Source organism: Pseudomonas tohonis (assembly GCF_012767755.2).
GTDB lineage: Bacteria > Pseudomonadota > Gammaproteobacteria > Pseudomonadales > Pseudomonadaceae > Metapseudomonas > Metapseudomonas tohonis.
Genome location: NZ_AP023189.1, coordinates 508647 through 735009 on the forward strand (window position 1 = coordinate 508647; position 226363 = coordinate 735009).

General features: G+C 67.6%; 203 protein-coding genes and 1 riboswitch (2 of these 204 only partly in view). Of the genes, 94 read left to right on the plus strand and 109 right to left on the minus strand.

From position 1 onward, the window contains the following. Positions 1-259: the 5' end (the start) of a histidinol-phosphatase gene (locus HSX14_RS02375; RefSeq protein ID WP_173175184.1), read on the minus strand. It extends 395 nt beyond the left edge of the window; the window shows 259 of its 654 coding nt (coding positions 1-259); it begins with the start codon at positions 257-259; its stop codon lies off the left edge, out of view. A gap of 144 nt (positions 260-403) precedes the next feature. Here HSX14_RS02375 and HSX14_RS02380 point away from each other — a divergent pair, with 144 nt between their 5' ends. The 3 genes from HSX14_RS02380 (at position 404) to HSX14_RS02390 (ending at position 4293) form a co-directional block, all read left to right on the plus strand. Then, positions 404-883, plus strand: coding sequence for an RNA pyrophosphohydrolase (locus HSX14_RS02380; protein ID WP_111263513.1), 480 nt, complete (start codon positions 404-406; stop codon positions 881-883). A 22-nt stretch (positions 884-905) separates the two neighbouring features. Next, positions 906-3185, plus strand: a complete 2280-nt coding sequence (ptsP, locus tag HSX14_RS02385; protein WP_111263487.1) for a phosphoenolpyruvate--protein phosphotransferase — start codon at positions 906-908, stop codon at positions 3183-3185. A gap of 73 nt (positions 3186-3258) precedes the next feature. Further along, complete coding sequence (locus HSX14_RS02390; protein WP_173175181.1) at positions 3259-4293, plus strand: sensor domain-containing diguanylate cyclase; 1035 nt, start codon at positions 3259-3261, stop codon at positions 4291-4293. Here the strand turns inward: HSX14_RS02390 and HSX14_RS02395 are convergent. Beyond that, on the minus strand, positions 4290-5036 hold the full coding sequence (locus HSX14_RS02395; protein WP_173175173.1) for an NRDE family protein: 747 nt from the start codon (positions 5034-5036) through the stop codon (positions 4290-4292). The genes HSX14_RS02390 and HSX14_RS02395 overlap by 4 nt on opposite strands. A 118-nt stretch (positions 5037-5154) precedes the next feature. Between HSX14_RS02395 and HSX14_RS02400 the strand changes: the two genes are divergently transcribed. The 3 genes from HSX14_RS02400 to HSX14_RS02410 are packed head-to-tail and all read left to right on the plus strand — an operon-like array spanning position 5155 to position 7538. Beyond that, positions 5155-5937, plus strand: coding sequence for a sulfite exporter TauE/SafE family protein (locus HSX14_RS02400; RefSeq protein WP_173175165.1), 783 nt, complete (start codon positions 5155-5157; stop codon positions 5935-5937). 9 nt (positions 5938-5946) lie between these two features. Continuing rightward, positions 5947-6747: a prolipoprotein diacylglyceryl transferase gene (gene lgt / locus HSX14_RS02405; protein WP_173175163.1), complete on the plus strand. Its 801-nt coding sequence runs from the start codon at positions 5947-5949 to the stop codon at positions 6745-6747. After that, positions 6744-7538, plus strand: coding sequence for a thymidylate synthase (locus HSX14_RS02410; RefSeq protein WP_173175161.1), 795 nt, complete (start codon positions 6744-6746; stop codon positions 7536-7538). Before lgt ends, HSX14_RS02410 begins: the two co-directional genes overlap by 4 nt. Before the next feature lie 150 nt (positions 7539-7688). Here HSX14_RS02410 and HSX14_RS02415 read toward each other — a convergent pair whose 3' ends face one another. The 3 genes from HSX14_RS02415 to HSX14_RS02425 form a co-directional block, all read right to left on the minus strand. Beyond that, complete coding sequence (locus HSX14_RS02415) at positions 7689-9056, minus strand: GTPase/DUF3482 domain-containing protein (RefSeq protein WP_173175159.1); 1368 nt, start codon at positions 9054-9056, stop codon at positions 7689-7691. Then, a complete protein-coding gene (locus tag HSX14_RS02420; RefSeq protein WP_173175157.1) occupies positions 9049-10437 on the minus strand; it encodes a DUF2868 domain-containing protein in 1389 nt (462 codons plus the stop codon). The genes HSX14_RS02415 and HSX14_RS02420 overlap by 8 nt, the downstream gene beginning before the upstream one ends. A gap of 96 nt (positions 10438-10533) precedes the next feature. Next, a complete protein-coding gene (locus tag HSX14_RS02425; RefSeq protein ID WP_173175155.1) occupies positions 10534-11685 on the minus strand; it encodes a glycerophosphodiester phosphodiesterase in 1152 nt (383 codons plus the stop codon). A gap of 157 nt (positions 11686-11842) precedes the next feature. On the opposite strand from HSX14_RS02425, the gene HSX14_RS02430 reads away from it, so the two are divergent. Further along, a complete protein-coding gene (locus HSX14_RS02430; RefSeq protein WP_173175153.1) occupies positions 11843-12355 on the plus strand; it encodes a dihydrofolate reductase in 513 nt (170 codons plus the stop codon). An 88-nt stretch (positions 12356-12443) separates the two neighbouring features. On the opposite strand, the gene HSX14_RS02435 is transcribed toward HSX14_RS02430, so the two are convergent. From HSX14_RS02435 to HSX14_RS02465, 7 genes are all read right to left on the minus strand, one after another. Continuing rightward, on the minus strand, positions 12444-12902 hold the full coding sequence (locus tag HSX14_RS02435) for a metallophosphoesterase family protein (RefSeq protein ID WP_228723602.1): 459 nt from the start codon (positions 12900-12902) through the stop codon (positions 12444-12446). A gap of 43 nt (positions 12903-12945) precedes the next feature. Continuing rightward, complete coding sequence (locus HSX14_RS02440; RefSeq protein WP_173175148.1) at positions 12946-14325, minus strand: nucleobase:cation symporter-2 family protein; 1380 nt, start codon at positions 14323-14325, stop codon at positions 12946-12948. 211 nt (positions 14326-14536) lie between these two features. Next, positions 14537-14878, minus strand: a complete 342-nt coding sequence (locus HSX14_RS02445; protein ID WP_173175146.1) for a hypothetical protein — start codon at positions 14876-14878, stop codon at positions 14537-14539. Positions 14879-14961: 83 nt separating this feature from the next. Next, positions 14962-16803: a dihydroxy-acid dehydratase gene (ilvD, locus tag HSX14_RS02450; RefSeq protein ID WP_173175144.1), complete on the minus strand. Its 1842-nt coding sequence runs from the start codon at positions 16801-16803 to the stop codon at positions 14962-14964. Positions 16804-17048: 245 nt separating this feature from the next. Further along, positions 17049-19079, minus strand: a complete 2031-nt coding sequence (locus HSX14_RS31380) for a hemopexin repeat-containing protein (RefSeq protein ID WP_173175142.1) — start codon at positions 19077-19079, stop codon at positions 17049-17051. 190 nt (positions 19080-19269) lie between these two features. Beyond that, positions 19270-20466 carry a class I SAM-dependent rRNA methyltransferase gene (locus HSX14_RS02460; protein ID WP_173175132.1) on the minus strand — a complete coding sequence of 399 codons (1197 nt, stop codon included), beginning with the start codon at positions 20464-20466 and terminating at the stop codon, positions 19270-19272. Between the two features lie 76 nt (positions 20467-20542). Beyond that, positions 20543-21082, minus strand: a complete 540-nt coding sequence (locus HSX14_RS02465) for a type 1 glutamine amidotransferase domain-containing protein (RefSeq protein WP_173175130.1) — start codon at positions 21080-21082, stop codon at positions 20543-20545. Between the two features lie 188 nt (positions 21083-21270). Here HSX14_RS02465 and HSX14_RS02470 point away from each other — a divergent pair, with 188 nt between their 5' ends. The 5 genes from HSX14_RS02470 to HSX14_RS02490 all read left to right on the plus strand — a co-directional run bounded on the left by HSX14_RS02470 (position 21271) and on the right by HSX14_RS02490 (position 25912). After that, on the plus strand, positions 21271-22083 hold the full coding sequence (locus HSX14_RS02470) for an HDOD domain-containing protein (protein WP_173175271.1): 813 nt from the start codon (positions 21271-21273) through the stop codon (positions 22081-22083). 12 nt (positions 22084-22095) lie between these two features. Continuing rightward, entirely contained in the window at positions 22096-22926 is an 831-nt protein-coding gene (gene mutM / locus HSX14_RS02475) for a bifunctional DNA-formamidopyrimidine glycosylase/DNA-(apurinic or apyrimidinic site) lyase (RefSeq protein ID WP_173175269.1), read from the plus strand. Between the two features lie 50 nt (positions 22927-22976). Continuing rightward, a complete protein-coding gene (locus HSX14_RS02480) occupies positions 22977-23555 on the plus strand; it encodes a lysophospholipid acyltransferase family protein (RefSeq protein WP_173175128.1) in 579 nt (192 codons plus the stop codon). A 77-nt stretch (positions 23556-23632) separates the two neighbouring features. After that, positions 23633-23971: a multidrug transporter gene (locus tag HSX14_RS02485; protein ID WP_173175126.1), complete on the plus strand. Its 339-nt coding sequence runs from the start codon at positions 23633-23635 to the stop codon at positions 23969-23971. 111 nt (positions 23972-24082) lie between these two features. Then, positions 24083-25912, plus strand: coding sequence for a Na/Pi cotransporter family protein (locus HSX14_RS02490; RefSeq protein WP_228723533.1), 1830 nt, complete (start codon positions 24083-24085; stop codon positions 25910-25912). A 10-nt stretch (positions 25913-25922) separates the two neighbouring features. Here HSX14_RS02490 and ggt read toward each other — a convergent pair whose 3' ends face one another. The 6 genes from ggt to HSX14_RS02520 all read right to left on the minus strand — a co-directional run bounded on the left by ggt (position 25923) and on the right by HSX14_RS02520 (position 32264). Beyond that, a complete protein-coding gene (ggt, locus tag HSX14_RS02495; protein ID WP_173175123.1) occupies positions 25923-27629 on the minus strand; it encodes a gamma-glutamyltransferase in 1707 nt (568 codons plus the stop codon). A 4-nt stretch (positions 27630-27633) separates the two neighbouring features. Beyond that, entirely contained in the window at positions 27634-27885 is a 252-nt protein-coding gene (locus HSX14_RS02500) for a YfhL family 4Fe-4S dicluster ferredoxin (protein ID WP_111264445.1), read from the minus strand. A 116-nt stretch (positions 27886-28001) separates the two neighbouring features. Further along, positions 28002-28481: a pantetheine-phosphate adenylyltransferase gene (coaD, locus tag HSX14_RS02505; RefSeq protein WP_173175121.1), complete on the minus strand. Its 480-nt coding sequence runs from the start codon at positions 28479-28481 to the stop codon at positions 28002-28004. A 92-nt stretch (positions 28482-28573) separates the two neighbouring features. Beyond that, positions 28574-30169, minus strand: a complete 1596-nt coding sequence (locus tag HSX14_RS02510; RefSeq protein WP_111264447.1) for a GMC family oxidoreductase — start codon at positions 30167-30169, stop codon at positions 28574-28576. Between the two features lie 83 nt (positions 30170-30252). Then, entirely contained in the window at positions 30253-30798 is a 546-nt protein-coding gene (locus tag HSX14_RS02515) for a twin-arginine translocation pathway signal protein (protein ID WP_173175119.1), read from the minus strand. A gap of 35 nt (positions 30799-30833) precedes the next feature. Further along, on the minus strand, positions 30834-32264 hold the full coding sequence (locus tag HSX14_RS02520; protein WP_173175117.1) for a coniferyl aldehyde dehydrogenase: 1431 nt from the start codon (positions 32262-32264) through the stop codon (positions 30834-30836). Between the two features lie 274 nt (positions 32265-32538). Here HSX14_RS02520 and HSX14_RS02525 point away from each other — a divergent pair, with 274 nt between their 5' ends. After that, complete coding sequence (locus HSX14_RS02525; protein ID WP_111264450.1) at positions 32539-33204, plus strand: TetR/AcrR family transcriptional regulator; 666 nt, start codon at positions 32539-32541, stop codon at positions 33202-33204. Here the strand turns inward: HSX14_RS02525 and HSX14_RS02530 are convergent. From HSX14_RS02530 to HSX14_RS02545, 4 genes are read right to left on the minus strand one after another with little or no spacing between them, the layout of a single operon-like run. Beyond that, entirely contained in the window at positions 33201-34184 is a 984-nt protein-coding gene (locus tag HSX14_RS02530) for a hydrolase (RefSeq protein ID WP_173175115.1), read from the minus strand. The two genes, HSX14_RS02525 and HSX14_RS02530, sit on opposite strands and share 4 nt — an antisense overlap. Further along, a complete protein-coding gene (rsmD, locus tag HSX14_RS02535; RefSeq protein WP_173175113.1) occupies positions 34181-34780 on the minus strand; it encodes a 16S rRNA (guanine(966)-N(2))-methyltransferase RsmD in 600 nt (199 codons plus the stop codon). Before rsmD ends, HSX14_RS02530 begins: the two co-directional genes overlap by 4 nt. After that, a complete protein-coding gene (locus HSX14_RS02540; protein ID WP_173175111.1) occupies positions 34780-36261 on the minus strand; it encodes a M16 family metallopeptidase in 1482 nt (493 codons plus the stop codon). Before HSX14_RS02540 ends, rsmD begins: the two co-directional genes overlap by 1 nt. Next, positions 36254-37609 carry a M16 family metallopeptidase gene (locus HSX14_RS02545; protein ID WP_173175109.1) on the minus strand — a complete coding sequence of 452 codons (1356 nt, stop codon included), beginning with the start codon at positions 37607-37609 and terminating at the stop codon, positions 36254-36256. Before HSX14_RS02545 ends, HSX14_RS02540 begins: the two co-directional genes overlap by 8 nt. 141 nt (positions 37610-37750) lie before the next feature. On the opposite strand from HSX14_RS02545, the gene ftsY reads away from it, so the two are divergent. The 5 genes from ftsY (at position 37751) to HSX14_RS02570 (ending at position 42487) form a co-directional block, all read left to right on the plus strand. After that, a complete protein-coding gene (gene ftsY, locus HSX14_RS02550) occupies positions 37751-39172 on the plus strand; it encodes a signal recognition particle-docking protein FtsY (RefSeq protein WP_173175107.1) in 1422 nt (473 codons plus the stop codon). After that, positions 39169-39837 carry a cell division ATP-binding protein FtsE gene (ftsE, locus tag HSX14_RS02555; protein ID WP_021218338.1) on the plus strand — a complete coding sequence of 223 codons (669 nt, stop codon included), beginning with the start codon at positions 39169-39171 and terminating at the stop codon, positions 39835-39837. Before ftsY ends, ftsE begins: the two co-directional genes overlap by 4 nt. Next, positions 39837-40856 carry a permease-like cell division protein FtsX gene (ftsX, locus tag HSX14_RS02560; RefSeq protein WP_173175105.1) on the plus strand — a complete coding sequence of 340 codons (1020 nt, stop codon included), beginning with the start codon at positions 39837-39839 and terminating at the stop codon, positions 40854-40856. The genes ftsE and ftsX overlap by 1 nt, the downstream gene beginning before the upstream one ends. A 112-nt stretch (positions 40857-40968) precedes the next feature. Beyond that, entirely contained in the window at positions 40969-41823 is an 855-nt protein-coding gene (rpoH, locus tag HSX14_RS02565) for an RNA polymerase sigma factor RpoH (protein WP_173175104.1), read from the plus strand. A gap of 58 nt (positions 41824-41881) precedes the next feature. Continuing rightward, on the plus strand, positions 41882-42487 hold the full coding sequence (locus tag HSX14_RS02570) for a hypothetical protein (RefSeq protein WP_173175102.1): 606 nt from the start codon (positions 41882-41884) through the stop codon (positions 42485-42487). On the opposite strand, the gene mtgA is transcribed toward HSX14_RS02570, so the two are convergent. Continuing rightward, complete coding sequence (gene mtgA / locus HSX14_RS02575) at positions 42488-43198, minus strand: monofunctional biosynthetic peptidoglycan transglycosylase (protein WP_173175100.1); 711 nt, start codon at positions 43196-43198, stop codon at positions 42488-42490. 69 nt (positions 43199-43267) lie between these two features. Here mtgA and HSX14_RS02580 point away from each other — a divergent pair, with 69 nt between their 5' ends. From HSX14_RS02580 to HSX14_RS02600, 5 genes are all read left to right on the plus strand, one after another. Further along, a complete protein-coding gene (locus HSX14_RS02580; RefSeq protein ID WP_173175098.1) occupies positions 43268-43645 on the plus strand; it encodes a DUF423 domain-containing protein in 378 nt (125 codons plus the stop codon). 114 nt (positions 43646-43759) lie between these two features. Next, the gene (gene thiS / locus HSX14_RS02585) at positions 43760-43960 is read left to right on the plus strand and encodes a sulfur carrier protein ThiS (protein ID WP_111262615.1); all 201 of its coding nucleotides are present in this window, start codon (positions 43760-43762) and stop codon (positions 43958-43960) included. Between the two features lie 20 nt (positions 43961-43980). Then, positions 43981-44775, plus strand: a complete 795-nt coding sequence (locus HSX14_RS02590; RefSeq protein ID WP_111262614.1) for a thiazole synthase — start codon at positions 43981-43983, stop codon at positions 44773-44775. A gap of 8 nt (positions 44776-44783) precedes the next feature. Then, positions 44784-45500, plus strand: a complete 717-nt coding sequence (gene trmB, locus HSX14_RS02595) for a tRNA (guanosine(46)-N7)-methyltransferase TrmB (protein WP_173175096.1) — start codon at positions 44784-44786, stop codon at positions 45498-45500. A 177-nt stretch (positions 45501-45677) separates the two neighbouring features. Beyond that, positions 45678-47021, plus strand: a complete 1344-nt coding sequence (locus HSX14_RS02600) for a DUF1329 domain-containing protein (protein WP_173175094.1) — start codon at positions 45678-45680, stop codon at positions 47019-47021. Positions 47022-47122: 101 nt separating this feature from the next. Here HSX14_RS02600 and HSX14_RS02605 read toward each other — a convergent pair whose 3' ends face one another. The 13 genes from HSX14_RS02605 to HSX14_RS02665 all read right to left on the minus strand — a co-directional run bounded on the left by HSX14_RS02605 (position 47123) and on the right by HSX14_RS02665 (position 57851). Beyond that, positions 47123-47377, minus strand: a complete 255-nt coding sequence (locus HSX14_RS02605; protein ID WP_173175092.1) for a hypothetical protein — start codon at positions 47375-47377, stop codon at positions 47123-47125. 57 nt (positions 47378-47434) lie between these two features. Beyond that, positions 47435-47758 carry a DUF3392 domain-containing protein gene (locus HSX14_RS02610; protein WP_111262610.1) on the minus strand — a complete coding sequence of 108 codons (324 nt, stop codon included), beginning with the start codon at positions 47756-47758 and terminating at the stop codon, positions 47435-47437. Between the two features lie 16 nt (positions 47759-47774). Continuing rightward, the gene (gene hemW, locus HSX14_RS02615) at positions 47775-48932 is read right to left on the minus strand and encodes a radical SAM family heme chaperone HemW (protein WP_228723534.1); all 1158 of its coding nucleotides are present in this window, start codon (positions 48930-48932) and stop codon (positions 47775-47777) included. Between the two features lie 53 nt (positions 48933-48985). Further along, entirely contained in the window at positions 48986-49579 is a 594-nt protein-coding gene (rdgB, locus tag HSX14_RS02620) for an RdgB/HAM1 family non-canonical purine NTP pyrophosphatase (protein WP_173175088.1), read from the minus strand. Beyond that, the gene (locus HSX14_RS02625) at positions 49576-49995 is read right to left on the minus strand and encodes a DUF4426 domain-containing protein (RefSeq protein WP_173175086.1); all 420 of its coding nucleotides are present in this window, start codon (positions 49993-49995) and stop codon (positions 49576-49578) included. Before HSX14_RS02625 ends, rdgB begins: the two co-directional genes overlap by 4 nt. 15 nt (positions 49996-50010) lie before the next feature. Next, positions 50011-50631, minus strand: a complete 621-nt coding sequence (metW, locus tag HSX14_RS02630) for a methionine biosynthesis protein MetW (protein ID WP_173175084.1) — start codon at positions 50629-50631, stop codon at positions 50011-50013. Positions 50632-50641: 10 nt separating this feature from the next. Further along, positions 50642-51781 carry a homoserine O-succinyltransferase MetX gene (metX, locus tag HSX14_RS02635; RefSeq protein WP_173175082.1) on the minus strand — a complete coding sequence of 380 codons (1140 nt, stop codon included), beginning with the start codon at positions 51779-51781 and terminating at the stop codon, positions 50642-50644. Positions 51782-51881: 100 nt separating this feature from the next. Beyond that, entirely contained in the window at positions 51882-53861 is a 1980-nt protein-coding gene (locus HSX14_RS02640; RefSeq protein ID WP_173175080.1) for a dynamin family protein, read from the minus strand. A gap of 198 nt (positions 53862-54059) precedes the next feature. After that, positions 54060-54356 carry a DUF167 domain-containing protein gene (locus tag HSX14_RS02645; protein WP_173175078.1) on the minus strand — a complete coding sequence of 99 codons (297 nt, stop codon included), beginning with the start codon at positions 54354-54356 and terminating at the stop codon, positions 54060-54062. Continuing rightward, positions 54356-54949 carry a YggT family protein gene (locus tag HSX14_RS02650; protein ID WP_173175076.1) on the minus strand — a complete coding sequence of 198 codons (594 nt, stop codon included), beginning with the start codon at positions 54947-54949 and terminating at the stop codon, positions 54356-54358. The genes HSX14_RS02645 and HSX14_RS02650 overlap by 1 nt, the downstream gene beginning before the upstream one ends. 150 nt (positions 54950-55099) lie before the next feature. Next, positions 55100-56317 carry a hypothetical protein gene (locus tag HSX14_RS02655; RefSeq protein ID WP_197970208.1) on the minus strand — a complete coding sequence of 406 codons (1218 nt, stop codon included), beginning with the start codon at positions 56315-56317 and terminating at the stop codon, positions 55100-55102. 5 nt (positions 56318-56322) lie between these two features. Then, a complete protein-coding gene (gene proC, locus HSX14_RS02660) occupies positions 56323-57141 on the minus strand; it encodes a pyrroline-5-carboxylate reductase (RefSeq protein ID WP_173175073.1) in 819 nt (272 codons plus the stop codon). Between the two features lie 14 nt (positions 57142-57155). Next, positions 57156-57851, minus strand: coding sequence for a YggS family pyridoxal phosphate-dependent enzyme (locus HSX14_RS02665; RefSeq protein WP_173175072.1), 696 nt, complete (start codon positions 57849-57851; stop codon positions 57156-57158). 68 nt (positions 57852-57919) lie between these two features. On the opposite strand from HSX14_RS02665, the gene pilT reads away from it, so the two are divergent. Both pilT and HSX14_RS02675 read left to right on the plus strand, forming a co-directional pair. Next, positions 57920-58954, plus strand: a complete 1035-nt coding sequence (pilT, locus tag HSX14_RS02670; RefSeq protein ID WP_111262598.1) for a type IV pilus twitching motility protein PilT — start codon at positions 57920-57922, stop codon at positions 58952-58954. 129 nt (positions 58955-59083) lie between these two features. Next, positions 59084-60229 (plus strand): PilT/PilU family type 4a pilus ATPase, encoded by a 1146-nt coding sequence (locus tag HSX14_RS02675; RefSeq protein ID WP_111262597.1) that lies wholly within the window; start codon positions 59084-59086, stop codon positions 60227-60229. On the opposite strand, the gene HSX14_RS02680 is transcribed toward HSX14_RS02675, so the two are convergent. Further along, a complete protein-coding gene (locus HSX14_RS02680; protein ID WP_173175265.1) occupies positions 60162-61655 on the minus strand; it encodes a UdgX family uracil-DNA binding protein in 1494 nt (497 codons plus the stop codon). The genes HSX14_RS02675 and HSX14_RS02680 overlap by 68 nt on opposite strands. Then, positions 61655-62869, minus strand: a complete 1215-nt coding sequence (locus HSX14_RS02685; protein ID WP_173175070.1) for a putative DNA modification/repair radical SAM protein — start codon at positions 62867-62869, stop codon at positions 61655-61657. The genes HSX14_RS02680 and HSX14_RS02685 overlap by 1 nt, the downstream gene beginning before the upstream one ends. A 101-nt stretch (positions 62870-62970) precedes the next feature. Between HSX14_RS02685 and HSX14_RS02690 the strand changes: the two genes are divergently transcribed. The 3 genes from HSX14_RS02690 (at position 62971) to HSX14_RS02700 (ending at position 66039) form a co-directional block, all read left to right on the plus strand. After that, positions 62971-63366, plus strand: coding sequence for an NINE protein (locus tag HSX14_RS02690; protein WP_173175068.1), 396 nt, complete (start codon positions 62971-62973; stop codon positions 63364-63366). A gap of 112 nt (positions 63367-63478) precedes the next feature. After that, positions 63479-64858, plus strand: a complete 1380-nt coding sequence (locus HSX14_RS02695) for a pyridoxal-phosphate dependent enzyme (RefSeq protein WP_173175066.1) — start codon at positions 63479-63481, stop codon at positions 64856-64858. Then, positions 64855-66039, plus strand: a complete 1185-nt coding sequence (locus HSX14_RS02700; RefSeq protein ID WP_173175064.1) for a trans-sulfuration enzyme family protein — start codon at positions 64855-64857, stop codon at positions 66037-66039. Before HSX14_RS02695 ends, HSX14_RS02700 begins: the two co-directional genes overlap by 4 nt. 53 nt (positions 66040-66092) lie before the next feature. Here HSX14_RS02700 and HSX14_RS02705 read toward each other — a convergent pair whose 3' ends face one another. The 7 genes from HSX14_RS02705 to gshB form a co-directional block, all read right to left on the minus strand. Next, a complete protein-coding gene (locus HSX14_RS02705; protein ID WP_173175062.1) occupies positions 66093-67364 on the minus strand; it encodes a dihydroorotase in 1272 nt (423 codons plus the stop codon). Continuing rightward, positions 67364-68371 (minus strand): aspartate carbamoyltransferase catalytic subunit, encoded by a 1008-nt coding sequence (locus HSX14_RS02710; protein ID WP_173175060.1) that lies wholly within the window; start codon positions 68369-68371, stop codon positions 67364-67366. The genes HSX14_RS02705 and HSX14_RS02710 overlap by 1 nt, the downstream gene beginning before the upstream one ends. A 26-nt stretch (positions 68372-68397) precedes the next feature. Further along, positions 68398-68910 carry a bifunctional pyr operon transcriptional regulator/uracil phosphoribosyltransferase PyrR gene (gene pyrR, locus HSX14_RS02715; protein ID WP_173175058.1) on the minus strand — a complete coding sequence of 171 codons (513 nt, stop codon included), beginning with the start codon at positions 68908-68910 and terminating at the stop codon, positions 68398-68400. Positions 68911-68922: 12 nt separating this feature from the next. Then, positions 68923-69360 (minus strand): Holliday junction resolvase RuvX, encoded by a 438-nt coding sequence (gene ruvX / locus HSX14_RS02720; RefSeq protein ID WP_373874685.1) that lies wholly within the window; start codon positions 69358-69360, stop codon positions 68923-68925. Beyond that, a complete protein-coding gene (locus HSX14_RS02725; protein ID WP_173175056.1) occupies positions 69360-69929 on the minus strand; it encodes a YqgE/AlgH family protein in 570 nt (189 codons plus the stop codon). Before HSX14_RS02725 ends, ruvX begins: the two co-directional genes overlap by 1 nt. Before the next feature lie 61 nt (positions 69930-69990). Then, entirely contained in the window at positions 69991-70884 is an 894-nt protein-coding gene (locus tag HSX14_RS02730) for an energy transducer TonB (RefSeq protein ID WP_173175054.1), read from the minus strand. Between the two features lie 87 nt (positions 70885-70971). After that, on the minus strand, positions 70972-71943 hold the full coding sequence (gshB, locus tag HSX14_RS02735; protein WP_173175052.1) for a glutathione synthase: 972 nt from the start codon (positions 71941-71943) through the stop codon (positions 70972-70974). Between the two features lie 270 nt (positions 71944-72213). Here gshB and pilG point away from each other — a divergent pair, with 270 nt between their 5' ends. From pilG to HSX14_RS02775, 8 genes are all read left to right on the plus strand, one after another. Next, positions 72214-72621 carry a twitching motility response regulator PilG gene (gene pilG / locus HSX14_RS02740; RefSeq protein ID WP_021218373.1) on the plus strand — a complete coding sequence of 136 codons (408 nt, stop codon included), beginning with the start codon at positions 72214-72216 and terminating at the stop codon, positions 72619-72621. A gap of 48 nt (positions 72622-72669) precedes the next feature. Then, positions 72670-73035 (plus strand): twitching motility response regulator PilH, encoded by a 366-nt coding sequence (gene pilH / locus HSX14_RS02745; protein ID WP_003458790.1) that lies wholly within the window; start codon positions 72670-72672, stop codon positions 73033-73035. 48 nt (positions 73036-73083) lie between these two features. Beyond that, positions 73084-73620, plus strand: coding sequence for a chemotaxis protein CheW (locus HSX14_RS02750; RefSeq protein ID WP_173175050.1), 537 nt, complete (start codon positions 73084-73086; stop codon positions 73618-73620). A 193-nt stretch (positions 73621-73813) separates the two neighbouring features. Beyond that, entirely contained in the window at positions 73814-75862 is a 2049-nt protein-coding gene (locus HSX14_RS02755; protein ID WP_173175048.1) for a methyl-accepting chemotaxis protein, read from the plus strand. A gap of 62 nt (positions 75863-75924) precedes the next feature. Then, complete coding sequence (locus tag HSX14_RS02760; protein WP_111262621.1) at positions 75925-76785, plus strand: CheR family methyltransferase; 861 nt, start codon at positions 75925-75927, stop codon at positions 76783-76785. A 9-nt stretch (positions 76786-76794) separates the two neighbouring features. Next, a complete protein-coding gene (locus HSX14_RS02765; RefSeq protein ID WP_173175046.1) occupies positions 76795-84690 on the plus strand; it encodes an Hpt domain-containing protein in 7896 nt (2631 codons plus the stop codon). Further along, positions 84683-85702 (plus strand): chemotaxis protein CheB, encoded by a 1020-nt coding sequence (locus tag HSX14_RS02770; protein WP_111262584.1) that lies wholly within the window; start codon positions 84683-84685, stop codon positions 85700-85702. Before HSX14_RS02765 ends, HSX14_RS02770 begins: the two co-directional genes overlap by 8 nt. Positions 85703-85758: 56 nt before the next feature. Beyond that, complete coding sequence (locus HSX14_RS02775; protein ID WP_173175044.1) at positions 85759-86229, plus strand: chemotaxis protein CheW; 471 nt, start codon at positions 85759-85761, stop codon at positions 86227-86229. A gap of 110 nt (positions 86230-86339) precedes the next feature. On the opposite strand, the gene HSX14_RS02780 is transcribed toward HSX14_RS02775, so the two are convergent. Next, the gene (locus HSX14_RS02780) at positions 86340-87059 is read right to left on the minus strand and encodes a 16S rRNA (uracil(1498)-N(3))-methyltransferase (protein ID WP_173175042.1); all 720 of its coding nucleotides are present in this window, start codon (positions 87057-87059) and stop codon (positions 86340-86342) included. A 76-nt stretch (positions 87060-87135) separates the two neighbouring features. Beyond that, positions 87136-88542 carry an adenosylmethionine--8-amino-7-oxononanoate transaminase gene (locus tag HSX14_RS02785; RefSeq protein ID WP_173175040.1) on the minus strand — a complete coding sequence of 469 codons (1407 nt, stop codon included), beginning with the start codon at positions 88540-88542 and terminating at the stop codon, positions 87136-87138. Positions 88543-88711: 169 nt separating this feature from the next. Between HSX14_RS02785 and HSX14_RS02790 the strand changes: the two genes are divergently transcribed. The 3 genes from HSX14_RS02790 (at position 88712) to HSX14_RS02800 (ending at position 91566) form a co-directional block, all read left to right on the plus strand. Further along, on the plus strand, positions 88712-90190 hold the full coding sequence (locus tag HSX14_RS02790) for a flavin monoamine oxidase family protein (RefSeq protein WP_173175038.1): 1479 nt from the start codon (positions 88712-88714) through the stop codon (positions 90188-90190). 218 nt (positions 90191-90408) lie between these two features. After that, positions 90409-90963 carry a cytochrome b gene (locus tag HSX14_RS02795; protein WP_173175036.1) on the plus strand — a complete coding sequence of 185 codons (555 nt, stop codon included), beginning with the start codon at positions 90409-90411 and terminating at the stop codon, positions 90961-90963. A 27-nt stretch (positions 90964-90990) separates the two neighbouring features. Next, on the plus strand, positions 90991-91566 hold the full coding sequence (locus HSX14_RS02800) for a YceI family protein (protein ID WP_021218384.1): 576 nt from the start codon (positions 90991-90993) through the stop codon (positions 91564-91566). 160 nt (positions 91567-91726) lie between these two features. Here the strand turns inward: HSX14_RS02800 and HSX14_RS02805 are convergent, their stop codons facing one another. The 6 genes from HSX14_RS02805 to ahcY form a co-directional block, all read right to left on the minus strand. After that, positions 91727-93601, minus strand: coding sequence for an RNA helicase RhlE2 (locus HSX14_RS02805; protein ID WP_173175034.1), 1875 nt, complete (start codon positions 93599-93601; stop codon positions 91727-91729). 167 nt (positions 93602-93768) lie between these two features. Then, the gene (locus tag HSX14_RS02810; RefSeq protein ID WP_173175032.1) at positions 93769-94548 is read right to left on the minus strand and encodes a substrate-binding periplasmic protein; all 780 of its coding nucleotides are present in this window, start codon (positions 94546-94548) and stop codon (positions 93769-93771) included. Between the two features lie 60 nt (positions 94549-94608). Beyond that, positions 94609-95325: a DUF3142 domain-containing protein gene (locus HSX14_RS02815; protein WP_173175030.1), complete on the minus strand. Its 717-nt coding sequence runs from the start codon at positions 95323-95325 to the stop codon at positions 94609-94611. Between the two features lie 7 nt (positions 95326-95332). Continuing rightward, positions 95333-97558: a PA5441 family protein gene (locus HSX14_RS02820; protein WP_173175028.1), complete on the minus strand. Its 2226-nt coding sequence runs from the start codon at positions 97556-97558 to the stop codon at positions 95333-95335. 52 nt (positions 97559-97610) lie between these two features. Beyond that, positions 97611-98456 carry a methylenetetrahydrofolate reductase [NAD(P)H] gene (gene metF / locus HSX14_RS02825; protein WP_173175026.1) on the minus strand — a complete coding sequence of 282 codons (846 nt, stop codon included), beginning with the start codon at positions 98454-98456 and terminating at the stop codon, positions 97611-97613. 92 nt (positions 98457-98548) lie between these two features. Next, the gene (gene ahcY / locus HSX14_RS02830) at positions 98549-99958 is read right to left on the minus strand and encodes an adenosylhomocysteinase (RefSeq protein WP_173175024.1); all 1410 of its coding nucleotides are present in this window, start codon (positions 99956-99958) and stop codon (positions 98549-98551) included. 21 nt (positions 99959-99979) lie between these two features. Beyond that, positions 99980-100073, minus strand: a riboswitch (S-adenosyl-L-homocysteine riboswitch). A 178-nt stretch (positions 100074-100251) separates the two neighbouring features. On the opposite strand from ahcY, the gene HSX14_RS02835 reads away from it, so the two are divergent. Next, positions 100252-100641, plus strand: coding sequence for an acyl-CoA thioesterase (locus HSX14_RS02835; RefSeq protein WP_173175022.1), 390 nt, complete (start codon positions 100252-100254; stop codon positions 100639-100641). Positions 100642-100644: 3 nt separating this feature from the next. Here HSX14_RS02835 and HSX14_RS31385 read toward each other — a convergent pair whose 3' ends face one another. Both HSX14_RS31385 and HSX14_RS02845 read right to left on the minus strand, forming a co-directional pair. Continuing rightward, on the minus strand, positions 100645-101553 hold the full coding sequence (locus HSX14_RS31385) for a TPM domain-containing protein (protein WP_173175020.1): 909 nt from the start codon (positions 101551-101553) through the stop codon (positions 100645-100647). Between the two features lie 2 nt (positions 101554-101555). Then, positions 101556-102155: a LemA family protein gene (locus HSX14_RS02845; RefSeq protein WP_173175018.1), complete on the minus strand. Its 600-nt coding sequence runs from the start codon at positions 102153-102155 to the stop codon at positions 101556-101558. Between the two features lie 164 nt (positions 102156-102319). Between HSX14_RS02845 and HSX14_RS02850 the strand changes: the two genes are divergently transcribed. Further along, complete coding sequence (locus tag HSX14_RS02850; RefSeq protein WP_173175016.1) at positions 102320-102706, plus strand: MAPEG family protein; 387 nt, start codon at positions 102320-102322, stop codon at positions 102704-102706. A gap of 16 nt (positions 102707-102722) precedes the next feature. Here the strand turns inward: HSX14_RS02850 and HSX14_RS02855 are convergent, their stop codons facing one another. Further along, entirely contained in the window at positions 102723-103109 is a 387-nt protein-coding gene (locus tag HSX14_RS02855) for a DUF1090 domain-containing protein (RefSeq protein ID WP_173175014.1), read from the minus strand. Positions 103110-103282: 173 nt separating this feature from the next. On the opposite strand from HSX14_RS02855, the gene HSX14_RS02860 reads away from it, so the two are divergent. After that, positions 103283-103732 (plus strand): c-type cytochrome, encoded by a 450-nt coding sequence (locus HSX14_RS02860; protein WP_173175012.1) that lies wholly within the window; start codon positions 103283-103285, stop codon positions 103730-103732. Here the strand turns inward: HSX14_RS02860 and ligB are convergent. From ligB to HSX14_RS02885, 5 genes are all read right to left on the minus strand, one after another. After that, entirely contained in the window at positions 103726-105429 is a 1704-nt protein-coding gene (gene ligB / locus HSX14_RS02865) for an NAD-dependent DNA ligase LigB (protein ID WP_173175010.1), read from the minus strand. The two genes, HSX14_RS02860 and ligB, sit on opposite strands and share 7 nt — an antisense overlap. A gap of 295 nt (positions 105430-105724) precedes the next feature. Beyond that, the gene (locus tag HSX14_RS02870) at positions 105725-105988 is read right to left on the minus strand and encodes a hypothetical protein (RefSeq protein ID WP_173175008.1); all 264 of its coding nucleotides are present in this window, start codon (positions 105986-105988) and stop codon (positions 105725-105727) included. Between the two features lie 242 nt (positions 105989-106230). Next, positions 106231-107421 carry a methionine adenosyltransferase gene (gene metK, locus HSX14_RS02875; RefSeq protein ID WP_173175006.1) on the minus strand — a complete coding sequence of 397 codons (1191 nt, stop codon included), beginning with the start codon at positions 107419-107421 and terminating at the stop codon, positions 106231-106233. 12 nt (positions 107422-107433) lie between these two features. Continuing rightward, on the minus strand, positions 107434-108438 hold the full coding sequence (locus HSX14_RS02880; RefSeq protein ID WP_173175004.1) for an ArsR/SmtB family transcription factor: 1005 nt from the start codon (positions 108436-108438) through the stop codon (positions 107434-107436). Positions 108439-108514: 76 nt separating this feature from the next. Further along, positions 108515-109396, minus strand: coding sequence for a LysR family transcriptional regulator (locus HSX14_RS02885; protein ID WP_173175003.1), 882 nt, complete (start codon positions 109394-109396; stop codon positions 108515-108517). A gap of 106 nt (positions 109397-109502) precedes the next feature. Between HSX14_RS02885 and HSX14_RS02890 the strand changes: the two genes are divergently transcribed. The 7 genes from HSX14_RS02890 (at position 109503) to fba (ending at position 116910) form a co-directional block, all read left to right on the plus strand. After that, positions 109503-110636, plus strand: coding sequence for a TDT family transporter (locus HSX14_RS02890; RefSeq protein WP_173175001.1), 1134 nt, complete (start codon positions 109503-109505; stop codon positions 110634-110636). A 113-nt stretch (positions 110637-110749) separates the two neighbouring features. Then, on the plus strand, positions 110750-112747 hold the full coding sequence (gene tkt, locus HSX14_RS02895; RefSeq protein ID WP_173174999.1) for a transketolase: 1998 nt from the start codon (positions 110750-110752) through the stop codon (positions 112745-112747). An 89-nt stretch (positions 112748-112836) separates the two neighbouring features. After that, positions 112837-113904 (plus strand): erythrose-4-phosphate dehydrogenase, encoded by a 1068-nt coding sequence (gene epd, locus HSX14_RS02900; RefSeq protein WP_173174997.1) that lies wholly within the window; start codon positions 112837-112839, stop codon positions 113902-113904. Between the two features lie 4 nt (positions 113905-113908). Next, positions 113909-115072 (plus strand): phosphoglycerate kinase, encoded by a 1164-nt coding sequence (locus HSX14_RS02905; protein WP_173174995.1) that lies wholly within the window; start codon positions 113909-113911, stop codon positions 115070-115072. Positions 115073-115140: 68 nt separating this feature from the next. Next, positions 115141-115335: a hypothetical protein gene (locus HSX14_RS02910; RefSeq protein WP_173174993.1), complete on the plus strand. Its 195-nt coding sequence runs from the start codon at positions 115141-115143 to the stop codon at positions 115333-115335. Positions 115336-115377: 42 nt separating this feature from the next. Then, entirely contained in the window at positions 115378-115695 is a 318-nt protein-coding gene (locus HSX14_RS02915) for an MliC family protein (RefSeq protein WP_173174991.1), read from the plus strand. Positions 115696-115845: 150 nt separating this feature from the next. Further along, complete coding sequence (gene fba / locus HSX14_RS02920; RefSeq protein WP_173174988.1) at positions 115846-116910, plus strand: class II fructose-bisphosphate aldolase; 1065 nt, start codon at positions 115846-115848, stop codon at positions 116908-116910. A gap of 79 nt (positions 116911-116989) precedes the next feature. Here fba and HSX14_RS02925 read toward each other — a convergent pair whose 3' ends face one another. Then, positions 116990-117679, minus strand: coding sequence for a polysaccharide lyase family 7 protein (locus tag HSX14_RS02925; RefSeq protein ID WP_173174986.1), 690 nt, complete (start codon positions 117677-117679; stop codon positions 116990-116992). Positions 117680-118190: 511 nt separating this feature from the next. Between HSX14_RS02925 and HSX14_RS02930 the strand changes: the two genes are divergently transcribed. Beyond that, positions 118191-118691, plus strand: a complete 501-nt coding sequence (locus HSX14_RS02930; protein WP_173174984.1) for a M48 metallopeptidase family protein — start codon at positions 118191-118193, stop codon at positions 118689-118691. Positions 118692-118937: 246 nt separating this feature from the next. Continuing rightward, positions 118938-119690 carry a substrate-binding periplasmic protein gene (locus tag HSX14_RS02935; protein ID WP_173174982.1) on the plus strand — a complete coding sequence of 251 codons (753 nt, stop codon included), beginning with the start codon at positions 118938-118940 and terminating at the stop codon, positions 119688-119690. A 6-nt stretch (positions 119691-119696) separates the two neighbouring features. Here HSX14_RS02935 and HSX14_RS02940 read toward each other — a convergent pair whose 3' ends face one another. Further along, a complete protein-coding gene (locus HSX14_RS02940; protein ID WP_173174980.1) occupies positions 119697-119954 on the minus strand; it encodes a DUF1652 domain-containing protein in 258 nt (85 codons plus the stop codon). A 228-nt stretch (positions 119955-120182) separates the two neighbouring features. On the opposite strand from HSX14_RS02940, the gene HSX14_RS02945 reads away from it, so the two are divergent. Continuing rightward, positions 120183-120989, plus strand: coding sequence for an HDOD domain-containing protein (locus tag HSX14_RS02945; protein WP_228723535.1), 807 nt, complete (start codon positions 120183-120185; stop codon positions 120987-120989). 190 nt (positions 120990-121179) lie between these two features. Continuing rightward, positions 121180-123207 carry a methyl-accepting chemotaxis protein gene (locus tag HSX14_RS31785; RefSeq protein ID WP_173174976.1) on the plus strand — a complete coding sequence of 676 codons (2028 nt, stop codon included), beginning with the start codon at positions 121180-121182 and terminating at the stop codon, positions 123205-123207. Between the two features lie 39 nt (positions 123208-123246). Here the strand turns inward: HSX14_RS31785 and HSX14_RS02955 are convergent, their stop codons facing one another. Beyond that, positions 123247-123480 (minus strand): DUF1127 domain-containing protein, encoded by a 234-nt coding sequence (locus HSX14_RS02955; protein WP_173174974.1) that lies wholly within the window; start codon positions 123478-123480, stop codon positions 123247-123249. A 179-nt stretch (positions 123481-123659) separates the two neighbouring features. Here HSX14_RS02955 and HSX14_RS02960 point away from each other — a divergent pair, with 179 nt between their 5' ends. Continuing rightward, entirely contained in the window at positions 123660-125099 is a 1440-nt protein-coding gene (locus HSX14_RS02960; protein WP_173174972.1) for an aminotransferase-like domain-containing protein, read from the plus strand. A gap of 27 nt (positions 125100-125126) precedes the next feature. On the opposite strand, the gene HSX14_RS02965 is transcribed toward HSX14_RS02960, so the two are convergent. The 3 genes from HSX14_RS02965 to HSX14_RS02975 form a co-directional block, all read right to left on the minus strand. Next, positions 125127-125612: an REP-associated tyrosine transposase gene (locus tag HSX14_RS02965; protein ID WP_173174970.1), complete on the minus strand. Its 486-nt coding sequence runs from the start codon at positions 125610-125612 to the stop codon at positions 125127-125129. Between the two features lie 193 nt (positions 125613-125805). Further along, the gene (yccS, locus tag HSX14_RS02970; RefSeq protein WP_173174968.1) at positions 125806-127983 is read right to left on the minus strand and encodes a YccS family putative transporter; all 2178 of its coding nucleotides are present in this window, start codon (positions 127981-127983) and stop codon (positions 125806-125808) included. Positions 127984-128138: 155 nt separating this feature from the next. Next, a complete protein-coding gene (locus HSX14_RS02975; protein WP_173174966.1) occupies positions 128139-129317 on the minus strand; it encodes a BaiN/RdsA family NAD(P)/FAD-dependent oxidoreductase in 1179 nt (392 codons plus the stop codon). Between the two features lie 153 nt (positions 129318-129470). On the opposite strand from HSX14_RS02975, the gene HSX14_RS02980 reads away from it, so the two are divergent. Continuing rightward, a complete protein-coding gene (locus HSX14_RS02980; RefSeq protein ID WP_173174964.1) occupies positions 129471-130205 on the plus strand; it encodes a substrate-binding periplasmic protein in 735 nt (244 codons plus the stop codon). Here the strand turns inward: HSX14_RS02980 and HSX14_RS02985 are convergent. The 3 genes from HSX14_RS02985 to mdtD all read right to left on the minus strand — a co-directional run bounded on the left by HSX14_RS02985 (position 130202) and on the right by mdtD (position 134392). Further along, positions 130202-131440 carry a GGDEF domain-containing response regulator gene (locus tag HSX14_RS02985; protein WP_173174962.1) on the minus strand — a complete coding sequence of 413 codons (1239 nt, stop codon included), beginning with the start codon at positions 131438-131440 and terminating at the stop codon, positions 130202-130204. The genes HSX14_RS02980 and HSX14_RS02985 overlap by 4 nt on opposite strands. Before the next feature lie 70 nt (positions 131441-131510). Next, a complete protein-coding gene (dbpA, locus tag HSX14_RS02990; RefSeq protein WP_173174953.1) occupies positions 131511-132893 on the minus strand; it encodes an ATP-dependent RNA helicase DbpA in 1383 nt (460 codons plus the stop codon). 83 nt (positions 132894-132976) lie between these two features. After that, positions 132977-134392, minus strand: a complete 1416-nt coding sequence (gene mdtD, locus HSX14_RS02995; protein ID WP_173174951.1) for a multidrug transporter subunit MdtD — start codon at positions 134390-134392, stop codon at positions 132977-132979. A gap of 127 nt (positions 134393-134519) precedes the next feature. On the opposite strand from mdtD, the gene torT reads away from it, so the two are divergent. Next, positions 134520-135551 carry a TMAO reductase system periplasmic protein TorT gene (gene torT, locus HSX14_RS03000; protein WP_173174949.1) on the plus strand — a complete coding sequence of 344 codons (1032 nt, stop codon included), beginning with the start codon at positions 134520-134522 and terminating at the stop codon, positions 135549-135551. Between the two features lie 57 nt (positions 135552-135608). Here torT and betA read toward each other — a convergent pair whose 3' ends face one another. Both betA and betB read right to left on the minus strand, forming a co-directional pair. Further along, the gene (betA, locus tag HSX14_RS03005) at positions 135609-137300 is read right to left on the minus strand and encodes a choline dehydrogenase (RefSeq protein ID WP_173174947.1); all 1692 of its coding nucleotides are present in this window, start codon (positions 137298-137300) and stop codon (positions 135609-135611) included. A 77-nt stretch (positions 137301-137377) separates the two neighbouring features. After that, positions 137378-138850 carry a betaine-aldehyde dehydrogenase gene (betB, locus tag HSX14_RS03010; protein WP_173174938.1) on the minus strand — a complete coding sequence of 491 codons (1473 nt, stop codon included), beginning with the start codon at positions 138848-138850 and terminating at the stop codon, positions 137378-137380. Between the two features lie 362 nt (positions 138851-139212). Between betB and HSX14_RS03015 the strand changes: the two genes are divergently transcribed. Further along, a complete protein-coding gene (locus HSX14_RS03015; protein ID WP_173175261.1) occupies positions 139213-140748 on the plus strand; it encodes a BCCT family transporter in 1536 nt (511 codons plus the stop codon). A gap of 115 nt (positions 140749-140863) precedes the next feature. On the opposite strand, the gene betI is transcribed toward HSX14_RS03015, so the two are convergent. The 6 genes from betI to HSX14_RS03045 all read right to left on the minus strand — a co-directional run bounded on the left by betI (position 140864) and on the right by HSX14_RS03045 (position 147351). Beyond that, on the minus strand, positions 140864-141466 hold the full coding sequence (betI, locus tag HSX14_RS03020; RefSeq protein WP_173174936.1) for a transcriptional regulator BetI: 603 nt from the start codon (positions 141464-141466) through the stop codon (positions 140864-140866). A 204-nt stretch (positions 141467-141670) separates the two neighbouring features. Continuing rightward, entirely contained in the window at positions 141671-142528 is an 858-nt protein-coding gene (locus tag HSX14_RS03025; RefSeq protein ID WP_173174934.1) for a glycine betaine ABC transporter substrate-binding protein, read from the minus strand. Between the two features lie 132 nt (positions 142529-142660). Next, positions 142661-143605 carry a choline ABC transporter substrate-binding protein gene (locus HSX14_RS03030; RefSeq protein WP_111259628.1) on the minus strand — a complete coding sequence of 315 codons (945 nt, stop codon included), beginning with the start codon at positions 143603-143605 and terminating at the stop codon, positions 142661-142663. A gap of 51 nt (positions 143606-143656) precedes the next feature. Next, on the minus strand, positions 143657-144541 hold the full coding sequence (locus HSX14_RS03035) for an ABC transporter permease (protein ID WP_021218174.1): 885 nt from the start codon (positions 144539-144541) through the stop codon (positions 143657-143659). 2 nt (positions 144542-144543) lie between these two features. Beyond that, positions 144544-145740: a quaternary amine ABC transporter ATP-binding protein gene (locus tag HSX14_RS03040; protein WP_111259626.1), complete on the minus strand. Its 1197-nt coding sequence runs from the start codon at positions 145738-145740 to the stop codon at positions 144544-144546. 672 nt (positions 145741-146412) lie between these two features. Beyond that, entirely contained in the window at positions 146413-147351 is a 939-nt protein-coding gene (locus tag HSX14_RS03045) for a choline ABC transporter substrate-binding protein (RefSeq protein ID WP_173174932.1), read from the minus strand. Positions 147352-147620: 269 nt separating this feature from the next. On the opposite strand from HSX14_RS03045, the gene HSX14_RS03050 reads away from it, so the two are divergent. Beyond that, positions 147621-148997, plus strand: a complete 1377-nt coding sequence (locus HSX14_RS03050) for an L-serine ammonia-lyase (RefSeq protein ID WP_173174929.1) — start codon at positions 147621-147623, stop codon at positions 148995-148997. 415 nt (positions 148998-149412) lie between these two features. After that, a complete protein-coding gene (gene gbdR / locus HSX14_RS03055; protein WP_111259623.1) occupies positions 149413-150513 on the plus strand; it encodes a choline metabolism transcriptional regulator GbdR in 1101 nt (366 codons plus the stop codon). Positions 150514-150810: 297 nt separating this feature from the next. Here gbdR and HSX14_RS03060 read toward each other — a convergent pair whose 3' ends face one another. From HSX14_RS03060 to HSX14_RS03095, 8 genes are all read right to left on the minus strand, one after another. Beyond that, entirely contained in the window at positions 150811-151056 is a 246-nt protein-coding gene (locus tag HSX14_RS03060; protein ID WP_111259622.1) for a hypothetical protein, read from the minus strand. 31 nt (positions 151057-151087) lie between these two features. Continuing rightward, entirely contained in the window at positions 151088-151867 is a 780-nt protein-coding gene (etfB, locus tag HSX14_RS03065) for an electron transfer flavoprotein subunit beta (RefSeq protein ID WP_173174927.1), read from the minus strand. Continuing rightward, positions 151857-153089, minus strand: coding sequence for an electron transfer flavoprotein subunit alpha (gene etfA, locus HSX14_RS03070; RefSeq protein ID WP_173174925.1), 1233 nt, complete (start codon positions 153087-153089; stop codon positions 151857-151859). Before etfA ends, etfB begins: the two co-directional genes overlap by 11 nt. A 46-nt stretch (positions 153090-153135) precedes the next feature. After that, positions 153136-155100 (minus strand): dimethylglycine demethylation protein DgcB, encoded by a 1965-nt coding sequence (dgcB, locus tag HSX14_RS03075; protein ID WP_173174923.1) that lies wholly within the window; start codon positions 155098-155100, stop codon positions 153136-153138. 111 nt (positions 155101-155211) lie between these two features. Next, positions 155212-157272, minus strand: coding sequence for a dimethylglycine demethylation protein DgcA (gene dgcA / locus HSX14_RS03080; protein WP_173174921.1), 2061 nt, complete (start codon positions 157270-157272; stop codon positions 155212-155214). Positions 157273-157288: 16 nt separating this feature from the next. Continuing rightward, the gene (locus tag HSX14_RS03085) at positions 157289-157819 is read right to left on the minus strand and encodes a 4-vinyl reductase (protein WP_111259617.1); all 531 of its coding nucleotides are present in this window, start codon (positions 157817-157819) and stop codon (positions 157289-157291) included. Between the two features lie 209 nt (positions 157820-158028). Beyond that, on the minus strand, positions 158029-159006 hold the full coding sequence (locus tag HSX14_RS03090) for a dipeptidase (RefSeq protein ID WP_111259616.1): 978 nt from the start codon (positions 159004-159006) through the stop codon (positions 158029-158031). A 218-nt stretch (positions 159007-159224) separates the two neighbouring features. Next, positions 159225-160235 (minus strand): GlxA family transcriptional regulator, encoded by a 1011-nt coding sequence (locus HSX14_RS03095; protein ID WP_173174919.1) that lies wholly within the window; start codon positions 160233-160235, stop codon positions 159225-159227. 240 nt (positions 160236-160475) lie between these two features. On the opposite strand from HSX14_RS03095, the gene choX reads away from it, so the two are divergent. From choX to HSX14_RS03115, 4 genes are all read left to right on the plus strand, one after another. Then, positions 160476-161414, plus strand: coding sequence for a choline ABC transporter substrate-binding protein (gene choX, locus HSX14_RS03100; protein WP_173174917.1), 939 nt, complete (start codon positions 160476-160478; stop codon positions 161412-161414). A 91-nt stretch (positions 161415-161505) separates the two neighbouring features. After that, positions 161506-162393 (plus strand): 3-dehydrocarnitine:acetyl-CoA trimethylamine transferase CdhC, encoded by an 888-nt coding sequence (cdhC, locus tag HSX14_RS03105; protein WP_173174915.1) that lies wholly within the window; start codon positions 161506-161508, stop codon positions 162391-162393. A gap of 64 nt (positions 162394-162457) precedes the next feature. Beyond that, entirely contained in the window at positions 162458-163423 is a 966-nt protein-coding gene (locus HSX14_RS03110; protein ID WP_173174913.1) for an L-carnitine dehydrogenase, read from the plus strand. A 74-nt stretch (positions 163424-163497) separates the two neighbouring features. Beyond that, the gene (locus HSX14_RS03115; protein WP_173174911.1) at positions 163498-163977 is read left to right on the plus strand and encodes a thioesterase family protein; all 480 of its coding nucleotides are present in this window, start codon (positions 163498-163500) and stop codon (positions 163975-163977) included. Between the two features lie 15 nt (positions 163978-163992). On the opposite strand, the gene HSX14_RS03120 is transcribed toward HSX14_RS03115, so the two are convergent. Continuing rightward, entirely contained in the window at positions 163993-164619 is a 627-nt protein-coding gene (locus tag HSX14_RS03120) for a response regulator transcription factor (protein ID WP_173174909.1), read from the minus strand. Positions 164620-165149: 530 nt separating this feature from the next. Between HSX14_RS03120 and HSX14_RS03125 the strand changes: the two genes are divergently transcribed. Next, the gene (locus HSX14_RS03125) at positions 165150-168734 is read left to right on the plus strand and encodes an ATP-binding protein (protein WP_173174907.1); all 3585 of its coding nucleotides are present in this window, start codon (positions 165150-165152) and stop codon (positions 168732-168734) included. 13 nt (positions 168735-168747) lie between these two features. On the opposite strand, the gene HSX14_RS03130 is transcribed toward HSX14_RS03125, so the two are convergent. Then, the gene (locus HSX14_RS03130) at positions 168748-169956 is read right to left on the minus strand and encodes an EAL domain-containing response regulator (protein ID WP_173174904.1); all 1209 of its coding nucleotides are present in this window, start codon (positions 169954-169956) and stop codon (positions 168748-168750) included. A 167-nt stretch (positions 169957-170123) separates the two neighbouring features. Here HSX14_RS03130 and HSX14_RS03135 point away from each other — a divergent pair, with 167 nt between their 5' ends. The 3 genes from HSX14_RS03135 to HSX14_RS03145 all read left to right on the plus strand — a co-directional run bounded on the left by HSX14_RS03135 (position 170124) and on the right by HSX14_RS03145 (position 174516). After that, positions 170124-170759 carry a response regulator gene (locus HSX14_RS03135; protein ID WP_173174902.1) on the plus strand — a complete coding sequence of 212 codons (636 nt, stop codon included), beginning with the start codon at positions 170124-170126 and terminating at the stop codon, positions 170757-170759. A gap of 302 nt (positions 170760-171061) precedes the next feature. Next, positions 171062-171796 carry a fimbrial biogenesis chaperone gene (locus HSX14_RS03140; protein WP_173174900.1) on the plus strand — a complete coding sequence of 245 codons (735 nt, stop codon included), beginning with the start codon at positions 171062-171064 and terminating at the stop codon, positions 171794-171796. Between the two features lie 167 nt (positions 171797-171963). Then, a complete protein-coding gene (locus HSX14_RS03145; protein ID WP_228723536.1) occupies positions 171964-174516 on the plus strand; it encodes a fimbria/pilus outer membrane usher protein in 2553 nt (850 codons plus the stop codon). 354 nt (positions 174517-174870) lie between these two features. Here HSX14_RS03145 and HSX14_RS03150 read toward each other — a convergent pair whose 3' ends face one another. Next, the gene (locus tag HSX14_RS03150) at positions 174871-175179 is read right to left on the minus strand and encodes a hypothetical protein (protein ID WP_173174896.1); all 309 of its coding nucleotides are present in this window, start codon (positions 175177-175179) and stop codon (positions 174871-174873) included. 532 nt (positions 175180-175711) lie between these two features. Here HSX14_RS03150 and HSX14_RS03155 point away from each other — a divergent pair. Then, the gene (locus HSX14_RS03155) at positions 175712-176089 is read left to right on the plus strand and encodes an NUDIX hydrolase (protein ID WP_173174894.1); all 378 of its coding nucleotides are present in this window, start codon (positions 175712-175714) and stop codon (positions 176087-176089) included. A 251-nt stretch (positions 176090-176340) separates the two neighbouring features. Here HSX14_RS03155 and gbcA read toward each other — a convergent pair whose 3' ends face one another. Further along, the gene (gene gbcA, locus HSX14_RS03160; protein ID WP_173174892.1) at positions 176341-177630 is read right to left on the minus strand and encodes a glycine-betaine demethylase subunit GbcA; all 1290 of its coding nucleotides are present in this window, start codon (positions 177628-177630) and stop codon (positions 176341-176343) included. Between the two features lie 347 nt (positions 177631-177977). Between gbcA and gbcB the strand changes: the two genes are divergently transcribed. Beyond that, positions 177978-179081 (plus strand): glycine-betaine demethylase subunit GbcB, encoded by a 1104-nt coding sequence (gene gbcB / locus HSX14_RS03165; RefSeq protein ID WP_173174890.1) that lies wholly within the window; start codon positions 177978-177980, stop codon positions 179079-179081. An 808-nt stretch (positions 179082-179889) separates the two neighbouring features. Here the strand turns inward: gbcB and HSX14_RS03170 are convergent. After that, positions 179890-180933, minus strand: a complete 1044-nt coding sequence (locus HSX14_RS03170; RefSeq protein WP_173174888.1) for a threonine aldolase family protein — start codon at positions 180931-180933, stop codon at positions 179890-179892. 233 nt (positions 180934-181166) lie between these two features. On the opposite strand from HSX14_RS03170, the gene HSX14_RS03175 reads away from it, so the two are divergent. After that, positions 181167-181466, plus strand: coding sequence for a hypothetical protein (locus HSX14_RS03175; protein WP_173174886.1), 300 nt, complete (start codon positions 181167-181169; stop codon positions 181464-181466). Between the two features lie 169 nt (positions 181467-181635). On the opposite strand, the gene HSX14_RS03180 is transcribed toward HSX14_RS03175, so the two are convergent. After that, positions 181636-181941 (minus strand): NIPSNAP family protein, encoded by a 306-nt coding sequence (locus HSX14_RS03180; protein ID WP_173174884.1) that lies wholly within the window; start codon positions 181939-181941, stop codon positions 181636-181638. A gap of 503 nt (positions 181942-182444) precedes the next feature. Here HSX14_RS03180 and glyA point away from each other — a divergent pair. The 7 genes from glyA (at position 182445) to fdhA (ending at position 191362) form a co-directional block, all read left to right on the plus strand. After that, a complete protein-coding gene (gene glyA, locus HSX14_RS03185) occupies positions 182445-183698 on the plus strand; it encodes a serine hydroxymethyltransferase (RefSeq protein ID WP_175384236.1) in 1254 nt (417 codons plus the stop codon). Positions 183699-183713: 15 nt separating this feature from the next. Then, on the plus strand, positions 183714-184964 hold the full coding sequence (locus HSX14_RS03190; protein ID WP_173177467.1) for a sarcosine oxidase subunit beta family protein: 1251 nt from the start codon (positions 183714-183716) through the stop codon (positions 184962-184964). An 11-nt stretch (positions 184965-184975) separates the two neighbouring features. Further along, positions 184976-185302 (plus strand): sarcosine oxidase subunit delta, encoded by a 327-nt coding sequence (locus tag HSX14_RS03195; protein ID WP_173177469.1) that lies wholly within the window; start codon positions 184976-184978, stop codon positions 185300-185302. After that, entirely contained in the window at positions 185299-188319 is a 3021-nt protein-coding gene (locus HSX14_RS03200; RefSeq protein WP_173177471.1) for a sarcosine oxidase subunit alpha, read from the plus strand. The genes HSX14_RS03195 and HSX14_RS03200 overlap by 4 nt, the downstream gene beginning before the upstream one ends. Before the next feature lie 57 nt (positions 188320-188376). Further along, positions 188377-189018, plus strand: a complete 642-nt coding sequence (locus HSX14_RS03205) for a sarcosine oxidase subunit gamma (protein ID WP_173177473.1) — start codon at positions 188377-188379, stop codon at positions 189016-189018. 109 nt (positions 189019-189127) lie between these two features. Next, positions 189128-189985, plus strand: a complete 858-nt coding sequence (gene purU / locus HSX14_RS03210) for a formyltetrahydrofolate deformylase (protein ID WP_173177475.1) — start codon at positions 189128-189130, stop codon at positions 189983-189985. A 177-nt stretch (positions 189986-190162) separates the two neighbouring features. Continuing rightward, positions 190163-191362, plus strand: a complete 1200-nt coding sequence (fdhA, locus tag HSX14_RS03215; RefSeq protein WP_173177477.1) for a formaldehyde dehydrogenase, glutathione-independent — start codon at positions 190163-190165, stop codon at positions 191360-191362. A 148-nt stretch (positions 191363-191510) separates the two neighbouring features. On the opposite strand, the gene betT is transcribed toward fdhA, so the two are convergent. Continuing rightward, the gene (gene betT, locus HSX14_RS03220; protein WP_173177661.1) at positions 191511-193469 is read right to left on the minus strand and encodes a choline transporter BetT; all 1959 of its coding nucleotides are present in this window, start codon (positions 193467-193469) and stop codon (positions 191511-191513) included. Between the two features lie 314 nt (positions 193470-193783). Continuing rightward, positions 193784-194677, minus strand: a complete 894-nt coding sequence (locus HSX14_RS03225) for a 1-acylglycerol-3-phosphate O-acyltransferase, YihG family (RefSeq protein WP_173177479.1) — start codon at positions 194675-194677, stop codon at positions 193784-193786. A 164-nt stretch (positions 194678-194841) separates the two neighbouring features. Here HSX14_RS03225 and HSX14_RS03230 point away from each other — a divergent pair, with 164 nt between their 5' ends. From HSX14_RS03230 to creC, 4 genes are all read left to right on the plus strand, one after another. Continuing rightward, entirely contained in the window at positions 194842-196098 is a 1257-nt protein-coding gene (locus tag HSX14_RS03230; RefSeq protein WP_173177481.1) for a cyclic di-GMP phosphodiesterase, read from the plus strand. 61 nt (positions 196099-196159) lie between these two features. After that, positions 196160-196678: a retropepsin-like aspartic peptidase RloA2 gene (rloA2, locus tag HSX14_RS03235; RefSeq protein WP_173177483.1), complete on the plus strand. Its 519-nt coding sequence runs from the start codon at positions 196160-196162 to the stop codon at positions 196676-196678. A 92-nt stretch (positions 196679-196770) separates the two neighbouring features. After that, complete coding sequence (creB, locus tag HSX14_RS03240) at positions 196771-197463, plus strand: two-component system response regulator CreB (protein WP_173177485.1); 693 nt, start codon at positions 196771-196773, stop codon at positions 197461-197463. A gap of 13 nt (positions 197464-197476) precedes the next feature. Beyond that, the gene (creC, locus tag HSX14_RS03245) at positions 197477-198901 is read left to right on the plus strand and encodes a two-component system sensor histidine kinase CreC (RefSeq protein WP_173177487.1); all 1425 of its coding nucleotides are present in this window, start codon (positions 197477-197479) and stop codon (positions 198899-198901) included. 145 nt (positions 198902-199046) lie between these two features. Here the strand turns inward: creC and HSX14_RS03250 are convergent, their stop codons facing one another. Continuing rightward, entirely contained in the window at positions 199047-199772 is a 726-nt protein-coding gene (locus tag HSX14_RS03250; RefSeq protein WP_173177489.1) for a hypothetical protein, read from the minus strand. A 143-nt stretch (positions 199773-199915) separates the two neighbouring features. Here HSX14_RS03250 and HSX14_RS03255 point away from each other — a divergent pair, with 143 nt between their 5' ends. The 5 genes from HSX14_RS03255 (at position 199916) to HSX14_RS03275 (ending at position 204870) form a co-directional block, all read left to right on the plus strand. Beyond that, positions 199916-200353 carry a CBS domain-containing protein gene (locus tag HSX14_RS03255; protein ID WP_021217056.1) on the plus strand — a complete coding sequence of 146 codons (438 nt, stop codon included), beginning with the start codon at positions 199916-199918 and terminating at the stop codon, positions 200351-200353. 350 nt (positions 200354-200703) lie between these two features. Beyond that, on the plus strand, positions 200704-202056 hold the full coding sequence (creD, locus tag HSX14_RS03260; protein ID WP_173177491.1) for a cell envelope integrity protein CreD: 1353 nt from the start codon (positions 200704-200706) through the stop codon (positions 202054-202056). Positions 202057-202112: 56 nt separating this feature from the next. Next, positions 202113-202439 (plus strand): hypothetical protein, encoded by a 327-nt coding sequence (locus HSX14_RS03265; RefSeq protein WP_228723537.1) that lies wholly within the window; start codon positions 202113-202115, stop codon positions 202437-202439. After that, positions 202429-202596: a hypothetical protein gene (locus HSX14_RS03270; protein WP_173177495.1), complete on the plus strand. Its 168-nt coding sequence runs from the start codon at positions 202429-202431 to the stop codon at positions 202594-202596. Before HSX14_RS03265 ends, HSX14_RS03270 begins: the two co-directional genes overlap by 11 nt. A gap of 198 nt (positions 202597-202794) precedes the next feature. Then, positions 202795-204870, plus strand: a complete 2076-nt coding sequence (locus HSX14_RS03275; RefSeq protein WP_173177663.1) for a TonB-dependent receptor — start codon at positions 202795-202797, stop codon at positions 204868-204870. 168 nt (positions 204871-205038) lie between these two features. On the opposite strand, the gene HSX14_RS03280 is transcribed toward HSX14_RS03275, so the two are convergent. The 8 genes from HSX14_RS03280 to HSX14_RS03315 form a co-directional block, all read right to left on the minus strand. Further along, the gene (locus HSX14_RS03280) at positions 205039-205989 is read right to left on the minus strand and encodes a Vgb family protein (RefSeq protein ID WP_173177497.1); all 951 of its coding nucleotides are present in this window, start codon (positions 205987-205989) and stop codon (positions 205039-205041) included. A gap of 77 nt (positions 205990-206066) precedes the next feature. After that, the gene (locus tag HSX14_RS03285) at positions 206067-206231 is read right to left on the minus strand and encodes a hypothetical protein (RefSeq protein WP_173177499.1); all 165 of its coding nucleotides are present in this window, start codon (positions 206229-206231) and stop codon (positions 206067-206069) included. Then, positions 206228-207349 (minus strand): PepSY-associated TM helix domain-containing protein, encoded by a 1122-nt coding sequence (locus HSX14_RS03290; protein WP_173177501.1) that lies wholly within the window; start codon positions 207347-207349, stop codon positions 206228-206230. Before HSX14_RS03290 ends, HSX14_RS03285 begins: the two co-directional genes overlap by 4 nt. A 140-nt stretch (positions 207350-207489) precedes the next feature. Beyond that, a complete protein-coding gene (locus HSX14_RS03295; RefSeq protein ID WP_173177502.1) occupies positions 207490-209934 on the minus strand; it encodes a TonB-dependent receptor in 2445 nt (814 codons plus the stop codon). 157 nt (positions 209935-210091) lie between these two features. Beyond that, the gene (locus HSX14_RS03300; RefSeq protein ID WP_173177504.1) at positions 210092-211042 is read right to left on the minus strand and encodes a FecR domain-containing protein; all 951 of its coding nucleotides are present in this window, start codon (positions 211040-211042) and stop codon (positions 210092-210094) included. After that, positions 211039-211557 (minus strand): RNA polymerase sigma factor, encoded by a 519-nt coding sequence (locus tag HSX14_RS03305; protein ID WP_173177506.1) that lies wholly within the window; start codon positions 211555-211557, stop codon positions 211039-211041. Before HSX14_RS03305 ends, HSX14_RS03300 begins: the two co-directional genes overlap by 4 nt. A 128-nt stretch (positions 211558-211685) precedes the next feature. Next, positions 211686-212396 (minus strand): 3'-5' exonuclease, encoded by a 711-nt coding sequence (locus HSX14_RS03310; protein ID WP_173177508.1) that lies wholly within the window; start codon positions 212394-212396, stop codon positions 211686-211688. Further along, positions 212393-214327 (minus strand): putative nucleotidyltransferase substrate binding domain-containing protein, encoded by a 1935-nt coding sequence (locus HSX14_RS03315; RefSeq protein ID WP_173177517.1) that lies wholly within the window; start codon positions 214325-214327, stop codon positions 212393-212395. Before HSX14_RS03315 ends, HSX14_RS03310 begins: the two co-directional genes overlap by 4 nt. Positions 214328-214611: 284 nt before the next feature. On the opposite strand from HSX14_RS03315, the gene HSX14_RS03320 reads away from it, so the two are divergent. The 4 genes from HSX14_RS03320 (at position 214612) to HSX14_RS03335 (ending at position 216754) form a co-directional block, all read left to right on the plus strand. After that, on the plus strand, positions 214612-215121 hold the full coding sequence (locus tag HSX14_RS03320) for a response regulator (protein ID WP_111259574.1): 510 nt from the start codon (positions 214612-214614) through the stop codon (positions 215119-215121). Positions 215122-215292: 171 nt separating this feature from the next. Then, on the plus strand, positions 215293-215718 hold the full coding sequence (locus tag HSX14_RS03325) for a PaaI family thioesterase (protein WP_173177519.1): 426 nt from the start codon (positions 215293-215295) through the stop codon (positions 215716-215718). Further along, the gene (locus HSX14_RS03330; RefSeq protein WP_173177521.1) at positions 215718-216125 is read left to right on the plus strand and encodes a PaaI family thioesterase; all 408 of its coding nucleotides are present in this window, start codon (positions 215718-215720) and stop codon (positions 216123-216125) included. The genes HSX14_RS03325 and HSX14_RS03330 overlap by 1 nt, the downstream gene beginning before the upstream one ends. Positions 216126-216187: 62 nt before the next feature. Then, positions 216188-216754, plus strand: coding sequence for a TetR/AcrR family transcriptional regulator (locus HSX14_RS03335; protein WP_173177523.1), 567 nt, complete (start codon positions 216188-216190; stop codon positions 216752-216754). A 63-nt stretch (positions 216755-216817) separates the two neighbouring features. Here the strand turns inward: HSX14_RS03335 and HSX14_RS03340 are convergent, their stop codons facing one another. Next, entirely contained in the window at positions 216818-218995 is a 2178-nt protein-coding gene (locus tag HSX14_RS03340; protein WP_173177525.1) for a malate synthase G, read from the minus strand. A gap of 314 nt (positions 218996-219309) precedes the next feature. Here HSX14_RS03340 and HSX14_RS03345 point away from each other — a divergent pair, with 314 nt between their 5' ends. Then, on the plus strand, positions 219310-219756 hold the full coding sequence (locus HSX14_RS03345; protein ID WP_111259569.1) for a GNAT family N-acetyltransferase: 447 nt from the start codon (positions 219310-219312) through the stop codon (positions 219754-219756). A gap of 29 nt (positions 219757-219785) precedes the next feature. Further along, positions 219786-220307 (plus strand): glycine cleavage system transcriptional repressor, encoded by a 522-nt coding sequence (locus HSX14_RS03350; RefSeq protein ID WP_173177527.1) that lies wholly within the window; start codon positions 219786-219788, stop codon positions 220305-220307. A gap of 213 nt (positions 220308-220520) precedes the next feature. Here the strand turns inward: HSX14_RS03350 and rarD are convergent, their stop codons facing one another. The 5 genes from rarD to HSX14_RS03375 all read right to left on the minus strand — a co-directional run bounded on the left by rarD (position 220521) and on the right by HSX14_RS03375 (position 224504). Continuing rightward, complete coding sequence (gene rarD / locus HSX14_RS03355; protein WP_173177529.1) at positions 220521-221411, minus strand: EamA family transporter RarD; 891 nt, start codon at positions 221409-221411, stop codon at positions 220521-220523. A 162-nt stretch (positions 221412-221573) separates the two neighbouring features. Further along, positions 221574-222548 (minus strand): serine/threonine protein kinase, encoded by a 975-nt coding sequence (locus HSX14_RS03360; protein WP_173177537.1) that lies wholly within the window; start codon positions 222546-222548, stop codon positions 221574-221576. Between the two features lie 73 nt (positions 222549-222621). Then, complete coding sequence (locus HSX14_RS03365) at positions 222622-223386, minus strand: TOBE domain-containing protein (RefSeq protein ID WP_173177665.1); 765 nt, start codon at positions 223384-223386, stop codon at positions 222622-222624. Between the two features lie 68 nt (positions 223387-223454). Beyond that, complete coding sequence (locus HSX14_RS03370; RefSeq protein ID WP_173177539.1) at positions 223455-224189, minus strand: ComF family protein; 735 nt, start codon at positions 224187-224189, stop codon at positions 223455-223457. A 21-nt stretch (positions 224190-224210) separates the two neighbouring features. Next, positions 224211-224504, minus strand: coding sequence for a hypothetical protein (locus tag HSX14_RS03375; protein WP_111259563.1), 294 nt, complete (start codon positions 224502-224504; stop codon positions 224211-224213). 218 nt (positions 224505-224722) lie between these two features. Here HSX14_RS03375 and bioB point away from each other — a divergent pair, with 218 nt between their 5' ends. Next, positions 224723-225778, plus strand: coding sequence for a biotin synthase BioB (gene bioB / locus HSX14_RS03380; RefSeq protein WP_173177541.1), 1056 nt, complete (start codon positions 224723-224725; stop codon positions 225776-225778). A 93-nt stretch (positions 225779-225871) separates the two neighbouring features. Next, on the plus strand, positions 225872-226363 hold the 5' portion of the coding sequence (gene bioF / locus HSX14_RS03385) for an 8-amino-7-oxononanoate synthase (RefSeq protein ID WP_173177543.1). It continues 690 nt past the right edge of the window; only the first 492 of its 1182 coding nucleotides appear in the window; its start codon is at positions 225872-225874; the stop codon falls past the right edge of the window.

Genomic DNA, 226363 nt, shown 5'->3' on the forward strand with positions numbered 1-226363 from the left:
GCTCGACGCAGTCGCGCATGAACTCGCGGTGCCACTGGTCCAGCTGGGCCATCTCGGTGCGGCCGAGGATTTCCAGGCTGAAGTTCAGGTAGTCGGTGATGTCCAGGCGGCCGGCCAGGTAGTCCTGGTAGAACGCGTCGTTGCGGGACTTGTAGGCATCGCCGTCGAGGATGCCGCGTTCGCACAGGTAGTCGCCCCAGGCGTGGTCGCTGTCGCCGCCGAGGAGGGTGTTGTCGAGATCGAAAAGGGCCAGGCGCACGTCAATTACCTTGGATCGAAACTACGGAGGGCGGCCAGAATAACCACTTTTCCCCGGCCTGCCCATTGCGCGAAAAGCCCGCATTGCCGCGTTTACGGGCTTTGTGGAACAATGCCGGAACATGCGTATGCGAGGTTGTTCGTCGTGATCGATCCCGATGGTTTCCGCCCCAATGTCGGCATCATTCTCGCCAATGATGCCGGGCAGGTGCTTTGGGCTCGGCGTATCAACCAGGATGCCTGGCAGTTCCCCCAGGGAGGCATCAACCCCCGCGAGACGCCGGAAGAGGCGCTGTTCCGCGAGCTGAACGAGGAAGTCGGTCTCGAGGAGCGGGATGTGAAAATACTTGCATGCACCCGGGGCTGGTTGCGCTATCGTCTGCCGCAGCGTCTGGTGCGGACCCACAGCCAACCCCTGTGCATCGGGCAGAAACAGAAATGGTTCCTGCTGCGCCTGCAGTCGGATGAGAACCGGGTACGCATGGACCTGACCGGCAAGCCCGAGTTCGATGGCTGGCGTTGGGTCAGCTACTGGTATCCGCTGGGGCAGGTCGTGACCTTCAAGCGAGAAGTCTACCGCCGTGCCCTCAAGGAATTAGCCCCGCGCCTGCTGGCGCAAGACTGACCCGGAGAAAGGCTACAAGGCCATGCTCAATACGCTGCGCAAGATCGTCCAGGAAGTGAACGCCGCCAAGGATCTGAAGGCGGCGTTGGCGATCATCGTGCTGCGGGTCAAGGAGGCCATGGGTAGCCAGGTCTGTTCCGTCTACCTGCTGGACCCCGAATCCAACCGTTTCGTGCTGATGGCCACCGAGGGCCTGAACAAGCGCTCCATCGGCAAGGTCAGCATGGCCCCCAACGAGGGCCTGGTCGGCCTGGTCGGCACCCGCGAGGAGCCGCTCAACCTCGAGCACGCCGCCGACCACCCCCGCTACCGCTACTTCGCCGAGACCGGCGAGGAGCGCTACGCCTCCTTCCTCGGCGCGCCGATCATCCACCACCGCCGGGTGATGGGCGTACTGGTCGTGCAGCAGAAGGAGCGCCGCCAGTTCGACGAGGGCGAGGAAGCCTTCCTCGTCACCATGAGCGCCCAGCTCGCGGGCGTCATCGCCCATGCCGAGGCCACCGGCTCGATCCGTGGCCTGGGCCGCCAGGGCAAGGGTATCCAGGAAGCCAAGTTCGTCGGTGTGCCGGGCGCCCCGGGCGCTGCCGTGGGCACCGCCGTGGTGGTGCTGCCGCCGGCCGACCTGGAAGTGGTGCCCGACCGCGCCGTCGATGACATCGAGGCCGAGGTCGAGCGCTTCAAGCAGGCCCTGGAGTCGGTGCGCGAGGACATGCGTCGCCTGTCGAGCAAGCTGGCCACCCAGCTGCGCCCCGAGGAGCGGGCGCTGTTCGACGTCTACCTGATGATGCTCGACGACGCCTCCATCGGCCTGGAGGTGAAGAAGGTCATCCGCTCCGGCCAGTGGGCCCAGGGTGCCCTGCGCCAGGTGGTGATGGAGCACGTCAAGCGCTTCGAACTGATGGACGATGCCTACCTGCGCGAGCGCGCCTCCGACGTCAAGGACCTCGGTCGCCGCCTGCTCGCGTACCTGCAGGAGGAGCGCAAGCAGAACCTGGTGTACCAGGACAACACCATCCTGGTCAGCGAGGAGCTGTCCCCGGCCATGCTGGGCGAGGTGCCCGAGGGCAAGCTGGTGGGCCTGATCTCCGTGCTCGGCTCCGGCAACTCCCACGTCGCCATCCTCGCCCGCGCCATGGGTATTCCCACGGTCATGGGCGTGGTCGACCTGCCGTACTCGAAGGTCGACGGCATCGAACTGATCGTCGACGGCTACCACGGCGAAGTCTTCACCAACCCCTCCGCCGAGCTGCGCAAGCAGTACAGCGAAGTGGTCGAGGAGGAGCGCCAGCTGGTCAAGGGCCTCGACGCCCTGCGCAGCCTGCCCTGCGAGACCCTCGACGGCCACCGCATGCCGCTGTGGGTGAACACCGGCCTGCTGGCCGACGTGACCCGTGCCCAGGAGCGCGGCGCCGAAGGCGTCGGCCTGTACCGCACCGAAGTGCCGTTCATGATCAACGAGCGCTTCCCCAGCGAGAAGGAGCAGCTCGCGATCTACCGCGAGCAGCTCGCCGCCTTCCATCCGCTGCCGGTGACCATGCGCACCCTGGACATCGGTGGCGACAAGGCGCTCTCCTACTTCCCGATCAAGGAAAGCAACCCCTTCCTCGGCTGGCGCGGCATCCGCGTCACCCTCGACCACCCGGAAATCTTCCTGGTGCAGGTGCGCGCCATGCTCAAGGCCAGCGAAGGCCTGAACAACCTGCGCATCCTGCTGCCGATGATCTCCGGCGTGCAGGAACTGGAAGAGTCCCTGCACCTGATCCACCGCGCCTGGGGCGAGGTGCGCGACGAGGGCGTCGACATCCCCATGCCGCCGGTCGGCGTGATGATCGAGATCCCCGCCGCCGTGTACCAGACCCGCGAGCTGGCGCGCCAGGTCGACTTCCTCTCGGTCGGCTCCAACGACCTGACCCAGTACCTGCTGGCCGTGGACCGCAACAACCCGCGCGTCGCCGATCTCTACGACTACCTGCACCCGGCGGTGCTGCAGGCGCTGGTCAAGGTGGTCAACGATGCCCACACCGAAGGCAAGCCGGTGAGCATCTGCGGCGAGATGGCCGGTGATCCCGCCGCCGCCGTCCTGCTGCTGGCCATGGGCTTCGACAGCCTGTCGATGAACGCCACCAACCTGCCCAAGGTGAAGTGGCTGCTGCGCCAGGTCAGCCTGAGCAAGGCGCGCGAGCTCCTCGACCAGCTGATGGGCATCGACAACCCGCAGGTCATCCACAGTTCCCTGCACCTGGCCCTGCGCAACCTGGGCCTGGGCCGCGTGATCAACCCGGCCGCGACCATCCAGGCCTGAGCCCCCGCCGGCGGTCGCGTCCAGCCCAACCAGATGCCATGGGCCTGCGCTGGCATCGCCGGAAAGGTGGCTTATGGACGAGCTGGCATCCGAAGAACATCCCTACGGCACGACCCGCGAAGAAATAGAGCGGACCCTTCGCCACGCCCTGGAGATCGTCAGCGACGGCATCTGGGACTGGAACATGATCACCCACCATGTGCACCGCAGCCCCGGCTGGTACGCCATGCTCGGCTTCCCCCGCGACGGCCTGCCGGAGGACGTGGACACCTGGAAGAGCGTGATCCATCCCGATGACTTCGACGGCGTGATGCAGGGCTTCCAGGCCTACCTCGACGGCCACCGCGCCGAATACGCCGAGGAGTACCGTTGCCTCTGCCAGGACGGCAGCTACCTGTGGATAAGCGATCATGGCCGTTTCGTCGAGTTCGACGACCAGGGCCGGCCGACGCGGATGATCGGCGCCCATCGCAACATCCACGAGCGCAAGCTTGCCGAGCTGGCGCTGCAGCAGCGCAACGAGGAGCTGCAGCACATCAACCGTGATCTCGAGGCCCTGATCGAACTGCGTACCGAGGCCCTGGCCGAGGCCAATCGTGCGCTCGCGGAACAGGTCAGGGCCGCGGTGCAGCTGGCCGAGACCGACCCGCTCACCTCGGTGTTCAACCGTCGCAAGTTCCAGGCCTGCCTGGAGCACGAGTGGCAGCGCTTCGTGCGCCATGGCCACCCCACCGGCCTGCTGATGTTCGACCTCGACCACTTCAAGCGCATCAACGACAGCCTGGGCCATGCCGTCGGCGACCAGGTGCTGGTGGCGGTCACCGCCTGCCTGGGCGCGGTGCTGCGCGAGGAGGATTGCCTGGCCCGCTGGGGCGGCGAGGAATTCATCGTGCTGTTGCCGGACACCGGCCCCGAAGCCCTGTTTCTGCTGGCCCAGCGGCTGCACGCACGGGTGCCGGAAGCCTGCCCGCAACTGCCCTGGCGGCTCACGGCCAGTTTCGCGGTGGCCGGCATGCAGCCGGGGGAGAGCGTCGAGGCGCTGTTGCGGCGCCTCGACGAGGGGCTCTACCGCGCCAAGGAACGGCGCGACTGCATCGAGCGCTGCTAGAGCTGGAGCGCCACATCCCCCAGGTGCCCGCCGTGGGGACCGTAGCTGCGCTCCACCAGCTCGCGGCGCCCGTCGGCATGAACGATCAGCGCGGTGCTGGCGCGGGTGCCGTAGGTGCGGGTGGCGATGAACACCGGTGAAAGCATGCGCTCGGTGTTCAGGCCCACCCCGGTGTCGGGGAGGATCGCGTCCGGCGCGGCCTCGGGGTCGTGCATCAGGTTGAGCAGGGTGTCGGTGTTGACCTGCTCCAGGCATTCGGCGAGCGCCGCCTTGGCTCGTTCGACCTTCGGCCAGGGCGTGTCCAGGTCGGCGTTGGACAGCCCGTAGATGCCGGCGGCCAGCCTTCTCGGGCCGCCGCTGCGGGGGTTGAGGAAACACAGCTCGCGGGCATCGCCCACCAGCAGGTTGAAGCCGGCGTAGTCACCGGCGCGGCGCTGCGCGTCGGCGAGGAACTCGCCCGGGCCCATCTCGCCGCTGAGGAACTGCACGCACAGCTCGCCTCGGGAGCGGCCCACCGGGGGCAGGCGCGGGTCGCGGATATTGGTCAGCGCGGCGAAGCGGCCATCCGGGCCGAGGCCCAGCCAGGTCCCCCCGGCTTCGAGGTCGCGTCCTGCGTACAGCCCCGGCGCGTCTTTCCATGCGGCCAGTGGCTGGGTGGGGCGGGCGTAGAACTCATCACGGTTTGCGGCGAGCACCAGGGGAGTCTGGTGACCCGGTCGCCAGGCGAATGCGATCAGGCACATCTGGAGTGGTCTCCTTGTTTGTCGGCGAGTCTAGCAGCCCGCTGCAGGACATCCATCGTCCCGATTGGAGCGCGACGCGGGCTTCCGTTACCATGCCGCTTTGCTCTCGGGGGTGTCGATGGAATTCCTGCTGTACCTGGTACTCGGCGCCTGCGCCGGCGTGCTCGCGGGGCTGTTCGGCGTCGGTGGCGGCATGATCATCGTGCCGGTTCTGGTGCTCAGCTTCACCGCCCAGGGATTCGACCCCAGCGTCCTCACCCACCTCGCCGTGGGCACCTCGCTGGCGACCATCATCTTCACGTCGGTCAACGCCGTGCGCGAGCACCATCGCAAGGGCGCCGTGCGCTGGCACATCTTCGCCTGGATGACCCTCGGCATCCTTCTCGGCGCCGCGCTGGGTTCGCTCACCGCCAAGGCGATCCAGGGGCCCATGCTGCAGAAAATCATCGGTTGCTTCGCCATCCTGGTTTCCATCCAGATGGCCCTGGACCTCAGGCCCAAGGCCAGCCGCGAGGTACCCGGCAAACCCGGGCTGACCGGCGCCGGCGTCTTCATCGGCTGGGCCTCGGCGATCTTCGGCATCGGCGGCGGCTCGCTGACCGTGCCCTTCCTCACCTGGCGCAGCGTGCCCATGCAGCAGGCGGTGGCGACCTCCTCCGCCTGCGGGCTGCCCATCGCCCTGGCCAGTGCCCTGTCGTTCATGGTGCTGGGCTGGAACGAGCCGCACCTGCCGCAGTGGAGCCTCGGCTTCGTCTATCTCCCCGCGCTGGCCGGCATCGCGCTGACCAGCATGTTCTTCGCCCGCTTCGGCGCGCGCCTGGCCCATCGCCTGTCGCCGCGCCTGCTCAAGCGCCTGTTCGCCCTGCTGCTGTTCGCGGTCGGGCTGAGTTTTCTGATCTAAGGAGTCGTGATGCTGGCTTATCCCCAGATCGATCCGGTGGCCCTGAGCCTCGGACCCCTGAAAATCCACTGGTACGGCTTGATGTACCTGATCGGCATCGGCGGTGCCTGGTGGCTGGCCTCGCGCCGGCTCAAGGCCTTCGACCCGACCTGGACCCGCGAGAAGCTCTCCGACCTGGTGTTCTGGGTCGCCCTCGGCGTGATCGCCGGCGGGCGCCTGGGCTACGTGCTGTTCTACGACCTGCCGGCCTACGTCGCCAATCCGCTGCTGATCCTCGAGGTGTGGAAGGGCGGCATGTCGTTCCACGGCGGCCTGATCGGCGTGATGCTGGCGACCCTGTGGTTCGGCCGGCGCAACGGCAAGAGCTTCTTCCAGCTGATGGACTTCATCGCTCCGCTGGTGCCGATCGGCCTGGGTGCCGGGCGCATCGGCAACTTCATCAACTCCGAGCTCTGGGGCAAGGTCACCGACGTGCCCTGGGCGATGATCTTCCCCAACGGCGGCCCGCTGCCGCGCCATCCGTCGCAGCTGTACCAGTTCGCCCTGGAGGGCGTGGCGCTGTTCGCCATCCTCTGGTTCTACTCGCGCAAGCCGCGTCCGACCATGGCCGTTTCCGGCATGTTCGCGCTGTGCTACGGCATCTTCCGCTTCATCGTCGAGTTCGTCCGCGTGCCGGACGCCCAGCTCGGCTACCTCGCCTTCGGCTGGCTGACCATGGGCCAGGTCCTCTGCGTGCCGATGATCCTCGGCGGCATCGGCCTGATCGTCTGGGCCTACCGCCGCCAGCCCGTCCAAGGAGTCGCTTCGTGAAACAGTACCTCGACCTGATGCGCCTGGTGCGCGAGACCGGCACCTTCAAGAGCGACCGCACCGGCACCGGCACCTACAGCGTGTTCGGCCACCAGATGCGCTTCGACCTGGCCGACGGCTTCCCCCTTGTGACCACCAAGAAGTGCCACCTGAAGTCCATCATCCACGAGCTGCTGTGGTTCCTGCAGGGCGACACCAACATCCGCTACCTGAAGGAAAACGGTGTCTCCATCTGGGACGAATGGGCCGACGAGAACGGCGACCTGGGCCCGGTCTACGGCTACCAGTGGCGCAGCTGGCCGGCGCCCAACGGCGAGTCGATCGACCAGATCGCCAAGCTGATCGAGATGATCCGCAAGAACCCGGACTCGCGCCGCCTGATCGTCTCCGCCTGGAACCCGGCCCTGGTCGACCAGATGGCCCTGCCGCCCTGCCACGCGCTGTTCCAGTTCTACGTGGCCGACGGCAAGCTCAGCTGCCAGCTGTACCAGCGCTCGGCGGACATCTTCCTCGGCGTGCCCTTCAACATCGCCAGCTACGCCCTGCTGACGCTGATGGTGGCGCAGGTCTGCGGCCTGACGCCCGGCGACTTCGTCTGGACCGGCGGCGACTGCCACCTCTACGCCAACCACATCGAGCAGGCCGACCTGCAGCTCACCCGCGAGCCGCTGCCCCTGCCGACCATGAAGCTCAACCCCGAGGTGAAGGACCTGCTGGCCTTCAAGTTCGAGGACTTCGAGCTGGTGGGCTACCAGGCGCACCCGCACATCAAGGCGCCGGTCGCGGTCTGACCCGCCCGTGCTTCCACAGGCACGGCTCCCTGGCTGGGAGCCCGCCTTGTGGGAGCGAATTCACTCGCGAAAGGGCACCCCGGGCTGGTACGAACAGGCTCGTGTAGGGGCGAATTCATTCGCCCAGGGCGGCGCAGCCGCCTCTCTCCATCACCCCAGCTCCGCCGCCAGCGCCTTCACCTGTTCCTGCCGCTCCGCCTGCTCCAGCTCCGCCCCGGGGTTGAGCGATGACCATTCCGGGTGCGCCCGCGCCTTGCCCAGGGCCGGGGGCAGCTTGCCCTGGCGCCACTGCTTCTCGTCCGGTGCCGCGACCCGTATGGCGTCGACGGCGGCGTGCCCGCGTGCGTCCAGGGCCTGCAGCAGCTGGCGCTGGCGCAGGGCGAGCAGGCGCAGGATGGCATCGTCCACGGTCAGCTCGCGCTGGCCCCTGATCTTGCCCAGCAGGCGTTCGCCGTAGTGGCCGACGGTCTGCCAGGCACCGCCGGCGATGGCGCCCAGGGCCGCCGCCGCGCCCAGGGTCAGGCCGCCCACCAGCAGGTCGACGCCGGCGCCAGCAGCCGCCCCCGCCGCCATGCCGCCCCCCAGGCGCACGCCGAGCTGCTTGAGGGTCTCGGGGTTGAACAGGTCGTCGCCCCAGCGCCCATCCAGCAACGGGAGGTCCCCGGCGGCGGCATCTTCCGGGCGGAAGGCGTGCAGGCGCAGCAGGGCGTCGACGCAGGCCTGCTCGCGGGCGCGTACCTGCTGGCGCAGGGCCTCGGTGGCACGGGCCAGGCTGGCCTCGTCGGCCGGCACGCTGCGCCGGCAGGCGGCGACATCCAGCAGCAGTTCGGCGATCAGTCGCGCCCCGGCCCGCTGGCGCAGGCCGCGCTGGGCCTCGTGGTCCTCGATCAGCCGTTGCAGTTGTGGCCGTGCCCGTTCCAGCAGCAGGGCCAGGCTCTCATAGAGGCGGCGCTCGCCATCCAGCGGCGGCGCCACGCTGTCGAAGCGCACCAGCGCATGCAGGCCCAGGCGGGCCAGGGCTTCGCGCCATTCGCCCTCGCGGTGGTCGTCGACCGCGACGAAATTCAGCACCGGCAGCAGCGGCCGGCCGCACATGGCCAGCACCGCCAGCTCGTCGCGGTACTTGGCCAGCACCGGCTCGCGGGCGTCGATCACGTAGAGGCCGGCGTCGGAGGCCAGCAGCTGGCGCAGCACCTTGGCCTCCTGCTCGAAGCGCTGGCGCGCCTCGCTACCGTCGAGGAAGCGTGCCAGCCGCGCCGGGCCGTCCAGGCGCTCGCCGGGGCGCTCCAGGCGTTCGAGGTAATCCAGCAGGGCGATGGCGTCTTCCAGGCCGGGGGTGTCGTAGAGCTCCAGCAGCGGCTGGCCGTCCACCGACAGGCGCGCGCCCTCCACATGGCGGGTGGTGCTGGGGCGGTGGGACACCTCGCCGAAGCCGCGGTCGCGCAGCAGGGTGCGCAGCAGCGAGGTCTTGCCGACGTTGGTGTGGCCGACCACGGCCAGTTTCAGTGCGTCAGTCATGGCCCTTCTCCAGCCAGGCGAGGGGCGAGCTGTCGGCATGCTCCAGCTCCAGGCGCGAGAGGGCCTGGTGCCATTCGCCCAGGCGCAGGCTGTCCAGCGCCGCGCCCGGTGGGGCCGGCAGCAGCCAGATGCGCGTGGCGGCGGCGCAGCGCGCCAGTTCGCCGATCAGCGCCAGGGTGCCGCGGTCCGGCGAGCGGCGCGGATCGCAGGCAATGGCCAGGCGTTGCGGGGGGAAGCGGGTGAGCTGCTCCAGCAGGCGCTGGCGTTGCTCGCGGCTGTCGAGGATGCCGGCATCGCCCACGCCGCGCGGCAGGCTGGGCGGCCAGGGGCGGCTGTCGTCCAGCTCGATGGCCACCAGCAACGCACCACTGCCGCTCTCCGGCAGGGCGGATGTCGTTCCGGGCGGCGAAAGGCCCGGATCGGCATCCAGCACGCCGAGGCGTTCGCTGGCCGGTTGCAGGCGTTCGCGCAGCAGGCCGTAGCCGGGCAGGGTGAGGTCCAGGTCGAGCCGCTCGCGGCCGCTGTGCCAGCGCCACAGGCACAGCGCCGTCAGCAGCAGGCGGGGCAGCAGGCCGTAGACCAGGGTCACCCCCAGCAGCCAGCCGGACCAGGCCTGGCGCGCATCGGCGGCGGCCACCACGTCGCTGCTGGCGCGGATGGTGCCGGCGTCCGGCAGGGCGAAGCCGAGCAGGGCGGGCAGGGCGCCCAGGGCCTGGGTCAGGGTGACGAAGGTATCGCTGCCGAGGATGGTGGTTTCCCAGACGAAGCCGTAGCGCCGGGTGGCCAGCAGTGCCAGCAGGCACAGCAGGGCGGTGCCCAGGCTGAGGCTCCAGAGCCCGTTGACCAGTGTGCCCAGCCCCCAGCGGGCGAGGCGGCGGCGTTGCAGCAGCACCATCAGCGCCGGGCCCAGCTGCGCGGCGGCGGCATCCCGGGCGAGCTTGGTGCTGAGCCACCACCAGAGGCGGCCGAGGATGCTGGCGTGGCCGCCGAAGACCAGCCCCAATAACCAGCCGAGCAGCATCAGCAGGTGCAGGCCGAGCAGGCTGCCCAGGGCCCAGAACACATTGACCGGGCGCTGGCCGTCGCCCAGGGCGGCCACCGCCAGCGTGGCGCCGGTGGCCAGGGCCACCAGCAGCAGCGCGGCGAATGCCAGGCGTGCACCTTGCAGCCAGTGCAGCAGGGCAGCCAGTTGGCCGTCGCGTTCGGCGAGCCACAGGGCGCGGGTCTGGATGCGCTGGGCGAGGTCGCCGCCGGCGGCATTGGCGCGGCGGTTGGCTTCGCCGTCCTCCAGGGGGCCGGCATGTTCTTCGCGCAGGCGCACGGCTTCGGTCAGCCAGAGGCGTTGCAGGGGAGTGAGGTTGGGCGGCGGGCTCTCGGTCACGCGGGTTCTCTTCCGGTGGGACGAGGCAGAAGCATAACCGCTGAACGGCAGGAGGGTGGAACCCCGGCCGCTGGGCCGGGGCGTCGCTGGGGGCGGTCAGGGGGCGGCCCGTTGCGCCCTCACGCGCACGGCGATGTCCGGCTGGTCGATGAACAGGCCGTCGACGCCGGCGTCGAGAAAGGCGTTGATCTCCGCCTCGATGTCGCCGCGCACCTGCGGGTCGCTGCCGTTGCGCAGGTTGGTGGGGAGGAAGGCGTTCTCCGCGCGGAAGGTATAGGGGTGCACCTTGAGCCCGGCGGCGTGGGCATCGGCGACGAAGCGCGTGGGCTGGCCCAGGTTGCCGGCGGCATCGCGGGGGATCACGTAGCTCTTGTCCGGGCCCACGCCGGCGGCGTAGCGGGCCACGGCCTTGAGGCCGGCGGCGCTGGCCATCCGGGCGTAGGTCAGGCCGCTGCCCAGCACCTGCTGGTCATAGGGCTGGCCGGCGCCGTAGAGCTGGATCAGGCGGATGCTGCTCTGCCGGGCGATGCGCTGCAGGTTGTCCACCTCGAAGGACTGGATGTACACCGCCGAGCGGCGGTCGGTGTAGCCGTTGCGCTGCAGGGTGCGCAGCAGCGGCTTCTCCATGGCCAGGCCGAGCTGCTGGAAGTGGGTCGGGTGTTTGGTCTCGATGTACAGGCCGATACGGCGCTGCTGGCTGAGTTGCAGGCTTTTCACCAGGTCGATGATCTCCTGCAGCGTGGGGATCTCGAAGGCGCCGTCCAGACGCGCATTGCCCGGGCGTACCTGGGGGATGCGCTCGATGGCCTTGAGGGTCTTCAGCTCGGCCAGGGTGAAATCCTCGCTGAACCAGCCGGTGAGCGGTACGCCGTCGACGTTCCGGGTGCGCTTGCGGTCGGCGAACTCGGGGTGCTTGCCGACGTCGGTGGTCAGTCCCAGCTCGTTGTCGTGGCGGGCCACCAGCTGGCCGTCGCGGGTCATCACCAGGTCGGGCTCGACGAAGTCGGCGCCCTGCAGGGCGGCCAGGGCGTAGGAGGCCAGGGTGTGCTCCGGCACGTAGCCGCTGGCGCCGCGATGGCCGACCACCAGCGGCTTGCCCTCGCCCTGGGCGTGGCCCTGGGTGGCGCGGGGCTGCTGGGCGGCCCAGTCGATGGCGGATTGCACCGGGTCCGGTGCGGCGAACGAACAGAGGGGCAACGTCAGGCTGCAGACCGCCAGCCAATGCCGCAGGGTAGAAGTGGATGCCATGGGGCGTCTCCTTGCGGTGGGGAAAGCGCAAGCCTGCCGCAGGATAGATGACGGTTTGTGGTGCGCCGCGCGGCAAGTGTTGCCGGGCGTGACCGACACGACAGGCAGAAAGAAAGGCCGGCTGGCCTGGCTGCCGTGCTCTGGTATTCTCGCCACCATGAAAAAGACCCTGCCCCTCGCCCTCATCGCCGCCCTCGCGCAGAACCGCGTGATCGGCCGCGACAACCAACTGCCCTGGCACCTGCCGGCGGACCTCAAGCACTTCAAGGCCCTGACCCTGGGCAAGCCGATCATCATGGGTCGCAAGACCTGGGATTCCCTCGGCCGCCCGCTGCCGGGTCGCCTCAACCTGGTGGTCAGCCGCCAGGCCGGCCTGCAGCTGGAGGGCGCCGAGGTGTTCGCCAGCCTGGAAGACGCCGTGGCCCGCGCCGAAGCCTGGGCCCGTGAGGAAGACGCCGAGGAAGTGATGCTGATCGGCGGTGCCCAGCTCTACACCCAGGGCCTGGAGCATGGTGATCGCCTGTACCTGACCCGCGTGGAACTGGCCCCGGAAGGCGATGCCTTCTTCCCCGAGGTGCCGGATGCCGATTGGCACCTGGCCTCCAGCATCGAGCACGAGGCCAGCGACACCACTCCCGCCTATGCCTTCCAGGTGTGGGAGCGGCGCTGAGCCGGCGGGAACATCCTTGGTGGACGTAAAAAGCGACGTCCACCCTACGCCCGGATCAACCCCGTAGGCGGGCCGGGCGAGACCCCGTTCAGACTTCCAGCTCGAGCAGCTCCGCGCGGATTCGCCCGTCCTCGATCAGCAGCAACCCCACCGATATCGGCAGCTTGAATCGCCGTGGCCCGGCGCTGCCCGGGTTGATGTGGAGGATGCCGTCGCGGCGGGTGATCAATGGCTTGTGGGAGTGGCCGGTGATGATGGCGTCGACGCCGCGCGTGGCGAGGTCGGCGGGGATGTCCGCCTGGTCGTGGATCAGGTAGAGGCAGGTGCCGCCGGAGCGCAGGGTGGCGTCGTGAGGGATGCGTTGCGCCCAGTGCTCGGTGTCGTTGTTGCCGCGCACCACGGTCAGGGGCGCCAGGCGGCGCAGGGTGTCGAGGATCTCGGGCTTGCCGATGTCGCCGGCATGCAGGATGTGGTCGCAGCCTTCCAGGGCCGCCAGGGCCTGGGGCCGGAGCAGGCCGTGGGTGTCGGCGATCAGGCCGATGCGCAGGGTCATGGAAGGGGCCTCGTGGGAATGCGAGGCCCATTCTGCATCACTGGGGCGTGCGCGGGGATTCCGGCAGGAACCAGTTCAGCAGCAGTGCGCAGATGCCGCCGGTGGCGACACCGGATTCCAGCACGTTGCGCAGCGCCGCCGGCATGTGCGCGAGGAACTCGGGCACCTGCGACACGCCCAGGCCGAGGGCCAGGGACACGGCGATGATCAGCAGCGCGCGACGGTCCAGCTCGATGCCGGCGAGGATGTTGATGCCCGAGGCGGCCACCGCGCCGAACATCACCATGGCCGCGCCGCCGAGCACCGGCTCGGGCACGGCCTGGATCACGCCGGCCACCGCCGGGAACAGGCCGAGGATCACCAGCACCACGGCGATCCACAGGCCGACGTGGCGGCTGGCGATGCCGGTGAGCTGGATCACGCCGTTGTTCTGTGCGAACACCGAACTGGGGAAGGTGTTGAACACGCCGGCCAGCAGCGAGTTGGCGCCGTTCACCAGCACGCCGCCCTTGATGCGCTGCATCCACAGCGGGCCTTCCACCGGCTGGCGCGAGACCTTGCTGGTGGCGGTGACGTCGCCGATGGCTTCCAGCGAGGTGACCAGGTAGATCACCAGCATCGGGACGAACAGGCTCCAGGAGAAGCCGAGCCCGAAGTGCAGCGGCATCGGCACCTGGAACAGTTCGGCCTGGTGCATGCCGGTGAAGTCCAGGCGGCCCAGGTAGCCGGCCAGGAGGTAACCCACGGCCAGGGCGATGACGATGGCGCAGCTGCGCATCCACACCACGGGGATGCGGTTGAGTACGACGATGATCGCCAGCACGGTGCCGGACAGCAGCAGGTTCTCGCCGTTGGCGAAGGTGCCGTTGGCCATGGCGCCGAAGCCGCCGCCCATGCTGATCAGGCCGACCTTGATCAGGGTCAGGCCGATCATCAGCACCACGATGCCGGTCACCAGCGGGGTGATCAGGCGTTTGACGAAGGGCAGGATGCGCGAGATGCCCATCTCCACGAAGGAGCCGGCGATCACCACGCCGAAGATGGCGGCCATCACCGCTTCCACCGGGGTGCCCTGCTTGACCATCAGTGCGCCGCCGGCGATCAGCGGGCCGACGAAGTTGAAGCTGGTGCCCTGGACGATCAGCAGCCCGGCGCCGAACGGGCCGAAGCGCTTGCACTGGACGAAGGTGGCGATGCCGGAAATCACCAGCGACATGGAGACGATCAGGTTGGTGTCGCGCGCCGAGACGCCGATGGCCTGGCAGATCAGCAGGCCGGGCGTGACGATGGGCACGATGATCGCCAGCAGGTGCTGCAGCGCGGCGAGCAGCGCCACCAGCGGGCGCGGTTTGTCGTCGAGGCCGTAGACCAGCTCGTTGCGGGGCTCGGGGGCGGAGGGGTTTTCCAGTGTGGTCATGGTGGGGGGCCGGCGAAAAAGCGGCGATTCTACCTGAATGGTCAAGTGCGGCGAGGAGCGTTGAGTGCTTCGTAGGAGCGAGCTCTGCTCGCGAATCGCCTGCTGCGGACGCGTTTGTGCAGGGGCGAATTCATTCGCCCGCTTCGGGCCGGGCATGGGGCCGCTGCGCGACCCTTGGCGACTGAAGTCGCCCCTACATGACAGGTGCACCCTACGGAGCACTGAAGGCGCGAATGATCAGGCTCGTTTCGCGGTTATCGGTGGAGCGTTGGCACCGGTCCAGTGCATCGATCATGCGTTGTAGCGTGGGCCGTGGGTCTATGCCGAGTTCGGCCAGGGCGTCGAGCTCGTCGAAGCCTTCCAGAACCTCCGTCAACTCCGTGCTGATAGAGGTGATTGCCAGGGCGTTGCGCAATACAGGGCGGCCCAGGGACCAGATTCCGGTCTCCGCAGTCAGGGCGCCGCTCTTGATGCCTTCGAGAATTCCTCTCGCAAGCGAGGCGATGTAGAACTCGGCGGCGTTCTCTTCGAATTCGAGCGTCAGGTTCTGCATGAGGGTCCGGCAGGCTCCTGATGAACAGCAATGGGAATAAAAAGCCCGGCACGAGGCCGGGCTTTTCCGTTCGCAGGCAGCGCTTACAGGTCTTCCAGCATCGCCTTGTTGCGCACGGCGCCCTTGTCGGCGCTGGTGGCGAGCAGGGCGTAGGCCTTGAGGGCGGTGGTCACCTTGCGCGCGCGCGGGGCGGCGGGCTTCCAGCCTTTCTTGTCCTGCGCGGCGCGGCGGGTGGCCAGCTCTTCATCGGAGACCAGCAGGTTGATGCTGCGGTTGGGGATGTCGATCAGCACCTTGTCGCCGTCCTGCACTAGGCCGATGGCGCCACCGGCAGCGGCTTCCGGGGAAGCGTGGCCGATGGACAGGCCCGAGGTGCCGCCGGAGAAGCGGCCGTCGGTGAGCAGGGCGCATTGCTTGCCCAGGCCCTTGGACTTCAGGTAGCTGGTGGGGTACAGCATTTCCTGCATGCCCGGGCCGCCTTTCGGGCCCTCGTAGCGGATGATGACGATGTCGCCGGCCTTCACTTCGTCGGCGAGGATGCCCTTCACGGCGCTGTCCTGGCTTTCGAAGATCTTCGCGGTGCCTTCGAACACGTGGATGGACTCGTCCACGCCGGCGGTCTTCACTACGCAGCCGTCGAGGGCGATGTTGCCGTAGAGCACGGCCAGGCCGCCTTCCTGGGAGTAGGCGTGCTCGACGCTGCGGATGCAGCCTTCGGCGCGGTCGTCGTCCAGGGTGTCCCAGCGGGTGCTCTGGCTGAAGGCGACCTGGGTCGGGATGCCGGCCGGGCCCGCCTTGAAGAAGGTGTGGACCTTCTCGTCATCGGTCTGGGTGATGTCCCACTGGGCGATGGCATCGCTCATGCTCGGGCTGTGCACGGTGGGCACGTCGGTGTGCAGCAGGCCGCCACGGGCCAGCTCGCCGAGGATGCTGAAGATGCCGCCGGCACGGTGCACGTCTTCCATGTGGTACTTCTGGATGTTCGGCGCCACCTTGCACAGCTGCGGCACCTTGCGCGACAGGCGATCTATGTCGCGCAGGTCGAAGGCGATCTCCGCCTCCTGGGCGGCGGCCAGCAGGTGCAGGATGGTGTTGGTGGAACCGCCCATGGCGATGTCCAGGGTCATGGCGTTCTCGAAGGCCTTGAAGCTGGCGACGTTGCGCGGCAGCACGGACTCGTCGCCCTCGCCGTAGTAGCGCTGGCACAGCTCGACGGCCAGGCGGCCGGCACGCAGGAACAGCTGCTCGCGGTCGCTGTGGGTGGCCAGGGTGGAGCCGTTGCCGGGCAGCGACAGGCCCAGGGCCTCGGTCAGGCAGTTCATCGAGTTGGCGGTGAACATGCCGGAGCAGGAACCGCAGGTGGGGCAGGCGCTGCGCTCGTACTCGGCGACCTTCTCGTCGGAGCAGGAGTCGTCGGCGGCCACCACCATGGCGTCCACCAGGTCCAGGCCGTGGTTGGCCAGCTTGGTCTTGCCGGCTTCCATCGGGCCGCCGGAGACGAACACCACGGGGATGTTCAGGCGCAGGGCGGCCATCAGCATGCCGGGGGTGATCTTGTCGCAGTTGGAGATGCAGACGATGGCGTCGGCGCAGTGGGCGTTGACCATGTATTCCACGGAGTCGGCGATGATCTCGCGGCTCGGCAGGGAATAGAGCATGCCGTCGTGGCCCATGGCGATGCCGTCGTCGACGGCGATGGTGTTGAATTCCTTGGCCACGCCACCGTGCTTCTCGATCTCGCGGGCGACCAGCTGGCCCAGGTCCTTCAGGTGCACGTGGCCGGGCACGAACTGGGTGAAGGAGTTGGCGATGGCGATGATCGGCTTCTTGAAGTCTTCGTCCTTCATCCCGGTGGCGCGCCAGAGGGCACGGGCGCCGGCCATGTTGCGGCCGTGGGTGGAGGTCTTCGAGCGGTAATCGGGCATGTCTTCTGTCCTGCAGGCTGATCAGGTTATAGGTCGTATCGTGAGCGCGGTGGGTGCCGTTGGCAAACGGATGTGGTCGTCGCGTCCGGAGGTGGCGTGAGGGCATCGCGGGATCACCGCGCGCTCGGCCGGGGCTCACTGGCCCGCCTGAGGGTGTGGCAGGGAAGCGGGGATTCTAATCCCAGGTGCGCTCCGGGCGGAAGGCCGGGGGCCGAGCGGTCGGCGCGCACCTGGGTGACGAGCGGTCAGTCGACGCGGAAGTTCAGCTCATCGGCGAAGGGGAAACCCGCGCCGCTGCCCTTCTCGAAGCGCAGCTCGACCTCAACCGAGGTGGCCCCGGCCGGCACCGTGCCGTAGAGGTTGCGCGCCAGGGCCTGGCCGTTGCGCTCGGCGGCGCCCAATGAGGGCGTTGCGAAGGCGCTGCCGGCCTCGACGAAGCCATCGAGCCCCGGCCAGGTGGCGCCGTCCACCGGGCGTGGGTAGCCGCTTTCGGCCTTGTCGGTGATCAGGTTGTAGCGCACGTACTCGCCGCCGTTGAACAGGTAGGCGATGGATGCGTTGCGCTTGACCGCCGCGTCCAGGCCCAGGGGCCACTGCTGCACGCCGGACCAGGTGGCGCCGGAGACGTCCAGCGGGTAGTTCTTGTCCGCCTTGTCGCCGGTGGTCAGGTTGTAGCGGATGTACTGGCTGCCCTTGAAGAAGTAGAGCCTGGAGCCACTGACTTCGAGCACGTCGTCGATGTCGCGGGCGCCACCGGTGAAGCGTTCCAGGCCCGCCCAGTTGCCGGCGATGGGCTTGGGGTAGCCGGGGTCGACGCGGTCGCTGGCGATGTCGAAGCGCACGTACTGGGTGCCCTTGAAGAAGTACGCCTTGCCGTTGCCGGCGTTGAAGCCGGCGTCGATGTCCCGCGCGCCGCCCTCGAAGCCTTCGAAGCCCACCCAGTTGCCGGCTATGGGCTGTGGATAACCGGCGTCGACCTTGTCGTCGCGGTAGTTGTAGCGGTAGTAGCGGTCGCCGGCGAAGAAGTAGCCGGTGTCGTCGTTCCAGTACACCGAGCTGCGCTTCTCGGCGGTGTGGAAGCGCACCAGCACGCGGGCGTCATGGCTGCTGCCGGCGCTTGCGCCGAGCAGGGCGTCGAGCTGGAAGGGGCGGCCGGCGGCTTCGGGCGGCAGCGCGATGCGCTGGGTCAGCGAGCCCTTGCCCTGGCCGACGAAGAGCTGGCCCTGGCCGGCCGGCAGTTCGCTGCGGGCCCCGTAGCGCATCACCGTCTGCAGCCCGCCCTTGGTCCAGCCGGCGATGTCCGGGTCGTAGGCCAGGTCGGTGTGGGCCGCGCCGTACTCGGCGCCGGGGTTGGCCAGGAGGTTCTGGCCGAAGGCGAAGGTGCGCGGCACGGGGTGCAGGCGCGAGCGGCCGTCCAGAGCCAGGCCCTGGGTGGAGACGCCCAGGTGCTCGAACAGGGTGGGCACCACGTCCACCTGGCGCAGCGGCGTGGCCAGTCGGTTACGGCCGAGGGCGGGAATGCCGGCGCCGCTCATCACCACGGCCACCTTGCGGTGTTCGGGGCGGTTGGCGCCGTGGCCGGTGCTGGTGCCGCCGTGGTCGGTGCTGACCACGATCAGCCAGTTCTCCTGGGCGTAGGTCGGGCGCGACTTGATCGCTTGCAGCAGCCGGCCGAGGGCGGCGTCGGCCTGGCCCATGGCCTGGACGTATTGCGGGGTATCGGAATGGAAGCCATGGCTGTGGCCGGCTTCGTCGACGCCGTAGTAGTACGCGCTGAGCACGTCGAGGTCGGCGCGGTTGCGCAGCCAGTCCTCGGCCTGGGCGATGAGCACCGGGTCGTTGGCCTCGGGGCCGTCGAACCTGAGGTCGGCCTGGGGCTTCATCTGCGCGTAGAGCGGCGACCAGTTGTAGGCGTAGGCGGTGACCAGCTGGGGCTTGCGCTGCTCCAGCAGGGTGAGGAAGTGCGGGTACTGGGCGTAGTTCTGCCCGGTGAAGTTGTTGTCGCGCACGCCGTGCTTGTCGCGCTCGACGCCCATGAACAGGGTCGACCAGCCCGGGCCGCTCATGGAGGTGTCCGGCGACCAGCCGCCGTCGGTGTACACGCCGCTGGCGATCAGTTGTTCGAGGTTGACCATGTTGCCGGCGGGAATGGCATCGGCCTTGAAGCCGTCGATACCGAAGAACAGCACCTTGTTGGCACCGGCCTGGGCCTGCAAGGCGAGCAGCGAGGCGGTTGCGAAGGCGAGCAGGCGCCCCGCGCGTTTCATCGTTGTCATGACGCATCCTTGATTGTTGTGGTTGCTGCGATGCGATGCAGACGGCTGGCTTGCCTCGCGGTGGTCTATACCAGCGTGGCCGGATTGCGGGGGAATGACAGCGAAGCGGGAGGGGATGAAATTTTGGTGAAGGGAATGCGGCAGGCGGATGACGACGCCCCGGCACAAGGGCCGGGGCGTCGTCGGATCATCAGCTGTTGGGCAGCAGGCGGCAGGTGATGCTCTTGATGTAGCGGGTTTCCGGGATGGCCGGGTGCACCGGGTGGTCCGGGCCCTGGCCGCCGCGTTCCAGCAACTGGATGTTGCGGTCCAGGTGGCGGGCGCTGCCGAGCAGGATGTTCTGCAGGTCGTCCTCGGGCAGGTGCATGGAGCAGGAGGCGCTGACCAGGATGCCGTCCTTGTTGAGCAGGCGCATGGCCTGTTCGTTGAGGCGGCGGTAGGCGGCCTCGCCGTTCTTCAGGTCCTTCTTGCGCTTGATGAAGGCGGGCGGGTCGGCCACCACCACATCGAAGCGCTCTTCGGCGGCCTTCAGCTCCTTCAGGGCTTCGAACACGTCGCCTTCGACGCAGGTGACCTGCTCGGCCACGCCGTTGAGGGTGGCGTTGCGCTCGACGCCGTCGAGGGCGAAACCGGAGGCGTCGACGCAGAACACTTCGCTGGCGCCGAAGGCCGCGGCCTGCACGCCCCAGCCGCCGATGTAGCTGAACAGGTCGAGCACGCGCTTGCCCTTGACGTAGGGCGCCAGGCGCGCGCGGTTCATGCGGTGGTCGTAGAACCAGCCGGTCTTCTGGCCTTCCAGCACCGGGGCTTCGAACTTCACGCCGTTCTCTTCCAGGGCGACCCACTCGGGCACCACGCCGAAGGCGGTGTCGACGTAGCGCTCCAGGCCCTCGGCGTCACGGGCGGCGGAGTCGTTCTTCCACAGCACGCCACGGGGCTTGAGCACCTGCACCAGGGCATCCAGCACGGCGTCCTTGTTGCGCTCCATGGCGGCGGAGGCCAGCTGCACCACGATGTGGTCGCCGAAACGGTCCACCACCAGGCCGGGGAGCAGGTCGGAGTCGCCGTAGACCAGGCGGTAGAAGGGCTTGTCGAACAGGCGCTCGCGCAGGCTCAGGGCCACGTTGAGGCGGTGCACCAGCAGCGACTTGTCCAGCACGTGCTTGGTGTCGCGGGACACCAGGCGGGCGCAGATCAGGTTGTTCGGGCTCAGCGCGACCACGCCCAGCGGCTTGCCGCCGGCGGCTTCGAGGATGGCCTGGTCGCCGGGCTGGAAGGCGTTCAGCGGAGTGGCGACCACGTCGATCTCGTTGCTGTAGACCCACAGGTGGCCGGCGCGCAGGCGTCGATCGGCGTTGGCTTTGAGGCGCAGGCTGGGCAGGGACATGGGTCGCTCTCCGGAAAAAAGAGCGGGATTATAACCGAAGGCGCCCGCCGATCCTGCTACCGGCGGGCGCTCGTGCTCAGGCCGCGAGGGCCTCGATCAGCTTGCGGTTGAAGGCCGGGATGTCGTCGGGCTTGCGGCTGCTGATCAGCTTGCCGTCGACCACCACTTCCTCGTCCACCCAGTTGGCGCCGGCGTTCTTCAGGTCGTCGGTGAGGGACGGCCAGCTGGTCAGGGTCTTGCCCTTGACCAGGTCGGCGCTGGCCAGCAGCCAGGCGCCGTGGCAGATGACCGCGATGGGCTTGTTGGCGCGGGCGGCGTCGCGCACCAGTTCCTGGGCCATCTCGTCCAGGCGGATGGTGTCGGCGTTGACCACGCCGCCGGGCAGCACCAGGGCGTCGTAGTCCTCGATGCGGGCGGTGTCGAAGGTGCGGTCGACGGCGAAGCTGTCGGCCGGGGTGGTGTGGTTCCAGCCGGTGACCTTGCCGGTGCTGGCGGACACGATCTCGGCGATGGCGCCGGCGTCTTCGAGGGCCTTCTTCGGCCCGGTCAGCTCGACCTGCTCGAAACCGTCGGTCACCAGCAGCGCCACGCGCTTGCCCCTGATGGACTGGCTCATTGGGAGTCTCCCGTCGTTGTGGGTGTTCAGTTTCCGAGGCGACCGTTAGGCGAAAGTTCAGCTAAATCGATGGCCTGTTCACCAGTGGCTGGAGTTAGACTGTCACCCCAATTCCCCGCCTCAGTCCCGCTGTCATGGCCCAAGAACTTTCAGCAGAACAGATTCGCCATTTCCTCCAGGGCATCAGCGTGCCGCCCCAGCCGCAGATCATGGTCGACCTGCAGATGGAGCAGGTCATGCCCAGCCCCGACCTGCGCACCATCGCCAAGCTCATCAGCCAGGACCCGGGCCTGTCGGGTGCACTGCTGAAGATCGTCAACTCGCCGTTCTACGGGCTGACCAATCGCATCGCCTCGATCCAGCAGGCGGTCAACCTGCTGGGCTGCAATACGGTGATCAACCTGATCAACGCGCAGTCGATCAAGGGCGAGATGACCGACGAGACCATCGTCACCCTCAACCGCTTCTGGGACACCGCCCAGGACGTGGCCATGACCTGCCTGACCCTGGCCAAGCGCATCGGCCACCAGCAGGCGGACGAGGCCTACGCGCTGGGGCTGTTCCACAACTGCGGCATCCCGCTGATGCTCAAGCGCTTCCCGGACTACATGACGGTGCTGGAGGAGGCCTATGCCAGTGCCAACGCCGAGCGCCGCATCGTCGACACCGAGAACCGCCTGCTCAATACCAACCACGCGGTGGTGGGCTACTTCACCGCGCGCTCCTGGCGCCTGCCGGAGCACCTCTGCGAGGCCATCGCCAACCACCACAACGCGCTGTCGATCTTCAGCGACGACTCCGGGCGCGATGCACCGCTGAAGACGCTGCTGGCGATCCTGAAGATGGCCGAGCACGTCTGCGCCTCGCACCTGGTGCTGGGCAACCAGGCCGATGACCACGAGTGGAACAGCGTCAGGGCGCTGGTGCTCGACTACGTCGGCCTCTCGGAGTACGACTTCGAGAACCTCAAGGAAAGCATCCGCGAACTGGGCGCCCACTGATCGCCCGCAACGCTGCACGTCGAGACATCCAGGCCTGAATTACCCGAAGTCGAAACCACGCGGCGGGGCATCGCGCCCTACCTCGAGGGCCAGCGCGTGAGCCGCGTGGTGGTGCGTGAGCGCCGCCTGCGCTGGCCCATCCCGGAGGACCTGGACGTGCGCCTGTCCGGCCAGCGTTTCGTGGTCGTCGAGCGCCGCGCCAAGTACCTGCTGCTGCAGGCCGAGGCGGGCACGCTGATCAGCCACCTGGGCATGTCCGGCAACCTGCGCCTGGTGGAAACGGGGACGCTGGCGGCCAAGCACGAGCATGTGGATATCGAGCTGGAGTCGGGCCTGGCGCTGCGCTACACCGACCCGCGCCGCTTCGGCGCGCTGCTATGGAGCCCGGACCCGCACAACCACGAATTGCTGCGCAACCTCGGCCCCGAGCCGCTGACGGACCTGTTCGACGGTGACCGCCTGTACCAGCTCTCCCGCGGGCGCAGCATGGCGGTGAAGCCCTTCATCATGGATAACGCCGTGGTGGTGGGCGTGGGCAACATCTACGCCACCGAGGCGCTGTTCGCCGCCGGCATCGACCCGCGCCGCGAGGCGGGCAGCGTGTCGCGGGCGCGCTACCTGAGGCTCGCCGAGGAGATCAAGCGCATCCTCGCCCACGCCATCGAGCGCGGTGGCACCACGCTGCGCGACTTCGTCGGCGGCGACGGCCAGCCGGGCTATTTCCAGCAGGAGCTGTTCGCCTATGGGCGCGGCGGCGAGTTCTGCAAGGTCTGTGGTTCCACCCTGCGCGAGGTCAAGCTGGGGCAACGGGCGAGTGTCTACTGCCCGCGTTGCCAGCGTTAGCGGGGCGCACTCTCCCGTACCGTGCCGAGAACAATAAGAAGAGGTGAAGGATGTCCGGCAACTACCTGCCCCGCAACGCGGTTGCGGAGGCCATCGGCCATGGGGTCTTCCGGCTCCTGGGCTGGCGCATCGAGGGGCAGCTGCCGCCTCTCGACAAGTTCGTGGTGATCGGCGCGCACCACACCTCCAACTGGGATTTCGTGCTGTTCATCGCGGCCAAGTTCATCCTCCGCCTGAACGCCCGCTGGTTCGGCAAGCACAGCATCTTCCGCTGGCCGTTCGCCGGGCTGATGGAGCGCTGGGGCGGCATTCCCATCCAGCGCCACCTCAGGCTCAACCAGGTCGAGCAGGCCGTGCAGGCCTTCGCCGAGAACCGCGAATTCATCCTCGTGCTGTCGCCGGAAGGCACGCGCAAGCGGGTGGAGCGCTGGAGGATGGGCTTCTACCACATCGCCCGTGGCGCGCAGGTCCCGGTGGTGCCGGCGGCACTGGACTACCGCAACCGGCGCATCGTCATCGGCGAGCCGTTCTGGACCACCGGCGATGCCGCGGCCGATCTGCGCCGCCTGCTGGCGTTCTACCTGCCGTACGAGCCGAAAAAACCCGACTACGCTTTTAACGGCGATTGAAGGCCGTCACGCTGAAAAGCGCGCGGGCACTGTTATAGTTAGCCGCATTACTCCTCTAATAGCCGAAGGATTGCATCATGAACCTGTTCCGCACTTCCGCTGCTGTCTTGGCGCTGACCACTGGCCTCATGGCGCTGCAGGCGCAGGCTGAGGTGGTGCAGCAGAACGCCAGCGGCGACCCGATGTACACCGCCGACGCGCCGCCCGCCTATTCCATGGTCGGCGACCTGTTGATCGCCCGTCCGCTGCTCATCGGTGCGACCGTCGTCGGTGCCGGCCTGTTCGTGGTGAGCCTGCCCTTCAGCGCCCTGGGCGGCAATGTCGGCGCCGCCGGCAAGGCCCTGGTGGTCGATCCGGGCAAGGAAGCCTTCGTGCGTTGCCTGGGCTGCACCAGCAGCGGTTACCAGAAAGACTGATCGCGCTATTCTCGGCTCCTCGAGCCGGAGGCGGCCCCTTGCCCAGCGATGAGCAAGGGGCCGTTTGCATTTATGGCGCCCCGTTCGGCGCCTGCCAGGGAGGGGGATGAGGTGAAGGGTTTTCCAGTTGTCGCGCTGCTGGTGCTGGCGGCCGTCGGGCTTGCCGGCAGCTTCTGGATGAGTGCCGGCTGGCTGCAGCTCTGCGCGGGGCTGGCGCTGTTCCTCTTCGGCATGCAGTGCCTGGAGGAGGGGCTGCGCGACCTGGCCGGCGGCAAGCTCGAGCAGTTGCTGGGGCGCAGCACCTCGACGCCGTTCAAGGGGCTGATGTTCGGTGTCTGCGGCACGCTGCTGCTGCAGTCCAGCACCCTGGTTTCCCTGCTCACCATCGCCTTCATCAGTACCGGGCTGATCCAGCTGGCCGGCGGCATCGCCATCCTCTTCGGCGCCAACCTCGGGGCCACCAGCGGCATCTGGCTGCTGGCCATGGCCGGGCAGAACCTCAGCCTCAGCCCCATGGCCCTGCCGCTGCTGGTGTTCGGCGTGCTCGCCGGCTTCGTCGGCCCGCGCAGCAAGGCGGCCGGGCGCATCGTGCTGGGCATCGCCTTCATCTTCCTCGGCATCGACCAGATCAAGGATGGCTTCGCCAGCTTCGGCGGTGGCTTCGACATGAGCGGCCACCAGGTCGACGGGCTGGCCGGAAGCCTGATGTTCGCGGTCATCGGCCTGCTGGTCACCGTGGTGCTGCAATCGAGCCATGCGGCCCTGATGCTGACCCTCGCAGCCCTGGCCGGCGGCCAGCTGGAGCTGGGCCAGAGCCTGGCGATCGCCATCGGCTCCAATATCGGCAGCAGCGTCACCACCGCCTTCGTCGGTTCGCTCGGCGGCAACCGCAGCGGCCAGCGCCTGGCATTGGCCCATGTGCTGTTCAACGTCGTCACCGGCGTGCTCGCCTTCGCCCTGCTCAGCCCCCTGACCTGGCTGGTGCACGCCCTGGCGGAGCCCATGGGTCTGGGGGACAACCCGCTGATCCAGCTGGCGATGTTCCACACCCTGTTCAACGCGTTGGGCGTGATGCTGTTCTGGCCCTGGCAGGCGCTTCTTGCGACCCTGCTGGTGCGCTGGCTGCCCGAGCGCAGCGAGCCCCAGGTGCTGATCACCGAACTGGCGGTGGGGCCGGCGGAGCCGGAGCGGATCCGCGCGCGCTACCTCAGCGAACGCGCCCTGGATTCGGCCGACGCGGCGGCCAGCGCGGTGGTGCAGGAGCTGCGCCATCTCGGACGCCTGAGCCTGGAGGTGATCTGCCACGCGCTGTTCCTGCCGGTGGACCTGCTGGGCAAGGACCGCCCCGACGAGGCCGCGTTACAGGCACCGCCCGTGCGCCATCACCTGGACGCCGAGACGCTCTACCAGCGCCACATCAAGGGCGTTTACGGCGACCTGCTGAGTTTCATGGGGCGCCTGGAGGTGACGCTGGACGAGGCGCACCAGCAGTTCTGGATCAGCTGCCAGGTGGCGGCGCTGCAACTGGTGGATGCGGTCAAGGATGCCAAGCACCTGCAGAAGAACCTCGGCCATTACCTGGAGGGCGGGCCGTCGGCGACGCGGGATGCCTACGTGGAGCTGCGCCGCCACCTGCTGGCGACCCTGCACCAGGTGCGCGAGCTGAGCCGTTCGGAGCTGCCGGACGAGGTCTGGTCGCAGCACCTGCAATGGCTCGACGAGAAGGCCGCGGACTTCGACGGCGACTTCCGCAACCGCCTGTTCGCCGCGGTGCGCAGCGGCCAGCTGGATGGCCTGCAGATGAGCTCGCTGATGAACGACCTGGGCTATGCCAGCCGCATCATCCAGAGCCTGCGCAACGTGCTGATGATCGGCCAGGGCCAGGGGCTGTTCCGCAAGGCCGCGGCGATGGACGACGAAGGGGTGATCGAGCTGCCCTGAGCCGCGAGGCTCAGCGCCGCTCTTCTTCCAGCGTCTTGGCCAGGCCCACGCCGCGCGGGTCGCTGGCGGCTTCGATACGGCCGCCAGCCTTGTCCCAGAACAGCACCTGCTGGTTGCCGTAGCCGCGCTCGACGCGTTTCAGGCTGTAGCCACGCGCCTGCAGCGCGGCGATCTCGGCGTCGCTGAAGGTGCTCGGCTCGTGCTCGATGACGTCGGGCAGGTACTGGTGGTGGTAGCGCGGCACCGCCGGCCAGCGGGCGACGGGCTGGCCGTCGAGGTATTCCAGTATCGACAGCAGCACCATGCTGGGGATGCGGCTGCCGCCCGGGGTGCCGAAGGCGGTGAATTCCTTCGCGCTCTCGATGAAGGTGGGGCTCATGCTCGATAGCGGGCGCTTGCCGGCGGCCACCGCGTTGGCCTGGCTGCCGGCCAGGCCGTAGGCGTTGGCGCCGTGGGTGTCGGCGGCGAAGTCGTCCATCTCGTCGTTGAGCAGCACGCCGGTGCCCGGAGCGACGAAGGCGGCGCCGAAGGGCAGGTTCACCGACAGCGTGGCGGCGACGGCGTTGCCATCCTTGTCGATCACCGCGAAGTGGGTGGTGTGGTCGCCCTCGCGCCAGGCGGGCGCGGGCGGCAGGCTGGCGCTGGGGGTGGCGCGCTGGGGGTCGATGCCGGCGGCCAGGCGCTTCAGGTACTCCGGCGCGAGCAGTTGGCTCACCGGGTTGGCGATGAAGTCGGGGTCGCCCAGCAGGCCACGGTCACGGTAGGCACGGCGCAGCGCCTCGACCACGTAGTGGGTGCGCTGCGGTTTGTCGCCTTCACGCCAGGGCAGCTGCTGCAGCATCGCCAGGCTCTGGGCCAGGGCCACGCCGCCGGCCGAGGGCGGCGGTGCGCTGATCAGTTCGCGGCCGTCGGCCAGGGCGTAGCGCAGCGGCTGGCGTTCCACCACGCGGTAGCTGTCCAGGTCCTGCTGGGTCCAGATGCCACCGGCATCGCGCACGCCCTTCACCAGCTTTGCGGCGGTCTCGCCGGCATAGAAACCGGCCTTGCCGTAGCGGGCGATGCGTTCCAGGGTGCGCGCCAGGTCGGGTTGGCGCAGCAGGCTGAATTCATCGGGCACCTCGCCCTTGTCATCGAGGAAGATGCGCGCCGTCTCGGGGTCGTCGCGCATCGCCGCGAGACGGAAGCCGGCGCGCTCGATGTACACGCGATCGACCGAGATGCCGTCGCGGGCCAGGCGGATGGCCGGGGCGAGGGCGTCACCGAGGGGCAGGCGGCCGTGGTGCTGGGACAGGTCCACCAGCGCGGCGGGCAGGCCGGGAATGGCGGCGGCCAGCGGGCCGTTGATGGACAGCTGCGGCTGTACCTTGCCGTCGCGCATGTAGAGATCGGGGCGTGCGGCGAGGGGCGCGCGTTCGCGGGCGTCGAGGAACAGGTAGGTGGGTTGCTTGTCGCCGGCCTTGCGCAGGAGGAAGAAACCGCCGCCGCCGAGGCCGGAGCCGTGGGGCTCGGCTACCGCCAGGGCGGCGCTGATGGCCACCGCGGCGTCGAAGGCGTTGCCGCCCATGGCCAGGGTTTCCAGGCCGGCCACGGTGGCCGAGGGCTGGGCGCTGGCCACGGCCGCCTGGTCGGGGGGCGCCGCCCGCAGTGCGACGCTGAACAGCAGCAGCGCCGCGAGCAGGGCGGGGCGCCAGGCCGTGTCACGGAGCTGGCGGCCCATGGCGTCAGGCCTTGCCCGTGAGCTTCAGGTACTTGTCCATCAACTGCTCGCGGGTTTCGACACGGGCGTCGTCGAGGGGGATGCAGTCCACCGGGCAGACCTGCTGGCACTGCGGCTCGTCGTAGTGGCCGACGCACTCGGTGCACAGGTTCGGGTCGATGACATAGATCTCCTCGCCCTGGGAGATGGCGCCGTTGGGGCACTCGGGTTCGCAGACGTCGCAGTTGATGCAGTCGTCGGTGATCTTGAGGGACATGGAACAACTCCTACCGTCGCCGTGCGGCGGCGGTGCTCAGCAGACAATGGCGGAATTGTGCCGGAATGGCGCGGTCGGCGCACCTTTTGCGCGCGCCGACCGCCGTATCGCGGGGCTCAGCGCTTGAAGCGCTCGGCCAGGGCGTCGGCCACTGCGGGGTGGACGAACTTGGTGATGTCCCCGCCCAGGGCCGCTATTTCGCGCACCAGGGTGGAGGAGATGAAGGAGTACCGCTCCGACGGGGTGAGGAACATGCTCTCCACGTCCGGCGCCAGTTGGCGGTTCATGTTGGCCAGCTGGAACTCGTACTCGAAATCGGAGACGGCGCGCAGGCCACGGAGGAAGACATTGGCCTTCTGCTCCTTGACGAAGTGCGCCAGCAGGGTGGAGAAGCCCACCACCTCGACGTTGGGCAGGTGCTTGGTGACTTCCCTGGCCAGCTCGACGCGTTGCTCCAGGGAGAACAGCGGGTTCTTCTTGGGGCTGGCGGCCACCGCGATGATCACGGTGTCGAACAGGCGGGAGGCACGTTCGATCAGATCGCCGTGGCCTTTGGTGATCGGGTCGAAGGTGCCCGGATACAACACTCGGTTCATCGCTACGTCCTGGCAGGGGTCCGTAAGGGAATCGGATGGTAGCGCAGCATGCCCCGGCGGCCAAGACGCCGGAGCATGCCGGTTTATCCCGCTCAGGCGCTCTTGAGGCGCTCGGCGAGGGCGGTGGAGAGCTGCGCGGTCAGCCCGTAGACCGACAGCTGCGGGTTGGCGCCGATGCTGGTGGGGAACAGCGAGCCGTCGTGGATCGACAGGTTGGCCAGCTGGTGGTGACGGCCGAGGCTGTCGGTGACCGCCTGCTTGGGGTCCTCGCCCATGGCGCAGCCGCCCATCACGTGGGCGCTGCCCAGGCGGGTGCGGTACAGCTCGAGCGACAGGCCGTCGATCAGCGTGCGCGCCTCGGCGGCGGTCTTCACGTAGCCGGCGTCGGCATGCAGCGGCAGCACGGCCTTGGCGCCGGCGGCGAACTGGATCTCGGCCATCACCTGGAAGGCGCGGCGCACGCCGTCCCAGGTGTAGTCGGTCATGCGGTAGTCGAGCACCGGGCTGCCGTCGCCGCGCAGCTCCACCGTGCCTTCGGCGCTGTCCGGGTGGAAGCCGTCGCGCAGCAGGGCGAGCATCACGTTGGTGTGCGGCAGTTGCTCCATGCGCAGGGCGTTGTCGATGCCGAAGCGGCCGAGCAGGGTGGCGGTGAGCGCGGGTTGCAGCGGCGGCACTTCGAGCTTGTAGGACATGCGCCCGGTGGTGCCGTCGTCCCACTGGTAGTGGTCGGAATAGATGGACTGCGGCGCGCCATAGAAGGGGTTGATCACCTGCTCGAACTGCGCCGCGGAGAAGTTCACCAGGTGCAGGAAGGTGCGCTTGCCGGTGCGGCCGTGCGGGTCGGGCGCGTCGGAGCGCAGCAGCAGGCCGGGGGTATTGATGCCGCCACCGGAGAGCACGTAGTGCCGCGCCTTGACGGTGATGGTGCGGCCGGTGGGCGCCACGCAGCGCTCGTCCATGCCCTGGCATTCGATGCCGGTGACCTTGTCGCCGTCGATCAGCAGGCGATGGGCGCGGGCCAGGTAGAGCAGCTCGCCGCCCTTGTCGAGGGTCGCGGGGATGGTGGTGACCAGCATCGACTGCTTGGCGTTGGTCGGGCAGCCCATGCCGCAGTAGCCGAGGTTCCAGCAGCCGCGCACGTTGCGCGGGATGACCTTCCAGTGCAGGCCGAGCTTCTCGCAACCGCTGCGCAGCACGTCGTTGTTGGGGTTCGGCGGAATGGCCCAGGGCGCGACGCCGAGACGCTGTTCCATCTTCTCGAACCAGGGCGCCATCTCGGCCGGGCTGTGGCCCTTGACGCCGTGCTCCCTGGCCCAGTGTTCCAGGGTCGGGTCGGGGGTGCGGAAGCTGGAGGTCCAGTTGATCAGGGTGGTGCCGCCCACGGCGCGGCCCTGGAGGACGGTCACCGCGCCGTCCTTGGTCATGCGGCCGATGCCTTCCTGGTAGAGGCTCGGGTAGGCCTCGGCTTCCTGCATCTTGAAGTCGCTGCTGGTCTTCAGCGGGCCTTCCTCGATGATCAGCACCTTGTAGCCGGCGGCGCTGAGTATCTCGGCGGTGGTGCCGCCGCCCGCGCCGGAGCCGACGATGGCGACGTCGGCCTCCAGGGTCAGGTCCTGCTCGAGTCGCGAGCCATTGTGGGTCTTCCAGCCGCGGGCCATGCCGTCGGCGAACAGATCGGGTACGGGCATCAGTCAATCCTCGGTCTCGCCGAAAGCGGCCGGTCGTCCGGCGCCTGGTCGAGTGGTGCTTCTTGTCGTTGTGGTGGGCGCGGTCAGACGGTCGGCGGACCGGGATAACCGCAATGCGCCCAGGCTTCCTGCCTGCTGTACCAGGCCATCATCACCAGCTGCAGCAGGGAGGCGTGCCCCATCTTCAGGAGGCCGATGAAGCTGTTCTGCCAGCGGTCGAGGAAGTTGCGCACATCCTCGGCGCTGGCGTTCTCCCAGCTGCCCCAGACGCCGGTCAGCGGCCCCCGGGTGATGGGCAGGGCGAGCACGTCGAAGAGCTGCACGGTGAGCTTGAGCATCTCCGGGGACAGCCGGTCCAGGGCGTAGTCCAGGCTCTGGATGGTGCCGGCCACGGCTTGCGGCATCTGCTCGGCACTGACCGCGCCATCGAGCATCACCGGGATCAGGGCGCGCAGGAAGGGCAGGTCGGAGTCGCGCAGGATCGCCAGGCCGTTGGCCGGGACGCTGGCGGAGCAGCCGGAGAGGGTGGCGGTGACGCCGGCCGTGGCGAGGAAGGCAGAGCCGAACAGGCCGACTTTGAGCAGGCTGCGCCGGGAAAGTCCCGGCGCGTTCAGGGTGGTCTCGGTCATTGTTGTTATGTACCCGTCTGATCCTTAGGGGGGCGTTAGCGGACGAACAGCTTGTAGACCAGCTTCTGGATCGATTTGCCGTAGGGCGGGTAGATCATCCGCGCGGCGTTGAAGCGCTGCTTGATGAACACGCCCTTGGCCTTGCTGAAGGTGAGGAACCCTTCATGCCCGTGGTAGTGGCCCATGCCCGAGGGGCCGACGCCGCCGAAGGGCATGTCGTCCTGGGCCACGTGCAGCAGGGTGTCGTTCAGGCACACGCCGCCGGAGTGGGTTTCGTGCAGCACGCGCTGCTGCTCGCGCTTGTCGTAGCCGAAGTAATAGAGCGCCAGCGGACGCGGGCGCTGGTTGATATAGGCGAAGGCCTGGTCGAGGCGCTCGTAGGGGACGATGGGCAGCAGCGGGCCGAAGATCTCGTCCTGCATCAGCTTCATGTCGTCCTTCACATCGAGCACCAGGGTGTGCGGCAGGCGGCGGCCCTGGGCCTCGGGGAACAGCGGCACCAGGCGCGCGCCCTTGGCCTCGGCATCCTGCAGGTAGCCGTTGAGACGCTGCAGCTGGCGTTCGTTGATGATCGCGGTGTAGTCCGGGTTGTCCTTCAGTTGCGGGTAGAAGGATTTCACCGCGGTGCGGTAGGCCTCGACGAAGCCTTCGACGCGATCCCTGGGCACCAGCACGTAGTCGGGGGCGACGCAGGTCTGCCCGGCGTTCATGGTCTTGCCGAAGGCGATGCGCTCGGCGGCGTGGTCCAGCGGCACCTCGTGGGAGACGATGGCCGGCGACTTGCCGCCCAGCTCCAGGGTCACGGGGGTCAGGTTCTCGGCGGCGGCACGCATGACGTGGCGGCCGATGCTGGTGGCGCCGGTGAACAGCAGGTGGTCGAAGGGCAGCTTGGAGAAGGCGACGCCGACGTCGGCCTCGCCCAGGCATACGGCGACGAGGTCCTCGGGGAAGATGCGCGCCATCAGCTCCTTGAACAGCTGGGAGGTGGCCGGGGTGGATTCGCTCATCTTCACCATCACGCGGTTGCCCGCGGCCAGGGCGCCGACCAGCGGGCCGATGGCGAGGAACAGCGGGTAGTTCCACGGCACGATCACGCCGACCACGCCCAGGGGCTGGTAGATGACCTTGGCCGATGCCGGCTGGAAGGCCATGCCGACGGCGCGGCGCGAGGGCTTCATCCAGCGGCGCACGCGGTTCTTGGCGTAGTGGATGCCGTGCAGGCTGGGCATGATCTCGGCCAGCAGGGTTTCGTCCGCCGAGCGGTTGCTGAAGTCCTGGCTGATGGCGCGGATCAGCGCGTCCTGCTCGTCGAAGATCAGGTCGCGCAGGGATTTGAGCCACTGGATGCGCTGGTCGGCGCTGGGCATCGGGTTGTCGCCGTAGGCGGCACGTTGGCGGGCGAACAGCTCCTCGAGCTGGTTGATCTGCTGCTGGGCCTGCTGCAGATAGGCTACGTCGGCGACCATGAGCGACACCTCTCTAATTATTGTTGAAAACCGGTGCTGGATTTTTAGAGTAATTGCTCTAGTGTGTCAAATAGCATGGCGCGACAGGGCTCGCCCTGCCTACCGAACGAAAAGTTGGGCCGGCCTCCGGGCGGCCTGCAGATGGGGCAGGGAGGCCACACGAACAGGGTGCGATACGGAACGCGAAGCGCTGTGGAGGCACTCTCTGTTCCGGGACTCTGTGTAGTTTTGTTACCCTCGCCGGCTCCCCGGCAGCAGTGAGACCGATCCGCGCATGGCCCCACGTATCAAGACCCGCGAGCGAATCGTGCAATCCAGCCTGGAGCTGTTCAATGCCCAGGGGGAGCGCAACGTCACCACCAACCACATCGCCGCTCACCTGGGGATGTCGCCGGGCAACCTCTATTACCACTTCCGCAACAAGCAGGTGATCATCGCCGAGCTGTTCGCCGAGTACGAATCACGGGTCGACGCCTTCCTGCGCCTGCCCGGTGACCGCGCGCTGACGGTGGAGGACAAGACCTTCTACCTGGAGGCGTTGCTGGCGGCGATGTGGCACTACCGCTTCCTGCACCGCGACCTCGAGCACCTGCTGGAATCCGACGCCGAGCTGGCGGCGCGCTACCGGGTCTTCGCCCAGCGCTGCCTGGGGCATGCCCAGGCCATCTACCGGGGCTTCGTCGAGGTCGGCATCCTGCTGATGAACGATGCGCAGATCGAGGCCCTGGCCCTCAACAGCTGGATCATCATGACCTCCTGGGTGCGCTTCCTCTGCACCACCCGGGGCGACCCAGGCGACCTCAACGAGGAGATGCTGCGCCGTGGCATCTACCAGGTGCTGGCGCTGGAGGGGGGCTATATCGCCGCCGAGGCGCAGGAGGCGGTGGCGGCGCTCTACGAGAAGCTCTACGTGCCTCTCGACCTGGTGGTGCAGGGCTAGCGGGCGAGCCCCGCCAGCCACTGCGGTATGCGCCGTTCCAGGTAGTAGTCGGGCTTGCCCGGCGTACCGCCGATGAAGCCGACGTGACCGCCTTTCTCGTGCAGCTCCAGACGCGTGCTAGCGGACAACTCGTGGGCCTCGGGGATGCTGTGGCGGAACACGAAAGGGTCGTCGGCGGCCTGGATCAGCAGCGCGGGCACGCGGATGGCACCGAGGAAATAGCGGCTGGAGGCACGCCGGTAGTAGTCGTCGGCGTCGGCGTAGCCGTGCAGGGGCGCGGTGATGCGGCCGTCGAAATCCCAGAAGGTGCGCATGCCGTCCAGCGGGCCTAGTTTTTCCAGTACCGACAGGCGATCGGCCTGGCCCTGGTGGGCGAACAGGCGCTGCTTGTCGCGCACGTAGGCGACCATCTCGCGCATGAAATGGCGCTGGTAGACCCGCGAGAAGCCGGCGCCGATGCGGTCGGCGCACTGGTCCAGGCGGAAGGGCACCGAGACCGCGACGGCCCCGCGCAGGGCACAGGCCTCGCCGCTTTCACCCAGGTACTTGAGCAGCACGTTGCCGCCCAGCGAGTAACCGACGGCGAACAGCGGTGCCAGCGGGCGCACGCGGCGCAGGTGTTCGACGGTGGCGGCCAGGTCCTCGCTGGCGCCGGAGTGGTAGCCCCGGGGCAGCAGGTTGGGTTCGCCCGAGCAGCCGCGCCAGTTGATCGCCACGCTGGACCAGCCGCGCCCGGCCAGTTGCTGTTGCAGGCCGAGCACGTAGAGCGAGCTGGATGAGCCGGTGAGGCCGTGGAGCACCAGCACCAGCGGCGACTCGGCGTCGTGCGGGCCGTGCCAGTCGAGGTCGAGGAAGTCGCCATCCTCCAGCCACAGGCGCTCGCGCCGACGCTCCAGCTGCGGCGGTTTGCGGCAGAAGGGCGACCAGAGGGTCTGCAGGTGCGGGCCCGGCAGCCACCAGGCGGGGTTGAAGTCGCTCACGCCTGGCGATGCCACAGCGCGTAGTGCACGGTGCTGGCCTTCTTCTCCCGGTGCAGGCGCCAGTTGCCCGGCAGGCCGAGGCTGGAAGGGGCGCTCTCGCTCTCGGTGTAGATCCAGGCATCGGCGGCCAGCCAGCCATTCTCTTCCAGCAGTGCGCAGGCCGGCTGCAGCATCGCGAGGTTGAAGGGCGGGTCGAGGAACACCAGGTCGTAGGGGCGTGGCGTCTGGGTGGCCAGGTAGCGCAGCGCGTCGGCCTGCAGCAGTTGGCCGGCGCCGCAGCCGAGGGTGTCCAGGGTGCCGCGCAAGGCGGCGATCGAGTCGGGGTTCAGGTCCAGCGCCAGGGCTTCCTGGGCACCGCGGGACAGCGCCTCCAGGTACAGGGCGCCGCTGCCGGTGAAGGGGTCGAGCACCCGAGCGCCCTCCACGTAGGGCGCGAGCCAGTTGAACAGGGTTTCGCGCACCCGGTCCGGCGTCGGGCGCAGGCCCGGGCCGTTGGGGAAGGCGAAGCGGCGCGAACGCCACTCGCCACCGATGATGCGCAACTGGCCCTGGCCCCCGTGGGGAGCCGGGGCTTTCTTCGGTGAACGTGCGGCCATCAGTGCTCCGGGATGCCAAAGCTGGGTTTGAAACGCTTCTCCGTCGGCGCCGGCAGTTCCTTCTGGGGAACGGTCGGGCCGGCGGTGACGATGACGAAGCTGTCCGGGTTCAGGTGCTTGTCCATGGCGGCCTTGACCTGTTCGACACTGAGCCCCTGCACCTGTTTCATGAAGTCTTCCAGGTAGGTCAGCGGCAGGCCGTAGAAGCCGATGGCGCCGAGCTGGCCGACGATGTCGGCGTTGCTCGCGGTGGACAGCGGGAAGCTGCCGGCCAGTTCGCGCTTGGCATCGTCCAGTTCCTTCTGCGTCGGGCCCTTGGCCAGGTAGTCGCGGACGATGTCCTTGACCAGCTTGAGGGTGCCGTCGCTCAGTTCGGCGCGGGTCTGCAGGCCGATCATGAAGGGGCCGGCGACCTGCATGGCGGTGAAGCCGGAGCTGACGCCGTAGGTCAGGCCGCGCTTCTCGCGCACCTCTTCCATCAACCGGGTGCCGAAGCCGCCGCCGCCGAGGATCTGGTTGCCCAGGTAGAGCGCGGCGTAGTCGGGTTCGTTGCGGTCGATGCCGAGCTGGGCCAGCAGCAGGTGGGTCTGCGCCGACGGGAACTCGATGTGGGTGGTGCCCGGCTTGGGCGTCTCGGGCGTCGCGACCTTGGCCAGCTTCGGCCCTTTCGGCAGGGCTTCGGAGACACGCTTGGCGATGGCCTCGGCTTCCTCGCGGGAAAGGTCGCCGACCAGGGCGATCACCACGTTGCCGGCGGCGTAGGCCTTCTTGTGGAAGGCCTGCAGCTGGGCGACGCCGATGGCGGGGATGGATTTCTCGTCACCCTCGCTGGAATGGGCGTAGGGGTGCTTGCCGTAGAGCTTGTCGAACAGTGCCAGGCCGGCGAGCTTGCCGGGGTTCTGCTTCTGGTACTCGAAGCCGGCGAGCATCTGGTTCTTGATGCGCGCCAGGGAGTCCTCGGGGAAGGTCGGCGCGCCGATGACCTGGGTGAACAGGTCCAGGGCCGGGTCGCGCAGCTTGGGGTCGGTCAGGCTGCGCAGGCCGGCCACGGCCATGTCGCGGTAGGCGCCGTTGCTGAAGTCGGCCCCCAGGCCTTCGAAGCCCTGGGCGATGGCGGTGACGTCCTTGCCCTGCACGCCTTCGTTGAGCATAGCGTTGGTCAGGGTGGCCAGGCCGGGGGCGTCGCCGTCCTGGCTGCTGCCGGCGGCGAAGGTCAGGCGCAGGTCGAACATCGGCAGCTCGGGGGCGGCGACGAAGAGCACCTTGGCGCCTTCGGCCGTGTCCCAGGTCTGGATGTCCAGGTCGCGGCGGGCCGGGGCCTTGCCGTCCAGTTCGCTGATGGATTCGAGTTTCGGCGGCTCATCGGCCTCGGCGGCCTGGGCCGGCGGGGTGCGGTCGACGACGATGAACAGCAGGACGCCCAGCAGGGCGATCAGGGCCAGGCCGAGCAGGCCGTATCGCAGGCCGTTGCGCTCACTCATGGCTAGCCTCCTCGGGCAGGACGTGGGCGACGCTCAGGCGGTCGCGGGTGAAGAAGGTCTTGGCGGCGGCCTGGATGTCGGCCGGGGTCACGGCTTCCAGGGCGGCGAGGTCCTGGTCCATCAGCTTCCAGGACAGGCCGACGGTTTCCAGCTGGCCGATGGTGGTGGCCTGGCTGGTGATGGAGTCGCGTTCGTAGACCAGCCCGGCGATCACCTGGGCACGCACGCGCTTGAGTTCCTCGTCGCTCGGCGGGTTGTTCTTGAGGTCTTCCAGCTCCTTCCACAGGCCGGCTTCGGTCTGCTCCAGGGTCTTGCCCTTTTGCACGTTGGGCGTGGCGCTGAGCATGAACAGGCTGTCGCCGCGCGGGTAGCCGTCGTAGTTGGCCGAGGCGCCGCTGACCAGCTCCTCGCCACGCTCCAGGCGGCTGGGCAGGCGGGCGCTGTAGCCGCCATCGAGCAGCGCGGAGATCAGGCGCAGGGCGTGGACCTGGCGGGGCTCCTTGGCGGTGGCGAGACCGGGGACGTTGAAGCCCATGATCAGGCTCGGCAGCTGGGTCTTCACGTGCAGGACGATGCGGCGCTCACCCGGTGCGGCGAGCTCCAGGGGCTTCTTCGAGGGCGGTACGGCGCGGCCGGGGATGCCGCCGAACCAGCGCTGGGCCAGGGCCTTGACCTCTTCGCCCTTGACGTCGCCGACCACCACCAGGGTGGCGTTGTTGGGCACGTACCAGGATTCGTACCAGTGGCGCAGTTCCTCGACCTTCATGCGGTCCAGGTCGGCCATCCAGCCGATGGTGGGGGTGTGGTAGCCGCTGGCGGGATAGGCCATGGCCTTGAAGCGCTCGAAGGCCTTGGCGGTGGGGCGGTCGTCGGTGCGCAGGCGGCGCTCTTCCTTGATCACCTCGATCTCGCGCTCGAACTCTTCCGGCGGCAGGCGCAGGCTGGCCATGCGGTCGGCCTCGAGCTCGAAGGCGACGCTCAGGCGGTCGCGCGCCAGGACCTGGTAATAGGCGGTGTAGTCGTCGCTGGTGAAGGCGTTCTCCTCGGCACCGAGGTCGCGCAGCACCAGGGAAGCCTCGCCCGGGCCGAGCTTGCGGCTGCCCTTGAACATCATGTGTTCGAGGGCGTGGGAGAGGCCGCTCTGGCCCGGGGTCTCGTAGCTGGAGCCGACCTTGTACCAGAGCTGGGAAACTACCACCGGGGCCCTGTGGTCTTCTCTGACGACGATTTTCAGGCCGTTTTCGAGGGTGTATTCATGGGTGGGTTGGGATTCTGCGGCATGGGCGGCTATCGGCAGACAAAGGGCGCCGAACAGCAAGCCGGCGGCGTGGCGGGCAATCGCTTTCATCGATGTTTTTGACCTTTCGGACGGCCCCGGCGGACGTACCGCCTGCGGGCGAAGAGGTGCTAGGATACTCCATCCCTTTCCGGCACGGCGACGCTACCGGGCCAGGCCCAGAGCGGCCGCTCCTTGAGATACAAGCTACCCATGTTTGGTTCCAACGACGACAAGAAGACGCCGGCCGAGGCCGCTGAGAAAAAATCACTGTTCGGCTGGCTGCGCAAGAAACCGCAGGAAGCGGCTCCCGTGCCGCCCGCAGAACCCGTCCCATCCGAGCTGCCTCCCGTCGAGGCGGAGCCCGTGGCACCTGCGCCCGTGGCGGAACCCGTTGCCGAGGTGGCACCCGCCGCCCCGCCGGTCGAGCCGCAGCCCGAGCCCACCCCCGCTGCGCCGCAGCCGCCGGTGGACCTGGCGCCGGTCCCGGCCGAGCCTGTTGCACCTGCACCTGCACCTGCACCTGCACCTGCACCTGCACCTGCACCTGCAGCGCCGGTCGAGCCTGTCGTCAGCGCCCCCGCGCCGACCGCCGAGCTCGCCCCGGCGCCGGTTGTCGAGGCTCCTGTTCCGGCTGCCGAGCCCGCCGTCGACGCGCCTGCCGCCGCACCGGCCCAGCCGCAGCCCGTGGCCGAAGCCGCCAAGGCCGGTTTCTTCGCCCGCCTCAAGCAGGGCCTGTCGAAGACCAGCGCCAGCCTGGGCGAGGGCATGGCCAGCCTGTTCCTCGGGCGCAAGGCCATCGACGATGACCTGCTCGACGAGATCGAGACCCGCCTGCTGACCGCCGACGTCGGCGTCGAGGCCACCACCGCCATCGTCCAGAGCCTGACCCAGAAGGTCGCGCGCAAGCAGCTGGCCGACAGCGACGCCCTGTACAAGGCCCTGCAGGACGAACTCGCCGCGCTGCTCAAGCCGGTCGAGCAGCCCCTGCGGATCGATGCCGGTAAGCGCCCCTACGTGATCCTCGTGGTCGGCGTGAACGGCGTCGGCAAGACCACCACCATCGGCAAGCTGGCCAAGAAGCTGCAGCTCGAAGGCAAGAAGGTCATGCTCGCCGCCGGCGACACTTTCCGCGCCGCAGCCGTTGAGCAGCTGCAGGTCTGGGGCGAGCGCAACAACATCGCCGTCATCGCCCAGCACACCGGTGCCGATTCCGCCTCGGTTATCTTCGATGCCGTGCAGGCCGCCAAGGCCCGTGGCATCGACGTGCTGATCGCCGACACCGCCGGCCGCCTGCACACCAAGGACAACCTCATGGAGGAGCTGAAGAAGGTGCGCCGCGTGATCGGCAAGCAGGACGAGAGCGCCCCCCACGAGGTGCTGCTGGTGCTGGATGCCGGCACCGGCCAGAACGCCATCAACCAGGCCAAGCAGTTCCACCAGGCGGTCAGCCTTTCCGGCCTGGCGCTGACCAAGCTCGACGGCACCGCCAAGGGCGGGGTGATCTTCGCCCTGGCCAAGCAGTTCGGCCTGCCGATCCGCTACATCGGCGTCGGCGAGGGCATCGACGACCTGCGCGATTTCGAGGCCGAGTCCTTCGTTCGCGCGCTGTTCGCGGAGCGGGAGCGCGCATGATCCGTTTCGAGCAGGTGGGCAAGCGGTACCCCAACGGCCACGTCGGCCTGCATGAACTGAGCTTCCGCGTACGCCGTGGCGAGTTCCTCTTCGTCACCGGCCACTCCGGCGCCGGCAAGAGCACCCTGCTGCGCCTGCTGCTCGCCATGGAGCGCCCGACCACCGGCAAGCTCCTGCTGGCGGGCCAGGACCTGTCGCAGATCACCACCTCGCAGATCCCCTTCCTGCGCCGGCAGATAGGCGTGGTGTTCCAGAACCACCAGCTGCTGTTCGACCGCACCGTGTTCGACAACGTCGCCCTGCCGTTGCAGATCCTCGGCCTCGCCAAGCCGGAGATCGCCAAGCGCGTCGGCGTGGCGCTGGAGCGTGTCTCCCTGGCCGACAAGGCCGAGCTCTACCCGGCCGATCTTTCCACCGGCCAGCAACAGCGCGTCGGCATCGCCCGCGCCGTGGTGCACCGTCCGGCCCTGCTGCTGGCGGACGAGCCCACCGGCAACCTCGACCCGCGCCTGGCGGCCGAGATCATGGGCGTCTTCGAGGACATCAATCGCTTGGGCACCACGGTTCTGATCGCCAGCCACGACCTGGCGCTGATCGCCCGCATGCGCCATCGCATGCTCACCCTGCAACGTGGTCGCCTGATCGGCGATGGGGAGGCCGGCTGATGAGCGCGACCCGCATGCCGCCACCCAAGCCCGCCGAGCGGGTGGGCGCAACCGCCAAGCCGACCGAGCCGCAGAAGGGCGGCGACGACGGCCCTGATTTCAGTGCCCTGCTGCACGCCTGGCTGGAGGCGCATCGCGCAAGCCTGGTGGACAGCCTGCGTCGACTGGGCCGCCAGCCCATCGGCAGCTTCTTCACCAGCCTGGTGATGGCCATCGCCCTGAGCCTGCCCATGGGCCTGTCGCTGCTGCTCAACAACGTCGAGCGCCTGGGTGGTTCCTGGCAGCGCGCCGCGCAGATCTCGCTGTTCCTGCAGATGGACGCCGGCGAGGCCGACGGCCAGAAGCTGCGCGAGGAGATCAGCGGCATGGCGGATGTCGCCGAGGTCGAGTGGATCAGCCGCGAGCAGGCGCTGGACGAATTCCAGCAGCAGTCCGGCCTGGGCCAGGCGCTCAAGGAACTGCCGGAGAACCCGCTGCCCGGGGTGATCCTGGTCACCCCCAGGGAAGTCGACAAGACCACCCTCGAGGCCCTGCGCCTGCGCCTGGCCGAGCTGCCCAAGGTGCAACAGGCCCAGCTCGACCTGGTCTGGGTGGAGCGCCTGTCGGCGATCCTCAAGCTGGGCGAGCGCTTCGTCTTCGGCCTGACCCTGCTGCTGGTGTCGGCGCTGCTGCTGGTGATCGGCAACACCATCCGTCTGCACATCGAGAACCGCCGCACCGAGATCGAAGTCATCAAGCTGGTAGGTGGAACCGATGCCTACGTACGGCGTCCCTTCCTTTATATGGGGGCGCTCTACGGCATTGGCGCCGGCCTGCTCTCCTGGCTGGTGCTGGCCTTCGGCCTGGACTGGCTGAATGACGCGGTGGTCCGACTCGCCGGCCTCTATGGCAGCGACTTCGCCCTCGGCGGCGTGCCCTTGGCCGATGGTCTGTCCTTGCTGCTGGGCGCCGTGCTGCTGGGCTACATTGGCGCCTGGTTGGCCGTGGCGCGTCATCTGAGCGAGCTCGCGCCCCGCTAGAAACGCTTCGGGAAAGGCTGCTCCCGATGGGGTGTAACGAAACTTTTACGCCCCCTTGCAGTCATAAAAGCCAGTGCTAAACTGCGCGAGCTTAGTGAATCGGAGGATTCGCATGACCACTTCCCTGCAACCTGTCTATGCCCTGGCTCCCGGTGCGAACCTGGATGCCTACGTGCATGCGGTCAACGGCATCCCGCTGCTGACCCCCGATCAGGAGCGCGAACTGGCCGAACGCCTCTTCTACCAACAGGATCTGGAAGCGGCGCGGCAAATGGTGTTGGCGCACCTGCGCTTCGTTGTACACATCGCCAAGAGCTACTCCGGCTATGGTCTGGCCCAGGCCGACCTGATCCAGGAAGGCAACGTCGGCCTGATGAAGGCCGTGAAACGCTTCAACCCGGAAATGGGCGTGCGTCTGGTGTCCTTCGCGGTGCACTGGATCAAGGCCGAGATCCACGAGTTCATCCTGCGCAACTGGCGCATCGTCAAGGTCGCCACCACCAAGGCGCAGCGCAAACTGTTCTTCAACCTGCGCAGCCAGAAGAAACGCCTGGCCTGGCTGAACAACGACGAAGTCCACGCCGTGGCCGAGAGCCTGGGCGTGGAGCCGCATGAAGTGCGGGAGATGGAAAGCCGGCTGACCGGCCACGACATGGCGTTCGACCCGGCGGCGGATGCCGACGACGACACCGCCTACCAGTCGCCGGCCCACTACCTGGAAGACCACCGCTACGACCCGGCCCGCCAACTGGAGGAAGCGGACTGGAGCGACAGCTCCACCGCCAGCCTGCACGAAGCGCTGGAAGGCCTGGACGAGCGCAGCCGTGACATCCTCAACCAGCGTTGGTTGGCCGAGGAGAAAGCGACCCTGCATGACCTGGCCGCGAAGTACAACGTCTCCGCCGAGCGTATCCGTCAGCTGGAGAAGAATGCGATGAACAAGCTCAAGGGCTTCATCCAGGCGTAAGCCAGCGACCCCATCCAAGCCGCCCCCTCGGGCGGCTTTTTTCTGCCCGGAGCGAACCATGCCGATGCCCCCACTCCGTCCGCGACACTGGCTGTTGTTCGTCCTGGTCGCAGCGGCCTTCTTCTCCCTGGCGCTGTGGATGCAGCGCGGTGGCGAGTCCGGCACGCCGCTGGCCTGGGTGAGCGCCTGGCAGCAGCCGTTGCTGGAGCCCATGGCCGAGGGCGAACTGACCCTGGGGGCGCTGAACCGCGAGTCACCGGGTGAATTGTGGCTGCAGCCCGGCAGCGACGGGCCGCGCCTGCTGTTCCGCAGCACCGGTGACGGTGCGGATGCCTGCAACCTGGAAGCGGAGCTGGCCCTGGACGCGGGCGAGCGCGAGAGCCTGCTCAAGGCCCTGGGGACCGACGCTGGCCAGGGCGACCAACCATTGAGCCCGCAGATGCTGGAGCAGTTGGCCGGGCACCGCCTGGCCGCGCTGGAACTGCGTCCGCAGCAGCCACCGGCGGCCTCGCGCCTTGCCGCCAGCATCGGCCAGCCGCGCCTGCGCCTGCAGTTGGGGGAGGGCGAGGCCTGGGTCTATCCGGCCGAGGGGCTGACCGCCCATGTGCTCGACGAACAGGTGCATCAGGTCCGCGTGGTGCCGCGCAGCACGCTCAGGCACTGATCAGATCGGTGTGGCCGGCTTGAGCTGCTCGAGGTAGTGGGTGCCGCCGAGCTGGGTCATCTGCCGGCGGATCCAGCCGGCGCGGCGCGCGACGTAGTTGCCTGGGCGCCCGGCATGCCACTCGCGCGGGTTGGGCAGCACGGCGGCCAGCAGGCTCGATTGCTGGCGTGACAGGTAGGGCGCGCCGATGCCGAAATGGTACCTGGCCGCCGCCTCGGCGCCGAACACGCCATCGCCCCATTCCACGCTGTTGAGGTAGACCTCGAGGATGCGCTGCTTCGACCAGAACAGCTCGATCAGCGCGGTGAACCAGGCCTCCAGCCCCTTGCGCAGCCAGCTGCGGCCGGACCAGAGGAAGACGTTCTTGGCCACCTGCTGGCTCAGGGTGCTGGCGCCGCGCAGCGAGCCGCCGCGCTCATTGTGGGCGAGGGCGGCGCGGATCGCCGGGACATCGAAGCCCCAATGCTCGGCGAACTTCTGGTCCTCGGCGGCGATCACCGCGATCTTCAGGTCGTCCGGCAGCTCCTTCCAGGGGCGCCAGCTGCGCTTGAGGTCGATGGGTTCGCCGTCGATCCAGGACTCTATCTTGCGCTCCACCATCAACATGGTCCCGGGCGGCGGCACCCAGCGGAACAGCAGGACCAGCAGCACCGAGCCGGCGACGAACCAGAGCAGCAGTTTGAACAGGCGACGGCTGAGGGATCGGAACATGCGTGGCTTGGCCGGGGGATGGTTTGCGCGCCATTATAGCGACCGCTTCCTACTTGTCTGGAGTCTTCGATGGCCCGTCTGTTCCTGCTGCTCTCCGCCTTCGCCGGATTCACCGGCGTTGCCCTCGGCGCCTTCGCCGCCCACGGCCTCAAGGCCCGCCTCACGCCCGAGCACCTGGCGGTATTCCAGACCGGCACCCACTACCAGCTGATCCACGCACTCGCCCTGTTCGGCGTCGGCCTGCTGTCCCTGCACCTGCCCGGGCGCCTGGCCAACGCCGCCGGCGGGCTGTTCGCCCTCGGCATCCTGCTGTTCTCCGGGAGTCTCTACGCGCTCACCCTCAGCGGTGTCGGCAAGCTCGGCATCATCACGCCCTTCGGTGGCGTGGCCTTCCTCGGCGGCTGGCTGTGCCTCGGTCTGGCGGCCTGGCAACTGGCGGCACGCTGATCGTCCCGAGTCTGACCCTGGCGTCAAAAATGAGGACGAATGGCGCCATTCAGCCTTGGTCATCGGCATGGATCGGGCTAGAATGCCGACCCCTCAAGTTGTGACCGCATCGTCATGCACATTCAGTTGAACGGCGAACCTTTCGAGCTGCCCGACGGCCAGACCGTCGCGGACCTGATCGCGCGCCTGGACCTGACTGGCCGCCGTGTCGCGGTCGAACTCAACCTCGATATCGTGCCGCGCAGCCAGCATGCCGCCACCGCGCTCAGCGAAGGCGACCGGGTCGAAGTGGTACACGCCATCGGTGGCGGCTAGGCCGCCCGCTAGGAGTCCTCATGAGCCAAACGCCGATCGACAAGCCGTTCACCCTGGCTGGTCGTACCTATGAGTCGCGCCTGCTGGTCGGCACCGGCAAGTACAAGGACCTCGACGAAACCCGCCGCGCCATCGAGGCCTCGGGTGCCGAGATCGTCACCGTCGCGGTGCGCCGCACCAACATCGGCCAGAACCCCGGCGAGCCCAACCTGCTCGACGTGATCCCGCCGAGCCGCTACACCATCCTGCCGAACACCGCCGGCTGCTACGACGCGGTAGAGGCCGTGCGCACCTGCCGCCTGGCCCGCGAGCTGCTGGATGGGCACAACCTGGTCAAGCTGGAAGTCCTGGCCGACCAGAAGACCCTCTTCCCCAACGTGATCGAGACCCTCAAGGCCGCCGAAGTGCTGGTCAAGGAAGGTTTCGACGTGATGGTCTACACCAGCGACGACCCCATCATCGCCCGCCAACTGGCCGAGATGGGCTGCATCGCGGTTATGCCCCTGGCCGGCCTGATCGGCTCGGGCCTGGGCATCTGCAACCCCTACAACCTGCGCATCATCCTCGAGGAAGCCAAGGTCCCCGTGCTGGTGGATGCCGGCGTGGGCACCGCTTCCGATGCCACCATCGCCATGGAACTGGGCTGCGAGGCCGTGTTGATGAACACCGCCATCGCCCACGCCCAGGACCCGGTGATGATGGGCGAGGCCATGAAGCACGCCATCGTCGCCGGCCGCCTCGCCTACCTGGCCGGGCGCATGCCGCGCAAGCTCTACGCCAGCGCCTCGTCGCCGCTGGATGGTCTGATCCGCTGAGATAAACCATGACTGAACAGCAGGACTCGCCGGCAGAAGCCGGCGAAGTGCGTCACCGCACCATCAAGAGTTTCGTGATGCGCGCCGGGCGCATGACCGAAGGCCAGCAACGTGGCCTCGACCAGGGCTGGCCGAAATTCGGCCTGGAGCTGGCCGACGGCCCGCGTGACTTCGACGCGGTGTTCGGCCGCAGCGCCCCGCGCACCTTCGAGATCGGCTTCGGCATGGGCCACGCCACCCTGGAGATGGCCGCCGCCGCGCCGGAGCAGGACTTCATCGGCGTCGAGGTTCACCGCCCCGGCGTTGGCGCGCTGCTCAACGGCGCCATGACCCAAGGCCTGACCAACATCCGCGTCTACAGCTGCGACGCCCTGGAAGTGCTGCGCGACTGCGTGGCCGATGCCAGCCTCGAGCGCGTGCTGCTGTTCTTCCCGGACCCATGGCACAAGTCGCGCCACCACAAGCGTCGCATCGTCCAGCCGGCCTTCGCCGAACTGGTACGCAGCAAGCTGCGCATCGGGGGCGTGCTGCACATGGCCACCGACTGGGAGCACTACGCGGAACACATGCTGGAGGTGATGAACGCCGCGCCCGGCTACCGCAACCTGGCGGAAGACGGTCGTTACGTACCGCGCCCGCAAGAGCGCCCGATCACCAAGTTCGAACGCCGCGGCGAGCGCCTCGGCCACGGCGTATGGGACCTCAAGTTCCAGCGCATCGACTGATACACCTTCGCGGCCCAGGCCGCGAACGCCACGGACGAGCACAACCCTTAGACCGGGACCACCCGGCGCCAGGACGGCACCCTCACCTGATCCGACGTAGATAAAGAGCCCCGCCTATAGTGGTGGTGGCACAAGAACAATAGCGGTGCGACTCGAACGCACCGCGAGGAGAAGGCTGTGTTGAGAAAGTTTGCAATTCTGCTTCTGGCCTCCTGTGCCCTGCAGGCGCAGGCCAAGGTCGGTGCCGACGATGCCGCGCGGCTCGGTGGGGAGCTGACGCCGCTGGGCGGTCAGCGTGCGGGCAATACCGAGGGTTCGATCCCGGCGTGGGACGGCGGCCAATCGACGCCGCCAGCGGGCTACCAGCCCGGCATGCACCACCCCGACCCTTTCGGGGCCGAGGCCCCCAAGTACGTCATCAACAGCAAGAACGTCGGCCAGTACGCGGCGCAGCTGCCGGCCGGCCTCAAGGCGCTGGTGGAGACCTACCCGGACTACTCCGTGCGCGTGTTCCCCACCCATCGCAGCGCCGCGGCGCCGCAGCGCATCTATGACGCCACCCGCTTCAACGCCCTCAACGGCGAGCTGATCGCCGGCGGCAACGGTGTGCAGGGCGTGGCGGCGGGCATCCCCTTCCCGATCCCTTCCAGCGGCCTGGAAGTCATCTGGAACCACATCCTGCGTTACCGCGGCGACCAGATCCACTTCGTCACCAACCAGGCGGCGGTGCTGGCCAACGGCAGCTACAACCTGCTCAAGCTGGATCGCAACATCTACTTCGTGTACGGCCGTGACGGCGTGCAGCCGAAGGACCTGGGAAACACCATCTTCTATTACAAGTACGCCGTCGTAGCGCCGGCCAAGCTGGCCGGTTCCGCGCTGGTGGTGCAGGAGACCCTCGACCAGGTGCTGTCGATCCGCAAGGCGTGGCGCTTCAACCGTGGCGAACGCCGCGTGCGTCGCCTGCCGATGCTGGCCTACGACACCCTGCAGCCGGACACCAACGGCATGGCCACCGCCGACGTCGTCGACTCCTACAACGGTGCCCCGGAGCGCTACGAGTGGAAGCTGGTGGGCAAGCAGGAAACCCTGGTGCCCTACAACAGCTACGCCGTGCACCAGAAGGGCATCCCCTACGATCAGATCCTCAAGACCAAGTTCGTCAACCCGGACCTGCTGCGCTACGAGCTGCACCGCACCTGGGTGGTCGAGGCGACCCTGCGCAAGGGCTTCGCCCACCCCTATGCCAAGCGCCGCTTCTACATAGACGAGGACAGCTGGCAGATTCTCGCGGTCGACCTGTACGACAAGGACGGCCAGTTGATCGGCCTGCAGGAAAGCCACCCGATCAGCTACTACGATGTACCGATGTTCGGCAGCACCCTGGAGACCATCTACGACTTCAAGGGCGGCCGCTACTTCGCCGATGGCCTCGACAACAACGAGCCCATGTACGACTTCAACGCGCCCCTGAGCCCGCGTGACTTCACGCCGCAGGCCCTGCGCCGCGAAGGCAACTGATATTCCGGCCTGCCTGGCCACTCCAGCCGCCCTTCGGGGCGGCTTTTTATTGGGCGCGAAGTGTCGTCCGGGCGTGCGGGGCAGGCCGAGTCCGCGCGTCGCTAGTTGATCATTTCCGCGCCGATGATGGTCTGCTCCGGCAGGGCTGGCGGGGCAGGGCTGATCTGCATGTACTTGATGCTCTCGCGGGGGATGAGCAGCAGGTCGCCGTCCACCTCGATGCTGACGAACGACGACTCCATCTGCTTGCGCAGCCCGCGCGCGACCTCGACCGGGTCGCTGGACTGCTGGGGAAAGCGCAGCGCCAGGCGCTGGCCGTCCTGGAAGTGCATGTAGAGATGCTTGATCGGCTTCATGGCGTGCTCCGTGTCGATGACGTGGCGGCCAGTGGCCGCCGGAGCGTGCCCTGGGCCTCAGTTGCGGTCGGCGAGGACGCCGATCAGGAAGAAGACTAGTAGCAGGACGGGTGCCAGGGTGTAGTTGTTGAAATAACCCAGGCCCTTGGCCAGCCAGGGGGTGAGGAAGATCATCGCCAGGCCGTAGCCCAGCGCGCACAGGGCGACGAACAGCAGTGTGCGGAAGAGGAAGTTGAGGCCGCCGATGCGTTGCTGGATCCAGGCGTTGATGCCGGGGCCGAGCAGCACCAGCAGAGTCGCCATGATGGCCAGGGAGATGTCGTAGAGGTGGCTGCGGCTCCAGCGGGAGAGGGTCGCGACCAGGTCCAGAAGCAGGTCCATCCGTTGTCCTTAGCCCTCAGGGCAGGAAGTGTTGCAGCAGGTCGTTGAGGAACAGCTGGCCTTCCCGGGTCGCCACCAGGCGTGCCGGGTCGGCGTCCAGCAGGCCGCGAGCCTCGGCTTCGCGGCGTGCTTCGGCGAGGCCGGAGAGCGGCAGGCCGGTGCGCGTCGTGAACAGCTCGGCCTGCACGCCGTCGGTGAGGCGCAGCACGTTCATCAGGAACTCGAAGGGCAGCTCGCCGGCGTCCAGCACCCGCTCGCCGGCCTGGAAGGGCTTGCTCCTGTCCAGGTAGTCCTTGGGCAGGCGGGTCTTCCAGGTGCGCACGATGTGCCCGGCCGGATCGCTCAGCTTGGCGTGGGCGCCGGCGCCGATGCCAAGGAAGTCGCCGAAGGTCCAGTAGTTGAGGTTGTGCCGCGCGCGCCGGCCTTCCCGGGCATAGGCGGAGACCTCGTACTGGGCGTAGCCGTGCTCGGCCAGGAGCGCCTGACCGGCCTCCTGGATGTCCCAGAGGATGTCGTCCTCGGGCAGCTCCGGTGGCTGGGTCCAGAACACCGTGTTCGGCTCCATGGTCAGCTGGTACCAGGACAGGTGCGTCGGTGCCTGCTCGATGGCGATGCGCAGGTCGTCCAGGGCGTCCTCGATGGATTGCTCCGGCAGGCCGTGCATCAGGTCGAGGTTGAAGTTGTCGAAGCCGGCCTTGCGCGCCATGTCGGCGGCGCGGATCGCCTCGCCGCCGTCGTGGATGCGGCCCAGGGCCTTGAGCTTGGCTTCCTGGAAGCTCTGCACACCGATGGACAGGCGATTGATGCCCAACTGCCGGTAGGCGGAGAACTTGGCCTGCTCGAAGGTGCCCGGGTTGGCTTCCAGGGTGATCTCGATGTCGCGGGCGAAGGGCACGCGCCGCTCCACGCCATCCAGCAGGCGGCCAAGGGCGTTGGCGCTGAACAGGCTGGGCGTGCCGCCACCGAAGAAGATCGAAGTCAGCTCGCGACCGTGGACGTGGCGCAGGTCCGCGTCCAGGTCCGCCAGCAGCGCGTCGACATAGGCCTCCTCGGGCAACTCGGGGCCGGCGGCATGGGAGTTGAAATCGCAGTACGGGCACTTGCGCACGCACCACGGGATGTGGATGTAAGCCGCCAGAGGCGGCAGCTGGAAGCTCGAAGCTGCAAGCGGCAAGTTTGGAGCTTCTTCGCTTGTGGCTTGCAGCTCGTGGCTTGCAGCTTCCTTCTTCATATCCCCAACCGCTGCTTCAACAGGGCCATGGCGCGGGCGCGATGGCTGAAGCGGTTCTTCTCGGCGGGCGGCATCTCGGCGCTGGAGCAGTCGCCCTCCGGCACCCAGAACAGCGGGTCGTAGCCGAAGCCGTGTTCGCCCCGGGCCTCGAAGAGGATGCGGCCGCGCCAGACGCCTTCGCAGAGGATCGGCAGCGGGTCGTCGGCGTGACGCATCAGCGCCAGGGAGCAGATGAACTGCGCGCCGCGCTCGGCTTCCGGCACGTCCTTCAGAGCGGCCAGCAGCTTGGCGTTGTTGGCCGCATCACCCTGGCCGTCGGCGTAGCGCGCCGAGTAGATGCCGGGGGCGCCGCCGAGGAAGTCCACGGCCAGGCCGGAGTCGTCCGCCAGGGCCGGCAGGCCCGATACGCGGGCGGCGTTGCGCGCCTTGAGGATGGCGTTCTCGACGAAGGTCAGGCCGGTTTCCTCGGGTTCGACGTCGCTGAACTCGCCGATCGAGCGCACACGCACGCTGTCGCCGAGCATGGCCTGGAGTTCCTTGAGCTTGCCGGCGTTGTGGCTGGCCAGCACCAGTTCTTTGAAGGGCATCATTCGTCTGGGAAGAATTCCTGGTCGAAGTTGAAGGTGTTCGGCGCGCCTCCGCCCTGCTGCACCGTCAGGGTGAAGTTGAGCATCTCGCGCTGGCTGAAGGGGAACTGCGCCAGGTAGTAGATGGCGCCGCCCTCGTTGACCTGCTTGAAGGTGAGCGGGGTGACCTTGCCGAGCAGGTCCTTGACCTGGCCGCTGACCTGGGCGGTGCTGGCCTTGCCGGCCTTGAGCACGGCGATATTGACCACGCCCTGGGTCTTGCTGCGGATCAGGCCGACGGCGGCGGCGACATCGGGCTGCAGGAAGCTCGAGTTGAAAGCGCTGTAGTGCACATCCAGGTCGCCGAATGTCTGCTTGCGTTCGGCTGCTGCCGGCAGGGCCAGGCACAGGGCGAAGAGGAAAAGGGTCAGGCGGCGCATGGTGGCGGTCTCCAGTCAGATCGCGATACGGCTTTCCAGCACGCTGGGGCCGCTGACGCGATAGATGCCGATCTCACCCAGGAGATTAGGCCATAGACGGCTTCCCAGGTTGTGGCGGTGCTCATGGTCGACCGCCAGGCGGTCGAGCACCTTCATTTTCATGTCCCGGCACATGGCCTCGAAGTCCTTGAAGGTGCAGAAGTGGATGTTCGGCGTGTTGTACCAGGTGTACGGCAGGAACTCGGACACCGGCATGCGGCCGTTGCGCGCGAGGTACCAGCGGCAGCGCCAGTGGCCGAAGTTGGGGAAGGTGATGATGCACTGGCGGCCGACGCGCAGCATCTCTTCGAGGATGCGGTCGGGGTAGTGCACGGCCTGCAGCGCCTGGGTCATCACCACCACGTCGAAGCTGTTGCTGGCGAAGTTGCCCAGGCCCTTGTCCAGGTCCTGCTCGATGACGTTGACGCCCTTGCCGATGCACTGGGCGATGTTGTCCGGGTCGATCTCCAGGCCGTAGCCGGTGACCTGCTTGTGGTCACGCAGCCAGGCCAGCAGTTCGCCGTCGCCGCAGCCGAGGTCGAGCACGCGGCTGCCGGCGGGGATCCAGTCCTGGATGATTTCGAGGTCGGCGCGCACGGTGGCTCCCTTAGACGGCGATGCGGTTCATGTAACCGCTGAAGGCTTGCAGGTAACGCGGGATCGGCATGAGGAAGGCGTCGTGGCCCTGCGGCGCGTCGATCTCCAGGTAGCAGACGTTCTTCCGCGCGGCGGTGAGGGCGTCGACGATCTCCCGCGAGCGGGCCGGGGAGAAGCGCCAGTCGGTGGTGAAGGACATCACGCAGAAGTCCGCCGTGGCGCCGGCCAGGGTCCTGGCCAGGTCACCGTCGTGGGCCGCGGCCGGGTCGTAGTAGTCCAGGGCCTTGGTCATCAGCAGGTAGGTGTTGGCGTCGAAGCGGCCGGAGAATTCCTCGCCCTGGTAGCGCAGGTAGCTCTCCACCTGGAACTCGACGCTGTGGAAGTCGTAGTTGAGCTTCTCGCTCTTCAGGCCGCGGCCGAATTTCTCACCCATGGCATCGTCGGAGAGGTAGGTGATGTGGCCGACCATGCGCGCCAGCATCAGGCCGCGCTTGGGGATCACGCCCTGGTCCTGGAAATGGCCGCCGTGGAATTCCGGGTCGGTGAGGATGGCCTGGCGCGCCACTTCGTTGAAGGCGATGTTCTGCGCCGAGAGCTTGGGCGCCGAGGCGATAGCCAGGCAATGGCGCACGCGCTCGGGGTAGCTGATAGTCCATTGCAGGGCCTGCATGCCGCCGAGGCTGCCGCCGACCACGGCGGCCCACTGGCTGATGCCCAGGGTGTCGGCCAGGCGTGCCTGGCTGTGCACCCAGTCCTCCACCGTCATCACCGGGAAGTCGGCGCCGAAGGGCTTGCCGGTGGCCGGGTTGATGCTGGAGGGGCCGGTGGAGCCGTTGCAGCCACCGAGGTTGTTCAGGCTGACGACGAAGAAGCGGCGGGTGTCGATGGCCTTGCCGGGGCCGATGCAGCTGTCCCACCAGCCCGGCTTGCGGTCTTCCATGCTGTGGTAGCCGGCGGCGTGGTGATGGCCGGAGAGGGCGTGGCAGATCAGCACGGCGTTGCTGCGGCTGGCGTTCAGCTCGCCGTAGGTTTCGTAGATCAGCTCGTACTCGGCCAGGCTGCGACCGCAAGCCAGCGGCAGCGGTTCGCTGAAACGCTGCACCTGGGGCGTGACCAGGCCGACGGAATCTTCGGGGATGACGGTGGGCATCGCAGCCGCTGCTCTTTATCTGGGAAGGGCGCCAGTCTAAAGAGCACCGTCCCACCCGGCAAGCAGGCGGGACGGCGGCCAAACCCTTGAATCGAAAGGCTCAGGCCTCGTGTTGCTGGCGCACCAGGCCGGGCAGGCTGACCACCTTGCCCTGGCGCTGGATGGGCGCCGGGCGACGCAGCGCGCGGAGCATGTCGTTGGCCTGGGCCAGCTGCTTCTCCAGCTCGTCGGTGTAGCGCGACAGCTGCAGCACGCGCTGGCGCGCCTGCTGGGTGTCCTGGGCCAGGGCCTTGAGGCGCAGCATGTGGGTTTCCAGCAGCTGCTTGTGCTCCAGGGTGTTCTGCATCAGCGGCATCAGCGCCTCGTTGGCCCACTGCGCGGCGTCCTGGCGCAGGCGCTGGTGCATGCCGATCACTTCCTGCACCAGGGTGGCGAAGAAGCGGCGGGTCAGCAGGCGCTGCTCGGTGAGCAGGGTCTTGAGGTGCAGGCGGAACTGGTCGGCCTTGCCGCGCAGCTGGCGCAGCTCGCGCTGGTAGCGGAAGACATCGAACTGCGGAGCGTCGACGCCTTGCAGCGGGTTCTCCTCGTTGTGCCGGCGGTAGATGGCCAGGACCATCTTGTTGGCCATGTCGGCCTCGTGTTCGAGGCTGTGCAGGTCGGCCTCCACCGAACGGAAGAAATGCAGGATGGCCTGGTTGATGCCGACCGTCGTCCAGCTGCTGGTGAGGTTGCGCCGCACCTTGGCCAGGTGCTCCTCCAGGCGTTCGGGGCGCGCGGCGGCGCGCAGCGTGTCGCCCTGGCGCTTGAGCAGGCGCTGGTTGGTCTTCAGGCCGAGCAGCCGGCGGTGGTGGCGGGCATGGTCTTCCTTGGTGCGGGCGGTCAGCTCGAAGAGCATCTGGCCATTGTCCTGCTGGTGGTTGCTGAGCAGCTCCTGCTGCTCGCGCACCTTCTCCAGGCGCAGGCTCAGGACGTGCTGGCTGTTCTGCAGCAGGGCCAGCACCTGGTTGACCACGCGGGTTTCGAGCAGGCGTTCCTTCTGCGCGACGATGCGCTCGCAGAGCAGGGTCTCGAGGTTGGCCATCTGGCTGCGCTCGAGCAGTTCATGGTCCTTGCGCACCTTGGCCAGCAGCGCCTGCTTGGCCGACAGCGGCAACACGTCCTCGCGGCGGATGCCGAGCTGGCGGGCGGTGGACTCCTGGATCTGGCGGATCGCGTTCTGCACGAAGGTCTCGCCGGCCAGGTCGTCCCAGAGCACGTCGATCTTGTTCAGCACGGCGAACAGGCTGGTCTGGGTGTCCTCGTCGAGCTGGCGGATGTGCTGCTGCCAGATGTCCATGTCGCTGGCGGTGACGCCGGTGTCGGCGGCCAGCAGGAAGATGATCGCCTGGGCGCTGGGCAGCATCGACAGGGTCAGCTCCGGCTCGCTGCCCAGGGCGTTGAGGCCCGGGGTGTCGAGGATGCGCAGGCCCTGGCGCAGCAGCGGGTGGTCGAAGTTGACCATCGCGTGGCGCCACGCCGGCACCAGCACCATGCCGGGGCGGCCGGCGGATTCGAGGGCGTCGGGGTGGAAGCCCAGCTGGATCGCCTGCTCCACCGGCATCGGCTTGGTCTTGGCCACCTGGGTGAAGGCCTGGACCATGTTGTCCGGGTCGCTGGTGTCCAGCGGGATGTTCACCCAGTGCCGGGGGATGCGCTTGAACTGCGCGACGCTGGCCGAGGCGGTGCGCGTCTCGATCGGCAGCAGGCGGATATAGGAGCGTTCCGAGCGCGGGTCGAAGAACAGCTCGGTGGGGCACATGGTGGTGCGCCCGGCGTGGGACGGCAGCATGCGCTGGCCGAACTCGGAGAAGAACAGGCTGTTGATCAGCTCGGTCTTGCCGCGGGAGAACTCGCCGACGAAGGCCAGGGTGATGTGGTCGGTGCGCAGCAGGCGCAGGGCGCGCTCGAGCTTGTCCTGCACCGCGGCGGAGTTGAGGCGGTTGTGCTCCAGCCAGCTGCGGTAGCGAGTGATCTCGCGGACCAGCTCGCGTTTCCAGGCCACGTAGGCATCGACCTGTTGACTGAGACGTTCCATGCTCATCCTGGCTCTCCTTCCGGTAGCGCGTCCTGCGTACAGAAATGTGGGAACTCGATATCGATGCGACGGCGACCTGGCGGCTGCCGTTTGCCCTGGCCGGGCGGCCCGCCCCTGAATGGCGCGAGCGGAGGAATGTCTCGCATTATCCGGGGCTCGGCAGCGCCGTCAATCGGCTCGCCCCGCCTCCCGCCTTAAGGTCTGTCAGAGGGGGCGAGCGGTCAGTCCGGGCAGGTCCGGGAGCTTCTGCGGGTGGCGGATGCGCACGCGCTTCTGCCGGTTCAGCTCGCCGCTCTCCAGGCTCACCAGGCTCTTGGCGACGCCGAAGGCCTGGCCGAGGAAGGCCATCAGGTGGGCGTTGGCCTTGCCTTCGACCGGCGGCGCGGTGAGGCGGATCTTCAGGCGTTCGCCATGCAGCCCGGCGAATTCGTCGCGGCTCGCCTTGGGCTGCAGGTGGACGTCGAGGACCAGGTCCTCGCCGTCCCAGCGAAAGAAGCTCATCACATGAAGGGGCTGAGGATCTTCGGCATCCCGGTCATCACCGCCAGGTTGCCGATCACCAGCATGTCGATCAGGCGCAGGGCGATGAAGGCGAAGATCGGCGAGATGTCCAGGCCGCCCAGGTTGGGCAGCAGCTTGCGGAAGGGCGCCAGCAGCGGTTCGCAGATCTGGTTCACCAGCTGGGCGCCGGGGTTGTAGCTGTTGGGGGCGACCCAGGAGAGGATCACGCTGATGATCATGGCGAAGAAGAACACCTTGATGAACAGCGAGGTCACCGCGATCAGCGACCAGACCAGCAGTTGCAGGACGTAGCCGGCGACGCCGTAGCCCATCAGGACCAGGGTGACGATCATCAGCAGCAGCTGGATCAGGATGGCCAGCACCAGGGAGGCCAGGTCCAGCCCGCCGAAGCCGGGGATGACCTTGCGCAGGGGGTTCAGCAGCGGCTTGGTGGCGCGCACGATGAACTGGCTGAGGGGGTTGTAGAAGTCGGCGCGCACCAGTTGCAGGATGAAGCGCAGCAGGACGATCAGCAGGTACAGGCTGCCGAGGGTCTGGATGACGTAGATGGCGGCGGTGGAAAGTCCGGTCATTAGGCGTTCCTTGTGGGCGTTGGGACCCGATGGACGAGCACGGGGCGCATGGCGCGATCGGCGTGCCACGGGGTTGCGTGGGAATAATGTAGGGAATTCGTCGCCGGCAGTCGCGAAAATCTGTTGCGGGCTGTATGCATGGCGGTTTTCTCAGCGCCCCGCCATCAGGTCGGGCCCCTGGCAACCCGGGTCCGCCGCGTCGCTCACCGACAGCAGGGTGAAGCCGCCGGGCTCCTGGCGGATCGTCAGGTAGCGGTGGTCGCCGTCCTCCAGGGGCTGCTCGCTGCTCAGCTCCACTTCCACCTGGAAGCGCTCCGGCGCGGCCTTGCAGCCACGCACGGCGCCGTAGTTGAGGGTCACGTCGCGCCGCGCTTCCAGGGCCAGCAGGCGCTCGCGGGCGGCGAGGGCGTCGCTGGCGGTGTCCGGGTCGCTCCATTCCCGGGCGGTTTCCGCACCCACCTGCAGCCACTCGTCGACGAAGTCGCGGCCGCTCCTGGCGGCGGGCTGCACCCGGTGCAGCGCCTCGCCGTCCAGGCGATAGCGGAGGATGCCGGGGCGGGTGAGCAGGTCCACATCCAGCATGCCCACTTCGGTACGCAGCTCGAAGCCATCCGGGGTGGGTTTGAGGCGGGTCTCCACCTCGTCGCGCACATAGCCGTGCTCGAGGTGGTCGAGGACGCGCTGGGGCTCGCCGCCCTGGCGCGGCTGGACGACATCGATGGCCAGGCGGCTCCAGCGCGAGGTGCACCAGGGCGTGCCGTGGGCGATCACCAGCTGCCCGCCGGAAAGGCGCAGGAAGCGGAAGAAGTCGCCGTTGGCCCCGGAAATCTCGGTATAGCCCTTGCTGCGCCAATCCAGGCTGCGCACCCAGCGGCCGTCCTCGCGGCTGTAGCCGAGCAGCAGGTTGTCGTCGCCGCAGGGGATGCCGAAGCCGGCGTTGACCAGCAGCATGGGATCGGGCGCGTCCTCGCGGCGCACCACGAAAACGGTGCCTTCGTCGTCCGTCCCGGTTTCGCCGTCGCCGGGTGCCAGGTGCGAGGCGAGTTGCGCCTGCAGGGCCGCGGGGTCGACGGCTTCGTCGCTGCAGGCCAGTTGCGCGTCGATCGCGCTGGCGAGCGCTTCCTTGTAGGCATCCAGTGCCGCCACCAGGGGCGCGGCGAGGGCGTCGTCGAGTTCGCCGGTGCGCTCGTCGAGGCGGCGCTGCAGTTCCTGCTGGGCGGCGGCCACCGTCTGTTCCGATGCCACGGGGGCGGGGCAGTCGGCAGCCTGTGCGGCGTTGCCGGACAAGACGGCCAGGGTCAGCAAGGCTGCGCCCGCAGTGGCGCGCTCCAGCGGGGAGCGCAGGTGTCGCAGCGACGGCGGGCGCATGGCGGTCACTGGCCCAGTTGTTCCGCCAGCTCGGCGGAGCGCTGGTCGGCGGCCTGCAGCGCCTGCTCCACCAGGGACTCGAAGGCGTTGCCCTGGAAGGACTTGATGGCCGCCTCGGTGGTGCCGTTGGGCGAGGTCACGCGGCGGCGCAGTTCGGCCGGGCCGACATCGCTGGCCACCGCCATGCGCGCGGCGCCGAGGGCGGTCTGCAGGGTCAGGCGGGCGGCGACGTCCGGGCTCAGGCCGAGCTTCTCGCCGGCGGCGGTCATGGCCTCCATGAGCAGGAAGAAATAGGCCGGGCCGCTGCCGGAAACCGCGGTGACGGCGTCGATCTGCTTCTCTTCGTCCAGCCACAGGGCGATGCCCACGGCGTTGAGCAACTGCTCGGCCTGCTGGCGCTGTTCGGCGCTGACCGCGGCGGTGGCGTACAGGCCGCTGGCGCCCTCACCCAGCAGCGCCGGGGTGTTGGGCATGCAGCGCACGATGGCGTCGACGCCCAGCCAGCGCGCGAGGCTGGCGCAGGGGATGCCGGCGGCGATGGAGACGATCAGCTGCCCGGCGGACAGGCTCGGCGCGAGGGCTTCGCACACGGCCTTCATCACCTGGGGCTTGGTGGCCAGGACCACCACGTCGGCGTCACGCACCGCCTCGGCGTTGCTTTCCACCACCTCGATGCCGTGCTCGGCGGCCACCTTGGCGCGCTGCTCGGCGCCGGGATCGCTGGCGCGGATATGGCTGGCCGGGACGCCCTGGGCGCGCAGGCCGCCTATCAGGCTGGCGGCCATGTTGCCGGCGCCGATGAACGCGATGCGGGTAGTGCTCATGAATGCTTCCTTCCTTATTGCTGTGCGGGCTGGCCGTAGTCGCGGGCGCCGAACAGGGCCGTACCGATGCGGACCCAGGTGGCACCTTCGGCTATGGCCGCTTCGAGATCGTGGCTCATGCCCATGGACAGGGTGTCCAGTGGCAGGTCCAGTGAGTGTGCAAGCTGCCGGAGGCGGGCGAAGGCGGCGTGCTGCTCGGCCCGGTCCTCCGTGGGTTCGGGGATGGCCATCAGCCCGCGCAGGCGCAGGTTCGGCAGGGTCGAGACCGCCGCCGCCAGGGCCGGCAGCTCCTCGGGGGCGCAGCCGGACTTGCTCGCCTCGCCGCTGACGTTCACCTGCAGGCAGACGTTCAGCGGCGCGAGGCCGGCCGTGCGTTGCGCAGAGAGGCGTTCGGCGATCTTCAGGCGGTCCACCGAGTGCACCCAGTGGAAGTGCTCGGCGATGGGCTTGGTCTTGTTCGACTGGATGGGGCCGATGAAATGCCAGGTCAATGGCAGGTCGGTGAGTTCCTGCTGCTTGGCCAGGGCCTCCTGCAGGTAGTTCTCGCCGAAATCGACGACGCCACAGGCGTGCGCTTCGCGGATCGCGGTCGCCGGTTTGGTCTTGCTCACGGCCAGCAGGCCGATGGCGGAAAAATCACGCTCCGAGGCTTGCGCCGCCTCACGGATACGCGTGCGAACCTTTGCAATATTCTCTGCTATCGTGGACATTACCTGCGCTCTACAGCCCGGCCTGAGTGGGTCTGCGGCATTCTAACCGCTTGGAATTGGGGAGTCCCATGGATATTACTGAGCTGCTCGCCTTCAGCGCGAAGCAGGGCGCATCCGACCTGCATCTCTCTGCCGGCCTGCCGCCGATGATCCGCGTCGATGGTGACGTGCGCCGCATCAACCTGCCGGCCATGGACCACAAGCAGGTGCACGCGCTGATCTACGACATCATGAATGACAAGCAGCGCAAGGACTACGAGGAGTTCCTCGAGACCGACTTCTCCTTCGAAGTCCCTGGCGTGGCGCGTTTCCGGGTCAACGCCTTCAACCAGAACCGTGGCGCCGGCGCCGTGTTCCGTACCATTCCCTCGAAGGTGCTGAGCATGGAGGACCTGGGCATGGGCGAGATCTTCAAGAAGATCTCCGACGTGCCGCGCGGCCTGGTGCTGGTGACCGGGCCGACCGGTTCGGGCAAGTCCACCACCCTGGCGGCGATGCTCGACTACCTCAACGGCACCAAGTACCACCACATCCTCACGGTCGAGGACCCCATCGAATTCGTCCACGAATCGAAGAAGTGCCTGATCAACCAGCGCGAGGTGCACCGCGACACCCTCGGCTTCAACGAAGCCCTGCGCTCGGCCCTGCGGGAAGACCCGGACATCATCCTGGTGGGCGAGATGCGCGACCTGGAGACCATCCGCCTGGCGCTGACCGCCGCGGAAACCGGCCACCTGGTGTTCGGCACCCTGCACACCACCTCCGCCGCCAAGACCATCGACCGGGTGGTCGACGTGTTCCCGGCCGAGGAGAAGTCGATGGTCCGCTCGATGCTTTCCGAATCCCTCCAGTCGGTCATTTCCCAGACCCTGCTGAAGAAGATCGGCGGCGGTCGCGTGGCGGCCCACGAAATCATGATCGGCACCCCGGCCATCCGTAACCTGATCCGCGAGGACAAGGTGGCGCAGATGTATTCCGCCATCCAGACCGGCGGTGGCCTCGGCATGCAGACCCTGGACAGCTGCCTCAAGGGCCTGGTGGCCAAGGGCCTGGTGAGCCGCGAAAGCGCTCGCGAGAAGGCCAAGAGCCCGGAAAACTTCTAACCAGCGGCGGGTACCCCGGTCGGGGCGCCCGTTTCGCCGTAGCGCGGCCTCGCGCCGCGACGGCAACCCCGATCATCGGGGCTTTCGGCGTCGCCCCAGGCGACCGGCACGTTCACTGCGAGAAAGACCATGGAATTCGAGAAACTGTTGCGCCTGATGGTCGAGAAGGGCGGCTCCGACCTGTTCATCACCGCCGGCGTCCCCCCGTCGATGAAGGTCAACGGCAAGATCATGCCCGTGACCAAGAACGCCATGTCCCCGGAGCAGACCCGCGAGACCGTCCTCGCGGTGATGAACGAGCAGCAGCGCCGCGACTTCGCCGAGAACCACGAGTGCAACTTCGCCATCAGCGCCCGTGGCATCGGCCGTTTCCGCGTCAGCGCCTTCTACCAGCGCAACCTGGTGGGCATGGTGCTGCGCCGCATCGAGACCAACATCCCCACCCTGGATGACCTCAAGCTGCCGGAGATCCTCAAGAAGCTGGCGCTGACCAAGCGTGGCCTGGTGCTGTTCGTCGGCGCCACCGGCACCGGCAAGTCCACCTCGCTGGCGGCGATGATCGGCTACCGCAACAAGAACAGCAGCGGCCACATCATCTCCATCGAAGACCCGATCGAATACATCCACCAGCACCAGAACTGCATCGTCACCCAGCGCGAGGTGGGCATCGACACCGAGTCCTTCGAGGTGGCGCTGAAGAACACCCTGCGCCAGGCGCCGGACGTGATCCTCATCGGCGAGGTGCGGACCCGCGAGACCATGGACCACGCCGTGGCCTTCGCCGAAACCGGCCACCTGTGCCTGGCCACCCTGCACGCCAACAACGCCAACCAGGCGCTGGACCGGATCATCAACTTCTTCCCCGCCGACCGGCAGCAGCAGGTGTGGATGGACCTGTCCCTCAACCTCAAGGCCATCGTCGCCCAGCAACTGGTGCCGACCCCGGACGGCAAGGGCCGCCGCGCGGTGATCGAGGTGCTGATCAACACCCCGCTGGCCGCCGACCTGATCCGCAAGGGCGAGGTCCACGAGCTCAAGCCGCTGATGAAGCGTTCCACCGAGCAGGGCATGCAGACCTTCGACCAGGCGCTGTACACCCTCTACTCCCAGGGCGAGATCACCTACGAAGACGCACTGCTCTACGCCGACTCGGCGAACGACCTGCGCCTGATGATCAAGCTCGGTTCCGAGACCGATGGCGACCACCTCACGAGCATGAGCGGTGGCCTGTCGCTGGAAGTATCGGAGGAAGACCCGGGCCGTCGCTTCCGCTGACCGGCCCATCGCCCTGCCGCGCCTGTCGCAGGGCGTCCACCAACTCCTCGTACAGCTGCTGACCGCCCTCGCGGCTGCGCAGCACCGCCGCAGGGTGCGGCGCCACCACTATCCACCGGTCTCCATGGCGCAGCGGCCTGCCGACGAAGTCCGCCAGGCGTACGCGCTGCGGGTCGTGCAGGCCCAGCAGCGAGGCCAGGGCGGTGCGCCCCAGCGCCACCACCCACTGTGGTTGCCGTTCGTCCAGCTCCTGGGCCAGCCAGTGATGGCAGGCGCGGATCTCCGCCGGCTTGGGCGTGGCGTGCCAGCGGGTCGCCGACCGGCCCAGCGCACCGCCCCGCGGCTCCCACTTGAAGTGCTTCACCGCGTTGGTCAGGTAGAGGTCCTGCCGTGACAGCCCGGCTTCGGCCAGGGCGCGTTGCAGCACTTGCCCGGCAGGGCCGATGAAGGGGCGACCGGCCAGGTCCTCCTGGTCGCCGGGTTGTTCGCCCACCAGCATGATCCGCGCCTGCGCCGGCCCCTCGCCCGGCACCGCGCAGGTGGCGTTGCGCCAGATATCGCAACGCCGGCACTGGTCCAGGTTCGTGTCGGCCGCCCGCTCCGGCTGTGCGGCATCGCTGGCGATCAGCACCTCCTTGCCCTGCCGGGCGCCGACCTCGGGGGCCTGTGCCAGGCGCTGCCGGCCGCTGCGCGCATCGGCCACCAGTTGCGGAATCAGCGGGCCTTCGGCCAGGTGCTTCCAGAAGCGCGCCGGCATATGGCTGCGCATCACCTCGGGATTCAGCCGGGCGGGGTTGAAGGTGCTGCGGTAGTAGGCCGTCCACAGTGCCTCGCTCGGGTCGTCGTGGCCTTCGATGGCCTCGCGCAGCCCGGGCGGGCAGGGCGACTGGTAGACCAGCCGTTCGCCATCGAAATGCGCCAGCCCCTCGGGGGTGCCGATCAGCCAGCTGTGGCGGCCCATGCGCGGCACGAAGTGTTCGGCGCCCAGGTCCAGCACGTCGTGGGCCGGTTCGTGCCAGGCCAGGTAGTCCGGTGCGCCCTGAGCCTTGTCACCCGGGCGGAAGCGCAGGAAGGCGTGCATGTGGTGGGCTTCGCGGCGCACCGCCTTGATCCGCCGCTGCAGCTCGGAGCCGTCGCGGTCGCCGGCCAGCATGGCGCTGCGATCCCCCTGGGCCACGCGCCAGAGCACCTGGTAGAGCAATGCCCAACGGTCGCCCGCGCGAAAGCGCGCGGCATCGGCCAGCAACCCCGGCAGCTCGCGGGGAATGGACACCGTGGCGGTACCGGCGGGCGCGGGCATCGGCTCGATGCCGTCGAACAACCCGGGCGTCCAGTCGACGGCCTGGGGCTCCACGCCTTCGAGCAGCAACTGCCGGGCCTGCTCGCGCCAGCCGGCGAAGCTGCCGTCGAAGCGGATGGCGCGCATCACCAGAGCGCCACCTGCTGTGCGGGCGCATCGCCCAGGCGCTTGCGCAGCACGGCGGACTCCAGGGTGGCGTCGCGGGGGCGGTAGTCCTGGGTGACGATGAAGGGCCGGGCCTTTTCCATGGCGCAACGCAGGCGGGCCACGTCGGCGTAGCGGATACGCCGCTCGCGCCGCAGCTCCACCAGGCGGTTGGCGCTGAGCACGCCGATGCCGGGCACGCGGGCGATCATCGCGGGCTCCGCGCGGTTCAGGTCGAGCGGGAACTGCGCGCGGTTGGCCAGGGCCCAGGCCAGCTTGGGGTCGATGTCCAGCGGCAGGTTGCCGGGGGTGGCGATCAGCTCGTTCACCGCGAAGCCGTAGCCGCGCAGGAGGAAGTCGGCCTGGTACAGGCGGTGCTCGCGCAGCAGCGGCGGTGCCTCGAAGGGCACGGTCTTCGGGCTCTGCGGGATGGGGCTGAAGGCGGAATAGTAGACACGCTTGAGGCGATAGGCGCCGTACAGCGTCTGCGCCGTGTCGAGGATGGTGCGGTCGTCGGTGTCGTCGGCGCCGACGATCATCTGCGTGCTCTGTCCGGCGGGGGCGAAGGCCGGGGCGCGCTTCTCCGCGCTGGCCTCCTCGACGCCCAGGCGGATGCGCCCCATGGCGCGGCGGATCGGTGCGCCGCGCTTCTCCGGGGCGAGGCGGGTGAGGCCGTCCTCGGTGGGCAGCTCGATGTTGACGCTGAGGCGGTCGGCGTAGCGCCCGGCCTCGGCGATCAGCTCCGGCGCCGCGTCGGGGATGGTCTTGAGGTGGATGTAGCCGCGGAACTGGTGCTCTTCGCGCAGCAGGCGGGCGACGCGGATCAGCTGCTCCATGGTGTAGTCGGAGGAGCGGATGATCCCGGAGCTGAGGAACAGCCCGCTGATGCAGTTGCGCCGGTAGAAGTCCAGGGTCAGGGTCACCACCTCCTCGGGGGTGAAGCGCGCCCGGGGCACGTCGCTGGAGCGGCGGTTGACGCAGTACTGGCAGTCGTAGAGGCAGAAATTGGTCAGCAGGATCTTCAGCAGTGCCACGCAGCGACCGTCGGGCGTGAAGCTGTGGCAGATGCCCATGCCGTTGGTGGCGCCGACGCCGGCCTTGCCTGCCGAGCTGCGTTTGGGGGCGGCGCTGCTGGCGCAGGAAACGTCGTACTTGGCGGCGTCGGCCAGCACGGTTAGCTTGTCGATGAGTTCCATGGAGGGGGCTATGGATGGCTGTATGTGCATACAGTATTTTCCGCCCCTGCAACCTGCGCAAGTCCGTCAACGACGGATGGTCGCGACCTCGAGGAGTAGACATGCAACGCCCAGACACGCACAGCACGTTCATCGGTTACCTGCTGTGGATTTTCGGCTTCCTCGGCGCCCACCGCTTCTACTACGGCAAGCCGGTGAGCGGCACGATCTGGTTCTTCACCTTCGGCCTGTTCTTCATCGGCTGGATCATCGACCTGTTCCTGATCCCGTCCATGGACCGCGAGGCTTCGCTGCGCTTCAACGCCGGCTCGTACGACTACACCGTGGCCTGGATCCTGCTCACCTTCCTCGGCGTCTTCGGCGTGCACCGCATGTACCAGGGCAAGTGGATCACCGGCATCCTCTACCTGTTCACCGGCGGCTTCTTCCTGCTCGGCGTGCTCTACGACTTCTGGACCCTGAACACCCAGGTCTCGGTGCTCAACGCCCGTCGCTGAACCTGCGCCCCGCTTTGCGGGGCTTCCTTCCGGCGTCTATGTTCAGCAATCCCTGAACCTGCGTGCGACCGCCTCGTCCAAACCGATGTGGCCGTCCCATGAGGAGACGAGAATGGCTGGGCAGAGCGCGACGCGTCCCGCAGTGCTGGACCTGATCGGCAACACACCCCTGGTGCGGGTCAGCCGGTTCGATACCGGCCCCTGCACCCTGTTCCTCAAGCTGGAATCGCAGAATCCCGGCGGCTCGATCAAGGATCGCGTCGGCATCGCCATGATCAACGCTGCCGAGCGCGACGGGCGGCTGAAGCCGGGCGGCACCATAGTCGAGGCCACCGCCGGCAACACCGGCCTGGGGCTGGCCCTGGTGGGGCGTGCCAAGGGCTACCGGGTGGTGCTGGTGGTGCCGGACAAGATGTCCACCGAGAAGGTGCTGCACCTCAAGGCCATGGGGGCCGAGGTGCACATCACCCGCTCCGACGTCGGCAAGGGCCACCCCGAGTACTACCAGGACCAGGCCGCGCGCCTGGCGGCGGAGATACCCGGCGCCTTCTTCGCCGACCAGTTCAACAACCCCGCCAACCCCCTGGCCCACGAGAGCACCACCGGGCCGGAAATCTGGCAGCAGACAGGCCAGGACGTCGACGCCATCGTGGTCGGGGTCGGCTCGGCGGGCACCCTCACCGGGCTCAGCCGCTACTTCCGCCGGGTGCAGCCGGAGCTGGAGATGGTGCTGGCGGACCCGCAAGGCTCGATCGTCGCCGAGTACAGCCGCAGCGGCGAGCTGGGCACGCCCGGCTCCTGGGCGGTGGAAGGCATCGGCGAGGACTTCATCCCGGCCATCGCCGATCTCTCCAGCGTGCGCCGTGCCTACACCGTCAGCGACGAGGAGAGCTTCGCCCACGCCCGAGAGCTGCTGCGCAACGAGGGCATCCTCGGCGGCTCCTCCACCGGCACGCTGCTGGCCGCCGCGCTGCGCTACTGCCGCGAGCAGACCACGCCCAGGCGCGTGGTCAGCTTCGTCTGCGACACCGGCACCCGCTCCCTGTCGAAGGTCTACAACGACCAGTGGATGAGCGACCAGGGGCTGCTGGCGCGCAAGCGCTACGGCGACCTGCGCGACCTGATCTCGCGGCGCTTCGAGGAGGGGCGGGTGGTCAGCGTCAGCCCGGGCGACACCCTGCTCACCGCCTTCCAGCGCATGCGCCTGGCCGATGTCTCGCAGTTGCCGGTGCTGGAGGGCGCGCGCCTGGTGGGGGTGATCGACGAGTCGGACATCCTGCTCAGCGTGCACGCCGATGCCGAACGCTTTCGCGCACCGGTCGCCGATGCCATGACCGACGCGCCGCAGACCCTGGCGCCGGGCGCCAGCCTGGTGGAGCTGGAGGCTGTGCTGGATCGCGGCCTGGTGGCGATCGTCGCCGATGCCGCCGGCTTCCACGGCCTCATCACCCGTTTCGACCTGCTCAACCACCTGCGGAGGACACTGCCATGAGCCACGACCACGAGGGCGCCGGGCGCGCCTTCGCCACCCGGGTGATCCATGCCGGGCAGGCACCGGACCCCTCCACCGGGGCCATCATGCCGCCGATCTACGCCAACTCCACCTTCATCCAGGAGAGCCCCGGCGTGCACAAGGGCCTGGACTACGGGCGCTCGCACAACCCCACGCGCTGGGCCCTGGAGCGCTGCGTGGCGGACCTGGAGGGCGGCGCCCAGGCCTTCGCCTTCGCCTCGGGGCTGGCGGCCATCTCCACGGTGCTGGAGCTGCTGGATGCCGGCTCGCACGTCGTCTCCGGCAACGACCTCTACGGCGGCACCTTCCGCCTCTTCGACAAGGTGCGCCAGCGCAGCGCCGGGCACCGCTTCGCCTTCGCCGACCTCACCGACGTCGGTCGCCTGGAAGCGGCCCTGCGCGAGGACACGCGCATGGTGCTGATCGAGACACCGAGCAACCCGTTGCTGCGCCTGGCGGACCTGGAAGCCATCGCCGCGCTGTGCCGCGAGCGCGACATCATCAGCGTCGCCGACAACACCTTCGCCAGCCCCTGGGTGCAGCGCCCGCTGGAGCTGGGCTTCGACGTCGTGGTGCACTCCACCACCAAGTACCTCAACGGCCACTCGGACGTGATCGGCGGGGTGGCGGTGGTCAGTGGTGCTGCCCGCGCCGATGCGCTGCGCGAGCGGCTGGGCTTCCTGCAGAACGCGGTGGGTGCCATCGCCGGGCCCTTCGACGCCTTCCTCACCCTGCGCGGGGTCAAGACCCTGGCCCTGCGCATGGAGCGCCACTGCGCCAACGCCCTGGAGCTGGCGCGCTGGCTGGAGCGCCAGCCCCAGGTGGCGCGGGTGCATTACCCGGGCCTGGAGAGCCACCCGCAGCACGAACTGGCGCGGCGGCAGATGCGCGGCTTCGGTGGGATGATCTCCCTGGAGCTGGCCACCGACCTGGCCGGTGCACGGCGCTTCCTCGAGGCCGTCGAGCTGTTCGCCCTGGCCGAGAGCCTGGGGGGTGTGGAAAGCCTGATCGAGCATCCGGCGATCATGACCCACGCCACCATCCCCGCCGAGACCCGCGCCGAACTGGGCATCGGCGACAGCCTGGTGCGCCTCTCGGTGGGCGTGGAGGATGTCGAGGATCTGCGCGCCGACCTGGCCCGGGCGCTGGCGCGGGTCTAGCGGCCAGGAGCGAAGAAGCCCGCCGGATGGCGGGCTTCTTCATGCTCGGGCGGTCAGGCCTGGTAGGTCAGGTGCCCGTCCATCAGGGTGTAGCGCACCTTGCCCGGCAGGTCCTGGCCGATGAAGGGGCTGTTGCGGCCCCTGGACAGCCATTGCTCGCCGGCACGGGTGCGGGCGGCCGGGTCGAACAGCACCAGGTCGGCCGGGGCGCCCACGGCGAGGCGGCCCACCGGCAGGCGCAGGGCACGGGCCGGGCCGGCGGTGAGGCGGGCGAGCAGGGTGGGCAGGTCGAGCAGGCCGTCCTCCACCAGGCTCAGGGCCAGCGGCAGCAGCAGTTCGACGCTGCTGATGCCCGGCTCGGTGGCGGCGAAGGGCGCCAGCTTGGCGTCGGCTTCGTGGGGCTGGTGGTGGCTGGCGATGGCGCCGATCACGCCGCTCTTCACCGCTTCGCGCAGGCCGCCGCGGTCGGCGCGGGTGCGCAGCGGCGGTTGCACGTGGTAGAGGCTGGAGAAGTCGATCAGCGCCTCGTCGGTGAGCAGCAGCTGGTACAGCGCGACGTCGGCGGTCACCGGCAGGCCGCGGGCCTGGGCGTCGGCGATCATCTGCGCGCCACGGGCACTGGTGAGCTGGCTGAAGTGCGCACGCACGCCGCTCTGCTCCACCAGCAGCAGGTCCCGGGCCAGGGCCACGGTCTCCGCGCTCTCGGGGATGCCGGCCAGGCCGAGGAAGCCGGCGGTGGCGCCCTCGTGGGCCATGCCGCCGTCGGCGAGCGAGGCGTCCTGGGCGTGGAACACCAGGGTCAGGTTGAACGTGGCCGCGTATTCCATGGCGCGACGCAGGGTGCGGTTGCTGTCGAAGCTGGCCAGGCCGTTGGAGAAGGCGACGCAGCCGGTGTCGCGCAGGGCCACCAGTTCGGCCAGCTGTTCGCCGGCCAGACCCTTGCTCAGTGCGCCGATGGGGAAGACCTTGGTGTGGCCTGCCTCGCGGGCGCGGTCGAGGATCAGCTCGGCCACGGCGGGGGTGTCCAGCACCGGGCGGGTCAGTGGCGGGCAGCACAGGCTGGTGACGCCACCGGCCGCGGCGGCGCGGGTCTCGCTGTCGATGTTGCCCTTGCGGCTGTAGCCCGGCTCGCGCAGGGCGGCGTTCAGGTCCACCAGGCCGGGCGCGGCGACCAGGCCCTTGGCGTCGATGCTGCGCTCGGCCTCGTAGCCGGCGGGCGCCTGGCCGATGCCGGCGACCTTGCCGGCCTCCAGGTAGAGGTCGGTGACCTGGTCGGTACCGCTGGCGGGATCGATGAGGCGGGCGCCGATGATGTGGGTACGCATCAGTTCTGCACCTCGGCTTCCTGGTTGATCTGGCGTTGGGTGTTCTGGCCGCTCATGGCCATGGACAGCACGGCCATGCGGATGGCGATGCCGTAGGTGACCTGGTTGAGGATCACCGAGTGGGCGCCGTCGGCCACCGCCGATTCGATCTCCACGCCACGGTTGATCGGGCCGGGGTGCATGACGATGGCGTCCGGCTTGGCCAGCGCCAGGCGCTGGGTGCTGAGGCCGTAGAGGCGGTAGAACTCGCCTTCGCTGGGCAGCAGGCCGCCCTGCATGCGTTCACGTTGCAGGCGCAGCATGATCACCACGTCGACGTCCTTGAGGCCTTCGGCCAGGTCGGTGTAGACGCTGACGCCGTACTGCTCGATGCCGATGGGCAGCAGGGTCTTGGGCGCGACCACGCGGATGTCCGGGCAGCCCAGGGCCTTGAGCGCGAGCATGTTCGAGCGCGCCACGCGCGAATGCAGGATGTCGCCGACGATGGCCACCGAGAGGTTCTCGAACCCGCCCTTGTGGCGGCGGATGGTGAGCATGTCGAGCATGCCCTGGGTCGGGTGCGCGTGGCGGCCGTCGCCGCCGTTGATGATGGCCACGTCCGGGCACACGTGCTCGGCGATGAAGTGGGCGGCGCCGGAGTCGGCGTGGCGCACCACGAACATGTCGGCGGCCATCGCCTCCAGGTTGCGCAGGGTGTCGAACAGCGTCTCGCCCTTGCTGGTGGAGGAGGTGGAGACGTTGAGGGTGATCACGTCCGCCGACAGCCGCTGGGCCGCCAGTTCGAAGGTGGTGCGGGTGCGCGTGGAGTTCTCGAAGAATACGTTGCACACGGTCTTGCCGCGCAGTAGCGGGACCTTCTTCACGGCACGGGCGCCGACTTCGAGGAAGGAGTCGGCGGTGTCGAGGATTTCCGTCAGCAGCTCGCGGGGCAGGCCGTCGAGCGAGAGGAAGTGGCGCAGCTGGCCCTGGTCGTTGAGCTGCAGCGGGCGCTTGGCGTCTGTCGGCATGGGGCAGGCCCTGGGGGTCGGGAGTTTCAGGAAGCGGGGGTGAGGACCTGGCGCTCGAGGGCGAGCGGCGCGGGGCCGAGCAATTTTACCCGTTCATCGGCGGCGAGCGACAGGGTGGCGCCGACCACGTCCGGGCGGATCGGCAGCTCGCGGGCGTTCAGGTCCAGCAGGCTGACCAGGGTCACGCTGGCCGGGCGGCCGTAGTCGAACAGCTCGTTCATGGCGGCGCGCACGGTGCGGCCGCTCATCAGCACGTCGTCGATGAGGATGAGGTGCTGGCCTTCGATCTCGAACGGCAGCTCGGACGGGCGCACCTGCGGGTGCAGGCCGTTCTGGGTGAAGTCGTCGCGGTAGAAGGAGACGTCCAGGGTGCCCAGGGGCTCGTCGCTGCCCAGTTCCGCCAGCAGGGCCTGGGCGACCCAGACACCGCCGGTGCGGATGCCGATGAAACGGGGTGTGGCGATGCCGCGCGCGGCCAGGTGGGCGTTCAGCGCGCGGGCCATCTGCGGCAGCAGTTCGGCCGGGTTGGGCAGGGTCATGGGCGTTCCTCGCTATTCGTGTCCGGGGTGTTCCGCCAGCCAGCCTTCCAGCAGGAGGGCGGCGGCCAGGGCGTCGACGGGGTTCTCGCGGTAGCCGCCGCGTTGGCCCTGGGCGAGCCGCTGGCCCTTGGCTTCGAAGGTGGTCAGGCGTTCGTCATGGGTGAAGACCGGCAGGTTGAAGCGGCCGTTGAGGCGCCGCGCGAACTTCTGTGCGCGCTCGCTCATGTCGCTGGGGGTGCCGTCCATGTTCAGGGGCAGGCCGACGACGATGGCGTCCGGCTGCCATTCCTTGAGCAGGGCCTCGACCTTTTGCCAGTCCGGCACGCCGTTCTGCGCCTTGAGCACGCAGAGTTCACGGGCCTGGCCGGTGACGGCCTGGCCGACGGCGACGCCGATCTGCTTGGTGCCGTAGTCGAAACCCAGCAGCAGGCGAAGGGGCATGGTGGCCATCAGGCGTGCCCGGCCTGGGCGGTGAGCAGGTTGAGGTTGACGCCGAGGCGCGCCGCGGCAGCGGCCAGGCGCTGGTCGGCGGCGGTGTCGAAGAGGATGGCCGGGTCGGCGGGGCAGGTGAGCCAGGCGTTGTCGGCGAGCTCGGCTTCGAGCTGGCCGGCGTCCCAGCCCGCGTAGCCGAGGGTGATCAGGCTCTTTTCCGGGCCCTGGCCGTCGGCGATGGCGAAGAGCACGTCCTGGGAGGTGGAGAGCGCCAGTTCGCCCAGCTCCAGGGTGGCCTGGAAGCTCAGGCCGCTGGGGTGGAGGACGAAGCCGCGGTCGGTCTGCACCGGGCCGCCGGCATAGATCGGCAGGGCCTGGCAGCGGGCGGGCGGGTCGACGTCCGGGCGCAGCTGTTCGAGCACGTCGCTGAGGCTGAGGCCGTTGGGGCGATTGATCACCAGGCCCATGGCGCCTTGCTCGTTGTGTTCGACGAGGTAGGTGACGGTCTGGGCGAAGTTGGGATCGTCCATGTGCGGCATGGCGATCAGGAAATGGTGCTTGAGGTAGCTGGGCGCGGTGCTTTTCATGGGCGCTAGTTTCGACCTTCGCGCCGCAAGCTTCAAGGGCGGGTGAGCCCGCCCGGGCCTGTCAGTTGCTCGACAGGCGGTCGCCGCGCTCGAAGCGCCAGGTGCGGATGATTTCCAGGCGGTCGATATCGGCCAGATCGCCCGTGAAGGGGGCGAAGGGGGCGGCGAGGCGGACGATGCGCATGGCGGCCTGGTCCAGCACCGGCTGGCCGGATGACTCCAGGAGCTGCACTTCATAGAGGGTGCCGTCGCGGTTGATCGACACCAGCAGGCGCAGGCTGCCGTAGAGTCGCTGGCGACGGGCTTCCTCGGGGTAGTTGAGGTTGCCGACGCGTTCGATCTTCTTGCGCCAGTCGTCCTTGTACCAGGCCCCCTTGTCACGCATGGTCGAGGCCGCGTTGAGGCGGTGGATGCGCGGGCGCTTGGCATAGAGCTGGCGCTCCTGGGACAGCTCGGCCTCGAGGCTGGCGATCTCCGAGGACAGCTGGGTGCTGTCGAATACCGGCGCCGGGCGCGCCTCGGGCTCGGGCTTGGCTTCCTCGTGCTTGACCGGGGTCTTCTGCACCTTGGGCGCGGTGGTGGCGACGGCGGCCTTGGGGGCTTCCTGGCGTGCGGCCTGCTGCGGCGCGGCCGGTGGCGTGACCTTCTTGATCTCCTGGTCCTGGAACGGCGCCTGCTCGGTGGTCTTGGGCGTGTCCTTGTGCTCCAGGGTGCCGCTGCCCTGCTGGTTCATCTGCGCCAGGTAGTCGGCCTTCTCGGGCTTCTTGTCGCTCTTGAAGGTGGCGAGGGTGACTTCCAGCGTCTTGCTGATCTGGCTGGGGTCGGCAAAGGTGAAGCCGACCCCGAGGATGAAGGCGACGTGCAGGACGGCCGCGAGGAACAGGGTGAAACCCAGCCGGTCCGCCGGGCGCACGCCGGAGGACGGGAAGTCGGGAAAGTCAGCGGCTGCGTTCATCGCACATCGGGTCTGCTCAGGATGGCGCGCAGTCTGCCGAACTGGGGCGGCAGGCTGCAAGTTGCATGTCCAAAGCTGTTAGCTGCATCAAGCTTGGGGCTTGCGCCCGTTCGCGGAGAGCTTGCTGGCGATGGTGTCCATCAGTCGTTCGCCGATGCGCGTGTCGTAGGCGGCGTCGATCTCGCGGATGCAGGTCGGGCTGGTGACGTTGATCTCGGTGAGGCTGTCGCCGATCACGTCCAGTCCGACGAACAGCAGGCCCTTCTCGCGCAGGACGGGCCCTACGGTGGCGGCGATCTCGCGGTCGCGCTCGGACAGCGGGCGGGCCTCGCCGCGGCCACCGGCCGCCAGGTTGCCGCGGGTCTCGCCGGCGGCAGGGATGCGCGCCAGGCAGTAGGGCACCGGTTCACCGTCTATCATCAGGATGCGCTTGTCGCCGTCCTTGATCGCGGGCAGGTAGCGCTGCGCCATGATCTGCTCGGCGCCATGGCGGGTGAGGGTCTCGAGGATGACGGAAAGGTTCGGGTCCCCTTCGCGGTGACGAAAGATCATCGATCCGCCCATGCCATCAAGGGGTTTGAGAATGATGTCACGCTGCTCTTTCGCAAACTCGCGCAGAATATCAGCCCTGCGACTGACCAGTGTCGGTGGGGTCAGTTGAGGGAACAGGGTGGCGAAGAACTTCTCGTTGCAGTCGCGAAGGCTCTGCGGGCGATTCACCACCAGCACGCCGGCTCGTTCGGCCTGTTCCAGCAGGTAGGTCGAATAGACGAACTCGTTGTCGAAGGGCGGGTCCTTGCGCATCAGGATGACGTCCAGTTCGCTCAGCGGAGCGTCGCTCTCGTCTTCCAGCTCGTACCAGTGTTGCGGATCGGCGAACACCTTCAGCGGCCGCATGCGGGCGCGGGCCTCGCCGGCTTTCTGGTACAGGTCCTGCTGCTCCATATAGTAGAGGGACCATCCGCGGGCCTGGGCTGCCAGCAGCATGGCCAGGGAGCTGTCCTTCTTGAAGGAGATGTGCGCAATGGGGTCCATGACGATCCCGAGGCGAACGCTCATGGGTGTGTTCTCCGCGACTGGTAATAGATGAGGGGCGCTGGAGAATTCCAGGCCCGGTAACGAGGCGCTCAGGTTGGCGCTGGAGGTTGTCGCGGTCAAGGGAAACCTCGCCGTATGAACTAGGATTCCCGGAGGCTGGCGCTTTGTAGCTTGCGTCCGGAGAGTGTGCTAAAAAGGCCCGACGATTGGGTCGTAGCCCGTCGCTGACAGGGCCTCAGGCGCACTGAACTAAGCAAAATAACGACTCACCGAGGCGATGGTAGGGCGAACATGGAACAGCATTCCGAGGGTTTGAAGGTCATGGTGATCGACGATTCGAAAACGATTCGTCGCACCGCTGAAACTCTGCTGAAGAAGGTGGGTTGTGAAGTCATCACGGCCGTCGACGGTTTCGACGCGCTGGCAAAGATCGCCGACACCCACCCCAATATCATCTTCGTCGACATCATGATGCCGCGGCTCGATGGCTATCAGACCTGCGCCCTGATCAAAAACAACAGTGCTTTCAAGTCCACCCCGGTGATCATGCTGTCCTCCAAGGACGGCCTGTTCGACAAGGCCAAGGGTCGCATCGTCGGTTCCGATCAATACCTCACCAAGCCTTTCAGCAAGGAAGAGTTGCTCGGCGCGATCAAGACTCACGTGCCTGATTTCACCCCGGTGGAACAAGCCTCCTGAAGTCCGGCCTCCCATGGCCGGTGATGCCTTTCCGTATTGGGGACAAACATGGCTCGTATTCTGATTGTTGATGACTCGCCGACCGAGATGTACAAACTGACCGCCATGCTCGAGAAGCACGGCCATCAGGTACTCAAGGCCGAGAATGGCGCCGACGGCGTAGCCCTGGCACGCCAGGAAAAACCCGATGCCGTGCTGATGGACATCGTCATGCCCGGCCTCAACGGCTTCCAGGCCACGCGCCAGCTGACCAAGGACGCCGAGACCAGCCACATCCCGGTGATCATCGTCACCACCAAGGATCAGGAAACCGACAAGGTCTGGGGCAAACGCCAGGGCGCGAAGGATTACCTGACCAAGCCGATCGACGAAGACACCCTGCTGAAAACCCTCAATGCGGTGCTGGCCGGCTGATGCCGGCTCAGCCTGCTGATAACTAGAACAAAGAAGGCCCTGGCCGGCATGTCGGACGCGCAGACCCCTTTCCAGCTTCTCCTCGAGATCGACCAGCGTTGCCGTGCGCTGGCGGCGGGCCTTCCTGCGCAGCAGGAAACCGTGCAGACCTGGAGTGGCATCGGCTTCCGCATGGGCGAGCGCCTGTTTGTGGCGCCCATGGGTGAGGTCGGCGAAGTGCTTCACGAGCCGCGGCACACGCTGCTGCCGGGTGTGAAGACCTGGGTCAAGGGCGTGGCCAACGTGCGGGGCCGACTGCTGCCGATCATGGACCTGTGCGGCTTCTTCGGTGGCGAGCTGTCGCCCCTGCGCAAGCAGCGCCGGGTGCTGGTGGTGGATCACCAGGAGATATTCGCCGGCCTGATCGTCGACGAAGTCTTCGGCATGCAGCATTTCCCGGTGGATGCCTTCTCCGAGGAGCTGCCTCCGCTGGAAGCGTCCATCCAGCCGTTCATCCATGGCGTGTTCCAGCGTGAACAACCCTGGCTGGTGTTCAGCCCACACGTGCTGGCGCAGCACCAGGTGTTCCTCGACGTGGCGGTATAGCTTCATCCGCGCCAGGCTCAACGGCCTGGCGCGGCGGATCGTTACCGGGAGGGGCGATCCAGCGTGGCGGGGCGACTCCCCGTTGCGTTCGCGGCACCGATGGTGCCGCTGATTCAAGGTTGGGCCGGTTCATGCCGGCCCTTTGGCGTTACATGGAAATCGTTGTGTTGTTGGTCCAGGCGGGGGCCCGATAATGAAAAAACTTAACGCAGGCAATCTACTTGCGGGAACGCGCAGTAGTACGTTGATCGCGGGGCTCTTCGTAGTCCTGATCGTGTCCATCGTGCTGCTGTTCGCCAACTTCGCATACCTGAACACCCAGGCGAACTACGACAAGGAATACCTCGGTCACTCCGGTGAACTGCGCGTACTGTCCCAGCGTATTGCCAAGAACGCCACCGAAGCGGCGGCGGGCAAGGCGGAAGCCTTCGCCCTGTTGAAGGACGCCCGGAACGACTTCGAGAAGCGCTGGAACATCCTCCTCAACGGCGACGAGAGCACGGGGCTGCCGCCTGCTCCCGAAGGCGTCAAGGCCGAGATGGATGCGGTGCAGGCCGACTGGAACAGCCTGCGCCAGAACTCCGACGCCATCCTCGCCAGCGAGCAGACCGTTCTGTCCCTGCACCAGGTAGCCGCCACCCTGGCGGAAACCATTCCGCAGCTGCAGGTCGAGTACGAGGAAGTGGTCGACATCCTGCTGGAAAGCGGCGCGCCCGCCGACCAGGTCTCGGTCGCCCAGCGTCAGTCGCTGCTGGCCGAACGTATCCTCGGCTCGGTGAACAAGGTGCTTGCCGGTGACGAAGACTCCGTCCAGGCCGCCGACATGTTCGGCCGCGACGCCAGCCTCTTCGGTCGCGTACTGAACGCGATGCTGGAAGGCAACGCGGCGATGGAAATCTCCAAGGTGACCGACAACGAGGCCTTGGAGCGTCTGCAGGAAATTTCCGAGCTGTTCGAGTTCGTCTCCGGCTCCGTGGACGAAATCCTCGAAACCTCGCCCGAACTGTTCCAGGTCCGTGAATCCGCCAACACCATCTTCACCGGCTCGCAGACCCTGCTGGACAAGGCTTCCACCCTGGCCGGCGGCTTCGAGAAGCAGGCCGAAGGCCGTAGCTTCAACTCCCTCGCCGGTTACGTGCTGGGCGCCCTGGCCCTCGGCTCGATCATCCTGATCGGCCTGGTCATGGTTCAGACCACCCGCAGCCGACTGGCCGAGACCGCCGAGAAGAACGAACGCAACCAGGCGGCGATTCTGAGACTGCTCGACGAAATCGCCGACCTCGCGGACGGTGACCTGACGGTTGCCGCGACCGTGACCGAGGACTTCACCGGTGCGATCGCGGACTCGATCAACTACTCGATCGACCAGCTCCGCGACCTCGTGGAGACCATCAACCTGACCGCCGTGCAGGTAGCGGCGGCGGCCCAGGAAACCCAGGCCACCGCGATGCACCTCGCCGAAGCGTCCGAGCACCAGGCGCAGGAAATCGCCGGCGCCTCCGCGGCGATCAACGAGATGGCGGTGTCCATTGACCAGGTATCGGCGAACGCCTCGGAATCCTCTGCGGTAGCGGAACGTTCCGTAGCCATCGCCAACAAGGGCAACGAAGTGGTGCATAACACCATCACCGGCATGGATAACATCCGTGAGCAGATCCAGGACACCTCGAAGCGGATCAAACGCCTCGGTGAATCGTCCCAGGAGATCGGTGACATCGTTAGCCTGATCAACGACATTGCCGACCAGACCAACATCCTCGCACTGAACGCCGCGATCCAGGCGTCCATGGCCGGTGATGCGGGCCGCGGCTTCGCCGTGGTAGCGGACGAGGTACAGCGACTCGCGGAACGTTCCTCCGCCGCGACCAAGCAGATCGAGGCCCTGGTAAAGACCATTCAGACCGACACCAACGAAGCGGTTATCTCCATGGAGCAGACCACTTCCGAAGTGGTCCGTGGTGCTCGCCTGGCGCAGGACGCCGGTGTGGCACTGGAAGAGATCGAGAAGGTATCCAAGACCCTCGCGGCCCTTATCCAGAACATCTCCAACGCCGCTCGTCAGCAAGCCTCCTCGGCGGGCCATATCTCCAACACCATGAACGTGATCCAGGAGATCACCTCGCAGACCTCCGCAGGTACCACTGCTACCGCCAAGAGCATTGGTAACCTGGCCAAGATGGCCAGCGAGATGCGCAAATCGGTATCCGGCTTCAACCTGCCGGACGCTCCGGAACAGGCCTGACCAAGGGAGGTGCCGCGGCTTGAAGCCGCGGCGCAGCGGCCATGAGCGAGAGGCACGACAGCATGCAGCCAAGCGGCGTGTGGGCCTTGAAACCCCTGGCCGACATGACGCCCGCGCAGTTCCACGACTGGCAATCGCTGCTCGAGGAACGCACGGGCGTGGTGATCAACGAACAGCGTCGCTCCTTCCTGCAGACCAATCTCACTGCACGGATGCGCGAGCTGGGCATGGATGACTACAGCAGCTACTACCGGCAGGTCACCGATGGCCCGCGTGGTGCTGTCGAGTGGTCGACCCTGCTGGATCGCCTCACCGTTCAGGAAACCCGGTTCTTTCGCCACCGCCCCTCCTTCGACCTGCTCGACGCCTACCTGCGTGAGCGGGTCGCTGCGGGCCTGGAAAACCCGCTGGCGCTCTGGAGCGTCGGCTGTTCCAGCGGCGAGGAGCCCTATTCGCTGGCGATTGCCGCCGCCGAAGCGCTGCAGGGCAGCGACCGGCCGGAATTCTTCGGTGTGACCGGTACCGACATCAGCCTCAGCGCCCTCAACAAGGCGAGGCAGGGTGTCTTCGCCGCACGCCGCCTGGAACAGCTGGACGCTGACCAGGCCGAACGTTATTTCCAGGTCATGGACGATGGCCGCTTGAAAGTTGTTGAGAGCCTGGCCGCGCGCGTTTGCTGCGCCCGGCTCAATGTGCTGGAACTGGCGAAGGCGCCAATGTCCGGCATGGACGTAATCTTCTGTCAGAACCTGTTGATCTATTTTCGCCGCTGGCGTCGCCGTGAAATCCTCAATCGCCTGGCCGAGCGCCTGGCGCCGGGGGGCCTGATGGTGGTGGGCGTGGGCGAAGTAGTGGGTTGGCATCACCCGGACCTGGTTCCGGTCGCCGACGATCAGGTTCTGGCATTCACCCGGAAGGGATAGCAGACGGCTATGAGTGATCGGCACGATTATGTCGCCCTTGAGTGGGTCAAGGGCGAGATCGCGGAAACCCTGAAGCAGGCGCGACAGGCTCTGGAGGCGTTCGTCGAGAACACCCAGGATCCGACGCGCATGCGTTTCTGCCTGACCTACGTGCACCAGGTCCACGGCACCCTGCAGATGGTCGAGTTCTACGGCGCGGCCCTGCTCGCCGAGGAAATGGAGCAGCTCGCCCAGGCGCTGATGGAAGGCCGCGTGACCAACCAGGGCGAAGCCCTGGAAGTGCTGATGCAGGCCATCCTGCAACTGCCGGTCTACCTCGACCGCATCCAGAGCGCGCGCCGCGACCTGCCCATGGTGGTGCTGCCGCTGCTCAACGACCTGCGCGCCGCGCGCGGCGAGAAGCTGCTGTCGGAAACCAGCCTGTTCTCCCCGGACCTCTCCGGTCGCCTGCCCGCGCTGTCCATGGACGCCCTGGCGCAGATGCGCACCGCCGAGCTGCCGGTGCTGCTGCGCAAGCTGCGGCAGATGCTGCAGCTGGCCCTGGTCGGGATCATCCGCAACCAGGACCTGGCCACCAACCTCGGCTACATGGCGCGTGTCTTCGCCCGCCTCGAGTCCCTGTGCAAGGAGGCCCCGCTCGGCCCGCTCTGGCCCATCGCCTCCGGCATGGTCGAAGGCCTGGCCAACGGCAGCGTGGTGAACGGCACCTCCGTGCGCACCCTGCTGCGGCAGATCGACAAGGAACTCAAGCGCCTGCTCGACCAGGGCGCCGACGGCATCAACCAGCCGGCTCCCGAGGAGCTGGTGAAGAACCTGCTGTTCTACATCGCCAAGGCCCCTGCGCAGTCGCCGCGCATCCGCGCGCTGAAGGAGCAGTACCGCCTCGACGAAGCGCTGCCCGACACCGACGTGGTGGACGAGGAGCGTGCACGGCTCGCCGGCCCCGACCGCGATGCCATGCGCTCCGTCGTCGCCGCCCTGTGCGAGGAACTGGTGCGGGTCAAGGACAGCCTGGACATCTTCGTGCGCAGCGACCGTCGCGGCGTCACCGAGCTGGATGGCCTGCTGGCCCCGCTCAAGCAGATCGCCGATACCCTCGCCGTGCTCGGCTTCGGCCAGCCGCGCCGGGTGATCCTCGACCAGATCGACGTGGTCCACAGCCTCTCCCTCGGCCAGCGCGAGCCCAATGACGCCGTCCTCATGGACGTCGCCGGCGCGCTGCTGTACGTCGAAGCCACGCTCAACGGCATGGTCGGCCCGGCCGATGATGGCCGCGCCGAAGAAAGCCACCTGCCCACCACCGACGTGGCGCAGATCCACCAGTTGGTGATCAAGGAAGCGCGCAATGGCCTGGAGCAGGCCAAGGACGCGATCATCGAGTTCATCGCCTCGCAGTGGAACCACGAGCACCTGGCTCGCGTCCCCGAGCTGCTGACCCAGGTCCGTGGTGGCCTGGCGATGATTCCGCTGAGCCGCGCGGCGACCCTGCTGGAAGCCTGCAACCGCTACATCCAGGAACAGCTCCTGGCGCGCAAGGCCGTGCCCAACTGGCAGAGCCTGGACACCCTCGCCGACGCCATCACCAGCGTCGAGTACTACCTCGAACGCCTCTCCGAGGACCATGCGACCCAGGGCGACCTGATTCTCGACGTGGCCGAGGAAAGCCTGGAAGCCCTGGGCTACCCGCTCAAGGAAAAGCCCTCGATCCTCGATCGCATCGAGCCGGAAGAAGAGCCGCTGCCCCTGGCCGACCCGCTGCAGGAAATCGAAGTGCTGGCCGCCGAGGAATCGGAGCTGGCGGAGCCTCTGGACCTGGAGCCCCTGGAGCCGCACGAAGACGTGACGGTCGCGGCCGAGTTCGCCGAGCCGGTGGTCGCCGAAGAGGCGCCCCTGGCCAGCCTGGATGCGCTGCCGGAACTCGACCCCCTGCCCGAGCTGGAGCCGGTCGCCGCGTTCGAGCCCCAGCCCGTTGCCGCTTCGATCCCGGCCGCCGATGAGCTGCCGGACCTCGAACCCTTGCCCGAGCTGGATGCCCTGGATGAGCCCGCTGCACTGGGCGATCTGGAATCCCTGCCGGCCCTCGACGAGCTCACCCTCGAAGAGACGGCTGCCGATGCCGGCGAGCTGCTGGTCTCGGACGACAACTGGAACCTCGGCGAGCTGCCGGCCGAGGCGCCCGAGGTCATCGACTTCAGCCTCGACGTGCCGCTGGAACTGCATGCCGCCCAGGAGCCCCAGGACAGCCTGGAGCCCCTGCAGAGCTTCGACCTCGACGACCTGGAGCCGCTGCCGGACGCCACGCCGCTGGAAAGCCTCGAACCTCTCGAAGGTGAAGTCCTCAGCCTGGAGCCGCTGCCCGAGTCCTCCATGAGCTGGGATGACGTGGAGCTCGCCGGGCTCGACCTGCCGGAAGTCGAGCTGCCCGCCGCCCCCGTCGAGCAGCCGGCGCCCGTGGTCGAGGAAGACAAGCCGCTGTCCATGGCCGATGTCATGGCGGCGCCGACCCAGGCCATCAACCCGCCCGCCCGCGACGTGCCGCCCAGCCTGCTGCCGCCGCCCGCCGACGAAGAGCCGGTCGACGACGAACTGCTGGAAGTCTTCATCGAAGAGGCCGGCGAAGTCCTGGAGACCATCGGCGACTTCCTGCCCCAGTGGCTGGCCGACACCGAGAACAAGGACGCCCTGACCGAGATCCGCCGCGCCTTCCACACCCTCAAGGGCAGTGGTCGCATGGTGCGCGCGCTGGTCATCGGCGAACTGTCCTGGGCCATCGAGAACCTGCTTAACCGCGTGCTGGATCGCAGCATCCAGCCCGATGACGATGTCCGTGGCGTGATCCAGGACGTAGTCGCCCTGCTGCCGCAACTGGTGGACGAATTCGCCGCCAAGGCCCAGCGCCAACGCGACGATGTCGACCACCTCGCCGCCGAGGCCCATGCCCTGGCGAAGGGGCAGCGACTCCCAAAATCTGACGCCCCGGACTCAGCACAGCCAGTCGAGCCCGAGGGCGAGCCGGAAGCGCCGGTCGTCGAAGAGCCCGCCGTCGTCGCGCAAGCCTCCGTTGCCGTCGAAAGCGACGAGGAGCCGCTCGACCCGCAGTTGCTGGAGATCTTCCGCAACGAAGCCGAAACGCACCTGGACAGCCTGGTGGGCTTCCTCGCCGATTGCGCCCAGTCCCTGCCGCAGCCGGTGACCGACAGCCTCCAGCGCGCCCTGCACACCCTCAAGGGCAGTGCGCACATGGCGGGCATCCTGCCGATCGCCGAGATCGCCACGCCCCTGGAGAAGCTGGCCAAGGAATACAAGACCAACCTGGTGCAGATGGACCTGGCCGAGGCCGAGCTGCTGCGTGACGCCGAGCACCTGTTCCGTGCCGGCCTCGAACAGCTCGAGACCACGCCCCTGGTACGCATCCCCGGTACCGCCGAATTCCTCGAGCGCGTGCAGCAGCTGCACCTGGATCGCCTCGGCGCCGCCGAAGCGGCGCGCCTGGGCGAGCAGGGCGAGACGGTACGCGACCCGCAGCTGATCTCCATCTTCCTCGCCGAGGGCATGGACATCCTGCTGGACGCCGAGGACCTGCTGCGCCGCTGGCGCGAGCACCCGTCCGAGCGCCAGGAACTGGGCGCCCTGCTGGAAGAACTGAACACCCTCGGCCGTGGCGCCGAGATGGCCGAGCTGCCGCAGATCGAAGAGCTCTGCGAAGCCCTGCTGGACACCTATGGTGCGGTGGAAGAAGGCAGCCTCGCCGTCAGCGAGCGCTTCTTCGCCGAGGCCGAGCGTGCCCACGAGGCGCTGATCGGCATGATGGATCAGGTGGCCGCCGCCCTGCAGGTCACGCCCCAGCCCGAGCGCGTGCAGGCCCTGCGCGAGCTGCTGCAGGAGGTGGTCGACCCCGCCGCCCTGGCGCTGCTCGACCCCAAGCTGACCAGCGGCCTGACCGTTGAAGAGCTGGACGACGCCCCGCTGGCGGACCTGATCGACTGGAACGCCACCGACACCGAGCTGCCGCCCCTGGCCGAGCTGGTGGAAGAGCCGCCGGTGTTCGACGAGGTCTCCCTGCCCGAGCTGACCGGTGCCGGCCTGGAAGACGACCTGTCCGCCCCGCCTGCCGAGCCGGCTCCCGTGGTGGCGGATGTCGCCGCGCCCAGCGTCTACGAATCCCTCGACGAGGAGATGGTCGCCATCTTCCTCGAGGAGGCCGTGGACATCCTGGAAAGCGCCGGCCAGTCCCTCGACCGCTGGCTGGGCGAGCCCGACAACCACACCTCGCTGCTCTCGCTGCAGCGTGACCTGCACACCCTCAAGGGTGGTGCGCGCATGGCCGAGATCGCCCCGATCGGTGATCTCGCCCATGAGCTCGAATCCCTCTACGAAGGCCTGGTGGATCGCCGCTTCAGCTACTCGCCTGCGCTCGGCGGCCTGCTGCAGCAGAGCCACGACAGCCTCGCGGTACTGCTCGACCAGTTGCAGGCGCGCCTGCCCCTGGACGATCCCCAGCAACTGATCCAGGCCATCCGCACCTTTCGCCAGAACGGTGGGCTGAGCCTGTCTGCCGCAGCGGCCGTACTGCCGCCCGAGGACATCGAAGAGGTCGCCCTGGTCGAGGAGATCGATCTGGCCGGAGACGACGCCCCCGGCGCCGGGCCCGGCGAGAGCATCGTCATCGACGAAGAACAGCCGCCCCTGGCGCTGATCGGCGAAACTGACCCGCTGGACACCGTCGAGGCCCTGGAGGCCATCGAAACGGTGGTGGAGGATCTGCCGGCGCAAGCCGTGGCCGAACCGCTTGCCGAAGCGCCGCTGGATGTCGACCCCGAGCTGCACGTATTGCATGCCGAACCGGTGCACGACGACGAGCCCGAACTCGACCAATGGCTGCTGGACGAAGCGCTGGAAAGCACGCCCGCTGCCGCCGAAGCCGAAGCCGAAGCCGAGCCGGAAGCCGAACCGGAAGTCGAGCTGCAGGCCGAGCCGGAGGTGCTGGAGCTGGCCGATATCGAAGCGCCCGCTGCCATCGAGCCCGAGCCCGAGCTGGTGGCTGCCCCGGTGATCGAGCCGCCGCGCGCCGCCGAGCCCGCGACCAGTGCCTTCGACGATCGCGATCCGGAGCTGGTGGAGATCTTCCTCGAGGAAGGCTTCGACATCATCGACAGCGCCGGTGCCTCGCTGCAGCGCTGGATGGACGACGTCAACAACATCCTCGAAGTCGAAGCCCTGCAGCGCGACCTGCACACCCTCAAGGGTGGTGCGCGCATGGCCGAGATCCGCGAGATCGGCGACCTCGCCCATGAGCTGGAATTCCTCTACGAAGGCCTGTGCGGCGGGCGCCTGCGCGCCAGCCCCGGCCTGTTCACCCTGCTCCAGGCCTGCCATGACCGGCTCGCCGAAATGCTCGAGGCGGTGCGTGACAAGCGCGGCGTGCCCAGTGGCGACGCGCTGATCGAGGCGATCAAGCGTTTCCGCGCCAACCCGGACGAGCAGCTGAGCATGCCCTCCAGCGTGCACCTGCAGCCGGCCGCCCAGGTCGTCGAGGATGACGCGGGCGAGAGCGACGACATCCTCGACATCTTCCTCGAGGAGGCCGACGACCTGCTCGAGGCCATGGAGCGCACCATCGGCCGTTGGGAAGAGCGTCGCGAAGACGCTGCCCAGATCGACGAACTGCTGCGCCTGCTGCACACCCTCAAGGGGGGCGCGCGCCTGGCCGGGCAGAAGCGCCTGGGTGACCTCAGCCATGACCTCGAACAACACCTGACCGAGGCGCAGCAGCAAGGTGCGCCCTGGCCGGACAGCCTGTTCCTCGATGTGCAATCGGGCTTCGAAGGCCTGCAGGCCGAACTCGACCAGCTGCGCGAGCGTCTCGACGCCGTGCTGGCCGAAGAGGCCCAGGAGCCCGAGTCCACCGAGCCGGAACCGGCCGCCCAGGCGCCGGCGCCGAGCCTGGCCGCGCCCATAGTCGCCGCCAGTGCATTGCCGCAGGCGGTCGCCGAGCACAAGGTCCTGCCCTTCGTCCGCAAGGCCCAGGAAGCCGCCCAGGACGCCGCGTCCCGTCGCGCGCCCCAGGAGCTGGTCAAGGTCCCGGCGGACCTGCTGGAAGGCCTGGTCAACCTGGCCGGTGAGACTTCGATCTTCCGCGGTCGTGTCGAACAGCAGGTGAGCGACTTCAGCTTCACCCTGAGCGAGATGGAAGCCACCATCGAGCGGGTCCGCGACCAGCTGCGCCGCCTCGACACCGAGACCCAGGCGCAGATCCTCAGCCGCTACCAGGCCGAGGCCGAGCGTGCCGGCTACGAGGACTTCGACCCCCTGGAGATGGACCGCCACTCGCAGCTGCAGCAGCTTTCCCGTGCGCTGTTCGAGTCCGCGTCCGACTTGCTGGACCTCAAGGAAACCCTGGCGGCGCGTAACCGCGACGCCGAAACCCTGCTGCTGCAACAGGCACGGGTGAACACCGAGCTGCAGGAAGGCCTGATGCGCACGCGCATGGTGCCCTTCGACCGCCTGGTGCCGCGCCTGCGCCGGATCGTCCGCCAGGTGGCGAGCGAGCTGGGCAAGCAGGTCGAATTCGTCGTCGGCAACGCCGAGGGCGAGATGGACCGTACCGTGCTCGAACGCATCGTCGCGCCGCTGGAGCACATGCTGCGCAACGCCGTCGACCATGGCATCGAGCCGGCCGAGGTGCGCCGCGCCGCCGGCAAGTCCGAGGCTGGCACCATCCGCCTGACCCTCGGCCGCGAGGGCGGCGACATCGTCCTCGCCCTGGCCGATGACGGCGGCGGCATCCGCCTCGACGCCGTGCGCCGCAAGGCCATCGAGCGCGGGATGATGGACGCCGATTCCGACCTCTCCGACTACGACGTGCTGCAGTTCATCCTCGAGGCCGGTTTCTCCACCGCCGAGAAGGTCACGCAGATCTCCGGTCGTGGCGTGGGCATGGACGTGGTGCACTCCGAGGTGAAACAGCTCGGCGGCTCCATGAGCATCGACTCGACGCCGGGCGAGGGCACCCGCTTCCTCATCCGCCTGCCGTTCACCGTGTCGGTGAACCGTGCGCTGATGGTGCTTTCCGGCGAGGACCTCTACGCCATCCCGCTGAACACCATCGAAGGTATCGTGCGGGTCTCCCCGTACGAGCTGGAGGCCTACTACCAGCCGGACGCACCGCGCTTCGAATACGCCGGCCAGGCCTATGAACTGAAGTACCTGGGCGACCTGCTGAACAACGGCCAGCAGCCCAAGCTGGTGGGCCAGAGCCTGCCGCTGCCGGTGATCCTGGTGCGCTCCACCGATCACGCCGTGGCGGTCCAGGTGGACTCTCTGGCGGGCTCCCGCGAGATCGTGGTGAAGAGCCTCGGCCCGCAGTTCGCCGGGGTGCATGGCATCTCCGGCGCGACCATCCTCGGCGACGGCCGCGTGGTGGTGATCCTCGACCTGCTGGCGACCATCCGCGCCATGCACGCGCACCTGGTGCAGATGCTGCCGCGTTCCGCGACCCAGGCCGCGCTGCCGGCGGAGCTCGACCACGACCGTCCGCCGCTGGTGATGGTGGTGGACGACTCGGTCACCGTGCGCAAGGTCACCAGCCGCCTGCTGGAACGCAACGGCATGAACGTACTCACCGCCAAGGATGGGGTGGACGCGATCTCGCAACTGCAGGAGCACCGTCCGGACATCATGCTGCTGGACATCGAGATGCCGCGCATGGACGGTTTCGAGGTGGCCACCCTGGTGCGCCACGACGAGCGACTGAAGGACCTGCCGATCATCATGATCACCTCGCGTACCGGTGAGAAACACCGCGAGCGGGCCATGACCATCGGCGTCAACGACTACCTGGGCAAGCCGTACCAGGAGTCCCTGCTGCTTGAAACCATCCAGCGACTGGTCAAGGGAAATGACTGAGAAAACCTCTGCGCGTATCGCCGTCATCGCCGACACCTCGCTGCAGCGCCATGTGCTGCAGCAGGCGCTGGCGGGCAACGGCTACCAGGTGGTGCTCAACAGCGATCCGGCCCGGCTGGACGAGGAAACCCTGAGCGCCTGTGAAGTGGACCTCTGGCTGGTGGACCTGGCGCAGTCGGATGACTCGCCCCTGGTCGACAACCTGATGGAGCGCGCCAGCGCACCGGTGCTGTTCGGCGAGGGGCACGCCCCCGAGCGGCATTCGGAGAACTACCCACGCTGGGAGCGCCGCCTGTTCGGCAAGCTCAAGCGCCTGGTCGGCGACCCGGCGGTGGCCGTCGGCCCCAGCCTCGAGGCACTGCTCGCCGAGGCCCAGCGCCCGGCGCGCCTGGACCTGCCCCGGGCCCTGGCCGACACGCCCCTGGTGGCGGGCGAGCCGGCGCGCCAGGTGTGGCTGCTGGCCGCCTCCCTCGGTGGCCCGGCGGCGGTGAAGGCATTCCTCGATGCCCTGCCCGGTGGCCTGCCCATCGGCTTCATCTACGCCCAGCACATCGACCCGACCTTCGAGACGGCGCTGCCCCAGGCCGTCGGCCGTCACAGCCAGTGGCCGGTCAACCTGGCCCGTCCCGGTGATGCGGTACGCGCCGGTGAAGTGGTGGTGGTGCCGATCAGCCACGAACTCAGCTTCGCCGAAGGCGGCGCCATGCAAGTCGGCGATCGCCCCTGGCCGGAGCCCTACAGTCCGTCCATCGACCAGGTGATGCTCAACCTCGCCCAGCACTACGGTGCCCAGTGCGGCGTCATCGCCTTCAGCGGCATGGGCAGCGACGGCAGTGCCGCCGCCGCCTACGTGCGCCGCCAGGGCGCGCCGATCTGGACCCAGCGCGGCGACAGCTGCGCCTGCGCGAGCATGCCCGACAGCCTGCGCGAGGGCGGCTACAGCACGTTCAGCGCCGACCCCCGCGAACTGGCCCAGGCGCTGGTGAACCACCTGGCGGAGCAGTGCGCCTGAGCCCATGGGGCTGCGGGCGGTTGCGCCAGGAATGAAGAATCGTTGAAGGAAGAACCATGAGCCAAGCCGTCGCCAACCAGAACAGCGCCAACAGCCTCACCGGCCTGCTGGTGCCGCTGTCCGATCGCACCCTGCTGGTGCCCAACGTGGCGGTGGCCGAGCTGATCCCCTATCGCGCGCCGCAGGTGTCGGCGGGCATGCCGGCCTGGTTCCTCGGCCAGGTGGCCTGGCGCGACCTGCGCCTGCCGCTGCTGTCCTTCGAAGCCGCCTCCGACGGCCAGCCCCAGGTCGGCGCCGGTGCCCGCGTGGTGGTGCTCAACGCCCTCGGCGGGCGCGGCCACGTGAAATTCATCGCCCTGCTGGTGCAGGGCATCCCGCGCTCGCTCAAGGTCGACTCCGACCTGCCCCGCGCCGCCGTGCCCCTGGCTCCCCTGGAGCTGGACGCCGTGCAACTGGGTGATGACGTCGCCCGCATCCCCGACCTGATCGCACTCGAGCAGATGCTCGAAGATGCGGGCATCATCTAGCTGGAAGCTGGAAGCTGGAAGCTGGAAGCTGGAAGCTGGAAGCTGGAAGCTGGAAGCGGAGGCTGGTGCCTTGGCTTTTGCTTCCAGCTTCAAGCTAAAAACGCTTCCAGCTAAAAGTCTCCCCACAACTGCTGCGCCACGCTCAGCGCCACCACCGGCGCTGTCTCCGTCCTCAATACCCTGGGTCCCAGGCGTGCCGAATGGAAGCCGGCGGCTTGTGCCTGGGCGACTTCGGCGTCGCTGAGGCCGCCTTCGGGGCCGATGAGGAAGGCCAGGGTCTGCGGCTTGGCGTGGCTGGCCAGGGGCTCGGCGACCGGGTGCAGCACCAGCTTGAGGTCGGCCCGGGCCTGGACGAGCCAGTCGGCGAGGGTGATGGGCGCATGGATCACCGGCAGCACGGAGCGGCCGCACTGCTCGCAGGCGCTGATCGCCACCTGGCGCCAGTGGGCCAGGCGCTTGTCGGCGCGCTCGTCCTTCAGCCGTACTTCGCAGCGCTCGCTGACGATGGGGGTGATTTCGGCGGCGCCCAGCTCAGTGGCCTTCTGGATCGCCCAGTCCATGCGCTCGCCCCGCGACAGCCCCTGGCCCAGGTGCACCCGTAGCGGCGACTCGGCCTGGCCGGTGAAGGCCTCGCGCAACTCGACGCTCACGGTCTTCTTGCCCACTTCGACCAGCTCGCCCAGGTACTCCTGGCCGGAACCGTCGAACAGCTGCACGGCATCGCCCACGGCGAGGCGCAGCACGCGCCCGATGTAGTGGGCCTGGGCTTCGGGCAGCGCATGCTGGCCGAGGGAAAGAGGGGCGTCGATGAAGAAGCGGGAGAGGCGCATAAGGAAGCTGGAAGCCTGAAGCTGAAAGCCGGAAGTCTACCTGTGCGGTGCTTCCAGCTTCCAGCTTCCGGCTGCGTCAGCCAGGATCCCTGTGGTTCGGATGCAGGTCGCTGGCGACGCTGACGCTCACCGAGTCGCGGGTGGCGATGTCGATGCCTTCGCTGGCCACTTCGGCGAGGAAGTCGATCTGCTCGGGGGTGATCACGTAGGGCGGGAGGAAGTACACGACGTTGCCCAGCGGGCGCAGCAGGGCGCCGCGTTCCAGGGCGTGCTGGAAGACCTTGAGGCCACGTCGCTCCTGCCAGGGGTAGGGCGCGCGGCTGGCCTTGTCCTGGACCATCTCGATGGCCAGCACCATGCCGGTCTGGCGCACTTCGGCGACGTGCGGATGGTCGACGAGGTGGGCGGTGGATTGCGCCATGCGCACCGACAGCGCGCGATTGGCCTCGATCACCTTGTCCTGCTCGAAGATGTCCAGGGTCGCCAGGGCGGCGGCGCAGGCCAGCGGGTTGCCGGTGTAGGTGTGCGAGTGGAGGAAGGCGCGCAGGGTCTGGTAGTCGTCGTAGAAGCCCTGGTAGATGGCCTCGCTGGTGAGCACCGCCGCCATCGGCAGGTAGCCGCCGGTCAGGGCCTTGGACAGGCAGAGGAAGTCCGGCGCGATACCGGCCTGCTCGCAGGCGAACATGGTGCCGGTGCGGCCGAAGCCGACGGCGATCTCGTCGTGGATCAGGTGCACGCCGTAGCGGTCGCAGGCCTCGCGCAGCAGCTTGAGGTAGACCGGGTGGTACATGCGCATGCCGCCGGCGCCCTGGATCAGCGGCTCGACGATCACCGCGGCCACCTCCGCGTGGTGTTCGGCGAGGGTGCGCTCCATGTGGGCGAACATGTTGCGCGAGTGCTCTTCCCAGCACATGCCTTCGGGGCGCAGGTAGCAATCGGGGCTGGGCACCTTGAGGGTGTCCATCAGCAGCGACTTGTAGGTCTCGGTGAACAGCGCCACGTCGCCCACGGACATCGCGGCGATGGTCTCGCCGTGGTAGCTGTTGGTCAGGGTGACGAAGCGCTTCTTGCCTTCGCGGCCCTGGTTGCGCCAGAAGTGGTAGCTCATCTTCAGCGCCACCTCGATGCCCGAGGAGCCGTTGTCGGCGTAGAAGACGCGGTCCAGGCCCGGGGGCGTGATCTTCACCAGGCGCTCGGACAGTTCGATCACCGGCTGATGGCTGAAGCCTGCGAGGATCACGTGCTCGAGCTGGTCGACCTGGTCCTTGATGCGCTGGTTGATGCGCGGGTTGGCGTGGCCGAAGACGTTGACCCACCAGGAGCTGACCGCGTCGAGGTAGCGCTTGCCCTCGAAGTCTTCCAGCCAGACACCCTCGCCACGGCGGATCGGCACCACCGGCAGGCGTTCGTGGTCCTTCATCTGGGTGCAGGGATGCCAGAGCACGGCGAGGTCGCGCTGCATCCAGTCGGCGTTTTGGCCCATGGGGTGGTCTCCGGAAAGGGTCGGGGAAGACTATGCAATAGGGGTGAGATGGACAAGCGCGCCGCGCCGGCACAATGACGGGCGCCGACGGGCATCTCTGGTGGCTGCCGGGTGCCTGGCGTATCCTGCGCGCCATCCAAGAAACACGACCATTCCTCGGGGGGAATCCATGTCTGCTGCCTGGCTGCGCACCTGCGCGCTGATTCTGTTGGGAGTGCTCAGTGCGGTTGCGCAGGGCAAGGAAAAGCAACCGGCCGCCATCGTGGTCGGTGGTGGCATGGCCGGCCTCACCGCCGCCTACGAACTGCAGCAGCAGGGCTGGCAGGTGACCCTGCTGGAGGCCAAGCCGAGCATCGGCGGGCGCTCGGGCCTGGCCAGCACCGAGTGGATCGGCTCCGGCAAGCTGCAGCCGACCCTGCATGCCTACCTCAAGGACTTCAAGCTGGCGACCGTGGCCGCGCCTGACTACGTGCGCACCCCCGGCTACCTGATCGCCGGTCGCTATTTCAACGAGGCCGACCTGCTCAAGGAAGCACCCACCACGATCGAGGGGCTCAAGCGCTTCGACAAGAGCCTGGACGACCTCGCGGCCTCCATCGAGGACCCGCTGCAGCCGCTGGTCAACACCACCCTGAAGACCCTCGACTCCATCAGCGTGGCGCGCTGGCTGGACAAGCTGGCGCTGCCGCCGACCGCCCGCGCGCTGGTGGACCAGCGCATCCGCTCGCGCTACGACGAGCCTTCGCGCCTGTCGCTGCTCTACCTCGCCCAGCAGGGCCGGGTCTATCGCGGCCTGCCGGAAGGCGACCTGCGCGCCGCCCGCCTGCCTGGCGGCAGTGCGGCCCTGGCCCAGGCGTTCGCCAAGAAGATCAAGACCATCAAGACCAACGCGCGGGTCTCCGCCATCGTCCAGGACAAGGACAGCGTCACCGTGAAAGTGGGCGGCGCCGGCTACAGCGCCGACTACGTGGTGCTCGCCGTGCCGCTGCCGGCCCTGGACAAGATCAGCCTGACGCCGTCCCTGTCGGCCCTTCAGCTGCGCTCGCTGAAGGACATCAACTACGGCTGGCGCGACCAGATGCTGCTCAAGTTCAAGAAGCCCGTGTGGGGCAAGTCGCGCCTCTCCGGCGAGGTCTACAGCGACCAGGGCCTGGGCATGATGTGGGTCGAGCCCGCGCTCAAGGGCGGCGCCAACCTGCTGGTCAACATTTCCGGTGACAACGCCCGCCTGCTGCAGGCCTTCGGCGATCGGCAGATGGTCGACCAGGTGCTGATCCGCTTCGACAAGCTGTTCCCCGGCGCCCGCGAGCAGTTCTCCGGCTACGAGCTGCGCCGCTACGGCAAGGACTCCCTGGTGGGCGGTGCCTACCTGGCCTACGGCCCCGGCGAGATCAGCCTCTACTGGCGCATGTGGGAGAAGCCCCTGGGCCGGGTGATCTTCGCCGGCGAGCACACCGATGCGCTGTATCCGGGCACCCTCGAAGGCGCCCTGCGCAGCGGCCAGCGCGCCGCCGGCCAGGCCCGCGACCTGTTCGCCGGCAAGACGCTGGAGCCGGTCGAGCAGGTCGCCGTCGCCACGCCCGAGGCGCCGGCCAAGGCCGAAGCCAAGGACGAGAAGAAGGGCTTCTTCTCCCGCCTGTTCAACTGACGCGGACGCGGGCGCAACGCCCGTGACCTCCAGTCGCCTCCCGGGTGCCGTTCGCGCACCCGGGATCGAACTTCCCGCTCGTCACCCCGCCTAATTCGCGCTTAGCGCCGTTCGTTATATCTATCGTTTTACTCGATATTTCAAAGCGACATTTTCTACTTTTATTCGATATTTTTGCCGCTAGGCTTGGTCAATCCGATTTTCAAGGAACCCTCCTGATGCAGTGGCGCAATACCTCCAACCGCTTCGGCCTCGTCAGCATCGTCCTGCACTGGGGCGTCGCCCTGGTCGTCTTCGGCCTGTTCGGCCTGGGGCTGTGGATGGTCGGCCTCGACTACTACAGCGGCTGGTACAAGACCGCCCCGGACATCCACAAGGGCATCGGCATCCTGCTGTTCCTGGTGATGCTCGCGCGGGTCGGCTGGCGCTTCGTCAGCCCGCCGCCGCCGGCCCTGCCCAACCACGACCGCCTGACCCGCCTGGGCTCCAAGCTCGGTCACCTGGCGCTCTACCTGGGCCTGTTCGCCATCATGGTCTCGGGCTACCTGATCTCCACCGCCGACGGTCGTGGCATCGCCGTCTTCGGCCTGTTCGAGGTGCCGGCCACCCTGACCAGCATCCCCGACCAGGAAGACGTCGCCGGCGCCATTCACGAGTACCTCGCCTGGGGCCTGGTGATCTTCGCCGGCATCCATGCGCTCGCTGCGCTCAAGCACCACTTCATCGATCGCGACGCCACCCTGACCCGCATGTTCGGGCGCGCCGCCAAATAAGCTGCACCCTCACAAGGAGAAATACCGATGCTGAAGAAATCCATCGCCGCGCTGACCCTCGGTGCCGCCCTGTTCGCCGGCCAGGCCATGGCCGCCGACTACGCCATCGACAAGCAAGGCCAGCACGCCTTCGTCAACTTCAAGATCAGCCACCTGGGCTACAGCTGGCTGTACGGCACCTTCAAGGACTTCGACGGCTCCTTCAGCTTCGACGCCAAGGCGCCGGAAGCGAGCAAGATCAAGGTCACCCTGCAGACCGCCAGCGTCGACACCAACCACGCCGAGCGCGACAAGCACATCAAGAGCGGCGACTTCCTCAACGTGAGCAAGAACCCGACCGCGACCTTCGAGTCCACCGGCGTGAAATCCACCGGCAACGGCACCGCCGACGTGACCGGCAACCTGACCCTGAACGGCGTGACCAAGCCGGTCGTGGTCAAGGCCAAGTTCATCGGTGAAGGCGATGACCCGTGGGGCGGCTACCGCGCCGGCTTCGAAGGCACCACCACCCTGAAGCTGAAGGACTTCGACATCCAGAAGGACCTCGGCCCGGCTTCCCAGGAAGTCGAGCTGATCATCTCCTTCGAGGGTGTGCGCAAGTAAGACGGCGCGGATGACGAAGAACGCCGGCCGATGCCGGCGTTTTTCATTTCCGGCCCAAGGCCCCGCCGCGTCGGACCCGCCCAGGCCCCGGAAGTCGGGGCGGCAGGGGCACAAATGAAAACGCCGGCCCCGGGGCCGGCGTTTCCAATGGCGTTGCAGATTAGCGGTTGCGGGTCAGCAGCGCCGGCTTCTCGCCACGGGGGCGGCTGTTGGACAGCTGGTCCAACTGCTCCGCGGTGGGGAAGCGATCACCCTTGGACTCCTTGTGGATGATCTTCGGCTGCGGCTTGCGCGGCTCCTGCACGGCGGGTTCTTCACGGGAGCGGGAGCTGCGCTGCTCGTCGCGACGACCCTGGCCGCCACCGTTACCACGGCCTTGGCCCTGGCCATTGCGGCGCTGGCCGTTGCCGGCGCCCTGGCCGGAACCACCGCCACCGCTGCGGGCCTTGCCCTGGCCGGCGCCCTGGCCACGCGCACCGGCGCCCTGGCCCTGGCTTCTGCCCTGGTTCTGGCCCTGCCCCTGGCCCTGCCCCTGGCCGCCACGGCGGTTGCGGCTCTGGGTCTTGTCCGGGTAGGGGCTGACGTAGTCGGCACGGTTGCCGAAGTTGTCCACGTCGTCGTCGAGGAACTCTTCCGGGTCGCGATCACGCGGGGGCTGCGGCGGGCGTGCCGGACGAGCCTGCTGGGGCTGGTTGTTGTTGCCGGCTGCCGGTTGGGCGTTCTCGCCTTCCTTGCCTTTGCCCTTGCCGCGGCGGTTGCGGCTCTTGCGCGGCTTGCCTTCGCCGTCGGCGGCGGGCGGGGTGGCCCCTTCGCGCTTCGGACGGTCGGCACGCGGCTGGCGGGCCGGTTGCGGCGGGCGCACGTCGGGGCGTTCGGCTTCCACGGTGGAGGCGTCGAAGCCCTGCATGTCGCCATCGGGGATGCGCTGCTTGGTCAGGCGCTCGATGGCCTTGAGCAGCTTCTCTTCGTCGGGGGCGACCAGGGAAATGGCCTCGCCGCTACGGCCGGCACGACCGGTGCGGCCGATGCGGTGCACGTAGTCTTCCTCGACGTTGGGCAGCTCGTAGTTGACCACGTGGGGCAACTGGTCGATGTCCAGGCCGCGGGCGGCGATGTCGGTGGCGACCAGGATGCGCACGCTGTTGGCCTTGAAGTCGGCCAGGGCCTTGGTGCGCGCGTTCTGGCTCTTGTTGCCGTGGATCGCGGCAGCCGGCAGGCCATGCTTGTCGAGGTACTCGGCCAGGCGGTTGGCACCGTGCTTGGTACGGGTGAACACCAGCACCTGTTCCCAGGCGCCGACCGTGACCAGGTGGGCCAGCAAGGCACGCTTGTGGTTGGCCGGGAGGCGGAACACCCGCTGCTCGATGCGCTCGACCGTGGTGTTCGGCGGGGTCACTTCGATGCGCTCGGGGTTGTGCAGGAGCTTGCCGGCGAGGTCGGTGATGTCCTTGGAGAAGGTCGCCGAGAACAGCAGGTTCTGGCGCTTGGCCGGGAGGCGCGCGAGGACCTTCTTCACATCGTGGATGAAGCCCATGTCGAGCATGCGGTCGGCTTCGTCCAGCACGAGGATTTCCACGTGGGAGAGGTCGATGCTGCCCTGGCCCACGAGGTCCAGCAGGCGCCCGGGGCAGGCCACGAGGACGTCGACGCCCTTGGCCACGGCCTGGACCTGCGGGTTCATGCCGACACCGCCGAAGATGCAGGCGCTGGCCAGCGGCAGGTCACGTGCATAGACCTTGAAGCTGTCGTGGACCTGGGCGGCGAGTTCGCGCGTCGGGGTCAGGACCAGTACGCGGGCCTGGCGCGGGCCATGGCGGTGCGACTTGTCCGGGTGGCCGTTGGGGAAGAGGCGCTCGAGAACCGGAAGGGCGAAGCCGCCGGTCTTGCCAGTGCCAGTCTGTGCCGCAACCATCAGGTCGCGACCTTGCAACACGGCGGGGATGGCCCGCTGTTGCACCGGAGTGGGCTGGTTGTAGCCGGCTGCTTCCACAGCACCGACTAAAGCCTCGGAGAGACCGAGGGAGGCAAAGGACATGGGAGATCCTGTCTAGTTAGGGCTTGGCCCGGGGGAGTGTCTGCCTGGCTAGAAAATCGCAGCGGGGAGGCGCGATTCCCGTCCGGTCCTGCTGGCCTGGGGGGCCAACATCCGGGCGTATGCCTGGCGGGAGCCGGGAGTATAACAGAGCATTTCCGGCGTGCAGCCTATCGACTGCTCAACGGCGTTCGCGCCGCGACCGCCTGGCCGGGCGCGAGGTAACGCGCCTGCAGCGCGGCGTAGCCCGGCTCCTCTTTGAAACGGCGCAACTCCTCGGCGAAGCGCCGGGCCAGCTCCTGCAGTTCCGGAGCCCGGCGGAAGGCGATGTAGAGGGCGTCCTCGCCCACGGCCAGGGGATGGTGGGCGATCTGTCGCGACAGCCCCAGCCGTTCGGCGAGGTAGAGCCCGGCGCGGCGGTCGTTGACCACCAGGTCGACGCGGTCGCGCACCAGCTTGCCGAAGTTGGCCTCGTGGCTGGGGGCGGGCTCGCGGGTGAACAGCGGCGAGGTGCGGAAGGCCGTGTCGCCATACCAGTAGCCGGGCGAGACGCCGACCTTCAGGCCCTGCAGATCCTGCAGGCCCGTGAAGGGGTAGGGCCGCGAGCGGTCGTAGAAGAGCACGAACTCGGTATGCGACAGCGGCTCCTCGGCGAAATGCATGAGCGTGCGGCGTTCGGCGGTCATGAAGATGTCCAGGATCGCGTCGGCCTGGCCGTTCTCCATCTCGGTGAGGCAGCGCTTCCAGGGCATGAACTGCCACTGCACCTGCACGCCCAGGCGGCGGAACACTTCCTCGGCGGCGCCAAGGTCCAGGCCGCGTGCCTGGCCGTCCTCTTCGAACACGTAGGGCGCCCAGGGGTCCGTGACGATGCGCAGCGGCCCCGCCTGGGCAAGGGGGCCGAGGCAGGCGATCAGCAGCAGGGCGAGGAGGCGGCGGAATGCTGGCATAGGGCCAGAATACGCGGCGCCCTCCAGGCTGGGAAGTGATCGCCGCCGGGCCTCGATGGTTCAGGGATTGAGCAGGAACACCACGTAGCCGCGGAACCAGGGGCTGTCTTCCAGGTACTCCGGGGCCTTCCATTCGCCGCCCTGGACCAGGCCGATGCGGTAGGGCAGCTGCAGCCTGGCGACGCGGGGCAGGTAGCGGGCGTTGTCGGGGATGCTGTGGCGGCCCTGGTAGGTCTGTACCACCACCTCGTCGAGCACCTTGCCCAGGCGGTTGAGCACCGCCGGGTCGCCGTTGCTGCCCCAGTCGAGCAGCCCGGTGATGCCGAGGCGGTACTGGCGGGGCAGGCGCTGGCGCAGCTGCTCGAGGAAATCGGCGTAGCCGTCCAGGTGCAGGGTGCGGGCGTCGAAGTCGATCTGCACGCCGACCACCGGGTTGCCCGCGCGGCGCCAGCGCTCGAGCTGGGCGAGAAGGGTGGCGTAGACGGGCTCGGTCCAGCGCAGGGTATGGGCGCGGTACACCACCCAGACCTCGCCTTGCGACAGGCGCGGCACCGCCATGCCCTGGGCGATGAAGCGCGCCTGCGGGTCGCCGCTCTGGCGCGGCCCGTCGATCTGGCCCTGGAGGATGTAGAGTGTGCGCGCCTCGGCCAGCACCGCCTGGGAACGCACGCCGCTCCAGACCCAGAAGGCGTCGTAGTCGGCGGCATCCACCCGCTCCCCGGCGAGGCCGGGAAGGATCGCCAGGGCCAGCAGCAGGGCCAGTGCCCTGGCGATCACGCGTTGCTTACCAGTAGTACTTGAGCTTCTGCGCCCAGGGGTTGCCCGGGTAGTTCTTCTTCAGGTCCTGGAACCACTGCTTGCGCTGGGACTTGGCGATGTCCTGGCCGTCGCAGGTGTTGTAGCCGGCGGGGGCGAAGCAGTTCACCGCGCGGAATAGCGCATAGGCCATTTCGTCGGCGCTGGCGTGGGGGTCGTCGATGGTCCGCTGGTAGCCGGCCAGGCGCGACCAGGGCGAGCCGGGGAAGTCGGTGGTCGAGCCGCCCAGCTCGTCCTTCGGCGGCTGGTCGTTGAGGCTGAAACCATCCAGGCCGTTGGTGCGGATGAAATCGCCCAGGCAGTTGAGTGCCAGGCCGTCGCCGTCGTTCTCCTGCAGCCGCCCGGCGACCTTGGCCAGCGATGGGCAGGCGTACTCGCCGGCGCCGGACTGGCCGGCCCAGGCGAAGCGGCCGAGGGCCCAGGTGGCGCCTTCCTCTACCTTGGGCGCCGGGCTGGGCAGCAGGGCGAGGTCTTGCTGGAAGTGGGCGTAGTCGCCGAACACCAGCTCCTTGTAGAGCAGGGTGAACAGGGCGGTGTCACGCTCGGCGGCGGGCGCGGCGCCATCCTTGGCCTGCTGGCGCAGCAGGTCGGCGGAGGCGAGGTTGCGCAGGACGATCTCGCGGATCGGCGCGGTGCGGATGGGCGAGTCGGCGGCGAAGATCTCGGCCACCTTGCCAGTGCGCGACAGGTTCAGCGCCAGGGCCAGTTCGAGCTGGCCGCGCTGCAGCGCGGACGGCTGGCGGGACAGCAGCTGCAGCCAGAGCTCGCGCGCCGCGTCGGGTTTGCCGGTGGCTTCCAGTGCCAGGCCACGCAGGGTTTCCTGGCTGAAAACCAGCAGGCCCATGGGTGCCTGGGTGTCGCCGGCGGGCAGGGCCGCCAGGGCCTTGGCGGCATCGCCACCGCGGTAGAAGTGCCAGGCCGCGACGAGGTAGTCGTGCAGGCCGGGTTGGCTGGCGAAGCGCTGCTTCTGCGCCTGCAACTGCTCCAGGCTGATGCTCGGGCTGAGCTCGCTGCCGGGCTTGCGCAGGCGGATCAGGTCCATCACCGCGAGCAGGGTCGGGTCCTGCACGTCCTCGGGCTTGAGCGCCGGCAGCAGCTTGACGTCGAGCTCCTCGATCAGCGCGCGGCCGCTCATGTTGCGCTGGGCGCTGTCCTCGTCCTGGGCGAACTGCCAGGCGTACTCGGCGGCGAACTTGCGCGGGTCGTCCAGCAGCCAGTAGACCTTGCGCAGCAGGCCGCGCGCGGAGGCGTGGTAGAGCCCTTCGGGGTAGGCCTGCAGGTAGGCCTTGAGGCCGGACTCGGCGCTGGCCATGGCGTTGCGGTCGATCTTGGCCAGGTCGGGGATGCCGTACTCGTCGAAGGCGTCCTGCTGGGCCTGGTTCAGCTCCACGCGCGCCTGCATGTACAGGGCGGTTTCCTTGAGCCAGGGCTGCTCGCTGCTGGCGAGGCCGGTGAACTGCTGACGGGCGCCGGCGAAGTCGCCCCGGTAGAACGCGTCGGCACCGGCCAGGTAGCTGGCGAAGGCCTGGGCGACGGGGGAGGTGAGCAGGGTCCCGGCGGGCAGCACGTCTTCGGGTTGCGGGTCGCCCTCGCCGCAGACGGTGAGCAGGTTGACGCGGCTGTCGGCCAGCGCCTTGCGCTCGCCGGCCGAAAGCGCCTCGGTGCCGGCCAGTTGGTCGACGAAGGCATGGGCGCTGTCGAAGTCGTTGCTGCGGCAGCGATTGCCTTCGCCTTCGGCGAAGTAGTGCTCGGCCAGGTCGGTCTCGCCCAGCTCCACGCCCAGTTGCTCGAGCGCCAGGGAGAGGTTCTCCTTGCGCAGGTCCTTCTGCTCGGCCTCGGCATCCCCGGCTTCGCCTTCCGCGCTTTCACCGCCGTTCTCGCTGGCGGCCGCCTCGGCATTGGCCGGGTCGAGCATCTCTAGGGTGAAGGGCACCTGGGCGTAGCCGTCCTCGTAGCCGCTGGTGGACTTCAGCGTCTCCGGCAGGCGCAGGCGGCCGGCGTCGGCCAGCAGCAACTGCAGGTTGGCGCGGCTGTCGTTGCCGGGGCTGAGGAAGGGCAGGTTGCTGCACCCCATCAGCTGGTCGCCGGCGATGGCCCAGGTCGGGCTGCAGACGAAGTCGAAGCTGGCGAAGGCGCTGGGGCTGGCGCAGCCGATCAGGAGGGCGAGCGGGGCGAGGCGGAGGGTGGTCTTCATGGTGTCTTCCTTGAGTGAAGGGGCCGGCGCATCCTGCCGCCGGCCCTTCGCCTCAACGTGGCAGTTTGAGGTTGTTCCAGATGGCCAGGCTGGGTTCGGCCTGGTTCAGGGTGTAGAAGTGCAGCCCCGGTGCGCCACCCTGGAGCAGGCGCTCGCACATCTCGCTGACCACCTGCTCGCCGAAGGCCTGGATGCTTTCCAGGTCGTCGCCGTAGGCTTCCAGCTGCTTGCGGACCCAGCGCGGGATCTCGGCGCCGCAGGCATCGGAGAAGCGCGCCAGCTTGCTGTAGTTGGTGATCGGCATGATGCCCGGGACGATCGGCAGGTCCACGCCCAGCTTGCGTACGCGGTCGACGAAGTAGAAGTAGCAGTCGGCGCTGAAGAAGTACTGGGTGATGGCGCTGTCGGCGCCGGCTTTCGCCTTGCGGGCGAAGTTGGCCAGGTCGTCTTCGAAGTTGCGTGCCTGGGGGTGTACTTCCGGGTAGGCGGCGACTTCGATGTGGAAGTGATCGCCCGTCTCGGCGCGGATGAACTCGACCAGTTCGTTGGCGTGGCGCAGCTCGCCGCTGGCCATGCCCATGCCCGAGGGCAGGTCGCCGCGCAGCGCGACGATGCGCGTGATGCCGGCGGCCTTGTACTGCTCGAGCAGGCTGCGCAGGTCGGCCTTGCTGTCGCCGACGCAGGAGAGGTGCGGCGCGGTCGGCACCTTCACGTCGCCATCGAGCTGCAGCACGGTGTTGAGGGTACGGTCGCGGGTCGAGCCACCGGCACCGTAGGTGCAGGAGAAGAAGTCCGGCTTGTAGGTGGCCAGCTGACGCGCGGTGTTCAGCAGTTTTTCATGCCCGGCTTCGGTCTTGGTAGGGAAGAACTCGAAGCTGTAGCGGCGTTCTTGAGACATGAAGAGTTCCAAGCTTGAAGCCGTAAGCTCGAAGCCGGAAGTGGGAGCACCTGCGTGCTTGGCTTCCAGCTTCTAGCTTCTGGCTTTATTGGTTAGTAGCGATAGCTGTCCGGCTTGAACGGGCCGGAGGCGTCGACGCCGATGTAGTCGGCCTGCTGCTTGGTCAGCTGGGTGACTACGCCACCGAAGCCCTTGACCATTTCCAGCGCCACTTCCTCGTCCAGTTTCTTCGGCAGTACTTCCACGGTCAGGCGCTCGGCTTTCTTCTCGGCGGAGAGGTCGGCGAACTTCTGTTCGAACAGGAAGATCTGCGCCAGCACCTGGTTGGCGAAGGAGCCGTCCATGATGCGGCTCGGGTGGCCGGTGGCGTTGCCCAGGTTCACCAGGCGGCCTTCGGCCAGCAGGATCAGGTAGTCGTCGTTGGCCGGATCGAAGCTGCCGGCGCCGGTGCGGTGGACCTTGTGCACCTGCGGCTTGACCTCTTCCCAGGCCCAGTTCTTGCGCATGAAGGCGGTGTCGATCTCGTTGTCGAAGTGACCGATGTTGCACACCACGGCGCGTTTCTTCAGGGCCTTGAGCATGCCGGCGTCGCAGACGTTGACGTTGCCGGTGGTGGTGACGATCAGGTCGATCTTGCCCAGCAGGGCGGCGTCGACGCTGGCTTCGGTGCCGTCATTGATGCCGTTCTTGTAGGGGGAGACCAGCTCGAAGCCGTCCATGCAGGCCTGCATGGCGCAGATCGGGTCGATCTCGGAAACCTTGACGATCATGCCTTCCTGGCGCAGGGACTGGGCGGAGCCCTTGCCCACGTCGCCGTAGCCGATCACCAGGGCCTGCTTGCCCGACAGCAGGTGGTCGGTGCCGCGCTTGATGGCGTCGTTCAGGCTGTGGCGGCAGCCGTACTTGTTGTCGTTCTTGCTCTTGGTCACGGCGTCGTTGACGTTGATCGCCGGGACTTTCAGGGTGCCGGCCTTGAGCATGTCGAGCAGACGGTGCACACCGGTGGTGGTCTCTTCGGTCACGCCGTGGATGCGCTCGAGCATCTGCGGGTATTTCTTGTGCAGGATCTCGGTCAGGTCACCGCCGTCGTCCAGCACCATGTTGGCGTCCCAGGGCTGGCCGTCCTTGAGGATGGTCTGCTCGATGCACCACTCGTACTCCTGCTCGGTCTCGCCTTTCCAGGCGAACACCGGGATGCCGGCGGCGGCGATGGCAGCAGCGGCCTGGTCCTGGGTGGAGAAGATGTTGCAGGACGACCAGCGGACTTCCGCGCCCAGGGCGGTCAGCGTCTCGATCAGCACGCCGGTCTGGATGGTCATGTGGATGCAGCCGAGGATCTTCGCGCCCTTGAGCGGTTGGCTGGCCGCGTACTTGCGACGCAGGCCCATCAGGGCGGGCATTTCGGACTCGGCGATGATCAGCTCGCGACGGCCCCAGGCGGCCAGGGAAATGTCGGCGACCTTGTAATCGTTGAAATCGGCAGGCGTGATGACAGCGCTCATGCGTACTCTCCATTCGTTGTGTGCGAATGGGCGCCGTTGATGCGTTTGGATAACGCCCCATCCGAGCCTGACAGACCCCTTGGAGAACAGGCCTGCTGCAGCGCCCCTCGGACAGGTGGCGGGCGCGGCCGGTGGCCGCGTGAAGCCGGGGGATTATAGCTGCGCGAGGCGATCTGCCCAAGGTTTTCCGTCGTCCGGCGCGCGAACTATCAGGGTGATCGATTTCGTTGCGGGGACAGCGCGTCGGGCCTCTGCCATCATCCCCGGCGTCATCGACGCAAGGAGAAGGACGCATGAATTTCCATACGCGCAAATGGGTCAAGCCCGAGGACCTCAACCCCAACGGCACCCTCTTCGGCGGCAGCCTGCTGAAGTGGATCGACGAGGAGGCGGCGATCTACGCCATCATCCAGCTCGGCAGCCAGCGCGTGGTGACCAAGATGATGTCGGAGATCAACTTCGTCAGCTCGGCCCGCCAGAGCGACATCATCGAGCTGGGCATCACCGCCACCGAGTTCGGCCGCACCTCCATGACCATGCGTTGCGAGGTGCGCAACAAGATCACCCGCAAGAGCATCCTCACCATCGACCGCATGGTCTTCGTCAACCTGGGCGAGGACGGCAAGCCCGCGCCGCACGGCAAGACGGAGATCACCTACATACGCGACCAGTTCAAGGATTGACCGCTACCAGCGGCCGGAGGCTCCGCCACCGCCGCTGGAACCACCGCCACCGCTGAAGCCGCCGCCGGAGCTGCCGGACGAGCTGCTCGAGCTGCTGTCCGACGAACTGCCGGAGGAGCCCGAGCCGACGCTGAACTGCCAGGTCGACAGCGGCGCGACGGTGAAGATGAACACGAACAGGCCGATGAAGCCCGCCGTGAGGGTGAAGAACAGCAGCAGGTCGATGGGTGTGAGGGTGACCAGGCAATACGCCAGGGTCGCCCCCGTCACCAGGCCGACGCAGGAGAAGTAGCGCTGCACGCTGTGCTGCCGCGCCCAGGGCCTGGGAATGCGCTTGACCAGGGCCGGTGCGACGAAGAACTGGGCGAAGAACAGCACCAGGCTGAACAGGTTGATGGTGTCCGGCTGGCGGTTGCCGCCAACCGGCTCCGGCAGCGTCTCGCCGCGCACCAGGCCCGAGAGGGCATCGGTGCCGGCCTGGATGCCGCCGAAGAAATCCCCCTCACGGAAGGCCGGGGTGATGCGCTCGCGGATGATGCGCGAGGCCAGCACGTCGGTCACCGCGCCCTCCAGCCCGTAACCCACCTCGATGCGCAGCGCGCGGTCGTCCTTGGCCACCAGCAGCAGGATGCCGTCGTCCACGCCCTTGCGCCCGAGCTTCCACTGCTCGAACACGCGGATGGCATAGGCCTCGATGCTTTCCTCGCCGGTACTGGGGATGATCAGCACCGCGATCTGGGCGCCTTTTTCCTTCTCCAGCGCGGCGAGCCGGTCTTCGAGGGCGGCCCCCTGGCTGGCGTCCAGGGTGGCGGTGAGGTCGGTGACCCGCTGCTTGAGGGCCGGCACCGGCTGTGCGGCGGCGAAGCAGGAGCCGGCCAGCACCAGCAGCAGGGTGAGCAGTGCGGCGCGCATGGTCAGCCCTCGCGATGCGGGGTGGTGAAATCGACCTTGGGTGCGACCGAGACCTCCGCCTCGTTGGCGACGCTGAAGCTGGCCTTGGGCTCGTAGCCGAAAGCCATGGCGGTCAGGTTGCCGGGGAACTGGCGCACCAGCACGTTGTAGGCCTGCACGGCCTTGACGTAGCGCGAACGCGCCACGGTGATGCGGTTCTCGGTGCCCTCCAGCTGCGCCAGCAGGTCCTGGAACAGGCCGTCGGCCTTGAGCTGCGGGTAGTTCTCGCTCACCGCGAGCAGGCGCGAGAGCGCCGAGCTGAGCTGGCCCTGGGCATTCTGGAAGTTCTTCACCGCCTGCTCGTCCGTGAGCTGGCCGGCATCGAGGTGGACGCTGCCGACCCGCGCGCGGGCGTCGCTGACCTGGGCGAGCACGGCCTGTTCATGGGCCGCGTAGCCCTGCACGGTGCTGACCAGGTTGGGGATCAGGTCGGCGCGGCGCTGGTACTGGTTGAGCACCTCGGCCCAGTCGGCCTTGACCTGCTCGTCGGCGCTCTGCATGGCGTTGTAGCCACAGCCGCTGAGCAGCAACAGGGAAATCAGGAGGATGGCGAATCGAGGCATGGGAGTTTTCTCGTCCATGAAAAACACGCATTAGTACAGGCGATGCGCCCTGCGGACAATCGTGGCCATTGGCCGATGTGCCGATCGCCACGTTTTCGGCGGCCATGGACGCCGAACGTCGGAATCACCAGGCTCTACGCTCAACCTTCGTCCTTGGAGCCCCCATGACCCTCGCCTACTGGTGCGTGCTGATCGCGCTGTTCCTGCCCTACCTGTCCACCGCTGCGGCGAAGTTCACCGGAGGCGATTTCGGCCCTCGGCAGAACCATGATCCGCGCACCTTCCTCGCCGGGCTCGAAGGCTGGCGCAAGCGTGCCAACAACGCCCAGCTCAACGCCTTCGAGGTCACCCCGGCATTCGCCATCGCCGTGGTCATCGGTCATCTCGCCGGGGGTGCCGAGCAGGGGACGCTGGATGCCCTGGCCATCGCCTTCGTGGCCAGCCGCATCGCCTACTTCATCTGCTACCTGGCCGACTGGGCGGCGTTGCGCTCGCTGGTCTGGTTCGCCGGCATGGGGCTGATCGCCAGCTTCTTCTTCGTCGCCGCCTGATCGGTCGCGCCGGGGCTCAGCGTTGCAGCTGCGCCTCGGCGGCGTTCAATTCGCGACGGGCCTCGGCCAGCTTGGCCTCGCGCTTGGCGATCTTGCCGGCATCGCCCTTGGCCCGGGCTTCGCGGAGCTCGGCCTCGCGCTCCCGCACCTCGGCGCGACGCTTCTCGACGGCGGCTTCGCGGTCCTGGCGCAGGCCGTCGTCGGTGCAGTAGGTCCGGACGCGTGTCAGGGCCCTTTGCAGCCCGGCCACCTGGGCCTCGTTGCCATGGGCGCGCGCCTGCTCGATGCGGGCTTCGAGGGCCTGGCGCTTCGCCGCGCAGCCGGTGGGCGGCGCCTCGGTCGCGTGGGCGATGCCCGCCAGGGCCAGGCCGGCGGTGAGCAGGAGTGCAGTGCAATGGCGCATGGGTCTACCTCGATTGGATGGTGTCGGTCGCCTGCATTGTGACCGCGGATGCGCCGTCCCACGTGGCTGATCGGGCTTTCCATGATCTGCGACAAACTGTCGCCACCCTTGGTATTTGCCGGGCATCTATCGATACTGTGCGCCCCGCCCGTCGCAGCACCCCGTGATCCGCCATGAAAAGAACGACCGTCCTGACCCTGCTTTGCGCCTGCCTGACTCTCGCCGCCTGCGGTGGCGTCGACCCCAATTCGCCGCTGGGCAAGCGCCAGGCGATCTTCAAGCAGATGCTGCACACCAGCGAGGATCTCGGCGGCATGCTGCGTGGCCGCGTCGAGTTCAACGAGCAGAAGTTCGCCGAGAACGCGGTGAAGCTCGACCAGCTGTCCCATGAGCCCTGGCAGCACTTCCCCAAGGTGCGTGACGAAGGCGACAGCGACGCCCGTGATGACGTCTGGCAGCGCCAGGAGCGTTTCCAGAGCCTGGCCCGCGAGCTGGAAGCCGCTACCGGCCAACTGGCCGCCGCCACGGCGAAGCGCCCCCTGGACCCGGACGCCATGGCTCCGCTGGTGCAGAAGGCCGAGGACGCCTGCGAGGCGTGCCACAAGGAATTCCGCGCCTACTGAGGCGCGGCCCCGAAGCCATCCACCTGTGCTTTCGCCAGGCGCTCTTGCAGCGCCTGGACTTCCGGGTGGTGGAAAAACGCCCGCAGCTGTCGCGCGCGCTCGGGGCCCAGGCCTGGCACGGCTTGCCATTGCGCCTCCGAACGGGCGGCCAGTTTCTCCCAGCCGCCCTCCAGGTCGGCGTTGCCGCTGGGCGGCAGGCCGAGGGCCTTCAGCCAGCGGGCGAAGGGTTGCCGCCTGGCCTCGGCCGCCGCCTCCCGGAAGCGCCGGGCATTGCGGTGAGCGAAGCCCGGTAGCCTGGCCAACTCTTCTTCTTCCAGCTCCAGCCAGTCCAGCAGACCTTCCATCCTGCCGGCCGCCAGCAGCCGCTCCCAGGTACCGGGGCCGACGCCGCGCATCGCCAGGCCACCGCTGCCGGACAGCCACTCCAGGCGTGCACGGAACTGCGCCTCGCAGCCGGGCGTCGGGTGCCAGCAGCTCAGGGCGTGCAGGGCGGTCGGGTCCGGCACCTCCAGTTCCACGCGCTCGCCTGCCCGCAGCACCACCGACTCCAGGCGCGGGATGGTCAGCCCGGCCAGGGCGACGGCGACCTGGTCGCCGGGGCGGATATCCAGCTCGCGCCAGTGCTCCAGGGAACCCAGGCTGACCCGCTGGATGCGCCGGTCCTCCAGCGTCACGGGCGAGAGCAGCAGGCGCGGGGTGATGCGCCCGGTGCGGCCGACCAGAAATTCCACCCGCCGCACCTCGGCCAGGGCCTGGGCGAAGGGGTACTTCCAGGCGATGGCCCAGTGCGGCGGTCGTGCTTCCCAGTTGCGTGCGGCGGGCACCACGCCCTGGCGGACCACCACGCCATCGCTGGCGAAAGGCAGGCCGCTGCGATACCAGTGCTCGCGCCAGTGCGCCACCTGGTCGGCGCTTCGCACCGGCAGGGTATGGCGCTGGGTGTCGGCGAAGCCCAGGCGGGTCAGCCCGTCCAGGCGTTGCAGCATGCCGCCGGGGCCGCCGGGCCAGTCCCAGACGAACAGCCCGATGCCGCGGGCCTCCTCATCCGCCAGGTGCTGCCTGGCCATCAACCCGGCGACCCTGCCCCGTGCGCCGCGCCCTCCGGCCTGCGCCTGCACGTGCCCGGGCAGCGACCAGTAGAGTTCGCCCTGCAGCACCAGGTCGCCCGGGTCGGCGAGGCGCTCGGGGATGGCCGGGATGCGCCGGGCGTTGGCCGTCCAGTCTTCGCCGCGCTCGCCATCGCCACGGCTGATGGCTTGCTGCAGGCGGCCGCCGCGGTAGACCAGGGTCACCGCCACGCCGTCCACCTTGGGCTGCACCCAGAGGTCGTCGCGGCCGCGCATCCAGGCGCGCAGCGCCTTGGCGTCCTCCAGCTTGTCGAGGCCGGTCTGGGCGACGGGGTGCGTGTGCTTGCCGCCCACCGTCGACAGGGGCTGCGTTTCCTGCGCCTCGGCCTGGGGGAAGCACTGGCGCAGTTCGGCGAAGCGCGAACGCACCTGGTCGTAGATCTCGTCGGGGACCGGCGAGAGGCGGTCGCGGTGGTAGCTGTGCTCCCAGCCCGACAGCTGTTCATGCAGGGCGTGCAGTTCGCGCTTGGCGCGGGCATCGCTCCAGGGCGGACAATCGTCGGCGGCCAGGGCTATGCCGGGCAGGCCGAGGATCAGGGCAAGCAGGTGGGTAGACAGGGGGTTGGGCATGCGGGCCTCCGTGCGAACGATCCGGGCTCCATGCCCGGGGGACGCAGGAATACACCCTGTGCGGCGTCATCGCGCTCGCGAACCGCCGGGCCCTGGGCGGGACCCTGGCAGGTGGGAGGGCGGTGCGGCGCCGGGGTGGGCAGGTGGCTGGCGGGAGCGGGGGCCCCTGCCCTGTGCTGCGACGGCAAGGGGGAATGCGCCAATGCGATGGATTCGACGGGCTGGCGCTGCGAGGGGGAAGGGGGCGTGCGGCGGCGTCCTACAGGTGGGGCCGACTCTCGCCGGCCCCCTCTGCTCAGCCCTTGTTGGCTTGGTCGAGCTTCTCGCAGCCTTCGGACAGCTGCTTCTCGGCCTTGTCGGCCACCGAGCCGAGCAGGCTGGCGCCCAGGCCGTTCTGTTCCTTCTTGGCCTCGTCCAGCTTGGCCTGTGCTTCCGCGCTCTTTTCCTCGCAGCCCTTGTTGAGCTTGTCGCCCAGGGGGTTGCCCAGGTCGACGGCCTGCGCCTGGACGGCGAACAGGGCTGCGAAGAGGGCTGCGGGAAGAATGGAGGTGATGCGCATGGGTATCTCCTTGGGCTCCAGCGCCAATGCTTGCTCGCCCCGGGCGCTCGAGTCATCCGTGAGGGAGGGGCGAGAGGGCGCGGATTCTAGCAGCGGCGCCCCTCTGGAGGGGCAGGGGAAAGCTCGACCGATTCACGAATGCGGCGAATGGCTATCGCGCCTCTGCCGGCAGGGGCGGGGAGGCTGAAGGCCGCCCATGAAAAAGCCCGGCACAGGGCCGGGCTTTTCGTGTCGCGTGGGCCTTACAGGCCGGCGGCGGCACGCAGGGCGTCGACCTTGTCGGTCTTCTCCCAGGTGAAGGTGCTGAAGGTGTCGTTGCCGACGGTCTTCTGCTCCGGGGTACGGCCGAAGTGACCGTAGGCCGCGGTGTCGCGGTACATCGGGTGGAGCAGGTCGAGCATCTTGGTGATCGCGTAGGGACGCAGGTCGAACACGTCGCGCACCAGCTTGATGATCTTCTCTTCGGCGATCTTGTGGGTGCCGAAGGTGTTTATCGAGATGGAGGTGGGCTCGGCCACGCCGATGGCGTAGGAGACCTGGATCTCGCAACGCTCGGCCAGGCCGGCGGCGACGATGTTCTTGGCCACGTAGCGGCCGGCGTAGGCAGCGGAGCGGTCGACCTTGGACGGGTCCTTGCCGGAGAAGGCGCCGCCACCGTGGCGGGCCATGCCGCCGTAGGAGTCGACGATGATCTTGCGGCCGGTCAGGCCGCAGTCGCCCACCGGGCCACCGATCACGAAGTTGCCGGTCGGGTTGATGTGGAACTGGGTGCCCTTGTGCAGCAATTCGGCCGGCAGGGCGTGCTTGATGATCAGCTCCATCACCGCTTCGCGCAGGTCAGGCAGCGAGACCTCGGGGTTGTGCTGGGTGGACAGCACCACGGCGTCGATACCGACGACCTTGCCGTTCTCATACTGGCAGGTGACCTGGGACTTGGCGTCCGGGCGCAGCCACGGCAGCAGGCCGGACTTGCGGGCCTCGGCCTGGCGCTCGACCAGGGCGTGGGAGAAGCGGATCGGGGCCGGCATCAGCACGTCGGTCTCGTTGCTGGCGTAGCCGAACATCAGGCCCTGGTCGCCGGCACCCTGGTCTTCCGGCTTGGCGCGGTCGACACCCTGGTTGATGTCGGGGGACTGCTTGCCAATGATGTTCATCACGCCGCAGGTGGCGCCGTCGAAGCCGACGTCGGAGCTGGTGTAGCCGATGTCGCAGATGACGTCGCGGACGATCTGCTCGAGGTCGACCCAGGCGCTGGTGGTGACTTCGCCGGCGACGATGGCGACGCCGGTCTTGACCAGGGTTTCCACGGCCACGCGGGCGTGCTTGTCCTGCTCGATGATGGCGTCGAGGACGGCATCGGAGATCTGGTCGGCGATCTTGTCCGGATGGCCTTCGGACACGGACTCGGAGGTAAAGAGGGAGTATTCGCTCATCTAACGGTTCCTTTAATACCGGTGGGTGAGGTCGCTTCGCGAATCCGGCTTGGCGAAGTGCCGTACCTGAATCTGAAAGCCGTTTCTTAAACCAATGTAGAGGCTCTCGCCGGGCGCAAGCCCTGCTGCGGCGGCCCACTGGGCCAGGTCGTCCTGTTCGAAGCCGAGCCAGAGATCGCCGCAGGCCTCCCTGGCCCAGCTCTGGTTGTGGCTGCACAACTCGGTGATCAGCAGGCTGCCACCCGGAAGGAGGTGGCGGGCCAGCTGCTTCAGGGCCTCGGCCGGGGCGGCGAAATGGTGCAGGACCATGTTCAGCACCACGCAGTCGGCGGCCTCGTGTTCGTCATCCAGGGCGTCGGCGAGCTTGAGCTCGACGTTGCCCAGTCCTTCGGCAGCGCAGCGGTTGCGTGCCAGTTCCAGCATCGCCGGGCTGTTGTCCAGCGCGGTGACGCGGGCGAAGCGCCGGGCCAGGTCGGGGAGGAAGCCCCCGTCGCCCGGGCCCACTTCCAGCGCGCAGGCGCCGGCCGGCAGGTTCAGCGCGTCCAGCAGGGCCAGCACGCTGTCGCGGTACTGCGGCAGGCCGGCGATCAGGTCCTGCTGGGCCTGGAACTTCTCCGCCGAGCGGGCGAAGAACTCGCGGCTCACCGCCTCGCGCTGGGCATGGACCTCGGCGATCCGCGCCTGCACATCCGGCGGCAGATGCAGTGCATCGACCTCCTCCAGCAGCGCCCCGTGCAGGGTGCCGCCCAGGCGATCGCCCTGGGCGATGGCGCGGCGATAGAAGATCGCGTTGCCTTCGCGGCGCGTGGCCACCAGCCCGGCCTGGGACAGCACCTTGAGGTGGTGGCTCATGCCGGACTGGCCGATGGCGAAGATCTGCGCCAGCTCCAGCACCCCGAACGAATCGTTGGCCAGGGCACGCAGCACGTTCAGGCGCAGCGGGTCGCCCCCGGCCTTGCACAGGGCGGCCAGCTCGTCGCAGTCGTCGTGGCGGATCTGGGGTACGCGCAGGTTCATAGGTGGCGCAGTCTAGTCCCCGCTCCTGCGGCTCGCAACGGCAATATCAAAAAGTTTTGATATTGCCGATGGGTGGTTATTTTTTGTCCAGGATCATCGCGAGGAAGGCGGCCGGCGCGGGGCTCAGGGTGCGCGTGGGGTGCCAGAGCAGGTGCATCTCACGCTCGATACGCAGGTCGTGCACCTCGAGTGCCTGCAGGCGGCCGGCGGCAAGATCGTCCTCGATGACCCGCTGCGACAGCCAGGCGATGCCCTGGCCGTCGCGCACCAGGCGTTTCAGCGCCTCGGTGCTGGCGATGGCCATGCGCGGGCGTGCCTCCAGGCCCTGGCGGGCGTAGGCCTGCTCGATGCTGGCGCGGGTGCCGGAGCCTTCCTCGCGCAGGTACAGCGCCTGGTCGGCCAGCTCGGCCGCGTGCAGGCGGCCCCGGGTCGCCAGGGGGTGGCCGGGACCGCAGACGGGCAGCAGGCGGTCGCGCTCCAGGAGGCTGAAGGCATGGCTCGCGCGATCGAAGTCGCCTTCGACGAAGCCCAGGGCGATGCGTTCGTCGGCCAGTGCCTGGGTGATCTCGCGGGTGTTGCTCACCTGCAGGTCGACGCGGATCTCCGGATGGCGGGCGTGGAAGCGGGCGATCAGGTCCGGCAGCAGGTAGCTGCCCAGGGTGGCGCTGGCGCCCAGGCGCAACTCACCGTCATCGAGCCCGGCGAAGCTGCGCAGGTCCGCTTCGGCCGCCTGTTCGAGGGCGAAGATGCGTTGTGCATAACGGTGTAGGCGCAGGCCGCCTTCGGTGAGGGTCACGCCGCGTGGCTGGCGATCGAAGAGGGGGATTCCCAGGCGCGCCTCCAGCTCGCGCACTTCGCGGGTGACCGCCGGCTGGCTGATGTGCAGGCGCTCGGCGCCGGCGCTGATGCTGCCGCTCTCGGCGACGGCGAGGAACACCTTGAGGTGGTGAAGATTCATAAATGAAAGGCATGCCTTACATATCGAGGATGTATTTTTCGTATAGCACGCCCGGGGTTTACCGTGCAGTCATCTTCTGCAACGGGTCCACCCGACCGGAGCCATCATGCCTCGTCCCCTTTCCCGACTCGTCGAACCGCGCGCCCTGGTTCGCCACTTCATTCCCGGCTGGTTCGCCGTGACCATGGGCACCGGCGTACTGGCGCTGGTGCTGGGCGCCCTGCCCTGGCAGGTGCCGGCGCTGCATCGCCTCGGCGAGGTGCTGTGGCTGTTCAATGCCCTGCTGTTCGCGGCCTGCGCCGGGCTGTTCGTGGCCCGCCTGCTGCTGCACCCGGATACCGTCGCGCCGATGCTGGCGCACCCGGTGCAGTCGATGTTCCTCGGCGCCATCCCCATGGGGTTGGCGACCCTGGTCAACGGTCTGGTGCTCTATGGCGGTCCGCGCTGGGGCGAGACCGCCCATGCCGTCGCCCACGCCCTCTGGTGGCTGGATGTGGCGCTGGCCCTGGGGGCGGCGCTGCTGGTGCCCTACCTGATGTTCACCCGCCAGGAGCACGCGCTGGAGAAGCTCACCGCCGTCTGGCTGCTGCCCATCGTCGCGCCCGAGGTGGCGGCCGCCAGTGCCGGCGTCATCGCCCCACACCTGGAGGCCGGCGATGCCCGCCTGCTGCTGGTGATGGGCTACCTGCTGTGGGGCCTGTCGATGGCTCTGGCCTTTTCCCTGATCACCCTGGTGCTGCTGCGCCTGGCGCTGCACAAGCTGCCCGATACCGATTTCGCCGCCACCAGCTGGTTGCCCCTGGGGCCGCTGGCCACCGGGTGCCTGGGGCTGCTGGCGCTGGGCCGCGCCGCGCCCGCTGCGTTCGCCGGCTCGCCCTTGCAGGGCGTGGCCGAGCTGCTGCCGGCCATCGGCCTGGTGGGCGGCCTGGTGCTCTGGGGGGCGGGCCTCTGGTGGCTGGTCACGGCCTGCCTGTTCACCCGTCGCTACATCCGCCAGCGCATGGCCTTCAACCTCGGCTGGTGGGGCTTCACCTTCCCGCTCGGGGTGTTCGCCCTGGCCACCTTCGAGTTGCAGCGCCAGACCGGCCTGGCGTTCTTCGGTGCCATCGGTACCCTGCTGGCGCTGCAACTGGCCACCGTCTGGGCCCTGGTGATGCGTCGCACCCTGGCCGGCATCTGGCATGGCGAGCTGTTCCGCGCGCCCTGCCTGTGCACCCTGGGGGGCCCGGCGCGGGGCTGAAAACGGGCGAGGGCGCATCTTCGACCATCTGTCATTGCCCGAAACCTGCCCGCTGGGCGAAAATAGTCGCCTTTTTTCGTTCAGCGTCTTTTCAGACCCGCAGGAGATCAGCGATGCCCAGCCGTCGTGAGCGTGCCAATGCCATTCGTGCCCTCAGCATGGATGCGGTGCAGAAAGCCAACAGCGGCCACCCCGGCGCCCCGATGGGCATGGCCGATATCGCCGAAGTGCTGTGGCGGGACTACCTGCAGCACAACCCGAACAACCCGCAGTGGGCCGACCGCGACCGTTTCGTGCTGTCCAACGGCCACGGCTCGATGCTGATCTACTCGCTGCTGCACCTCACCGGCTACGACGTCACGGTCGATGACCTGAAGAACTTCCGCCAGCTGCACAGCCGCACCCCTGGCCACCCGGAATACGGCTACACCGCCGGCGTCGAGACCACCACCGGCCCGCTGGGCCAGGGCATCGCCAACGCCGTGGGCTTCGCTCTCGCCGAAAAGGTGCTGGGTGCGCAGTTCAACCGTGAAGGCCACGAGATCGTCGACCACTACACCTACGCCTTCCTGGGCGACGGCTGCATGATGGAAGGCATCTCCCACGAGGTCTGCTCCCTGGCCGGCACCCTGGGCCTGGGCAAGCTGATCGCCTTCTACGACGACAACGGCATCTCCATTGACGGCGAGGTCCATGGCTGGTTCACCGACGACACCCCGAAGCGCTTCGAAGCCTACGGCTGGCAGGTGATCCGCAATGTCGACGGCCATGACGCCGACGAGATCCGCACCGCCATCGAGACCGCCCGCAAGAGCGCGCAACCGACCCTGATCTGCTGCAAGACCATCATCGGCTTCGGTTCGCCCAACAAGCAGGGCAAGGAAGAGTGCCACGGCGCTGCCCTGGGCAACGACGAGATCGCCCTGACCCGCGCCAACCTGGGCTGGAGCCACGCGCCCTTCGAGATCCCGGCCGACATCTACGCCGAGTGGAGCGCCAAGGAAGCCGGCGCCGCTCGTGAAGCCGCCTGGAACGAGCGCTTTGCCGCCTACGCCGCCGCCCACCCCGAGCTGGCCGCCGAATTCCAGCGCCGCATCAAGGGCGAGCTGCCTGCCGACTTCGCCGAGCAGGCCGCCGCCTACATCGCCGATGTCGCCGCCAAGGGCGAGACCATCGCCAGCCGCAAGGCCAGCCAGAACGCCCTGAACGCCTTCGGCCCGCTGCTGCCCGAGTTCCTCGGCGGCTCCGCCGACCTGGCCGGCTCCAACCTGACCCTGTGGAAAGGCTGCAAGGGCGTCTCCGCCGAGGATGCCGCCGGCAACTACCTGTTCTACGGCGTCCGCGAGTTCGGCATGAGCGCCATCATGAACGGCGTTGCCCTGCACGGCGGCTTCATCCCCTACGGCGCGACCTTCCTGATCTTCATGGAATACGCCCGCAACGCCGTGCGCATGTCCGCGCTGATGAAGCAGCGCGTGCTCTATGTCTTCACCCACGACTCCATCGGCCTGGGCGAGGACGGCCCGACCCACCAGCCCATCGAGCAACTGGCCAGCCTGCGTTCGACCCCGAACCTGGACACCTGGCGCCCCGCCGACGCGGTGGAATCCGCCGTGGCCTGGAAGGCTGCCATCGAGCGCAACGACGGCCCAAGCGCGCTGATCTTCTCCCGCCAGAACCTGCCCCACCAGGCGCGCGATGCGGCCCAGCTGGCCAACATCGCCCGTGGCGGCTACGTGCTCAAGGACTGCGACGGCGAGCCCGAGCTGATCCTCATCGCCACCGGCTCCGAAGTCGGCCTGGCGGTACAGGCCTTCGAGCAACTGAGCGCCGCCGGCCGCAAGGTGCGCGTCGTCTCCATGCCGTCCACCAGCCTGTTCGACCAGCAGGATGCCGCCTACAAGCAATCCGTGCTGCCGCTGGAAGTCGGTGCGCGCATCGCCATCGAAGCCGCCCACGCCGACTACTGGTACAAGTACGTGGGCCTGGAAGGCCGCGTGATCGGCATGACCAGCTTCGGCGAATCCGCCCCGGCCCCGGCCCTGTTCGAACACTTCGGCTTCACCGTCGAGAACATCGTCGCCACCGCTGAAGAATTGCTGGAGGACTGACGCCAGCTGCAAGCTGCAAGCCTCAAGCGGCAAGCGAGAGCCCCTCTGCCGCCGCCTGACTTGCAGCTTGCCGCTTGCGGCTTGCGGCTATGTCCAATCCTCGTTTCCGCGTTGCCCTGAACGGCTACGGCCGTATCGGTCGTTGCGTCCTGCGTGCGCTGCATGAGCGTGGCGGGCGTGATGGCTTCGAGATCGTCGCCCTCAATGACCTGGCCGACCAGGCCAGCATCGAGTACCTGACGCGCTTCGACTCCACCCATGGCCGCTTCCCGGGGGACGTGAAGGTCGACGGCGATTGCCTGCACATCAACGGCGACTGCGTGAAGGTGCTGCGCAACCCGGCGCCCGAGGGCATCGACTGGGCGGCGCTGGGCGTCGACCTGGTGCTCGAGTGCTCCGGCCAGTACACCAACCGCGCCCAGGCCGAGCGCTTCCTGCGCGCCGGCGCGCCACGCGTGCTGTTCTCCCAGCCGATGGCCAGCGAGGCGGACATCGACGCCACCATCGTCTACGGCGTCAACCAGGACAGCCTCCTCGGCACCGAGACCCTGGTCTCCAACGCCTCCTGCACCACCAACTGCGGCGTGCCCTTGCTGAAACTTCTCGACGAGTCCGTGGGTCTGGAATACGTCTCCATCACCACCATCCACTCCGCGATGAACGACCAGCCGGTAATCGACGCCTATCACCACGAGGACCTGCGCCGCACGCGCTCGGCCTTCCAGTCGGTGATCCCGGTCTCCACCGGGCTGGCCCGGGGCATCGAGCGCCTGCTGCCGGAACTGACCGGGCGCATCCAGGCCAAGGCCATCCGCGTGCCGACGGTGAACGTGTCCTGCCTGGACATCACCCTGCAGACCGCCCGCGACACCAGTGCCGCCGAGATCAACCGCGTGCTGCGCGAGGCCGCCGAAAGCGGCCCGCTCAAGGGCCTGCTGGCCTACACCGAGCTGCCCCACGCCAGCTGCGATTTCAATCACGATCCCCATTCCGCCATCGTCGACGGCAGCCAGACCCGCGTGTCCGGGCCGCGCCTGGTCAACCTGCTGGCCTGGTTCGACAACGAGTGGGGCTTCGCCAACCGCATGCTCGACACCGCAGGCCACTACCTGCGGGTTTCCGCTGTTTCCACAACATCCAGCCCCGTGAAGGACTGACCCCATGACCGTGTTGAAAATGACCGACCTCGACCTCCAGGGTAAGCGCGTACTGATCCGCGAAGACCTCAACGTCCCGGTGAAGGACGGTGTCGTGAAGAGCGATGCGCGCATCCTCGCCTCCCTGCCGACCATCAAGCTGGCACTGGAGAAGGGCGCGGCGGTGATGGTCTGCTCGCACCTGGGTCGTCCCACCGAAGGCGAGTTCTCCGAGGAGAACAGCCTCAAGCCGGTCGCCGACTACCTGGCCAAGGCCCTGGGCCGCGACGTGCCGCTGGTGGCCGACTACCTGGACGGCGTCGACGTCGCCCCCGGCCAGGTGGTGCTGTTCGAGAACGTGCGCTTCAACAAGGGCGAGAAGAAGAACGCCGACGAGCTGGCGCAGAAGTACGCCGCGCTGTGCGACGTGTTCGTGATGGACGCCTTCGGCACCGCCCACCGCGCCGAGGGCTCGACCCACGGCGTGGCCAAGTTCGCCAAGGTCGCCGCCGCCGGCCCGCTGCTGGCCGCCGAACTGGACGCCCTCGGCAAGGCCCTGGGCAATCCGGCCCGCCCGATGGCCGCCATCGTCGCCGGCTCCAAGGTCTCCACCAAGCTCGACGTGCTCAACTCCCTGAGCCAGATCTGCGACCAGCTGATCGTCGGTGGCGGCATCGCCAACACCTTCCTCGCCGCGGCCGGCTACAAGGTCGGCAAGTCGCTGCACGAGGCCGACCTGCTGGATACCGCCCGCGCCATCGCCGCCAAGGTCAGCGTGCCGCTGCCGGTGGACGTGGTGGTCGCCAAGGAATTCGCCGAGACCGCCGAAGCCACCGTCAAGGCCATCGCCGACGTCGCCGACGACGACATGATCCTCGACATCGGCCCGCAGACCGCCGCCCAGTTCGCCGAGCTGCTGAAGTCATCGAAGACCATCCTCTGGAACGGCCCGGTCGGCGTCTTCGAGTTCGACCAGTTCGGCAACGGCACCCAGGTGCTGGCCCAGGCCATCGCCGAGAGCCCGGCCTTCTCCATCGCTGGCGGTGGCGACACCCTGGCGGCCATCGACAAGTACGGCGTCGGCGAGCGCATCTCCTATATTTCCACTGGCGGCGGCGCTTTCCTCGAGTTCGTCGAGGGCAAGGTCCTGCCGGCCGTGGACGTGCTGGAACAGCGCGCCAAGGCCTGAAATAGCGGCTAAACCATGGCGGCGGCCCGTGGTCCCTTGAACAGGACCCGAGAAAAGGAGTTGCCGCCATGCGTACCAACCTGATCCTGCTGTCGTTGTTCGCGATGCTCACCGGTTGTGCGGGTGGTTCTTCCCCCGCCACTTGCGAGGTGTTGAGCCCGCCCCAGGTCGTCCTGCCGCAATCCCAGGACGACCAGCGCGTCGAGGCCCAGAGCAGCGGTGATCCGACCGTCAACGGCAGCCAGGAACGGCACTGTCCATGACCCTCGATGGGTGAACGGCCTTCTGGCCAAGGGAGTGAAGGGATGAAAGGCATGTTCGCCCTTGCGGCGCTGTTGGCGCTGGGCGGTTGTGCGGGCGCTCAGGCGCCGGCTGACGACTGGACCCGCTGGGTCTGCGACAGCCAGGCCGAGGTGCTGTGGCGCTTCGTCGACGCCGACCGGGAGCAAGTGGACCTGCGTCTGGGTGGCGGCGATATCGTCTACCGCCTCAAGCAAGAACCTTCGGGGTCCGGCGCGCTCTATAGCGACAGCCGCCTGGCCTTCCACACCAAGGGTGACGAGGGGCTGGTGTACTGGGTCGCCACCGATGACCTGATCGGTCGCGGCTGCAAGGCGCCCTGAACCGGCGCCGATGATTGCACCGGGCCGGCGTCATCGCCGGCCGGTTTTTACGGGAGGACGCTCGCCGTCCTTCATGGAACTTGAACCTGGCCTGCCCCTGCGGCAGGCTTCGCATTTCGAATGCCCACCCACTCGGGAGACTGAAACACCATGGCACTCATCAGCATGCGCCAGATGCTGGACCACGCCGCCGAATTCGGCTACGGCGTACCGGCCTTCAACGTCAACAACCTGGAACAGATGCGCGCCATCATGGAAGCGGCCGACAAGACCGATTCCCCGGTGATCGTCCAGGCTTCCGCCGGTGCCCGCAAATACGCCGGCGCGCCTTTCCTGCGCCACCTGATCCTGGCGGCCATCGAAGAATTCCCGCACATCCCGGTGTGCATGCACCAGGACCACGGCACCAGCCCGGACGTCTGCCAGCGCTCCATCCAGCTGGGCTTCTCCTCGGTGATGATGGACGGTTCCCTGCGTGAAGACGGCAAGACCCCGGCCGACTACGAATACAACGTCCGCGTGACCCAGCAGACCGTGGCCTTCGCGCACGCCTGCGGCGTGTCGGTGGAAGGCGAGCTGGGCTGCCTGGGCAGCCTGGAAACCGGCATGGCCGGCGAGGAAGACGGCGTCGGTGCCGAGGGCGTGCTGGACCACAGCCAACTGCTGACCGACCCGGAAGAGGCCGCGGACTTCGTCAAGAAGACCCAGGTCGACGCCCTGGCCATCGCCATCGGCACCAGCCACGGCGCCTACAAGTTCACCAAGCCGCCGACTGGCGACGTGCTCTCCATCGAGCGCATCAAGGAGATCCACAAGCGCATCCCCAACACCCACCTGGTGATGCACGGCTCCTCTTCGGTGCCGCAGGAGTGGCTAAAGGTGATCAACGAATTCGGCGGCGACATCAAGGAGACCTACGGCGTGCCGGTCGAGGAGATCGTCGAAGGCATCAAGCACGGCGTGCGCAAGGTCAACATCGACACCGACCTGCGCCTGGCCTCCACCGGTGCCATCCGCCGCATGATGGCCGAGCAGCCGAGCGAGTTCGACCCGCGCAAGTTCTTCGCCAAGACCATCGTCGCCATGCGTGATATCTGCATCGCCCGCTACGAAGCCTTCGGCACCGCCGGCAACGCCTCGAAGATCAAGCCGATCTCCCTCGAAGGCATGTACCAGCGCTACGCCAAGGGCGAGCTGACCGCCAAGGTCAACTGAGTTCTGGCGCTGTAAACGGAAAGCCCCGCATTCGCGGGGCTTTCTGCTTTCCGGGGCCTGGAACCCGCATGCGGCGTCCTTACTGGGCGGTGCTGCTTGCCAGGGCCCGGTGCTCGAGCTTCAGGTTGTAGAAGGTGGCGCTGCCGGCTTCGGTGGCCTCGCCGACGTTGTCCTGGGCATAGACCCCGGCCTTGAAGTACAGCGGCTTGGGCGCCCAGGTGGGGTCCAGCTGCTGGGTGAACATCGTGCTGTTGACCAGGATGCTCAGCTGCCCGGTGGGCGACATGTTGATGACGTAGGTGAAGCGCTGGTTGAGCTTCACGCCGCTGAGCAGGGTGACCACCGCACCGGCCTCGTCGCTCGGGGTGTTGCGCACCTTGGCGACGATGTTGCCGGTGCCGGTCTTGGTCTTGAACTGGTACTCCAGCTTGAGCAGCGGACTGGTGCTGCCGTAGGCATGGATCTGGCCGATCACGATCTTGCCCGTGGACGGGACCTGGCCCACCGCCAGGTTGGCGCTCATGTAGTTGTCGGCGGCACCGTAGGTCCAGTTGCGCAGCTTGCCGTCGGCGTAGGTCTCGCGCAGCTCGCTGCGCGGGTAGACGGCGTTGGCGGTGGCGCTGCCGTTCACCGGGGTCCAGAAGAACAGGGTGCCGTTGGCCGCCTTGAAGTAGTTGTCCTGATAGCCACCCATCAGGGCGGGGGTTTCGATGGTCACCGAAGGGCTGCCGACGGGGATGGTGAGGTTCCAGGTTCCGAGATCGATCATTTTGACTGAGTTCTCTAAGAGAACTTTCAGTCGGGTGCTATCTCATCCACGAGACGTAATCACTTACTGCGGCATCCGGCCAACTGCACACGAACTAAAAGTGAAAGCTAGGTAGTGGCAGGGGGGGGCTGCCGTGTCGTCCGAAGGCATTTACGCCGTCTCGCGGAACGCTTTATAGGGCTGCGCAAGCCCCTTGTTAATCACCGATCGTCGCCGTCGGGCCTGTCAAAAAGCCGTCTGGAACGGGCTTTGCCATCAAGGTGCAATCGCCAAAACTAACCAGGTGGTTCATGTCCGGAATGCCGCCCTCAGGTGGAATGCGGCTTGCGCCGAATCATTGGCGTCATTTTTCCGTAAGCGCAGCGGCAGCCCCGTTCCGCTGGGGGCGGGCAGGTGCTTCGAGGGCATCCGATGAACGGTCGCCGGGCGTCTGCCGCTGCGCTGACAGGCTGCGTCGCAAACTGTCACCGGCGGTAGAATGCGGGCTTTCCCCCGGCCGCACCGATCCCCCATGAACCCGCTCCGCTACATCCGGTCCTACCCCGTCCACCTGCAGGAGCAGATTCGCCTGCTGGTCGAGCAGCGCCGCCTGGGCGAATACCTCGCCAAGCGCTACCCGGATCGCCATGAGGTGCAAAGCGACAAGGCCCTCTACGGCTACACCAATGCCCTGCGCCAGGAGCACCTGCGCAATGCGCCGGCCATCGACAAGGTGGTCTACGACAACAAGCTGGACGTCGTGCAGAAGGCGCTCGGGCTGCACACGGCGATCTCCCGGGTGCAGGGCGGCAAGCTGAAGGCGAAGAAGGAGATCCGCGTGGCCTCGCTGTTCAAGGAGGCGGCGCCGGAGTTCCTGCGGATGATCGTGGTGCACGAGCTGGCGCACCTGCGCGAGCGCGACCACAACAAGGCGTTCTACCAGCTCTGCGAACACATGCTGCCGGGTTATCACCAGCTGGAGTTCGACCTGCGCCTGTACTTGATCCAGCGTGAGCTGGAGGCGGGGAACTGAAGGGGAATGGCTGGGGGAGGGAGGGAGAGTGTCATGCCCAACCCCAGCTGTGGAGGGCTGCAGGATGAGCGCAGTCCTGAGGCGGGCATGACGGGACCGACTATACCCATGCGCCCCGGGTGGTCGATGTAGGCCCCATCCCAAAGGCTCCGCCGAATGCTCCGGCGAGGCTCCCCGTACCTGCTCGCGTACGCCGGAAAAAGCCTGCTAGGCTCTCCCCATCCCTGTCGTCGAGTATTCGCGGGCATGAGCCGCTACCTACGGATGTTGTGTCCAGTGCTGCTGTGCCTGGCGTTCGCGCCATCCGCGCCGGCCCGCGAATGGCTGGCCGTGGGGGCCGAGTTCCCGCGCCTGTTCGGGCAGACGGTGGAAGGTCGTTACATCGGCCTCGGCCCTGACGTGCTGCGCGAGGTGGTGCAGCGCATGGGCGACTCGGTGCGCTTCGAGGTCTACCCCTGGGCCCGGGCGCAGAAGATGGTGGCGCAGGGGCGCGCAGACATCCTCATCGGCCCCTATCGCACGCCGGAGCGCGAGGGGCTGTTCCTCTTCAGCCAGCGTCCCTTCTACCGCGACCGCATCGTGTTCTTCGCCCGTTCCGGCCTCGCTCTCGCGTGGCAGGGCGACTACGCCAACCTGGCCGGCAAGCGCATCGGGGTCATCCGTGGCTGGACCTACGGGCCGAGCTTCGACCAGGGCCGCGAGGCGATGGACCTGCACAGCATCGAGAGCGTCGACAACGCGATACGCATGCTGGTGATGGGCCGCATCGACCTGCTGGCGAGCAACGAACGCAACACCCGGCCACGCATCGACGCCCTCGAGCATGGGGCGGTCAGCCAGCTGCAGCCGATCATCGATACCCAGGACGGCTACTTCGCCTTCCCCAGGACCGACGAGCATGCCGCCTTGCGCAAGGACTTCGACCGCGCCTTCGCCGGCCTGGTCGCCGAGGGGCGCCTGAGCGTGCTTGCCCTGCGCCAGGGCGTCACCATCCCCTGAGGGGCGTCAGGGCGCGATACGTGGCGGGGCCTGGAACTGCGCGTCGATGTCCCGCTTCAGGCGCTGGACCAGATGCAGCGCCTCGGCCTTGCCGCAGGTGGCGGAGAAGGGGATGCCGGCGGTTTCGAGGATGGTCTTGCGGGTGCGCTGGTCGTAGATGAGCACATGCAGGCTGCGATCGCTGTCCATGTGCCCGGAGAACCCCAGTGGCAGCAACTGGGTACGCATGAAGTCCAGGGTCCTGGACAGTCGTTCGGTTTCCACGGGGATGGCCTCGGTGCTGTGGGGGGAAGGTGGACGCTACCCACCCATGGAGTGGAACGTGCCGGCGGGCGTTCGGTTCCCCGCACCTGCGTGTCGCTCGTCGGCGGAGTGGTGCGGCACTGTCTGCCGGCAGCGCCGATGGCTACACTGGCACAAGGCCATGTGGGGACTGTCGTGAGTACTGAAGAGTCGGGTTATTCGATCTATAGGCGTCTGGTTTCGCAATTGATGAACGGTGAAGAGCAGCTCCCCAGCCTGCCCATGATCACCATGGAGATCCGCCGGGCCCTGGCCAATCCGGATGCCAGTACCTCTTCCCTGGCGCGGGTCATCAACAAGGATCCGGCGCTCAGCGCAACGCTGGTCAAGCATGCGGCCAGCACGCGCCTGCGCACCGCCTTGCCGCCCAAGACCCTGGAGGACGTGATCCGCACCCTGGGCATGCTGGAGGTGGACCGCATCACCATGGTCCACAGCATCAAGAGCCTGTTCACCCTGCACAGCGCCTCGCACAAGAAACTCTTCGTCGACACCTGGAGCCGCCTGGCCCGGCGCGGCAGCATCAGTGCCGTGCTCGCGCGCCTGCTCGGGCACGCCTCTTCCGAGCACGTGCTGCTGGCCAGTGTGCTCAGCGACATCGGTGCCCTGGCGATCCTTTCCGCGTTCAAGGACGCCCAGCAGATCCCCTCGCCCGAGCTCTACTCGCGCCTGTGCCGGGAGTACGGCAAGTCCCTCGGCGTCATCGTCCTGAAGAAGTGGGCGGTGGACGACAGCTATATTGCAGTGGTGCGCGGCCTGGGCGCCTGGGACGGATCCAGCGGCCCCGGCGTCGAGCTCGTCGACCTGATCAACCTCGGCCTGTTCCACGCGCTCCGCGAGGCCGGGCCCACCGCCCTGCTGCCGCCCCTGCGGGAGTTGGCTGCCTATCGCAAGTTGCAGCCGCCCCTCAACGCCCTGGACCCCAGCGGCAATGGCCTGGCCCTGGTAGCCAGCCAGCGCGCCGAGATCCAGCGGGTGGAGTCGCTGCTCCAGTAGTTGCACCGTTCGGGTGCGTTGCCTTCCCGTCGCAGGGCCGCTGCGGGGTTCCGCTGGCCGGAGAGCCTCGTAATGCGCCGTGCGCAGCCTTCCCGGCGCATCGGCGTTCTTGGGTACCACCCCGGGTTCGGCTTTTGCATGATGCAGGCTTTCGGCCTACCCGCCGATCCGGGTCCAATGAGGTGTCGTCATGACAGCATTACTCACGCCGGGCGTGCGCCTGCTCGAAGGGTTCAGCTTCGCGCGCAAGTTCCAGCTGCTCTTCCTCCTGTTCATCCTGCCGCTGGGCTATGCCCTGTGGGTGATCACCGCGTCCTACCTGGACCGCCTCGGCCTGGTCGATGGCGAGCTCAGCGGCATGCGGGTGATCGCCACCCTGGCCGACGCCCAGCACGAAGTGGGCGCCCAGCGCCTGCTGCTGGCCCGCTGGAAGGGCACCGAGGATGCCGCCAGGGCGCAGCTCGAACAACGGGGCGGCCGCCTACAGGAAGCCCTGGCCAGGGTCGAGGCGCAGTTGCAGGCGGAGGGGCTAGGCGAGCAGAGCCGCAAGCTGTTAGAGGAGGCCCGTTCGCGCAGCGAGCGCATCGGCTTCCAGGCCCTGGCGCCGCTGGCCCTGCCCGATGCCCTGGAGCGCTTCCAGGACGTGTTGCAAAGCCTGCAATCCCTGCGCGAGCAGGTGGCCACCGAGACCGGCCTCATCCTCGACCCGGGGATGGACACCTACCTGATGATGGAGCAGCTCACCTACGTGCAGCCGCGCGCCCAGGAGCTGCTCGGCAGCTTCGCCGCCAATGCCCATGGCGCCGTGGTGTCGCAGCACTTCACCCTGCAGAGCCGGGTCGCCGTGCGTGACCTGCGCCGCGCCCTGGACGACACCGCGCGGCAACTGCGCAAGGCCCAGGACGCCATCGCCCAGGCGTCCGACGTCAACGCCGCGCTGGACGGCCCGTTCCGCCAGGCCGACCAGGCCATGAGCGATTTCCTCGCCCGGGTCGACAAGGGCATGTTCGAGGCCAACCCCTTCACCCTCGGCACCGCCGAATTCGTCCAGCAGGTCGAGCGCCTCGATGGGCAACTGGTGGCGCTGCAAACGGCACTGACCGAACGCTTCCAGGCGCGCCTCGGCGACTTCCGCAGCCAGGCGCTGCGCAACATGGTCCAGGTGATCGGCGCCTTCAGCCTGCTCACCCTGCTGGCCCTGTACATGCTGCTGTGCCTGAACGCCGCCATCCGCCGTGGCACCGCTGCCATCACCGAGGCCGCCGAGGGCCTGCGCGCCGGCGACCTGCGCGTCGCCGCCCAGGTCCATGGCCGCGACGACCTGGCGCAGATCGCCGAGGCACTCAACGCCGCCCTGGTGCAACTGCGCGGTTCGCTGGCCGGGGTCAACCAGGAGAGCAACCAGCTCGGCGGCACCGTGCTGCAGCTCAATGCCCAGGCCCAGGACACCCTCACCTCGGTGGAGCAGCAGCAGGGCCAGGTCAGCCAGATCGCCGCGGCCGCGCACGAGTTGGCGGCCACCGCCCAGAGCGTGGCCGAGAGTTGCGAGGGGGCGGCCCAGGATGCCCAGCAGACCCGTGAGATCGCCATGCAGAGCAACCAGCGCAGCGCCCGCACCGGAGCCAGCATGCGCGAACTGAGCACGCGCCTGGGCGACACCGTCTCCGCGTTGCAGCAACTGCGTGACCAGGCGCAGCAGATCAACCGCGTGGTGGACGTGATCAAGGGCATCGCCGAGCAGACCAACCTGCTGGCGCTCAACGCCGCCATCGAGGCGGCGCGTGCCGGGGAGCAGGGCCGTGGCTTCGCCGTGGTGGCCGACGAGGTGCGCAGCCTGTCGCAGCGCACCCAGGACTCCACCAAGGAGATCGGCGACACCGTCGCCAGCCTGCAGGGCGTGGTCGGCCAGGCGGTCGCCCTGATGGAGGCCGCCTTCAAGCAGGCCGAGGGCGACGTGGGCAGCGTGCTGAGCATGGGCGAGGACCTGTCCGGTATCGCCGATGCGGTGCAGCGGGTCAGCGACCGCCTGGCGCAGATCGCCACCGCCGCCGAGGAACAGGCCGCAACGGCGGACGAGGTCAGCGGCAATATCCAGCAGGTCGACCAGGCCGCCAGCCTGCTGTTGCAGGGGGCCCAGTCGGTCCAGGCCGCCGCCGAGCAGCTGCATCGCGGCAGCCAGGCACTGAACCAGAACACCTCGCGCTTCCGCCTGGCCTGATCGCCGGGCAACCGGCCGCCTGCGGGCGGCCGGCCTCGCTCAGAGCTTCCAGAACGGTTTCAGCGCCTCATCGCGCGCCTGTTCGCGGGTCAGGCCGATGTCGCGCAGTGCCTGCTCGTCCAGGTCCAGCAGCGCCTTGCGCGTCTGCAGGCGGCGCCAGAAGCGATGCCAGCGGCCATCTCCCGCGGAGCGGGTGCTCGCGTGGACGCGCAGGTGGTCCAGCTCCAGCTCTTTCGCGTGGAGGCTCAGCCGCGTATCGCTCAGGCCGTTCATGTCGATCTCCTCGTGCCGGGGTGTATGGAGGACATGATGCGCGGCGGGCAAAAAGCATTACAGATTCAAGGCGTGGGTATTTTTTTCATACAGATTGCGCGATGGATCGTCTGAATCCACAATTTGCCCGTCATCTGTACCGGTCCGTGCAAAGCGGGCTCCGCGCAAGGGGAACTGTCATGAAGCTCTACACCCAGCTCGCCGAAACCCTCGCCGCTCGCATCGAGCAGGGCTACTACCGGCCCGGCGACCGCCTGCCCTCGGTCCGCGCCCTGAGCCAGGAGCACGGCGTCAGCCTCAGCACCGTCCAGCAGGCCTACCGCCTGCTGGAGGATGGCGGCCTGGCCGTGCCCCGGCCCAAGTCCGGCTACTTCGTGCCGCCCCGTCGCGCGGCCCCGGCGCTGCCGGCCATGACCCGCGCGGCGCAGCGCCCGGTGGACGTGTCGCAATGGAGCGATGTGCTGGAGCTGGTCAAGCGCGGCGCCCGCGACGGCCTGGTGCAACTGGGCCGGGGCATGCCCGATGTCACCAGCCCGACCCTGCGACCGCTGCTGCGCAGCCTGGCGCAGGTCGCCCGGCGTCCCGACCTGGGCGGCCTGTACTACGACGCCATCCAGGGCTCGCTGCCCTTGCGCGAACAGATTTCCCGGCTGTTGGTGGATGCGGGCTGCCAGATACCCGCCAGCGACCTGATCATCACCACCGGCTGCCACGAGGCGCTGTCCGCCTCCATTCGCGCCATCTGCCAGCCGGGGGACATAGTCGCGGTGGATTCGCCGAGCTTCCATGGCGCCATGCAGGCGCTGAAGGGCTTCGGCATGAAGGCCCTGGAGCTGCCCACCGACCCGATCAACGGCATCAGCCTGGAGGCGCTGGAGATGGCCCTGGAGCAGTGGCCGATCAAGCTCATCCAGCTCACCCCCAACTGCAACAACCCGCTGGGCTACATCATGCCGGAGGCTCGCAAGCGCGCCCTGCTGACCCTGGCCCAGCGCTACGACGTGGCGATCATCGAAGACGACGTCTACGGCGACCTGGCCTACCGCTACCCGCGCCCGCGCACCATCAAGTCCTTCGACGAGGACGGCCGCGTGCTGCTGTGCAGCTCCTTCTCCAAGACCGTGGCGCCCGGTATCCGCGTCGGCTGGATCGCCCCCGGTCGCTACTTCGACCGGCTGCTGCACATGAAGTACATCTCCACCGGCGCCACCGCCACCCAGCCGCAGATCGCCCTGGCCGAATTCCTCGCCAGCGGCGCCTACGAGCCCCACGTGCGGCGCATGCGCAGCCAGTACCAGAACGGCCGCGACCAGATGATCGACTGGGTGATGAAGTACTTCCCCGAAGGCACCCGCGCCAGCCGGCCCCAGGGCGGCTTCATGCTCTGGGTCGAGCTGGACGAGGGCTTCGACACCCTGCGCCTGAATCGCGCCCTGCTCGACAAGGGCGTACAGATCGCCTCCGGCAGCCTGTTTTCCGCCTCCGGCAAGTACCGCAGCTGCCTGCGCATGAACTACTCGCGCAAACCCGACGCCGAACAGGAAGCCGCCGTGCGCAAGGTGGGCGAGACGGTGAAGGCGTTGATGGCGGAGATGGCAGGCATGCAGGCAGAGGCCTGACCCTGTAGGGGCGATGTAGGGGCGACTTCAGTCGCCCAGCAGCCCACCGGGCTGCCAAGGTCCCCACACCCACACCGCATCCCAGTGCGAATACAGGCGAACGCTCCTGGCCAACCCGGCCCGCAGCGGGTTGGCTACTATGTAGCGCGCCACCTGCTGCAGATCCTCTTCTCTGCGCAACGCCCGGTCATGGAAGCCCCGCTGCCAGACCCTCCGGCCCGTGCCGAGCCGCTCGCCCAACCGCTTCGACGAGCGCCCCTTCAGCAGCTTGATGACCTGGGAGAGTGATAGGGGGCCTTGCAGGCGGATCAGCCAGTGCAGGTGGTCGGGCATCAGTACCCAGGCCAGCGATTCAAGCAAGCGCTGATCCTGGAGGCGGCGCATTTCGCCGATCACCAGCCGTGCACAGGCCAGATCGGCGAAGAGCGACTGTCGCCCTTCAGTGGTGACGGTGATGTGGTAGAGGCGGCCGGGGGCCGAGAAGCGGCCGATACGCAGATCGTCTCGAGACATGTCCCTGTCCTCGTTTATCGGGATAGGGGAATGTATCGGGGTGGCGTGGGGGCTGCGGCGCTTCGTGGGGTGGGAGGGGGCTGTATTTGCTGGGAGATGTGGGACCACTGCGTGGTCCCTGGGCGAATGAATTCGCCCCTACAGGTGGTGCCCAAGGAGGGCGGTGCTGGCCCGGAGGATCATCACCGTGTCCTCACCCCACCTTCTTCCCACTCGCCAGGTGCGCCGCCAGGGTGCGCAGGGCGCCGAGCTGGCGGCAGATCAGGCCGAGCTCGGTCTGCACCAGGCGGGCGCGTTCGTCCATGTCCTCGGGGAGCTGTTCCAGCTCCTTGGCCAGGGCTTCCTCGCTGTCGCTGTGGATGGTCACCGGCTTGCGCGCGGCGAGGTCGGTGGCGATCTCTTCCAGGGTCGTGGCGATGCGTTCGGCGGCATCGCCCAGCAGGCTGCCTTCCAGCGCCATGGGTTCGCTTGCGCGATGCGCGCCGAGGGCAGAGAGGTAGCTGAGCAGGGTGTGGGAGAGCACCAGGAAGCGGAAGCCGATGTCCGCTTCTTTACGGAAGTGGCCCGGTTCCATGAGCATGTTGGCCAGCGTCGTGGACAGCGCCGCATCGGCGTTGTGGGCGTTGCGCCGGGCCAGGCGGTAGGCCAGGTCGTCGCGCTTGCCGGCGTTGTACTGCTGCACCAGCTGGCGCAGGTAGCGGGCGTTGCAGGCCAGGGTGTTGGCCACCACGCGGTGCAGGCCGCGGCCCTGCCAGTCGGGGAGGATGAAGATCACCGCCAGCGCGGCGATCAGGCTGCCCAGCAGGGTGTCCACCAGGCGCGGCACGAAGAGGCCGTAGCTGTCGCCGATCTGGTTGAAGCAGAACAGCACCATCAGGGTGATCGACGCCGTCGCCAGGGTGTAGCGGGTGGCCCGGTTGGCGAAGAAGATCACCCCGGCGACCACGGCGAACAGCGATTGCACCAGGGCGCTGGGGAACAGGTCGAACAGCGCCCAGCCCAGGGCCAGGCCGATGACGGTGCCGATGATCCGCTGCACCAGCTTGCGCCTCGTGGCGCCGAAGTTCGGCTGGCAGACGAAGACCGTGGTGAGCAGGATCCAGTAGCCCTGGCTGGGGTGGATCAGGTGCAGCACGCCGTAGCCGACGCACAGGGCGATGGCCATGCGCAGGGCGTGGCGGAACACCAGGGAGGTCGGGGTGACGTTCTGCTTCAGGCGTTCCCAGACGTCCTTCAGGCCCTTGGGCGAGCGATCCAGCAGGCTGCTGTCCTGGGCTTCGGCGAGGGCGTCGGGGTTGCTGGCGTCGGTCAGCAGGCGATCGAGGGTGGAGAGGTTGCCGGCCAACGCGTTGAGCGAACGCAGCAGGCCGCGCCAGGCCGGGTTGCTCTGGATGCGCAGGTGCTCCAGGGAGCGGTGCAGATCGTCCAGGGCCTGGGTGCCGTCGTTGTAGTCGAACGGCTGGCGCATCTGGATGGCCTGGCCGAGCGCCTGGCAGGCGCCCCCCTGCTGGCGCAGCAGGCGCTGGCAGCGGAACAGCACGTCGCTGTGGAAGAACGCCTCGGCCAGCTGGTTGTACGGATAGTGGGAGGAGCTGGCGCGTTCGTGGATGTCCTGGGCGAGGAAGTACAGCTTCAGGTAGCGGCTCACCTTGGGGCCGGGACGGGCGTTGCCGACGCGGTGCAGGATGATTTCCTTGGCCGCGTTCAGCGCCGCCACCACCTTGCCGTTCTGCTGTGCCAGCTCCAGTCGCTTGGCCTCCACGTCCAGCTCGCGCAGCGGCTCGAAGAGGTTGGCCTTGAGCTTGAGGTAGCGCCCCAGCTCACGGTACAGCCGGGCGAGGCTCTGCTGCACCGGCTGGTGGGTGAACAGCGCCTGCCAGATCACCGAGAGCAGGCCGTACCAGGCCGCGCCGCCCACCAGCAGCGCCGGCTCGCGCCAGAGGTCGTGGCCGACGCCGTCGCGCTGGTCGACGCCGATCATGCTGTAGATCGACAGGATCAGGGTCGCCGACGCGATGGTGGCGTAGCGCTCGCCGAGGGCACCGAGCATGGTCAGGCCAAAGGCTGCCAGCGCCAGGGCGCAGACGAACAGCCAGGGATAGGGGAACAGCAGCTCCACCGAGAAGGAGGCGATGCTGAAGCAGCCCAGGGTGACCAGCAGCGCATTGAGGCGGCCCTGCCAGCTGTCGTCGGTCTCGGCCAGGGCGCTGGCGATGATGCCGAGGAACAGCGGGATCAGCAGCTCCATGCGGTCCTGCTGCCAGCAGAGCGCCATGCTGCCGGTGAGGGCGACGAACACCCGCAGGCTGTAGCTGAACTTGTCCTGGGCCCAGAGGCGGCGCAGGGAGTGACGGAGCGAGGTCGATGGCATAACGGCCTTGTGGGCGTGCGGTCCGGGGGCTCGGCCCGCGCGGGTGTGCGTGGGCCGATGGCGAAAGGTTACCGCTTGGATGCCGCCCGGGCGAGGCGGGTTACACCCGCTGGCGTGAATGCGCAGGCGCTGGCGCCGTCAGGCATGCCGTCGCCTCAGGCGAACTGCGCGGCGGCGTGCGCCGAGGCCCAGGCCCACTGGAAGTTGAAGCCGCCGAGGTGGCCGGTGATGTCCAGCACTTCGCCGATGAAGTACAGCCCGGGGGACTTCTGCGACTCCATGGTCTTGGACGAGACCTCGTGGGTGCTGACGCCGCCCAGGGTGACTTCGGCGGTGCGATAGCCCTCGGTGCCGGACGGGGTCACCTGCCAGTCGCTGAGGGCTTCGGCGATGGCCTGCAGCTCGGCCAGGCTGTACTGCTTCATCGGCCGCGAGACGAACCAGCGCTCGGCCAGCAGGCCGGCGAACTTGCGGGTGAACAGCTCGCCCAGCAGGGTCTTCAGCTCGGCATTGGGGCGCTCGCCCTGCTGCTGCACCAGCCAGGCGGGCACGTCGAGATTGGGCAGCAGGTTGATCGACACCGTGTCGCCCGGGTTCCAGTAGGAGGAGATCTGCAGGATGGCCGGGCCGCTGAGGCCACGATGGGTGAACAGGATGTTCTCGCGGAAGCTGGCGCCGTTGCAGCTCACGAGGGCGTCCACCGAGGTGCCGGAGAGCTCGGTGCACATCTCCTTGAGCTGGTCGGTGATGGTGAAGGGCACCAGGCCGGCGCGGGTCGGCAGCACTTCGTGGCCGAACTGGCGGGCGACCTGGTAGCCGAAGCCGGTGGCGCCCAGGGTGGGGATCGACAGGCCGCCGGTGGCGATCACCAGGGACTGGCAGCGCACCGGGCCGATGCCGGTCTGCAGCGTGTAGCCGGCGTCGTCGCGGGCGATGTCGGTGACGGCGGTGTCCAGGCGCAGGTCGACGCCGTGTTCGTCGCACTCGGCCAGGAGCATGGCGAGGATGTCGCTGGCCTTGTGGTCGCAGAACAGCTGGCCGAGCTTCTTCTCGTGGTAGGCGATGCCGTGCTTGTTGACCAGCTCGAGGAAGTCCCACTGGGTGTAGCGGGCCAGGGCCGACTTGCAGAAATGCGCGTTGGCGGAGAGGAAGTTGGCCGGCTCGGTGTAGAGGTTGGTGAAGTTGCAGCGCCCGCCGCCGGACATGAGGATCTTCTTGCCGGCCTTGTTCGCGTGGTCGAGCAGGAGCACCTTGCGTCCGCGCGCGGCGGTCTTGGAGGCGCACAACAGACCGGCGGCGCCGGCCCCGATAATCACCACGTCAGTCACGAACAAGAAACCACCCTCAGAAGTCGAATCGGCCAAGGCGCGCGCCGGTGGCGAAGTCTACCCTATGGAGGTGCCGCGACCAGCGCTCTCCGCTGGCTGGCAAGGGAAATGCGTGCAGTCCGGCGATGCCGACCGTCCCAGCCCCAGTGGAAGCCATGGATGAAAAAGACCTGCAGTGTCCTGTTGTTGCTCGTTCTGCTGTGCTCGGGCCCGCTGCGTGCCGAGCACCTGCGACTGGTGGCCAACACCTGGCCGCCGTTCACCGATGCGAGCCTGCCCGAGGGCGGCCTGGCGGTGGACCTGGTGGTCACGGCACTGAAGCGCGCCGGGCACAGCACCGAATACGTCGAGGTTCCCTGGGCGCGGGCACTGCGCGGGCTGGAGGTGGGCGACTACGACGTGGTGATCAACGCCTGGTATGACCAGGCCCGCGCCGTCTATGGGCTCTATTCCAGGCCCTACCTGGTCAACCGCGTGCGCTTCCTCCGCCACCGCGGCGCCAAGGTCGACTTCCAGACCCTGGCCGACCTGCGCCCCTACAGCATCGCCGTGGTGCGCGGCTATGCCTACTCAGCGGAGTTCGACCAGGACCCCACCCTCGACCGGGTGCCGGTGATGGGCTTCGAGATGGGCGCGCGCATGCTCGCCGCCGGGCGCGTGCAGCTGACCCTGGAGGACGAGCTGGTGGCGCGCTATCACCTCAACCGCGAGCTGAAGGAGCTCAAGGGCCAGCTGGAGTTCCTGCCGCGCCCGCTCAGCGAGAACGACCTGGCGATCCTGGTACGGCGCAGCCACCCGATGCATCGCCAGGTGGTGGAGGACTTCGACCGGGCGATGCAGTCGATGCGCGATGACGGGACCTACCAGCGCATCTTCGCCCGCCACGGTTTCTAGCGGTTGGCGATGGTCCGCCCGCGGCCCTCGTGCTTGGCCTGGTAGAGGCGCTGGTCGGCCTCGTGCAGCAGGCTTTCCAGATCCTCCGGTATGCCCTGGTAGACGCCGGCGCTGAATGACAGCGGTGGTGCATCGGCAGCGTACTTCAGGCGGGCGCAGTTGCGCCGCAGCTGGTCGAGCGCGGCCTTGACGGTGGGCGCGTCGCCCTTGCTGACCAGGGCGAACTCCTCGCCGCCGAGCCGGCCCAGCAGGGCGTCGGGGAAGGCGTGTGCCAGGACCCGCGAGAACATCACCAGGGCGGTGTCGCCGCTGGCGTGGCCGAACTTGTCGTTGATCTGCTTGAAGAAGTCGAGGTCGAGCATCGCCACGCTCAGTTCCTGGCCGGCGCGCTGGGCCTGCTGGAACAGCTGCAGGCCCTGCTCGTAGAAGGCGCGGCGGTTGTAGAGGTTGGTCAGCGAGTCGAACAGCGCCGCCTGCTTCAGCGCGCGCATCAGGTCGCGGCGCTCCAGGGTCGACATCACCCGGCAGTTCAGTTCCTCGGTGCAGAAGGGCTTGCGCAGGAAGTCGTCGGCGCCGTGCTTGATGAACATGGCGCTGAGCGAGCCTTTCTGGTCCGCCGAAAGGCCGAGGATGATCAGCTCGGTGCGGTGCAGTTTCTGTCGCAGCATCTTCACCAGGTCGAAGCCGCTGATGCCGGGCATGCCGTGGTCCACCAGCAGCAGGTCGATGTCCGGCTGCTCCTGGAGGATGTGCAGGGCTTCGTCGCCGTCGCGGGCCTCGATGATCTGGTAGAGGTGCGGGGTCAGCACGCGGCGCACGAAGTTGCGCGTGGCCTCGGAGTCCTCGGCCACCAGGATCTTCACCCCGCAGTTGCGCACCAGGCGGTGCAGCAGGCGGAAGACGTACTCGTAGGAGTGCTGGCTTTCCTTGAGCACGTAGTCGACCACGCCCTTGAGCAGGAGCTCGTCGCGGCGCTGCTCCTTGTAGGAGCCGGAGAGCACCACGCAGGGCAGTTCGTAGCGCAGCACCAGGTCGACGATCTCGCCGTCGGGCGCGTCCGGCAGGTTGAGGTCGACGATGGCGGCGAAGAACAGGGCGGCGGAGGTTTCCAGCAGCACCTCGGCTTCGGCGCAGGAGGCGCAGAACACGGGCTGCAGGTCCGGCTCCTGACGGAACAGGTGCTCGAGGATCTTCAGGACCAGCGGGCTGTCTTCGACGACCAGAATATTGCGCACGACCTACTCCATTGCTGCGTGGCGGGTGTCCCCGCCTGCGCTGTCATACAGGACGAACCTTTCCGGGGCGTTACTGGAGTGCCCGCACCTTGAACGAGCGACCCTTGATCTTGCCGTCGCTCAGGCGCTTGAGGGCCTGTTTGACGATACTCCTGTCCACGGCCACGAAGGCCTGGAAATCGAAGATGGCTATCTTGCCAACCTGCGCCCCCGGAATACCAGCTTCACCGGTCAGGGCGCCGAGGATGTCGCCCGGGCGAACCTTCTCCTTGCGCCCGCCACTGATACATAGCGTAGCCATCGGCGGCACCAAGGGGTCGCGATTGCGCAGCACCAGTTCGTCCAGACGCTGCCAGTTCAAGGGGGCCTTCTGCAGGTCCTCGATGGCCTGGGCGCGGCTGGCCTCGGCGGGGGCCACCAGGCTCAGGGCCAGGCCCTTCTCGCCGGCGCGGCCGCTGCGGCCGACACGGTGCACGTGGATTTCCGGATCGCGCGACAGCTCGACGTTGATCACCGCCTCCAGGCCGGCGATGTCCAGGCCGCGCGCCGCCACGTCGGTGGCCACCAGCACGCTGCAGCTGCGGTTGGCGAAGAGGGTCAGCACCTGGTCACGCTCGCGTTGTTCCAGTTCGCCGTGCAGGGTCTGTGCCGAGATACGGTTGGCCTGCAGGTGCTCGACCAGTTCCTGGCACTGCTGGCGGGTGTGGCAGAAGGCGACGCTGGACTGCGGGCGGTAGTGCAGGAGCAGGTGGACCACGGCGTCCATGCGCTGGGCCGGGTCGATCTCGTAGAAGCGCTGTTCGATCTGGCTGTCGTCGTGCAGGGCCTCGACCTTCACCTGCTGCGGGTCGCGCAGGAAGCGCCCGGCCAGCTCGGCGATGCCCTTGGGGTAGGTGGCGGAGAACAGCAGGGTCTGCCGCTTGGTCGGGGTCTGCTCGATGATCTCGGCGATGCTGTCGTAGAAGCCCATGTCGAGCATGCGGTCGGCTTCGTCCAGTACCAGGGTGTTGAGCCCGTCGAGCTTCAGGGTGCCCTTGCGCAGGTGCTCCTGGATGCGTCCCGGGGTGCCGACGATGATGTGGGCGCCGTGCTCCAGCGAGCCGATCTGCGGGCCGAAGGGCACGCCGCCGCAGAGGGTCAGCACCTTGATGTTGTCGGCGGCGCGGGCCAGGCGGCGGATTTCCTTGGCCACCTGGTCGGCCAGTTCGCGGGTCGGGCACAGCACCAATGCCTGGCAGCCGAAGAAGCGCGGGTTGAGCGGGTCGAGCAGGCCGATGCCGAAGGCCGCCGTCTTGCCGCTGCCGGTCTTGGCCTGGGCGATCAGGTCGCGGCCCTTGAGGATCACCGGCAGGCCGAGGGCCTGGATGGGGGTCATCTCGTGGTAGCCGAGGGCATCGAGGTTGGCCAGCATGGCGGCCGACAGGGGCAGGGTGGAGAAGGCGTTGGTGGTCACGGGTGGGGCCTGGCAATCGGATTGGCGCGCAGTTTAGCAGGATGGCGCGCGGCCACCCTGCCGTCCCGGTGTCGCAGCGACGGTTATTCCTCCATATCGCCGGGCACCCGACGCACGGCGCGCCCGCTGTCCGGGGGCAGCTGGAAGAAGATCGCCGCCGCCAGCAGGGTGAGGGTGCCGACGCACAGGTAGGTGGCCTGGAACGCCGCCAGCACGCTGGGCGTATCGGGCTTGCCGAAGCCGCCGAGCAGGGCGGCGGCCACCGCCACGCCCAGGCTCATGGACAGCTGCATGACCACCGAGAGCAAGCTGTTGCCGCTGCTGGCCTGGTGGTCGTCGAGGTCGAGCAGGGTGACGGTGTTCATCGCGGTGAACTGCATGGAGTTCACCGCCCCCAGGGCCGCCAGGTGCAGGAGCAGCAGCGGATAGGGCGTGTCGCCGTCGATCAGGCCGAGGCTGGCGATCATCGCGCCCAGCAGCAGCGTGTTGCCGAGCAGCAGGCGGCGGTAGCCGAGGCGGTCCAGCAGCGGCTTGGCCAGGGGCTTGGCGATCATCGCCGAGAGCGCGAGCGGGATCATGGTCATCCCCGCTTGGGCCGGAGGGAAGCCCAGGGCCACCTGCAGCAGCAGGGGCGTGAGGAAGGGCAGGGCGCCGCTGCCCAGGCGCGAGAAGAGGTTGCCGAGGATGCCGGCGGCGAAGGTGCGGGTACGGAACAGCGAGGGCGCGAACAGGGGCTGCTCGACCTGCACGGCATGCAGCCAGTAGGCGGCGAGGCAGGCGAGGCCGCCGAGCAGCAGGAGCATCACCCGCACGTGGGGCAGGCGCAGCTCGCCCAGGCCTTCCAGGGCGATGGTGATCAGCACCATGGCGGTGCCGAACAGCAGGAAGCCGTAGACGTCCAGGCGAACCGGGCCGCTGCTGCGCAAGTCGGGCATGAAGCGCCAGGCGGCCCAGCCGCCGATCAGGCCGACGGGCAGGTTGATGAGGAAGATCCAGTGCCAGCTGGCGTATTCCACCAGCCAGCCGCCGAGGGTGGGGCCGATCAGCGGGCCGAACAGGCCGGGCAGGGTGATGAAGCTCATGATCCGCACCAGCTCGGTTCGCGGGTAGGCGCGCAACACCACCAGGCGCCCCACCGGCATCATCAGCGCGCCGCCCAGGCCCTGCACCACGCGGGCGGCGACCAGTTGCGGCAGGGTGGCGGAGAGGGCGCAGAACAGCGAGCCCAGGCTGAACAGGACGATGGCGCCGAAGAATATCCGCCGGGTGCCGAAGCGATCGGCGATCCAGCCGGAGGCGGGGATCAGCAGGGCCACGGTGAGCATGTAGGCGATGATCACCGACTGCATGCGCAGCGGGTCTTCGGCCAGGTCGCGGGCCATGGCGGGCAGGGCGGTGTTGAGGATGGTGCCGTCGAGGGCCTGCATGAAGAAGGCGACGGCCACCAGCCAGGGCAGCAGGCGGGCGGTACGGGCGTCCAGGCTGGGCAGGTCGGGCATGGGATTCCTCGGGCGTCAGACCCTGCGGACTTTAGGCGCAGGCGGGCGGGCTGTCACCCCGCCGTCACCTGTCGCCGGCTGCTAGGCTGTGCTCACTCCCCTTGCTCCTCGTTGCGGAATGGCCTCTATGCGGATCTGCTGTGCGCTGCTGCTCTCCCTGCTGGCCCTGGTGCCCTGCCATGCGACGGAGTGGTTCCCGGTGCCGGTGTTCGCCGATGGGAAGGCCCGTGACTACGTGCCCCTCGCGCATGCCAGCCGCCCCTGGCGCATCTGCACGCTGCTGCCCCATGGCATCGACCGCTACTGGTGGGGCGTCGCCTGGGGGCTGGACGAGGAAGCCCGGCGCCAGGGCGTCCAGCTGGGCATCTACGAGGCCGGTGGCTACCAGTTCCCGGCGATGCAGCGCGCCCAACTGGCCCGCTGCATCCAGCTCGGCGCCGACGCCTTCGTCATCGGCGCCATCGAGGCGCGCGGGCTCTGCCATGAAATCGACCAGCTGAAGCAGCGCGGCACGCCGGTGATCGACCTGGTCAACGGTATCGACTGCGCGGGCGTGACCGCACATTCACGGGTGGATTTCGCCGATATGGCGCGCGAGGCCCTGGGCTTCATTCGCGAGCGGGCCGGGGGCGGCCCGATCAACCTGGGCTGGTTGCCGGGCCCCCGGGACGCCGGCTGGGTGCTGGACGCCGAGCGCGGGTTGCGCACGGCCATGGACGGCGCGCCGGTGCGCCTCGCCGACGGTGGCTACGGGCCGGTGGATCGATCGACCCAGGCGGCCCTGGTCCGCGGGCTGCTGGGGCGCGAGTCGCGGCTGGACTATCTGCTGGCCAATGCCGAGGCGGCGGCTTTCGCCGGGCAACTGGTCAGCGGCTCGCCGTCGCGCTTCCAGACGCAGGTGGTGTCGCTCTACGCCACCGAGCGGGTGGTGGAGGCGATCCGCCAGGGGCGGGTGCTGGCCGCGCCGACGGACTCGCCGGTGACCCAGGCGCGCATCGCCATCGACCTGGCGGTGCGGGCGCTGGAGCACAAGGGGGAGGCTTACTGGGTCAGCCCGCGCATCCAGATGCTCGATCGGGCAAGCCTGGAGGATTTCGACATCAGCCGGCTGGTGCCGCCGGGTGGACACTGGATGATCCGCCAGGAGCTGCCGGAATAGCGCCGATGAGTCGCGGGCCCGGTGGGAGGCGGGGGCGGTGCGAACCGCCCCCGGGGTTCAGCCGGCCTTGCGCTGCGGCTGGGTGCGTACCGGGGCGTCGCCGGCCACGTAGTAGCTGGCGGTGCTGCGGGGCAGCGGCTGGCGGCCACGGATCCGGTCGGCGATCTTCTCGGCGATCATGATGGTGGTGGCGTTGAGGTTGCCGGTGATGATCTCCGGCATGATCGACGCATCCACCACGCGCAGCCCCTGCATGCCGTGCACACGGCCCTGGCCATCGACCACCGCCATCTCGTCGCTGCCCATCTTGCAGGAGCAGGAGGGGTGGAAGGCGGTCTCGGCGTGGGTGCGGATGAACTCATCCAGCTCGGCATCGGTCTGCACGTGGGCACCGGGGCTCAGCTCGCGGCCACGGTACTTGTCCAGCGCCGGCTGCGCCATGATCTCGCGGGTGATGCGGATGCCGTCGCGGAACTCCTGCCAGTCCTGCTCGGACGCCATGTAGTTGAACAGGATGCTCGGGTGCTGGCGCGGGTCGCGGGACTTCAGGCGGATGCGGCCGCGGCTCGGCGAGCGCATGGAGCCCATGTGCGCCTGGAAGCCGTGCTCCTGCACGCCCTTGCTGCCGTTGTAGTTAATCGCCACCGGCAGGAAGTGGTACTGGATGTTGGGCCAGGCGAATTCGGGGCGGGTGCGGATGAAGCCGCCGGCCTCGAACTGGTTGCTGGCGCCCAGGCCCTTGCCGCGGAACAGCCAGTTGGCGCCGATGGCGGGCTGGTTCCACCACTTGGTGGCCGGGTAGATGGAGACCGGCTCCTTGCAGGCGTACTGCAGGTAGAGCTCGAGGTGGTCCTGCAGGTTCTCGCCGACACCGGGCAGGTCGTGCACCACGGGGATGTCGAATTCGCGCAACACGGCGCTCGGGCCGACGCCGGAGCGCTGCAGGATCTGCGGCGAGGCGATGGCGCCGGCGCACAGCAGCACTTCACGGCGGGCGTTGACGATGATCGGCTCGTTGCCGTCGCCGTGCAGGTAGGCGACGCCGCTGGCGCGCTTGCCGCTGAAGAGGATGCGGTCGGTGGTGGCGTGGGTGACGATGGTCAGGTTGGGCCGGCCGCGGGCCTGGTCCAGGTAGCCGCGACCGGTGGCGGCGCGACGGCCTTGCGGGGTCACGGTGCGGTCCATCGGGCCGAAGCCTTCCTGCTGGTAGCCGTTGAGGTCTTCGGTACGCGGGAAACCGGCCTGTACACCAGCCTCGACCATGGCGTGGAACAGCGGGTTGTTGCCGTTCTTGGGCGTGGTGACGCTCACCGGGCCGTCGCCGCCGTGGTAGTCGTTGGGGCCGATGTCGCGGGTCTCGGCCTTGCGGAAGTAGGGCAGGCAGTCGAGGTAGGTCCAGTCTTCCAGGCCGGGCGCCTTGGCCCAGTTGTCGAAGTCCAGGGCGTTGCCGCGGATGTAGCACATGCCGTTGATCAGCGAGGAGCCGCCGATGCCCTTGCCGCGACCGCATTCCATGCGGCGGTTGTTCATGTGCGGCTCGGGGTCGGTCTCGTAGGCCCAGTTGTAGCGGCGGCCCTGCAGCGGATAGGCGAGGGCGGCGGGCATCTGGGTGCGGAAGTCCAGGCGGTAGTCGGGGCCGCCGGCTTCGAGTAGCAGGACGCTGGTGCCGGCGTCCTCGGTCAGGCGGGTGGCCAGTACGTTACCGGCGGAGCCGGCACCGATGATGATGTAGTCGAATTCTTGAGACATGAGGTTCTCTCTTTAAATGGCTGGGGGCTGGAAGCCAGGGCGCTTAAGGCTCCTGGCTTCCCGCTTCGGGCTGCCGTTTAGAAGACGGAGAAGTAGTCGCCGAGCTCGACCTGCACCGACTTGATGCGGGTGTAGTGGGCGAGGGTGGTGAGGCCGTTCTCGCGGCCCACGCCGGACTGCTTGTAGCCACCGACGGGCATCTCGGCGGGCGACTCGCCCCAGGTGTTGATCCAGCAGATGCCGGCTTCCAGCTTGTGGATCACGCGGTGGGCGCGGGCCAGGTCGCGGGTGACGATGCCGGCGGCCAGGCCGTAGTCGGTATCGTTGGCGCGGCGGATGGCTTCTTCCTCGGTGTCGTAGACGAGGATGCTCATCACCGGGCCGAAGATTTCCTCGCGGACGATGGTCATCTCGTCCGTGCAGTCGGTGAACACGGTCGGGGCCACGTAGGCGCCCTTGGCGTATTCGCCGTCGGTGACGCGCTCGCCGCCGATCAGCAGGCGCGCGCCTTCCTTGCGGCCGGACTCGATGTAGCCGAGCACGCTCTCCATGTGCGGGAAGCTGGTGAGCGGGCCGAAGTTGGTGTTCTCGTCCTGCGGGCTGCCCAGGCGGATGCGCTTGACGCGCTCGAGCACCTTGGCCTCGAAGCGGGCCTGCAGCACGCGCGGGATGAACACGCGGGTGCCGTTGGTGCAGACCTGGCCGGAGCTGAAGAAGTTGGCCATGACGGCGATGTCGGCGGCGCGATCGAGGTCGGCGTCCTCGAAGATGATCAGCGGCGACTTGCCGCCCAGCTCCATGGTCACTTCTTTGAGGGAGGAGCTGGAGGCGCTGGCCATCACCTTCTTGCCGGTGGCGGTGCCGCCGGTGAAGGAGATCTTCTCGATCTGCGGGTGCTCGGTCAGCCACTGGCCGACTTCACGGCCGCTGCCGGTGAGGACGTTGAACACGCCGTCCGGCACGCCGGCCTCGGTGTAGATCTCGGCGAGCTTGAGGGCGGTCAGCGGGGTGACTTCGCTGGGCTTGAAGATCATCGCGTTGCCGGCGGCCAGGGCCGGGGCGGATTTCCACATGGCGATCTGGATCGGGTAGTTCCAGGCACCGATGCCGGCGACCACGCCCAGGGGCTCACGGCGGGTATAGACGAAGCTGGTTTCGCGCAGGGGGATCTGCTCGCCCTCGATGGCGGGCACCAGGCCTGCGTAGTACTCGATCACGTCGGCGCCGGTGACGATGTCCACGGCACGGGTCTCGGCCAGGGGCTTGCCGGTGTCCAGGGTCTCCAGGGCGGCCAGCTCGTCGTTGCGCTCGCGGAGGATCTCCACGGCACGGCGCAGGATGCGCGAACGCTGCATGGCGGTCATCGCGGCCCAGATCTTCTGCCCTTCGATGGCACTGGCGACGGCGCGCTCGACGTCTTCCTTGCCGGCGCGCTGGACGTTGGCGAGGACCTCACCGTTGGCCGGGTTGATGCTCTCGAAGGTGGCGCCGCTGGTGGAGTCGACGTAGCGACCGCCGATGTAGAGCTTCTGGTCTTCGAATCGGGCCATGGGGTTCGTCCTCTCAGGTCTCGTTTACGCAAGGCGGGCCGCGCTCGGGGCGGGCCCTTTGTCGGGGTTCCAGGCACGGTGGAGCCGCCCGGATGCATGAAAACGAGCCTACTTTATTTTTATTGAACGTTCAAACAACAAAGAATAAGCTGCGCTCCATGAACGGGGCTGCGGCACATCGCCGCACCTCTTCAGGCCGCATTGCAGAGGCTTCGCCGGGTTACATGAGCGGGTCGGCAGGGCGGCGCGGGTCTGTCGTTGCGCCGTCAGGCGCGTGCTTTCACTGCCCTGGAGCTCTTCTCCACATGAGTACCGCTTCCCTTGCGCTGCATCCCGAGTCGCGTGCGCGGCTCAACCCCGTGGTGTTCTTCGGTTCCACCGCGTTGATCCTGATCCTCACCGTCGCCCTGATCCTCTTCCCCGAGGGGGCCGGGCTCTGGCTGAACAAGGCGCAGACCTGGCTCTCGCGCAGCTTCGGCTGGTACTACATGCTGGCGATCGGGGCCTACCTGTTCTTCGTGCTCTACGTGGCCTTCTCCCGCTACGGCAACCTGCGCCTGGGCGCGGATGGCGACCGGCCGGACTTCAGCTACGGCGCCTGGGCGGGGATGCTGTTCTCCTCGGGCATCGGCATCTCGCTGCTGTATTTCGCCGCGTCCGAGCCCATCGACCACCTGTACAACCCGCCGGAGGGCGAGGCAGGCACCGAGCACGCGGCGCGCCAGGCGTTGCAGCTGACCTTCCTCCACTGGGGCGTGCACGGCTGGGCGATCTATGCGCTGGTCGGCCTGGCCGTCGGCTACTTCGCCTACCGCCACAAGCAGCCGCTGGCGCTGCGCTCGGCGCTCTACCCGCTGTTCGGCGAGCGCCTGATGAAGGGCTCGGTGGGCAACGCGGTGGATTGCTTCGGCATCTTCGTCACCCTGCTGGGCCTGGTGACCAACCTCGGCATCGGCTCGCTGCAGGTCTCCTCGGGCCTGGAGTACCTGTTCGGCTATCCGCACAGCCAGGGCGCGCTGCTGACGGTGATCCTGGTGATGAGCGCGGTGGCGACGCTGGCCGCCGTGTCGGGGATCGAGAAGGGCATCCGCCGCCTGTCGAACCTCAACATCATCCTGTTCAGCGGCCTGCTGCTGTTCGTGCTGCTGGCCGGCGACACCCTGCACCTGCTCAATGGGCTGGTGCAGAACCTCGGCGACTACCTCAACGGCCTGGTGCTGAAGACCTTCGATCTCTACGTCTACACCGGCCAGTCCGGCAAGAGCGAGGCGTGGATGGGCCTGTGGACCCTGTTCTACTGGGCCTGGTGGATTTCCTGGGCGCCCTTCGTCGGCATGTTCATCGCCCGCATCTCCCGTGGGCGCACGGTGCGAGAGCTGGTGTGCGGCGTGCTGCTGATCCCGCTCGGCTTCACCCTGGCCTGGCTGTCGGTCTTCGGCAACAGCGCACTGGACCTGGTGATGGACCAGAACGCGACCGAACTGGGCAAGGCCGCGCTGGAGCAGCCGGCGATGTCCATCTACCTGCTGCTGGAGCACTACCCCTGGGCCAAGGCGGTGATCGGCCTGTCGATCTGCGTGGGCTTCGTGCTGTTCCTGACGCCGGCGGATTCCGGCTCGGTGATGCTCGCCAACCTCTCGCGCAAGGGCGGCGAGCTGGACGAGGACGCGCCCAACTGGCTGCGCATCTTCTGGTCGGTACTGATCACCCTGGTGACCATCGGCCTGCTGTTCGCCGGCAACTTCACGGCGATGCAGACGGTGGTCGTGCTCGCCGGCCTGCCGTTCTCGGTGGTGCTGCTGCTCTACATGTTCGCCCTGCTCAAGGCCATGCGCATCGACATGGAGGCGCAGGAGATGAACCGGCACTCACCGGTGATCGCCCCCGGGCCCGTCTGACCGGCCCGCAATGAACAACGCCCCGGGGGAAATCCCGGGGCGTTTTCGTTTGCGGCGGATGAAGGATGACTTGTAGCGGGCGATTTCAATCGCCAAGCGGCGCGCAGCGCCGCCATTACGCCCGTGAGTCGGTAGCCTTGGCCAATTGCAGGTCGAGGTAGTCATAGGCGATCTGCAGGGCCTGCCTGGCGTTGAAGGCATCGCCGGAGAGGGCGCTGCGCAGCCACAGGCCGTCGATCAGGGCGGCGAGGCCACGGGCGGCGGCGCGGGCGGCTTCCAGAGGCAGTTCCCGGCGGAATTCGCAGCACAGGTTGGAGTAGAGGCGGTGGTCGTTGACCCGCTGCAGGCGGCGCAGGGCGGGCTGGTGCATGCTCGTGGCCCAGAACGCCAGCCAGGTCTTCATCGCCGGGCCGTTGACCTGGCTGTCGTCGAAGTTGCCGTCGATGATGGCGCGCAGGTGGGCCCGGGCGGAGTCGTCGACCAGGGCGGCGCGGCGCTCGCGCACGGCGGTGCTCAGGGCCTGCATCAGGTGGCGCATGGTGGCTTCGAGCAGGCCGTTCTTGTCCTGGAAGTAGTGGCTGATGATGCCGTTGGAGACGCCGGCGAGGCGGGCGATGTAGGCGATGCTGGCGTCGCCCATGCCGACCCGGTCGACGGCTTCGAGGGTCGCGTTGATCAGTTGCGAACGGCGGATCGGCTGCATTCCGACCTTGGGCATCAGTCACTCCAGATGGCGAATTCGAGCGAGGGAAAGCGCGCAGTCTAGGGCGTATCAAATTGATCGATCAATCAAGAAGGTCGCTTCAGGGATGACCTGTCGGTCAAAGGCATGCGCCGTGAAGCGCCGGGAAAGGCGGGATGCAGAACGAAAAACGGCGATGCGCACCGGGGGCACGCATCGCCGTGGCGGAGCCGCCAGCGCTTATTTAAGCCATTCGGCCACGCGCTCGGGGTTCTTGGCGATCCAGGCCTTGGCGGCCTCTTCGGGCTTGGCGCCCTCGCGGATTGCCAGCATCACGGCGCCCACTTCCTCGCCGCTCCAGGAGAATTTCTTGAGGAAGGCGGTGGCTTCCGGCGCCTTGGTTTCCAGGCCCGGGTTGGCCACGGTGTCGACGTGCTCGTCGTCGCCGAAGACCTTCTTCGGGTCCTCGAGGAAGCGCAGCTTCCACTTGGCGAACATCCAGTGCGGGATCCAGCCGGTCACGACGATGGGCTTCTGCGCCTTCTCGGCGCGGGTCAGCGCGGTGGCCATGGCCGGGCCGGAGCTGGGCATCAGCTTGATGTCGAGGTTGTACTGCTTGATGGCGTCCTCGGTGCGGCGCATTACGCCGGCGCCGGCGTCAATGCCGGTGATCTTGCCGTCGAAGTCCTTGCTGTAGGTGTTCAGGTCCTCGATGGACTTGGCCTGGACGTAGTCGGGCACGATCAGGCCGATCTTGGCGCCCTTGTAGTTGGAGCCGAGGACCACGACCTTGTCCTTGAGCTTCTCGAAGTACTCGCCGTGGGTGGCCGGCAGCCAGGCGGAGAGGGTGGCATCCAGGTCACCGCGGGCGATGCCCTGCCACATGATGGCGGGCTCCACCGGCTTGAGCTCGACGCCATAGCCGAGCTTCTCCTTGAGGATCTCGCCGGCGACGTGGGTGGCGGCGACGCTGTCGTCCCAGCCGTTGACGTAACCGATCTTCAGGGTGGGCTTGTCAGCGGCGTGGGCGCTGCCGAGGCCGATGGCCAGGGCGGCGATGCCGATGGATTGCAGACACAGGGACTTCAGCTTTCGCATACGTAATGCTCCATCAGGTGGGATTGGCAGCTAGCTACGTTGGATGCCACGGGCCCGTTCTCGGGCGGGCTGGGTGGCGCTGCACGCCATGGCCCGGCTGGGCCATGGCAGCAGGAGACGGGAAGCGGAAAATCAGAGGCCGACGTGTTTCTTCACGGCGGCGGCGCCGTCCTGGCCGTCGAGGGTGGTGACGCCTGCCAGCCACTTGTCGAGGATCGCCGGGTTGGCCTTGATCCAGTCCTTGGCGACCACCACCGGGTCTTCCTTCTTCAGGACGCGGTCCATCAGCTGGCTTTCGATCTCGACGCTGAACTGCAGGTTGTTCAGCAGCTTGCCGACGTTGCCGCAGCGCGCCTCGTAATCCGGCGGTACCACGGTGTAGACCTTGGCGGCGCCGAAGTCCGGGCCGAACACGTCATCGCCACCGGCGAGGTAGGTGATGTCGAACTGGGTGTTCATCGGGTGCGGGGCCCAGCCGAGGAAGACCACCGGCTCCTTCTTCTTCACCGCGCGCTGCACCTGGACCAGCATGCCGGCCTCGCTGGACTCGACCATGCGGAAGCCGCCGAGGCCGAACTGGTCGCCCTTGATCATCTTGTCGATCAGCAGGTTGCCGTCGTTGCCCGGCTCGATGCCGTAGATCTTGCCGCCCAGCTGGTCCTTGAACTTGGCGATGTCCTGGAAGCTCTTCAGGCCCGCTTCGGCGGCATAGGTGGGCACGGCGAGGGTGTACTTGGCGCCTTCGAGGTTGGCGGTCGGCAGCACCTTCACGCCGTTGTCCTTGGTGAAGGGCTCGATCACGGCGTCCATGGAGGGCGCCCAGTAGCCGAGGAACACGTCGATCTGCTTGTTCTTCACGCCGGTGAAGGCGATCGGCACCGAAGCCATGATCTTACGCGGGGTGTATCCCAGGCCCTCGGTGAGGACCATCGCGACGCCGGTGGTGGCCGAGATGTCGGCCCAGCCGATCTCGGCGAAACGCACCTGTTTGCAGCTCTCCGGGTCCTGTGCCCACGCGCCTTGCACCAGCGCGCAGGCCAGCAAGCCGGCACCCGCGATCTTCTTCATGTTCATCATCTGCAACTCCCTGCTACTGGAAAGTGATGGCTCTTGTTTTCTAGGTATGCGTCATTGCCGTTGCAGCTTGGCCCGTGCGCTCAGCCAGCCGAACAGGCGGCCGCGGGAGGCGGTCTGCGGGGTACCGAAGCTCTCGGTGATGCGGTCGAGGATGATCGCCAGCAGCACCACGGCCATGCCGCTCTCGAAGCCCAGGCCGATGTCCAGGCGCTGGATGCTGGCGAGCACGTCGTTGCCCAGGCCACCGGCGCCGACCATCGAGGCGATGATCACCATCGACAGCGCCATCATGATGGTCTGGTTGACCCCGGCCATGATCGAGGGCATCGCGTTCGGCAGCTGCACCTTGTATAGCAGCTGCCAGCTGGTGCAGCCGAAGGATTGCCCGGCTTCGACGATTTCCTTGTTCACCTGGCGGATGCCGAGGCTGGTCAGGCGCACCGCCGGGGGCATGGCGAAGATCACCGTGGCGATGATCCCCGGCACGCGGCCGAGGCCGAAGAGCATGGCGGCGGGAATCAGGTAGACGAACGCCGGCATGGTCTGCATGAAGTCGAGGATGGGACGGATGATGTAGGCCACCCGCTCGCTCTTCGCCGCCCAGATGCCCAGGGGCACGCCGAGAAGCAGGCTGATCAGGGTCGAGGAGAAGGTCAGCCCGAGGGTCACCACCGTCTGTTCCCAGAAGCCGGTGAGCACGATGAGCACGAAGGCGGCGGCGGTGAACAGGGCGAACTTGACGCCGATGCGCCACAGCCCGAGGCCGACGAACACGGCGATCACCAGCCAGGCCGGCGGCCACATGAGGAAGCGTTCGATCAGCTCGGAAAAGCCGCTGACCACGGCGCCGATGTTCTCGAAGGCGCCGCTGTAGTTGTCCAGCAGGTGCTGGACGACATCGTTGACCCAGCTGCCCAGATCCAGTTTCTCGCTCATGGTCATTCTCCCTGCAGGCGGCTAAGCAGGCGGCCCTTGCTGATGGCGCCGCAGTAATGGCCGTCCTGGTCGACGACTGGGATGGGACCTTCGTTGTCCACCAGGCGCTCGATCACCTGCTCCAGGGGGAGGTCCTCGGGCACCGGCACGATGTGCTTGAGCAGTTCGGGCTCCAGGCTCCGGGTCTGGCCTTCCTCCACCAGCAGGGCGATCTTCTCCAGGCTGATGGAGCCGCGGAACTTGTTGTCCTCGTCGACGATGAAGGCGTAGTGCTTGTCCAGCGCCTGCAGCTCCTGGCACACCTGCTGGGCGTCGGGCGCCTTGCCGTTGTGCACGTACAGCGGGACGCTGTCGGCCTTGAGCTGGCCGGCGGTGAGGTAGCGGCTGGTGTCGACGGTGTCGAAGAAGTTGCGCACGTAGTCGTTGGCGGGTTTCTCGATCAGCTCCTGCGGGGTGCCGACCTGGACCAGCTTGCCGCCTTCCATGATGCCGATGCGGGTGCCGATGCGCATGGCCTCCTCGATATCGTGGGAGACGAAGATGATGGTGCGGCGGTGGGTCTTCTGCAGTTGCAGGAGCACATCCTGCATCTCGCGGCGCTTGAGCGGGTCGAGGGCCGAGAAGGCCTCGTCCATGATGATCATCGAAGGGTCGACCGCCAGGGCGCGCGCCAGGCCGACGCGCTGCTGCATGCCGCCGGACAGTTCGTGCGGGTACTTCTGGGCGAAGGGCGCCAGGCCCACCTGCTCCAGCACTTCCATGGCGCGGCGCTCACGCTCCTTCTTGCTCTTGCCGGCCACTTCGAGGCCGAAGGCGGCGTTGTCCAGCACCGTGCGCGAGGGCATCAGGGCGAAGGACTGGAAGACCATGCTCATGTCGCGGCGACGCAGGTCGATCAATTGCGCCTTGGGCAGCTTGGCGACGTTCTGCCCGTCGATGAACACGTCACCGGCGGTGGGCTCGATCAGGCGGTTGATCAGGCGGATGAGGGTGGACTTGCCCGAGCCGGAGAGGCCCATGAGCACGAAGATCTCGCCCTCCTCGACGCTGAACGACACGTCGCTGACGCCGATCACCGCGCCACGTTCGGCGAGGATCCTCTCCTTGCTCCAGCCTTGCTTGAGCAAGTCGATGGCTTCTTGTGGCTGTTGGCCGAAAACCTTGTAGAGGTTCTGGACCACGATTTTTCCAGACTGCATGGGATGGTTCCCCTTCAGTAGACATCCAGATCAGCTACACGGGACCCGGCGGGCGCCACGGAGACGCGCCGACAGGCGATGCCGACTGTTATTGCCTGTGTGGGTTTACTGGTTCCAGGGTGTGGCAGGGAGATCGCGCAACGGGCGGTGGGGGCGCGGCACAACACGGGTTCGGCGGTCCGCCATGACACCTCGGGTGTATGGACGACCGTTCGATTCCTTGAGTTCCTGACCTTCATTCCGCTGTATTGCAAACCGCTTTCCAAACCCTCTGGCAGTGCTACGAAACCCGATCCTTGGGTCGTTCAACACCTCGACCGGAGGTGCGCGTACATCCGAAATTTCTTGTAGGGCGGAGGCCTGTGACAGGGGGCTCCGCCGTTTTCTGTTCTTCGGTCCGGGGCTGAGGGCCCCGGTCTGTCAGTTCTGGCTTGAAGCGACAGCGACGAAATCGGCTGAGTCAACGATATAGCCTCGGTGGCCGGGCAATTGTCGGTTTACGACTCTGACGTGTTGGGCGACGACACCAGGCCGGTTGCCGAAAAAAACCATAACAGAAATTTCTTACCGGATAGAAATGCTGGAACCCGCGCGGGGCGCGGGTTTCAGGGGTTGACATGGCCATAGGCAAGAGCTGCCGGGGGCTTCAGCGTAATCGCAAAAAGGCGAAATTCATGGCGCTGCGGCGAGCCCGAGTGCGGCATTCGCCATTTTCCCGTCACGGGTGGTGACGCCGTCGAGCCACTTCTCCAGCTGCTCGGGGTGCGCCTTCAGCCAGGCCTTGGCTTCGCGCCGGCGGTTGGTGCTCTGGTTGAGGATCGCCCCCATCAGGTGGTTCTCCATTTCCAGGCTGAATTGCAGGTTGCCGAGCAGCCTCCCCAGGTTCGGGCATTCCTTGGCGAGGCCGGCGCGGGTGTTGGTGTAGACGGTGGCGCCGCCGAAATCGGGGCCGAAATAGTCGTCGCCTCCAGCCAGGTAATGCATCTGGAACTGGTTGTTCATCGGGTGTGGCTCCCAGCCCAGGAACACCACCCACTGCTTGAGGTGCTCGGCGCGCTTGACCTGGGACAGCATGCCGCTCTCGCTGGATTCCACCAGCTTGAAGTCGGCGAGGCCGAACGCCTTGTCGTCGATCATCTTCTGGATCAGCTTGTTGCCGTCGTTGCCGGGCTCGATCCCGTAGAGCTTCCCGCCCAGCTCGTTCTTGAACCGCGCCAGGTCGGCGAAGCTCTTCAGGCCCCCGTCATAGGCCGCCTGGTTCACCGCCAGGGTGTACTTGGCGCCCTTGAGGTTGGCGCCCAGGGTGTCCACCGAGCCGTTCTCGCGGTACGGCTTGATGTCGTTCTCCATGCTCGGCATCCAGTTGCCGAGGAACACGTCGATCTTCTTCTCCGACAGCGCCTTGTAGGTGTCGGGCACCGAGAGGCGCTTGACCTGCGTGCTGTAGCCCAGCTCGGTCAGCACGTAGCGGGTGACGGCGGTGGTGGCGGTGATGTCGGTCCAGCCGACATCGGCGAAACGGACGGTCTTGCAGGATTCCGGTTCTACGGCCTGGGCCAGCAGCGGGGTGCAGAGCGCTACGGCCAGGAACCGGTTGATCAATGGGTTCATGGGGACTTCCACAGCAGTGTCGAGGGTGGGCGATCGCCTGTCCGCGCGGCGAACGGACTGCTGCTGGCCGGTGCGGGTGCGCCCGGATCATGTGACGAAGTCGCGCCTGCTTCTACGAAGCAGGTCGCAAGCAGAAAGGTGCTGTCGCTTTTTTCGCCTGTGCGTCGCTACGACGTATTTGGACACGAGCGGGTCGGTGTGGGACGTCGGGGGCGTCCGGAAATGCCGATCATGTGGCCGAAGCCCCACCACCTCTCGCGGAGACCATCGTGGCCATCAGCGTGTTCGACCTGTTCAAGATCGGGATCGGTCCCTCCAGCTCCCATACCGTCGGCCCCATGCGGGCGGCCGTGCTCTTCGTCGGCGCCTTGCGCGAGCGGCAGCTGCTGGAGCGGGTGACGCGCCTGGAGGTGAACCTCTACGGCTCGCTCTCCGCCACCGGCGTCGGCCACGGCACCGATCGCGCCGTGGTCATGGGGCTGATGGGCGAGTGGCCGGACCGCATCGACCCCAGGCAGATCGCCCCGCGCATCGCCGAGCTGCTCGCCAGCGGGGTCCTGCCGCTCGACGGTCGCCTGCCGGTGCCCTTCGACTGGCAGCGCGACATGCGCCTGCTCGAGGAGAACCTGCCGTATCACCCCAACGCCATGACCCTGGTGGCCTTCGGTGAGAGCGGCGAGCTGCACCGCGATACCTACTATTCGGTCGGCGGCGGTTTCGTCGTCGACGCCGAGCAGGCCGCCGCCGGCCAGCTCGACCAGGACCACACCCGGCTGCCCTACGACTTCTCCAGTGCCGAGGAGCTGCTGCGCCTGTGCAAGCGCCATGGCCTGCGCGTCTCCGAACTGATGCTGGCCAACGAGAAGGCCTGGCGCAGCGAGGCGGACATCCGCAGCGGCCTGCTGCGCCTGTGGGCGGCCATGCGCGAATGCGTGGACAACGGCCTGAGCCAGGAAGGCATCCTGCCCGGCGGGCTCAATGTCCGGCGCCGCGCCGCGCGGCTGCACCGCAGCCTGCTGGAGCTGGGCAAGCCCAACGTCATCGGCTCGACCATGAGCGCCATGGAATGGGTCAACCTGTTCGCCCTGGCGGTGAACGAGGAGAACGCCGCCGGCGGGCGCATGGTCACCGCCCCCACCAATGGCGCCGCCGGCATCATCCCGGCGGTGTTGCACTACTACATGAAGTTCAATCCGGAAGCCTCCGACGACGACGTGGTGAACTACCTGCTCGGGGCCGCCGCGGTGGGCATCCTGTGCAAGAAGAACGCCTCCATCTCCGGCGCCGAGGTCGGCTGCCAGGGCGAGGTGGGCTCGGCGTGCGCCATGGCCGCCGCCGGCCTGGCCGAAGTGCTCGGGGCCACCCCGGAGCAACTGGAGAACGCCGCCGAGATCGGCCTGGAACACAACCTCGGGCTGACCTGCGACCCGGTGGGCGGGCTGGTGCAGGTGCCCTGCATCGAGCGCAATGCCATCGCCGCGGTGAAGGCCATCAACGCCGCGCAGATGGCCCTGCGTGGCGATGGCGAGCATTTCATCTCCCTCGACCGGGTGATCCGCACCATGCGGGACACCGGCGCGGACATGCACGACAAGTACAAGGAAACCTCGCGCGGCGGCCTGGCCGTCAGCGCCATCGAATGCTGACCCGCTTTCGCTCCCCGGCGCGTCCGCCTGCCAGCTTTTGGTGCGACGCCCGGGGACGCGATGCGAACCCGGGGTGACCGATCGGTCACCCGTCCTGCCGCTCGTCTGTTACGCCCGGTATTCCCGGATGTAGCGGGGTGACAACGGCACCGCCAGCAGGTGCTACCTAATGCCCCAGAGCCCACGAACCACGGGGCCTGGCGGTCGCTAACAGAATGTTTCTGTCGCTCTCGCCTAGCCCCGCTGGCATGGGGTTTGGATGCGCTTATGCATTTTTATTGAACGCGCGAACAATTTAGGCATGACCTTTGCCTCGTATCAGGGGCAACTCATCTGGGTCAGTCGCCGTACCAGAACCATAAGAAGAGAACCTCGCAACGAAGGTTCACAGCGTGTTTAGCGTGAGGGTTTTCAGATGTCACAGTCCAACCAGGGCTCCCAGCCCCAGAACCGCGCTCCCCAATCCATCGGCTTCCTGCTGCTGGACAACTTCACCCTGATCTCCCTGGCCTCTGCGGTGGAGCCGCTGCGCATGGCCAACCAGCTCTCCGGCAAGGAGCTGTACCGCTGGTTCACCCTGACCCAGAGCGGCCTGCCGGTGAGCGCCAGCGACGGCCTGCAGATCACCCCCGACGCCAGCCTGGAGAACGCCCCGGCACTGGACGCGGTGATCGTCTGCGGCGGTGTCGACATCCAGCACAGCGTCACCCGCGAACACCTGCAGTGGCTGCAATCGCAAGCCCGCCAGGGGCGCCAGCTCGGCGCCGTGTGCACCGGCAGCTGGGCGCTGGCCAAGGCCGGGTTGCTCGACGGCTACGACTGCAGCGTGCACTGGGAGTGCCTGGCCGCGATGCAGGAGGCCTTCCCCCGCGCCGCCATCACCACCCGCCTGTTCTCCATCGACCGCAACCGCAACACCTCGTCCGGCGGCACCGCGCCGATGGACATGATGCTGCACCTGATCGCCCGCGAGCATGGCCGCGAACTGGCGGCGGCGATCTCCGAGATGTTCATCTACGAACGCATCCGCAACGAGCAGGACCACCAGCGCGTGCCGCTCAAGCACATGCTCGGCACCAACCAGCCGAAGCTGCAGGAAATCGTGGCGCTGATGGAGGCCAACCTGGAGGAGCCCATCGACCTCGACGAGCTGGCCTGCTACGTCGACGTGTCGCGCCGCCAGCTCGAGCGGCTGTTCCAGAAGTACCTGCACTGCTCGCCCTCGCGCTACTACCTGAAGCTGCGCCTGATCCGTGCGCGCCAGCTGCTCAAGCAGACCGCCATGTCGATCATCGAAGTGGCCTCGGTATGCGGCTTCGTCTCCACGCCGCACTTCTCCAAGTGCTACCGCGAGTACTTCGGCATCCCGCCGCGTGACGAGCGCGCCAACCAGAACGCCAACGTGGTGGCGCTGGTGCCCATGCCCGAGGACCTGATGCGGCCCTCGTCCTCCACCGCCATGGCGGCCCTCACCCGCGCCCAGGGCGAGTCGACCTTCGCCAGCGTGCGCTTGTAAGCCTTGCACCGGGGCCGCCTGGCGGCCCCGGTCATTTCAATCCCACCGCCGTGCCTCGGTTCTTCGCGGTTGAAACCGCTCCCACAAGGTGACGCCAATGCAGGGTGGCGGGCTCCAGTCTTGTGGGAGCGAATTCATTCGCGATGCTTTTCGAGCAGCCCGGCCGGCGCCAGGGTCATGTCCGGGCCTGGAATCGATGGGTTTCGCTTCGCTCTACGCCATCCTGCGGGGCGTTGTGCATCGCTTGACGGGCATGAAAAAAGGGCGCCATCGGCGCCCTTTCTCGTTGCAGGTGGATCAGCGCGGAACCAGCGCTGGCAACAGGGTACGGGAAATGGCCTCGCGCACGTTCGGCAGCAGGGTGGCGCTGCCGCCCAGCAGCTCCTCCACCAGGCGCCGCAGAGCCACGGCGCGTTCGGGGCTGAGGCCGCTCACGGCGTGCTCGCAGGCCTGCTCGGCGCTCACCCCCGAGGGAATGGCCAGCCCCAGCGCCACCAGGCGCTCGCGGAAATCTTCCTGGTCGATCAGATCGGCATGCATCATGGCCTGTCTCCTCCGGTCATCGGGCTGCGCGTCAGCGCAGCACTCCTTCTTCCATCAACAGCTTGAAGATAGCCTCGGCACCCTCGGCTGGCGACAGGTCCTTGAGCACCTTTCCGCCCCCGCCGGAAGCCTTGGCCGTGGCCGCCTTCATCCGCTCGGCGCCGGTCTTGGCCTTGATCACCTTGAGCCGCTTGGGCCTCGGCCGGGCCGGTTGCAAGCGTGCCTCGGCCAGCAGCGTGTCTTCAACCACTTCGACGTCGCAGGCCTCGAGCGTGCCGCGCCGGGCCGGGCCGAAGGCGCTCTGGCGCGCCGCCGGGGCGGCGTTGTCGACGCTGGCGAGGAAGGGCAGGCGCACCCGCAGGCGGCGCCGCTGGCCACGGGGCAGGGCCTGCAGCACCTGGGCCACGCCGTTCTCAACCTTTTCCACTTCCGCGAGCCCGACCACCAGCGGCCAGCCGAGTCTCTCGGCCAGCAGGAAGGGCAGCATCCCCGAGCCTTCGCCGGTTTCCGCCTGGCTGCCGGTGAGCACCAGCTGCGCGCCGGCTTCGGCGAGGTACTCCGCCAGTGCCGGCAGGGCGTCTGCCTGGGCGGGCTGTTCGAGCACGGCGATTTCCGCCAGGCCCATGCCCAGGTAGGCGCGCAGGGCTTCCTCGCGCGGGTTGCCGGCGTGCAGCACCTGCAGGCGATCGCCGCCCAGGCGCAGGCCCAGCTCGACGGCGCGGGCGTCCTGCTCCGCACGGCGGGCGCGGCCGGAGGTCGGGTGAGCGCCGACGGAGACCAGGGTGATGATGTTCAGTTCGTCATGCGGCATCGCGTGCGCCCCCCTGACGGTATGCGGTGATCCGCTCGATCAGCGCCGCGAGGATGGCGCCGGAGTCGCCGATCACCGAGAGGTCGGCGCGTTTGATCATGTCGCAGCCCGGGTCCATGTTCACCGCCACCACCTTGTCGCAGGCGCCGATGCCCTGCAGGTGCTGGATGGCGCCGGAGATACCCACGGCCAGGTACACCCGCGCGGTGACCCAGGTGCCGGTGGCACCGACCTGGCGGTTGCGCGGCATGTGGCCGTCGTCCACCGCCACGCGCGAGGCGCCTTCGGTGGCGCCCAGGACCCTGGCGGCCTCGTGGAACAGCGCCCAGTCCTTCACGCCGTTGCCGCCGGAGAGGATGAACTCGGCCTCGGCCATGGGGATCTGCGCCGGGTCCACGGCCACTGCACCGAGGTCCTCGATGCGCGGCAGGCTGCGGGCGATGTTGGCTTGCAATTCGATGGGGCGGGCTTCGTGGCGGGTCTCGCTGACCGGCTCGGCGCATTCGGCGGCGGCCAGGATCAGCCGTGGCGTGGCGCGCACCAGGTCCTCGCGACCGGCACCGGCACGGCCGCTGCATTGCTCGCCGTCCACCTGCCAGACGCGTGTGGCCGGGCGTTCGCCGAGCTTGGCTGCCAGGCGCCGGCCCAGCTCGCCACCCCCGCTGCGGCTGTCGGGCAACAGCCAGTGGCGCGGGGCCAGCTGGCTTTCCACGGCGCTCAGGGCCAGCACCCGCGCTTCGGGCGCATAACCGTCGAAGGCCTCGCCCTGGATGCGCAGGATGCGGTCGACGCCGGCGTTGTCGAAGGCGGCTTCCTTGTCGTCGCCGAACAGCACCGCGACCACCGCGCCGCCCGATCCGGCAAGCCTGTTGGCCAGGCCGAGCAGGTCCTTGTCGTGGCTGCCGAGGCGGCCGCCGACCATGTCCGGCACCACGGCGATGTAGAAGGCCGGTTGCGCCACCACATGCAGCGGCAGTTGCACGGCCTCGCTGCTGCCACTGCGCTTGCCGGCGGTGCCCTGCTGGGCGCCGCTGCGGTCGATACGCTTGATGCCGGCAGGACCGATGAAGCCGGCGGCGATGGCATGGGGATTCTTGCGGATGACGCCGTTGGGCCCCATCCAGGTGGTCTGGCCCTGTTGCTGCAACGTGGCGTGCAGGGGGTGCAGGCGGTTGCGGGCGATACGCTCGGCGCGCGGGTCGCGGCGGATGATGTCGCTCATCGTTGAGTCTCCGTGCGAGAGGGGCGCTGGTGGCGAAGGCACTTCATCAGTGCACCTCCGCCACGTCTTCACGCTTGGCCGCCACCGGCTTCCTGGCCTCCACCGGTGCTTCGATGAGCACCTCGGCGACCAGCTCGGCGATGTCCTTGATCTCCGGGCGCGGGGCGACCACGCCTTCGAGCATCGCGGTGCACTGCGGGCAGCCCACGGCCACCACTTCGGCACCTGTCTCCTTGATGTCCACCATGCGCATGTCGGGGATGCGCTGCTTGCCGGGGATATCGGTGATCGGTGCGCCGCCACCGCCGCCGCAGCAGCGGGAACGGAAGCCGGAGCGTTGCATTTCCTTCACCTCGATGCCGATGGCCTTGAGCACGGCACGCGGGGCTTCGTACTCGCCGTTGTAGCGGCCGAGGTAGCAGGGATCGTGGTAGGTCACGCTGCCGGCCTTGCTCTGGCCGAGCTTCAGCGTGCCGCCGCGCACCAGTTCGTCGATGAAGGTGCTGTGGTGCAGGACCTGGTAGTTGCCGCCGAGCTCGCCGTATTCGTTCTTCAGCACATGGAAGCTGTGGGGATCGCAGCTGACGATGCGCGTGAAGCGGTACTGCGAAAGGGTGGCGATGTTGCGTCGGGCGAGCTGCTGGAAGGTGGCCTCGTCACCCAGGCGCCGGGCCACGTCGCCGCTGTCGCGCTCTTCCAGGCCGAGTACGGCGAAGTCGACGTTGGCGGCCTTGAGCACCTTCACGAAGGCGCGCAGGGTGCGCTGGTTGCGCATGTCGAAGGCGCCGTCGCCGACCCAGAACAGGACGTCGGCCTGCTTCTTCTCGCTCATCAGCGGCAGGTTCAGGTCCGCCGCCCAGTTCAGCCGCCCGCCGGGGGCGAAGCCGCCGGGGTTGTCGGTGGCGATGAGGTTTTCCAGCACCTCGGCACCCTTGTTCGGGGTCGCGCCCTTCTCCAGGGTGAGGTGGCGGCGCATGTCGACGATGGCGTCGACGTGCTCGATCATCATCGGGCACTCCTCGACGCAGGCGCGGCAGGTGGTGCAGGACCACAGCGTCTCGGCATCCACCAGGGCCTTGCCCTGCAGGGCGACGATGGGCTGGTGCGGACCGCCGCCGTGCTCGCCCAGTGGCTTGCCGGGGTAGGGGCTGCCGGCGAAGGAGGCGTCGTTGCCGCCGGCCAGGCCGATGACCATGTCCTGGATGAGTTTCTTCGGGTTCAGCGGCTGGCCGGCGGCGAAGGCTGGGCACATGGCCTCGCACTTGCCGCACTGCACGCAGGCGTCGAAGCCGAGCAACTGGTTCCAGGTGAAGTCGGTGGGTTTCTCCACGCCCAGCGGCGCGCTCGGGTTGGCCAGGTCCAGGGCCTTGAGGCCGGTGGAGCGACCACCACCGAAGCGTTCGGCACGACGGTGCCAGGCCAGGTGCAGGGCCCCGGCGAAGGCGTGCTTCATCGGCCCACCCCAGGTCATGCCGAAGAACAGCTCGGACACGCCCCAGGCGACGCCCACGGCGAGGAGGGCTGCGAGGACCCAGCCACCGAAGCCGGCCGGGAGGATGCCGGCCACCGGCAGGGTGGCGATGAAGAAGCTCGCGGCGAACATCAGCAGGCTTTTGGGCAGGCGCATCCACGGGCCTTTCGACAGCCGCGAGGGCGGGTCGAGGCGGCGCTTGGCGACGAACAGCGCGCCGACGAACATCAGCGCCGTGGCCGCCAGCAGGGCGAAGCCGAGGATGCGGCTGTGCAGGCCGAAGCCGTGCACCAGGATGGCCAGCAGCGCCGCCAGGACGAAGCCGCCGGCGGTGGCGACGTGGGTCTTGGACATGTACTTGTCGCGCTCGACCACGTGGTGCAGGTCCACCAGGTAGCGGCGCGGCATCTTCATCAGCCCGCCGAGCCAGTCGACCTGGGACGGGCGGCCCCGGCGCCACATGAGGAAGCGCCTGGAGGCGCCCAGGGCGGCCAGTGCCAGGGTGGTGAAGAGAAGGATCGGAAGCAATGTGCTCAACATGGATAACCACCTTGGCCGCAGCGGCAAGCGCCAAGCTTCAAGCTGCAAGCAAGAGCCGAGTCCCGCTCCGGCGCCTGCTTGTGGCTTGCCACTTGCCGCTTGCGGCTGCTTTTAGAAGTCCTTGCACAACCGCAGGGCGTCGTAGATCGCCGCGTGCACGTTGCGCGGGGCGCCGCAGTCGCCGATGCGGAACAGCAGGTAGCCGTCGCCGGGTTCGGACAGGCAGGGTTGCGGCCTGATCTCGAACAGCGCGTCGACGTCGATCTGGCCCTTGTTGCGCGAGCCCTGCTTGAGTGCGTAGTACAGGCTCTCGTCGGGGCGCACGCCGTTCTCGATGACGATCTGGTCGACCACGCGCTCCTCGCGGGCGCCGGTGTATTCGTTCTCCAGCACGGCCACCACCTTGTCGCCCTCGCGGTAGACCTTTTCCAGCATCAGGTCGCCGGTCATGATCACGTCCTTCGGGTACATGCTGCGGTAGTAGGTGGGGAAGGTGGTGCCACCCATGGCGACGCCGGGCTTGGTGTCGTCGGTGACGATCTCCACCTGGGCGCCCTTCTCGGAGAGGTAGTCCGCCGCCGACATGCCGCCGAACTCGCAGATGGTGTCGTAGACCAGCACGTTCTTGCCGGGCTCGACCTTGCCTTCGAGGATGTCCCAGGCGCTGACCACCAGGCCTTCTGCCGCGCCCCAGTGCTCGTTCTGCTCGATGAAGGGATGGCCGCCGTTGGCCAGCACCACGATGTCGGGCTTGAGGTCGAGGATGGTGTCGGTGTCGGCACCGGTGCCCAGGCGCAGGTCGACGCCGAGGCGGGCGATCTCCAGCTGATACCAGCGGGTGATGCCGGCGATCTGGTCGCGTTGCGGTGCCTTGGCGGCGATGCTGATCTGGCCGCCGAGCTGGTCCTTCTTCTCGAACAGGGTCACGTCGTGGCCGCGCTCGGCCGCCACGCGGGCCGCTTCCATTCCGGCGGGGCCGCCGCCGACGATCACCACCTTGCGCTTGACGCCGGTGGTCTTCTCGATGATGTGCGGCAGGCCCATGTACTCGCGGGTGGTGGCGGCGTTCTGGATGCACAGCACGTCCAGGCCCTGGTACTGGCGGTCGATGCAGTAGTTGGCGCCGACGCACTGCTTGATCTGGTCCACCTGGCCCATCTTGATCTTGGCGATCAGGTGCGGGTCGGCGATGTGGGCGCGGGTCATGCCGACCATGTCCACGTAGCCGCCTTCGAGGATGCGCGTGGCCTGGTTCGGGTCCTTGATGTTCTGCGCGTGCAGCACCGGGACGTTGACCACTTCCTTGATGCCGGCCGCCAGGTGCAGGAAGGGCTCCGGCGGGAAGCTCATGTTGGGGATGACGTTGGCCAGGGTGTTGTGGGTGTCGGCGCCGGAGCCGACCACGCCGATGAAGTCGAGCATGCCGGTGTCGCAGTAGTACTTGGCGATCTGCTTCATGTCCTCGTGGGACAGGCCGTCGGGGTGGAACTCGTCGCCGGAGATGCGCAGCCCGACGCAGAAGTCGGGGCCGACTTCCTCGCGCACGGCCTTGAGCACTTCCAGGCCGAACTTCATGCGGCCTTCGAAGGTGCCGCCCCATTCGTCGGTGCGCTTGTTGACGCGCGGGCTCCAGAACTGGTCGATCATGTGCTGGTGCACGGCGGAGAGCTCGACGCCATCCAGCCCGCCGGCCTTGGCGCGGCGCGCGGCCTGGGCGAAGTCACCGATGACGCGCCAGATCTCTTCCACCTCGATGGTCTTGCAGGTGGCGCGGTGCACGGGCTCGCGGATGCCCGACGGCGACATCAGGGTCGGCCAGTTGAAGCCGTCCCAGCGCGAGCGCCGGCCCATGTGGGTTATCTGGATCATGATCTTGGCGCCGTGCTTGTGCATGGCGTCGGCGAGGTTCTGGAAGTGCGGGATGATGCGGTCGGTGGACAGGTTCACCGAGCTCCACCATTGCTGGGGGCTGTCGCTGGACACCACGGACGAGCCGCCGCAGATGGCCAGGCCGATGCCGCCCTTGGCCTTTTCCTCGTAGTACTTCACGTAGCGCTCGGTGGTCATGCCGCCATCGGTGGCGATGACCTCGGCGTGGGCGGTACTGAGCACGCGGTTGCGGATGGTCAGTTTGCCGATCTGGATCGGCTGGAACATTGCTTCGAACGCCATGATGCCGTGCCTCGCCTCAGAGGGGTTTCACGATGAACAGGCCATCGTCGTGGCCTTCTTCCGAGCCGCTGTAGACCTGCTCGGCGACGGTGCGGATGCTGCTGCCGCGGGCCTGGAGGATCTGGTCCATGGCCCCGGCGAACCAGCCGGTGAACATGTAGTCGACCTTGCGCCCGACCTTGCCGTAGACGTAGACGAAGGCGGAGTGCTCGAGCTTGACGCTGGCGGTGCCCTTGTCGAGGTCGATGTCCTGGATCTTGAACAGGCCCCAGCCGCGCTGGGACAGGCGCTTCATGTAGTGCTCGAACACCGCCACGCCTTCCAGGCCGTGGCATTCGGCTTCCTTCTCGCACCAGTGCCAGGCGGACTTGTAGCCGGCCTTGTAGAGGATCTCGGCATAGGCGTCGGCACCCAGCACCTCCTCGATGCCGATGTGGTTGTTGACGAAGAAGTGGCGCGGCACATAGAGCATCGGCAGTGCGTCGGTGGTCCAGACGCCGGTCTCGCTGTCGACTTCGATGGGCAGTTCGGGGGCGTGTTTGGCCATGTGTTCAAGCTCCGGAATTCGCTTTGTTGATGGGGCGAAGCCCCGTCTCATGTTTGAAAGGTGCCGATGAATGCCTGTGGAGCCGTCGCGAGCGCGCCGAGAGCCAGGAGACCCGCAGCGACAGGCGAGAGCAGTACGCATGTACGGCGAGCCTGTCGCGAGGACGCGACGCAGCTATCGGTGGGCGCAGCAGGCTCCGGGGGCATTCATCATTCGCCCCAGACGTCCTTGAGGACATTTACCCAGTTCTCGCCCATGATCTTGCGCACCACGCGTTCGCTGTGGCCGCGCCCCAGCAGGGTCTCGGTGAGGTTGGGGAATTCGCCCACGGTGCGGATGCCCAGCGGGTTGATGATCTTGCCGAAGTTGGTCAGGCGCCGGGCGTAGCCCTTGTCGTGGGTCAGGTACTCGAAGAAGTCCTGGCCGTGGCCCTGGGTGAAGTCGGTGCCGATGCCGATGGCGTCTTCGCCGACGATGTTCATCACGTATTCGATGGCTTCGGCGTAGTCGTCGATGGTGGAGTCGATGCCCTTGGCCAGGAACGGCGCGAACATGGTCACGCCGACGAAGCCACCGTGGTCGGCGATGAACTTCAGCTCCTCGTCGGACTTGTTGCGCGGGTGTTGCTTCAGGCCGGAGGGCAGGCAGTGGGAGTAGCAGACCGGCTTCTTGGATTCGAGGATGACTTCCTCGGAGGTCTTGGAACCGACGTGGGAGAGGTCGCACATGACGCCGACGCGGTTCATCTCGGCGACGATCTCGCGACCGAAGCCGGAGAGCCCGCCATCACGCTCGTAGCAGCCGGTACCCACGAGGTTCTGGGTGTTGTAGCACATCTGCACGATGCCCACGCCGAGCTGCTTGAACACCTCCACGTAGCCGATCTGGTCCTCGAACGCGTGGGCGTTCTGGAAGCCGAAGAGGATGCCGGTCTTGCCCTGTTCCTTGGCCTTGCGGATGTCGGCCGTGGTACGCACGGGCATCACCAGGTCGCTGTTCTCGCGGATCAGCTTCTGGCTGGCGGCGATGTTGTTCACCGTGGCCTGGAAGCCCTCCCACACGGAGACGGTGCAGTTGGCCGCGGTGAGGCCGCCCTTGCGCATGTCTTCGAAGAGTTCGCGGTTCCACTTGGCGATGATCAGGCCATCGATGACGATGCTGTCGGCGTGAAGTTCGGCTGGGCTCATCAGGCTGTCCCCTTTGATTCTTGGTGCGCCGAATCTTCTGCCGGCGCTTTGAACCGAGCATATCGCCGGGGCTTTCGGCGCTATCGCGCAAAAACGACGGGGGGATTGCCGAAAGCGTCAATGCGGGGTCGTGGATGGGTAAGCCGGGTGAGCGGTACGGCCGGCCGACAGGTGTCGGTATGTCGGATGGATCGGGTGTAAATGGCGGCTATCTGCGCTCAAGTTCTTTGATCCGAAGGTGATCGTGCGGGGGTACGCATGCGCGTTCCGGGCGGTGCCACATCGCCTGTGGGGTGTTCGTGGCGGTCCTGGCTGGGACAGGCGGCGAAGCGGTTGCGGTAGCAGCGGGAGAAGTAGGAGGAGGATTCGAAGCCGCAGGCGAGGCCGATCTCCAGCACGCTCATGTCGGTCTGGCGCAGCAGCTGGCGAGCCTTCTCCAGGCGCAGGGCCAGGTAGAAGCCCGATGGCGTGTCGTCCAGGTGCAGGCGGAACAGGCGCTCCAGCTGGCGCGGGGTGACGCCCACCAGGGCGGCCAGCTCACAGGAGCCGAGGGGTTGTTCGCAGTGGCGCTCCATCTCGCCGATCACCTGCACCAGCTTGCGGTTGTGCACGCCGTAGCGACGGGTGATCTGCATGCGCTGGTGGTCCTGGCGGGTGCGGATGCGACCGAGGACGAACTGCTCGGAGACCTCCACCGCCAGCTCGTCGCCGTGGTCGCGGCCGATCAGGGTGAGCATCAGGTCGAGGGTGGCGGTGCCGCCGGCGCTGGTGATGCGGCGGCCGTCGATCTCGAACAATTCCAGGGTCGGCAGCAGGCCGGGGTAGCGTTCCTGGAAGGCTTCGATGGCTTCCCAGTGCAGGGTCAGGCGCTGGCGGGCGAACAGGCCCGCCTCGGCGAGGACGAAGCTGCCGGTGTCGATGCCGCCCAGGGTGGCGCCGTCGAGGTCGGCGCGCTTGAGCCAGTGGGCCAGGCGTGGCGTGTAGCTGGCCAGCGGCTCGAAGCCGGCGACCACGAACAGGCTGTCGCCGGCGCCGGGGCGTTCCAGCGCGGCGTCGACGTTCAGCGACATGCCGTTGCTGCCTTCCACCGGGCCGCCTTCCAGGCTCAGCAGGCGCCAGCGGTAGAGCTCGCCGCGAAAACGGTTGGCCACGCGCAGGGGTTCGATGGCGGACATCAGGCCCATCATGGAGAAACCGGGCAGCAGGAGGAACCACAGGGTCTGGGGCATGGGCAGGCGTCCTCGCGAAGGCGTCGCCACACTAGAAGGCAGGACGCGGCGCAAGGCAATGCAGGTGGTCGTTCTCGTTCAACATTCGGTCGTTTTAGTTCGATTTGCCCCCGGGTGCGCTGCGTAATCTGGCTGCAACGGGTGCAACAGGGCCCGCGAACGGCGGGGCGTGACTGACCCCGGCACAACAACAGACGGGCCACGCGGCCCGATAACCGTATGGCTGTAGGGGAGCATTCGATGAAAGGTCTCAATGCATTCGCGGGTTGCTGTCTTCTCACCCTGTTCAGTTCCACCCTGATGGCGGCGGACGACGCCAGTTGCCAGAAGATCCGCATCGGCGCGGTCGGCTGGACCGACGTGGTCGCGACCACCGCCGTGGCTTCCGAGCTGCTGGCCGGCCTCGGCTACGAAACCACCCAGACCCAGGCGTCGCAGCAGATCATCTTCGCCGGCATCCAGAAGAAGCAGGTGGACGTGTTCCTCGGCTACTGGAAGCCGATCATGGATGACAACATCCAGCCCTTCCTCGACAGCGGCTCGGTCAAGGTGGCGCCGCAGCCGTCCCTGGACGACGCCGTGGCGGTGCTGGCCGTGCCCACCTACACGGCGGAGGAGGGGCTCAGGACCTTCGCCGACATCGCCCGCTACAAGGACCAGCTGGGCGGCAAGATCTACGGCATCGAGTCGGGGTCCGGCGCCAACACGGCGATCAAGAAGATGATCGACGAGAACCAGTTCGGCCTCGGCGGCTTCAAGCTGGTGGAGTCCAGCGAGGCGGCGATGCTCACTGCCGTGTCGCGCGCGGTGAAGAACCACAAGCCGGTGGTGTTCTTCGGCTGGAAGCCGCACCCGATGAACATCCAGATGCCGATCACCTACCTCACCGGCAGCAATGACGTGTTCGGCCCCAACGACGGCGCCGCCACGGTCTCCACTGTCACGGCGCCGGACTTCGCCCAGCGCTGCCCCAACGCCGATCGCCTGCTGACCAACCTGCGCTTTTCCAGCGAACAGGAGAGCCGCCTGATGCAGCCGATCATGGAGCGCGAGGCGCCGTCCAAGGTCGCCCGCGACTGGCTCAAGGCCAACCCCGAGGTGGTCAAGGCCTGGCTGGCCGGGGTGACCACCTTCGACGGCAAGGACGGCGCCGAGACGGTCATCGCTTCGCTCAAGTAAGTCCCGACGCTTCACCGCAGTCATCGACCCACGCCCGTGCGCGGTCCGCCGCGCACGGCACCCGATCGCCCCGAGAAAGGATGTTGCAACCGTGAACCATGAAGTCATCGTCACCTGTGCGGTAACCGGCGCCGGCGATACCGTCGGCAAGCACCCGGCCATCCCGGTCACCCCGAAGGAGATCGCCGCGGCCGCCATCGAGGCGGCCAAGGCCGGCGCCACGGTCGCCCACTGCCACGTGCGCGACCCGCGCACCGGCAAGCCCAGCCGCGACGTGGCGCTCTACCGCGAGGTGGTCGAGCGCATCCGTGAAAGCGACACCGATGTGATCATCAACCTCACCGCCGGCATGGGCGGGGACCTCGAGATCGGCAAGGGCGAGCAGCCCCTGGAGTTCGGCGCCGGCACCGACCTGGTGGGCCCGCTGGAGCGGCTCAAGCACGTCGAGGAGCTGTTGCCGGAGATCTGCACCCTGGACTGCGGCACGCTCAATTTCGGCGATGGCGACTTCATCTACGTCTCCACCCCGGCGCAGTTGCGTGCCGGCGCCAAGCGCATCACCGAGCTGGGCGTGAAGGCCGAACTGGAAATCTTCGACACCGGCCACCTGTGGTTCGCCAAGCAGATGCTCAAGGAAGGATTGCTGGACGACCCGCTGTTCCAGATCTGCCTGGGCATCCCCTGGGGAGCACCGGCGGACACCACCACCATGAAGGCCATGGCCGACAACCTGCCGCCGGGCGCCACCTGGGCCGGCTTCGGCATCGGCCGCTCGCAGATGCCGATGGTGGCCCAGGCCATGTTGCTGGGCGGCAACGTGCGCGTCGGCCTGGAGGACAACATCTGGCTGGACCGTGGCGTGCACGCCAGCAACGGCCAGTTGGTGGAGCGCGCGGTGGAGATCATCGAACGCCTCGGCGGCCGCGCCCTGAGCCCGGCCGAGGGCCGCGAGAAGATGAACCTCAAGCGTCGCGGCTGACGTTTCCCCCGTAGCCCGGGCTTCGGCCCGGGAACCCCATAGCGGATACAGACCAGGAGCCACCATGGCCTTCATCACCCACATCAGGACCTTCGCCGCCCTTGGCAGCGGCGTCATCGGCAGCGGCTGGGTCGCCCGTGCCCTGGCCCACGGCCTCGACGTTGTCGCCTGGGACCCGGCACCCGGCGCCGAGGCCGCCCTGCGTGCGCGCATCGCCAACGCCTGGCCGGCGCTGCAGAAGCAGGGGCTGGCGCCCGGCGCCTCCCCGGAGCGGCTGCGCTTCGTCGAGACGGTCGAGGAATGCGTGCGCGATGCCGATTTCATCCAGGAAAGCGCGCCCGAGCGGCTCGACCTGAAGCTCGACCTGCACGCCCGCATCAGCGCGGCGGCGCGCCCGGAGGCGATCATCGGCTCCAGTACGTCCGGGCTGCTGCCCAGCGACTTCTACGCCGACGCCGTGCACCCGGAACGCTGTGTGGTGGGGCACCCGTTCAACCCGGTCTACCTGTTGCCGCTGGTGGAGGTGGTGGGGGGTGAGAAGACCGCGCCCGAAGCCGTGCAGGCGGCGATCGAGGTCTACACCGCACTGGGCATGCGCCCGCTGCACGTGCGCAAGGAGGTGCCGGGCTTCATCGCCGACCGCCTGCTGGAAGCGCTGTGGCGCGAGGCGCTGCACCTGGTCAACGACGGCGTGGCCAGCACCGGCGAGATCGACGATGCGATCCGCTTCGGCGCGGGGTTGCGCTGGTCCTTCATGGGCACCTTCCTGACCTACACCCTGGCGGGCGGCAACGCGGGCATGCGCCATTTCATGGCGCAGTTCGGTCCGGCGCTGCAGTTGCCCTGGACCTACCTGCCAGCCCCGGAACTGACCGAGGCGCTGATCGACAGCGTGGTGGAAGGCACGCGCGAGCAGCAGGGTTCGCGCAGCATCGCCGAACTGGAGCGTTATCGTGATGACTGCCTGCTGGCGGTGCTGGACGCGGTGAAGGCGACCAAGGAAAAACACGGCTTCGCCTTCGCCGACTGAGGTGCCAACCGCTTCCCGCCCTTACCCAACGGCCCTCCCCTTCGCGGCGAGGGCCTATCGCCAGGAACCGCCCCATGAGCCACGCCCTGACCACCCACAGCACCCTCATCCCCGTCGAGTGGGTGGACTACAACGGCCACCTGCGCGACGCCTTCTACCTGCTGATCTTCAGCTACGCCACCGATGCGCTGATGGCGCGCATCGGCCTCGACGAGGCGGGGAGGGCTTCGACCGGGCATACGCTCTACACCCTGGAGTGCCACCTCAACTACCTCGCCGAGGTGAAGCTGGGCGCACGGGTGGAAGTGCGCACCCAGGTATTGGCCAGCGACGCCAAGCGCCTGCACATCCACCACGGGTTGTACTACCCCGGCGGCGATGAGCTGCTGGCGGCCAGTGAACAGATGCTGATGAACGTGGACAGCGAGAGCGCGCGTTCGACGCCCTTCGCCGAAGCGGTGGCCGGGTGTGTGGCGGGGTTGGTGGAGGCGCACCGGCAGTTGCCACTGCCGGTGCACGTCGCGCGGGTCATCGGCTTGCCACCCGCGCGTTGAGCACGGGCCGCCCGGTCAGACCGTGGGAAGGGCGTAGCGGCGGGCGAAGTCGATGAGGTCGACCAGGTTGCGGGTCTTCAGCTTGTCCATCAGGCGGGACTTGTAGGTGCTCACCGTCTTGTGGCTGATGAACAGCTGCTCGGCGATCTCCTTGTTGTTCTTGCCGTTGGCAAGGTTCTGCAGCACCGCGAGCTCCCGGTCTGACAGGCTGTCGAGCAGCTGGGTGTCCTCGCCGGCCTGGGACGGCACGGGCAGGTGCACGGTGCTGGGGAACAGGCTGTAGCCGGAAAGCACCGACTTGGTCGCGGCGATCAGGCTGACGGCCTGTTCCTGCTTGGACAGGTAACCGGTGGCGCCGGCCTGCAGGCAACGGTTGGCATAGAGCGCCGCGGGCAGCGAAGTCAGCACCAGCAGCTTGAGGTTGACGTCCATCGCCGCCAGGCGGGTGAGTACCTCCATGCCGTCCAGCTTGGGCACGGCGATATCGAGGATGACCAGGTCCGGCCTGAGCGAACGGGCCAGGCTCAGGCCTTCCACGCCGTTCTCGGTCTCGCCGACGATGTCGTAGCCCTCACGCTCCAGCAGGACGCGTGTGGCGAAGCGGATCATGGGCTGGTTGTCGATAAGCAGGATCTTACTCATCCGTTCATTTCTCCTTGGTGAGTTTCCCGTTGCTCCACGGCACGCACACAAAGCCGTTCGAAACAGGGTTGGCACTTCTTCCGATTGGATTTCTTGCTATTACCGGTAGAGGCGGCGCGAACAAGTTATCCATAGCCGGCGATAGTCCGTATCGGACTGTCCTTGCATATGGGATATTTCTTCAGAAGTTATGTTGATGTCGTTCAGACAATTCCTAATGTTTATTGCGTACGCCAAACGAGGCGACACGAGCTGCCATAGGCTTTTAGGCTTGGCCGCTCATGGAATTGGCTGAATATGTGAGGCGAGAAGTATATTCGCGGTGCGCGCCGTGATCGGTTGTTTGGGAAGTTTCCTACAATTCATGTAGGCAAGTTTTTAGGCTTCCTCAGTCATTGAATATCAGTCACTTCCTGTAACGGGCATTGTTCCAATCCAGCAGGCAGAAGGAGGTCGCCACGTTGCGCCGCATTTCGTGGTTTTGCGTATCCGCCCGGGCGCTCCTGCTGGGTCTCTTTCTGCTGTCACCGATGGCGGTCGAATCCGCCCCCGTGGGAGCTGCGCCCCTGCATCTGTCGAGCCAGTTGCAGGTCGACCAGCAGGAGCTGGCCATATCCGAGAGCGACTGGCACTGGTTGCGGCAGAAGCGCGACCTGGTGCTCGGGGTGGCCGGCGATGCCGAGGCGCCGATGGCGATGCTGCAGCGCGACGGCAGTTTCGAGGGCATCACGGCGGACACCACCGCGCTGGTCGGGCAGATGCTGGGCATGCGCATCGTCCTGCGCGAGCTGCCGGACCAGGCCGCCCTCGCGCGGGCACTGGAGTCGGGCGAGATCGACATGACGACCGCGTCCAGTCACGGCCTGCGCGGTGCCAGCGTGGCGCGCAGCCAACCCTTCGCCATCGAGCACGCGGCGCTGTTCCGACGCCAGGAGGACACGCGCGAGTTCCCCGCCGACCTGGCCGGGCTGACCGTGGTCACCACCACCGAGTACCTGGGCGACCCGGCCCTGCGCCGCGGATTTCCCGGCGCGCGCCTGGTGGCCGCGGATTCGGTGGACGGGGCGATGGCCGCAGTGGCCTTCGGCAAGGCCGACCTGTACCTCGGCGATGTGCTTGCCGCCTATTACCGGATCAACCGGGGCTTCCACGGGATGGTGCGCTTCGAGCGCTTCGCCGAGCTCAAGGCCGATGGCGTGGCCTTCATCGTGCGCTCGGACGATGCCCCGCTGCTGCGCGGCCTGGACGCCACGCTCCATGCCCTTGGCCGCTCGCGCCTGGATGAGATCACCCGGCGCTGGATCGGCAGCGGCGTGATACCGGCGCTGGAGCCCCTGCCCCTGACGCAGGAAGAGCGCCGCTGGGTGGAGCGTCACCCGGTGGTGCGCCTGGTGATCGACGACGACATGGCGCCCATGGCCTTCTTCGATGCCCAGGGCCAGTTCCGCGGTATCACCGCCGACCTGCTGGAAATGACCTCCCTGCGCACCGGCCTGCGCTTCGAGGCGATCAGCCGTCGTGGTGGCTTTACCGACCAGATCAGCAGCCTGCAGCAAGGCAGCGCCGACCTCGCGATCCTCAGCCAGGGGCGCGAACGCGAGGCGCTGCTGCGCTTCACCCGCCCGGTGATGACCAACCCCTTCGTGCTGGTGGCGCCGCGCGGCGACGACGGCCTCGCCGAACCGCTCGACGGCATGGAGGGCAAGCGGCTCGCCATCGCCAGGGGGCACGTGGCGTTGGCGGAGGTGCGGGACACCTACCCCGGTGCCGAAATCGTCGAGGCGGGCTCGACGCTGGATGCGATGAACCTGGTCTACGGCGGCGGCGCCGATGCGGCCCTGATGTCGCTGCCCACGGCCCGCTACTACGTGGTCCGGCTGTTTCGCAATCGCCTGGCGGTGGCTGAGCTGGTGCCCATCGAGCCGGCCACGGCGAACTTCGCCATGCGCCGGGCCGATGTCGAGCTGCAGTCGATCCTCGACAAGGCCCTGGCGAGCCTGGCACCGGACGAGCTGAACGCTGCCGCCAATCGCTGGCGCGGCAGCCCGGCCATGAGTGCGCAGACCTGGCGTGACTACAACCAGCTGATCCTGCAGATCGTGATCGGTGCGCTGGTGCTGCTGGCCCTGGCCCTGGCCTGGGGCCTTCGCCTGCGCCGCGAGGTGCGCAAGCGCATGACGGCGGAGCGGCAGCTGAACGACGAGCTGCGCTTCATCGAGACGCTGATCGATTGCATGCCGCAACCGGTCTTCGTGCGTGATGTCGAGGGCCGCCTGCTGTCATGCAACCGCAGCTACCTGGACACCCTGGGGTTGGCGCGCGAAGACATCCTGGGGACGACGGCCCCGGAGCTGCCCCTGGCCTTCGAGGCGGCGCCGCTCTTCCACCAGGGCTACCTGCAGGCGATGGTCGACGGGCAACTGGTGCGTGGCGTGCACGAGTTGGAACTGGGCGGGCGCAGGCTGTGGATCGAGCATTGGACCCAGCCCTTCCAGGACTCGACCGGCGCGGTCAAGGGCGTGATCTGCGGCTGGATCGACATCACCGAGCACCATCATCTGGTCCGTGAGCTGGAGGAGGCGAAGAACCTGGCCGACGACGCCAGCCGAGCCAAGACCGCCTTCCTCGCGACCATGAGCCACGAGATCCGCACTCCGTTGAACGCGGTGATCGGCATCCTCGAATTGGCCCTCAAGCGCGCGGAGCACGGCCCGATCGACCCGGCCGGCATCCAGGTGGCCTATGGGTCGGCCCGCAGCCTGCTGACCCTGATCGGCGACATCCTCGACATCGCCCGTATCGAGGCGGGACGCCTGAGCCTGGCCCCGGCGCGCGCCAACCTGCGCGAGCTGGTGGAGTCGGTGGCCCGGGTGTTCGACGGCCTGGCCCGGCAGAAACGCCTGGAGCTGGTGCTGGAAATCGATTCGAGCATCCAGGGCGATGTGCTGGTCGATGCCATGCGCTTCAAGCAGATCCTCTCCAACCTGGTCAGCAATGCCATCAAGTTCACCCCTGAAGGGCGGGTCGGCGTGCGCGTCACGGGGGACCTCGCCGAGCCCGGGATGCTGCGGGTGGTGCTGGTGGTGGAGGACAGCGGCATCGGCATCGCGCCCGAGGACCAGGCGCGGCTGTTCCAGCCCTTCTCCCGGGTCGAGCAGGCCGATCAATTGACCGAAGGTACCGGCCTGGGCCTGGTCATCTGCCGCTCGCTCTGCACGATGATGGGCGGCCGGCTGGCCCTGGACAGCGAGCCGGGGCGCGGCACGCGGGTCGAGGTGGAGCTGCGCCTGCACCGCCTCGACCCCGTTCCCGAGCCCGTCCCCACGCCGGGCCCCCTGGCCGGCCCGGCAAGGCGCCTGCGGGTACTGGTGGTCGACGATCACCCGGTGAACCGGCAGATTCTCCAGCAGCAACTGGTCTTCCTCGGTCACGAGGCCGAGGAGGCGGCGGATGGCCAGGACGCCCTGCAACGCTGGCGCGCCCGGCACTTCGACGCGGTGGCCACCGATTGCCACATGCCCCGCATGAGCGGGGCCGAGCTGACGGCGGCGATACGCCGCGAGGAGCGCGATGGCGTGCGGCCTCGCACGCTGGTCCTCGGGCTCACCGCCGATGCGCAGGCCGACGAGATCGAGCGGGGCCTGGCTGCCGGGATGGACGAGTGCCTGGCCAAGCCCATCGGGCTCGCCGCCCTGCAGCGGGTCTTCGGTGTCGGCGAAGGGGAGCTGCTCGAGGCGGAGGGCCCTTCGGTCACCGGCTTGTTCGACCTGTCCCCGTTGCAACCCCTGACCGGCGGCGACCCGCTGCTGGTGCGCAACCTGCTCGGCGAACTGATGGCCACCAACGGCAAGGACCTCGCCCTGCTCGGCATGTTGCTGGAGCGGGGTGATAGCGCGGGCCTGTCCGAGCTGGCGCATCGGTTGATTGGCGCAGCCCGCGTCGTGCGGGCCGAGGAGGTCGTCGCGGCGTGCCAGCGGCTGATGGCGGCCTGCGCGGTGCCCAGTGCCCCTGACGGCCTGCGCCGGGGTGTCGAAGACCTGGTGCGCGCGCTGGAGCGTCTGCAACTGGAGTTGAGTGATTACCTGACCGAAGGGGCTGCGGCACCCGCGCCCTGAGCCGTCGAAGGCGTCAGGACGAAAGCCGGGTGGTCGCTGGTGGGCGGGTATCGCCGATCCATCGACGGAAGGCCGACCCGTCCATGGGCCGGGCGAAGTAGTAGCCCTGGGCCTGCACGCAACCCAGCTCCATCAACAGTGTCTTCTGCTCCAGGGTCTCCACGCCCTCGACCACCAGGGAAATACCCATCGCCTCGGCCAGGGTCACGCTGCTGCGAATGACGGCGCCGCAGCGGGGCTGGCTTTGCAGCTTGCGGATGAACGAGGCGTCGAGCTTGATCTGGCTGAAGGGCAGTGCACACAACCGGTCGAGCGAGGAGTAGCCGGCACCGAAGTCGTCCATGGCCAGGCCGCAGCCCATCAGGCGCAGGCGCACGAGGTTCTCCAGGCTGGTCGCCGGGGCGCGCAGCAGGCCCGTCTCGGTCACCTCGAAGGTCAGCCCCTCGCCGGGCAGGCCGCTGTCCATCAGGCGTCGTGCCACCCGCTCGACCATCTGCCGGTCGCCCAGCTGGATGGGCTGGATGTTGATGGCCAGCTCGACCTGCCGGCCCTCTTGCGCCAGTTCCTGCTGCACCGCCAGCCCCTGGTCCAGCAAGCGCCAGAACAGGCGATCCACCAGGCCGCTGGCCTCCATCTGCGGCAGGAACTGTGCCGGCGACAGGATGCCGTGCTGGGGGTGGCGCCAGCGAGCGAGCATCTCGGCGCCACGCAACGCACCGTCGCGCATGTCGACCTTGGGCTGGAACCACGCTTCGAACTCGTCGCGTTCGAAGCCTTCGGCTATCTCCGCCAGGGACGGCAGCTCCATCACTTCGGGGGATGCGGGCAACTGCTCCTGCTCGGGCGCGAAGCCGCGCAGCAGGCGGGCGGCCCGGTTGATGTCGAACGGCTTGCCGAGATCGCCGAGGAATTCCACGCCGAGGCAGCGGATCATCGAGATGGTGGCCTGGCGCAGCACCGGCTCGACAGCGCTGGCGAGCATCACCGCGCGCAGCAGGCCCCGCTGGCTGGCATGGCGGAGGAAGGCCAGGCCGTCCATGCCGGCCATGCGCAGGTCGCAGAGCACGATGTCGACACCGCCGCAGGCTTGTAGCATGGCCAGCGCCTGGTCGCCGTCCTCCGCTCCATGGATCCGGTCCAGGCCCATTCTCTCCAGTGCGGCTATCGCCAGCAGGCGCTGGAAGGGTTCGTCTTCCAGCACCAGAATGCTTATGTTCTTCATCGGGTTTCGCTCGGCAGATGTGTGATGCCGGTCACGTTACTGAGGAGGCTCGGCAACGAGCTAGGCGAAGATTCCCGGAAATTTGTAGGAAATTTCATCAGTGCTTGGGCGTGGCCATGGTTGCCGTGCTTCGGCGTAGAGCCCGCGTCGCCCCAGAAGAGACCGACATGAGAAGTGCCCTGATAGTCGACGATCATCCCGTCATCCGCCTCGCCGTGCGCATGCTGCTGGAACGCAATGGCATCCAGGTGCTGGCGGAGACGGACAACGGTGTCGATGCGCTGCAACTGATCCGCCAGCACGAGCCCGACATCGTCATCCTCGATATCGGTATTCCGCGCCTGGACGGGCTCAAGGTGATCGCCCGCATCCGCGCCCTGGGGCTCGACAGCCATGTGCTGGTGCTCACCTCGCAACCCGCCGAGAGCTTCTGCCAGCGCTGCATGCAGGCGGGCGCCAAGGGATTCGTCAGCAAGGAAGAGGACCTGCAGAACCTCGTCATCGCGATCAACTCGATCAGCGCGGGGTTTTCCTTCTACCCGGCCGATGCACTGCAGGCGGGCCAGACCGCGCTGACCAGCGAGGCCGAGCTGGTCGCACGTCTGTCCAACCAGGAGCTGATGGTGCTGCAGTACCTGGCGGCGGGTCTCTCCAACAAGCAGATCGGCGACCTGATGCTGCTCAGCAACAAGACCGTCAGTACCTACAAGAGCCGCATCCAGCAGAAGCTCAACCTCGGCTCGTTGCTGGAACTGATCGAATTCGCCCGGCGCAACGACCTGGCCAACAGCACCGCTTCCTAGCCGGGCCCCTCCCTGGCGAAGGGCCTCCCCTGCGTACTCCCGCGCCCTGACTTTGCGCATCTCCGGATCCGACCCCTGCCTCATTTTTGGAGTTGACGGCTTTTTCCTGGCTTTTTAAGGATTTTTCCTACGGTTTTTCCTGGCGCTCGATGCCGGATGGCGGGTGTGTCGCTCGATATCATCTTCCCCCTGGAAAAGGCGCGCCGCCACTGCGGCCCTCGTTCCCGCCTTCCCCGCCACGAATCAGGACCAATCGCCACCCGCCCGGCCCGCCCCGGGCGGCGGCCATTCAGGAAAAACCGATGCACCCCACCGCAAGGATCACCCGATTGATCGCCGCACTCTTCATCGCCTCCTTCCTGCCGAGCGTGCAGGCCGGCATGGTGGTGAACGGCACCCGTTTCATCTATCCCGCCAAGCAGCAGGAAATCAGCGTGCGGGTGAGCAACGACGGTACGGAGCCGTCCCTGGTGCAGGCCTGGATCGATCGCGGCGACCCGTCGAGCAAGCCGGAGCAGGCCGATGCGCCCTTTTTGCTCACGCCGCCGATCTTCCGCCTCGACCCGGGCAAGGGGCAGAGCCTGCGCCTGGCGTTCACGGGCGAGGCACTGCCCACTGACCGCGAGACGGTGTTCTGGCTCAACCTCCTGGATGTCCCGCCACAACCCGCGGCGGACAGCGGCAACTCCATGCAGTTCGCCATCCGCACCCGCCTGAAACTCTTCTATCGACCGTCCGGCTTGCCGGGCAGCGCGTCCGGAGCGGCCCAGCAGATCAGCTGGCGACTGGTGCAGAACGGCGCGCAAAGCGTGCTGCGAGCGAGCAACCCCAGCGCCTTCCATGTGTCGTTCAGCGATGTCTCGCTGAATGTCGGCGGGCGGGCGCACCAGGCCGGCGATGGGATGGTGCCGCCGCTCGGAAGCCGCGACTTCCCCCTGCCGGGCGCGGTGCAGCGTGGAGCGGCCGCCACGGTGGTGACGAAGTGGATCAACGACTACGGCTCATCCATTGGGCACGAGGCGAGGCTGGAGCCGTGAGCAGGCGGCTCGTGCGCGAAAGGCGCTGATGCCGCTCGATCGTTCGCGCGCCATTCATCGATGCGCCAGGTACGACTATGAAAGCTCTTTCAGACAGGTATCCGGGATCGGCCACGCGTGGCGCTCGCAGGGTGCGTCTCGCGCCCCGAGGGGGACGGCTCAAGGTCATGGCCGTGGTCCTTGCCTCCCTGGCGCTCAGCGACTGGAGCCAGGTGGACGCGGACGAAGGCGTTTCCCCGGCCCGTTATGCCGTGTTCAACCCGGCGTTCTTCGGTAGCGGTGCGGAGGAGGCCGTCGACCTGTCGCGCTTCGCCAACGCAAACGCCCTGCCTCCCGGCACCTATCTCCTGGATATCTACGTCAACCAGACCTGGAGGGGGCGGCACGAGTTGCGGGTGCTCAGCGAGGGCGAGGGCGCTGCGGTCATCCAGCGCTACTGCTTCAAGCCCGAGCACGTCGGCACCTTCGGCATCGAGCTGGCGAACCTGCCGGACCCCCAGGCCGCTCGGCAGTCGATTACGGACAACGAGGATTGCGTCGAGCTGGATCGCCTGGTGCCCCAGGCGCAGGTCGAGGTCGATCTGTCCGAGCTGAGCGCCCAACTGAGCATCCCGCAGGCGTACCTGGGGCGACAGGCACGCGGGCACGTGGACCCCCGTGACTGGGATGCCGGGGTCACGGCCGGCTTCATCGGCTACAACGCCAGCGGCTACCGCAGCCACAGCGGCGGCGTCGGTTCGAACCAGCTGTCCCTGGGCCTTAACAATGGTCTCAACATCGGTGAGTGGCGCCTGCGCTCCAATGGCTACTACAACCGCTCCAGCCAGGATGGCGGCCCTACCCGCAGCCACTACAGCAACGCCAGCACCTATGCCCAGCGCGACCTCACCGGCCTGCGCTCGCAGCTCACGGTCGGTGACTACTACACCCCTGGCGAGCTGTTCGAGAGCGTGCCTTTCAGAGGCGTGCAGATCAGTTCCGACGACCGCATGCTCCCCGACTCCCAGCGCGGTTTCGCCCCCGTGATCCGGGGCGTGGCGGAAACCAACGCCAAGGTCACCGTGCGCCAGGGACAATCGGTGCTTTACGAGGCGACAGTGGCGCCCGGCCCCTTCAGCATCGACGACCTCTACGACTCGGGTTACTCCGGTGACATCGAGGTGACGGTGACCGAGGCCGATGGCCGCCAGCGCTCCTTCGTCGTGCCCTACGCCTCGGTGGCCCAGTTGCTGCGACCCGGTGTATCGCGCTTCAGCGTGACGGCCGGCGAGTACCGGGACCGCAGCCTGGACGCATCGCCGAAGTTCGTCATGGGCACCTACCAGCGCGGTGTGACCAACGCCTTCACCGGCTACCTGGGCAGCATCGTGGCCGAGAGGTACATGGCCGCCCAGGGCGGTGTCGCGATCAGCACCGAGCTTGGGGCCGTCGCGTTCGATGTCACCCGCTCGCATGTCGCCGAGCGTCCCGTCGCCGACTCCGCCCCCAGGAGCGGCCAAAGCTACCGGGTCACCTTCAGCAAGCTACTGGACAGCACCCAGACCAACTTCACCCTGGCTGCCTACCGCTTCTCCAGCGAGGGATATCTCGAGTTCGGCGACTACGCGCAGTCCGTCGGCAACCCGGAAAGCCGCCTCTACCGCCAGCGCAGCCGATTGCAGGCCAACATCAGCCAGCCCCTGGGGGCGAACTTCGGCAGCCTCTACCTGAGCGGGTCGGCACAGAACTACTGGAACGCCGGGCAGCGCAGCGACATGACCTTCCAGGCCGGCTACTCCAACGGTTTCAGCTGGGGAACCATGAGCACCTCGGCAGGCCGGACGCGCATGGGCTCGGGATACGAAAACCAGTACCTGCTGTCCTTCAGCGTGCCCCTGGGGCGCGACGTGCGCTCGCCCTTCCTCAGTAGCTCGGTCAGCTACGCCGGCAAGCGCAGCAACACCCAGGCCAGCCTCAGCGGCGTCGCGGGCGAGCGCTCGCAGATGAACTACAGCCTCTACGGCTCGCGCAGCAGCGACCAGGGCGACCGGTCCAGCAGCGCCGGCGGCAGCGTCCACTACTTCGCACCGGCGGCGTCGCTCAACGCCAGCTACAGCGAGGGCACCGGTTACCGCCAGCAGAGCGTCGGTATCGGTGGCAGCCTGGTGGCCCACCCAGGTGGGATCAACTTCACCCAGAGCCAGAGCGAAACCTATGCCGTCGTCGAGGCCAAGGGGGCGGAAGGGGCCTATGTCAGCAACGACATGAACGCCCGTGTCGGCAGCAACGGTTACGCGGTGGTCGGCGGCCTCGCCCCCTACCGCCACAACCAGGTGGCGATCGACCCGGTCGGCACCCTGCGCAACGTCGAGTTGCAGATCACCGAGCAGGCGGTGGCCCCGCGCCATGGTGCCGTGGTGATGCTCAGCTACCCGACCATCACCGGCGTGCCGGTGTTGCTGCGCATCCTTCGCGAAGATGGCCAGAACCCGCCGCTGGGCTCCGACGTCATCGATGCCCAGGGCGTGTCCCTGGCCATGGTGGGGCAGGGGGGGCGGGCATTCCTGCGCGGGCTCCCCCGTGAGGGCGTGCTGATCGTCCGTTGGGGCGAAGGGCCGGACAAGGCCTGCCGGGTCGACTACCAACTGCCGGAGCAGGACCCGGACGACCCCAGCTACCAACAGGTCGAGGTGCGCTGCGTCACACTCGGTGGGCGGACAGAAATCGCGCTAGCCGAATGATCCCGGCTACCGTGCGGCTCGCCATGCCTATGCGCGGGCGCTCGGGCCGGTGCTGATGCAACCCTGGTCAGCACGCGATCCCTGACACCTGGGGTTCCGAGTCGGCGGCCTCGCCACTCGATCGCAGGCGCGCCAGCCTTCATGGCGTCTAATGGACCATCCCCGCGCGGCCTCGACCGGCATGCAGGCAGGCCTGCCTCGGCAGGTCGATGGCCGCGGACTCCAGCTGTCGCGCCAGCTCGCTGCTCGATCAAGCGAATCCTTCCTGCCTTGCCGCCATGCACGACCCAGTGTGATGGCGGCTCGCAGTCCCGCGTACCGGATCGGTGTTCGCGGTGTGCTCGGCATGCGGCCTCAGTTGTAGACCACCGTGATGATCCCGGCGTCGCCCGTGCGGGAGGCGATGCTGGTCATGCTCACCGAGCTGGTTTCACCCAGGCCTGCGCAATGGCCGCGCCCGCTGGGCTCCGATCGGCCGATGGGGCTGAGGCCGCTACGGCGTCCTACATGTTCGAGCCAGGTGCTTGCAGGGGTATCGCAAAGGTCCTTGCAGATGCTTCCTACGAAAGTGATCTGTCCTAGGGCCGGTGACGCGTTTTCCGCTTGGGCCAGGCCGGCGACGCAGATGAGGGCGAGGAGGGGAATATTCAGTAGTCGTTTCATCTCAGCACTCCTTACAGGCTGAACTGAGTAAAAATCAGATGGCTCCTACGATCCAGACTTTGGCGATCCGGATTTTTTGTAGGTTCTAACTGTAGGAGCCTGATGGTTTCGCATTATCCCGGTCCTTCGGCGCGAGGTTGTGAACCCGGTCCGGTTCGGTGGTGAGTCGGACTAATCCGACCTACAAACTTCCTTGTGACACGTGGGATACTCCACCATCCGCTTCGCAGAAATTTCCGTCGGGCTTCCGGTCTTTCTGCGCATCCACGCCTCGTTTCCTGCCGGCTTTTCGCGGGTGCCTTCACCCGAAGCACGGGCCGGGTTCGCCTGCCACGGTAAATAGACCGGGAATCTTCCCCGGAAGGGCCTGTTCCAAGCTTCTGCGCGAGGCAGATATCGCCAAGGGCGCCTAACGTTAGATTCAGGCGCGTCCTCGTGTGGGGGCCGGCGATGTCTGGCGCCCTTCTTGCCTTGGTTACGAGGGTTTTCGTGACCGTTCCGGTCTTTCGATGCAGTGGCAGGGGGTGAGCAGATGGGCAGGGCAATCAAAGAACGGGCGACCGTCATCTGCCGCATGCAGGACAAGATCCTCTTCGTGCGCAAACCCAAGTCGAAGTGGACGTTGCCAGGTGGCCGGATCGAGGCGGACGAGGCGCCCGGGCAGGCGGCGTTCCGCGAACTGGTGGAGGAGACCGGGCTCGCGGTCGATACCCTCGACTACATCGCGCCCCTGGAGCTGTACACGACCCTTCACTACGTCTTCGAAGCGCCGATGCCGGAATCCCAGCAGCCCACCCCGCTGAACGAGATCGCCGACTGCCGCTGGTTCTCCGTCGAGGACCTGGGCAAGCGCAGCATCAACAAGGCCATCCGCCGCCTGCTCAAGACCTGCCAGCGCCCAGGCGCATAGGCTCACGCCATTCGGAAAGGCCCCTCGTGCCCTGCTCCGTGCAGGCTTCCCGGGCCGTCGGGCCTGCTGGCCTGGCGTGGTGCGCACGGGCCTGTGCAAAAAAAGCCCCCGCCAGGGCCGACGACCTGATGGGGGCGAGGGTGTCCCTTGCGGGACCTCAGTGTGTTGCCTCGGGGCGCCGTCCCTTGCGACAGGCCAGCGCCGTGTAGAGGGTGAGCAGCAGGACGAACCCGAGGCTCAGGCTCATCGCCTTATTCGCCGACCTGGCGCAGGCGGGTGGCGGGAACGTCGCCCAGGTTGTTGAGCAGGCGCTCGCTGTACCAGTCGAGGAAATTGATCACGCCGAACTCGTAGGTCTTGGAGTAGGGCCCCGGCTGATAGGCGGTGGAATTGATGCCGCGCTGGTTCTCCTCGGCGAGGCGACGATCCTGGTCGTTGGTCGCGTCCCACACTTCGCGCAGGCGCGCCACGTCGTAGTCCACGCCTTCCACCGCGTCCTTGTGCACCAGCCACTTGGTGGTGACCATGGTTTCCTGCGCGCTGATCGGCCACACGGTGAAGACGATCATGTGGTCGCCCATGCAGTGGTTCCAGGAGTGCGGCAGGTGGAGGATGCGCATGGAGCCCAGGTCCGGGTTCTTGATGCGCCCCATGAGTTTCTTGCTGCCCTGCTTGCCGTCCATGGTCATGGACACGGTGCCCTGCAGCAGCGGCATGCGCACGATGCGGTTGCGCAGGCCGAAGCTGGCGTGGGCATAGGGGATCTTCTCGGCGTCCCAGGCGGTGGTGCAGGCGGCTACCTGGTCCTTGAAGGCCTGGCTGGCACGCGGGTCGGTGACGTCATCCCATTCCAGTAGGGTGTTGAGCAACTCGGGGTGCGAGCCGTTGCAGTGGTAGCACTCGCGGTTGTTCTCGATCACCAGCTTCCAGTTGGCCTTCTCCATCAGGGTGGTCTGCACGGCCACCTTGGTGTTCTCCATGTCGTACGGCTCCATGTAATGGGCCAGGGTGGAGAGGAAGTCGTCGATGGCCGGCGGGTTCTCGGCCAGGGAGATGAAGATGTAGCCGCCGGCGGTCTTCACCTTCACCGGCTTGAGGCTGTAGTCCTTCAGGTCGAAGTCGGCCCCCATCTCGGTGCCGGCGAACAGCAGGCGGCCGTCCAGCTCGTAGGTCCACTGGTGGTAGGGGCAGACCAGCTTGGCGACCTTGCCCTTGTCGCTGACGCACAGGCGCGAGCCCCGGTGGCGGCAGACGTTGTGGAAGGCATGCACCTGCCCCTCGGCGCCGCGCAGCACGATGATCGGGTTGTCACCGATCTGCAGGGTCAGGTAGTTGCCCTTGGCGGGGATCTCGCAGGTCATGCCGGCGATCAGCCACTCCTTGTGGAAGATCTCCTGCATGTCGATCTGGAACAGGCGCTCGTCGTTGTAGAACGGCTGCGGCAGGGAAAAGCTGTGGTCGCGCTCGCGGAGCATCTCGGCGGTGGCCTTGCGCGCCGGGTCCAGCGGATCGCCCAGACTCAGGGTGGAAGTGATATCCATCGTTGACTCCTCAGTGGCGGGGCGCGCTGGGCGGCCTCCGCGAAAATGGCTTTCGGTCGTGACGCAAGGCGGCTTCACCTCCCCTTCCGACGCTGCCGATAGCGCGCTGATAGAGGGGGAATGTCGCTCGTTTGCTTGTGTTCGGCTGGGGCTGAGTGTGGCGTCGGGGACTGACCCGACCTTATCCATGGACGACACGGCCACATCCGTTTCCGACTCCGCAGCCCTTGGCGTTGCTGGCAGGTCGCGATAAGCATGTGAATGTCGCTGGCAGGTAAGTGGGCGCTTTTTCGCTTACGCAGAATCCGTTCCATTGGGGCCGATTTCCGGCCGCGCGGAGATGCGTTATGAGCAGCAACAGCTTCCTGAATCCGGTGACGACACAGACCTGGGCCAACGGCCGTCATCTGGTGCGCTGCGTGAAGGTCATCCAGGAGACCTGGGATGTCCGCACCTTCTGCTTCATGGCCGACCAGCCGATGGTGTTCTTCTTCAAGCCCGGGCAGTTCGTGACCCTGGAGCTGGAGATCGACGGCCTGCCGATCATGCGCTCCTACACCATCTCCAGCTCGCCGTCGGTGCCCTACAGCTTCTCCATCACCATCAAGCGCGTGCCGGGTGGCAAGGTCTCCAACTGGCTGCACGACAACCTCAAGGAAGGCGATGTCATCCCGGTGCACGGCCCGGTCGGCCTGTTCAACGCCATCGACTTCCCGGCCGACAAGGTGCTCTACCTCTCCGGCGGCGTCGGCATCACCCCGGTGATGTCCATGGCGCGCTGGTTCTTCGACACCAACGCCAACGTCGACATGGTCTTCGTCCACAGCGCGCGCACGCCGAAGGACATCATCTACCACCGCGAGCTGCGCCACATGGCCTCGCGCGTCGGCAACTTCAAGCTGCACCTGGTCTGCGAGAAGTACGACATCGGCGAGACCTGGTCCGGTTATCGCGGCTACCTCAGCCAGCCGATGCTGCAATTGATCGCACCGGATTTCATGGAGCGCGAGATCTTCTGCTGCGGCCCCACCCCCTACATGAGCGCGGTCAAGCGCCTGCTCGAAGCCAACGGCTTCGACATGCAGCGCTACCACGAGGAGGCCTTCGGCCCCACCCCGCCGGAAATCCGCGCCGAGGTGAAGGAGCATGCGGCCGAAGCGGCGGAGGCACCGGCGGTGCCGGCGGCCGACCTCAACCTGGTGGAGTTCACCAGCACCGGCAAGAGCATCCGCGTGGCGCCGGGCGAGACCGTGCACACCGCCGCCGCCAAGCTCGGCCTGCACATCCCCAAGGCCTGCGGCATGGGCATCTGTGGCACCTGCAAGGTCATGAAGACCGCGGGGGAGGTGGAGATGGAGCACAACGGCGGTATCACCGATGACGACGTCGCCGAGGGCTACATCCTCTCCTGCTGCAGCGTGCCCAAGGGTGATGTCGCCATCGACTATTGATCAGTAATTGACCGATCGCCCAGGGGGGCCGGCAAACGGGGCCCCTGGCGTTTGGCGAACAGCTTGTCCACAGGCTGGTGCACGGCTTCTGTGGGTTTGTCACCAGGCTGAGAGTCCCGGTTGGCAAGGGTTCGGTAGCGCGCGGGGCGTTGATCAAGGATTGACCGCTCGCTTGTATCCACCGTGGGCCGGGCGCTGCAGCGGGTTATGCACAGGCAGGCCACAGCTCCTTGCACAGAGGCTGTGCACAAGATCGCCGCCATCCCTCTGAAATCGTTCGATAAATAGCCTGTAAGCCACGCTCCACGGGGCGCAAGGCATGCAGGCGACGCTGCACAGCTTGTCCACAGAAGCCTCCACCGCAGCAGGGGACAAATTCAGGCATGGCGTTGCCAGGCTGCATGTGTCGCATCCGGGCTGCCCCAGGCGCCACGCGGCCTGCAGCGCTGCTCATTATCTGAACGATTCCCTGCAGCGGCCGTACCCCGTGGCCTGCAGCCTCTTATCCACAGGTTGCCTACAGATCGCCGCACAGAAATTGTGCGCCGAATATTCATAACGCTTTGAATACGCTCATAAAACGACCTGTTCTGCACAGGTGCCGTCCTGCCTGGCGCCTGGCCGTCGCTCTACAGCTTGTCCACAGGGTGATGCACCGAAATCGAGGATAAGCCGCGGCCTGAGGATATCTCTGGCGGAACCTCATCCAGGGTGTGGGGCGCGTATGTGGAAAGGCGCCCGCTTTCGCGGGGCGCCTCGGACGGAGGGAGGGGGAGTGCGGCCCAGGGCCCCGGGCCGGAGGGAGGTGTCAGGTGTTGGCCATGGCGGCGCGGATGTCGGCAGCGAGCTCGCGCACGCGCTCCTTCTCGGTATCCCAGGAGCACATGAAGCGCGCGCCGCCGGCCCCGATGAAGGTGTAGAAGCGCCAGTTGCGGGCGCGCAGGTAGTCCAGCGCCGGCTCGGACATCTGCAGGAAGACGCCGTTGGCCTCCACCGGGAACATCAGGCTCACACCGGGCACGTCCGCCACCAGTTCGGCCAGCAGTTGGGCACAGCTGTTGGCGTGCCGGGAATAGTGCATCCAGGCATCGTCCTGCAGCAGCCCGACCCAGGGAGCGGAAAGGAAGCGCATCTTCGAGGCCAGCTGGCCTGCCTGCTTGCAGCGGTAGTCGAAGTCCTCGGCCAGCTCGTGGTTGAAGAACAGGATGGCCTCGCCCACCGCCATGCCGTTCTTGGTGCCGCCGAAGCAGAGCACGTCGACGCCGGCCTTCCAGGTCAGCTCCGCCGGGGTGCAGCCGAGGAAGGCGCAGGCGTTGGAGAAGCGCGCACCGTCCATGTGCAGGCGCAGGCCCAGCTCCTTGCACACGGCACTGATCGCGCGCACTTCCTCCGGCCGGTACACAGTGCCCACTTCGGTGGCCTGGGTCAGCGTCACCACGCGCGGCTTGGGGTAATGGATGTCCTGGCGCTTGAGGGCGATCTCGCGTACCGCTTCGGGCGTCAGCTTGCCCTGCTCGGTGCGGGCCAGCAGCAGCTTGGAGCCGTTGGAGAAGAACTCCGGCGCGCCGCATTCGTCGGTCTCGACGTGGGCCGTCTCGGAGCAGATCACGCTGTGGTAGCTCTGGCACATCGAGGCGAGGGCCAGGGAGTTGGCGGCGGTGCCGTTGAAGGCGAAGAACACCTCGCAGTCGGTCTCGAACAGCTGGCGGAAGTGATCGGCGGCGCGTGCCGTCCACTGGTCGTCGCCATAGGCGCGCTCGTGGCCGCGGTTGGCCTCGGCCATGGCGGCCCAGACTTCGGGGCAGATGCCGGAATAGTTGTCGCTGGCGAATTGCTGGGTCTGGTCGGTCATCTCGGGTCCTTGGTCCTGTCGCCCGGGTCCCCGGCAGGGGCGGGCGGATGGGAACTAACTTTACGACAGGATGGACGCCCGCAAATGACTCCAGGCGACATCCTTTTTAAACCAGGCGCTGTCCCCGGTCCGGTGACGGGGATGCCTGGAGGAACTCGCCGGGGTCTTTGCCGCTCACAACATAACCGTGCCTGCACGGGGACGGACCTTGCCATCAATGAGGAGTGTCACAGATGCGCTATTCCTACCTGATCGCCCTTGCCGCGCCCTGGCTCGTGAGCCTTTCCGCACAGGCGGCCGAATGGCCCGCAGGCGAGCGTGATCATTTCGTCAAGGAGTGCATGGCGGGGGCCCAGGCCCAAGTCGGCGCGGACAAGTTGCAGAAATATTGCGGCTGCGCGGCCGACCGGGTCAGCGCCGAATTCAGCCAGGCCGAACTGGACGAACTGAAGGCCCAGAAGACGCCGTTGCCCAAGGCCACCCACGAGCGGCTGCTGAGCGTCACCAACAAGTGCCTCACCCAGCTGAACTGACCCACCGGGCCGCCAGGCCCTGAGCAAAAAAGAGCCAGGCGGCGCCAGCCGGCGCCGTGCCTGGCCCTGCGCGTTCGTCACACAGCTTATCCACAGGGTGGTCCACGGTCTTTGTGGGCGGTTTCCCCTCGGGCGCGGCCCGGGCTCCAGCCCGGGTGCGAGGGCGTACTCAGCTGAATACCGGACGGAAGAAGCTGCGCTCGTAGCTGAGGATGCAACGGGTTTCCTCGGCATAGCCGAAGGCCGCGATGCACTCGGCGTCCGCCATGGAGCGGGTGCGGTAGTCCTCGTAGGCCGCCAGGCTGGGGAAGCTGAACATCGCCAGCGCGACATTGTTCGCGCCTTCGGAGGGCAGGAAGTAGCCGTGGTGGGTGCCGCCGAATTTCTCCACCAGGGGAATCCAGAGTTTTCCGTAGTGCTCGAATTCGGCCAGCTTGTACGGATCGATGATGTAGCGCAGGTAGCAGGTGATCATGGAGTCGCTCGTCCAGGCGCATGCGAAATGCTGCGGGGAGTCGAAACTATCCACTGCCACCCTCGCTGTCCAGGCGCGTCGCTGTGGGCATCTTCGCCAGCTGACGGCTGATCGGTTCACGTACAGCCGGGCGAGAGCCCCGGCTTGCCTGGCGTTGCGCCATCCACGCACAGCTTGTCCACAGATCGCTGCACAGCTTCTGTGCGTAAGAGTTTCGCTAACCCTCTGACATCGCACAATAAATGCGCAATGGGCCGCAGCCTGCGCAGGCCCTGGCCGGTTGCGCGGGGTGTACAGCTTATCCACAGCTTGGTCCACCGTAACTGTGGGTGACCGGGTCTGCTGCATGGATGTTCGATTGCGACCCTTTGCATGTCGCAAACGCATTCTCCCGTGGCGTCCGTAGGCATCTGGCAAGGCAGGGCGAGTCATACCATCGCTGCAAACGGGAAGCCCCCGTACCAAACGACAGGCGCCACCGCAGGCGCGTCAGGAGATCAGCGATGTTCAGCAAGCACGACCAGATCCAGGGCTACGACGACGAACTGTTCAGCGCCATGCAGGAAGAGGAGCGCCGCCAGGAAGACCACATCGAGCTGATCGCCTCCGAGAACTACACCAGCCAGCGGGTGATGCAGGCCCAGGGCAGCGGCCTGACCAACAAGTACGCCGAGGGCTACCCGGGCAAGCGCTACTACGGTGGCTGCGAGTACGTCGACAAGGTCGAGCAACTGGCCATCGACCGCGCCAAGGCCCTGTTCGGCGCCGACTACGCCAACGTCCAGCCGCACTCCGGGTCCTCCGCCAACAGTGCCGTCTACCTGGCGCTGATCAATGCCGGCGACACCATCCTCGGCATGAGCCTGGCCCACGGCGGCCACCTGACCCACGGTGCCAAGGTGTCGTCCTCCGGCAAGCTCTACAACGCCGTGCAGTACGGCATCGACACCAGCACCGGGCTGATCGACTACGACGAGGTCGAGCGCCTGGCCGTCGAGCACAAGCCCAAGATGATCGTCGCCGGCTTCTCCGCCTATTCGAAGACCCTCGACTTCCCGCGCTTCCGCGCCATCGCCGACAAGGTCGGGGCACTGCTGTTCGTCGACATGGCCCACGTCGCCGGCCTGGTGGCCGCGGGCCTCTACCCCAACCCGCTGCCCTACGCCGACGTGGTCACCACCACCACCCACAAGACCCTGCGCGGCCCGCGCGGCGGCCTGATCCTCGCCCGCAAGAACGAGGAGATCGAGAAGAAGCTCAACTCCGCCGTCTTCCCCGGCGCCCAGGGCGGCCCGCTGATGCACGTCATCGCCGGCAAGGCCGTGTGCTTCAAGGAGGCACTGGAGCCCGGCTTCAAGACGTACCAGGCGCAGGTGATCAAGAACGCCCAGGCGATGGCCGGGGTGTTCATCGAGCGCGGCTTCGACGTGGTCTCCGGCGGCACCGACAACCACCTGTTCCTGGTCAGCCTGATCAAGCAGGGCCTGACCGGCAAGGACGCCGACGCCGCCCTGGGCCGCGCCGGCATCACCGTGAACAAGAACGCCGTGCCCAACGACCCGCAATCGCCCTTCGTCACCTCCGGCGTGCGCATCGGCACCCCGGCCATCACCACCCGTGGCTTCAAGGAAGAGCAGAGCGTCGCGCTGGCCGGCTGGATCTGCGACATCCTCGACCACCTCGGCGACGCCGATGTCGAGGCCCAGGTCGCCAGGCAGGTGGCCGGCCTCTGCGCCGATTTCCCCGTGTACCGCTGATCCAGGAGCACGCGCATGCAACGTTATTCCGGCTTCGGCCTGTTCAAGCATTCCCTGAGCCACCACGAGAACTGGCAGCGCATGTGGCGCAACCCCACGCCCAAGCCGGTCTATGACGTGATCGTGGTCGGCGGCGGCGGTCATGGCCTGGCCACGGCCTACTACCTGGCCAAGGAATTCGGCGTGAAGAACGTCGCAGTGGTCGAGAAGGGCTGGCTGGGCGGCGGCAACACCGCGCGCAACACCACCATCGTCCGCTCCAACTACCTGTGGGACGAGTCGGCGCACCTCTACGAGCATGCGATGAAGCTCTGGGAGAACCTCTCCCAGGACCTCAACTACAACGTCATGTATTCCGCCCGTGGCGTCTACAACCTGTGCCACACGCTGCAGGACCTGCGCGACTCCGAGCGCCGCGTGAGCGCCAACCGCCTCAACGGCATCGATGGCGAGCTGCTGGACGCCAGGCAGGTGGCCGAGGAGATCCCCTACCTCGACTGCAGCAAGAACACCCGCTACCCGGTCCTCGGCTCCACCGTGCAGCGCCGTGGCGGCGTGGCCCGCCATGACGCCGTGGCCTGGGGCTATGCCCGCGCCGCCGACGCCCTGGGCGTCGACCTGCTGCAGAACACCGAAGTGATCGGCTTCCGCAAGCAGGACGGCGTGGTGATCGGCGTCGAGACCAACCGCGGCTTCATCGGCGCCAAGCGCGTCGGCGTGGTCACCGCCGGCAACTCCGGGCACATGGCCAAGCTCGCCGGCTTCCGCCTGCCGCTGGAATCCCACCCGCTGCAGGCGCTGGTATCCGAGCCGATCAAGCCGGTCATCCACAGCGTGATCATGTCCAACGCCGTGCATGGCTACATCAGCCAGTCCGACAAGGGCGACCTGGTCATCGGTGCCGGCATCGACGGCTACAACGGCTACGGCCAGCGCGGCTCCTACCCGACCATCGAGCACACCCTGCAGGCCATCGTCGAGATGTTCCCGGTGCTCTCGCGCGTGCGCATGAACCGCCAGTGGGGCGGCATCGTCGACACCACTCCCGACGCCTGCCCGATCATCGCCAAGACGCCGGTGAAGAACCTGTTCTTCAACTGCGGCTGGGGCACCGGCGGCTTCAAGGCCACCCCCGGTTCCGGCCACGTGTTCGCGGCGAGCCTGGCCAAGGGCGAGATGCACCCGCTGGCCAAGCCCTTCTCCATCGAACGTTTCCACAACGGCGCACTGATCGACGAGCACGGCGCCGCTGCCGTGGCTCACTAAGGAGACCCGCCATGCTGCACATCTTCTGCCCCCACTGTGGCGAGCTGCGCTCCGAAGAGGAATTCCACGCCAAGGGCCAGGCGCACATCCCGCGCCCGCTGGACCCCAACGCCTGCACCGACGAGCAGTGGGGCGACTACATCTTCTTCCGCGACAACCCGCGCGGCATCCACCACGAGCTGTGGGTGCACGCGGCCGGCTGCCGCAAGTACTTCAACGTCACCCGCCACACCGTGACCTACGAAATCCTCGAGACCTACAAGGTCGGTGAGCGCCCTGCCATCACCGACGCCGGGACCCAGGAGAAGAAAGCCGTGGACCAAGGAGTAACGGCATGAGCCAGCCCAACCGTCTTTCCAAGGGTGGCCGCATCGACCGCAGCCAGCCCCTGACCTTCACCTTCAACGGGCAGAGCTACCAGGGCTACGCCGGCGACAGCCTGGCCGCCGCGCTGCTGGCCAACGGCGTCGACATCGTCGGCCGCAGCTTCAAGTACTCCCGTCCGCGCGGCATCGTCGCCGCCGGTGCCGAAGAGCCCAATGCCATCCTGCAGATCGGCTCCACGCCCGCCACCCAGGTACCCAACGTGCGCGCCACCCAGCAGGCGCTCTACGCCGGGCTGGTGGCCGGCAGCACCAACGGCTGGCCGAGCGTCAACACCGACCTGATGGGCATTCTCGGCAAGGTCGGCGGGCAGATGATGCCGCCCGGGTTCTACTACAAGACCTTCATGTACCCGCAGAACCTCTGGCTGACCTACGAGAAGTACATCCGCAAGGCCGCCGGCCTCGGTCGCGCGCCGACCGAGACTGACCCCGACATCTACGACCACATGAACCGCCACTGCGACGTGCTGGTGGTGGGTGCCGGCCCCGCGGGCCTGGCCGCCGCCCTGGCCGCTGGCCGCAGTGGTGCGCGGGTGATCCTCGCCGACGAACAGGAAGAATTCGGCGGCAGCCTGCTCGACACCCGCGAGACCCTCGACGGCAAGCCCGCCGCCGAATGGGTGGCGCAGGCCATCGCCGAACTCGAGAAGCTGCCGGAAGTGACCCTGCTGCCGCGCGCCACGGTCAACGGCTACCACGACCACAACTTCCTCACCATCCACCAGCGCCTCACCGATCACCTCGGCGAGACCGCGCCCATGGGCCAGGCCCGCCATCGCGTGCACCGCGTCCGTGCCAAGCGCGTGGTGCTGGCCGCCGGTGCCCACGAGCGCCCGCTGGTGTATTCGAACAACGACGTGCCGGGCAACATGCTCGCCGGCGCCGTCTCCACCTACGTGCGCCGCTACGGCGTGGCGCCGGGCAAGGAGCTGGTGCTGTCCACCAACAACGACTACGCCTACCGCCTGGTGCTGGACTGGCTCGACGCCGGGCAGAAAGTGGTCGCCGTGGCCGACGCCCGGAGCAACCCCCGTGGCGCCTGGGTCGAAGAAGCCCGCGCCCGTGGCGTGCGCATCCTCACCGGCAGCGCCGTGATCGAGGCCCGTGGCAGCAAGCGCGTGACCGGTGCACGCATCTGCGCCATCGACGTCAAGGCGCACAAGGTCACCAGCCCCGGCGAGGTGGTCGACTGCGACCTGATCGCCAGCTCCGGCGGCTACAGCCCCGTGGTGCACCTGGCCTCCCACCTGGGCGGCAAGCCCACCTGGCGCGAGGACATCCTGGCCTTCGTGCCGGGCGAGGGCGGCTTCCAGAAGCGCATCTGCGCCGGCGCCGTGAACGGCGTGTTCGCCCTGGGGGACACCCTGGCCGATGGCTTCGAGGCGGGCGCCAAGGCGGCCGCCGAGGCCGGCTTCAAGGAAGTCACCGGTACCCTGCCGAAGGCCGAGAAGCGCCACGAGGAGGCCACCCTGGCGCTGTTCCAGGTGCCCCACGACAAGTCCACCGCCCGTGCGCCGAAGCAGTTCGTCGACCTGCAGAACGACGTCACTTCCGCCGGCATCGAGCTGGCGACCCGCGAGGGCTTCGAGTCGGTCGAGCACGTCAAGCGCTACACCGCGCTGGGCTTCGGCACCGACCAGGGCAAGCTGGGCAACATCAACGGCCTGGCCATCGCCGCCCGTTCGCTGGGCATCAGCATCCCGGAAATGGGCACCACCATGTTCCGCCCGAACTACACCCCCGTGGCCTTCGGCGCCGTCGCCGGCCGCCACTGCGGGCACCTGTTCGAGCCCAAGCGCTACACCGCCATGCAGCGCTGGCACCTGGCCAATGGCGCCGAGTTCGAGGACGTCGGCCAGTGGAAGCGCCCCTGGTACTTCCCCAGGAATGGCGAGGACCTGCACGCCGCCGTGGCCCGCGAGTGCAAGGCCGTGCGCGAGAGCGTGGGCATCCTCGACGCGTCCACCCTGGGCAAGATCGACATCCAGGGCCCGGACGCCCGCGAGTTCCTCAACCGCGTCTACACCAACGCCTGGACCAAGCTGGACGTGGGCAAGGCCCGCTACGGCCTGATGTGCAAGGAAGACGGCATGGTGATGGACGACGGCGTGACCGCCTGCCTCGCCGACAACCACTTCCTGATGACCACCACCACCGGCGGTGCCGCGCGCATCTTCGAATGGCTGGAGATCTACCACCAGACCGAATGGCCGGAGCTCAAGGTGTACTTCACCTCGGTCACCGACCACTGGGCCACCATGACCCTGTCCGGCCCCAACAGCCGCAAGCTGCTGGCCGAGGTCACCGACATCGACCTGGACAAGGACGCCTTCCCCTTCATGAGCTGGAAGGAAGGCCTGGTCGGCGGCGTGCCGGCGCGGGTGTTCCGCATCTCCTTCACCGGCGAGCTGTCCTACGAGGTCAACGTCCAGGCCGACTACGCCGCCGGCGTCTGGGAAAAGCTCATCGAGGCCGGCAAGAAGTACAACCTCACCCCCTACGGCACCGAGACCATGCACGTGCTGCGGGCCGAGAAGGGTTTCATCATCGTCGGCCAGGACACCGACGGCTCCGTCACGCCGGATGATCTCGACATGGGCTGGGCGGTCGGTCGCAACAAGAGCTTCTCCTGGATCGGCTGGCGCGGCATGAACCGCGAGGACTGCCTGCGCGAAGACCGCAAGCAGCTGGTGGGCCTCAAGCCCCTGGACCCGAACAAGGTGCTGCCGGAAGGCTCGCAGCTGGTGTTCGACCCGAAGCAGTCGATCCCCATGACCATGGTCGGCCACGTTACCTCCAGCTACATGAGCGCGGCGATGGGGTATTCCTTCGCCCTCGCGGTGGTGCGGGGCGGCCTCAAGCGCATGGGCCAGAAGGTCTTCGCCCCGCTGGCGGACGGCAGCGTGATCGAGGCGGAGATCGTCAGCTCGGTGTTCTACGACCCGAAAGGGGAGCGCCAGAATGTTTAAGCAGCAGGCCGAGACCATGGAATTCGACGGTGCCGGCGTGCACCAGGCAGGTGAGAAATGAGCGCAGTGAACGTGTACAAGCAGCGTCCGGACGAACTGGCCGGCGAGTCGCCGCTGTTCCATGCCGGGCTCGACGAGCTGGCCGGTAAGGGCGCCCTGGGCAAGCCCGGCGGTGCCGGCGTCACCCTGCGCGAGAAGAAGCTGCTCGGGCACCTGGTGCTGCGTGGCGATGCCCGTGACCCGGCCTTCGCCGGTGGCGTGCACAAGGCCCTGGGGCTGGAGTTGCCCGTGGCGCTGACCCTGGTGGCCAGCGGCGAGACGTCCCTGCAATGGCTGTCGCCGGACGAGTGGCTGCTGATCCTCCCCCGTGGCGAGGAGTTCGCCGCCGAGCAGCGCCTGCGTGAAGCCCTGGCGGGGCTGCACCACGCGGTGATCAACGTCAGCGGCGGGCAGACCGTGCTCGAGCTGAGCGGACCCAAGGTGCGCGAGGTGCTGATGAAGTCCACGCCCTACGACGTGCACCCGAGCAACTTCCCGGTGGGCAAGGCGGTGGGCACCACCTTCGCCAAGTCGCAACTGGTGATCCGCCACACTGGCGAGGAAACCTGGGAACTGCTGATCCGCCGCAGCTTCTCGGACTACTTCTGGCTCTGGCTGCAGGACGCCAGCGCCGAGTACGGGCTGGCGATCAAGGCCTGAAGGCAGGGTGGACGAGGCCGTTCTCGTCCACCGCAGCACAGCGAAGGTGGATGGGTGAAGCGTCATCCACCCTACGCCCCCGGATAGCGTGGATTACCGAGGTCCCGACATGAGCCGCACCCCAGACACCTGGATCCTCACCGCCCACTGCCCCAGCGTGCTGGGCACCGTGGACGCGGTGACGCGCTTCCTCTACGAGCAGCGCTGCTACGTCACCGAGCACCATTCCTTCGATGACCGGCTCTCCGCGCGTTTCTTCATCCGCATCGAGTTCCGCCAGCCCGACGGCTTCGAGGAGCAGGCCTTCCGCGCCGCCCTGGCCGAGCGCGTGGCGCCCTTCGACATGCAGGTCGAACTGACCCCGCCGAGCTACCGCGCCAAGGTGGTGCTGATGGTGAGCAAGGCCGACCACTGCCTGAACGACCTGCTCTACCGCCAGCGCATCGGCCAGCTGGCCATGGACGTGGTGGCGGTGGTGTCCAACCACCCCGACCTGGAGCCCCTGGCGCGCTGGCACGACATCCCCTACCACCATTTCCCCCTCGACCCCAACGACAAGCCCGCCCAGGAGCGGCGCGTCCTGCAGGTGATCGAGGAGACCGGCGCCGAACTGGTGGTGCTCGCCCGCTACATGCAGGTGCTGTCCCCCGAGCTGTGCCGCCGCCTGGACGGCTGGGCGATCAACATCCACCACTCGCTGCTGCCCGGCTTCAAGGGCGCCAAGCCCTACCACCAGGCGTACCAGAAGGGCGTGAAGCTGGTGGGGGCCACGGCCCACTACATCAACAACGACCTCGACGAGGGCCCGATCATCGCCCAGGGCGTGGAGCCGGTGGACCACGCCCATTACCCCGAGGACCTAATCGCCAAGGGCCGCGACATCGAGTGCCTGACCCTGGCCAAGGCCGTGGGCCTGCACATCGAGCGCCGGGTGTTCCTCAACGCCAACCGCACCGTGGTGCTCTGAACCAACAGACGCAGCCCGGGCTCCAGTCCGGGCGCGTGCCCGACCCCGGGCTACAGCTTTCGGAAACCGCCCTGCCAAGGTTCATCGGCGGTGTCCGGCAACAGACACAAGCTCCAGTACAAGGCCGCGTGGCCCAGGCCGCGCCTTTGTATCCACAACAACAAAGGAGATTCATGCATGTCTGGTAATCGTGGTGTCGTCTATCTCGGCGCAGGCAAGGTCGAGGTACAGAAGATCGACTATCCCAAGATGCAGGACCCGCGCGGTCGCAAGATCGAGCACGGGGTCATCCTGCGCGTGGTATCCACCAATATCTGCGGCTCGGACCAGCACATGGTGCGCGGCCGTACCACCGCCCAGGTCGGCCTGGTGCTCGGCCACGAGATCACCGGCGAGGTGATCGAGAAGGGCAGCGACGTCGAGAACCTGAAGATCGGCGACCTGGTCTCCGTGCCCTTCAACGTCGCCTGCGGCCGCTGCCGTTCCTGCAAGGAAATGCACACCGGCGTCTGCCTCACCGTCAACCCGGCCCGTGCCGGCGGCGCCTACGGCTACGTCGACATGGGCGACTGGACCGGCGGCCAGGCCGAGTACGTGCTGGTGCCCTATGCCGACTTCAACCTGCTGAAGCTGCCTGACCGCGACAAGGCCATGGAGAAGATCCGCGACCTGACCTGCCTCTCCGACATCCTGCCCACCGGCTACCACGGCGCGGTCACCGCCGGCGTCGGCCCGGGCTCCACCGTCTACGTCGCCGGTGCCGGCCCGGTCGGCCTCGCCGCTGCCGCGTCCGCGCGCCTGCTGGGTGCCGCGGTGGTCATAGTCGGCGACGTCAACCCGGTACGCCTGGCCCACGCCAAGGCCCAGGGCTTCGAGATCGCCGACCTGTCCAAGGACACCCCGCTGCACGAGCAGATCGCCGCCCTGCTGGGCGAGCCGGAAGTGGATTGCGCAGTGGACGCCGTGGGCTTCGAAGCACGAGGCCATGGCCATGCCGGTGCCCAGCACGAAGCGCCGGCCACGGTGCTCAACTCGCTGATGGGGGTGGTGCGCGTCGCCGGCAAGATCGGCATCCCCGGCCTCTACGTCACCGAGGACCCGGGCGCGGTGGACGCCGCCGCCAAGCTGGGCAGCCTGAGCATCCGCTTCGGCCTCGGCTGGGCCAAGTCGCACAGCTTCCACACCGGCCAGACCCCGGTGATGAAGTACAACCGCCAACTCATGCAGGCGATCATGTGGGACCGCATCAACATCGCCGAAGTGGTCGGCGTGCAGGTGATCAGCCTGGACGATGCGCCCCGTGGCTACGGCGAGTTCGACGCCGGCGTGCCGAAGAAATTCGTCATCGACCCGCACAAGCTGTTCAGCGCCGCCTGACCCACCCGCAAACCCCCGGTACCGCGCCTGCTACGTTGCGGTACCTGTTTTCGAGGAGCCCATGGGCTCCTCTTTTTTATGGGGGAAGGCGGGGGGCACCTGGCCTCGCACCCGAAGGCCGGACTGCTCCGTAGCCCGGGCTCCCTAGCTAGCGCACCAGGTGCAGGAACTGCAGGTGCCGTTCGTACTGGTCGAGCATGTCGTTGATGATCTGCTCGCGGCTGTAGCCCACCAGGTCATAGTCCTGGCTGCCTTCGGCCAGGTGCACCTCGGCGCGGTAGTAGCGGCGGTTGCGCAGGTTGCGCGCGTCCAGCCCGGCGACGGCGAAGGAGGGCGTGAAGTAGCCACGCATCACCACCCGGTAGAGGAAGGGCGTTTCCTCGCCGTGGCCGACCTCCAGGCTGAGGCTGGCGTTGGCCGGGTCCAGCTCGGTCTCCACCCGCAGCGACTTCTCGCGGAACTGCTCGGCGACCGCCTCCATGGCCGGGCGCACCTGCTGCTCCATGAAGCGGTACACCTCGTCCCGCGAGGGGAAGTGCACGACCTGGCTGAGGCGCTGGCGCCAGCCGCCCTTGCGCGGACGCTGGTCCAGCGGCGCCAGGGAATGCAGGCGCGCGCGCTGGCGCTGGGACTCCAGGTAGAAGGCCTTGTGCAGGCCCCACATCATCAGCAGGAGGATCAGCGAGAAGGGCAGGGAGGTCAGCACCACCGCCGACTTCAGGGCGTCGATGCTGCCGGCGAACAACAGCCCGCTGGTGATCAGGGCGGTCATCGCGCCCCAGAACACCCGCAGCCACTTGGGCCCGTCCTCGCCTTCCTCGCCGCCGCGTGCGGAGAGGGTCGAGAGCACCACGGTGCCGGAATCGGCGGAGGTGACGAAGAACACGAAGCTGACGAACACCGTCACGGCGATCACCGTGCGGCTCCACGGGTAGGTCTCCAGCAGCTTGTAGATCACCATCGACGGGTCTTCGATGGCGCCGACGGCGAGCTCGGTCATGCCGTGGTCGAGCACCAGTTCCAGCGCGCTGTTGCCGAAGATCGACATCCACGCCAGGGTGAAGCCGAGGGGGATGAACAGCACGCCGAAGACGAACTCGCGGATGGTGCGCCCGCGCGAGATGCGCGCGATGAACAGCCCCACGAAGGGGGCCCAGGCGATCCACCAGGCCCAGTAGAACACCGTCCAGTCGCCCAGCCAGCCGGAGGGGCTGTTCCAGGCATAGAGGTCGAAGCTCTTGGCCGGCACGGCGCTGAGGTAGTCGCCGACGTTCTGCACCAGCATGTTAAGCAGGTGCTGGGTGGGTCCGGCGAAGAGCACGAACAGCAGCAGCGAGCAGGCCAGCAGCATGTTGACGTCGGACATCACCCGCACGCCCTTCTCCACGCCGCTCACCGCCACCAGCACCGCCGCGCCCATCATCAGGGCGATCAGCAGCACCTGAATCCACTGGTTGTGGGGGATGCCGAACAGGTAGTCGAGGCCTGCGTTCAGGTGCAGCACGCCGAAGCCCATGTCCGCGCCCAGGCCGAACACCGTGGCGATGATGCCGAAGGCGTCCACCGTGTAGCCGATGGGGCCGTTGATGCGCTTGCCGATCAGCGGGTAGAGCGCCGAGCGCAGCGCCAGCGGCAGGTTGTGGCGGTAGGCGAAATAGGCCAGGGCCATCGCCACCAGGGCGAACACGCCCCAGCCGTGCAGGCCCCAGTGCAGGAACAGCAACTGCATCGCCTGGCGCGCGGCCTCGGGCCCGCCGGCCTCGCCCTGCGGCGGTTGCAGCAGGTGGGTCAGCGGCTCGGAGACGCAGAAGAAGAACAGGGTGATGCTGATGCCGGCGGCGAACAGCATGCCGGCCCAGGACAGGTAGCTGAATTCCGGCTCGTCGTGGTCGGCGCCGAGCTTGATCTTGCCGTAGCCGGACAGCGCGGTGACGACCACGAACACCAGGTACAGGGTCATGGCCAGCAGGTAGTACCAGCCCACGCTGTTGGCGGCCCAGGCCTGGGCCTGCAGCAACCAGGCACCGGCCTGCTCGGTGAAGATCGCGACCACCAGGCCGAAGATCAGGACGAAGCCCGCCGATCCCAGCAGGACGGGCGTGTTCATGCGCAGCGGCAGGCTGCCGGGGGGATTGGGCACGCTCATGGTCGGGCGGCCCCGTGGCGGAAGGGGGAGGGGGTCGACAAGAAATGCTCCTTTGACGCAGATTCAGGCACGCGCCTGATGAGAAACGGAAGAGGGCGTCGAGGTTCCTTTTAAATTGATCGAGCGTTCAATATAAACACGGTCGGCCCCTTCGCGGCCAATCCCATGGCCGTCGCGCGCGCGCCTGCGCCGCCCCCTGAGCCAGTGCTCAAGGGGGCTGCGCCGTTTCGTCGGAAAATGTTTCGGCTCGGGAGGCCGGCGCGAAGGACGCGGGCTCAGCCCTGCAGTTCACCGCGCAGCTGTTCGATGCGCGCGTCCTTCTCGGCCCAGAGGCGGGTCACCCAGTCCTGGATGTGCTGGCGGAATTGCGGGTCGTTCTCGTAGTCGCCCTGCCACAGCGAGGGGTCGATGTCGCGGGTCTGGATGTCGACGATGACCCGGGGCACCTGGCCGGACACCAGGGCCCAGAAGCCGGGCACCTCCTTGCCGGGGTAGATCAGGGTGACGTCGAGCATGGCATCGAGCTGCTCGCCCAGGGCGGCGAGCACGAAGGCGACGCCGCCGGCCTTGGGCTTGAGCAGGTGGCGATAGGGCGAGGATTGCTGGGCCTGCTTGGCCGGGGTGAAGCGCGTGCCCTCGAGGTAGTTCACCACGGTCACCGGCAGGCGCTTGAACTTCTCGCAGGCGGCCTTGGTGATCTCCAGGTCCTTGCCCTTCATCTCCGGGTGCTTGTCGAGGAAGGCCTTGGAGTAGCGCTTCATGAAGGGGTAGTCCAGCGCCCAGAAGGCGAGGCCTATGAAGGGCACCCAGATCAGCTCCTTCTTGAGGAAGAACTTGAAATAGGGCGTCTTGCGGTTGAAGGCCTGCACCAGCGCGGGGATGTCCACCCACGACTGGTGGTTGGAGACCACCAGGTAGGAGGTGTCGCCGCGCAGGCCGTCGCCGCCACGGATGTCCCAGGCGGTGGGGGTGAGCAGGGCGAAGATGCGCTTGTCGTTCTCGGCCCAGGTCTCGGCGATCCACATCACCGCGCGGGAACAGGCGTCCTTGAGGGCCTGGCCCGGCAGCACGAGCTTCAGCAGGGCGATCAGCAGCATGGGGCCGATCAAAACCAGGGTGTTGATCAGGATGAGCAGGATGGTGGTGATACCGGTCAGCAGCGCCCGCATAGGTCCTCGGCTCCTTGGCCTGTGGGTGGCGTTGCCATGATACGCAGCGGGCTTCGCTTGCCAAGACGTGACGGGGTGCGAAAGTCCCGTTCGGGTGGCTGTCCTGGCAGCTGGCCATCAGGCATGATGGAGGCGCATTCGCGTATTTCCATCGAGTAGTTACCGTGCTCAAGAAGATCGCTGTGTCCGACCTGCGCCTGGGCATGTACGTCCAGGAATTATGCGGTTCATGGATGGACCACCCCTTCTGGAAGAGCAGCTTCCTGCTGAAATCCGAAAAGGACCTCGCCCGCATCCTCGACAGCGCCGTCACCGAGGTGTGGATAGACACGTCCAGGGGCCTGGACAGCGACGCGGGCTCCGCCAATGGCGGGAGCACCGCCGAACAGGTGCAGCAGGAAGCCCAGGCACGCCTGCTGGAGGCCGCCGAGGCGCCGCCCGTGGTGGTGAACCCGGCGACCATGGAGGAGGAACTGTCCCGCGCGGTGCAGCTCTGCGCCCGCTCCCGCGAGGCGGTGATGGAGATGTTCAACGACGCCCGTCTCGGCCACGCCATCGAACTGGGCCACGCCGCCGAACTGGTGGAATCCATCACCACCTCGGTGCTGCGTCACCCCAACGCGTTGATCAGCCTGGCGCGGCTGAAGCGCTCCGACGAATACACCTACATGCACTCGGTCGCCGTCTGCGCGCTGATGATCGCCCTGGCGCGCCAGCTGCAGCTCAGCGAGGCCCAGGTGCGCGAGGCGGGCCTGGCCGGCCTGCTCCACGACATCGGCAAGATGGCCGTGCCGCTGGAGCTGCTGAACAAGCCCGGCGCCCTCACCGACGCGGAGTTCGCCACGGTGCGCCACCACCCCCAGGCCGGCGCGCGCATGCTCATCGACAGCCGCCAGGTCAGCGCACTGGTGCTCGACGTCTGCCTGCATCACCACGAGAAGTTCGACGGCAGCGGCTACCCCCATCGCCTGGGCGGCGAACAGATCAGCCTGCTGGCGCGCATGGGCGCGGTGTGCGACGTGTACGACGCCATCACCTCCGACCGCCCCTACAAGAAGGGCTGGGCGCCGGCCGAGGCCCTGCACAAGATGGCCGAGTGGACCAAGGGGCACTTCGATCCCCAGGTGTTCCAGGCCTTCGTCAAGACCGTCGGCATCTACCCCACCGGCTCCCTGGTGCGCCTGGAGAGCGGCCGCCTCGGCGTGGTGATCGACCAGAACGCCCGCTCCCTGCTGCTGCCCCGGGTCAAGGTGTTCTTCTCCGCGCGCTCCAAGGTGCCGATCCCCCAGGAGATCATCGACCTGGCGGCTCTGGAGGGGCGCGATCGCATCATCGGCCGCGAAGCCCCGGAAGACTGGGGCTTCCGCAACCTCGACGCCCTCTGGGGCGGCGAGCGCCTGCCACCCGCCAAGGCGAAGTGACGCGAACGAATGGCCGGCCATCCAGTCCTACTCCCTGCACCCTGATCCCGAGGACAACCCGTTGAAACGCTTCCTAGCCCTGCTGACCCTGGTCGCCCTGCCGGCCTTCGCCGCCGAGGACCCCGAGCTCTACGGCCGCTACGAATACATCCGCCTGCCGGAGATCGGCCAGACCCTCAAGGCCAAGATGGACACCGGTGCCCTGACTGCCTCGCTGTCGGCCAAGGACATCGAGCGCTTCCAGCGCGACGGCGAGGACTGGGTGCGCTTCCGCCTGGCCACCAAGGACGCCGACGACACCCTCTACGAGCACCGCCTGGCGCGCATCAGCAAGATCAAGACGCGCGCCGAGGAAGCCGGCGACGTAGAGGACGACGAAGGCGAGAAGGCCGACCCGACCAAGCGCCCGGTGATCGAGATGGAGATGTGCCTGGGCGACACCAAGCGCACCGTCGAGGTCAACCTCACCGACCGCAGCAGCTTCAACTACCCGCTGCTGATCGGCGCCAAGGCCCTGCGCGAGTTCCGCGCCGCGATCTACCCGGGGCGCAAGTTCACCGCCGGCAAGCCCCAGTGCTGAGCCGCGCCGGCTGAGGTGACGGCCTCGGCGGGATTGACGCCGCCCGAGGCCTGCGGCACCGTGCCGGCTATTTCCCCGCCTGCACGGACGCCATGCCCAACATCCTGATTGTCGAAGACGAAGCGGCCATCGCCGACACCCTGGTCTATGCCCTGCAGGCCGACGGTTTCGGCGTCACCTGGTCGAGCCTGGCCGGCGAGGCCCTGGAGCTGCTGGCGCGCGAGCCCTTCGACCTGGTCATCCTCGATGTCGGCCTGCCCGACATCAGCGGCTTCGAAGCCTGCAAGCGCCTGCGGCGCTTCTCCGAGGTGCCGGTGATCTTCCTCACCGCCCGTGACGCCGAGATCGACCGCGTGGTCGGCCTGGAGATCGGCGCCGACGACTACGTGGTCAAGCCCTTCAGCCCGCGTGAGGTGGCCGCCCGGGTGCGCGCCATCCTCAAGCGCACCGCCCCGCGCGAGGCCGCACCCGCCCCGGTCGCGGCCGCCGCCGAGGGCCCCTTCGTGGTCGACGTCGAGCGCTTCCGCATCCACTACCTGGGCCAGCTCCTGAGCCTCACCCGCCACGAGTTCCGCCTGCTGCAGACGCTCCTGGCGCAGCCCGAGCGGGTGTTCAGCCGCGAGCAGCTGCTCGATTCGGTGGGCGTGGCCAGCGATGCCGGCTACGAGCGCAGCATCGACAGCCACATCAAGAGCCTGCGCGCCAAGCTGCGCCAGGTGAACGCCGAGGCCGAGCCGATCCAGACCCATCGCGGCCTCGGCTACAGCTACGACCCCAGCGCCTGACCGGAGCCCCGCCATGCCGCTCGGCGTCCGCATCTTCCTGGTGTACTTCCTCTTCGTCGGCCTGGCCGGCTACTTCGTGCTGAGCACGGTGATGGACGAGATCCGCCCCGGCGTGCGCCAGTCCACCGAAGAGACCCTGGTGGACACCGCCAACCTGCTGGCCGAGATCCTCCGCGACCCGGTGCGCGACGGCACCCTGGGCCAGAGCAACCTGCCCGAGCTGCTCAAGGCCTACGGCAAGCGCCAGCCCGGCGCCGAGATCTGGGGCGTGCGCAAGACCGAGGTGAACCACCGCATCTACGTCACCGATGGCACCGGCCGCGTGCTGCTGGACTCCAGCGGCCTGGCCGTGGGCCAGGACTATTCCGGCTGGAACGACGTCCTGCTGACCCTGCGCGGCCAGTACGGCGCCCGCTCCACGCGCGAGGACCCGAGCGACCCGGACTCCTCGGTGATGTACGTGGCGGCGCCGATCCGCGACAACGGCCAGATCATAGGCGTCGTCTCGGTGGCCAAGCCCAACCGCTCGCTGCAGCCCTACATCTACCGCTCGCAGATGCGCCTGGCCTGGCTCGGTGCCGGGCTCATCGTCCTCGGCCTGCTGATCGGCGGGCTGCTGTCCTGGTGGCTCAGCGGCTCCCTGCGCCGCCTCACCCGCTACGCCCAGGCCGTCAGCGAGGGCCAGCGCGCCGAGCTGCCCACCCTGCGCGGCGGCGAGCTGGCGCAACTGGCCCGGGCCGTCGAACGCATGCGCACCGAGCTGGAGGGCAAGGCCTATGTCGAGCGCTACGTGCACACCCTGACCCACGAGCTGAAGAGCCCCCTGGCGGCCATCCGTGGCGCGGCGGAACTGCTGGAGGGCGAGATGCCCCCGGCGCAGCGCCAGCGCTTCGTGGCCAATATCAGCGGCGAGAGCGCGCGCCTGCAGCAACTGATCGAACGCCTGCTGTACCTGGCCCAGGTCGAGCAGCGCCAGGGCCTGGAGGAGCGGGTGCCGGTGCCCCTGGCACCGATGGTGGAAGACCTGCTGCAGGCCCAGGCGGCGCGCATCGAGGCCGCCGGGCTGCGCATCGAGAATGCGGTGAACATCGGCCTGGAGGCATCGGGCGAACGCTTCCTGCTGCGCCAGGCGCTGGCCAACCTGCTGGACAACGCCCTGGACTTCACCCCGGCGGGCGGCCTGATCCGCATCGCCGCGAGCCGCGACGGCCATGAGCTGGACCTGCGCCTGTACAACCAGGGCGAGGCCATTCCCGACTACGCCCTGCCGCGCCTCACCGAGCGCTTCTATTCCCTGCCGCGCCCCGGCAGCGGCCGCAAGAGCACCGGCCTGGGGCTCAACTTCGTCCAGGAAGTGGCGCAGCTGCACGGTGGCAGCCTGCAGGTCTGCAACCTCGACGGCGGCGTGGAAGTGCGGCTGCGCCTGCCGGCGGCCTGACTTCGCTCAGGCACCCTTGTGGTGCACCCGTTTCGGCGCGGCGTCCGGCGGGATGCGGGGTGGATGGCGCTCTTCCATCCACCGGCGGAGCCCTCCAGGCGCTCCGCCGGGGCGACTCCGCGTGATCCACGTCAGCGCGGGAGAATCACTCCGCCGTGGCCACCGGCGCGCTCTTGGCGTACTTCGCCGTCACACCCTTCCAGAACGCCGGGAAGCCTTCGCTGAAGCGGGCGAAGGCGGCCTTCTCGGCGCGGTTCTTCGACTCGGTCACCGCGTCTTCGGTGGACCAGGTGCTGGAGCGTTGTTCTTCCTGGGCGGTGGCCTCGGTGGAGCCGTAGATGTAGCCGCTGCGCACATCCACCAGGATGCCGGCGACGGTGCTGGTCACATGGGCCTGGTGGTTGGGCAGGAAGCCCAGCGAAACGGCGGTCAGCGGGCCCAGCGGGGTGCTGTCGACATAGAAGGTGGTGTCCACGGTGTAGACCAGCAGCAGGTCCGAACGCATGTGCGCGGCGGGCAGGCGCAGGTCCTTCAGGCTCTTCATGTCGTTGGGGACCAGCAGGCGGCTCAGGGGCGCGGCCTGGCTGACCAGCGGCTGTTCGGTGATGCGCGCCAGGTCGGCATCGGACTCGATGTCGCGGGTCTGCACCACCTCGAATCCGTCCCGGTAGGTGCTGGCCACCCGGACGATGCTCAGCTGCGCCGGGAAGGGGCTGGCAGGTTTCTTGCTGAACAGTTCCTCGATATCGGCATCGTCGATGCCGGCGAGGGAGACGCCATGGTCGGGGGTGACATAGCCCTTGCTGGAGCAACCGCCGAGCATGAGCAGCGAGAGCGCGGTGAGGGCATAGAGGGTCTTGCGGGGGAGCATGGGAACGTCCATTTCCAAAGGGCCGGAAGGCCCGACTGGCGGCGATTCTGCCGCGTCTTGCGAGTGCCCACAATTGACTATTCTCAAACCGTCGCCGTGCATGGAACGCGGTGCACATAACAACGAGAAACCGGGAGCAGCCAATGAAGAGCGTCGCCGAAATACTGCGGGGCAAGCCCCATACGACCATCTACCGGGTCGACCCCACCACCACCGTGCTGGAGGCGGCCGAGCTGATGGCCGAGAAGGGCATCGGCGCGGTGCTGGTGATGGAGCGTGACGAGTTGGTGGGCATCGTCACCGAGCGCGACTACGTGCGCCGCGTGGCCGCCAAGGACCGTTCCTCCTACGGCACCGAAGTGCAGGAGATCATGACCTCCAACCTCTTCGTGGTCGGCCCGAAGGACAGCAACCAGTTCTGCATGCAGCTGATGACCGAGAAGAACCTGCGCCACCTGCCCGTGCTGGATGACGGCAAGGTGATCGGGCTGCTTTCCATCCGCGACCTGGTACGCGACATCACCGCCGAGCAGGAAAGCCTGATCCACCACCTGGAGGACTACATCCGCGGGTCGTGCTGATCGCTGGATGTGGGCGCCGGTCCCTTGTGGGAGCGAATTCATTCGCGAATGGGGGCCGTAGGGTGGATGACGCTTCACCCATCCACCGGGCGGTGTTCCGTCTCGCGCATTACGCATTATCGGGCACCTCGTAGGGTGGGCCGGGCGGCGTTCTGCGAATGAAGCGAAACCCATGGGGCAACGCCCGACTCCGCTGATGGGTTTCGCTTCGCTCTACCCATCCTGCGATCCCCGCATGAGCGATCCCCCCTCTCCACCCAATCCCCACACAAACTCCACATTCTCCCCATAACCCCGCCTCGCGCATTCCCCAGACTTTCCCCATCGAGAACACATGAGGAGAGTCCGAGATGACCCGTACCCTGGGTTTCAAGCTGGGTGCCATCGCCCTGCTGATCCTGTTGCTGCTGATTCCGCTGCTGATGATCGACGGCCTGATCGACGAGCGTCAGCAGGCGCGCAACGGCGTGCTGGAGAACATCGCCCAGAGCTCCAGCTACAGCCAGCAGGTGACGGGGCCGATCCTGGTGGTGCCTTACCGCCGCGTGATCCGCGAGTGGAAGACCAACGAGAAGACCGGCCAGCGCTACCTCGACGAGAAAGAGGAACGCAGCCGCCTGTTCTTCCTGCCGGAGCGCCTGCGCCTGGCCGGCGAGGTGGACACCGAGCTGCGTGCCCGGGGCATCTACCAGGCGCGGTTGTACAAGAGCGATAGCCGCATCACCGGGCAGTTCCTGCTGCCGGCCAACTACGGCATCGGGGAAGGGCTGGCCGACTACCGCTTCGAGGCGCCCTTCCTGGCGGTGGGCATCAGCGACATCCGTGGCATCAGCAATGCGCTGAAGCTGGAGCTCAACGGCCGCAGCTTCGACTTCCAGCCCGGCAGCGGCGACCCGGTCCTGCCCGGCGGCGTGCATGTGCCGCTGCCGAACCTGCAGGCGGGCGAGGTGCAGAACCTCGACTTCGGCTTCGACCTCAAGCTGCAGGGCACCGAGTCGCTGAGCATCACCCCGGTGGGGCGCGACAGCCAGGTGGAGCTGAAGTCCGGCTGGCCGCACCCGAGCTTCGTCGGCGAGTTCCTGCCCGCCGAGCGCGAAATCCGTGACGACGGCTTCAGCGCCCGCTGGCAGACCAGCTTCTTCGCCACCGACATGGAAGCGGCCCTGGCCAACTGCGCCTACGCCGAGCGTTGCGAGGACTTCAACGGCAAGGTGTTCGGCGTCAGCTTCGTCGACCCCGTGGACCAGTACCTGAAGACCGATCGCGCCATCAAGTACGCCCTGCTGTTCATCTGCCTGACCTTCGCCGGCTTCTTCCTCATGGAAGTGCTCAAGCGCTTGGCGGTGCACCCGGTGCAGTACGCCCTGGTGGGCCTGGCCCTGGCGTTCTTCTACCTGCTGCTGCTGTCGCTGTCCGAGCACCTGGAGTTCGCCCTGGCCTACTCGCTTTCCGCAGCGGCCTGCGTGCTGCTGGTGGGCTTCTACGTCAGCCACGTGCTGCACAGCTGGGCGCGTGGCGCAGGCTTCACCGCCGGGCTGGCGGCGCTCTACGGGATGCTCTACGGCCTGCTCAGCGCCGAGGACTACGCGCTGCTGATGGGCTCGCTGCTGGTGTTCGGCCTGCTGGCCTGCGTAATGGTGCTGACCCGCAAGCTCGACTGGTACGGCGTCGGTGCCGTCAAACCCGCCCAGGTCCAGGGCTGACATTCATGGGCGCGGCCATCGCCGCGCCCCTTCGGGAGGAAGAAACGATGCGTGCAATGGTGCAATTCACAGCCTGCTTCGCCCTTGGCCTGGTGGTCTCGGTACTGATCCTCGGCGGCCTGATGTTCGCCGGCAATTTCGGCTTCATCGACCTCTGGCTGATCACCGGCAAGCCGGTGGCCAACCTGGCGCTGATGGTGCTGCCCGAGTCCTTCTGGCATGCCCTGACCGGCGTCATCGACCCGCGCAACAACCCCTCGGTGAACTCCTTCCTGCAGCTGTGCGTGGCGCTCTCCCAGGGCGCCCTGTTGCTGGCGGCCGGGTTCTTCCGCCTGTGGTACCGGCACCGTGACGAAGAGGAGGACAGCCGTGATGCGCGGTGAACTGCATGAGGAGCGTGCCGCCAGCCGACGCCTGGCGGCCCGGATCGCCGAACTGTTTCCCGGCTACCGGGCGGAAAGGCAGGGCGTGGTGATCGGGTTCGAGCCCTGGCCGGGCCGCCAGGAGCCCACCGGGCAAGCGCGGCGCCAGGCCCGCTGAAGGACGCATGCCAGGGACGGCGCGGCCTGGAGCGGTGCGAGGGGGCAGGACGAGGAGAGAGGACGAGGGAATGTCAGCGTCTTGTAAATATTTCGATGCAAATGACTATAAAGATCAAATGAAAATAAATATCATCCGCAACCGATTCTTTTACTCGCCACCAGGATGCGGACCTGCCCCATGTCGACCCCTGCCAAACTGCCTGCCCTTTCACCCCTGGCCCTGAGCCTGGCTTCCCTGCTGCTGTCGCCGCTGGCCATGGCCGTCACCGAGCTGCCCGCCATCGAAGTCGACGGCAAGCGCAGCCAGGACTCGAGGGTGAAAGAGGTCTCCACCGCCACGCGCACCGCCACCCCGGTGCGCTACGTGCCCCAGGCGATCGACACGGTGCGCACCGAGGATGTGCTCAGCTACGGCACCCGCAACATCGCCCAGGCCCTCGTCGGCCTGCCCAACGTCAGCGACGCCAGTGACACCCGCTTCGACGGCCTGCGCATCCGCGGCTTCGACGCCAGCAACGACTTCTACCTCGACGGCATCCGCGACGACAGCCAGTACACCCGCGACCTGCACAACATCGAGCGCATCGAGGTGCTCAAGGGCCCGGCGGCGGTGCTCTACGGCCGTGGCAGCCAGGGTGGCCTGGTCAACCGCATCAGCAAGCAGCCCCAGGCCGGGCTGGCCTCCACCCTCGAGGCGCAGCTGGGCAGCCAGGACTTCCGCAGCCTCTATGCCGACCTCAGCACCGACCCCGGCGAGAACATCTCCCTGCGCCTGAACATGGGCGAGCAGGACGCCAACAGCTTCCGCAAGGGCATCGACTCCAGCCGCCAGCTGTTCGCGCCATCCATGAGCTGGCAGCTCAGCCCCGACCTCAACTGGCTGGTGCAGTACGAATACAGCCGCCACCGCCGCACCCCGGATCGCGGCATCCCCGGGCTCAATGGGCACCCGGCGGACGTTGGCCGCGACACCGTCTACAGCGACCTGCAGCGCGACTACATCGACGACAAGGCACAGTCCCTGCGCTCGCGCCTGACCTACGACATCAACGCCGACTGGCAACTGCGCCAGACCCTGGGCGTGTTCAAGCTCGACAGCGACTTCGACAACACCTACGTCACCAGCGTCAACGCCGCCGCCCGTACCGTGGGCCGTGCGCGCTGGCAGCAGGACCTGACCACCCGCAACATCTTCAGCAACCTGGAGCTGGAGGGGCTGTTCCACACCGCGGGCCTCGAGCACCGCCTGCTCACCGGCCTGGAGCTGGGCAACCAGCACCGCGACCCGAAGCTCTACACCAACGCCACCGGCGCCGCCAACGCCGCGCCCTCGCTGGACATCTTCAACCCCGACACCACCCGCCAGCAGACCGGGCGCATGGTCGCCAGCAGCGACGCCCAGCACCGCATCGACAGCCGCGCCCTGTACATCCAGGACCAGGTGACCCTGAACGAGCAGTGGCAGGTGTTGTTCGGCCTGCGCTACGACCACTTCGACGTGGACTCGCAGAACCGCCTCACCCGCCGCAGCGAGCAGCAGGTGGACGACAGCTTCAGCCCGCGCGTCGGCGTGGTCTGGACGCCCCTGCGCGACCACTCCTTCTACGCCTCCTACAGCAAGACCTACTCCCCGGTCGGCGGCGGCCTGATCGGCGTCACCGCGGGCGCGACCACCAACACCAACGGCACCGGCCCGGAACACACCCGCCAGTACGAAGTGGGCGTGAAGAGCGACTGGCTGGACGACAGCCTCAGCACCACCCTGGCCATCTACGAGATCGAGCTGTACAACCGCCGCACTTCCGACCCGCTGAACCCCGGCAACTTCATCCTCTCCGGCCTGCAGCGCTCGCGCGGCATCGAGCTGACCGCCAGCGGCCGCCTCTACAGCCACTGGTACCTGCGCGGCGGCATCGGCCTGCAGGACGCGGAGATCGTCAAGGACAACAACGGCCTGGAAGGCAAGCGCATCGGCGATGTGGCCGAGCGCAACGGCAGCCTGTTCCTAAGCTGGAAACCGGAGCAGGGCCTGTATGGCGAAACCGGCCTGACCCTGGTCGGCGACCGCTTTGCCGACAGCGCCAACACCGTCGCGCTGCCGGGCTACGGCCGCTGGGACGCCATGCTCGGCTACCGCCTGGAACAGTGGGACCTGAAGGCCGCGCTGACCAACATCGCCGACAAGACCTACTACGCCACCGCCACCAGCGCCGTGCAGATCATGCCCGGCGACCCGCGCACCCTGATGACCAGCGCGAGCTACCGGTTCTGATAGGGACGGGCACGCGCCCTACCCGTAGGTTGGGCTAAGGCACGAAGCCCAACGCAGCGGGGCCGGGCCCTGCACCGTTGGGCCTCGCTGCGCTCGGCGCCAACCTACGGCGGCACTGCGTGCCGCTTGGCGAATGAATTCGCCCCTACTGGTTGGTTCGTGGGCTGCTCAATCCCTGATCATCACCAGCCGGTCGAGGCCCGATTCCGCGCCCCAGACTTCGCCGATGCGCCCGGAGAGCTGCAGCACCCGGGCGTTGGCCTGGTCGCTGGGGAAGGCGGTGAAGCGCTGGCTGAAGGGGTTGAAGCGGAGGATGGCATTGCTGGCGAAGTCGCTGATCCAGATGCGGTCCTGCTCGTCGACGAACATGGCGTGGGCATCGGCCTTGTCGCCGGGCAGGGCCCAGCTGTTCCACGCGTTGGCCAGCGGGTCGTAGCGGCTGAGCTTGCCACTGCCGCTTTCGCTGACCCAGAGGGTGCCCTTCGAATCGCTCCAGATGCGCTGTGGGCCCTGCTGCGCCTCGGGTGAGGCGATCACTTCGGCGTGGCCGGAGGCGGCGTCGATGCGGGCGATGTGCTTGCCGTCGAGGCTGGCGTACCAGATCTCGCCGTTGGGCGTGGTGGTGATGCCGTAGGGCCCGGCGCCACCGGGGGCGGGCCAGACCTTGATGTCGCCATTCTTCGGGTCCAGGCGTCCGTAGAAGCCGTTCTGCCCGGTGAACCAGAGCATCCCGGCCCGATCGAAGGTGGCGCTGTTGAGGCCGGCGTTGGCGGCGTTGCCCGGCAGCGGGTAGTGCTTGGTGGCGAGACGGTCCGGGTCGACCTTCACCAGGGCATTGAGCCCGGCGTCGGTGACCCAGGCCGCGCCGTCCTGGCCGACCACCACGCCACGGGGGCTGGAGCCAGAACCGAGGGCGACCTGCAGGCTCTGCCCGGTCATGGGGTCGAGCAGCCCGAGCAGGCCGAGTTTCTGCGCGGTGTACCAGACGCGGCCGTCGGTGGCGGGGGCCACATCGCGCGGGCCGCTGCCCGGCGGCAGGGGGAAGTACTTCACCTCGGCGGCGAGCACGGTCGTGCTGAGCAGGGCGGCGAACAGGGCCGCTACGGCGTTGCGGAGCATGGCGACCTCCAGGTCTGGGACACAGACGTATGGACGCCGTCACGCTCCAAGGGTTCGCCGCGAATTTCCCCGGCGGCTCAGCGTCGCAGCAGCAGGGGGCGGATGCCGAGGACGGCGGGGATGCCCAGCCCGACCCAGGCCAGGGCATCCCAGATGCCGTCGCCGAGCAGCGCGCCCACCAGGCCGATGGCGGTCAGCGCGGCCAGCAGCGCGGGCACGGCGAAGATGCGCGTCAGGTTCATGCCGTGGCCTCCCGCCGGCGCGCCGGGACGCGTCGGCGTACCCACCACAGGTAGAGCCCGCTGCCGAGGACGATGATGGTCAACACATCGAGTGTCGCCCACAGCACTTGCATGGGCCGGCCGCCGTAGTCGCCGAAGTGCAGCGGCTGGGACATGGCCAGGGCGTCCATGTACCAGGGGCGCTCGCCGACGGCCGTCACCTCCAGGGTGCGCGCGTCGATCAGCACCGGGGTCCACAGGTGCGAGGTGAGGTGGCTGCTGCCTTTCATGAACACCGAGTAGTGGTGCTCGCTGGAGAAGCGCGTGCCGGGGAAGGCGATGAAGTCCGCCGCCATGCCCGGCGTCGCCTTCGCGGCGATCTCCAGCAGGCGCGTGGCCGGGGCCCGGTCGGTGAGCGGCGGGGCGTTGCGGTAGGGCTCGACCATGGCGGCCAGGCTCTCGTTGCGCCAGGCGGCGATCACCAGGTCGGCGCAGGCGCTGATCACCCCGGTGACGCCCACCACCAGGGCCCAGGTGAGGGTGACGATGCCGATCAGGTTGTGCAGGTCCAGCCAGCGGGTGCGGGGGGAGCGCTCGTGGCGCACGGTGCCGAACTCCAGGCGACGCATGAAGGGTGCGTAGAGCACCACGCCGGAGACGATCGCCACCACGAAGAGCAGGCCCATGAAGGCCAGCAGCAGCTTGCCCGGCAGCCCGGCGAACAGGTCCACGTGCAGGCGCAGCATGGTCATCATGAAGCCGCCGTTGGCCGAGGGCATGGCCACCGGCTCGCCGCTGCGGGCGTCGAGCATGAAGGTGTGGGAAGAGTTGGGCTCGGTGCCGGCGGTGGCGGCGGTGATGGCCACCACGCCGTTGGGCTCGTCGTCTTCCCAGCCCAGGTACTGCACCACCTCGCCCTGGCGGTGGGCCTCGGCGGCCTGCACCAGCTGCTGCAGGTCGAGGCGCGGCGCATCCGCCGGCATCTCGCGCAGCACCGGGGCGTCGCCCAGCAGGTGGTCGATCTCGTGGTGGAAGATCAGCGGCAGGCCGGTCAGCGCCAGGAGCAGCAGGAAGGCCGTCGAGATCAGGCTGGTCCAGGTGTGGACGAAGGACCAGCGGCGGAGGGTGGTGGTTTTCATCGGCTTCTCCAGCGGCTCTTTCCCCTTCTCGCGAGGGTTACACGGCCGCCCAGGTGGGCCCTGCACAAGGCTTCGATCCTCTGTGCCGGGCCTATCAATGACGAAGGCCGGCAGCGCCGGCCTTCGTGGTCACGGGTGGATCAGAACTCCAGCTGAGCGGAGAAGGTCAGGGTGCGCGGGTCACCCAGGTAGGAGCTGTTCAGCCAGTATTCCTTGTTGGCCAGGTTGCTGACATTGGCACGCAGGGTCAGGGTGTTGTCGGCCACCGGCATGCGGTAACGGGCACCGGCGTCGAAGGTGGTGAAGGACGGCAGGCTGTAGTGGTTGGCTTCGTCTGCATACTGCTTGCCGGTGTAGTAGGCGCCGCCGGTCAGGGCAAAGCCCGGCAGGTCGTTCACGTCGTACTCGGCGTAGAGCTTGGCCAGTTGCGAAGCGACGTTGGTGGGCTTCTGCCCTTCGTTGGCCGCCACGCTGCTTTTCTTCACTTCCGGGTCAAGCAGCGTAATGCCGCCTACCAGGGTCAGTTCGGGCAACACCTTGCCAGTGACGCCGAACTCCAGACCGTTGTTTTCCTGACGACCGTCCTGAACGTAGAAGTTGGCAGCGTTGGTGTAGGCGTTGGGTTTGTCGATATTGAACAGCGCGAGGGTGAACAGAGCCTCGCCCCATTGGGCCTTGGCGCCGATCTCATACTGCTCGCTGACTTCCGGGCTCATGGCCGCGCCGGAGTTGATGGTGCCATTTGGGGCGATACCGCCGGCCTGCAGACCTTCGATGTAAGTGGCATAGGTGGTGAGCCAGGTGGTCGGCTTGTAGATCAGCGAGACGTGGGGCGAGGTCTTGGACTCGTCATAGGTGGTCTGCTGGCGTGGGAAGAACGCCGGCATGGCAGTTGCCCAGACGAAGTTGTCATTGAAGGTCTCGATCTGGGTGTGGGTGACGCCAAGGATCGCTGACCACTGCTCGTTGAAGGTGATTACATCGCCAATCAGGTAGTTGTTGGACTCGGTACGGGAAGCCAGCAGTTGGTCACCGTGGCCGATGGAGTAGCTGGGTTTGCTGACCTGGGGAGTCGAGCTGAACGGCGACGCGCCGCATGCCACGTCCTGGTACTGAGGACCCATGCCGGCTACACCGCAGAAGGTTCCCGAGGTATAGGGGATGTGGTCGGTGTAGTTGCGCACGCGGACGATGTTGCCCTGGTAACCGAGGGTGGCCTTGTGGCCGATGGAGCCGGTGTTGAAGGCTGCATCCAGGAACAGGTTGCCGGAGGTCTCTTCGGTTTCCTCCGGAGCGAATGCATAGAGCGGCTGGGTGTAGGCGCCAGCGCTGTATACGGTCGGGCCGGTGTAGACGTATTCCTGGGTGTACTGGCTGTAGCCCAGCGCACCACGCAGGGTGAAGACATCATCCAGGCGCCAGTTGAAGCGGGAGCCCACGCGATCGTGCTCGCTGTCGGAGAACGCCCAGCGCTGGCTGTAAAGCTTGTCGTTGTCGAGGTCCTTGGCGTCAGGGCGGAACGATTGGTTACCGAAATACCAATAGCTGCTCAGGCCACGCACTTCGTTCTTCTTGTGGGAGGCGTCGAACTGGATCAGCAGGTCATCGCTGACGTTCCAGTCCAGTGCCAGGCTGATCATCTGACGGCGGCGTTTCTGCAGGTCGATGGCGGTCTCGCCGTCCTGGGTCAGGACGTTGACGCGGTAGGCGAATACGCCCTGGTCATCGATGGGGCCGCCGAAGTCGCCGTGCAGGTAGTAGTTCTCGCCACCGGCATTACCCAGGGTCACGCTGTTGTAGCGTTCGTAGGTGGGGCGCTTGATCACGTAGTTGACCAGGCCACCGGGGTTCGCCGGGCCATAGAGGAAGCCGCTGAGGCCGGTGAGGATCTCGATCTGCTCCATTTCCTCGACGAAGTTGCCGGAGTCAAAGCCGGTGGAATAGCGCAGGCCATCGTTGGCGATGCTCAGGTTGCCGGCGGAGCTGAAGCCACGAATGGCCACGGCGCTGGCGTAGCCGGCGTTCTTCGGCGAGTAGAGCTGGGTGAAGGGGTTGCGCTTGAAGACGTCGTCGGTGGAGGTCGTCTGGGTGTTCTGCAGCATCTCCTTGGAGACGACGCTGATGGAGTAGGGCGTATCTTGCAGGCGCATGCCGCCCAGGGCGCCGACGTTCTTCACGTTCTCGGTGCGGTAGCCGGCTGCGGCGCTGCCGTCCTGTGCCGCGGCGCGGGCGTTGACGTTGACGTCGGGCAGGGCCAGGCCGGTTTCCGCCAGGGGCTCCAGGCTGAAGGTGCCCGCCGGGCTTTTCACCAGCTGCAGGCCGCTGCCGCTGAGGGCGGCGCGCAGGGCGCCTTCGGCGTTGTATTCGCCCTGTACCGGTTGCGAGGTCTTGCCGCTGGTCAGGCTCGGGTCGATGCTCAGGACGATGCCGGCTTCGCTGGCGATGCGGCTCAGGGTGCTGGCCATGGGCGCGGCGGGCAGTTTGTACTGCTGGGTTTCAGCGACGGCATGGGCGGACAGGCTGCTCAGGACGATGGCGACGGCGAGCAGGCTGGGACGGAAGCTGGGGCGGAAGGCAAACGTCATTGCGAACGACTCCTGATAGGAAATAAGTCTCAATGACCTGTTGCCGGATCAGGATAGAAAAGTGATAGGGGCCCTGCGAAATATTTTTCGAATGTCCGCCGGAAGGTGATTTCCCGGGCCGGAGCCCGGGCTACGCGGGGGAACGCGGTTAGCAGCGCTATTTCTCGGCGGGCACCACGCGGGTCCACCAGCTGGTATGGCGTTCGATGCGCACGGGCAGGCTGGGGGGCAGGGCGTCGAGGGCGAGATCGCTGTCATTCAGGGGGAAGCTGCCGCTGATGCGCAGGTCGGCCACTTCCGGGGCGACGCCCAGGTAGCCGCTGCGGTACTCGCCCAGGCGTTCCAGCAGGTCGGCCAGGCGCGCGTTCTCCACCACCAGCATGCCGCGAGTCCAGGCGTCGGCGCCGACCGGCGCGCTCTCGCTGGTGTCCAGGCGGGTGCTGTTCATCAGCACCTGCTGGCCTTCCTTGATGATGCGCTCTTCATCGGCCCGCGCCGGGTGGGCGGCGACGGCCGACTGCAGGACGATCAGGCGCGTGCCGTCCTTCTCGGCGCGCACCAGGAAGCGCGTGCCGAGGGCGCGCAGGTCGCCGTCCTCGGTGCCGACCACGAAGGGGCGCGGGTCACCGTGTGCGGTCTCGACGAGAATTTCGCCGCGGCGCAGGTGGATGCGGCGCTGGGCCGGGTCGAACTCGATGTCCAGGGCGCTGCGGCTGTTGAGGCGCACATGGGTGCGGTCGGGCAGCAGCAGGTCGCGTTGTTCGCCGCTGGCGGTGACTTCGTCGGCCAGCCAGTCGCTCAGGGGGCGTTGCGGGTTGGCCAGGCCCAGGGCGAGGGCACCGACCAGGACCAGGCCGAGCAGGCTGGCGCTGCGGCGCATGCGGCGCGGGGAGCGCAGCAGGGCGCGGCGGGCCGGGGCGTTGCCGGCGGCGACGAATTGCTGGTCCAGGCCGGCCAGTTGCGCCCAGGCGCGGGCGTGTTCTGCATTGGCGGCGTGCCAGTGGAGGAATTCCGCCTGCTCGCCCGCGCTGGCTTCACCGGAGCCCAGGCAGAGCTGCCAGTGGATGGCTTCGTCGAGGACCTGCGAGGAGACCGGGGCGCGATTCACGTCGGTTCACCGTAGAGGGCGATGTAGCACTGGCGCAGGCCCTGGGCGAGGTACTGGCGCACGCGCGGCACGGAAACGCCCAGGCGCTCGGCGATCTCGGCGTGGCCGAGGCCGTCGACGCGGTTGTGGAGGAAGGCGGCGCGCGCCTTGCTGGAGAGCGTGCCCAGCAGGCGGTCGATCTCGCGCAGGGATTCGAGGATCAGCGCCTGTTCCTCCAGGCCCGGCTGCACGGCTTCGGGGACCCGGGCCAGTTCCTCGAGGTAGGCGCGTTCCAGGGCGCTGCGGCGGAAATGGTCCACCAGCAGGCCACGGGCGATGGTGGTGAGCAGCGCGCGGGGCTCGCGCACCTGGTGCAGGTCGGCTTTGCCGAGGATGCGCACGAAGGCGTCCTGGCTGAGGTCTTCCGCCCGATGGGGGCAGCTCAGGCTGCGGCGCAGCCAGCCGAGCAGCCAGTCGCGATGGTCGCGATAGAGCGCGCCCGCCAGCTCATGGTTCGTGGTTTCCCCAAGCGACACTGCAACCTCCGCCGCGCGAAGCAGGCTGGTAGGAAATGGAGCGAGAATGATTCGCAATTATGCCGATGCTGGCACCCGGCCGCAATCGCAGGCCGTCGGCTGGCGACGACCGTTCGCGTGGCGCTGGCTCAGAGACCGGGTTGTTGCTGGCGACGCTGCCTGCGGGTGAGGGCGGCGGCGAGGGCGGCGGGGCTGTCGAGGCCCTGCTGGCGGGCGCGGCTGAAGAGGATCAGGGCCATCTCGGCGGTGGCCAGGGCATCGGCGCTGGCGTGGTGGCGTTGCTGAACCTGCAGGCCGAAGTACTCGGCCCATGAGTCCAGCCCGCCGTTGCGGATGCCGGCGTCGGGGCACAGCAGCGGGGCCAGTTCGGCGACGTCGAGGAAGGGATGCTGCAGGCGATGGTCGAGGTCGCGCTTGAGGGCGCGGGCGAGCATGCGCTGGTCGAAGGGGGCGTGGAAGGCCAGCAGCGGGCTGTCGCCCAGGTATTCCATGAAGGCCAGCAGGGCTTCGGCGGGCTCCACGCCTCCGGCCGATTCGCTGGGGGCGATGCCGTGGATGAGCACGCTGGGGCTGACCCGTCCGGTTTCGCGGTGCAGGGTGGCCTCGAACTGGTGGCCGAGGTCGATGGCGCCGTTTTCGATGCTCACCGCACCGATGGACAGCACCAGGTCACGGCTCATGTTGAGCCCGCTGGTTTCCAGGTCGAGCACCACGAAGCGCTGTTCGCGCAGCGGTCGGTCGTCCAGGCCGAGCGGCGCCGCCAGGGCGTCGCGGCGGCGTTGCTGGGCCTCGCTGAGCTGCGGGCGATGGCGGCGGGTGAGCCAGGCGAGGGCGTTCATAGCTGGTAGCGCAGCGCGAGGCTGCCTTGCAGGCGCTGGGCCTGGCGGAAGGATTCGCGGAGGATGCGCCGGTCCAGGTGGTTGAGGCTGTCCGGGTCGAGGCGGTTGGTGAAGGGCAGCCCCTGCCGGGCCTGCTGCTGGTGCTGCTGCATGCGGGTCTGCTGGATGAAGTGGTAGGCCTCTTCGAAGGCGGCACCGTCCTGGGCGTCGATCACTTCGTGGGCGACCAGCTGGCGCAGGCGCTCGAGGGTGTTGCAGCTCTCGATGCCATGGGCGAGGGCCAGCAGGCGTGCGCCGTCGACGAAGGGGGTGAGGCCCTGGACCTTGAGGTCGAGGGTGTCCTTCTCGGCGCCTTTGCGGGCCACCACGAAATCGCGGAAGCGGCCCACGGGCGGGCGCTGGCGCAAGGCGTTCTCGGCCATCAGGCGCTGGAGCAGGCGGTTGTCGGCGACCTGCGCGAGCACCTCGCGGCGCAGTTGCTCGCAGCCCTCGCGCTCACCCCAGACGGCCCGCAGGTCGAAGTAGATGCTCGAGCCGAGCAGGCTTTCCGGCGTGGCTTCGCGGATGAAGCCGGCGAAGCGGCGGCTCCACTCCTGGCGCGACAGGCACAGCTCGGGGTTGCCGGCCATGATGCGCCCGCGGCACAGCTCGAAGCCGCATCTGGCCAGGTCCTGGTTGATGCGCTCGGCCAGGGGCAGCAGGCGCCCGCGGATGGCGGCGGCCTCGGCGGCGTCGCGGGCCTCGAAGAGGATGCCGTTGTCCTGGTCGGTGTGCAGCGTCTGCTCGCGGCGCCCTTCGCTGCCGAAGCACAGCCAGGTGAAGGGGACGCCCGGGTCGCCCTGCTCTTCGATGGCGAGCTCGATCACCCGGCACACGGTGTGGTCGTTGAGCAGGGTGATGATGTGGGTGATCTGCGTGGAGCTGGCACCGTGGGCGAGCATGCTGTCCACCAGGCGCTGGATGTCGCTGCGCAGGGCGGCGAGGGTCTCGACGCGGCCGGCGTGGCGGATGGTGCGGGCCAGGTGCACCAGGTCGACGCGCTGCAGGGAGAACAGGTCGCGCTCGGAGACCACGCCGCGCAGGCGGCCGTCCTCCACCACGCAGACGTGGGCGATGTGGCGCTCGGTCATGGCGATGGCGGCATCGAAGGCGCTGGCATCCGGCGGCAGGTGGAAGGGTTGCTGGGTCATCAGCCCGGCGATGCTCTGGCCGAGGTCGGCGCAGGCGTCGGCGATCACCCGGCGCAGGTCGCGCAGGGTGAAGATGCCCTGGGGCCGCTGCTGCTCGTCGACGATGACGATGCTGCCCACCTGGTTCTCGTGCATCAGCCGCACGGCATCGCGCAGCGGCATGTGCGGCGGGCAGGCGATGGGCTGGCGCACGGCGAGGTCGATGAGGCGGGTGTCGAGCGAATACTGGGCGCCGAGGGTTTCCACCGCGCGCAGCTGCACCTGCTGGTTGACCTGGTCGAGCAGGCTGCTGACGCCGCGCAGGGCGAAGTCGCGGAACGGGCCGGAGATGGCGAACAGGCGCACGAAGGCGGGCTTGGCCAGGAGCAGGCAGAAGGTGTCTTCGCCGGCCAGGTGCTCGGTGCGGGTGGCGCGCTCGCCCAGCAGGGCGGCGAGGGGGAAGCATTCGCCGCCGGCGATCTCGAAGGTGGTCTCGGTGCCGCGCTTGGCCGAATGCGGGCGTTCGCCGACCACGCGGCCCTGCTTGACGATGTAGAAGTGTTCGACCGGCCCGTCGCTGGGCTTGATGATGGATTCCCCGCGCCCGTAGAAGCGCAGCAGGCAGTTTTCCACCAGGTAGGCCAGGTGGGCGCTTTCCATCTGGTTGAAGGGGGGGAACTTCTGCAGGAATTCCATGGTGCCATGGACGTTCTGCATCACCGCCTGCTTGCCCGCCTGGGCGAAGGCGTCGGTCGTGCTCATGCTGTGTTTTCCACGGCGCTCTTGTTGTGGGTGCATGGTCGGTGGCCGGGGCGGCGCTGCACATTGGACGTAAGTATAGAGCCGGCCCCGGCCGCTTCCCGGTGTGGCGGCAGCCGTCTGGGGCGAGGGTTTGCGCGCGCCACCGTTGCGCTGGTCATTTTTTGCACCGTTCGGCGGCGAAACGGGAACTCTTATGATGTTCCGCTATCACACACGCGTAATCCCGCGCACTCTGACTTTGCGCGGAGCAGCGTGCCTGCGATGGCCGCTACGAGGTGGAATCCATGAATTACGGTGACCTGCTGAGCCAAGAGGAGATGAAAGCCCTGGATGAACTGGTGCGCGTGCCGAACGCCCAGCCCAGCGTGCTGCTGGTGGACGATGACGAAGCCGCCCGCGACTCCCTGGCCGATCGCCTGACCGCCCACGGCATCAGTTGCATCACTGCCGACAGCGGCGAGCAGGCCCTGGCCCTGCTGCTGGCGCGGCCCTCCATCGACCTGCTGGTGACCGAGCTGCACATGCAGTGCGGCAGCGGCCTGGAGCTGGTCCGCCAGGTGCGCCAGTCGGCGCGGGCGAGCCTGCCGGTGATCATCACCTCGTCCTCGGGCGATGCCGACGTGCAGGACGCCATCGAGGCCATGCACATGAAGGTGGTGGATTTCCTTCTCAAGCCCGTGGACATCACCCGCCTGGTCACGCTGGTGCGCAACGAGCTGGGCACGCCGCCGAGCAAGCCTCCGGTGAGGGCGAGGCAAGCGAAGGCCGAAGTCCTCGCGCTGAAAAGCGCCTGAAGCCGCCGCAAGGCGGTTTTTTCTTTTCTCCATTTCCCCATCGATCCGCTGGTTGGCCCGGCATTCGCCGGCCTGATGCGGGCTGCCGGCTGCTTGTAGCCGATCGATTTGTGATCAGAATAGTTAGACCGGTCTATATAGAAAGCCGGCCACTTTTCAGGAGGAAGCGTCATGAACCACGATCCGCGTTTGCAGGAACGACTCGAAGCGGTGATCAACGCCACCCCGTTCGCCGCGCTGATGGGGGCACGCGTCAATGCCATCGGCGCGGGTGCCGTCGAGCTGGAGGTCGAGGTGAAGCCGGAGGTGATGCACCAGCATCACGGCTTCGTACATGGGGCGGTGGTCGGCTTCATGGCCGACAGCGCCTGCGCCTGGGCGGCGGCCTCGGTGGCGGGGGATGTGGTGACCTCGGAGTACACGCTCAACCTGCTGGCGCCGGCGGTGGGCGAGCGCCTGGTGGCCCGGGGGCGGGTGCTGAAGGCGTCGAGCCGGACACTGGCGACCTTCGCCGAGGTCTTCGCGATCAAGGCCGGCGAGGAGAAGCTGGTGGCTCTGGCCACGGTGGCCAAGGTCGGCGGCGAGGGCGCGCGCTGATGGAGAGCGAAGTGCCTGACGGCTACGAGCCGCTGTTTCGCAGCAGCCCATTCCTCGATCTGCTGGGCCCGCTGTATTCCCGTCGCGACGAGAGTGGCGGCCTGGTGATCGCAGTACGTATCGGGGAGAAGCACTGCAACCTGCGGGGCACGGCCCATGGCGGTCTGCTCTGCACCCTGGCGGATGTGGCGCTGGGCTATTCCACGGCCTTCTCCCAGGACCCGCCCCTGGCGATGGCGACGGTGAACCTGAGCCTGGATTTCTGCGGCGCCGCTCGGCTCGGGGACCTGGTGGAAGTCCGCACGACGATCCACAAGGTGGGCCAGCGCCTGGCATTCGCCAGTGCGGACCTGCGCTGCGGGGAACACGCCGTGGCCCGCGGCAGCGCCGTGTTTCATATTCCCTGAGGCTCGGGCATGCTTTGCGCGCGCCGGGTGACCGGCGCGCCATCGCTCCTGGAGAGGTTCCCTTGCCGAAGAAATCCAACGCTGCCGATCGCGTCGTCCGCGCTGCCGCTTCACTGCTGGCGAGCAAGGGCTATTTCGGAACGGCCCTGGGCGACATCATCGCCCGCTCGGAAGCGCCCAAGGGCTCGCTCTACCACTACTTCCCCGATGGCAAGCCGGAGATCGTCGGCGCCGCCATCGATTTCGTCGCCACCGAGGTGCGTGCGCATCTCGAGCAGGCCGCGAACCGGGCGCCCCATGCGCGCAACGCGCTGCTGGGCTTCACCGCGACGCTGCGCGGTTGGCTGGAGGCCTCGGACTACGCCGAGTCCTGCCCGATCTTCGCCACCACCTTGAGCATCGACGATGAGCTCGAGGGTGTTCACCGGCGCTGTGGCGCCGCGCTGGGCGGCTGGCATGGCGTTTTCGAACGGGCACTGCTCGCCGACGGGCTTGCCGCCGCAGTGGCCGAACGCCGTGCCTGGCTGCTGATCGCCGCGCTGGAAGGGGCGCTGGGCGTGGCCCGGGTACAGCGCTCGCTGCGACCGCTGGAGCTGATCGAGGCGGAGCTGCTGCCGCTGCTGCCCTGATCGCCAGGCGTTCTACAGGCATGAAAAAACCGCCCCGAGGGGCGGTTTTTCTTGGAGCGGGGCTTACAGGCCGTTCTTCGCCTTGAACTCGCGGCGACGACGGTGCAGGACCGGCTCGGTGTAGCCGTTGGGCTGCTTGGTGCCTTCGACCACCAGTTCGACGGCGGCCTGGAAGGCCACGTTGTCGTCGAAGTTGGGGGCCAGCGGGCGGTACAGCGGGTCGTTGGCGTTCTGGCGGTCGACCACCGGGGCCATGCGCTTGAGGCTGGCGAGGATCTGCTCCTCGGTCACCACCTTGTGGCGCAGCCAGTTGGCCAGCAGCTGGCTGGAGATGCGCAGGGTGGCGCGGTCTTCCATCAGGCCGACATCGTTGATGTCCGGCACCTTGGAGCAGCCGACACCCTGGTCGATCCAGCGCACCACGTAGCCGAGGATGCCCTGGGCGTTGTTGTCCAGTTCGTTCTGGATCTCGTCGGCGCTCCAGTTGGTGTTCGGCGCCAGCGGGATGGTCAGGATGTCATCCACCGAAGCCGGCGCGCGCTTGGCCAGTTCGGCCTGGCGGGCGAATACGTCGACCTTGTGGTAGTGCAGCGCGTGCAGGGTGGCTGCGGTCGGCGACGGGACCCAGGCAGTGTTGGCGCCGGCCAGCGGGTGGCCGATCTTCTGTTCGAGCATGCCGGCCATCAGGTCGGGCATGGCCCACATGCCCTTGCCGATCTGGGCGCGGCCCTGCAGGCCGGTGGCCAGGCCGATGTCGACGTTGTTGTTCTCGTAGGCGCCGATCCACTTCTCGCTCTTCATGGCGGCCTTGCGCACGACGGCGCCGGCTTCCATGGAGGTGTGGATTTCGTCACCGGTGCGATCGAGGAAGCCGGTGTTGATGAACACCACGCGCTCACTGGCGGCCTTGATGCACGCCTTGAGGTTGATGGTGGTGCGGCGCTCCTCGTCCATGATGCCGACCTTGAGGGTGTTGCGCGGCATGCCGAGCACATCCTCTACGCGACCGAAGATCTCGGTGGTGAAGGCGACTTCTTCCGGGCCATGCATCTTCGGCTTGACGATGTAGACCGAGCCGGTGCGGGTGTTCTTGCGGCTGGTGTTGCCGTTGAGGTTGTGCAGGGCGATCAGGCTGGTGAACAGCGCGTCCTGGATGCCTTCCGGGATCTCGTTGCCGGCGGCGTCGAGGATGGCCGGGTTGGTCATCAGGTGACCGACGTTGCGCACGAACAGCAGGCTGCGGCCGTGCAGGGTCAGCTCGGAACCGTCGGCCCTGGTGTAGACGCGGTCGGGGTTCATGGTGCGGGTGAAGGTCTCGCCGCCCTTGGACACGCTCTCGGCCAGGTCGCCTTTCATCAGGCCCAGCCAGTTGCGGTAGACCACGGTCTTGTCGTCGGCATCGACGGCGGCGACGGAGTCCTCGCAGTCCATGATGGTGGTCAGGGCGGCTTCCATCAGCACGTCCTTGACGCCTGCGGCATCGGTCTTGCCGATGGGGCTGTTCGGATCGATCTGGATCTCGAAGTGCAGGCCGTTGTGCTTGAGCAGCAGGGCTTGCGGGGCCGCGGCATCACCCTGGAAGGCGATGAACTGGGCGGTGTCCTTGAGGCCGGTCTCGGTGCCGTCCTTCAGGGTCACGGCGAAGGCGCCGTCCTTGATGGCGTAGGCGGTGGCGTCGACATGAGAGCCGTCGTGCAGCGGGGCGGCTTCGTCGAGGAAGGCGCGGGCGAAGGCGATGACCTTGTCACCGCGGACCTTGTTGTAGCCCTTGCCCTTCTCGGCGCCGTTCTCTTCGCTGATCACGTCGGTGCCGTAGAGCGCGTCGTACAGCGAGCCCCAGCGGGCGTTGGCGGCGTTCAGGGCGAAGCGGGCGTTCATCACCGGCACCACCAGCTGCGGGCCGGCCATGCGGGCGATCTCTTCGTCGACGTTGGCGGTGGTGGCCTGGAAGTCGGCCGGCTCGGGGAGCAGGTAGCCGATTTCCTGGAGGAAGGCCTTGTAGGCCACGGCATCGTGGGCCTGGCCGGCGCGGGCCTGGTGCCAGGCGTCGATCTGCGCCTGGAGTTCGTCGCGCTTGGCGAGCAGGGCTTTGTTCTTGGGCGCCAGGTCATTGATGACCGCTTCGGCGCCGGCCCAGAACTTCTCGGCGCTGATGCCGGTTCCGGGGATGGCTTCGTTGTTCACGAAGTCGAACAGGACTCTGGCGACCTGCAGGCCACCGACTTGAACGCGCTCAGTCATTGCTTGCCTCACTCTGCTCAATATCCGCTGCGGACCGTGCTCCAGTGCTTGTAGTCCGAGCCGCGGCATACTACATGAAGCCGTCGTAAAAATCATGGGCGTGCGTCGCTATGCGACCAGAAAACGCCTTGCAGTCACGGCGGGGGCAGAATGTTCTCAAGAAACAGGTGGATTGTTCCAGAAAAATCTTAAAAACGTACACGATTAATGAAAAATCGTGTCTGCGACCCAGTGCCGCAGCCTGTAAACGCATATTCCGGGACTACCTTCAGCTCTTTTCTATACTGCCCACACTACAAAAAATGGAGTTTCCCATGGCCGTGCATGCCGTAACCGCTGCCGATATCGATGAACTGGCCGAGCTCTTCTCCGGCTACCTGGATTTCTATGAAGTACCGCGGCCGCTGGGCGAGGTGCGCGATTTCCTCGGCGACCGCCTGGCGCGTGGCGACTCGGTGCTGTTCATCGCGCGTAGCCTGGAAGGCAGGGCGCAGGGCTTCGTGCAGCTCTATCCCTTCATCTCGTCCCTTGCCATGGCGCCCGCCTGGCTGCTCAGCGACCTCTACGTCGCCCCGCATGCCCGCCGCCAGGGCGTGGGCGAAGACCTGATGAACGCCGCTCGCGCCCACGGCGAGGCCACCGGCGCCTGTGGCCTGCAGCTGGAGACGGCGAAGACCAACCTGGCCGGCCAGGCGCTCTACGAGCGCCTGGGCTATGTGCGCGACCAGGTGTACCTGACCTACTGGCTGAGCCTCGCCTGAGGCGGCCCACTGAAGAGAAGGAGTCGAGCGTGGACCATCTGGTATTGACGGTGATCGCCCCGGACCAGCCCGGGCTGGTGGAACGAGTCGCCCAGTGCATCGCCGCCCATGGCGGCAACTGGCTGGAGAGCCGCATGTCGCGCATGGCCGGGCAGTTCGCCGGCATCCTGCGGGTGGCGGTGCCGGCGGAGGGGTATGACGAGCTGGTGGAAGGGCTGCAAGGCCTGGCGGCCCATGGCATCCGCGTGATGCTGGCGGAGAGCGGCATCGAGCCGTCCTGCACCTGGAAGCCGATCCTCCTGGACCTGGTGGGCAATGACCGTCCCGGCATCGTCCGCGACATCACCCGCTTGCTGTCCGAGCAGGGGGTGAACGTGGAGAGCCTGGTCACCGAGGTGAAGCCGGCGCCCATGAGCAGCGAGCCGCTGTTCCATGCCGAGGCGGTGCTGGCGGTGCCGCTGACCCTGTCCCTCGATGTGCTGCAGAAGCGGCTGGAGGCCCTGGCCGACGACCTGATGGTGGAGCTGGACCTGCAATCGCAGGCGTCGTGACGGCTATCCCCGGAAAACCTGGGCAAGCCTGTGGATAACCTGGGGAGCGCCGGCGCTGGAGCAGGGCCTGCGCGGCCCGGGGCGTTCTGGCTGAAAAACGAGCGGAATCAGCGGCTTGTGCACAATGCACGGGGACGGAGCTGTGGATAAGCTCTGGAGCGTCGGCTGCAGGCCAGGCGTGGCGCTGCCTGCAGCCGATCGTACGTTTTCTGCTCAGCCGACGTTGCGGCGCAGGGTGAACCAGGCGTCGACGCTGTAGACCGCAAGGCCGGCCCAGATGAAGCAGAACGCCAGGAGCTTGCTCGGATCGAAGTGCTCGTCGAAGAGGAAGATCGCCTGCAGCATCACCAGGGTCGGCGCCAGGTACTGGAGGAAGCCCAGCGTGGTGTAGGGCAGGTGGCGGGCGGCGGCGTTGAAGCACACCAGCGGCACCAGGGTGATGGGGCCGGCGGCGATCAGCCAGAAGGCCTCGGAGGTGCCCCAGAAGGCCACCTGGCTGGTCTGGGCCGCCGGGTGCAGGACCAGCCAGCCCAGCGCCAGGGGCAGCAGCAGCCAGGTTTCCACCACCAGGCCGGGCAGGGCGGCGACCGGTGCCTGCTTGCGGATCAGCCCATAGAAGCCGAAGGTCAGCGCCAGGGTCAGGGAGACCCAGGGCAGGCTGCCCACCTGCCAGATCTGTTGTGCCACGCCGACCGCCGCCAGGGCCACCGCGATCCATTGCAGGCGGCGCAGGCGTTCGCCGAGCAGGAGCATGCCCAGCAACACGTTCACCAGCGGGTTGATGTAGTAGCCGAGGCTGGCTTCGAGCATGCGCCCGTTGTTCACCGCCCAGACATAGACCAGCCAGTTGGAGGCGATCAGTACGCCGCTGGCGGCGAGGATGCCGAAGCGCCTGGGGTTCTCGCGCAGTTCGCGCAGCCAGCCGGGGTGCTTCCAGACCAACAGCAGGAGCGCGCCGAACAGGGCGGACCAGATGGCGCGATGGACGATGATCTCCAGCGCCGGAACGGCCTGGATGGCTTTGAAGTAGATGGGGAAGAGGCCCCAGATGATGTAGGCGGTCAGGCCGAGGATGTACCCGCGACGCGGGTTGGCGGTGGCCATGTAAGGTCCTTGCTTAGGTCGCTAACGAAAGGTCCGACATTCTAGAGGCCGCCCGGCCGACTTGTCTGTCTGCTCAGGATCTTCCCGCATGCCCCGGGCCATTCCGGCGTAAGGATTACGTTACGCCGGAATTCCTGGGGCCCCTGCCGCATCGTCCGCGCGTCAGAACAGGCGCAGCGGCTCCTCGTCCATCGCCGCCAGTTGCTCGCGCAGGATCAGCACCTGGTCGCCCCAGTAACGCTCGCTGCCGAACCAGGGGAAGCTCATGGGGAAGGCGGGATCGTCCCAGCGCCGCGCCAGCCAGGCGCTGTAGTGCATCAGGCGCAGGGCGCGCAGGGCTTCGATCAGCGGCAGTTCGCGCGGGTCGAAGTCGTGGAACTCCTGGTAGCCGTCCACCAGTTCGGAGAGCTGCGTCAGGCGCTCGTGGCGCTCGCCGGCGAGCATCATCCACAGGTCCTGCACCGCCGGGCCCATGCGGCAGTCGTCGAGGTCGACCATGTGGAAGGTCTCGTCGCGGCACAGGAGGTTGCCGGGGTGGCAGTCGCCGTGCAGGCGGATGGCGGTGTAGCGCACCTCGCCGAAGCGCTGGTCGAGGCGCTTGAGCAGGTCGCGGGCTACCGACTCGTAGGCCGGGAGCAGGCTCCTGGGGATGAAGCCGCCCTCCAGCAGGGTGTGCAACGAGTCATGGCCGAACGCCTGGACGGTCTGGGTCTCGCGGTGCTCGAAGGGACGCACGGCACCGACCGCGTGCAGGCGGCCGAGCAACTGGCCGAGGCGGTAGAGCTGGTCCATGTTGCCGGGCTCGGGCGCGCGGCCGCCGCGGCGGGGGAACAGGGCGAAGCGGAAGCCCGCGTGTTCGAACAGGGTTTCGCCGTCACGGGAGAGAGGTGCGACCACCGGCACTTCGTGCTCGGCGAGTTCGGCGCTGAAGGCGTGCTCCTCGCGGATCGCGGCGTCGGTCCAGCGCTGCGGCCGGTAGAACTTGGCGATAAGCGGCTGTTCGTCTTCGATGCCGACCTGGTAGACGCGGTTTTCGTAGCTGTTGAGGGCCAGCACGCGGGCGTCGCTGAGGTAGCCCAGGCCCTCCACGGCGTCGAGCACGAGATCGGGCGTCAGTTCGGCGAAGGGATGGGACATGGGCGACTCCGGTGGTTGGGCGGCAAGTCTAGCGCCTATGGCACCGGCGGGGCGGTCTATCGTACGTCGCTTCTCAGAGCGGGGTGCCGAGCAGCACCAGGCTGGGGGCGAACAGGGCGCGGGCCATGCTGCCCGCTCGCAAGCCATCGGCTTCGAGCTGGGCGGGTTCGGCCAGGGCGCAGAGGGTCTGGCCGTTGGCCAGGGCGATGCGGACCTCGCTGGGGCCCTCGTCGTCGGGCAGGATCGCTTCGATGCGTCCTTCCAGGGCATTCATCTGTGGATCGGGCTGCACGCCGAGGGGCTGCACGCTGAGCCAGCCGGCCTTCATCAGGGCGATCACGCCGCCGCCGGGGGTGAGTTCCAGCTTCTCGCTGCTGTCGTGGGTGATCTGCGCGCGCATGCGGGCGCCGCCAGGCAACTCGACGTCCACCAGGTCGTTGCGGCCCTGGGCCTGCACGGCGACGACCTTGCCGCTGAGCTGGTTGCGGGCGCTGGTACGCAGCATCAGGCGGCCCAGGCGCTCCAGGTCCTGCTCGCTCTCGGCGCTCTCCAGCAGGTGTGCCTGCAGGCTCTCCATGCGCTTGAACAGGGCCAGCAGGCGTTCGCCTTCGGCGGACAGGCGCGCGCCGCCACCGCCCTTGCCACCGACGCTGCGTTCGACCAGAGGCTTCTCGGAGAGGTTGTTGAGCTCGTCGATGGCGTCCCACGCGGCCTTGTAGCTGAGCCCGGCCGCCTTCGCCGCACGCGTGATCGAGCCCTGGACGGCGATCTGCTCCAGCAGGGCCATGCGCTGCGGGCGGCGGGTCAGTTGCTGGGTCAGGGGCGTGAGCTGGCTCATGGTCGACGGCTGTTGCTGGACATGGCGCAGCAGGCTGAGTGAGTCGGGGGCGCCCGTCAAGCCATGCCTCAGGGCGGCGTGCCGGGCTTGGGCGTGCGCGCCAGGCAATAGATGTCGACCCGCTCGGCGCCTGCGCGCTTGAGCAGGTGGGCGAGGTATTGCGCGGTGGTTCCGGTGGTCAGCACGTCATCCACCAGCGCCAGGTGCAGCCCCTGCGGGCTGGCGTGCGGGGCCAGCTGGAAGGCGCCGCGCAGGTTGCGCTTGCGGGTGGCGGCGTCCAGGCCCTGCTGGGCAGGCGTGTCCCGTTGGCGCAGCAGCCAATCGTCGTGCGTCGGCACCCGCAGGCGGCGGCCGAGCCAGCCCGCCAGCATCTGCGCCTGGTTGAAGCCGCGCTGGCGCTGGCGGCGGGTTGCCAGCGGCACGGCCAGCAGGGCGTCGGGACGCGGCTCGCCGGTGCTTTGCGCGTGCTCGATGTGGCGCGCCAGGAGTTCCGCCAGCAAGCGGCCAAGGGGCCACTGGGCCTGGTGTTTGAAGCGGGTGATCAGGCTGTCCACCGGGAAGTCGTAGCGCCAGGGAATGCAGGCGGCATCGAAGGCGGGCGGGCGCTTCAGGCATTCGCCGCAGGTCAGGCCCCGGGCGGGCAGCGGTAGGGCGCAGACCCGGCAACGCCCGGCCAGCCAGGGCAGGTCCGCCTCGCAATCGGTGCAGATGGGCAGTTCGCAGCCATGCGCCCGTGTGCCACACAGCGCGCAGGTCGGGGCGGTTCGGACGAGGTGGCGCAGCAGGTGGGCGAGCCGGTCCATGGCGCCCCTCCCTGGGCGAGGTCAGTGGATCAGCCAGCTCATGACGATCAGGCCGAGGAAAATGAGGATCAGGCCGCTGATGATGCCCTTTCGCAGCAATGCGCGTATGCCGCCGAAGAGCAGGAGCAGGCCGAGAATGAGTACGACGAAGCTGAAGATCGAGGCATCCATCCCGATGGCTCGCGCCAGGCCCCTGAGGAAGTCGTCCATCGCCGCCCAGATGCCGCCGAGGACGGTTGAAAGCAGATCGACGATGAAGCGGATCACCTTGCCGATCGCCTCGCCCAGCCAACTGAAGAAACCGTCGTTACCCATGCTCGTTCCTTATGCGTCATGACCGTCTGGGTGTTTGATCCAGGCGGCGCCCAAGGGTTCTGTGTGGTTGAAAAATAACCAGATGTAAACCTGTGTCGAGTTTTTGGTTGACAGCGTCATAGCCCAAAATCAAGATGCCCAACAGCCTGAATTCCCGCGCTCGCCGTCGGGATTTCCCCCTACAAGAGGCGCGATCCACGCGTCGAAGGAAGCTCCCCATGAGTGCAACCGTAGCCATCTCCACCCGCCACGATTGGTCCCTCGCCGAAGTGCGGGCACTGTTCGAGCAACCTTTCAACGACCTGCTGTTCCAGGCGCAGACCGTGCACCGCGCGCACTTCGACCCGAACCGCGTACAGGTCTCCACCCTGCTGTCGATCAAGACCGGCGCCTGCCCCGAAGACTGCAAGTACTGCCCGCAGTCCGGCCACTACAACACCGGCCTGGACAAGGAAAAACTGATGGAGGTGCAGAAGGTCCTGCAGGCGGCCGCCGAGGCCAAGGCCATCGGCTCGACGCGCTTCTGCATGGGGGCGGCCTGGAAGCACCCCTCCGCCAAGGACATGCCCTACGTGCTGGAGATGGTGAAGGGCGTGAAGAAGCTCGGCCTCGAGACCTGCATGACCCTCGGCCGCCTGGACCAGGAGCAGACCCGCGCGCTGGCCGATGCTGGCCTGGACTACTACAACCACAACCTGGATACCTCGCCGGAGTTCTACGGCAACATCATCACCACCCGCACCTACGGCGAGCGCCTGCAGACCCTGGCCTACGTGCGCGAAGCGGGGATGAAGATCTGCTCCGGCGGCATCCTCGGCATGGGCGAGTCGGTGGACGACCGCGCCGGCCTGCTGATCCAGCTGGCCAACCTGCCGGAGCACCCGGAGTCGGTGCCGATCAACATGCTGGTCAAGGTCAAGGGCACGCCGCTGGCTGAGGAGAAAGACGTCGACCCGTTCGACTTCATCCGTACCCTGGCAGTGGCGCGGATCATGATGCCCAAGTCCCACGTGCGCCTCTCCGCCGGTCGCGAACAGATGAACGAACAGATGCAGGCCCTGGCCTTCATGGCCGGCGCCAACTCGATCTTCTACGGCGAGAAGCTGCTGACCACCGCCAACCCCCAGGCGGACAAGGACATGCAGCTCTTCGCCCGCCTCGGCATCAAGCCCGAGGAACGCGAGGAACACGCCGACGAAGTGCACCAGGCCGCCATCGAGCAGGCCCTGGTGGAGCAGCGCGACTCCAAGCTGTTCTATAACGCTGCCGTTTGAAGGCAGCTCCAAGCCACAGGCTGCAAGCCACAAGCCGGGATGCGCTTCCGGCTTTCACTTGCAGCTTGCGGCTTGCCGCTTGGAACTGACGTTATGCCCTTCGATCTCGCTTCCCGCCTCGCCGAGCGCCGCGCCGCCGATCTCCATCGCCAGCGTCCCCTGCTGGAAAGTCCCCAGGGGCCGGATGTGGTGGTGGACGGCCGGGCGATGCTGGCCTTCTGTTCGAACGACTACCTGGGCCTGGCCAACCACCCCGAGGTTATCGCCGCGCTGCGTGCCGGTGCCGAGCGCTGGGGTGCTGGCGGCGGTGCCTCGCACCTGGTCATCGGCCACAGCGGGCCGCACCACGAGCTGGAACTGGCCCTGGCCGAGTTCACCGGGCGCCCGCGTGCGCTGCTGTTCTCCACCGGCTACATGGCCAACCTGGGTGCCGTCACCGCGCTGGTGGGCAAGGGCGGCAGCGTGCTGGAGGACCGCCTCAACCACGCGTCCCTGCTCGATGCCGGCCTGCTGTCGGGTGCGCGCTTCTCGCGCTACCTGCACAACGATGTGGCCAGCCTCGCCGCGCGCCTGGAGAAGGCCGAA

Excerpts from the sequence above, each read along its gene's own strand:
- ilvD (WP_173175144.1), bottom strand. The coding sequence starts at position 16,803 with ATGCCCGATTACCGCTCGAAGACCTCCACCCACGGCCGCAACATGGCC.
- HSX14_RS02695 (WP_173175066.1), top strand. The coding sequence starts at position 63,479 with ATGGCTGGGCAGAGCGCGACGCGTCCCGCAGTGCTGGACCTGATCGGC.
- HSX14_RS02780 (WP_173175042.1), bottom strand. The coding sequence starts at position 87,059 with ATGCGCCTCTCCCGCTTCTTCATCGACGCCCCTCTTTCCCTCGGCCAG.
- dgcB (WP_173174923.1), bottom strand. The coding sequence starts at position 155,100 with ATGTTGAGCACATTGCTTCCGATCCTTCTCTTCACCACCCTGGCACTG.
- HSX14_RS03280 (WP_173177497.1), bottom strand. The coding sequence starts at position 205,989 with ATGCTCCGCAACGCCGTAGCGGCCCTGTTCGCCGCCCTGCTCAGCACG.
- yccS (WP_173174968.1), bottom strand. The coding sequence starts at position 127,983 with ATGCCATCGACCTCGCTCCGTCACTCCCTGCGCCGCCTCTGGGCCCAG.
- rarD (WP_173177529.1), bottom strand. The coding sequence starts at position 221,411 with ATGGCCACCGCCAACCCGCGTCGCGGGTACATCCTCGGCCTGACCGCC.
- HSX14_RS03180 (WP_173174884.1), bottom strand. The coding sequence starts at position 181,941 with ATGATCACCTGCTACCTGCGCTACATCATCGATCCGTACAAGCTGGCC.
- HSX14_RS03150 (WP_173174896.1), bottom strand. The coding sequence starts at position 175,179 with ATGAAACGACTACTGAATATTCCCCTCCTCGCCCTCATCTGCGTCGCC.
- HSX14_RS03310 (WP_173177508.1), bottom strand. The coding sequence starts at position 212,396 with ATGAACGCCCTCGCCTGGCTCACCCGCCGCCATCGCCCGCAGCTCAGC.
- ptsP (WP_111263487.1), top strand. The coding sequence starts at position 906 with ATGCTCAATACGCTGCGCAAGATCGTCCAGGAAGTGAACGCCGCCAAG.
- proC (WP_173175073.1), bottom strand. The coding sequence starts at position 57,141 with ATGAGCACTACCCGCATCGCGTTCATCGGCGCCGGCAACATGGCCGCC.
- HSX14_RS03095 (WP_173174919.1), bottom strand. The coding sequence starts at position 160,235 with ATGCCCCAGACCCTGTGGTTCCTCCTGCTGCCCGGTTTCTCCATGATG.
- HSX14_RS02540 (WP_173175111.1), bottom strand. The coding sequence starts at position 36,261 with ATGAGTGAGCGCAACGGCCTGCGATACGGCCTGCTCGGCCTGGCCCTG.
- HSX14_RS03040 (WP_111259626.1), bottom strand. The coding sequence starts at position 145,740 with ATGCAGTCTGGAAAAATCGTGGTCCAGAACCTCTACAAGGTTTTCGGC.
- HSX14_RS02885 (WP_173175003.1), bottom strand. The coding sequence starts at position 109,396 with ATGAATCTTCACCACCTCAAGGTGTTCCTCGCCGTCGCCGAGAGCGGC.
- HSX14_RS02855 (WP_173175014.1), bottom strand. The coding sequence starts at position 103,109 with ATGCGCCATTGCACTGCACTCCTGCTCACCGCCGGCCTGGCCCTGGCG.
- HSX14_RS03125 (WP_173174907.1), top strand. The coding sequence starts at position 165,150 with ATGGCGGTCGAATCCGCCCCCGTGGGAGCTGCGCCCCTGCATCTGTCG.
- HSX14_RS02800 (WP_021218384.1), top strand. The coding sequence starts at position 90,991 with ATGCTGAAGAAATCCATCGCCGCGCTGACCCTCGGTGCCGCCCTGTTC.
- betI (WP_173174936.1), bottom strand. The coding sequence starts at position 141,466 with ATGCCCAAGGTCGGAATGCAGCCGATCCGCCGTTCGCAACTGATCAAC.
- HSX14_RS02850 (WP_173175016.1), top strand. The coding sequence starts at position 102,320 with ATGACCCTCGCCTACTGGTGCGTGCTGATCGCGCTGTTCCTGCCCTAC.
- HSX14_RS02515 (WP_173175119.1), bottom strand. The coding sequence starts at position 30,798 with ATGACCGAGACCACCCTGAACGCGCCGGGACTTTCCCGGCGCAGCCTG.
- HSX14_RS02775 (WP_173175044.1), top strand. The coding sequence starts at position 85,759 with ATGAGCCAAGCCGTCGCCAACCAGAACAGCGCCAACAGCCTCACCGGC.
- HSX14_RS02930 (WP_173174984.1), top strand. The coding sequence starts at position 118,191 with ATGAACCCGCTCCGCTACATCCGGTCCTACCCCGTCCACCTGCAGGAG.
- HSX14_RS02640 (WP_173175080.1), bottom strand. The coding sequence starts at position 53,861 with ATGAGCATGGAACGTCTCAGTCAACAGGTCGATGCCTACGTGGCCTGG.
- HSX14_RS02820 (WP_173175028.1), bottom strand. The coding sequence starts at position 97,558 with ATGAAGACCACCCTCCGCCTCGCCCCGCTCGCCCTCCTGATCGGCTGC.
- HSX14_RS03270 (WP_173177495.1), top strand. The coding sequence starts at position 202,429 with ATGCGCGGTGAACTGCATGAGGAGCGTGCCGCCAGCCGACGCCTGGCG.
- metF (WP_173175026.1), bottom strand. The coding sequence starts at position 98,456 with ATGTCTCAAGAACGCCGCTACAGCTTCGAGTTCTTCCCTACCAAGACC.
- HSX14_RS02390 (WP_173175181.1), top strand. The coding sequence starts at position 3,259 with ATGGACGAGCTGGCATCCGAAGAACATCCCTACGGCACGACCCGCGAA.
- HSX14_RS03340 (WP_173177525.1), bottom strand. The coding sequence starts at position 218,995 with ATGACTGAGCGCGTTCAAGTCGGTGGCCTGCAGGTCGCCAGAGTCCTG.
- HSX14_RS03325 (WP_173177519.1), top strand. The coding sequence starts at position 215,293 with ATGAACCACGATCCGCGTTTGCAGGAACGACTCGAAGCGGTGATCAAC.
- HSX14_RS02570 (WP_173175102.1), top strand. The coding sequence starts at position 41,882 with ATGCCGATGCCCCCACTCCGTCCGCGACACTGGCTGTTGTTCGTCCTG.
- HSX14_RS31380 (WP_173175142.1), bottom strand. The coding sequence starts at position 19,079 with ATGACAACGATGAAACGCGCGGGGCGCCTGCTCGCCTTCGCAACCGCC.
- HSX14_RS02770 (WP_111262584.1), top strand. The coding sequence starts at position 84,683 with ATGACTGAGAAAACCTCTGCGCGTATCGCCGTCATCGCCGACACCTCG.
- purU (WP_173177475.1), top strand. The coding sequence starts at position 189,128 with ATGAGCCGCACCCCAGACACCTGGATCCTCACCGCCCACTGCCCCAGC.
- HSX14_RS02730 (WP_173175054.1), bottom strand. The coding sequence starts at position 70,884 with ATGAACGCAGCCGCTGACTTTCCCGACTTCCCGTCCTCCGGCGTGCGC.
- gbdR (WP_111259623.1), top strand. The coding sequence starts at position 149,413 with ATGTCACAGTCCAACCAGGGCTCCCAGCCCCAGAACCGCGCTCCCCAA.
- etfA (WP_173174925.1), bottom strand. The coding sequence starts at position 153,089 with ATGAGCGACATCATCCGCCGCGACCCGCGCGCCGAGCGTATCGCCCGC.
- mdtD (WP_173174951.1), bottom strand. The coding sequence starts at position 134,392 with ATGCCCGACCTGCCCAGCCTGGACGCCCGTACCGCCCGCCTGCTGCCC.
- HSX14_RS02415 (WP_173175159.1), bottom strand. The coding sequence starts at position 9,056 with ATGACTGACGCACTGAAACTGGCCGTGGTCGGCCACACCAACGTCGGC.
- HSX14_RS03320 (WP_111259574.1), top strand. The coding sequence starts at position 214,612 with ATGAATTACGGTGACCTGCTGAGCCAAGAGGAGATGAAAGCCCTGGAT.
- HSX14_RS03365 (WP_173177665.1), bottom strand. The coding sequence starts at position 223,386 with ATGAGCCAGCTCACGCCCCTGACCCAGCAACTGACCCGCCGCCCGCAG.
- HSX14_RS03115 (WP_173174911.1), top strand. The coding sequence starts at position 163,498 with ATGAGCCACGCCCTGACCACCCACAGCACCCTCATCCCCGTCGAGTGG.
- HSX14_RS02485 (WP_173175126.1), top strand. The coding sequence starts at position 23,633 with ATGAACCTGTTCCGCACTTCCGCTGCTGTCTTGGCGCTGACCACTGGC.
- HSX14_RS02880 (WP_173175004.1), bottom strand. The coding sequence starts at position 108,438 with ATGAACCTGCGCGTACCCCAGATCCGCCACGACGACTGCGACGAGCTG.
- HSX14_RS02580 (WP_173175098.1), top strand. The coding sequence starts at position 43,268 with ATGGCCCGTCTGTTCCTGCTGCTCTCCGCCTTCGCCGGATTCACCGGC.
- HSX14_RS03255 (WP_021217056.1), top strand. The coding sequence starts at position 199,916 with ATGAAGAGCGTCGCCGAAATACTGCGGGGCAAGCCCCATACGACCATC.
- choX (WP_173174917.1), top strand. The coding sequence starts at position 160,476 with ATGAAAGGTCTCAATGCATTCGCGGGTTGCTGTCTTCTCACCCTGTTC.
- HSX14_RS02400 (WP_173175165.1), top strand. The coding sequence starts at position 5,155 with ATGGAATTCCTGCTGTACCTGGTACTCGGCGCCTGCGCCGGCGTGCTC.
- HSX14_RS02905 (WP_173174995.1), top strand. The coding sequence starts at position 113,909 with ATGACCGTGTTGAAAATGACCGACCTCGACCTCCAGGGTAAGCGCGTA.
- mtgA (WP_173175100.1), bottom strand. The coding sequence starts at position 43,198 with ATGTTCCGATCCCTCAGCCGTCGCCTGTTCAAACTGCTGCTCTGGTTC.
- HSX14_RS02700 (WP_173175064.1), top strand. The coding sequence starts at position 64,855 with ATGAGCCACGACCACGAGGGCGCCGGGCGCGCCTTCGCCACCCGGGTG.
- HSX14_RS02605 (WP_173175092.1), bottom strand. The coding sequence starts at position 47,377 with ATGAAGCCGATCAAGCATCTCTACATGCACTTCCAGGACGGCCAGCGC.
- ftsE (WP_021218338.1), top strand. The coding sequence starts at position 39,169 with ATGATCCGTTTCGAGCAGGTGGGCAAGCGGTACCCCAACGGCCACGTC.
- HSX14_RS02810 (WP_173175032.1), bottom strand. The coding sequence starts at position 94,548 with ATGCCAGCATTCCGCCGCCTCCTCGCCCTGCTGCTGATCGCCTGCCTC.
- HSX14_RS03045 (WP_173174932.1), bottom strand. The coding sequence starts at position 147,351 with ATGAACCCATTGATCAACCGGTTCCTGGCCGTAGCGCTCTGCACCCCG.
- HSX14_RS02525 (WP_111264450.1), top strand. The coding sequence starts at position 32,539 with ATGGCCCCACGTATCAAGACCCGCGAGCGAATCGTGCAATCCAGCCTG.
- etfB (WP_173174927.1), bottom strand. The coding sequence starts at position 151,867 with ATGCCGCATGACGAACTGAACATCATCACCCTGGTCTCCGTCGGCGCT.
- HSX14_RS03130 (WP_173174904.1), bottom strand. The coding sequence starts at position 169,956 with ATGAAGAACATAAGCATTCTGGTGCTGGAAGACGAACCCTTCCAGCGC.
- HSX14_RS03195 (WP_173177469.1), top strand. The coding sequence starts at position 184,976 with ATGCTGCACATCTTCTGCCCCCACTGTGGCGAGCTGCGCTCCGAAGAG.
- trmB (WP_173175096.1), top strand. The coding sequence starts at position 44,784 with ATGACTGAACAGCAGGACTCGCCGGCAGAAGCCGGCGAAGTGCGTCAC.
- HSX14_RS02480 (WP_173175128.1), top strand. The coding sequence starts at position 22,977 with ATGTCCGGCAACTACCTGCCCCGCAACGCGGTTGCGGAGGCCATCGGC.
- HSX14_RS02645 (WP_173175078.1), bottom strand. The coding sequence starts at position 54,356 with ATGAGCTTCTTTCGCTGGGACGGCGAGGACCTGGTCCTCGACGTCCAC.
- betT (WP_173177661.1), bottom strand. The coding sequence starts at position 193,469 with ATGAACACGCCCGTCCTGCTGGGATCGGCGGGCTTCGTCCTGATCTTC.
- ligB (WP_173175010.1), bottom strand. The coding sequence starts at position 105,429 with ATGCCCAACCCCCTGTCTACCCACCTGCTTGCCCTGATCCTCGGCCTG.
- HSX14_RS02445 (WP_173175146.1), bottom strand. The coding sequence starts at position 14,878 with ATGCAGAACCTGACGCTCGAATTCGAAGAGAACGCCGCCGAGTTCTAC.
- HSX14_RS03285 (WP_173177499.1), bottom strand. The coding sequence starts at position 206,231 with ATGAACCTGACGCGCATCTTCGCCGTGCCCGCGCTGCTGGCCGCGCTG.
- HSX14_RS02860 (WP_173175012.1), top strand. The coding sequence starts at position 103,283 with ATGAAAAGAACGACCGTCCTGACCCTGCTTTGCGCCTGCCTGACTCTC.
- HSX14_RS02795 (WP_173175036.1), top strand. The coding sequence starts at position 90,409 with ATGCAGTGGCGCAATACCTCCAACCGCTTCGGCCTCGTCAGCATCGTC.
- HSX14_RS02870 (WP_173175008.1), bottom strand. The coding sequence starts at position 105,988 with ATGCGCATCACCTCCATTCTTCCCGCAGCCCTCTTCGCAGCCCTGTTC.
- betA (WP_173174947.1), bottom strand. The coding sequence starts at position 137,300 with ATGTCTCAAGAATTCGACTACATCATCATCGGTGCCGGCTCCGCCGGT.
- creB (WP_173177485.1), top strand. The coding sequence starts at position 196,771 with ATGCCCAACATCCTGATTGTCGAAGACGAAGCGGCCATCGCCGACACC.
- HSX14_RS02915 (WP_173174991.1), top strand. The coding sequence starts at position 115,378 with ATGAAAGGCATGTTCGCCCTTGCGGCGCTGTTGGCGCTGGGCGGTTGT.
- torT (WP_173174949.1), top strand. The coding sequence starts at position 134,520 with ATGCGGATCTGCTGTGCGCTGCTGCTCTCCCTGCTGGCCCTGGTGCCC.
- pilT (WP_111262598.1), top strand. The coding sequence starts at position 57,920 with ATGGATATTACTGAGCTGCTCGCCTTCAGCGCGAAGCAGGGCGCATCC.
- HSX14_RS02805 (WP_173175034.1), bottom strand. The coding sequence starts at position 93,601 with ATGTCCTTTGCCTCCCTCGGTCTCTCCGAGGCTTTAGTCGGTGCTGTG.
- HSX14_RS02750 (WP_173175050.1), top strand. The coding sequence starts at position 73,084 with ATGTCGGACGCGCAGACCCCTTTCCAGCTTCTCCTCGAGATCGACCAG.
- HSX14_RS02935 (WP_173174982.1), top strand. The coding sequence starts at position 118,938 with ATGAGCCGCTACCTACGGATGTTGTGTCCAGTGCTGCTGTGCCTGGCG.
- HSX14_RS03035 (WP_021218174.1), bottom strand. The coding sequence starts at position 144,541 with ATGAGCGAGAAACTGGATCTGGGCAGCTGGGTCAACGATGTCGTCCAG.
- HSX14_RS02655 (WP_197970208.1), bottom strand. The coding sequence starts at position 56,317 with ATGCGCCCGCCGTCGCTGCGACACCTGCGCTCCCCGCTGGAGCGCGCC.
- creC (WP_173177487.1), top strand. The coding sequence starts at position 197,477 with ATGCCGCTCGGCGTCCGCATCTTCCTGGTGTACTTCCTCTTCGTCGGC.
- betB (WP_173174938.1), bottom strand. The coding sequence starts at position 138,850 with ATGGCCCGATTCGAAGACCAGAAGCTCTACATCGGCGGTCGCTACGTC.
- tkt (WP_173174999.1), top strand. The coding sequence starts at position 110,750 with ATGCCCAGCCGTCGTGAGCGTGCCAATGCCATTCGTGCCCTCAGCATG.
- HSX14_RS02680 (WP_173175265.1), bottom strand. The coding sequence starts at position 61,655 with ATGCGCGCCATCCGCTTCGACGGCAGCTTCGCCGGCTGGCGCGAGCAG.
- ruvX (WP_373874685.1), bottom strand. The coding sequence starts at position 69,360 with ATGGCCACCATGCCCCTTCGCCTGCTGCTGGGTTTCGACTACGGCACC.
- pilG (WP_021218373.1), top strand. The coding sequence starts at position 72,214 with ATGGAACAGCATTCCGAGGGTTTGAAGGTCATGGTGATCGACGATTCG.
- HSX14_RS03225 (WP_173177479.1), bottom strand. The coding sequence starts at position 194,677 with ATGCGGGCGCTGCTGACCGGTATCACCACCATCCTGCTCATCCTGATC.
- HSX14_RS03330 (WP_173177521.1), top strand. The coding sequence starts at position 215,718 with ATGGAGAGCGAAGTGCCTGACGGCTACGAGCCGCTGTTTCGCAGCAGC.
- HSX14_RS03315 (WP_173177517.1), bottom strand. The coding sequence starts at position 214,327 with ATGAGCACGACCGACGCCTTCGCCCAGGCGGGCAAGCAGGCGGTGATG.
- HSX14_RS02665 (WP_173175072.1), bottom strand. The coding sequence starts at position 57,851 with ATGTCCACGATAGCAGAGAATATTGCAAAGGTTCGCACGCGTATCCGT.
- HSX14_RS31785 (WP_173174976.1), top strand. The coding sequence starts at position 121,180 with ATGACAGCATTACTCACGCCGGGCGTGCGCCTGCTCGAAGGGTTCAGC.
- HSX14_RS03295 (WP_173177502.1), bottom strand. The coding sequence starts at position 209,934 with ATGACGTTTGCCTTCCGCCCCAGCTTCCGTCCCAGCCTGCTCGCCGTC.
- HSX14_RS02425 (WP_173175155.1), bottom strand. The coding sequence starts at position 11,685 with ATGGCATCCACTTCTACCCTGCGGCATTGGCTGGCGGTCTGCAGCCTG.
- HSX14_RS02500 (WP_111264445.1), bottom strand. The coding sequence starts at position 27,885 with ATGTCCCTCAAGATCACCGACGACTGCATCAACTGCGACGTCTGCGAA.
- HSX14_RS02650 (WP_173175076.1), bottom strand. The coding sequence starts at position 54,949 with ATGACCGGACTTTCCACCGCCGCCATCTACGTCATCCAGACCCTCGGC.
- ggt (WP_173175123.1), bottom strand. The coding sequence starts at position 27,629 with ATGGGCCGCCAGCTCCGTGACACGGCCTGGCGCCCCGCCCTGCTCGCG.
- dgcA (WP_173174921.1), bottom strand. The coding sequence starts at position 157,272 with ATGGCGTTCGAAGCAATGTTCCAGCCGATCCAGATCGGCAAACTGACC.
- HSX14_RS02965 (WP_173174970.1), bottom strand. The coding sequence starts at position 125,612 with ATGTCTCGAGACGATCTGCGTATCGGCCGCTTCTCGGCCCCCGGCCGC.
- HSX14_RS03265 (WP_228723537.1), top strand. The coding sequence starts at position 202,113 with ATGGTGCAATTCACAGCCTGCTTCGCCCTTGGCCTGGTGGTCTCGGTA.
- HSX14_RS02960 (WP_173174972.1), top strand. The coding sequence starts at position 123,660 with ATGAAGCTCTACACCCAGCTCGCCGAAACCCTCGCCGCTCGCATCGAG.
- fdhA (WP_173177477.1), top strand. The coding sequence starts at position 190,163 with ATGTCTGGTAATCGTGGTGTCGTCTATCTCGGCGCAGGCAAGGTCGAG.
- HSX14_RS02760 (WP_111262621.1), top strand. The coding sequence starts at position 75,925 with ATGCAGCCAAGCGGCGTGTGGGCCTTGAAACCCCTGGCCGACATGACG.
- HSX14_RS02845 (WP_173175018.1), bottom strand. The coding sequence starts at position 102,155 with ATGCCTCGATTCGCCATCCTCCTGATTTCCCTGTTGCTGCTCAGCGGC.
- glyA (WP_175384236.1), top strand. The coding sequence starts at position 182,445 with ATGTTCAGCAAGCACGACCAGATCCAGGGCTACGACGACGAACTGTTC.
- HSX14_RS03205 (WP_173177473.1), top strand. The coding sequence starts at position 188,377 with ATGAGCGCAGTGAACGTGTACAAGCAGCGTCCGGACGAACTGGCCGGC.
- HSX14_RS02890 (WP_173175001.1), top strand. The coding sequence starts at position 109,503 with ATGCCTCGTCCCCTTTCCCGACTCGTCGAACCGCGCGCCCTGGTTCGC.
- HSX14_RS03145 (WP_228723536.1), top strand. The coding sequence starts at position 171,964 with ATGGCCGTGGTCCTTGCCTCCCTGGCGCTCAGCGACTGGAGCCAGGTG.
- ftsX (WP_173175105.1), top strand. The coding sequence starts at position 39,837 with ATGAGCGCGACCCGCATGCCGCCACCCAAGCCCGCCGAGCGGGTGGGC.
- HSX14_RS03175 (WP_173174886.1), top strand. The coding sequence starts at position 181,167 with ATGCGCTATTCCTACCTGATCGCCCTTGCCGCGCCCTGGCTCGTGAGC.
- HSX14_RS03025 (WP_173174934.1), bottom strand. The coding sequence starts at position 142,528 with ATGCGAAAGCTGAAGTCCCTGTGTCTGCAATCCATCGGCATCGCCGCC.
- metK (WP_173175006.1), bottom strand. The coding sequence starts at position 107,421 with ATGAGCGAATACTCCCTCTTTACCTCCGAGTCCGTGTCCGAAGGCCAT.
- coaD (WP_173175121.1), bottom strand. The coding sequence starts at position 28,481 with ATGAACCGAGTGTTGTATCCGGGCACCTTCGACCCGATCACCAAAGGC.
- HSX14_RS02755 (WP_173175048.1), top strand. The coding sequence starts at position 73,814 with ATGAAAAAACTTAACGCAGGCAATCTACTTGCGGGAACGCGCAGTAGT.
- HSX14_RS02790 (WP_173175038.1), top strand. The coding sequence starts at position 88,712 with ATGTCTGCTGCCTGGCTGCGCACCTGCGCGCTGATTCTGTTGGGAGTG.
- HSX14_RS03370 (WP_173177539.1), bottom strand. The coding sequence starts at position 224,189 with ATGGACCGGCTCGCCCACCTGCTGCGCCACCTCGTCCGAACCGCCCCG.
- HSX14_RS02465 (WP_173175130.1), bottom strand. The coding sequence starts at position 21,082 with ATGAGCCAGTCCATCAGGGGCAAGCGCGTGGCGCTGCTGGTGACCGAC.
- HSX14_RS02980 (WP_173174964.1), top strand. The coding sequence starts at position 129,471 with ATGAAAAAGACCTGCAGTGTCCTGTTGTTGCTCGTTCTGCTGTGCTCG.
- HSX14_RS02925 (WP_173174986.1), bottom strand. The coding sequence starts at position 117,679 with ATGATCGATCTCGGAACCTGGAACCTCACCATCCCCGTCGGCAGCCCT.
- HSX14_RS03060 (WP_111259622.1), bottom strand. The coding sequence starts at position 151,056 with ATGATGCATGCCGATCTGATCGACCAGGAAGATTTCCGCGAGCGCCTG.
- HSX14_RS02685 (WP_173175070.1), bottom strand. The coding sequence starts at position 62,869 with ATGGAACTCATCGACAAGCTAACCGTGCTGGCCGACGCCGCCAAGTAC.
- HSX14_RS02725 (WP_173175056.1), bottom strand. The coding sequence starts at position 69,929 with ATGAAAAGCACCGCGCCCAGCTACCTCAAGCACCATTTCCTGATCGCC.
- HSX14_RS02460 (WP_173175132.1), bottom strand. The coding sequence starts at position 20,466 with ATGTCCCTGCCCAGCCTGCGCCTCAAAGCCAACGCCGATCGACGCCTG.
- gshB (WP_173175052.1), bottom strand. The coding sequence starts at position 71,943 with ATGAGCGTTCGCCTCGGGATCGTCATGGACCCCATTGCGCACATCTCC.
- HSX14_RS03200 (WP_173177471.1), top strand. The coding sequence starts at position 185,299 with ATGAGCCAGCCCAACCGTCTTTCCAAGGGTGGCCGCATCGACCGCAGC.
- HSX14_RS03140 (WP_173174900.1), top strand. The coding sequence starts at position 171,062 with ATGCACCCCACCGCAAGGATCACCCGATTGATCGCCGCACTCTTCATC.
- epd (WP_173174997.1), top strand. The coding sequence starts at position 112,837 with ATGTCCAATCCTCGTTTCCGCGTTGCCCTGAACGGCTACGGCCGTATC.
- HSX14_RS03290 (WP_173177501.1), bottom strand. The coding sequence starts at position 207,349 with ATGAAAACCACCACCCTCCGCCGCTGGTCCTTCGTCCACACCTGGACC.
- bioB (WP_173177541.1), top strand. The coding sequence starts at position 224,723 with ATGAGTGCAACCGTAGCCATCTCCACCCGCCACGATTGGTCCCTCGCC.
- rdgB (WP_173175088.1), bottom strand. The coding sequence starts at position 49,579 with ATGATGCCCTTCAAAGAACTGGTGCTGGCCAGCCACAACGCCGGCAAG.
- HSX14_RS02765 (WP_173175046.1), top strand. The coding sequence starts at position 76,795 with ATGAGTGATCGGCACGATTATGTCGCCCTTGAGTGGGTCAAGGGCGAG.
- thiS (WP_111262615.1), top strand. The coding sequence starts at position 43,760 with ATGCACATTCAGTTGAACGGCGAACCTTTCGAGCTGCCCGACGGCCAG.
- HSX14_RS03190 (WP_173177467.1), top strand. The coding sequence starts at position 183,714 with ATGCAACGTTATTCCGGCTTCGGCCTGTTCAAGCATTCCCTGAGCCAC.
- HSX14_RS03250 (WP_173177489.1), bottom strand. The coding sequence starts at position 199,772 with ATGCTCCCCCGCAAGACCCTCTATGCCCTCACCGCGCTCTCGCTGCTC.
- rpoH (WP_173175104.1), top strand. The coding sequence starts at position 40,969 with ATGACCACTTCCCTGCAACCTGTCTATGCCCTGGCTCCCGGTGCGAAC.
- HSX14_RS03110 (WP_173174913.1), top strand. The coding sequence starts at position 162,458 with ATGGCCTTCATCACCCACATCAGGACCTTCGCCGCCCTTGGCAGCGGC.
- creD (WP_173177491.1), top strand. The coding sequence starts at position 200,704 with ATGACCCGTACCCTGGGTTTCAAGCTGGGTGCCATCGCCCTGCTGATC.
- rsmD (WP_173175113.1), bottom strand. The coding sequence starts at position 34,780 with ATGGCCGCACGTTCACCGAAGAAAGCCCCGGCTCCCCACGGGGGCCAG.
- pyrR (WP_173175058.1), bottom strand. The coding sequence starts at position 68,910 with ATGACCCTGCCCAACCCGGCCGAACTGCTGCCGCAGATGGCCCGCGCG.
- HSX14_RS02430 (WP_173175153.1), top strand. The coding sequence starts at position 11,843 with ATGAAAAAGACCCTGCCCCTCGCCCTCATCGCCGCCCTCGCGCAGAAC.
- HSX14_RS02545 (WP_173175109.1), bottom strand. The coding sequence starts at position 37,609 with ATGAAAGCGATTGCCCGCCACGCCGCCGGCTTGCTGTTCGGCGCCCTT.
- HSX14_RS02785 (WP_173175040.1), bottom strand. The coding sequence starts at position 88,542 with ATGGGCCAAAACGCCGACTGGATGCAGCGCGACCTCGCCGTGCTCTGG.
- HSX14_RS31385 (WP_173175020.1), bottom strand. The coding sequence starts at position 101,553 with ATGCGCGCCGCACTGCTCACCCTGCTGCTGGTGCTGGCCGGCTCCTGC.
- HSX14_RS02945 (WP_228723535.1), top strand. The coding sequence starts at position 120,183 with ATGAACGGTGAAGAGCAGCTCCCCAGCCTGCCCATGATCACCATGGAG.
- HSX14_RS03170 (WP_173174888.1), bottom strand. The coding sequence starts at position 180,933 with ATGACCGACCAGACCCAGCAATTCGCCAGCGACAACTATTCCGGCATC.
- HSX14_RS03345 (WP_111259569.1), top strand. The coding sequence starts at position 219,310 with ATGGCCGTGCATGCCGTAACCGCTGCCGATATCGATGAACTGGCCGAG.
- HSX14_RS02510 (WP_111264447.1), bottom strand. The coding sequence starts at position 30,169 with ATGCCCGTACCCGATCTGTTCGCCGACGGCATGGCCCGCGGCTGGAAG.
- HSX14_RS03090 (WP_111259616.1), bottom strand. The coding sequence starts at position 159,006 with ATGAGCCCAGCCGAACTTCACGCCGACAGCATCGTCATCGATGGCCTG.
- HSX14_RS02690 (WP_173175068.1), top strand. The coding sequence starts at position 62,971 with ATGCAACGCCCAGACACGCACAGCACGTTCATCGGTTACCTGCTGTGG.
- HSX14_RS03155 (WP_173174894.1), top strand. The coding sequence starts at position 175,712 with ATGGGCAGGGCAATCAAAGAACGGGCGACCGTCATCTGCCGCATGCAG.
- HSX14_RS03135 (WP_173174902.1), top strand. The coding sequence starts at position 170,124 with ATGAGAAGTGCCCTGATAGTCGACGATCATCCCGTCATCCGCCTCGCC.
- HSX14_RS02395 (WP_173175173.1), bottom strand. The coding sequence starts at position 5,036 with ATGTGCCTGATCGCATTCGCCTGGCGACCGGGTCACCAGACTCCCCTG.
- HSX14_RS02705 (WP_173175062.1), bottom strand. The coding sequence starts at position 67,364 with ATGCGTACCCACATCATCGGCGCCCGCCTCATCGATCCCGCCAGCGGT.
- HSX14_RS02440 (WP_173175148.1), bottom strand. The coding sequence starts at position 14,325 with ATGACCACACTGGAAAACCCCTCCGCCCCCGAGCCCCGCAACGAGCTG.
- HSX14_RS02910 (WP_173174993.1), top strand. The coding sequence starts at position 115,141 with ATGCGTACCAACCTGATCCTGCTGTCGTTGTTCGCGATGCTCACCGGT.
- gbcA (WP_173174892.1), bottom strand. The coding sequence starts at position 177,630 with ATGGATATCACTTCCACCCTGAGTCTGGGCGATCCGCTGGACCCGGCG.
- ahcY (WP_173175024.1), bottom strand. The coding sequence starts at position 99,958 with ATGAGCGCTGTCATCACGCCTGCCGATTTCAACGATTACAAGGTCGCC.
- metX (WP_173175082.1), bottom strand. The coding sequence starts at position 51,781 with ATGCCCACCGTCATCCCCGAAGATTCCGTCGGCCTGGTCACGCCCCAG.
- lgt (WP_173175163.1), top strand. The coding sequence starts at position 5,947 with ATGCTGGCTTATCCCCAGATCGATCCGGTGGCCCTGAGCCTCGGACCC.
- HSX14_RS02675 (WP_111262597.1), top strand. The coding sequence starts at position 59,084 with ATGGAATTCGAGAAACTGTTGCGCCTGATGGTCGAGAAGGGCGGCTCC.
- HSX14_RS02590 (WP_111262614.1), top strand. The coding sequence starts at position 43,981 with ATGAGCCAAACGCCGATCGACAAGCCGTTCACCCTGGCTGGTCGTACC.
- HSX14_RS03360 (WP_173177537.1), bottom strand. The coding sequence starts at position 222,548 with ATGTCCCATCCCTTCGCCGAACTGACGCCCGATCTCGTGCTCGACGCC.
- HSX14_RS02520 (WP_173175117.1), bottom strand. The coding sequence starts at position 32,264 with ATGGTCGCCGACGTAGCCTATCTGCAGCAGGCCCAGCAGCAGATCAAC.
- HSX14_RS02610 (WP_111262610.1), bottom strand. The coding sequence starts at position 47,758 with ATGGACCTGCTTCTGGACCTGGTCGCGACCCTCTCCCGCTGGAGCCGC.
- HSX14_RS02955 (WP_173174974.1), bottom strand. The coding sequence starts at position 123,480 with ATGAACGGCCTGAGCGATACGCGGCTGAGCCTCCACGCGAAAGAGCTG.
- HSX14_RS03030 (WP_111259628.1), bottom strand. The coding sequence starts at position 143,605 with ATGATGAACATGAAGAAGATCGCGGGTGCCGGCTTGCTGGCCTGCGCG.
- HSX14_RS02835 (WP_173175022.1), top strand. The coding sequence starts at position 100,252 with ATGAATTTCCATACGCGCAAATGGGTCAAGCCCGAGGACCTCAACCCC.
- HSX14_RS03375 (WP_111259563.1), bottom strand. The coding sequence starts at position 224,504 with ATGGGTAACGACGGTTTCTTCAGTTGGCTGGGCGAGGCGATCGGCAAG.
- HSX14_RS02625 (WP_173175086.1), bottom strand. The coding sequence starts at position 49,995 with ATGCGCCGCCTGACCCTTTTCCTCTTCGCCCTGTGCCTGGCCCTGCCG.
- HSX14_RS03085 (WP_111259617.1), bottom strand. The coding sequence starts at position 157,819 with ATGGCCAAACACGCCCCCGAACTGCCCATCGAAGTCGACAGCGAGACC.
- gbcB (WP_173174890.1), top strand. The coding sequence starts at position 177,978 with ATGAGCAGCAACAGCTTCCTGAATCCGGTGACGACACAGACCTGGGCC.
- fba (WP_173174988.1), top strand. The coding sequence starts at position 115,846 with ATGGCACTCATCAGCATGCGCCAGATGCTGGACCACGCCGCCGAATTC.
- HSX14_RS03120 (WP_173174909.1), bottom strand. The coding sequence starts at position 164,619 with ATGAGTAAGATCCTGCTTATCGACAACCAGCCCATGATCCGCTTCGCC.
- HSX14_RS02710 (WP_173175060.1), bottom strand. The coding sequence starts at position 68,371 with ATGCCGACAGACGCCAAGCGCCCGCTGCAGCTCAACGACCAGGGCCAG.
- pilH (WP_003458790.1), top strand. The coding sequence starts at position 72,670 with ATGGCTCGTATTCTGATTGTTGATGACTCGCCGACCGAGATGTACAAA.
- ftsY (WP_173175107.1), top strand. The coding sequence starts at position 37,751 with ATGTTTGGTTCCAACGACGACAAGAAGACGCCGGCCGAGGCCGCTGAG.